The organism is Spongiactinospora sp. 9N601, from assembly GCF_044326295.1.
Classification (GTDB): Bacteria; Actinomycetota; Actinomycetes; order Streptosporangiales; family Streptosporangiaceae; genus Spongiactinospora; species Spongiactinospora gelatinilytica.
In genome coordinates this window covers 170,553-401,238 of the sequence record NZ_JBIRBB010000001.1, presented here as the reverse complement: position 1 = coordinate 401,238, position 230,686 = coordinate 170,553, and the positions used below count along the sequence as shown (strand labels likewise).

192 protein-coding genes, 1 tRNA gene and 2 riboswitches (2 of these 195 only partly in view) are annotated in these 230,686 nt (G+C 72.0%); of the genes, 131 read left to right on the top strand and 62 right to left on the bottom strand.

Features of this window, described 5'->3' with window-relative positions:
• A protein-coding gene (locus ACH34R_RS01690) for a lysophospholipid acyltransferase family protein (RefSeq protein ID WP_397559495.1) crosses the window boundary here: on the top strand, positions 1-457 show its 3' portion. Its footprint begins 260 nt before the window's first position; only the last 457 of its 717 coding nucleotides appear in the window; the start codon falls outside the window, past its left edge; the stop codon is at positions 455-457.
• Between the two features lie 23 nt (positions 458-480).
• Here the strand turns inward: ACH34R_RS01690 and ACH34R_RS01685 are convergent, their stop codons facing one another.
• On the bottom strand, positions 481-1,476 hold the full coding sequence (locus tag ACH34R_RS01685; protein ID WP_397559494.1) for a helix-turn-helix domain-containing protein: 996 nt from the start codon (positions 1,474-1,476) through the stop codon (positions 481-483).
• Between the two features lie 196 nt (positions 1,477-1,672).
• On the opposite strand from ACH34R_RS01685, the gene ACH34R_RS01680 reads away from it, so the two are divergent.
• Complete coding sequence (locus ACH34R_RS01680; protein ID WP_397559493.1) at positions 1,673-5,470, top strand: S8 family peptidase; 3,798 nt, start codon at positions 1,673-1,675, stop codon at positions 5,468-5,470.
• A 294-nt stretch (positions 5,471-5,764) separates the two neighbouring features.
• Positions 5,765-9,610 carry a S8 family peptidase gene (locus ACH34R_RS01675; RefSeq protein ID WP_397559492.1) on the top strand — a complete coding sequence of 1,282 codons (3,846 nt, stop codon included), beginning with the start codon at positions 5,765-5,767 and terminating at the stop codon, positions 9,608-9,610.
• A 104-nt stretch (positions 9,611-9,714) separates the two neighbouring features.
• Here the strand turns inward: ACH34R_RS01675 and ACH34R_RS01670 are convergent, their stop codons facing one another.
• Complete coding sequence (locus ACH34R_RS01670) at positions 9,715-12,111, bottom strand: VIT domain-containing protein (RefSeq protein WP_397559491.1); 2,397 nt, start codon at positions 12,109-12,111, stop codon at positions 9,715-9,717.
• Positions 12,108-13,034: a helix-turn-helix domain-containing protein gene (locus tag ACH34R_RS01665; protein WP_397559490.1), complete on the bottom strand. Its 927-nt coding sequence runs from the start codon at positions 13,032-13,034 to the stop codon at positions 12,108-12,110. The genes ACH34R_RS01670 and ACH34R_RS01665 overlap by 4 nt, the downstream gene beginning before the upstream one ends.
• 114 nt (positions 13,035-13,148) lie before the next feature.
• On the opposite strand from ACH34R_RS01665, the gene ACH34R_RS01660 reads away from it, so the two are divergent.
• Positions 13,149-13,616: a Dps family protein gene (locus ACH34R_RS01660; protein WP_397559489.1), complete on the top strand. Its 468-nt coding sequence runs from the start codon at positions 13,149-13,151 to the stop codon at positions 13,614-13,616.
• Positions 13,617-14,474: 858 nt separating this feature from the next.
• Here the strand turns inward: ACH34R_RS01660 and ACH34R_RS01655 are convergent.
• Entirely contained in the window at positions 14,475-15,617 is a 1,143-nt protein-coding gene (locus ACH34R_RS01655) for an alkaline phosphatase PhoX (RefSeq protein ID WP_397559488.1), read from the bottom strand.
• A gap of 899 nt (positions 15,618-16,516) precedes the next feature.
• Positions 16,517-17,452: a GNAT family N-acetyltransferase gene (locus ACH34R_RS01650; RefSeq protein WP_397559487.1), complete on the bottom strand. Its 936-nt coding sequence runs from the start codon at positions 17,450-17,452 to the stop codon at positions 16,517-16,519.
• A gap of 178 nt (positions 17,453-17,630) precedes the next feature.
• Between ACH34R_RS01650 and ACH34R_RS01645 the strand changes: the two genes are divergently transcribed.
• Complete coding sequence (locus ACH34R_RS01645; protein ID WP_397559486.1) at positions 17,631-18,614, top strand: acetylxylan esterase; 984 nt, start codon at positions 17,631-17,633, stop codon at positions 18,612-18,614.
• Entirely contained in the window at positions 18,596-19,597 is a 1,002-nt protein-coding gene (locus tag ACH34R_RS01640) for a lactonase family protein (RefSeq protein WP_397559485.1), read from the top strand. The genes ACH34R_RS01645 and ACH34R_RS01640 overlap by 19 nt, the downstream gene beginning before the upstream one ends.
• 13 nt (positions 19,598-19,610) lie before the next feature.
• Here the strand turns inward: ACH34R_RS01640 and ACH34R_RS01635 are convergent, their stop codons facing one another.
• From ACH34R_RS01635 to glpK, 3 genes are all read right to left on the bottom strand, one after another.
• Entirely contained in the window at positions 19,611-20,363 is a 753-nt protein-coding gene (locus ACH34R_RS01635; RefSeq protein WP_397559484.1) for a DNA polymerase beta superfamily protein, read from the bottom strand.
• Positions 20,360-20,998, bottom strand: coding sequence for a DNA polymerase beta superfamily protein (locus ACH34R_RS01630; RefSeq protein WP_397559483.1), 639 nt, complete (start codon positions 20,996-20,998; stop codon positions 20,360-20,362). Before ACH34R_RS01630 ends, ACH34R_RS01635 begins: the two co-directional genes overlap by 4 nt.
• A gap of 82 nt (positions 20,999-21,080) precedes the next feature.
• Positions 21,081-22,550 carry a glycerol kinase GlpK gene (glpK, locus tag ACH34R_RS01625; protein ID WP_397559482.1) on the bottom strand — a complete coding sequence of 490 codons (1,470 nt, stop codon included), beginning with the start codon at positions 22,548-22,550 and terminating at the stop codon, positions 21,081-21,083.
• Between the two features lie 137 nt (positions 22,551-22,687).
• Here glpK and ACH34R_RS01620 point away from each other — a divergent pair, with 137 nt between their 5' ends.
• The gene (locus ACH34R_RS01620; protein ID WP_111171052.1) at positions 22,688-23,713 is read left to right on the top strand and encodes a 6-phosphofructokinase; all 1,026 of its coding nucleotides are present in this window, start codon (positions 22,688-22,690) and stop codon (positions 23,711-23,713) included.
• A 170-nt stretch (positions 23,714-23,883) separates the two neighbouring features.
• Here ACH34R_RS01620 and ACH34R_RS01615 read toward each other — a convergent pair whose 3' ends face one another.
• On the bottom strand, positions 23,884-24,597 hold the full coding sequence (locus tag ACH34R_RS01615) for an MHYT domain-containing protein (protein ID WP_397559481.1): 714 nt from the start codon (positions 24,595-24,597) through the stop codon (positions 23,884-23,886).
• 206 nt (positions 24,598-24,803) lie between these two features.
• Here ACH34R_RS01615 and macS point away from each other — a divergent pair, with 206 nt between their 5' ends.
• From macS to thiI, 3 genes are all read left to right on the top strand, one after another.
• Positions 24,804-25,967, top strand: a complete 1,164-nt coding sequence (macS, locus tag ACH34R_RS01610) for a MacS family sensor histidine kinase (protein WP_397559793.1) — start codon at positions 24,804-24,806, stop codon at positions 25,965-25,967.
• Between the two features lie 38 nt (positions 25,968-26,005).
• A complete protein-coding gene (locus tag ACH34R_RS01605) occupies positions 26,006-26,638 on the top strand; it encodes a response regulator (RefSeq protein WP_397559792.1) in 633 nt (210 codons plus the stop codon).
• A gap of 117 nt (positions 26,639-26,755) precedes the next feature.
• Positions 26,756-27,988, top strand: coding sequence for a tRNA uracil 4-sulfurtransferase ThiI (gene thiI, locus ACH34R_RS01600; RefSeq protein WP_397559480.1), 1,233 nt, complete (start codon positions 26,756-26,758; stop codon positions 27,986-27,988).
• A gap of 139 nt (positions 27,989-28,127) precedes the next feature.
• On the opposite strand, the gene ACH34R_RS01595 is transcribed toward thiI, so the two are convergent.
• Together ACH34R_RS01595 and aroF are read right to left on the bottom strand one after the other, a co-directional pair.
• A complete protein-coding gene (locus ACH34R_RS01595; protein ID WP_111169654.1) occupies positions 28,128-28,424 on the bottom strand; it encodes a YiaA/YiaB family inner membrane protein in 297 nt (98 codons plus the stop codon).
• An 84-nt stretch (positions 28,425-28,508) separates the two neighbouring features.
• Positions 28,509-29,546, bottom strand: coding sequence for a 3-deoxy-7-phosphoheptulonate synthase (gene aroF / locus ACH34R_RS01590; protein WP_397559479.1), 1,038 nt, complete (start codon positions 29,544-29,546; stop codon positions 28,509-28,511).
• A gap of 304 nt (positions 29,547-29,850) precedes the next feature.
• On the opposite strand from aroF, the gene ACH34R_RS01585 reads away from it, so the two are divergent.
• Together ACH34R_RS01585 and ACH34R_RS01580 are read left to right on the top strand one after the other, a co-directional pair.
• Positions 29,851-30,462, top strand: a complete 612-nt coding sequence (locus tag ACH34R_RS01585; protein ID WP_397559478.1) for a molybdopterin-dependent oxidoreductase — start codon at positions 29,851-29,853, stop codon at positions 30,460-30,462.
• Positions 30,463-30,564: 102 nt separating this feature from the next.
• Entirely contained in the window at positions 30,565-31,320 is a 756-nt protein-coding gene (locus tag ACH34R_RS01580; protein ID WP_397559477.1) for a LytR/AlgR family response regulator transcription factor, read from the top strand.
• 498 nt (positions 31,321-31,818) lie between these two features.
• On the opposite strand, the gene ACH34R_RS01575 is transcribed toward ACH34R_RS01580, so the two are convergent.
• Complete coding sequence (locus ACH34R_RS01575) at positions 31,819-32,658, bottom strand: deoxyribonuclease IV (protein WP_397559476.1); 840 nt, start codon at positions 32,656-32,658, stop codon at positions 31,819-31,821.
• Positions 32,659-32,786: 128 nt separating this feature from the next.
• On the opposite strand from ACH34R_RS01575, the gene ACH34R_RS01570 reads away from it, so the two are divergent.
• Positions 32,787-34,004, top strand: coding sequence for a glycerate kinase (locus ACH34R_RS01570; protein ID WP_397559475.1), 1,218 nt, complete (start codon positions 32,787-32,789; stop codon positions 34,002-34,004).
• A gap of 33 nt (positions 34,005-34,037) precedes the next feature.
• On the opposite strand, the gene pknB is transcribed toward ACH34R_RS01570, so the two are convergent.
• The 4 genes from pknB to ACH34R_RS01550 form a co-directional block, all read right to left on the bottom strand.
• Positions 34,038-35,993 (bottom strand): Stk1 family PASTA domain-containing Ser/Thr kinase, encoded by a 1,956-nt coding sequence (pknB, locus tag ACH34R_RS01565; RefSeq protein WP_397559474.1) that lies wholly within the window; start codon positions 35,991-35,993, stop codon positions 34,038-34,040.
• 88 nt (positions 35,994-36,081) lie between these two features.
• Positions 36,082-36,885: a thiazole synthase gene (locus ACH34R_RS01560; RefSeq protein ID WP_397559791.1), complete on the bottom strand. Its 804-nt coding sequence runs from the start codon at positions 36,883-36,885 to the stop codon at positions 36,082-36,084.
• 14 nt (positions 36,886-36,899) lie between these two features.
• Positions 36,900-37,100 (bottom strand): sulfur carrier protein ThiS, encoded by a 201-nt coding sequence (gene thiS / locus ACH34R_RS01555; protein ID WP_397559473.1) that lies wholly within the window; start codon positions 37,098-37,100, stop codon positions 36,900-36,902.
• Positions 37,097-38,281, bottom strand: a complete 1,185-nt coding sequence (locus ACH34R_RS01550) for an FAD-dependent oxidoreductase (protein ID WP_397559472.1) — start codon at positions 38,279-38,281, stop codon at positions 37,097-37,099. Before ACH34R_RS01550 ends, thiS begins: the two co-directional genes overlap by 4 nt.
• Positions 38,282-38,765: 484 nt before the next feature.
• Positions 38,766-38,881: riboswitch (TPP riboswitch) on the bottom strand.
• 130 nt (positions 38,882-39,011) lie between these two features.
• On the opposite strand from ACH34R_RS01550, the gene ACH34R_RS01545 reads away from it, so the two are divergent.
• From ACH34R_RS01545 to thiE, 3 genes are read left to right on the top strand one after another with little or no spacing between them, the layout of a single operon-like run.
• On the top strand, positions 39,012-40,202 hold the full coding sequence (locus tag ACH34R_RS01545) for an NAD(P)/FAD-dependent oxidoreductase (RefSeq protein ID WP_397559471.1): 1,191 nt from the start codon (positions 39,012-39,014) through the stop codon (positions 40,200-40,202).
• Between the two features lie 40 nt (positions 40,203-40,242).
• On the top strand, positions 40,243-40,617 hold the full coding sequence (locus ACH34R_RS01540; RefSeq protein WP_397559470.1) for an Rv2175c family DNA-binding protein: 375 nt from the start codon (positions 40,243-40,245) through the stop codon (positions 40,615-40,617).
• A gap of 11 nt (positions 40,618-40,628) precedes the next feature.
• The gene (gene thiE / locus ACH34R_RS01535; protein WP_397559469.1) at positions 40,629-41,330 is read left to right on the top strand and encodes a thiamine phosphate synthase; all 702 of its coding nucleotides are present in this window, start codon (positions 40,629-40,631) and stop codon (positions 41,328-41,330) included.
• Positions 41,331-41,345: 15 nt separating this feature from the next.
• Here thiE and ACH34R_RS01530 read toward each other — a convergent pair whose 3' ends face one another.
• Positions 41,346-42,413 (bottom strand): polyprenyl synthetase family protein, encoded by a 1,068-nt coding sequence (locus ACH34R_RS01530; RefSeq protein WP_397559468.1) that lies wholly within the window; start codon positions 42,411-42,413, stop codon positions 41,346-41,348.
• Positions 42,414-42,595: 182 nt separating this feature from the next.
• Here ACH34R_RS01530 and metF point away from each other — a divergent pair, with 182 nt between their 5' ends.
• Positions 42,596-43,528 (top strand): methylenetetrahydrofolate reductase [NAD(P)H], encoded by a 933-nt coding sequence (gene metF / locus ACH34R_RS01525; RefSeq protein WP_111171129.1) that lies wholly within the window; start codon positions 42,596-42,598, stop codon positions 43,526-43,528.
• A gap of 3 nt (positions 43,529-43,531) precedes the next feature.
• A complete protein-coding gene (locus ACH34R_RS01520; RefSeq protein WP_397559467.1) occupies positions 43,532-43,687 on the top strand; it encodes a hypothetical protein in 156 nt (51 codons plus the stop codon).
• Between the two features lie 16 nt (positions 43,688-43,703).
• Here ACH34R_RS01520 and ACH34R_RS01515 read toward each other — a convergent pair whose 3' ends face one another.
• Both ACH34R_RS01515 and ACH34R_RS01510 read right to left on the bottom strand, forming a co-directional pair.
• Positions 43,704-44,273, bottom strand: a complete 570-nt coding sequence (locus tag ACH34R_RS01515) for a GNAT family N-acetyltransferase (RefSeq protein WP_397559466.1) — start codon at positions 44,271-44,273, stop codon at positions 43,704-43,706.
• Between the two features lie 31 nt (positions 44,274-44,304).
• Positions 44,305-44,781, bottom strand: a complete 477-nt coding sequence (locus ACH34R_RS01510; protein ID WP_397559465.1) for a YbaK/EbsC family protein — start codon at positions 44,779-44,781, stop codon at positions 44,305-44,307.
• 130 nt (positions 44,782-44,911) lie between these two features.
• Here ACH34R_RS01510 and ACH34R_RS01505 point away from each other — a divergent pair, with 130 nt between their 5' ends.
• Positions 44,912-45,751, top strand: coding sequence for a L,D-transpeptidase family protein (locus ACH34R_RS01505; protein ID WP_397559464.1), 840 nt, complete (start codon positions 44,912-44,914; stop codon positions 45,749-45,751).
• 233 nt (positions 45,752-45,984) lie between these two features.
• On the opposite strand, the gene ACH34R_RS01500 is transcribed toward ACH34R_RS01505, so the two are convergent.
• Together ACH34R_RS01500 and ACH34R_RS01495 are read right to left on the bottom strand one after the other, a co-directional pair.
• Entirely contained in the window at positions 45,985-46,152 is a 168-nt protein-coding gene (locus tag ACH34R_RS01500; protein WP_397559463.1) for a hypothetical protein, read from the bottom strand.
• Between the two features lie 105 nt (positions 46,153-46,257).
• The gene (locus tag ACH34R_RS01495) at positions 46,258-46,851 is read right to left on the bottom strand and encodes a TetR/AcrR family transcriptional regulator (RefSeq protein WP_397559462.1); all 594 of its coding nucleotides are present in this window, start codon (positions 46,849-46,851) and stop codon (positions 46,258-46,260) included.
• 110 nt (positions 46,852-46,961) lie between these two features.
• Here ACH34R_RS01495 and ACH34R_RS01490 point away from each other — a divergent pair, with 110 nt between their 5' ends.
• Both ACH34R_RS01490 and ACH34R_RS01485 read left to right on the top strand, forming a co-directional pair.
• On the top strand, positions 46,962-48,392 hold the full coding sequence (locus ACH34R_RS01490; protein WP_397559461.1) for an MFS transporter: 1,431 nt from the start codon (positions 46,962-46,964) through the stop codon (positions 48,390-48,392).
• Between the two features lie 669 nt (positions 48,393-49,061).
• Positions 49,062-49,508: an SAV_6107 family HEPN domain-containing protein gene (locus ACH34R_RS01485; protein WP_397559460.1), complete on the top strand. Its 447-nt coding sequence runs from the start codon at positions 49,062-49,064 to the stop codon at positions 49,506-49,508.
• A 421-nt stretch (positions 49,509-49,929) separates the two neighbouring features.
• Here the strand turns inward: ACH34R_RS01485 and ACH34R_RS01480 are convergent, their stop codons facing one another.
• Positions 49,930-51,234 (bottom strand): multiprotein-bridging factor 1 family protein, encoded by a 1,305-nt coding sequence (locus ACH34R_RS01480; RefSeq protein ID WP_397559459.1) that lies wholly within the window; start codon positions 51,232-51,234, stop codon positions 49,930-49,932.
• A gap of 221 nt (positions 51,235-51,455) precedes the next feature.
• On the opposite strand from ACH34R_RS01480, the gene ACH34R_RS01475 reads away from it, so the two are divergent.
• Together ACH34R_RS01475 and ACH34R_RS01470 are read left to right on the top strand one after the other, a co-directional pair.
• On the top strand, positions 51,456-51,743 hold the full coding sequence (locus tag ACH34R_RS01475) for a hypothetical protein (RefSeq protein WP_397559458.1): 288 nt from the start codon (positions 51,456-51,458) through the stop codon (positions 51,741-51,743).
• A gap of 244 nt (positions 51,744-51,987) precedes the next feature.
• Positions 51,988-52,221: a hypothetical protein gene (locus ACH34R_RS01470; RefSeq protein WP_397559457.1), complete on the top strand. Its 234-nt coding sequence runs from the start codon at positions 51,988-51,990 to the stop codon at positions 52,219-52,221.
• Between the two features lie 1,019 nt (positions 52,222-53,240).
• On the opposite strand, the gene ACH34R_RS01465 is transcribed toward ACH34R_RS01470, so the two are convergent.
• From ACH34R_RS01465 to ACH34R_RS01445, 5 genes are all read right to left on the bottom strand, one after another.
• Positions 53,241-54,392 carry a PP2C family protein-serine/threonine phosphatase gene (locus tag ACH34R_RS01465; RefSeq protein ID WP_397559456.1) on the bottom strand — a complete coding sequence of 384 codons (1,152 nt, stop codon included), beginning with the start codon at positions 54,390-54,392 and terminating at the stop codon, positions 53,241-53,243.
• Between the two features lie 231 nt (positions 54,393-54,623).
• Positions 54,624-55,118 carry a transcriptional regulator gene (locus ACH34R_RS01460; protein WP_111165395.1) on the bottom strand — a complete coding sequence of 165 codons (495 nt, stop codon included), beginning with the start codon at positions 55,116-55,118 and terminating at the stop codon, positions 54,624-54,626.
• A gap of 272 nt (positions 55,119-55,390) precedes the next feature.
• Positions 55,391-56,326, bottom strand: coding sequence for a universal stress protein (locus ACH34R_RS01455; RefSeq protein ID WP_397559455.1), 936 nt, complete (start codon positions 56,324-56,326; stop codon positions 55,391-55,393).
• Positions 56,323-57,735: an amino acid permease gene (locus tag ACH34R_RS01450; RefSeq protein WP_397559454.1), complete on the bottom strand. Its 1,413-nt coding sequence runs from the start codon at positions 57,733-57,735 to the stop codon at positions 56,323-56,325. Before ACH34R_RS01450 ends, ACH34R_RS01455 begins: the two co-directional genes overlap by 4 nt.
• A gap of 56 nt (positions 57,736-57,791) precedes the next feature.
• Positions 57,792-59,027 (bottom strand): arginine deiminase, encoded by a 1,236-nt coding sequence (locus ACH34R_RS01445; protein WP_397559453.1) that lies wholly within the window; start codon positions 59,025-59,027, stop codon positions 57,792-57,794.
• A 196-nt stretch (positions 59,028-59,223) separates the two neighbouring features.
• Here ACH34R_RS01445 and pyrR point away from each other — a divergent pair, with 196 nt between their 5' ends.
• The 24 genes from pyrR (at position 59,224) to rpe (ending at position 88,065) form a co-directional block, all read left to right on the top strand.
• On the top strand, positions 59,224-59,805 hold the full coding sequence (gene pyrR / locus ACH34R_RS01440; protein WP_397559452.1) for a bifunctional pyr operon transcriptional regulator/uracil phosphoribosyltransferase PyrR: 582 nt from the start codon (positions 59,224-59,226) through the stop codon (positions 59,803-59,805).
• Complete coding sequence (locus tag ACH34R_RS01435) at positions 59,802-60,719, top strand: aspartate carbamoyltransferase catalytic subunit (protein ID WP_397559451.1); 918 nt, start codon at positions 59,802-59,804, stop codon at positions 60,717-60,719. Before pyrR ends, ACH34R_RS01435 begins: the two co-directional genes overlap by 4 nt.
• On the top strand, positions 60,716-62,014 hold the full coding sequence (locus tag ACH34R_RS01430; protein ID WP_397559450.1) for a dihydroorotase: 1,299 nt from the start codon (positions 60,716-60,718) through the stop codon (positions 62,012-62,014). Before ACH34R_RS01435 ends, ACH34R_RS01430 begins: the two co-directional genes overlap by 4 nt.
• Positions 62,014-63,129 carry a glutamine-hydrolyzing carbamoyl-phosphate synthase small subunit gene (gene carA / locus ACH34R_RS01425; protein ID WP_397559449.1) on the top strand — a complete coding sequence of 372 codons (1,116 nt, stop codon included), beginning with the start codon at positions 62,014-62,016 and terminating at the stop codon, positions 63,127-63,129. Before ACH34R_RS01430 ends, carA begins: the two co-directional genes overlap by 1 nt.
• On the top strand, positions 63,122-66,424 hold the full coding sequence (carB, locus tag ACH34R_RS01420) for a carbamoyl-phosphate synthase large subunit (protein ID WP_397559448.1): 3,303 nt from the start codon (positions 63,122-63,124) through the stop codon (positions 66,422-66,424). The genes carA and carB overlap by 8 nt, the downstream gene beginning before the upstream one ends.
• Before the next feature lie 48 nt (positions 66,425-66,472).
• Positions 66,473-67,360, top strand: coding sequence for a dihydroorotate dehydrogenase electron transfer subunit (locus tag ACH34R_RS01415; protein ID WP_397559447.1), 888 nt, complete (start codon positions 66,473-66,475; stop codon positions 67,358-67,360).
• The gene (locus tag ACH34R_RS01410) at positions 67,350-68,381 is read left to right on the top strand and encodes a dihydroorotate dehydrogenase (protein ID WP_397559446.1); all 1,032 of its coding nucleotides are present in this window, start codon (positions 67,350-67,352) and stop codon (positions 68,379-68,381) included. The genes ACH34R_RS01415 and ACH34R_RS01410 overlap by 11 nt, the downstream gene beginning before the upstream one ends.
• On the top strand, positions 68,378-69,079 hold the full coding sequence (gene pyrF, locus ACH34R_RS01405; protein ID WP_397559445.1) for an orotidine-5'-phosphate decarboxylase: 702 nt from the start codon (positions 68,378-68,380) through the stop codon (positions 69,077-69,079). Before ACH34R_RS01410 ends, pyrF begins: the two co-directional genes overlap by 4 nt.
• A 172-nt stretch (positions 69,080-69,251) precedes the next feature.
• A complete protein-coding gene (mihF, locus tag ACH34R_RS01400) occupies positions 69,252-69,575 on the top strand; it encodes an integration host factor, actinobacterial type (RefSeq protein WP_111165406.1) in 324 nt (107 codons plus the stop codon).
• Between the two features lie 121 nt (positions 69,576-69,696).
• Positions 69,697-70,293, top strand: a complete 597-nt coding sequence (gene gmk, locus ACH34R_RS01395) for a guanylate kinase (protein ID WP_397559444.1) — start codon at positions 69,697-69,699, stop codon at positions 70,291-70,293.
• 28 nt (positions 70,294-70,321) lie between these two features.
• Entirely contained in the window at positions 70,322-70,585 is a 264-nt protein-coding gene (gene rpoZ / locus ACH34R_RS01390; RefSeq protein WP_111165407.1) for a DNA-directed RNA polymerase subunit omega, read from the top strand.
• Between the two features lie 10 nt (positions 70,586-70,595).
• Positions 70,596-71,795 carry a bifunctional phosphopantothenoylcysteine decarboxylase/phosphopantothenate--cysteine ligase CoaBC gene (coaBC, locus tag ACH34R_RS01385; protein ID WP_397559443.1) on the top strand — a complete coding sequence of 400 codons (1,200 nt, stop codon included), beginning with the start codon at positions 70,596-70,598 and terminating at the stop codon, positions 71,793-71,795.
• Positions 71,796-72,002: 207 nt separating this feature from the next.
• Positions 72,003-72,371 carry a hypothetical protein gene (locus tag ACH34R_RS01380; RefSeq protein WP_111165409.1) on the top strand — a complete coding sequence of 123 codons (369 nt, stop codon included), beginning with the start codon at positions 72,003-72,005 and terminating at the stop codon, positions 72,369-72,371.
• Between the two features lie 254 nt (positions 72,372-72,625).
• Positions 72,626-73,819, top strand: a complete 1,194-nt coding sequence (gene metK, locus ACH34R_RS01375; protein WP_111165410.1) for a methionine adenosyltransferase — start codon at positions 72,626-72,628, stop codon at positions 73,817-73,819.
• Positions 73,820-73,970: 151 nt separating this feature from the next.
• A complete protein-coding gene (locus ACH34R_RS01370) occupies positions 73,971-76,283 on the top strand; it encodes an ATP-binding protein (RefSeq protein ID WP_397559442.1) in 2,313 nt (770 codons plus the stop codon).
• A 2-nt stretch (positions 76,284-76,285) separates the two neighbouring features.
• Positions 76,286-77,677, top strand: a complete 1,392-nt coding sequence (locus tag ACH34R_RS01365) for a LuxR C-terminal-related transcriptional regulator (RefSeq protein ID WP_397559441.1) — start codon at positions 76,286-76,288, stop codon at positions 77,675-77,677.
• Positions 77,678-77,963: 286 nt separating this feature from the next.
• Positions 77,964-80,030 carry a primosomal protein N' gene (locus ACH34R_RS01360; RefSeq protein ID WP_397559790.1) on the top strand — a complete coding sequence of 689 codons (2,067 nt, stop codon included), beginning with the start codon at positions 77,964-77,966 and terminating at the stop codon, positions 80,028-80,030.
• A gap of 72 nt (positions 80,031-80,102) precedes the next feature.
• Positions 80,103-81,815 (top strand): hypothetical protein, encoded by a 1,713-nt coding sequence (locus ACH34R_RS01355; protein ID WP_397559440.1) that lies wholly within the window; start codon positions 80,103-80,105, stop codon positions 81,813-81,815.
• 38 nt (positions 81,816-81,853) lie between these two features.
• Positions 81,854-83,284 carry a hypothetical protein gene (locus ACH34R_RS01350; protein ID WP_397559439.1) on the top strand — a complete coding sequence of 477 codons (1,431 nt, stop codon included), beginning with the start codon at positions 81,854-81,856 and terminating at the stop codon, positions 83,282-83,284.
• Positions 83,285-83,389: 105 nt separating this feature from the next.
• Positions 83,390-83,938 carry a peptide deformylase gene (gene def, locus ACH34R_RS01345; protein ID WP_397559438.1) on the top strand — a complete coding sequence of 183 codons (549 nt, stop codon included), beginning with the start codon at positions 83,390-83,392 and terminating at the stop codon, positions 83,936-83,938.
• A gap of 4 nt (positions 83,939-83,942) precedes the next feature.
• Positions 83,943-84,872 carry a methionyl-tRNA formyltransferase gene (gene fmt / locus ACH34R_RS01340; RefSeq protein ID WP_397559437.1) on the top strand — a complete coding sequence of 310 codons (930 nt, stop codon included), beginning with the start codon at positions 83,943-83,945 and terminating at the stop codon, positions 84,870-84,872.
• A gap of 39 nt (positions 84,873-84,911) precedes the next feature.
• A complete protein-coding gene (locus tag ACH34R_RS01335; protein WP_397559436.1) occupies positions 84,912-86,318 on the top strand; it encodes an RsmB/NOP family class I SAM-dependent RNA methyltransferase in 1,407 nt (468 codons plus the stop codon).
• Between the two features lie 62 nt (positions 86,319-86,380).
• Entirely contained in the window at positions 86,381-87,364 is a 984-nt protein-coding gene (locus ACH34R_RS01330; RefSeq protein ID WP_397559435.1) for a phosphatase PAP2 family protein, read from the top strand.
• A 38-nt stretch (positions 87,365-87,402) separates the two neighbouring features.
• Positions 87,403-88,065 (top strand): ribulose-phosphate 3-epimerase, encoded by a 663-nt coding sequence (gene rpe, locus ACH34R_RS01325; protein ID WP_397559434.1) that lies wholly within the window; start codon positions 87,403-87,405, stop codon positions 88,063-88,065.
• Here rpe and ACH34R_RS01320 read toward each other — a convergent pair.
• The 5 genes from ACH34R_RS01320 to ACH34R_RS01300 all read right to left on the bottom strand — a co-directional run bounded on the left by ACH34R_RS01320 (position 88,062) and on the right by ACH34R_RS01300 (position 94,105).
• Positions 88,062-89,093, bottom strand: coding sequence for an ABC transporter ATP-binding protein (locus ACH34R_RS01320; protein WP_397559433.1), 1,032 nt, complete (start codon positions 89,091-89,093; stop codon positions 88,062-88,064). The two genes, rpe and ACH34R_RS01320, sit on opposite strands and share 4 nt — an antisense overlap.
• Positions 89,090-90,112, bottom strand: coding sequence for an ABC transporter ATP-binding protein (locus tag ACH34R_RS01315; protein ID WP_397559432.1), 1,023 nt, complete (start codon positions 90,110-90,112; stop codon positions 89,090-89,092). The genes ACH34R_RS01320 and ACH34R_RS01315 overlap by 4 nt, the downstream gene beginning before the upstream one ends.
• Before the next feature lie 10 nt (positions 90,113-90,122).
• Entirely contained in the window at positions 90,123-91,100 is a 978-nt protein-coding gene (locus tag ACH34R_RS01310; protein WP_397559431.1) for an ABC transporter permease, read from the bottom strand.
• Positions 91,101-91,265: 165 nt separating this feature from the next.
• Positions 91,266-93,044: an ABC transporter substrate-binding protein gene (locus ACH34R_RS01305; protein ID WP_397559430.1), complete on the bottom strand. Its 1,779-nt coding sequence runs from the start codon at positions 93,042-93,044 to the stop codon at positions 91,266-91,268.
• A gap of 53 nt (positions 93,045-93,097) precedes the next feature.
• Positions 93,098-94,105 carry an ABC transporter permease gene (locus ACH34R_RS01300; RefSeq protein ID WP_397559429.1) on the bottom strand — a complete coding sequence of 336 codons (1,008 nt, stop codon included), beginning with the start codon at positions 94,103-94,105 and terminating at the stop codon, positions 93,098-93,100.
• A 412-nt stretch (positions 94,106-94,517) separates the two neighbouring features.
• Positions 94,518-94,648, top strand: a riboswitch (FMN riboswitch).
• A gap of 116 nt (positions 94,649-94,764) precedes the next feature.
• Between ACH34R_RS01300 and ribD the strand changes: the two genes are divergently transcribed.
• From ribD to ACH34R_RS01250, 10 genes are all read left to right on the top strand, one after another.
• Positions 94,765-95,853: a bifunctional diaminohydroxyphosphoribosylaminopyrimidine deaminase/5-amino-6-(5-phosphoribosylamino)uracil reductase RibD gene (gene ribD, locus ACH34R_RS01295; RefSeq protein ID WP_397559428.1), complete on the top strand. Its 1,089-nt coding sequence runs from the start codon at positions 94,765-94,767 to the stop codon at positions 95,851-95,853.
• A gap of 5 nt (positions 95,854-95,858) precedes the next feature.
• Positions 95,859-96,467 (top strand): riboflavin synthase, encoded by a 609-nt coding sequence (locus tag ACH34R_RS01290; RefSeq protein WP_397559427.1) that lies wholly within the window; start codon positions 95,859-95,861, stop codon positions 96,465-96,467.
• Positions 96,464-97,126, top strand: a complete 663-nt coding sequence (locus ACH34R_RS01285; protein WP_397559426.1) for a nicotinamide riboside transporter PnuC — start codon at positions 96,464-96,466, stop codon at positions 97,124-97,126. Before ACH34R_RS01290 ends, ACH34R_RS01285 begins: the two co-directional genes overlap by 4 nt.
• On the top strand, positions 97,123-98,343 hold the full coding sequence (locus ACH34R_RS01280; protein ID WP_397559425.1) for a bifunctional 3,4-dihydroxy-2-butanone-4-phosphate synthase/GTP cyclohydrolase II: 1,221 nt from the start codon (positions 97,123-97,125) through the stop codon (positions 98,341-98,343). Before ACH34R_RS01285 ends, ACH34R_RS01280 begins: the two co-directional genes overlap by 4 nt.
• Entirely contained in the window at positions 98,340-98,810 is a 471-nt protein-coding gene (ribH, locus tag ACH34R_RS01275) for a 6,7-dimethyl-8-ribityllumazine synthase (RefSeq protein WP_397559424.1), read from the top strand. The genes ACH34R_RS01280 and ribH overlap by 4 nt, the downstream gene beginning before the upstream one ends.
• A 209-nt stretch (positions 98,811-99,019) precedes the next feature.
• The gene (locus ACH34R_RS01270) at positions 99,020-99,481 is read left to right on the top strand and encodes a PH domain-containing protein (protein WP_397559423.1); all 462 of its coding nucleotides are present in this window, start codon (positions 99,020-99,022) and stop codon (positions 99,479-99,481) included.
• A 231-nt stretch (positions 99,482-99,712) separates the two neighbouring features.
• Complete coding sequence (locus tag ACH34R_RS01265) at positions 99,713-100,600, top strand: AAA family ATPase (RefSeq protein WP_397559789.1); 888 nt, start codon at positions 99,713-99,715, stop codon at positions 100,598-100,600.
• Positions 100,593-101,696, top strand: a complete 1,104-nt coding sequence (locus ACH34R_RS01260) for a VWA domain-containing protein (RefSeq protein ID WP_397559422.1) — start codon at positions 100,593-100,595, stop codon at positions 101,694-101,696. The genes ACH34R_RS01265 and ACH34R_RS01260 overlap by 8 nt, the downstream gene beginning before the upstream one ends.
• The gene (locus ACH34R_RS01255) at positions 101,689-102,786 is read left to right on the top strand and encodes an XdhC family protein (protein WP_397559421.1); all 1,098 of its coding nucleotides are present in this window, start codon (positions 101,689-101,691) and stop codon (positions 102,784-102,786) included. The genes ACH34R_RS01260 and ACH34R_RS01255 overlap by 8 nt, the downstream gene beginning before the upstream one ends.
• Positions 102,787-104,033: 1,247 nt before the next feature.
• Positions 104,034-104,666 carry an NTP transferase domain-containing protein gene (locus tag ACH34R_RS01250; RefSeq protein ID WP_397559420.1) on the top strand — a complete coding sequence of 211 codons (633 nt, stop codon included), beginning with the start codon at positions 104,034-104,036 and terminating at the stop codon, positions 104,664-104,666.
• A 606-nt stretch (positions 104,667-105,272) separates the two neighbouring features.
• On the opposite strand, the gene ACH34R_RS01245 is transcribed toward ACH34R_RS01250, so the two are convergent.
• Positions 105,273-106,178, bottom strand: a complete 906-nt coding sequence (locus tag ACH34R_RS01245; RefSeq protein WP_397559419.1) for an endonuclease/exonuclease/phosphatase family protein — start codon at positions 106,176-106,178, stop codon at positions 105,273-105,275.
• A gap of 106 nt (positions 106,179-106,284) precedes the next feature.
• Between ACH34R_RS01245 and ACH34R_RS01240 the strand changes: the two genes are divergently transcribed.
• From ACH34R_RS01240 to ACH34R_RS01210, 7 genes are all read left to right on the top strand, one after another.
• Positions 106,285-107,358 (top strand): LLM class F420-dependent oxidoreductase, encoded by a 1,074-nt coding sequence (locus ACH34R_RS01240; RefSeq protein WP_397559418.1) that lies wholly within the window; start codon positions 106,285-106,287, stop codon positions 107,356-107,358.
• Positions 107,359-107,672: 314 nt separating this feature from the next.
• Positions 107,673-108,746, top strand: coding sequence for a M24 family metallopeptidase (locus tag ACH34R_RS01235; protein ID WP_397559417.1), 1,074 nt, complete (start codon positions 107,673-107,675; stop codon positions 108,744-108,746).
• A 35-nt stretch (positions 108,747-108,781) separates the two neighbouring features.
• Positions 108,782-109,342 (top strand): elongation factor P, encoded by a 561-nt coding sequence (gene efp / locus ACH34R_RS01230; RefSeq protein WP_397559416.1) that lies wholly within the window; start codon positions 108,782-108,784, stop codon positions 109,340-109,342.
• A complete protein-coding gene (gene nusB / locus ACH34R_RS01225) occupies positions 109,342-109,752 on the top strand; it encodes a transcription antitermination factor NusB (protein WP_397559415.1) in 411 nt (136 codons plus the stop codon). Before efp ends, nusB begins: the two co-directional genes overlap by 1 nt.
• Before the next feature lie 74 nt (positions 109,753-109,826).
• Complete coding sequence (locus tag ACH34R_RS01220) at positions 109,827-110,588, top strand: methyltransferase domain-containing protein (RefSeq protein ID WP_397559414.1); 762 nt, start codon at positions 109,827-109,829, stop codon at positions 110,586-110,588.
• 38 nt (positions 110,589-110,626) lie between these two features.
• A complete protein-coding gene (dinB, locus tag ACH34R_RS01215; RefSeq protein WP_397559413.1) occupies positions 110,627-111,865 on the top strand; it encodes a DNA polymerase IV in 1,239 nt (412 codons plus the stop codon).
• 147 nt (positions 111,866-112,012) lie between these two features.
• Entirely contained in the window at positions 112,013-112,429 is a 417-nt protein-coding gene (locus ACH34R_RS01210; RefSeq protein WP_111170017.1) for a DUF3040 domain-containing protein, read from the top strand.
• Positions 112,430-112,579: 150 nt separating this feature from the next.
• Here ACH34R_RS01210 and ACH34R_RS01205 read toward each other — a convergent pair whose 3' ends face one another.
• The 3 genes from ACH34R_RS01205 to ACH34R_RS01195 are packed head-to-tail and all read right to left on the bottom strand — an operon-like array spanning position 112,580 to position 117,320.
• A complete protein-coding gene (locus ACH34R_RS01205) occupies positions 112,580-115,024 on the bottom strand; it encodes a DUF3488 and DUF4129 domain-containing transglutaminase family protein (protein WP_397559412.1) in 2,445 nt (814 codons plus the stop codon).
• Positions 115,021-116,292, bottom strand: coding sequence for a DUF58 domain-containing protein (locus tag ACH34R_RS01200; RefSeq protein ID WP_397559411.1), 1,272 nt, complete (start codon positions 116,290-116,292; stop codon positions 115,021-115,023). Before ACH34R_RS01200 ends, ACH34R_RS01205 begins: the two co-directional genes overlap by 4 nt.
• Positions 116,289-117,320 (bottom strand): AAA family ATPase, encoded by a 1,032-nt coding sequence (locus ACH34R_RS01195; RefSeq protein ID WP_397559410.1) that lies wholly within the window; start codon positions 117,318-117,320, stop codon positions 116,289-116,291. The genes ACH34R_RS01200 and ACH34R_RS01195 overlap by 4 nt, the downstream gene beginning before the upstream one ends.
• 410 nt (positions 117,321-117,730) lie before the next feature.
• Between ACH34R_RS01195 and mraZ the strand changes: the two genes are divergently transcribed.
• The 18 genes from mraZ (at position 117,731) to ACH34R_RS01105 (ending at position 139,766) form a co-directional block, all read left to right on the top strand.
• On the top strand, positions 117,731-118,162 hold the full coding sequence (gene mraZ, locus ACH34R_RS01190; RefSeq protein WP_111170440.1) for a division/cell wall cluster transcriptional repressor MraZ: 432 nt from the start codon (positions 117,731-117,733) through the stop codon (positions 118,160-118,162).
• Between the two features lie 235 nt (positions 118,163-118,397).
• Positions 118,398-119,393 carry a 16S rRNA (cytosine(1402)-N(4))-methyltransferase RsmH gene (gene rsmH, locus ACH34R_RS01185; RefSeq protein WP_111170441.1) on the top strand — a complete coding sequence of 332 codons (996 nt, stop codon included), beginning with the start codon at positions 118,398-118,400 and terminating at the stop codon, positions 119,391-119,393.
• Entirely contained in the window at positions 119,365-120,324 is a 960-nt protein-coding gene (locus ACH34R_RS01180) for a hypothetical protein (protein ID WP_397559409.1), read from the top strand. The genes rsmH and ACH34R_RS01180 overlap by 29 nt, the downstream gene beginning before the upstream one ends.
• 83 nt (positions 120,325-120,407) lie before the next feature.
• Complete coding sequence (locus ACH34R_RS01175) at positions 120,408-122,735, top strand: penicillin-binding transpeptidase domain-containing protein (RefSeq protein ID WP_397559408.1); 2,328 nt, start codon at positions 120,408-120,410, stop codon at positions 122,733-122,735.
• A 37-nt stretch (positions 122,736-122,772) separates the two neighbouring features.
• Entirely contained in the window at positions 122,773-124,287 is a 1,515-nt protein-coding gene (locus ACH34R_RS01170; protein WP_397559788.1) for a UDP-N-acetylmuramoyl-L-alanyl-D-glutamate--2,6-diaminopimelate ligase, read from the top strand.
• A 9-nt stretch (positions 124,288-124,296) separates the two neighbouring features.
• The gene (gene murF / locus ACH34R_RS01165) at positions 124,297-125,676 is read left to right on the top strand and encodes a UDP-N-acetylmuramoyl-tripeptide--D-alanyl-D-alanine ligase (RefSeq protein ID WP_397559407.1); all 1,380 of its coding nucleotides are present in this window, start codon (positions 124,297-124,299) and stop codon (positions 125,674-125,676) included.
• A complete protein-coding gene (gene mraY, locus ACH34R_RS01160) occupies positions 125,673-126,731 on the top strand; it encodes a phospho-N-acetylmuramoyl-pentapeptide-transferase (protein ID WP_111170446.1) in 1,059 nt (352 codons plus the stop codon). Before murF ends, mraY begins: the two co-directional genes overlap by 4 nt.
• Positions 126,713-128,107 carry a UDP-N-acetylmuramoyl-L-alanine--D-glutamate ligase gene (gene murD / locus ACH34R_RS01155; protein WP_397559406.1) on the top strand — a complete coding sequence of 465 codons (1,395 nt, stop codon included), beginning with the start codon at positions 126,713-126,715 and terminating at the stop codon, positions 128,105-128,107. Before mraY ends, murD begins: the two co-directional genes overlap by 19 nt.
• Positions 128,108-128,426: 319 nt before the next feature.
• Positions 128,427-129,785: a putative lipid II flippase FtsW gene (gene ftsW / locus ACH34R_RS01150; RefSeq protein WP_397559405.1), complete on the top strand. Its 1,359-nt coding sequence runs from the start codon at positions 128,427-128,429 to the stop codon at positions 129,783-129,785.
• Positions 129,786-129,800: 15 nt separating this feature from the next.
• The gene (gene murG, locus ACH34R_RS01145) at positions 129,801-130,895 is read left to right on the top strand and encodes an undecaprenyldiphospho-muramoylpentapeptide beta-N-acetylglucosaminyltransferase (RefSeq protein WP_397559404.1); all 1,095 of its coding nucleotides are present in this window, start codon (positions 129,801-129,803) and stop codon (positions 130,893-130,895) included.
• 7 nt (positions 130,896-130,902) lie between these two features.
• Complete coding sequence (gene murC / locus ACH34R_RS01140) at positions 130,903-132,312, top strand: UDP-N-acetylmuramate--L-alanine ligase (protein ID WP_397559403.1); 1,410 nt, start codon at positions 130,903-130,905, stop codon at positions 132,310-132,312.
• Between the two features lie 162 nt (positions 132,313-132,474).
• Positions 132,475-133,347: a cell division protein FtsQ/DivIB gene (locus ACH34R_RS01135; RefSeq protein WP_397559402.1), complete on the top strand. Its 873-nt coding sequence runs from the start codon at positions 132,475-132,477 to the stop codon at positions 133,345-133,347.
• Positions 133,348-133,611: 264 nt separating this feature from the next.
• Entirely contained in the window at positions 133,612-135,075 is a 1,464-nt protein-coding gene (gene ftsZ, locus ACH34R_RS01130; protein ID WP_397559401.1) for a cell division protein FtsZ, read from the top strand.
• A 75-nt stretch (positions 135,076-135,150) separates the two neighbouring features.
• A complete protein-coding gene (locus ACH34R_RS01125; RefSeq protein ID WP_397559787.1) occupies positions 135,151-135,879 on the top strand; it encodes a YggS family pyridoxal phosphate-dependent enzyme in 729 nt (242 codons plus the stop codon).
• A gap of 120 nt (positions 135,880-135,999) precedes the next feature.
• On the top strand, positions 136,000-136,503 hold the full coding sequence (locus ACH34R_RS01120; RefSeq protein ID WP_111171877.1) for a cell division protein SepF: 504 nt from the start codon (positions 136,000-136,002) through the stop codon (positions 136,501-136,503).
• Positions 136,504-136,597: 94 nt separating this feature from the next.
• The gene (locus ACH34R_RS01115; protein WP_111171878.1) at positions 136,598-136,885 is read left to right on the top strand and encodes a YggT family protein; all 288 of its coding nucleotides are present in this window, start codon (positions 136,598-136,600) and stop codon (positions 136,883-136,885) included.
• A gap of 49 nt (positions 136,886-136,934) precedes the next feature.
• Positions 136,935-137,807, top strand: a complete 873-nt coding sequence (locus ACH34R_RS01110) for a DivIVA domain-containing protein (protein WP_397559400.1) — start codon at positions 136,935-136,937, stop codon at positions 137,805-137,807.
• A 48-nt stretch (positions 137,808-137,855) separates the two neighbouring features.
• Positions 137,856-139,766 carry a hypothetical protein gene (locus ACH34R_RS01105; protein ID WP_397559399.1) on the top strand — a complete coding sequence of 637 codons (1,911 nt, stop codon included), beginning with the start codon at positions 137,856-137,858 and terminating at the stop codon, positions 139,764-139,766.
• A 53-nt stretch (positions 139,767-139,819) separates the two neighbouring features.
• On the opposite strand, the gene ileS is transcribed toward ACH34R_RS01105, so the two are convergent.
• Complete coding sequence (ileS, locus tag ACH34R_RS01100) at positions 139,820-142,990, bottom strand: isoleucine--tRNA ligase (protein ID WP_397559398.1); 3,171 nt, start codon at positions 142,988-142,990, stop codon at positions 139,820-139,822.
• A 570-nt stretch (positions 142,991-143,560) separates the two neighbouring features.
• Here ileS and ACH34R_RS01095 point away from each other — a divergent pair.
• From ACH34R_RS01095 to ACH34R_RS01085, 3 genes are all read left to right on the top strand, one after another.
• The gene (locus ACH34R_RS01095; RefSeq protein WP_397559397.1) at positions 143,561-143,968 is read left to right on the top strand and encodes a TraR/DksA family transcriptional regulator; all 408 of its coding nucleotides are present in this window, start codon (positions 143,561-143,563) and stop codon (positions 143,966-143,968) included.
• Between the two features lie 131 nt (positions 143,969-144,099).
• Positions 144,100-144,621 carry a signal peptidase II gene (lspA, locus tag ACH34R_RS01090; protein WP_397559396.1) on the top strand — a complete coding sequence of 174 codons (522 nt, stop codon included), beginning with the start codon at positions 144,100-144,102 and terminating at the stop codon, positions 144,619-144,621.
• Positions 144,618-145,547 carry an RluA family pseudouridine synthase gene (locus ACH34R_RS01085; protein ID WP_397559395.1) on the top strand — a complete coding sequence of 310 codons (930 nt, stop codon included), beginning with the start codon at positions 144,618-144,620 and terminating at the stop codon, positions 145,545-145,547. The genes lspA and ACH34R_RS01085 overlap by 4 nt, the downstream gene beginning before the upstream one ends.
• Positions 145,548-145,551: 4 nt before the next feature.
• Here the strand turns inward: ACH34R_RS01085 and ACH34R_RS01080 are convergent, their stop codons facing one another.
• Both ACH34R_RS01080 and ACH34R_RS01075 read right to left on the bottom strand, forming a co-directional pair.
• Positions 145,552-147,147, bottom strand: a complete 1,596-nt coding sequence (locus ACH34R_RS01080) for a protein kinase (protein ID WP_397559394.1) — start codon at positions 147,145-147,147, stop codon at positions 145,552-145,554.
• Positions 147,148-147,208: 61 nt separating this feature from the next.
• Positions 147,209-151,567 carry a protein kinase gene (locus ACH34R_RS01075; protein WP_397559393.1) on the bottom strand — a complete coding sequence of 1,453 codons (4,359 nt, stop codon included), beginning with the start codon at positions 151,565-151,567 and terminating at the stop codon, positions 147,209-147,211.
• A 386-nt stretch (positions 151,568-151,953) separates the two neighbouring features.
• Here ACH34R_RS01075 and ACH34R_RS01070 point away from each other — a divergent pair, with 386 nt between their 5' ends.
• Together ACH34R_RS01070 and dnaE are read left to right on the top strand one after the other, a co-directional pair.
• A complete protein-coding gene (locus ACH34R_RS01070) occupies positions 151,954-152,937 on the top strand; it encodes a chorismate mutase (protein WP_397559392.1) in 984 nt (327 codons plus the stop codon).
• 170 nt (positions 152,938-153,107) lie between these two features.
• On the top strand, positions 153,108-156,632 hold the full coding sequence (gene dnaE, locus ACH34R_RS01065; protein WP_397559391.1) for a DNA polymerase III subunit alpha: 3,525 nt from the start codon (positions 153,108-153,110) through the stop codon (positions 156,630-156,632).
• Positions 156,633-156,658: 26 nt separating this feature from the next.
• Here the strand turns inward: dnaE and ACH34R_RS01060 are convergent, their stop codons facing one another.
• Together ACH34R_RS01060 and murA are read right to left on the bottom strand one after the other, a co-directional pair.
• Complete coding sequence (locus ACH34R_RS01060) at positions 156,659-158,947, bottom strand: transglycosylase domain-containing protein (protein ID WP_397559390.1); 2,289 nt, start codon at positions 158,945-158,947, stop codon at positions 156,659-156,661.
• A gap of 65 nt (positions 158,948-159,012) precedes the next feature.
• Entirely contained in the window at positions 159,013-160,332 is a 1,320-nt protein-coding gene (gene murA / locus ACH34R_RS01055; RefSeq protein ID WP_397559389.1) for a UDP-N-acetylglucosamine 1-carboxyvinyltransferase, read from the bottom strand.
• A gap of 93 nt (positions 160,333-160,425) precedes the next feature.
• On the opposite strand from murA, the gene ACH34R_RS01050 reads away from it, so the two are divergent.
• On the top strand, positions 160,426-160,932 hold the full coding sequence (locus tag ACH34R_RS01050; RefSeq protein ID WP_397559388.1) for a hypothetical protein: 507 nt from the start codon (positions 160,426-160,428) through the stop codon (positions 160,930-160,932).
• 28 nt (positions 160,933-160,960) lie between these two features.
• Here ACH34R_RS01050 and ACH34R_RS01045 read toward each other — a convergent pair whose 3' ends face one another.
• Together ACH34R_RS01045 and ybaK are read right to left on the bottom strand one after the other, a co-directional pair.
• Complete coding sequence (locus ACH34R_RS01045; protein WP_397559387.1) at positions 160,961-162,397, bottom strand: amidase; 1,437 nt, start codon at positions 162,395-162,397, stop codon at positions 160,961-160,963.
• A gap of 7 nt (positions 162,398-162,404) precedes the next feature.
• The gene (ybaK, locus tag ACH34R_RS01040; protein WP_397559386.1) at positions 162,405-162,905 is read right to left on the bottom strand and encodes a Cys-tRNA(Pro) deacylase; all 501 of its coding nucleotides are present in this window, start codon (positions 162,903-162,905) and stop codon (positions 162,405-162,407) included.
• Positions 162,906-163,014: 109 nt separating this feature from the next.
• On the opposite strand from ybaK, the gene hisD reads away from it, so the two are divergent.
• The 11 genes from hisD to ACH34R_RS00985 all read left to right on the top strand — a co-directional run bounded on the left by hisD (position 163,015) and on the right by ACH34R_RS00985 (position 172,483).
• The gene (gene hisD, locus ACH34R_RS01035; RefSeq protein WP_397559385.1) at positions 163,015-164,322 is read left to right on the top strand and encodes a histidinol dehydrogenase; all 1,308 of its coding nucleotides are present in this window, start codon (positions 163,015-163,017) and stop codon (positions 164,320-164,322) included.
• Positions 164,319-165,407 carry a histidinol-phosphate transaminase gene (locus ACH34R_RS01030; RefSeq protein ID WP_397559384.1) on the top strand — a complete coding sequence of 363 codons (1,089 nt, stop codon included), beginning with the start codon at positions 164,319-164,321 and terminating at the stop codon, positions 165,405-165,407. The genes hisD and ACH34R_RS01030 overlap by 4 nt, the downstream gene beginning before the upstream one ends.
• Positions 165,404-165,994 (top strand): imidazoleglycerol-phosphate dehydratase HisB, encoded by a 591-nt coding sequence (gene hisB, locus ACH34R_RS01025; protein ID WP_397559383.1) that lies wholly within the window; start codon positions 165,404-165,406, stop codon positions 165,992-165,994. The genes ACH34R_RS01030 and hisB overlap by 4 nt, the downstream gene beginning before the upstream one ends.
• Positions 165,991-166,146, top strand: a complete 156-nt coding sequence (locus tag ACH34R_RS01020; protein WP_397559382.1) for a hypothetical protein — start codon at positions 165,991-165,993, stop codon at positions 166,144-166,146. Before hisB ends, ACH34R_RS01020 begins: the two co-directional genes overlap by 4 nt.
• Positions 166,140-166,775 (top strand): imidazole glycerol phosphate synthase subunit HisH, encoded by a 636-nt coding sequence (gene hisH, locus ACH34R_RS01015; RefSeq protein WP_397559381.1) that lies wholly within the window; start codon positions 166,140-166,142, stop codon positions 166,773-166,775. The genes ACH34R_RS01020 and hisH overlap by 7 nt, the downstream gene beginning before the upstream one ends.
• A gap of 18 nt (positions 166,776-166,793) precedes the next feature.
• The gene (locus ACH34R_RS01010) at positions 166,794-167,132 is read left to right on the top strand and encodes a hypothetical protein (protein ID WP_397559380.1); all 339 of its coding nucleotides are present in this window, start codon (positions 166,794-166,796) and stop codon (positions 167,130-167,132) included.
• 5 nt (positions 167,133-167,137) lie between these two features.
• Positions 167,138-167,863 (top strand): bifunctional 1-(5-phosphoribosyl)-5-((5-phosphoribosylamino)methylideneamino)imidazole-4-carboxamide isomerase/phosphoribosylanthranilate isomerase PriA, encoded by a 726-nt coding sequence (gene priA / locus ACH34R_RS01005; protein ID WP_111170893.1) that lies wholly within the window; start codon positions 167,138-167,140, stop codon positions 167,861-167,863.
• A gap of 51 nt (positions 167,864-167,914) precedes the next feature.
• Positions 167,915-168,685: an imidazole glycerol phosphate synthase subunit HisF gene (gene hisF, locus ACH34R_RS01000; RefSeq protein ID WP_397559379.1), complete on the top strand. Its 771-nt coding sequence runs from the start codon at positions 167,915-167,917 to the stop codon at positions 168,683-168,685.
• 360 nt (positions 168,686-169,045) lie between these two features.
• A complete protein-coding gene (locus ACH34R_RS00995; RefSeq protein ID WP_397559378.1) occupies positions 169,046-170,200 on the top strand; it encodes a sensor histidine kinase in 1,155 nt (384 codons plus the stop codon).
• 499 nt (positions 170,201-170,699) lie between these two features.
• Positions 170,700-171,809: a hypothetical protein gene (locus ACH34R_RS00990; RefSeq protein WP_397559377.1), complete on the top strand. Its 1,110-nt coding sequence runs from the start codon at positions 170,700-170,702 to the stop codon at positions 171,807-171,809.
• A complete protein-coding gene (locus tag ACH34R_RS00985; RefSeq protein ID WP_397559376.1) occupies positions 171,779-172,483 on the top strand; it encodes a response regulator in 705 nt (234 codons plus the stop codon). Before ACH34R_RS00990 ends, ACH34R_RS00985 begins: the two co-directional genes overlap by 31 nt.
• Before the next feature lie 59 nt (positions 172,484-172,542).
• Here the strand turns inward: ACH34R_RS00985 and ACH34R_RS00980 are convergent, their stop codons facing one another.
• The 3 genes from ACH34R_RS00980 to ACH34R_RS00970 all read right to left on the bottom strand — a co-directional run bounded on the left by ACH34R_RS00980 (position 172,543) and on the right by ACH34R_RS00970 (position 175,055).
• Positions 172,543-173,937 (bottom strand): glutamine synthetase family protein, encoded by a 1,395-nt coding sequence (locus ACH34R_RS00980; RefSeq protein WP_397559375.1) that lies wholly within the window; start codon positions 173,935-173,937, stop codon positions 172,543-172,545.
• A 91-nt stretch (positions 173,938-174,028) separates the two neighbouring features.
• Positions 174,029-174,190 (bottom strand): hypothetical protein, encoded by a 162-nt coding sequence (locus tag ACH34R_RS00975; RefSeq protein ID WP_199565086.1) that lies wholly within the window; start codon positions 174,188-174,190, stop codon positions 174,029-174,031.
• 232 nt (positions 174,191-174,422) lie between these two features.
• Positions 174,423-175,055 (bottom strand): TIGR03085 family metal-binding protein, encoded by a 633-nt coding sequence (locus ACH34R_RS00970; protein WP_397559374.1) that lies wholly within the window; start codon positions 175,053-175,055, stop codon positions 174,423-174,425.
• A 196-nt stretch (positions 175,056-175,251) separates the two neighbouring features.
• On the opposite strand from ACH34R_RS00970, the gene ACH34R_RS00965 reads away from it, so the two are divergent.
• The 21 genes from ACH34R_RS00965 to pyk all read left to right on the top strand — a co-directional run bounded on the left by ACH34R_RS00965 (position 175,252) and on the right by pyk (position 199,190).
• A complete protein-coding gene (locus tag ACH34R_RS00965; RefSeq protein ID WP_397559786.1) occupies positions 175,252-177,072 on the top strand; it encodes an ABC transporter ATP-binding protein in 1,821 nt (606 codons plus the stop codon).
• Entirely contained in the window at positions 177,069-178,841 is a 1,773-nt protein-coding gene (locus tag ACH34R_RS00960; protein WP_397559373.1) for an ABC transporter ATP-binding protein, read from the top strand. The genes ACH34R_RS00965 and ACH34R_RS00960 overlap by 4 nt, the downstream gene beginning before the upstream one ends.
• A gap of 54 nt (positions 178,842-178,895) precedes the next feature.
• Positions 178,896-179,111 (top strand): cell division protein SepF, encoded by a 216-nt coding sequence (locus ACH34R_RS00955; protein ID WP_397559372.1) that lies wholly within the window; start codon positions 178,896-178,898, stop codon positions 179,109-179,111.
• Between the two features lie 51 nt (positions 179,112-179,162).
• A complete protein-coding gene (gene hisI / locus ACH34R_RS00950) occupies positions 179,163-179,513 on the top strand; it encodes a phosphoribosyl-AMP cyclohydrolase (protein ID WP_397559371.1) in 351 nt (116 codons plus the stop codon).
• 7 nt (positions 179,514-179,520) lie between these two features.
• Complete coding sequence (locus ACH34R_RS00945; RefSeq protein ID WP_397559370.1) at positions 179,521-180,135, top strand: Trp biosynthesis-associated membrane protein; 615 nt, start codon at positions 179,521-179,523, stop codon at positions 180,133-180,135.
• On the top strand, positions 180,135-180,341 hold the full coding sequence (locus tag ACH34R_RS00940; protein ID WP_397559369.1) for an HGxxPAAW family protein: 207 nt from the start codon (positions 180,135-180,137) through the stop codon (positions 180,339-180,341). The genes ACH34R_RS00945 and ACH34R_RS00940 overlap by 1 nt, the downstream gene beginning before the upstream one ends.
• A gap of 251 nt (positions 180,342-180,592) precedes the next feature.
• Positions 180,593-181,144: a DUF4190 domain-containing protein gene (locus tag ACH34R_RS00935; protein WP_397559368.1), complete on the top strand. Its 552-nt coding sequence runs from the start codon at positions 180,593-180,595 to the stop codon at positions 181,142-181,144.
• 31 nt (positions 181,145-181,175) lie between these two features.
• Entirely contained in the window at positions 181,176-181,628 is a 453-nt protein-coding gene (locus tag ACH34R_RS00930) for a DUF2752 domain-containing protein (protein ID WP_397559367.1), read from the top strand.
• Between the two features lie 100 nt (positions 181,629-181,728).
• Positions 181,729-182,568, top strand: a complete 840-nt coding sequence (gene trpC / locus ACH34R_RS00925) for an indole-3-glycerol phosphate synthase TrpC (protein ID WP_397559366.1) — start codon at positions 181,729-181,731, stop codon at positions 182,566-182,568.
• 35 nt (positions 182,569-182,603) lie between these two features.
• Positions 182,604-183,809 (top strand): tryptophan synthase subunit beta, encoded by a 1,206-nt coding sequence (gene trpB, locus ACH34R_RS00920; RefSeq protein WP_397559785.1) that lies wholly within the window; start codon positions 182,604-182,606, stop codon positions 183,807-183,809.
• Between the two features lie 63 nt (positions 183,810-183,872).
• Positions 183,873-184,688, top strand: a complete 816-nt coding sequence (gene trpA, locus ACH34R_RS00915; protein WP_397559365.1) for a tryptophan synthase subunit alpha — start codon at positions 183,873-183,875, stop codon at positions 184,686-184,688.
• Positions 184,689-184,950: 262 nt separating this feature from the next.
• The gene (locus ACH34R_RS00910; RefSeq protein ID WP_397559364.1) at positions 184,951-185,469 is read left to right on the top strand and encodes a MauE/DoxX family redox-associated membrane protein; all 519 of its coding nucleotides are present in this window, start codon (positions 184,951-184,953) and stop codon (positions 185,467-185,469) included.
• Positions 185,469-186,224, top strand: coding sequence for a DsbA family protein (locus ACH34R_RS00905; RefSeq protein WP_397559363.1), 756 nt, complete (start codon positions 185,469-185,471; stop codon positions 186,222-186,224). The genes ACH34R_RS00910 and ACH34R_RS00905 overlap by 1 nt, the downstream gene beginning before the upstream one ends.
• A 27-nt stretch (positions 186,225-186,251) precedes the next feature.
• Positions 186,252-187,457: a prolipoprotein diacylglyceryl transferase gene (gene lgt / locus ACH34R_RS00900; protein WP_397559362.1), complete on the top strand. Its 1,206-nt coding sequence runs from the start codon at positions 186,252-186,254 to the stop codon at positions 187,455-187,457.
• A 79-nt stretch (positions 187,458-187,536) separates the two neighbouring features.
• Complete coding sequence (locus tag ACH34R_RS00895) at positions 187,537-188,391, top strand: hypothetical protein (RefSeq protein ID WP_397559361.1); 855 nt, start codon at positions 187,537-187,539, stop codon at positions 188,389-188,391.
• Between the two features lie 5 nt (positions 188,392-188,396).
• Positions 188,397-189,038, top strand: a complete 642-nt coding sequence (locus tag ACH34R_RS00890) for a hypothetical protein (RefSeq protein WP_397559360.1) — start codon at positions 188,397-188,399, stop codon at positions 189,036-189,038.
• Positions 189,039-189,246: 208 nt separating this feature from the next.
• Positions 189,247-193,755 carry a glutamate synthase large subunit gene (gene gltB, locus ACH34R_RS00885; RefSeq protein ID WP_397559359.1) on the top strand — a complete coding sequence of 1,503 codons (4,509 nt, stop codon included), beginning with the start codon at positions 189,247-189,249 and terminating at the stop codon, positions 193,753-193,755.
• Positions 193,756-193,768: 13 nt separating this feature from the next.
• A complete protein-coding gene (locus tag ACH34R_RS00880) occupies positions 193,769-195,253 on the top strand; it encodes a glutamate synthase subunit beta (RefSeq protein WP_397559358.1) in 1,485 nt (494 codons plus the stop codon).
• Between the two features lie 224 nt (positions 195,254-195,477).
• Positions 195,478-197,184 (top strand): S8 family peptidase, encoded by a 1,707-nt coding sequence (locus ACH34R_RS00875; RefSeq protein WP_397559357.1) that lies wholly within the window; start codon positions 195,478-195,480, stop codon positions 197,182-197,184.
• Positions 197,185-197,276: 92 nt separating this feature from the next.
• On the top strand, positions 197,277-197,687 hold the full coding sequence (locus ACH34R_RS00870) for a DUF2784 domain-containing protein (RefSeq protein ID WP_397559356.1): 411 nt from the start codon (positions 197,277-197,279) through the stop codon (positions 197,685-197,687).
• Positions 197,688-197,759: 72 nt separating this feature from the next.
• Positions 197,760-199,190 (top strand): pyruvate kinase, encoded by a 1,431-nt coding sequence (pyk, locus tag ACH34R_RS00865; RefSeq protein ID WP_397559355.1) that lies wholly within the window; start codon positions 197,760-197,762, stop codon positions 199,188-199,190.
• A gap of 125 nt (positions 199,191-199,315) precedes the next feature.
• Here the strand turns inward: pyk and ACH34R_RS00860 are convergent.
• Positions 199,316-199,399: transfer RNA gene (locus ACH34R_RS00860), tRNA-Leu, on the bottom strand.
• 109 nt (positions 199,400-199,508) lie between these two features.
• Between ACH34R_RS00860 and ACH34R_RS00855 the strand changes: the two genes are divergently transcribed.
• Positions 199,509-200,105, top strand: a complete 597-nt coding sequence (locus ACH34R_RS00855; protein ID WP_397559354.1) for an ANTAR domain-containing response regulator — start codon at positions 199,509-199,511, stop codon at positions 200,103-200,105.
• 28 nt (positions 200,106-200,133) lie between these two features.
• Here ACH34R_RS00855 and ACH34R_RS00850 read toward each other — a convergent pair whose 3' ends face one another.
• Positions 200,134-201,027, bottom strand: a complete 894-nt coding sequence (locus tag ACH34R_RS00850) for a hypothetical protein (protein WP_397559353.1) — start codon at positions 201,025-201,027, stop codon at positions 200,134-200,136.
• A 416-nt stretch (positions 201,028-201,443) separates the two neighbouring features.
• On the opposite strand from ACH34R_RS00850, the gene ACH34R_RS00845 reads away from it, so the two are divergent.
• A complete protein-coding gene (locus ACH34R_RS00845) occupies positions 201,444-202,733 on the top strand; it encodes an ABC transporter substrate-binding protein (protein WP_397559352.1) in 1,290 nt (429 codons plus the stop codon).
• A 315-nt stretch (positions 202,734-203,048) separates the two neighbouring features.
• Here the strand turns inward: ACH34R_RS00845 and ACH34R_RS00840 are convergent, their stop codons facing one another.
• Genes ACH34R_RS00840 through ACH34R_RS00825 form a run of 4 tightly spaced genes read right to left on the bottom strand, consistent with a single transcriptional unit; the run spans position 203,049 to position 207,066 of the window.
• The gene (locus tag ACH34R_RS00840; protein WP_397559351.1) at positions 203,049-203,870 is read right to left on the bottom strand and encodes an ABC transporter ATP-binding protein; all 822 of its coding nucleotides are present in this window, start codon (positions 203,868-203,870) and stop codon (positions 203,049-203,051) included.
• The gene (locus ACH34R_RS00835; RefSeq protein ID WP_397559350.1) at positions 203,867-204,898 is read right to left on the bottom strand and encodes an ABC transporter ATP-binding protein; all 1,032 of its coding nucleotides are present in this window, start codon (positions 204,896-204,898) and stop codon (positions 203,867-203,869) included. The genes ACH34R_RS00840 and ACH34R_RS00835 overlap by 4 nt, the downstream gene beginning before the upstream one ends.
• Positions 204,888-205,877 (bottom strand): branched-chain amino acid ABC transporter permease, encoded by a 990-nt coding sequence (locus ACH34R_RS00830; protein WP_111167737.1) that lies wholly within the window; start codon positions 205,875-205,877, stop codon positions 204,888-204,890. The genes ACH34R_RS00835 and ACH34R_RS00830 overlap by 11 nt, the downstream gene beginning before the upstream one ends.
• A gap of 13 nt (positions 205,878-205,890) precedes the next feature.
• Positions 205,891-207,066: a branched-chain amino acid ABC transporter permease gene (locus ACH34R_RS00825; protein WP_397559349.1), complete on the bottom strand. Its 1,176-nt coding sequence runs from the start codon at positions 207,064-207,066 to the stop codon at positions 205,891-205,893.
• 743 nt (positions 207,067-207,809) lie between these two features.
• Here ACH34R_RS00825 and polA point away from each other — a divergent pair.
• From polA to coaE, 5 genes are all read left to right on the top strand, one after another.
• Positions 207,810-210,479 (top strand): DNA polymerase I, encoded by a 2,670-nt coding sequence (gene polA, locus ACH34R_RS00820; protein ID WP_397559784.1) that lies wholly within the window; start codon positions 207,810-207,812, stop codon positions 210,477-210,479.
• Positions 210,480-210,561: 82 nt separating this feature from the next.
• Positions 210,562-211,689: a polysaccharide deacetylase family protein gene (locus ACH34R_RS00815; protein ID WP_397559348.1), complete on the top strand. Its 1,128-nt coding sequence runs from the start codon at positions 210,562-210,564 to the stop codon at positions 211,687-211,689.
• Positions 211,690-211,914: 225 nt separating this feature from the next.
• The gene (gene rpsA, locus ACH34R_RS00810; protein ID WP_397559347.1) at positions 211,915-213,408 is read left to right on the top strand and encodes a 30S ribosomal protein S1; all 1,494 of its coding nucleotides are present in this window, start codon (positions 211,915-211,917) and stop codon (positions 213,406-213,408) included.
• A gap of 113 nt (positions 213,409-213,521) precedes the next feature.
• Positions 213,522-214,010 carry a GNAT family N-acetyltransferase gene (locus ACH34R_RS00805; protein WP_397559346.1) on the top strand — a complete coding sequence of 163 codons (489 nt, stop codon included), beginning with the start codon at positions 213,522-213,524 and terminating at the stop codon, positions 214,008-214,010.
• Positions 214,010-214,609 (top strand): dephospho-CoA kinase, encoded by a 600-nt coding sequence (gene coaE / locus ACH34R_RS00800; protein WP_397559345.1) that lies wholly within the window; start codon positions 214,010-214,012, stop codon positions 214,607-214,609. The genes ACH34R_RS00805 and coaE overlap by 1 nt, the downstream gene beginning before the upstream one ends.
• 46 nt (positions 214,610-214,655) lie before the next feature.
• Here coaE and ACH34R_RS00795 read toward each other — a convergent pair whose 3' ends face one another.
• From ACH34R_RS00795 to ACH34R_RS00785, 3 genes are all read right to left on the bottom strand, one after another.
• Positions 214,656-215,429 (bottom strand): sporulation protein, encoded by a 774-nt coding sequence (locus tag ACH34R_RS00795; protein WP_397559344.1) that lies wholly within the window; start codon positions 215,427-215,429, stop codon positions 214,656-214,658.
• Positions 215,430-215,499: 70 nt separating this feature from the next.
• Positions 215,500-216,768 (bottom strand): SPFH domain-containing protein, encoded by a 1,269-nt coding sequence (locus ACH34R_RS00790; RefSeq protein ID WP_397559343.1) that lies wholly within the window; start codon positions 216,766-216,768, stop codon positions 215,500-215,502.
• Positions 216,765-218,438, bottom strand: coding sequence for an SPFH domain-containing protein (locus ACH34R_RS00785; protein WP_397559342.1), 1,674 nt, complete (start codon positions 218,436-218,438; stop codon positions 216,765-216,767). The genes ACH34R_RS00790 and ACH34R_RS00785 overlap by 4 nt, the downstream gene beginning before the upstream one ends.
• A gap of 261 nt (positions 218,439-218,699) precedes the next feature.
• On the opposite strand from ACH34R_RS00785, the gene uvrB reads away from it, so the two are divergent.
• The gene (gene uvrB / locus ACH34R_RS00780; RefSeq protein WP_397559341.1) at positions 218,700-220,805 is read left to right on the top strand and encodes an excinuclease ABC subunit UvrB; all 2,106 of its coding nucleotides are present in this window, start codon (positions 218,700-218,702) and stop codon (positions 220,803-220,805) included.
• Positions 220,806-221,009: 204 nt separating this feature from the next.
• On the opposite strand, the gene ACH34R_RS00775 is transcribed toward uvrB, so the two are convergent.
• From ACH34R_RS00775 to ACH34R_RS00745, 7 genes are all read right to left on the bottom strand, one after another.
• On the bottom strand, positions 221,010-221,609 hold the full coding sequence (locus ACH34R_RS00775) for a TetR/AcrR family transcriptional regulator (protein ID WP_397559340.1): 600 nt from the start codon (positions 221,607-221,609) through the stop codon (positions 221,010-221,012).
• A gap of 9 nt (positions 221,610-221,618) precedes the next feature.
• Positions 221,619-224,051, bottom strand: a complete 2,433-nt coding sequence (locus tag ACH34R_RS00770) for a PEP/pyruvate-binding domain-containing protein (RefSeq protein ID WP_397559339.1) — start codon at positions 224,049-224,051, stop codon at positions 221,619-221,621.
• 133 nt (positions 224,052-224,184) lie between these two features.
• Positions 224,185-224,760, bottom strand: a complete 576-nt coding sequence (locus tag ACH34R_RS00765) for a Uma2 family endonuclease (protein WP_397559338.1) — start codon at positions 224,758-224,760, stop codon at positions 224,185-224,187.
• Positions 224,761-224,816: 56 nt separating this feature from the next.
• Positions 224,817-225,437 (bottom strand): hypothetical protein, encoded by a 621-nt coding sequence (locus tag ACH34R_RS00760; RefSeq protein ID WP_397559337.1) that lies wholly within the window; start codon positions 225,435-225,437, stop codon positions 224,817-224,819.
• Positions 225,438-225,542: 105 nt separating this feature from the next.
• Positions 225,543-226,142, bottom strand: coding sequence for a DUF4126 domain-containing protein (locus tag ACH34R_RS00755; RefSeq protein ID WP_397559336.1), 600 nt, complete (start codon positions 226,140-226,142; stop codon positions 225,543-225,545).
• A gap of 72 nt (positions 226,143-226,214) precedes the next feature.
• Positions 226,215-227,360 (bottom strand): NAD(P)H-dependent flavin oxidoreductase, encoded by a 1,146-nt coding sequence (locus ACH34R_RS00750; RefSeq protein WP_397559335.1) that lies wholly within the window; start codon positions 227,358-227,360, stop codon positions 226,215-226,217.
• Positions 227,341-228,078: an acyltransferase gene (locus ACH34R_RS00745; RefSeq protein WP_397559334.1), complete on the bottom strand. Its 738-nt coding sequence runs from the start codon at positions 228,076-228,078 to the stop codon at positions 227,341-227,343. Before ACH34R_RS00745 ends, ACH34R_RS00750 begins: the two co-directional genes overlap by 20 nt.
• A gap of 144 nt (positions 228,079-228,222) precedes the next feature.
• Here ACH34R_RS00745 and ACH34R_RS00740 point away from each other — a divergent pair, with 144 nt between their 5' ends.
• The 3 genes in view from ACH34R_RS00740 to ACH34R_RS00730 are tightly spaced (at most 39 nt apart) and all read left to right on the top strand, a layout consistent with a single transcriptional unit that may run on beyond the window.
• Positions 228,223-229,893, top strand: coding sequence for a CTP synthase (locus ACH34R_RS00740; RefSeq protein ID WP_397559333.1), 1,671 nt, complete (start codon positions 228,223-228,225; stop codon positions 229,891-229,893).
• Positions 229,890-230,519 carry an NUDIX domain-containing protein gene (locus ACH34R_RS00735; RefSeq protein ID WP_397559332.1) on the top strand — a complete coding sequence of 210 codons (630 nt, stop codon included), beginning with the start codon at positions 229,890-229,892 and terminating at the stop codon, positions 230,517-230,519. The genes ACH34R_RS00740 and ACH34R_RS00735 overlap by 4 nt, the downstream gene beginning before the upstream one ends.
• A gap of 39 nt (positions 230,520-230,558) precedes the next feature.
• Positions 230,559-230,686, top strand: partial view of a site-specific tyrosine recombinase XerD gene (locus ACH34R_RS00730; RefSeq protein WP_397559331.1) — the 5' end (the start) only. 769 nt of this gene lie beyond the right edge of the window; only the first 128 of its 897 coding nucleotides appear in the window; it begins with the start codon at positions 230,559-230,561; the stop codon falls past the right edge of the window.

Below are 230,686 nucleotides of genomic sequence, written 5' to 3'. Positions count from 1 at the left end.
GATCGACCGGTCCGGCGGCAAGGCGAGCGAGGCGGCGCTGCGCACCGGGCTGCGGGTGCTGCGCAACGGGCACGTGCTCGGCATCTACCCCGAGGGCACCCGCTCGCCGGACGGACGCCTCTACAAGGGCAAGACCGGGGTGGCCAGGCTCGCGCTGGAGTCGCGGGTGCCGGTGATCCCGTGGGCGATGGTCAACACCTTCGAGATGATGCCGCCCGGGCGTCCGCTGCCCAAGCTCGGCATCCGGCCGGGGGTGCGGTTCGGCAAACCACTGGACTTCTCCCGTTACTACGGCATGGAGGACGACCGGCTGGTGCTGCGCGCGGTCACCGACGAGATCATGTACGCGCTGATGGAGCTGGCCGGGCAGGAGTACGTCGACAAGTACGCCGCCAGCGCCAAGATCGAGATGGTCCGCGCCGCCCGCGAGGCCAAGGCGGGCGAGCAGGAGGGCTAGCCCGCACCTGGCCGCCGGGCGGCTCAGCGGGTGAGCAGCCCGTGCCGGGCCGCCAGGAAGCCCGCGTGAAACCTGGTGCGGGCGCCGAGGTGCTCGCACAGGGTCTGCACCCGGCGCTGCACGGTACGCGCGCTGAGGCCGAGCTGCCGGGCGATGGCCTCGTCCTTCAGCCCGGTGGCCAGCAGGGTCAGCACCTCGGTGTCGGACGACCGCGGCCACGGGCCGGGCTCGGCCTCGATGGGATCGCCCGTCCCCGCGGGCGCGAGCCGGAGCGGCACGGCGCCCCGCCACAGCGTCTCGAACAGCGCCACCAGCGCGTCGAGCAGCGCCGAGGGGTGTACCACCAGGGCGTCGTTCGGGTCGGGCTCGGAGGCGAGCGGCAGGATCGCGGTACGCCCGTCGGCGATGGCCATCTTGATCGGCACCTCGCCCAGCCGGGCGTGCTCGCCTTCGGCGATGGCCCGCCGGGTGTGCTCCAGCATGACCGGGTCGTCGAAGGCGCGCGGGCCGTAGATCGCCCGTGCCTGGACCCGGCGCATGCTGCGCCGCCGGTTGACCCCCTCGTCGGTGATGTCCACCGCGTACGGCGGATGCACCAGGACCAGGAACTCCTCGGTCGCGTTGCGCTCAAGCTGGAGGAAGCGGCGGGCGACCGCCTCGCGGCCGGTCACCACTTCGAGCACCTCCTCGGGGTGGTGCCCGGACGGGTCGCCGACCTCGGCGGCCAGGGCCGCGGCGGCGGCCCGGCTGTGCGTGATCTCGTCGTGCCTGCGCGCCACCAGGATGTCGATCGCCACGTTGGGCGGGGTCGCGAACAGCCGGAGCGGGCGGCCCGCCACCCGGGTGACCAGCCCGAGGTTCTCCATCCTGGGCAGCATCCGGCGGATCGCGGTCACCGAACTCCCGGTCCCCGCGGAAAGGCCGCTCAGCGTGGACGGCCCGTGCCGCAGCAGCGCCCGGTAGGCGTTCTCCTCCGCGGCGCTGACCCCCAATCCCTCCAGCAGACGCCGTTCCGCCATGCTCGGTGCCCCCATCCGTACGTGCCGGCGGCTGACACTTTACTCATGGAGTCGGGTTCACGACATGTCAGGTCCTCGCCATGGGCTGGCCATAGACAGGGATACGTCCTTGCGATTAGGACTTTGAACGATCTTTTCCTAATTGTGGAGGTTGTCGATGACCCTCCGGCAAGGGCGGTTTTGGCGCCGTTCCGCCGTGAACTTATCCGTCACCACCATCTCCCTCGCGACCGCCGTGGCCTCCACGGCGCTCATCGGACAGGCCCCGGCCGCGGCGACCCGGGCCACGTCGCCCACAGAGATCACCGCCGCGCCACGCTCCTACGATGTCACCCTGATCACCGGTGACCGTGTCCACGTCACCGAGTCGGCCGGCGGCCGGAGTGCCGCCACGGTCACGCCCGCCAGGCGCGGGAACGCCCTGCCGTCCGGGTTCCGCATTCAGCAACGCGACGGCGACACGTACGTCTACCCCAACGACATGCTCGGTTTGATCCCGGATCGCCTGGATCCCGAGCTGTTCAACGTCACCACGCTGGCCGAGGAAGGGCTCACCGACGCCGGACCGGCGGCCATTCCGCTCATCCTCACCTATGCGAAGAACGCCGCCAAGGCGGCGGTTCCCCAGCTCACCACGCTGCGTACGCTGGAGAGCATCGGCGGGGCGGGGGCGACCCTGGACAAGGCCAAGGCGGCCGGCTTCGGCGGCGCGCTCCTCAAGCTCGCCGCGTCCGGCCGTACCAAGGCCGCGACCCCGCTGGACGGCGTGCGGAAGATCTGGCTGGACCGCAAGGCCAGATCGACGCTGGACCGCAGCACGCATCAGATCGGCGCGCCCGCCGCGTGGGCCGCCGGATTCGACGGGACCGGCACCACCGTGGCGGTCCTGGACAGCGGCGTGGACGCCGGGCACCCCGACCTCGCCGGGCGGATCGCCGCTTCACGGGATTTCACCGGCATCGGCACCGGTGACCAGTACGGGCACGGTACGCACGTCGCCGCCATCCTCGGCGGCAGCGGCCAGGGCTCGGGCGGCGCGCGCAAGGGCGTCGCCCCCGGCGCGAGGCTGCTCGACGGCCGGGTACTCGACGGCGGAGGAATGGGTTTCGCGTCCTGGGTCATCGACGGGATGGAGTGGGCCGCGGGGGAACAGGACGCCGACGTGGTCAACCTGAGCCTAGGTTTCGCCGAGCCCGGCGGACCGGTCACCGAGGCGGTGGGCGACCTCACCCGTAGATACGGCACGCTGTTCGTGGTGGCCGCGGGCAACTCCGGCTGTCAGGCGTGCGTCGGCAGCCCCGGCGACGCTCCGGAGGCCCTGACCGTCGGCGCGGTGGATCGCGAAGACGGGCTCGCCGGCTTCTCCAGTTTCGGGCCGGTCGGCATGCAGCGCGCGGTCAAGCCCGACGTCACCGCGCCCGGCGTGGGCATCGTCGCGGCCAGGGCGAAGGGCACCGCGCTCGGCGAGCCGGTGGACGCCACCTACACCAGGATCTCCGGCACCTCCATGGCCACCCCGCACGTCGCCGGTGCCGCCGCGCTGCTGCGCCAGGCCCGGCCCGGGATCACCACGGCCGAGCTGAAGTCGCTGCTCATGGGCACCGCCAAGCCGACCGCCGGCGTCTCCGTGGACAAGCAGGGCACCGGCCGGGTCGACATCGCCGCGGCCCTCGCCCAGCCGGTCCAGGCGTCCTCCGGGTCCGTGGACTTCGAGCTCGTGGTGACCCCTGAGGGTGAGCCGGTCACCCGCACCGTGAGCTATCGCAACCCCTCGGCGACGCCGGTCACGCTCGATCTCACGGCGGGCGGTGCGTTCACCGTCGCTCCGGCCCGGCTCGACCTGCCCGCCGGCGGCACCGGCCAGGTGACCGTCACCCTCGACCCGGCCAGGGCCGAGGCCGGGTGGCAGCGCATCGAACTGGTCGCCAAGACCGCCGGCGGCCCGGCGCTGCGCACGCTGCTGACCGCCAACGCAGAGCCGAAGCGGGCCGAGCTGAACGTCAAAGCGCTCGCCAGGGACGGCCGGGAGACCAAGCCGGTGGTCAACATCGTCAACGTGGAGGACGGCGGGCTGGACGGCCGCGCGCTGCCCGGCGACCCGGTCCAGTGGTGTGATGAGGGCCAGTTGCCCGGTTCCTGTGTGCGCGTTCTTCCCGGGACCTACTCCGTGCTCGGGCGGGTCATCACCGTCCACCCGAGCCTGGACCCGCTGGAGGAGGGCATCCGCGGCAGCGTGCTGCACACCACCTTCGCCGGCGATCCCGAGGTGGAGGTGACCGGCGACACCGAAGTGGTGCTCGACGCCCGCAAGGCGGTCGAGATCGAGATCGATACGCCACATCCCGACGCACAGGCGGTTCCGGAGGGTGCGACCAAGCTGATCTGGCACCGGAAGCCGGTGAAGGGCGCCGACATCGTCGACGCCTACCTGCCCGCGGGCAGCCTCCAAGAACGCTTCTTCGCCACGCCGACCGAGAGCGTGACCAAGGGCGAGTTCGGGTTCGCCAGCAGATGGCGGCTGGCCGCGCCGCAGATCACCCTGCGGACGCCGGGCGTCGACCTCGACCCGCGTTACTACGACGCGGTCTGGTTCAGCGACGAGTCCACCCAGTTCCCGCGCCTGGACGGCGAAGCCGACCTGACGGCCGTCGACGCCGGGCGGGCCAGGCCGGAAGACCTCGCCGGCAAGGACCTGCGAGGCAGGCTCGCGCTGGTCCGCCGGGACCCGGCGGCCACCGTCGCCGCGCAGTCCAACGCCGCCGCCGCGGCGGGCGCCAGGCTGGTGGCGATCTACAGCGACACGCCCGGCCTGGACGGGGTCTTCCCCGGCACCGGGACGAAGCTCACCGTCCCGACCGTGCGGCTGACCCACGAGGAGGGCCTCAAGCTGCTGGAGCGGATGCGTGCGGGGCCCGTGGTCGTCCACGCCACCGGTGTGGTGGCCAGCCCCTACGCCTACGAGGTCTACGAGCGCGAGGAGGGACGCATCCCGGCCGAGCTGAAGTACACGGTGGCGCCGGAGGAAGCGGCCACGGTCGAGACCACGTACCGGACCCAGCTCACCGACAAGGTGGTCCTGTCGGAGACCAGGTTCGGCTGGCAGCCCTGGGAAGTCGGCTCCTACGAGGCCTGGCACCCGCAGTACGCGCCGCGCACCCGGGTGGACTACGTCACCGCCGATCCCGAGCTGAGCTGGGAGGCGACGGCGGTCGCGCCGGAGAGGTACTACAACGTCATCTGGCAGCCGCCGGACCTGTCGCGGATCTCGCTGTCGGAGTTCACCAACCGGCCGCTCAAGCCGGGGGAGGTGACGAAGCTCGACTGGTTCCGGCAGCCGCTCGCCCCGGGCGTGCGGCAGTACGACCAGTTGCGCAGGACCGGCGACCTGCTTCACGTGGACATACAGGCGTACGTGGACGCCCACGGCAACACCGGGACCGTCGGCACGGGCCGCTTCCCGGGCGCGACGACGACCGACTTCCGCCTGTACCAGGGGGACACGCTGGTCGCGCAGACCGAGGGGGTTCCGGCAGGGACGATCGCACTGCCGCCGGAGCCCGCGGGCTACCGGATCGAATACGACGTGCGGACCCCAGGCTCCTACGCCAAGCTGTCCACCAGGACCAAGGCGGTGTGGACGTTCGGCTCGCAGCGCCCGCAGGGCGAGGAGACCGTGGTCGTCCCGTTGCTGCTCGCCGCGTACGACGTGCCGGTGGACATCCAGAACAGGAGCGGTGGCGACGAGTTCGGCCTGCGGCTGTACCACCAGCGTGGCTCGGAGGCCGCCGAGATCAAGGACGTGTCCCTGGAGGTGTCCTACGACGACGGCGTGACCTGGCGGCCCGTTGACCGCCTGGAGGGCAAGGGCGGTGGCCTGTACGACGTCTCGGTGGGCTCACCGGGCGGCGAGTTCGTCTCGCTCCGCCTCAAGGCCACCGACCAGAGCGGGAACAGCCTCTCCCAGGAGGTGATCCGCGCCTACGCCCGCCGCTGACCCGTCCGGCCGGAACGGATTCGGCGAGCGGGGATCATGAGGGAGGCCGTCCCTCACTCCCGGTAGACCCCGGGAGTGAGGGACGCGTTCGTTTTCCGGCCGCCGGGACGCGGCTGTGCCGGACGCCGTTCCGCCACGCTCGGTGCCCTCATCCGTACGTGCCGGTGGCTGACACGCCTCCAAGGGAGTCGGGTTTACGACATGTCAGGTCTTCGCCATGTCCGGACGTGGACAGCCGGATGTCCAGGCGATTAGGAATTAGGACGATCTTTTCCCCCTTTGTGGAGGTTGCCAATGGGCCTCCGGCCGGGATCGCCGCGCTGGCGTCGTGCCGCCCTGACCGTGTCCGTCACCACCGTCTCGCTGGCCACCGCGGTGGCCGCCACGATGCTCACCGGGACGGATGCGGCGGCGCTCAGCGCTCCCTCCGCCCAGGGGCTCACCGCAGGGCAGCGCTCCTACGACGTCACCCTGATCACCGGTGACCGCGTGCACGTCACCGAGTCGGCCGGCGGCCGGAGTGCCGCCACGGTCACGCCCGCCAGGCGCGGGAACGCCCTGCCGTCCGGATTCCGCGTCCAGCAACGCGACGGCGACACGTACGTCTACCCCAACGACATGCTCGGTTTGATCCCGGATCGCCTGGATCCCGAGCTGTTCAACGTCACCACGCTGGCCGAAGAGGGGCACACCGACGCCGGGTCCGGCTCCATCCCGCTCATCCTCACCTACGCCGAGAACGCCGGGACCGCCGCCAAGGCGGCGGTCCCGCAGCTCGACCGGGTGCGCGCCCTGTCCAGCATCGGCGGGGCGGGGGCGACCCTGGACAAGGCCAAGGCGGCCGGCTTCGGCGGCGCGCTGGCCAGGCTGGCCGCCTCCGGCCGTACCAAGGCCGCGACCCCGCTGGACGGTGTGCGGAAGATCTGGCTGGACCGCAAGGTCGGCTCGGTACTGGACCACAGCGTGCCGCAGATCGGCGCGCCCGCCGCCTGGGCGGCCGGATTCGACGGCGCGGGCACCACCGTGGCGGTCCTGGACAGCGGCGTGGACGCCGGGCACCCCGACCTCGCCGGGCGGATCGCCGCCGAAAAGGATTTCACCGAGACGGGCGAGGGCGACCAGCACGGGCACGGCACGCACGTCGCCGCCATCCTCGGCGGCAGCGGCCAGGGCTCGGCCGGCGCGCGCAAGGGCGTCGCCCCCGGCGCGAAGCTGATCAGCGGCCGGGTGCTCGACGGCGGAGGAATGGGCTTCGCCTCCTGGATCATCGCGGGCATGGAGTGGGCGGCGGCCGAGCAGCACGCCGACATCGTCAACCTGAGCCTTGGCACCGCGGAGCCCGGCGGGCCGCTCACCGAGGCGGTGGGCGACCTCAGCCGCAGGTACGGCACGCTGTTCGTGGTGGCGGCCGGCAACTCCGGCTGTCAGGCGTGCGTCGGCAGCCCCGGCGACGCCCCGGAGGCCCTGACCGTCGGCGCCGTGGACGGCCAGGACCGGCTCGCCGACTTCTCCAGTTTCGGGCCGGTCGGCATGCAGCGCGCGGTCAAGCCCGATGTCACCGCGCCCGGCGTGGGCATCGTCGCGGCCAGGGCGAAAGGCACCGCGCTCGGCGAGCCGGTGGACGACTCCTACACCAGGATCTCCGGCACCTCGATGGCCACCCCGCACGTCGCCGGCGCCGCCGCGCTGTTGCGCCAGGCCCGGCCCGGGATCACCGCCGCCGAGCTGAAGTCGCTGCTGATGGGCACCGCCAAGCCGGGCACCGGTATCCCCGCCGACAAGCAGGGCACCGGCCGGATCGACGTCGCCGCCGCGCTCGCCCAGCCGGTCCAGGCGTCGCCGGGATCGGTGGACTTCGGGCTCGTGGTGATCCCGAAGGGCGAGCCGGTCGCCCGTACGGTGACCTACCGAAACCCCTCGACCGCGCCGGTCACGCTCGACCTCACCGCGGGCGGCGCGTTCACCGTCGCTCCGGCCCGGCTCGACCTGCCCGCCGGCGGCACCGGCCAGGTGACCGTCACCCTCGACCCGGCCAGGGCCGAGGCCGGGTGGCAGCGCGCCGAACTGGTCGCCAGGACCGCCGGCGGTCCCGCGCTGCGCACGCTGCTGACCGCCAACGCCGAGCCCGAGCGGGCCGAGCTGAAGGTCGTGCCGATCGCCAGGGACGGCCGGGTGACCAGGTCCGTGGTCAACATCGTCAACGTGGCCGACGGCGGGCTGCACGGCCGCGCGCTGCCCGGCGACCCGGTCCAGTGGTGCGACGGCGGGAGCGTCCCCGGCTCGTGCGTACGGGTCCTGCCCGGCACCTACTCCGTGCTGGGGCGGGTCACCACCGTCCACCCCAGCCTGGACCCCTTCGACGACGGCCTGCGCGGCAACATCCTGAACGCCACTTTCGCCGGCGACCCCGAGGTGAAGGTCACCGGCGACACCGAAGTGGTCCTCGACGCCCGCAAGGGCACCGAGATCAAGATCGACACCCCGCACCGGGACGCCCAGGCCGGGCCGAGCGGAGCCACCAAGCTGACCTGGCACCGGGCCCCCGAGAAGGGCCCGGACAACGTGGACTCCTACCTGCCCGCGGGCAGCCAGGAGGAGCGGCTCTTCGCGACGCCGACCCGGCGGGTGACCAAGGGCGAGTTCGGGTTCGCCAGCAGGTGGCGGCTGACCGCGCCGGAGATCACCCTGCGGACGCCCGGCATCGACCTCGACCCGCGTTACTACGACGCCGTCTGGTTCAGCGACGACACCACCCAGTTCCCGCGCCTGGACGGCAACGCGCTGCTCCTGGCCGCCGACGCCGGGCGCGCCACCGCCAAGGACCTCGCGGGCAAGAACCTGCGGGGCAGGCTCGCGCTGGTCCGGCGGGACCCGTCGGCCACGGTCGCCGCGCAGTCCAACGCCGCCGCGGCGGCGGGCGCCAGGCTGGTGGCGATCTACAGCGACACGCCCGGCGTGGACCCGGTGTTCCCCGGCACCGGGACGAAACTGTCCGTCCCGACCCTGCGGCTGACCCACGAGGAGGGCCTGCGGCTACTGGAGCGGATGCGCAAGATCCCCGTCCTCGTCCTCGCCACCGGTGTGGTGGCCAGCCCCTACGCCTACGAGGTCTACGAGCGCGAGGAGGGGCGCATCCCGGCCAGGCTGGAGTACACCGTGCGGCCGAGGTCGATGGCCACGGTGAAGACCACGTACCGGAGCCGGCTCACCGACAAGGTGGTCCTGTCGGAGACCAGGTTCGGCTGGCAGCCCTGGGAGGACGGTTCCTACGACTCCTGGCACGCGCAGTACGCGCCGCGCACCCGGGTGGACTACGTCACCGCCGACCCCAAGGTGACCTGGGAGGCGATGGCGGTCGCGCCGGAGCGCAACTACAACGCCATCTGGCAGCCGAAGGACGTGCCGCGGATCGCCCTGTCGGAGTTCACCAACCGGCCGCTTTCGGCGGGGGAGCGGAGCGAACTGGACTGGTTCCGGCAGCCGATGGCGCCGGGCGTGCGGCAGTACGACCAGTTGCGCAGGACGGGCGACCTGCTTCACGTGGACATGCAGGCGTACGTGGACGCCCACGGCAACACCGGGACCACGAGCACGGGCCACTTCCCGGGCGCGACGACGAGCGACTTCCGCCTGTACCGAGGCGAGACGCTGATCGCCGAGACCGAAGCCACTCCGGCGGGCACCATCGCCCTGCCGGCGCAGCGGGAGGACTACCGGATCGAGTACGAGATCCGCACGCCCGGACCGTACGCCCAGTTGTCCACCAGGACCCGGGCGGAATGGACGTTCGGCTCACAGCGCCCGGAGGGTGACGCGACCACGGTGGTGCCGTTGCTGCTGGCCGAGTACGACGTGCCCGTGGACATCCAGAACCGGGCCGGGGGCGACAAGTTCGGGCTGCGGCTGTACCACCAGCGCGGCTCGGACCCCGCCCGGATCAAGGACGTGTCCCTGGAGGTCTCCTACGACGACGGCACCACCTGGCGGCCCGTTGACCGCCTGCGCGCCACGGGCGGCAACGCCTACGAGGCCAGGCTCGGCCGTCCCGGGGGCGAGTTCGTCTCCCTCCGCCTGAAAGCCACCGACCAGCGCGGGAACAGCCTCTCCCAAGAGGTGATCCGCGCCTACGCCCGCCGCTGAACCCGTCCGGCCGGAACGGGTACGGCAAGCGGGAACCATGAGGGAGGCCGTCCCTCACTCCCGGCGACCCCGGGAGTGAGGGACGCGATCTCTGCCCCGACAGGTCAGGGGCGTTTCCAGAAGGCGCGGGAGGAGCGCGCGCCGCCGTCGTTGGGGCGGCGGTGAGTGCCGAGCGTGCCCGGGGCCGGTGTGTCGCCGCCGGTGAGGCGGGTCAGCAGGGTGAACGCGCGCCGCCACAGACCACGCGGGTCCGCGCCCGGGACTTCGGCCGCCACGAGGTCCCTGGCCAGATCGGCCAGCTCCTGGTGGCCGCCGAGGTGCCCGGCCAGGACCGCCAGGCGGCTGCCGAGGTCGGCCAGGTACCCGGCCAGCGCGGGGTCGGGCAGCGACTCGGCGGCGCGCAGCCGTTCCAGTTCGGAGACCAACTGCGGCCGTACCGACTCGAACGCGTGCGGCACCGGCCGCACCGGGGCGGTGAAGCCGCGCTGTGGCCTCGGGCCGGGCTTCGCCGGCGCGGGGAAGGCCCGGCCCTGGGCCGGCGCGCCGGCGAACCCCTCGGGCGCGGCGAACGCCCCAGGGGCCTGCGGGGCGAACGACGCCGCCATGGCCTGCGCCCCGAACCCGATCTGCCCCCCACCGCCCGCGGCGGGCGCGTCCCATCCGCTCGGCGGTTCCACCGGCTGCACGACGCGGTGCTGCGGCCCGCCCTCGGCCACCACCCGCGTGTCGATCGCGACGAACGCCGTAAACCTGCACAGCACGCCGTACTTCAGAGACGTCGCGACGATCGTCTCCTCCAGCGCGCGGTCGCCCATCGCGTAGCGGTCCTCCAGCGCGCGCAGCCGCGCCCGCGCCCACACGGCCCGCACCGCCGGGTTGCCGGAGGCCGCGCCGGTCACCTCGCGCTCCCACGGCCGCCCGCCCGCCGCCAGCCCGCGCACGGTCAGCGTGGCCGCCGCGCCGCTCGCGGCCCGGTAGCGGCCGAAGACCGAAAGCGGCACCCCGGAGAACAGCGACCCCGGCCGGGTCACCGTGTCGGGGAGCAGCTCGAACCCGTCGGCCTTCAGCGACAGGTCGGTCACCAGTGGCGCGCCGATCCGCCGGTGGATGTGCTCCATCGCCTCGTCCAGCCGGTCCTCCGACTCCACCAGCTCGCAGCGGCCCGCGCCGAGCCCGGCCAGCCGGCCCAGGAACCCGGCGTTCACCGCGCGGTCGATGCCCACGGTGTGCACGCGCACCTGCGCCAGCCGGGCGCCGGTACGCTCCAGGATCTGGTCCTCGTTGCCGACCTGGCCATCGGTGACCAGCACCAGGACCCGATCGCGCTCGCCGTCGGCCAGCAGGCCGAGGGCCCGTTCGATCGGTGACAGCATCTCGGTGCCGCCCCGTGCCTCCAGCCTGGCCAGATGCTCCACGGCCCGGTAGCGGTTGCGGTCGGTGGCCGCCACCAGCCCCTCGGGCAGGTGCTCCGGATGCTCCACGACGGTGTCGAAGGACAGCACCGCGAAGCGGTCGTCCGAGGTCAGGGTGTCCACGATCCGCGCCGCGGCCCGCCGGGCGGCGACCATCTTCCAGCCGCCCATGCTGCCCGAACGGTCGAGTACGAGCACCACGTCACGCGGCGTCCGCACGGCCTCGCCGGCCGGCGGCATCACGGTCAGCGCGAACGTGCCCTCGCCGCTCGCGGCGTCCTCGTCGTCGGCGACCATGGCGAGCGCCGTGGAGGTCTCGAAGGCAAGGCGCAGGATGAAGTCGCGGTCCAGGCGTTCGCCGGGCCGCAGGCTGACGTTGGTGCCGTCGATGGAGACCACGTGCAGGCTGGATCGCATCTCGCGCAGGTCCAGCCCGGCCGGGTCGACGTTGACGGCCAGCGACAGGCGTACGGGGTTGGGGAACCCGGGCAGCAGCACCGGCGGCGAGATGCGCGAGGCGTCCGGCGCGGCGTCGGTGTCGGGCTCCACGCCCGGCCCTGCCGGGGCGTCGTCCAGCGGCGCGCCCGGGATGTACCGCGGGGCCACCACCAGCGGGAAGCGGAAGGTCGCGGCGCCGTCCTCGTACGGCAGCGGCTGGCTCAGCGTGAGGCGTACCCGGACCTTCTCGCCGGGCACGATGTTGCCGACCCTGATGCTGAAGACGTCGGGCCGGTCCTCTTCGGCGATCGCGGCACGCCTGCCCTCGGCGATGGCCCGGTCGTAGTCGGCCCGCGCCTGGCCGCGCTCCTTGAGCAGGCCCTCGACCACCCGGTCGTCGGCCTCCATCCGGAACGCGGTGACCGCCGCCCTGGGCGGCAGCGGGAAGATGTAGGTCGCCTCCAGCGGGAGGTCGAACGGGTTGTGGAAGCCCTGGGTCACCTCGACGGCGGCGATCAGGCCGGTCACGTCGGCGGTGACGTCCAGGCTCTCCAGCGGCAGGTTGCCCCGCTCGGTGCGCAGCGTACCGAGACCCGCGTCGGGATCAGGGACGCACTCCTCCGGCCGCAGCGAGGTGATCGGAACAATCATGCGGTGCTCCCTTCCGGGTGGCTGACGTGAGTCGGGCCCGCTAGATCTGTCGCATCCTCTGCACCGCTTCGCGCAGAGCCCCGCCCGCCGCCGATCGGCCCCGCCGCGTCTATCACGTTGCTCCGTGTGCCGCTCTGCGCGGCGGTTGGTCCGGCATCCATCGGGCTGCTTTGTGCGCCGGGGTGCGTGGCCGGTGGTCCGATGTCGGTCGGGTCCACCGGGTCTATCGCGTTGCTTTGCGTGTCGGGGTGAGCTGTGGGTGGTCCGGTGGCGATCAGGCCCCGCTCGGCGAGTACGGCGAGTAGTGGCGCGGCGGCGGCGGTGATGGCCGCGAGGTCGCTGGGCGCGGGTGTCCGGCCCGCGCCGTCGAGCAGCACGGTCACGCCGTACGCCAGCCGTACGCCGTGGACCATGCCCGCCGCCTGCCCGTCGAGCTCCGGCGGAGTCGGACTCGGGGCCGGAGCCGGGAACGGCGGCGCGGCCCAAAAGCGCGAGCGGGCTTTGGCCGGCTCCGGCGGCGCGGGCCGGGGAGATGGTCCCTCCGGTTCATCCGCCTGCGGCCGGGGGACCTGGGCGACGGTGGCGAGGTGCGCGTCGGTGGCCCCCGCCAGCCGGGTCTGGATCTCGGCGATCGACAGGCCGTCCGCCTGCAGGCGTTTGATCGCGACGAGCTGGAGCAGGTGGCGCCGCCCGTACAGGGCGATCCGGCCGCGGCGGGTGAGCGGCGGATCGACCAGGCCGATCGTCGTGTACCACCGGATCAGGCGCGCCCCGGGCACCTCGCGGACCCGGCCGTTCGCCGCCTGGGCCGCCCTGCCCGCGCCGCCGGCGGCTGTCTGCGCGGCGGCGGCGTTGCCGGACCTGGCGCGCAGCGTGTCGGCCGCGCGCTCGGCCAGCTCGCTGAGGGTCCAGGTTTCGCTCATACCGTGATGGTGACACTGTAATTATGACAGTGTCAAGTGTTGGGCATATGCCGCGAACGGCTGGGTAGCGGGATGAAACTGACCTTGATGTCGATTTCGGGGAGGGGATGCGACATGGCCGCCATCACGGGCGCGCTGCCGCCGGATGAGAGGAAGGTCGTGGGCGAGGCCCTGCAGGGGGCGCTCATCGATCTGATCGACCTTTCACTCGTGGCCAAGCAGGCACACTGGAACATCGTCGGCCACCACTTCCGGCCGCTGCACCTTCAACTGGACGAGATCGTCTCGCTCGCCCGCGAACACACCGACGTGATGGCCGAGCGCGCCGTCGCCCTCGGGATGAACCCTGACGGGCGCTCCGCGACCGTGGCCCGCGCCACGGAGCTGCCGCAGCCCGACGTGGGATGGATCAACGACGGCAAGGTGGTCGCCCTGATCACCGACGCGCTGGAGGGCATGGTCGAACGGATGCGCGAGCGGGTGAAGGCGACTGAAGAGGCCGATCCGGTGACCCAGGATCTCCTGATCAAGGCGACCCAGGACCTGGAGAAGCAACACTGGATGATGCAGGCCCAGCGTTAACACCGCCTGCCCGATCACCCCGGCGCAGTCCGGGACGACCCGACCACCCGGGCCCGGCCCGACGGACCCCCTCCGATCTTCGGAGGGGGCGACGTCGCCGGGCCCGCCGTCTACTTGGTGGCCAAGATCGCAGTGGATGGGCCTGACTCTGCCCGCCGCCAAGAAACTTGAATGGGACGGTGTCGGGGACCGGCCGGAGCGGCGGGTGAGAAGTACAGGCGGCGGCTGTCCCGCGGGAAGGCCAAGCCGCCAAGGGGCCCGGTGACCTGTGGCGGCCCGGGCCGATGGTGCCGCCGATGGTGGTCAGGGAACCGCCCCGGAGTGCAGGTGGGGTCGTCCGGCGGGAAGCGCAGGTCGCGAAGGGGTTCGGTGGCCTGGTGTCGTCCCTGGCCTGGTGGAGGGGGCAGGGGCGGAAGGGGTCGGTGATCTTGTATGTGGTGGCTCCGATGGCGGTCAGGGACTGCTCAGAGTGCTGGGGTGCAGGTGGGGCCGTGCGGCGGGAAGCGCAGGTCGCGAAGGGGTTCGGTGGCCTGGTGTCGTCCCTGGCCTGGTGGAGGGGGCAGGGGCGGAAGGGGTCGGTGATTTTGTATGTGGTGGCTCCGATGGCGGTCAGGGACTGCTCAGAGTGCTGGGGTGCAGGTGGGGCCGTGTGGCGGGAAGCGCAGGTCGCGAAGGGGTTCGGTGGCCTGGTGGAGGGGGGTCAGGGGCGGAAGGGGCCGGTGATCTTGTATGTGGTGCCGCCGATGGCGGTCAGGGACTGCCCAGAGTGCTGGGGTGCAGGTGGGGCCGTGTGGCGGGCAGCCCAGGTCGCGAAAGGGTTCGGTGGCCTGGTGTCGTCCCTGGCCTGGTGGAGGGGGGTCAGGGGCGGAAGGGGCCGGTGATTTCGTATGTGGTGCCGCCGATGGCGGTCAGGGAACGGCTGGGGCGGCGGGCGAGGGTGGGGCGGGTGGAGAAGTACAGGCGGCGGCCGTCCGGTGAGAAGGCCAGGCCGGTGATCTTCGAGCGGTCCTGGCCGGTCAGCCGGAGCAGCGGACCCGGGCCCGCCGCGTCGGGCGTGACCACACTGATCTCCAGCGCGCCGCCGTCTTCCGCGGTGTAGAGGTCGTGGCCGCGGTGCGGTGGGTCGGCGAGCAGGCGTCCGCCGCCGTAAATGACGTCCAGGCGTTCGGCCGCCGCGTCGTACGCCCACACCTTGCCGTCGCCGGTGGTGGTGAGGGCGAGCACGCCGTCCGCGTAGTGGCAGCCGCCGGTCCTGGCGAAGTGCACCGCCTCCGGCACCTGGTGCCGCGCCGGGGTGAACAGCGAGGCCGGGCTGGGCACCGGCCGCCAGGCGACCCGCCCCGGGGCGGGGCCGGGCGCGTGGCACAGCACCTCAAGCTCGCCCTCGATCAGCTCGCCCCAGTCCATCGGCCTGAAGCGGTAGAGGCAGCCGTCGTCCTCGTCCTCTGTCAGGTAGACGACCCTCCGATCGGCGTCGCAGGCGAGGGCCTGGTGCTTGAACCGGCCCATGGCCAGGCGGGGCATGGCCGCGCGAACGCCGTACGGGTCGCACTCGAAGATGCGCCCGAGGACGGTGCTCTCGCCCGACAGCCAGGTACGCCACGGGGTCGCGCAGCCGGCGCGGTTGAGGGTGGCGCCGGACAGGATGCGGTAGGCGTCGCGTACCGAGCCGTCCGGGCGGAACTTGATCGCGGACGCGCCGCCGAGCAGCGGGACCGCCGAGTTGGAGACGTAGATCCAGCCCTCGCCGTCAGGGACGCACGCACCGGCGTCGGGCGCGGCGTGCCAGCGCAGGCCGCCCACGGTATGCCCGGTGCGGGCGATGACCCGGCCGCTGAACCCGGCCGGCAGGGCAATGCCGTCGTGGTCGGGCGGCAGCAACGGGCCGTACGGGCCCTCCGCGCCGGGCGCGCTCCCGCCCGCCGCGGCCACGCGCCACAGCGATCCGTTCAGCGCCCGGGCAGTACACGGGCCCGTCCGGGCGTACGTACGGCGCAGCATCGGGACCTGCCTCCACATGTCCGGGGCGCGACGTATTCACGACCACGCTACCCGCGGGCCATCGGTCAGGGTCGATTGGATCGGCGGGCCGTTAACGGCCGGGAATATCCGGACTCCTGGCGGCCTAACGTCACACGAAGCTCCCACCCGCCCCCAGCACAAACCGCCCATACCCTCGTATCCGCCCCGCCCAGAGCCCGAATCTCGATCTCGCCGACCCCGTACCGGGCTTACCCAGGAACGGCGGTCCGCAACACCGAGCACCCCCGCCAGGACACCCTGCGCCTGGCGCGAGTGCGGCGAAGTGCCTGATGCGAGGGCCGGGGGCGTGGGAGATCCGGTGCTACGTATGTCATCCGGTACTTCGCCGCACTTCACATTCGTGGCGCTCTTGGTGGCGCGAGTACCGGGGGCCTGGAGTGCCTGGTGCCCGCGTGCCAACCGGTACTTCACCGCACCTGGCATCGTCCTCCACGGCCTGTCCACGGCAATCTTGTGGGCGGGAGATGCGCGCCGCGATGTGCGGTCCAAGGCGGTGTCCAGGCAGCGATGGATCTTGCGGGGTGGAGTCCCGGATCGGGTCCAGGGCCCGCAGTCGCATGAAGCCCACACCACGGTTCCCGTGGGTGGCGGGCACGCATGGGTACGAGGGGTTTCTCTTCTCCAGGGTGGGATACGGCGAAGTGCCTGATGGGAACGTCGGCGGCATGGGCGGTTCGGTACCCGGATGGCGTCCGGACCGCCACCGCACCTGGTGTCGCCCTCCGCGAGCCGGGCGCATCTGGGCGCGGCGGCCTTGTCTCGGGGTTTTGCAGGGAGCGGGGACGGCCAGGTGGAGGAGGCCGGCCGCGCCTGGCCGTTCGCGTCCGGGGGCGCGGCCGGAGTACGGAGAGTCGGGGTTAGGTGAGGGGTATGGACCAGGTTTGTTCGATGACGGGGGTGCCTTCCTCGTCGCCGGGCTCCTCGTGGGTCAGTTGGAAGCCGGCGCGTTGGTAGAGGCGGCGGGCGTCGGTGAGGACGGGGCGGGTCCATAGCATGATCTGCTGGTAGCCGACGGCGCGGGCGAAGGATACGCACTCGTCGATGAGGCGACCGCCGAGGCCCAGGCCGCGGGCGAACGGCTCGACGAGGAGCATCCGGAGCTGGGCCGTCTCGTCGTCCTTGCGCACGCAGAAGACGCAGCCGGCCCGTTCGCCGTCCACCTCGGCGATCCAGCCCGCCTCGCGGGCGGGGTCGTGGTGGTCGGCGTAGTCGGCGACGATCCGCGCGACCAGGCCCTCGAAGCGCTGCCCCCAGCCCTGCTCGTGGGCGTAGAGGACGCCGTGCCGGAACACCACCCAGCCCAGGTCGCCGGTGCGCGGGGGGCGGATCACATACCCGCCGCCGGAGCGGATCTCGTCGCCGAGGGTCTGCTCGATCACCGACATGGCGGTGACGAGCCGGCCCCGGCCGTCGTCGCCGAGCTTGGCCAGCATCTCCTCGACCCGCTCGTCGGAGCGTTTGTCGAGCTCGGCGAAGGTGGCCCGCCCCATCTCGGTGAGCCGGACGACCTGCCGCCGCCCGTCGGCGGCGGAGCGCTCCCTGGTGGCCAGCCCCTCGCCCTCGAACCGCGCCAGGATGCGGCTCAGGTAGCCCGCGTCGAGCCCCAGGTCGCGGCGCAGGTCGGTGACCTCGCTGTGCCCGCCCTCGCGCCGGTGCTGCTCCAGCTCGTACAGCACCCGGGCCTCGGTCAGCGAGTAGGGCGTGTACATCGTCTCGGCCTGGAGGGCGCCGATGACCCCCGTGTAGAAGCGGTTGAAGGCGCGCACGGCGGCCACGCGGTCATCGACCGTCATCGCTGTCTCCTTCCGGGACGAGTAGTTCGTTGACCGAGTCAAAGAATAGCTTGATCGACCTCCACCGGCAACTCGCCGGAACCAGATGGAACTAGCGCGAACACGATCGAAGCGGGCATGGCACGATGCTCCTGGACCGGCCCCCGAGCGATTTTCTGAACACGAGATGGGAGATCCATTGCCTCTGTTCGACATGCCCCTGGCCGAGTTGCGCGACTACCTCCCCACAAGGGATGAACCCGCCGACTTCGATGACTTCTGGAAGCGGACCCTCACCGAGGCCGAGGCGTTCGATCTGGCCGCCGAGTTCAAGCCGCACGACGCCGCCCTGACCTCCGTGGACGTGTACGACACCGCCTTCGCCGGCTGGCGCGGGCACCGCATCAACGCCTGGTTCATCCTGCCGCGCCACGTCCCGGACCCGGTCCCTTGCGTGGTCGCCTACATCGGCTACAGCGGCGGGCGGGGCTTCCCGCACACCCATCTCGAATGGCCCGCCGCCGGCTACGCCGTGCTGGTGGTGGACACCAGGGGCCAGGGCGGGTCCAACCCCGGCAGGCCGGGCGCGACCGCCGACCCGGACGGCGGCGACTTCGCCGCCGCCCCCGGGATGATGACCAGGGGCGTCCTGGACCCGGAGGGCTACTACTACCGCCGGGTGTTCGCAGACGCGGCCAGGGCGGTGGACGTGGCGGCGGCCCACCCGCGCGTGGACGCCACGCGCATCGCCGTGCAGGGGGAGAGCCAGGGCGGCGGCATCGCCCAGGCCGTCGCGGCGCTGCGGCCCAATGTCGCCGCCGCCCTCGTCGACATCCCCTTCCTGACGCATTTCCGGCGCGCGGTGGAGATCACCGGCAGCGAACCGTACGCCGAGATCGTCCGGTTCCTGTCCGCCCAGCGCGGCCTGGAGGAGCAGGTCTTCCGCACGCTGGGCTACTTCGACGGGGTCAACTTCGCCACCAGGGGCTCGGCCCCCGCCCTCTACTCGGTGGCGCTGATGGACACGGTCTGCCCGCCGTCCACCGTGTTCGCGGCCTACAACCACCGGCCGGGTCCCAAGGAGATCACCGTGTGGCCATGGAACGGCCATGAGGGCGGGGCCGGAGCGCAACGGGAGGCCCAACTCCGGTACCTTCGCCAGTTGTGGCGACCACACGACTGATCTACATCGGCGGTTACACGCCGGACAGCGGCGGAGCGGGCCCGGGCATCACCACCGTGCGGATGGAGCACGACGGCCGGCTGACCGCGGTCGCCGAGACCGCCGCGTCCGGGCCGTCGTTCGTGGCGGCGCACCCCACGCTGCCCGTGCTCTACGCGGTGGGCGAGACCGGCGAGGGCACCGTGACGGCGTTCACCCGTCATCCGGACGGCCGGCTGACCGAGATCGGCCGGCGCCCCAGCGGCGGCGACAGCCCCTGCCACGTGGCGGTGGACCCGCACGGCTCCTGGCTCGCCGTGGCCAACTACGGCGACGGCGTGCTGGGCGTCCAGCGCCTGGACGAGTTCGGCCGGATGGCGGGCCCGCTCAAGTCCTTCCCCGGCGACGGCTCCGGGCCCGACGCCGGCCGCCAGGCGGGCCCGCACGCCCACCAGGCCGTCTTCGGGCCGGACGGCGCGCTCTACGTGCCCGACCTCGGCGCCGACGAAGTGCGCCGCTACCTGGTGGACGACAACGTCCGCCCGCACCCCGGCGGCCCGGTACGCGTGGCCCCCGGCACCGGCCCGCGCCACCTGGCCCACTCCGCCGGCCGCTGGTACCTCGCGGGCGAGCTGGACGGCACCGTGTCGATGTACGACCGGCAATGGCGGGAGGCGGCCCGCGTCCCGGCGTCCCGCTCGCCGGAGCCCAACGCGCCCTCCCACATCGAGGTCTCCCCGGACGGCCGCCTGGTCTATGTCGCCAACCGAGGCCCGGACACCGTGGCGGTCCTCGACGCCGGCGACCTGTCCCACATCGACGAGGTGCCCTCCGGCTGCGGATGGCCGAGACACTTCGCGCTCGTCGGCGACCGCCTCTACGTCGTCGGCCAGAACTCCGGCGACATCGCCATGCTCCCCACCAAGTCCGGCATTCCGCAATCGGCCGCCACGGCCTTCACCGTCGCCACCCCTTCCTGCATCCTCGCGCCCGCCGACCTCTGAGGCGCCGGGCGGCTCACGCGCCGGTACGCACCCTGACCAGCAGGTCGTGCAGGGCCGGGCCCGCGGTGGCCGCCTCCGGTAGCGCGGACCGCTGTTCGGCCTCGGCCATTTCGGCGGTCAGCCGCGCGATGTCGGCGGCCAGCCGTACCGCATCGGGCGCGCCCGCGGGCAGCGCCCCGTGCTCGGCCTCCCGCTTGGCGGCCACCAGCTCGGGCAGGTACGGCGGCGCGCCCTCGTGCAGCCGCGTCACGTCGGCCACCACCTCGCCCGTGCGCATCAGCCGTAAGCCGGTCAGCAGCACCCGGAAGGTGTAGAGCAGCGGCTTCAGCTCGCCGGACCTGCCGAACAGCGCCCACTGGTTGCGCGCGAACCCCAGGTAGTGACGGGCGTGACCCCGGGTCAGGCATCCCGGGGCCAGGGCGCGCAGCTCGTCGTGCACGCCGGACGTGGCCACGACCAGCGGGGAGAGCAACTGCTCAAGCACGTAGCCGTTGCGCCCCAGCAGCAGCCGGCAGAACTTGGCGAGGTCGTGCGTGACCAGGTCCACCTCGACGCCGTCGCGCGTCCAGGAGCGGGTCACGGTCTCCTCGCCCGGCCACAGGCCGACGACGTCGGCGAGCGGGAGCAGGTGGACGCCGCGCAGGTCCACGTCGGAGTCGAGGGAGGGGAACCCGTACAGGTGGGCGCCGCTGACCGTGGCGAACGCCGGCGGGTACGGCAGGCCCGCTGGTACCTCGGCCAGCCAGCCGGGCAGGACGGCGGTCACAGGTGGGCCCTCCTGACACCGGTGAGGAACGCCTCGACGGCCGCGAGGTCGGGCGACTCGGGCAGCGGGCCGCCGTCCGCGCCGAGCCCGGCGGACAGCCGGGCGCGCCAGTGGTCCACCTCGGCCCAACTCAGTTCGCCGCGGCGCAGGGCGAGCAGCCGGTCGCGGTGGGCGCTCATGTCCAGCAGCGGCTCGCCGTGGACGGCCAGGTGGCGGGCCGAAAGCAGCAGCCGGATCAGGTGCATGGCCATCTTCCAGCGCGGCGCGGCCGGGTCCAGGCGGCGGAACTGGTGGGCGGCGTACCGTCCGAAGGAGTCGAGCGCCCGCCGGGACAGGAAGCCGCGCCGGATGGCGCGCAGTTCCTCGCCCACCGGGGTGGCCCGCTCGACCAGCGGCGACCACAGGCATTCCAGGACGGTGGGGTTGGCCGCGAGGGCCAGCGCGCAGAACCGCTCGACCTCCCAGGAGAACTGCTCCGGCAGCGGGCCCTCGACATGGGTGGGCGGCTTGTCCAGCCGCCAGAACAGCGGGGTGGGGGCGACGAACACGCCCCGCCGGTCGGTGTCGGACTCGGCGGTCGAAAGCCCGTACGCGCGCGACCCGACCACCACCGAGAGCACGGTGTGGTCGGTCACCAAGCGCGTTGAGTCCTCCCGCATAGGGCACAAAGTGTGCCATGCGGGACACCACATCCCCGCCAGGTTTTCCGCTGGACGCTCAGGCCCAGCCGCGGGCCCGCTCCACCGCCCTGCCCCACCGCCGGTACGCCTCCTCATCGCGCACGCCGGGCTCGAAGCGGCGCTCCAGCCGCCACGTCTCGCGCAGCTCGTCCGGGGAGGACCACACGCCCGCGCCCAGCCCGGCCAGGAAGGCCGCGCCCAGCGCGGTGGTCTCCTGGACCACCGGCCGCTCGACCGGGGTCGCGAGCTGGTCCGCCTGGTACTGCATGAGCAGGTCGTTGCCGCTCGCGCCGCCGTCGGACTTCAGCACCGGCACGGCGAGCCCGGCCGCCCCGGTCATCACCTCCACCACGTCGCGCACCTCGTACGCGATGGCCTCCAGGGTCGCCCTGACCAGGTGCGCCCTGGTGGTGCCGCGGGTGATCCCGCAGATCGTGCCGCGGGCGTCAGGGTCCCAGTGCGGCGCGCCGAGGCCGGTCAGGGCCGGGACGAACACCACGCCCCCCGAGTCGGGCACCGTGCCGGCCACCGCCTGCGTCTGGCGGGCGGTGTCGATCAGGCCCAGCCCGTCGCGCAGCCACTGGACGGCGGCCCCGGTGACGAAGATCGCCCCCTCCAGCGCGTAGGTGATCTCTCCGGACGGGCTCTGCCAGGCCACCGTGGTGAGCAGCCCGTCCTGGGAGCGCACCGGCTCGGTGCCGGTGTTGATGAGCACGAACGAACCGGTGCCGTAGGTGCACTTGACATCGCCGGGGGCGAAGCAGGTCTGCCCGAACAGCGCCGCCTGCTGGTCGCCCGCCAGGCCGCTGATCGGCAGGTCGAGCCCGAGGAAGGCGCGGGGGTCGGTACGGCCGGCCACGCCGTGGTTGGGCACGATCTCCGGCAGCGCCGCCCTGGGCACGCCGAACAGCTCGCACAGCTCGTCGGACCAGCCGCCCGCCGTCAGGTCGTACAGCAGCGTGCGGGAGGCGTTGGAGGCATCGGTGACGTGCCGGGCCCCGCCGGTCATCCGGGCGATCAGGTAGGAGTCGACGGTGCCCACCACCGCCGCGCCGCTGGTGACCGCCGCCCAGGACCGCGCGTCGTGCTCGGCCAGCCAGGTGAGCTTGGTCCCGGTGAAGTAGGGGTCCAGGCGCAGGCCGGTCAGCTCGGCGACGCGCGGCTCGTGCCCGGCCTCGCGCAGCCGCGCGCAGATGGCCGCGCTGCGCCGGTCCTGCCAGACGATCGCGCGGCGCGGCGCGGCCAGGTCCGCGCGGTTCCAGAGGACGGCGGTCTCGCGCTGGTTGGTGATCCCGACGCAGGCGGGGGTGAGGTCCGACCCGTCCAGCGCGGTACGGCAGGCGGCCAGGACCGCCTGCCAGATCTCCTCGGGCGCGTGCTCGACCCGCCCCGGTTCCGGGAAGTGCTGCGCGAACTCCTGGTAGCCACGGGAATCGATCCGGCCGTCCTCGGTGACGATCACGGCGGTGACGCCGGTGGTGCCCGCGTCGACGGCCAGGACACTCATGACACTCCTCGCGTATGGTCTAGACCAGTACTTGTGGCTACGGCAGAATGCCAGGGTCGGGCGGCGACACCATCACCGTGAGCCGACCGTACTACCCCTTAGAGTCTTGCCGTGCAAACCATCGGGAGGAACCCGCAATGCGTATAGGAGTGCTCACCGGAGGCGGTGACTGCCCCGGGCTCAACGCCGTCATCAGGGCGGTCGTCCGCAAGGGCGTGAGCGTCTACGGGCATGAGTTCGTAGGATTCCGGGACGGCTGGCGAGGTCCGCTCGAAGGCGAAACGATGCCGCTGGACATCCAGGCGGTGCGCGGCATCCTGCCACGCGGCGGCACGATCCTCGGGTCGTCAAGGACCAACCCGATCAAGATCGACGGCGGCGTGGAACGAATCAACGCCAACCTGACCTCCTCGGGGGTCGACGCGTTGATCGCCATCGGCGGCGAGGACACCCTGGGTGTCGCCAAGCAGCTCTTCGACCTCGGCGTCCGCGTGATCGGCGTGCCCAAGACGATCGACAACGACCTCAACGCGACCGACTACACGTTCGGCTTCGACACCGCGGTCAACATCGCGATGGAGGCGATCGACCGGCTGCACACCACCGCCGAGTCCCACCACCGCGCGCTGATCTGCGAGGTCATGGGCCGCCACGCGGGCTGGATCGCGCTGCACGCCGGCATGGCCTCCGGGGCCAACGTCATCCTGATCCCGGAGAAGCCGTTCGACATCGACCGGGTCTGCGAGTACGTGGAGAGCCGGTTCAAGACCCGCTACGCGCCGATAATCGTGGTCGCCGAGGGCGCGCACCCGGTCGAGGGCCAGATGGCGCTGCAGACCGGCGAGCTCGACGCGTTCGGTCACGTCCGGCTCGGCGGCATCGGCGAGCGGCTGGCCAAGGAGATCGAAAAGCGCACCGGCAAGGAGGCCCGCACCACGGTGCTGGGCCACATCCAGCGCGGCGGCACCCCGACGGCCTTCGACCGTGTCCTCGCCACCCGGTTCGGCCTGCAGGCGATCGACGCCGCCCACGAGGGCGACTTCGGCAAGATGGTCGCGCTGCGCGGCACCGACATCGTCCGGGTCGGCCTGGACGAGGCGACCAAGGAGCTGAAGACCGTCCCGGCCTCGCGCTACGAGGAGGCCGAGGTCTTCTTCGGCTGATCCGCCCCCGGACCTGGGCCGATCTTTGCAAGCGGATTGCAAGTGGCCCGGCCTAGGTTCTGTGGAGTAAGCGGTCTATCCGCTCACATCCCCTCCGTGTACGGCTTGCGCCTTGGTTGAAGCGGCCCGCGAGGCGCAGGCCGTACATCTTTTTCACCCGCACGTCCTTCTCACCCGCCCACCGGCGGTTCGGGCCCGGCCTGCCGTACCGCGTGCCCCGGCGCGAGCAGTACCGCCAGCAGCAGCGCGAACGTCACCACGCTGATCGCCACCACCACCGGCGGCAGCAGGTCGATCGCCTCCGCGCCCGGCGGTTCGCCGCCCGCGGGACGCACCCGCACCCGCATCGCGAACATGCCCGTGTGGTGCACGCCGCTGACCGCCACGCCCAAGATGAGCGCCCCCGCCACCGCGGCGGCCGGGCCGGTCCGCCGCACGTACCGCAGGGCGGCGGTCGCCGCCGTCACCGCGATGAGCACCGAGAGCGCGACGATCACCGGGTCGTAGGACACATCCGCGTTCATGTTCATCGCGGCCATCCCCAGGTAGTGCATGCCCGCGATGCCGAGCCCGGTGAGGAGCCCCGCCCCGGCGAGCGCGGGGCCCTCGCCGCCCCGCGCGGCCAGGGACAGCCCGGTGCCCACCACCACGATGGCGAAGGCCGCCGACGCGGAGGTCAGCGGCAGGTCGTAGCGGACCCGCGTACCGGAGACCCGAAAGCCCATCATCGCGATGAAGTGCATCACCCACACGCCGGTCCAGCCGGTCGAGAGCGAGCCCCCCACCAGCCACGCCGCGCGGGCGCGGCCCGTCGAGTCGCGCGCTCGCGCGATCAGCAGGAGGCCCAGCAGCGCGCCGACGCTGGAGACGAGGTAGGCGACCACCGGTGTCCACCATTCATGCGCAAAATAATCAATATGCGACATACGCCGTGTGTTCCTATTAATTAGGGAGGTTTCGGGAAGTATGGCAGCGCCGACCTGGTGACATGAGCTTTTGTCACCTATTGACCACGCGGACTGGTCAACCGCGCCGCCGCCCCCGCCCATCGCCGCGAGAGGCCGTGATGCGCTATGAAGGTCCCGCGGTGATGTTTCCGGGCCGGGGAGAGGACGCGCGGGTGGGCATCGACATGCCGTTCTGGCGGGCCATCGCGGTCTTCAGGATCGCCTCGATCGTCTACGCGGCGGCCCTGCTGGTCCGCGCCGACGGCTATCTGCGCCCGCAGGCCGGCTGGGCGGTGATCGGCGTGATGACGGTGTGGACCGTGGTCACGATCTACGCCTACGCCTCGCCCGCCCTGCGCGGGCGCGCGCTGCTCGCCGCCGACATGATCGTCACCGTGTTCTGCCTGCTCACCACCCCGTACATCCAAGGGCCCTACCAGATGGGCGCGCTGCCGATCATCGCGACCTGGATGGGCGGGCCGGTGATCGCCTGGGGCGTCCAGGGCGGGCGCAGGGCGGGCGCGCTGGGCGCGGCGATCGTCTCGGGCACCGACCTGTGGCTGCGCGGGGTCGGTGAGATCTCCGACTTCGGTGTCGCCTCGGTGTCGATCAACGGCGTGGTGCTGCTCTTCCTGGCCGGGATCCTGATCGGCCACGTGGCCCGGCTCGCCCGCCAGGCCGAAGAGCGCATGCAGCGGGCCACCGAGATGGAGGCCGCCGGCCGTGAGCGGGAACGCCTGGCCCGCGGCATCCACGACTCGGTTCTACAGGTCCTCGCCCTGGTGCAGCGCCGCGGCCAGGAGATCGGCGGCGAGGCCGCCGAACTCGGCAGGCTGGCCGGGCAGCAGGAGGCCGCGCTGCGCGAGCTGGTGAGCATCCAGCGCGAGCCCTCCCCGGCCGGCACCTGCGACCTGCGCACGCTGCTGCGCGCGTACGGCGGCGCGGACGTCACCGTCTCCACCCCCGCGACCCCGCTCGACCTGCCCACGGGCGCCGCCCGGGAGACCGCCGCGGCCGTGGCCGCCGCACTGGACAACGTCCGCCGCCACTGCGGGGCGGGCGCGCACGCCTGGATCCTCGCCGAGGGCGAGGAGGACACCGTCACCGTCACGGTCAGGGACGACGGGCCGGGCATCCCCGCGGGCCGGCTGGAGGAGGCCGCCGCCGCGGGCCGCCTCGGGGTCGCCCAGTCCATCCGGGGGCGCGTCGCCGACCTCGGCGGCCGGGCCGTGATCACCTCGGCCCCCGGTCAGGGCACCGAGGTCGAGCTGACCGTGCCCCGCGGCGGAGGTCCCGCCGGGCCGTAGCCCGGCCGTAGAGTGGCGGTGTGGACGGCTTGCGCGTGATGGTGGTGGACGACCACCCGATGTGGCGGGACGGCGTGGCCCGCGACCTCGCCGAGGCGGGGTGCGAGGTCGTCGCGACGGCGGGGGAGGGACGGCAGGCCGTGCGCGTCGCGGCGGCGGCCAGGCCCGACGTCGTCGTACTGGACCTCCAGCTCCCCGACATGACCGGCGTCGAGGTGACGCGCAGCCTGGCGGCCGGCGACCATCCGGCGCGGGTGCTGGTGCTGTCGGCCAGCGCCGAGCAGACCGACGTGCTGGAGGCGGTCAAGGCGGGCGCGTCCGGCTATCTGGTGAAATCGGCGAGCCGGGAGGAGTTCCTGGACGCGGTCCGCCGTACCGCGGCGGGCGACGCGGTCTTCACCCCCGGCCTGGCCGGGCTGGTGCTCGGCGAGTATCGCAGGCTGGCCGCCCAGCCCGCGGACGGCGGGACGGGGCCGAGCCTGACGCCGCGCGAGACGGAGGTGCTGCGGCTGGTCGCCAAGGGCCTGTCCTACCGGCAGATCGCCGAGCGGCTGGTGCTCTCGCACCGGACCGTCCAGAATCACGTCCAGAACACGCTCAGCAAGCTTCACCTGCACAACCGGGTCGAACTGGTGCGATACGCGATCGAGCAGGGACTTGACGACGCCTGAACCGGACTAAAGTAGCCCGGACTAAAGTAGCTCAGTCACGCGTTGTGCGGAACGACCCTGGGAAGACCGGGCGACCGTCACGCCGCCCTTGCCGATCGCCGCTGCGGAGGAAACACAATGCTCGACGTGACGTCCATTGGGACGCCTTCCGCGCTGGGCGAGCCGTGCGTCCTGCTCAAGCTGGGCGAGGTCGTGCTGAAGGGGAAGAACCGGGAGCAGTTCGAGCGGCGGTTGCAGAGCAACATCAGGGCCGCGCTGAAGGACTGCGGGGTGCGCGTGGACGTGCGCCAGCGGCACGGGGTCATCGCCGTCTTCCTGCCCGCCGGCACGCCCCTGGAGACCGCCCAGGCCGTCGCCGAGCGGGTGGCCGACGTTCCCGGCCTGGTGTGGGTACACCTGGCCCACCGCGTCGAGAAGGACCCTGACGCGGTCACCAAGGCGGCGCTCGCGCTGGTGGAGAGCCGGCTCGCCACGGGCGAGGGCCCGCGGCTGCCCAGGTTCGCGGTGCGCTCGCGGCGCCGGGACAAGCGCTTCCCGCTGCGCTCCAACGAGCTGGACCGCACGGTCGGCGGCGAGATCAACGACGTGTTCGGGCTGCCGGTGGACCTGAGCCACCCCGAGCTGACCGTCCATATCGAGGTCGACAGGGACGAGGTCTTCGTCTTCACCGACGGCCTGCCCGGCCAGGGCGGCCTGCCGGTCGGGGTGAGCGGGCGCGCGCTGGTGCTGATGTCCGGCGGCATCGACTCCCCGGTGGCGGCCTACCGGATGATGCGGCGCGGGCTGCGGGTCGACTTCCTGCACTTCTCCGGCATTCCGTTCACCACGACGGAGTCGATCTACAAGGCGTACGCGCTGGTGCGCTCGCTGGACCGCTTCCAGGGCCGCTCGCGCCTTTGGGTGGTGCCCTTCGGCAAGGCGCAGCAGTCGATCCGGGCCTCCGGCCAGGACCGCCTGGCCGTGATCACCCAGCGGCGGCTGATGCTCAAGACCGCCGAGGAGGTGGCCCGGCGGATCCGCGCCGGGGCGCTGGTCACCGGCGACTCCCTCGGCCAGGTCTCCTCGCAGACCCTCCAGAACATCACCGCCCAGGACCACGCGGTGGACCTGCCCGTGCTGCGCCCGCTGATCGGCCTGGACAAGATCGAGATCATGGCGGAGGCGCGCAGGATCGGCACGCTGGCGATCTCCGAGCTGCCCGACGAGGACTGCTGCACGCTGCTCGCCCCGCGCCGCGCCGAGACCCGCGCCAAGATCGAGGACCTCAAGCAGATCGAGCGCCGCCTGGACGCCGAAGACCTCGCCGTCCAGCTCGCCGACTCCTTGCAGGAATACAAGCTGGACGCCTGAAATCCCGATTTCCGGCGTGCCGCCGCGTGCCCGGCGGAAAACCGGATTCGGTGGCCCGCCGGAATTGCGGCTAGGCATTCTTACGGATGCCGAATGCGCCGCCTTTTCGCCGGCCCCGCGGTAAGGCCCGATAAGGCGTTCAATCCACCTTGAAGGGGTCGTGCTCGGCGATCAATCGCTCCAGCCGGGCCTGGTCGATGCGGCTGGTCATCTCGGCGACCTCCTGCCGGTCACGGACGATCTTGGCGAGCGTGAACGCGGACGTGACCACGTACAGCACGCCGACCGCGAAGAACGCGCGGATCCAGCCGTCCACCGGCAGGTAGGCCACGCCGATCACGAGCGCGGCCAGGGAGAGCGCGAAGGACAGCACCGCCTGGACGAAGAACGCCGTGGTCGAGTTCCGGTTGATCGCCTTGTCGGCCGCTTTGCTCATGCTCTGATCGTCGCCGTGCCGGGCGCCCGCCGCATGAGCGGGAGTACCCGGTCGCTCATGAGTAGGCGGGCGCCCGGCGGTGGGTCAGACGGCGGAGAGCGGCGTGGTCGCCGCGGTACGGCCGAGCAGCGGCGGGAACTGCCGCATGACCTGCGCGAGTTCGCGCAGGTCGCCGTCCACCAGCGCCTGCGGGCCGTCACAGAGCGCCTGCTCGGGGTGGGGGTGGACATCGACGATCACGCCGTCGGCGCCCGCGGCGATGGCGGCCCGGCTGAGCGGCAGGACCAGGTCCCGGCGACCGCCCGAGTGGGAGGGGTCCACGATCACCGGAAGGTGCGACAGCCGCTGGGCGACCGGCACGGCCGAGACGTCCAGGGTGTTGCGCGTGGCGGTCTCGAAGGTGCGGATGCCGCGCTCGCACAGCACGATGTCCAGGTTGCCGCGCTGGGCGATGTACTCGGCGGCCATCAGCCACTCCTCGATGGTGGCGTTCATGCCGCGCTTGAGCAGCACCGGCCGGCCGGCCGCGCCGACCGCCTGCAACAGCGCGAAGTTCTGTGCGTTGCGGGTGCCCACCTGGAGCATGTCGGCGTACTCGGCCACCAGCGGGACGTCGTGCGCGTCGACCACCTCGGTGACCACCGGCAGCCCGGTCGCCTCGCGCACGTCGGCCAGGATGCGCAGCCCGGCCTCGCCGAGGCCCTGGAAGGCGTACGGGGAGGTACGCGGCTTGTAGGCCCCCCCGCGCAGCAGCGTGGCACCCGCGGCCTTGGCCATCTCGGCGGCCTCCAGGGTCTGCTGCGGCGTCTCCACCGCGCACGGCCCCGCGATCAGCGTGACCGTGTCCGGCCCGATCGGCACGCCGCCCACCGTGATCGTCGTCCTGTCCGGGTGGTTCTCCCTGCTGACCAGCTTGTACGGGGTGGACACCCGCATCACGTCGGCCACCCCGCGCATCCCGCGCAGGTTGAGCGCGCTGAACTGCGCCACGTCGCCGACCAGCCCGATGATGGTACGGCTGACGCCCCGGCTCACGAACGCCTCGCCGCCCGCCGTGCCGACGAGCGCGATGATCGCCTCGACGTCTTCCCCGGTGGCCTGCGGGGTCATCACGATGACCATGTGTCGTTCCTCCCACTGAAATGCGAAAGGCCCCGGATCCTTGCGGACCCGGGGCCTTCGCGACGCCGTCAGATGTCAGTGCAGCATCTGGTGGCGAACGGTCCGACCCACGGGCCCGTCGCCATACCAAAACCAGAACGCTGTACGCATCGCCGCACATCGTAGCGCATCGATCCGGTGTCCGTCAGGCCCGCCCGGGTCGGAGGGGCCGGCGCGGCGGTGGCAGGATGGCGAGAGTGCCCGGCCGTACCGGCCTTACGGCGCTGCGGGACACGAACGCGCGGACCGGCGAAAGGGAGTGGCGGTGGATCCATCCGAGGCTCCCCGGGAGGAGACTCGCCTGCCACCGGGGCAGTACGTCCCCAGGGGCAGACCAGTGATCCACTACGGCCGCGTGCCGGCCTTCCGCCCCGACACCTGGGACTTCCGCGTCTTCGGCGCCACCGCCGACGGCCGTGAGCACGCGCTCGCCTGGCCGGAGTTCGCCGCGCTGCCCAGGGAGACGATCCTGGCCGACTTCCACTGCGTGACCAAGTTCTCGCTCATGGGCAACGAGTGGCGCGGCGTCCCGGCGGGCGTCCTGCTGCGGGCCTTCCCGCCGGCCCCCGAGGTGCGTCACGTGATGATCTGGGGCGAGTACGGATACAGCGCCAATGTGCGGACCGGCGATTTCGAGCGCGCGTTGTTCGCCATGGACCTGGACGATAAGCCGATCTCCGCCGATCGGGGTTTTCCGGTACGCGCGGTGGTGCCCCATCTGTACGCCTGGAAGAGCGTCAAGTGGGTGCGCGGCGTGGAGTACATGATCGAGGATCGCCGGGGTTTCTGGGAGGAACGCGGCTATCACAACATCGGCGACCCATGGCGCGAACAGCGCTACTCCTATCAGGAAGAACCCGGTGAGGGCCCGTCCTGACTCCCTGATTGACCGGTCGGAATAACTCCAAGTAGCCATTCTCTTTACTCATAGTCACCGTTTCGGTTGCGACATGAGCGGCGGCAGGGCAGCGTGGAGTTCATGCTTCGTGTTCTCGCGGTGGACGATGAGTTGCCGGCCCTTGAAGAGCTGGCCTTTCTGCTGCGGCATGACGCGAGGATCGGGCATGTGGTGACCGCGACCGACGGCGTGACCGCGTTACAGGACATGGTGCAGATGATCGGCACCGGCGAGCGGCTCGACGGCGTGTTCCTGGACATCCGCATGCCCGGCTTCGACGGCCTGGAGCTGGCCCGGATGATCCGCGGCTTCCCCGCCCCGCCCCGGCTGGTCTTCGTCACCGGCCACGAGGACGGCGCGGTGCGGGCCTTCGAGCTCCAGGCCATCGACTACCTGCTCAAGCCGGTCCGCGCCGAGCGGCTGGCCGAGGCGGTGGGCCGGCTGGCCGAGGCCGTCGCGCCGCCCGGCGGGGTCGCCGAGCCCGGCGACGAGGAGATGATCCCGGTCGAGCTGGGCGGGCGCACCCGCTTCGTGCCGCAGCACGCGGTCTGGTTCGCCGAGGCCAAGGGCGACTACGTCAGGCTGCACACGGGCGAGGGCAGCTACCTGGTCCGCATGTCCCTGGGCGCGCTGGAGCGGCGCTGGGCGGGCGCGGGCTTCATCAGGGTCCACCGCAGCACGCTCGTGTCCGCACGGCACGTCCAGGAGCTGCGCTTCGAGGACGGCAGGGCGATCCTGCAGGTCGGCACCGAGACGCTGGCGGTGAGCCGCCGCCACACCCGGCGGGTCAGGGAGCAGCTCGTACGCCAGTTCAGGGCGCTGCCGCGCCTGACCTGAGCGCCGCCGGGGGGTCACCGCCGGGGGCGTGCCCGCGAACCGGCCGACCGCTGGTCGCACGCGATCGACCTCTCATCATGTGGCGACTCTCCGCACATCGATGACTACAGACCGTTGGCAGAGTGGGCGGTCAACCGGGTTTCCCCCTCTTGATCGTGACCGTAATGTTGCGCCTGTCGAAGCCACAAACCGCCGCATCGGGGGGGACCGAGCCATCCGGCTCGCATTGACCTGATGCGCGGGGACCTGGGTGACATTCGGGTGTCACCTTGCCGCCTGGCCCTTACCGGGGGGGAGGGGCCGGGCGGCTTCGGCGTGACGAGGGCGCTCGCGTACGGCCGCGGGCCGCACCGCGATCCGGTCTGCGGGGGCGACCGGATCGCCGGGGAACGGGCCCCTCGTCACGCCCAGTGCCTTCGGGGGCAGGCCGCGCCCTTCGAGGCGGGTCGGGCCGCGCGGGCTTCTTCAGCGGCTCGGGCCGCGCCCTTCGGGAGTGGATCAGGCCGCGCGGAGCTTCTTCAGCAGCTCGATGTCCTCGCGGTGCTTGACGGCCTTGCCCGGGGTCTCCACGCACAGCGGTACGCCCGCCGCGACCGGGTGCCGCATGATCTCGCCGAACGCCTCGGCGCCGATGTGACCCGCGCCGATGTTCTCGTGGTGGTCGCGGTTGGAGCCCACCGGGTCCTTGGAGTCGTTGGCGTGGATCAACTTCAGCCGCCCGGGCGCGATGGCGTGCAGCGCGTCGAAGGTCTCCCGCACGCCGCCGGGGGCGGCGAGGTCATGGCCCGCGGCGAAGGCGTGGCAGGTGTCCAGGCAGATCCCGGCGCGCGGGTGGAAGTCCAGGGCGGCGAGGTAGGGGCCGAGGTCCTGGACGGTGGCGCAGAGCATCCGGCCCTGGCCCGCCATCGGCTCCAGGAGCAGGTCGGGGCCGTCATCGGGGATCTCGTCGAGCAGCGGGAGCAGGTGCTCGCGCACCTGGAGCAGGGCCTCCTCCCTGGACCGGCTCACCGCCGAGCCGGTGTGCACCACCACGCCCCTGGCCCCGATGGCGGCGGCCCGGGTCAGCGCGTGCCGCACGCTCGCCACCGACTTGGTGAGCGTGTCCGGGTTGGGGGAGCCGAGGTTGACCAGGTAGCAGGCGTGTACGAAGGTCAGCGTGCCGGAGTCGCGCAGCCGGGCGTCTTCGGCCGGTACGCCGGGGGTCAGCGCCCAGCCGCGCGGGTTGGACACGAAGACCTGGATCATCTCGGCGCCGATGCCGGCGGCGTAGGCCAGGCCGCCGGTGGCCAGGCCCCCCGCGACCATCACATGACCGCCGATCGGTGGTGTCTCGCTCATGGTGGATGCCAGTTTATGGGCAGGTGGGCGAGGCCGGGCGCGCGCCCGGCACAAGGCACGGCCGTTTGCCGTCCCCGGTCCGTGATGTGCTGTGATGTAGGCCCCTACGCAACCGAGGAGCAGGTTCATTGGCCGAGGGTCATGTCATCATCGCGCCCGACAAGTTCAAGGGGTCGCTTTCCGCGGCGGAGGTCGCCGATCGGGTGGCCGCCGGTCTCGGGCCGGGCGTCGAAACGGTCCGCCTGCCGGTGGCCGACGGCGGCGACGGCACCGTGGACGCGGTCGTCGCCTGCGGGTTCACCCGGGTCGAGGCGGAGGTCACCGGCCCGGTCGGGGACCCCGTCAAGGCCGCGTACGCCTGGCACCCCGGCCCGCTCGGCGACGACCTGCCGACGGCCGTGGTGGAACTGGCCGAGGCGTCGGGGCTGCGCCGGCTGCCCGCCGCCGACCCCGGCTCCGCGCGGCCCGCGGGGGCGCACGAGGGCGTGGCCCTCGCACCGCTCACCGCGACCAGCAGGGGCACCGGGGAGCTGATCGCGCACGCCGTACGGCGGGGGGCCCGGCGCGTCGTGCTGGGGCTGGGCGGCAGCGCCTGCACCGACGGCGGCACCGGGATGATGGCGGGGCTCGGGGTGCGCTTCCTGGACGAGCACGGGGCCGAACTCGGGCCGGGGGGAGCCGCGCTCCGCGACCTCCACACCATCGACACCTCCGGGCTCATCGACATCTCCGGGGTCGAGGTGATCGTCGCCAGTGACGTGGACAACCCGCTGCTCGGCCCGTACGGCGCGGCGGCGGTGTACGGCCCGCAGAAGGGCGCGACGCCCGCCGACGTGGCCGTGCTCGAAGCGGGGCTCGCCCGGCTGGCCGCCGTCGCCGCGCACACCCACGGGGTGGTCGGCGCGGGCGAGCACGACGGCGTGGTCCGGCGGATGGGCGTGGCCGCCGAACCCGGCGCGGGCGCGGCCGGGGGCGTCGGCTTCGGCGCGCTCGCCTTCCTGGCCGCCGACCTGCGGCCCGGCATCTCCTACCTGCTGGGCCTGCTCGGTTTCTCCCGCCACCTGGAAGGGGCCCGGCTGGTCGTCACCGGCGAGGGCGCGCTCGATGAGCAGACCCTGCGCGGCAAGGCCCCCGCGGGCGTCGCCGAGGCCGCGGCCAAGGCGGGCGTGCCCGTCGTCGCGGTGTGCGGCCGCCGCTCGCTCGGCGAGGCCGAACTGCACGCCGCGGGCATCCAGGCCGCCTACGCGCTGACCGACATCGAGCCCGACCCGGCCCGCTGCATCGCCGACGCCGGTCCCCTCCTGGAACGTCTGGCCGCCACCCGGCTGACCCCCTGGACGACCTGATCCGCCACGCCCGGCCCGCTGGGCGGCGGGTGGTCAGTACCAGATCGTGACGCGGGTGCCGCGGGGGGCGTGCCCGGACATGGGGAACTGGCCGCGTACGATCCCGCCGCCCCCGCGCAGTTTGCGGGTCTTGACCTCGAAGCCCGCGGCCCGCAGCTCGCGCCGGGCGTCGCCGACGCTCTTGTTGAGCACGTTGGGGACGGCGAGGACGGCCCCGTCGCCGCCGACGTCGAAGCGCCCGCCGTCCCACGGCCATGGGAAGCCGGCGTTGCAGTTGGACAGCGTGAGCGTGACCTTCGTGTTCCGGTCGATCTCCGCCTTGGCCGCGGGGTCCTGGGCGATGACCGTGCACGGCTGGGCGTCGTCGGCCTGTTCCCTGAACTCGACCTGGAAGCCCTGCTCGCGCAGCCACGCGTCGGCCTGGTCGCGCGGGATGCCCTTCATGTCCGGCATCAGCAGGCCCGCGCTGAGCGTGATGTCGACCTTGCCGCCCTCGCGTACCTTGCCGCCCGCCTCGGGCGTGGTGGACAGCACCAGGCCGCGCTGGACCTTGTCGCTTTCGGTGCGGCGCACGTCGTCGACCTTCAGGCCGAGCTTGGCCAGGCGCTCCCGCGCGGTGCCCTCGGTGCCGCCGGTCAGGTCGGGGATGGTGATCATCTTGGGGCCCAGCGAGGGGATCAGCGTGACCTTCGCGCCGTCGTCCACCTCGGTACCGGCCACGGGGTCCATCTTGACCACGGTGCCCTCGGCGGCCTTGTCGTCGTGGACGCCGTCGCCGATCACCACGACGAACCCGCGGCCCACCATCTGGGATTTGGCCAGGTCGATGTTCTTGCCGAGCATCTCGGGGACCTTGATCGGGTCGCTCTGCGCGAAGTACCAGCCGGTGACGGCGATGGCCACCACCATCACCGCGCCCAGCACGCTCAGGAAACGCCCCGCGGGCGGCATGGCGCCCCACAGGCGCGACGGGCCGCGGCGCTCGGGCAACTGCGGACGCGGCTGGATCAGCGTGTGCCCGGGGGCGGCGGGGGCCGTCGCCGCGTGCGGGACCGAGACGGTGGCGGTCATACCGGGCACCGCCGGCCCGCCCGGCGCGGACCGGCCGGCCACGGTCTCACCGGCGCGCGGGGCGGCGTCTCCGGCCAGCGCCCGGTGCGTCTCCACGGCCCGGATCAGCAGCGCCGTGGCGTCGGCGGGCCGCTCTTCGGGGTCGCGGCAGGCCGCCGCCGCCACCAGCGCGTCGAGCGCGGGCGGCGTCTCCGGCGTCACCGACGACGGCGGCGGGACGTCCTCGTGGACGTGCTTGTAGGCGATCGTCATCGGCGCCTCGCCGGAATAGGGCGGGCCGCCCGTGACCAGCTCGAACAGCATGATGCCCGCCGCGTAGACGTCGCTTCTGGCATCGGTGCGGCCGGTGGTCACCTGCTCGGGCGACATGTAGCCGATCGTGCCGATCATGACGCCGGTGCGGGTCTGGTTGCTCGCCTCCACGGCGCGGGCGAGCCCGAAGTCGACCACCTTGACCCGGCCGTCGGCGGCCAGCAGTACGTTCTCCGGCTTCACGTCGCGGTGGATCAGGCCCTTCTGGTGGGCCGCCCCCAGCGCCGCGAGCACCGGGATCATGACCTCCAGCGCCTCCCGCCCGGTCAGCCTGCCCCGCTCGCGCAGCACGTCGCGCAGCGTGCGGCCCGGGACGTACTCCATCGACAGGAAGACCACGTCGCCGTCGGTGCCCTGGTCGAACACCTGGACCACGTTGGGATGGGACAGGCTGGCGGCCGACTTGGCCTCGCCGATGAACCTGCGCACGAACGCCGGGTCCTCGGCGAGGGACCGATGCATCACCTTCAGGGCGACGGTGCGGTCGAGCCGGATGTCCAGGGCGACATAGACCGTCGCCATGCCGCCCCTGGCGATCCGGGACTCGACGCGGTAGCGCCCGTCGAGGAGTCTCCCGATGAGGGGATCGGCAAGCGTCGTGTCCACAAGCCCGAGTTTACGGGCGATTTGCGCGGGGCACCGCGCCTACGTCCCAAACCGATGCCGAGCCGTTCCCACAGGTTGGGCAAGAACGCTAGGGAGTCAGCGGCGAGGACGCCTCGGCGTACCTTCTGCGTGGAATGCGCCCCGCCAGCCTGGCCAGCCGCCCGGCCTCGACGGCCGACCGCATCGCCGCGGCCATCCGCTCCGGCCGTTGCGCGCGGGTGACCGCGGTGGCCAGCATGACCGCCTCGCAGCCGAGTTCCATGGCCAGGGCCGCGTCGCTGGCGGTGCCGATGCCCGCGTCCAGGATCACCGGCACCGAGACGGCCTCCACGATCAGTTCGATGCTGTGCGGGTTGCGGATGCCGAGGCCCGAGCCGATCGGCGAGCCCAGCGGCATCACGGCGGCGCACCCGGCCTGCTCCAGCCTCCTGGCCAGCGCCGGATCGTCGCCGATGTAGGGCAGCACCACGAACCCGTCGGCGATCAGCCGCTCGGCGGCGTCGAAGGTCTCGATCGGGTCGGGCAGCAGGGTGCGCTCGTCGTTGATGACCTCGACCTTCACCCAGTTGGTGCCCAGCGCCTCGCGGGCCAGCCGGGCGGTCAGCACGGCGTCGCCCGCCGTGTAGCAGCCGGCGGTGTTCGGCAGCACCGCGATGCCGCGCCGCCGCAGTACGTCGAGCACGGACCCGGGCGCGGACGGGTCCACCCGCCGCATCGCCACCGTGGTCAGCTCGGTGCCCGAGGCGGCCAGCGCCCGGTCGAGCACCTCCAGGGAGGGCGCGCCGCCGGTTCCCATGATCAGCCGGGAGCCGAACGCCCGGCCGGCGATGGTGAACCGGTCCTCCTCCGCCGCGCCGTTCACCGGCGGCGGGCCCGCCGCCTGCTCGGTCATCTGACCGGTCATCGTCATCCTCCCTGCACCGCGGTGAGCACTTCCACGCGGTCCCGCTCGGAAAGCGCGGTCGACTCCCACGCCCCCCTGGTGATGACCTCCTCGTTCAACGCGACCGCCACACCCGAGGTCGCGGTGGTGAGCGCGGTCACGGCGTTCGCCACGGTGGCCCCCTCGGGGAGGTCGTACGGGCTGCCGTTGATGGTCACTTTCATTCGGTGCTTTCCTCGAAACGCGATGGTGAACAGGGGTGGTCCACGATCGTCTCGCCCGCCAGCAGGCGGACGACCAGATCGGCGGTGAGGGGGGCGAGCAGTACGCCGCCCCGGTGATGGCCGGTGGCGACCAGGAGCCCCGGCAGCGCGGTGCGGCCGATCGCGGGCAGGTTGTCGGGCGTCCCCGGGCGCAGTCCGGCCACCACGTCGGTGACCTCCCACTCGGTGACGCCCGGCACCAGTTCCCTGGCGTCGCGCAGGATCTCCCACAGGCCGCCGGCCGTGACACGGGTGTCGAAGCCCATCTCCTCCTGGGTGGCTCCGAGCACCACCTCGCCGTCTCCGCGCGGCACCAGGTAGACGGGGGAGCCGTGGACGGTGCCGCGCACACAGCGGGTCAGCGCGGGATAGGGCGTGCGCAGGCGCATGATCTGGCCCTTGACCGGTCGTACCGGGGGCAGCACGCCGCCGGGCACCCCGGGCAGCGAGCCGGTCCACGCCCCGGCCGCCAGCACCACCTGGTCCGCCGGGATCTGCTCCGGGGCCGCCCCGGAGTCCTGACGGGGGAGCGGGGCGCGGCCGGGCCGCACGCCGCGCGAGCCGGGCTCGGCGTCCGCCGCCGCGAGCCGTACGCCCTGGACCGTGCCGCCGGCCACCACCACTTCGGCGACCCGGCGGCGCAGCACCGGGACACCGAGCCTGGACAGGGCGGTGAGCAGGGCGCGGGTCACCCGGCGCGGGTTCACCCAGGAGTCGCCGGGGGCGAGCAGGCCGCCGCGCACCGACGGGGCCAGCATGGGCTCCAGGCGGCGGCACTCGCGGCCGGTGAGCCGTTCGACGGGGAGGTCCAGTTTGGCCATGAACTCCGCCAGCTCGCCCAGCGCCGCCAGGTCGTCCGCGCCGAAGGCGACGTCCAGCGTGCCCGCCGAGCGCAGGTCGAGGTCGTCGCCGGTGGCCTCGGTGAGTTCGGCGGCGAAGCGCGGCCAGCGGGCGAGGGAGTCCACCCCCAGCCGCAGCAGCGGCTCCTCGGTGTAGGTGACCTCGCTCACCGGCGCGAGCATCCCGGCCGCGGCGTACGACGCGCCGCCCCCAGGATCGGGGTCGATGACCGTCACGGCCGCGCCCTCCCGGGCCGCCCGCCACGCGACGCTCAGCCCGACGACGCCGCCTCCCACCACCACGACCCGCCCCGCTCGGCCCGCGAGCCGCCCGGCGGGCTCTGCGGCCGTTTGCGGGCCGCCATCAACCCTGGTTGGGGTGCTTCCGTGTCCGGCCGGGTTTTTCGGTCCCGGCGCGTCCGTACCCGGGGAATCGGCGAGTGGGGCGCCACCGGACGCCGGTACGCCTCCGGCCGCGCTCAGCGGCGGGGGAGCGGGGACGCCCGGGGGGTCGCCGAGGGGTTTCGGGCCGTTCGCGAGCCCGCCGGGGGACACGGCGTGCGGGAGGCTCGCGACTCCGGCCGCGGGTTTCGGGCCGAACTCATCCCCACCTGGGGGATCGACACTCCGCATACCTTCGCTTGGGGCCGCCCTGGGCGGGGTACGCCCATCGTGGGTGGCTCCTTCCGAGCCGGTCTCCTCGGAGGCCCCTACCAGGTTCCTTCGTTCCCGATCGACTGGTTGGTGGCGGTTTTGCTCGCTTCGGTGGTGCTCGCTGCGCTGTGGCCTCATGCGGCCGATCGCTCCCTTCGCCGGCATGACCCGGATCAGGTTCTGTTACGGTCGAGGGCCGTGACAGCCCTCCTCTCAGCCCGGTTCGTCCGGACTCCCGTGCGTTTATCCCTTCTAGCCTAAGCGTCCGCAGAAGTGACCCCGCACGGGGTGTCAGCTGCGGGCGTGTACATGGATTAGCGTTTTCGTTGTCGAATCGCCATTGGCGCGCTTTCGATGCGCCGACTTAGGGTCGTGGGTTGTGAATCAGGTCGTGGTGGTGGGAGCCGGGCTCGCCGGTGTGCGCAGTCTTGAGGCCCTTCGGGCCCACGGGTACGACGGCAGAATCACTCTGATCGGAGAGGAGCGGCACCGGCCCTATGACCGCCCGCCGCTCTCCAAGGCCGTGCTGAACAGGGAGAAGGAGATCGACTCGACCTACGTCGACCTCGACCTCGACGCCCTGAAGATCGACTGGCGTCAGGCCGTGGCCGCCAAGGGGCTGCGGCCCGGAGTGGTCGAGACGACCGAGGGCGAGCTGCCGTACGACGGGCTGGTGATCGCGACCGGCGCCACGCCGATCAGGCTGCGCGGTGAGGGCCGCCAGCACGTGCTGCGGACCATCGACGACGCCCTGGAGCTGCGCGACCGGCTCGCGCCCGGGGTCCGGGTGGCGGTCATCGGCGCGGGCTGGATCGGCGCGGAGGTCACCACCGCGGCGGCCCGCGCCGGGTGCGACGTGGTCGTCGTGGAGGCCGCTCCCACCCCGCTGAGCGCGGCGCTCGGCGACGACGCGGGCGCGTGGACGGTCCCGTGGTACGCGGAGGCCGGGGTCGAGCTGCGCCTTTCCACACGGGTCGCCTCGGTCGACCACGACGGGCTCACGCTCGCCGACGGCTCGCGGATCAAGGCCGACGTCGTCGTCACCGGCGTGGGCGTCCGCCCGGCGATCGGCTGGCTGTCCGGTTCCGGCATCGAGCTGGCCGACGGGGTCGTGACCGACGAGCACCTGCGCACCTCGCTGCCCGGCGTCGTCGCGGTCGGCGACTGCGCCGCCTGGTGGTCGCGCAGGTTCGCGCGCCGGCTGCGGGTGGAGCACTGGGACACCGCGCTCGGCGCGCCCGACGTCGCCGCCGCGGCCATTCTCGGCGAGGACGCCGTCTACGACCCGGTGCCCTACTTCTGGTCGGAGCAGTTCGGGCACATGGTGCAGTACGCCGGGTACCACGCGGGCCCGCGCGCCGCCCGCCGCGTCCTGCGGGGCGACCCGCACACCGACGCCAAATGGGCCATCTGCTGGCTGACCGGCGATGACCGGCTGACCGCGATCCTCACCGTCGATCGCCCTCGCGACCTCGTCCAGGGCAGGCGGATCGTGGAGGCCGGCCGGCGGCTCGACGCCCGCCGCCTGGCCGATCCCGGCACCATGCTGCGCGATTGCGTGGTCGCCTGAGGGTGTTTGCAGATCGCCCAGTCGTGGTACTGGTGGATTCGTGACGCTTTCTGTTGCACAGATCGACCAGCAGACCGACGAGTTGGTAGGGGAGTGGATCCCGCTGTCGGAAGTGGCCAAGCGGCTGGGCCTGTCGGCCGGCCGGGCCAAGCAACTGCTGAAGGACCGCAAGATCATCGGAGTACGCCGGGACGGTGGCGAGCCCCAGGTGCCCGCCGCCTTCCTGGCCGCTGACGATGTGCTCAAGGGCCTGCCGGGCACGCTGACCGTGCTCGGTGACGCCGGATACGACGACGTCGAGGCACTGCGCTGGCTGTTCACCCCGGACGAGTCCCTGACCGGGGCGCCCGTCCAGGCGATCGCCGCCGGCCGGCACACCGAGGTCAAGCGCCGGGCGCAGGCGCTCGCCTTCTGACCGGCCGCCCGATGTCATCTCACCCATCCTCCGCCGGGCGTGCCACGCCCGGCGCGAGCCGTACCGCGCTCACCGAGCGCCTGCGATCGGCCCGCCTCTACCTCTGCACCGACGGCCGCCGCAACCGCGGTGACCTGCCCGCCTTCCTCGACGCCGTGCTCGGCGCCGGGGTCGACATCGTGCAGCTTCGGGAGAAGGGCCTGGAGGCGCGTGACGAACTGGCCCTGCTGGAGGTGTTCCGCGACGCCTGCGACCGGCACGGCGCGCTCCTGGCCGTCAACGACCGGGCCGACGTGGCCTACGCCGCCCGGCCCGACATCCTGCATCTCGGCCAGGACGACCTGCCGGTCACCGTCGCGCGCGACATCCTCGGCCCCGACATCCTCATCGGCCGCTCCACCCACGAGGCCGGCGAGGCGTCCGCGGCGGCGGCCGAAGACGGCGTCGACTACTACTGCTGCGGCCCGGTCTGGCCCACGCCGACCAAACCGGGCCGCCCGGCCCCGGGCCCCGGCCTGCTCAAGCACGCGGCGGACCTGCCCGCCACGCGCCCCTGGTTCGCCATCGGCGGCATCGACCTGGCCCGCCTGGACGAGGTGATCTCCTACGGCGCGCGCCGGGTCGTCGTGGTCCGCGCCATCACCGACGCCGACGACCCCGCCGCGGCGGCGGCGGAGTTCGCCGCCCGCCTGGCCGCGGCGCAGCCGCCGTGAGCCTTCCGGCCGGGCTCACATGTCGCGGGTCGTGGCGGCCACCGCGAGGTCGGCCAGGGCGGTACGCGCCTCCGCGGTGATCGGGGCACGCTCCAGCGCGTCCAGGGCGTCGTGCAGGTACCGCTTGATCATCTCCTCGCAGGCCGCCAGCGCCCCGCTCTCCTGGATGATCGTGCGCAGCGTGGCCACGCCCTCCGCACCGAGGGCGGGGTCGCCGAGCAGCCGCCGGACCACGGCCGCCGCCTCGGACGGCGCCGCGGCCAGCGTGCGGGCGATCAGCATGGTCCGCTTGCCCTCGCGCAGGTCGTCACCGGCCGGCTTGCCGGTCTGCGAGGGGTCGCCGAAGACGCCGAGCACGTCGTCACGGAGCTGGAAGGCGATGCCCACGCCGGTGCCGTAGTCGGAGCACAGCGCGTCCGTCCACGGCGGCGCGCCCCTGGCCGCCAGCGTCAGGCCGAGCCGCAGCGGGCGCTCCACCGAGTACCGGCCGCTCTTGTAGAGCGCGACCCGCAGCGCGCTTTCGAAGGTGTTCTCGCCGTGCGCCTGTTCCAGCAGGTCGAGGTACTGGCCGCACATCAGCTCGGTGCGCATGTGGTCGTGCGCGGGCTGGGCGGCGGCCAGCGCCTCAGGGGGCAGCCCGCAGGTGCGCCACATCTCGCTCGACCAGAGCAGCAGCAGGTTGCCCAGCAGCACCGCGGCCCCCGCGCCGAACTGCTCGGCCGAACCGTTCCAGCTCTCCTTCTCGTGCAGGGTCTGGAAGCGGCGGTGCGCGGCGGGCATGCCGCGCCGCAGGTCGCTGTTGTCCATCAGGTCGTCGTGTACGAGGGCGCTGGCCTGGAGCAGTTCGAGGGAGGCCGCCGCGGTGAGCACCGCGGGGTCGTCGCCGCCGCCCGCGGCCTTCCAGCCCCAGTAGCAAAAGGCCGGGCGCAGCCGCTTCCCGCCCGCCAGGAAGTCCTCGGCGGCGTCGAAGAGCGGCGCGACGTCGGGCCCGCCGGCCACCGCTCGCTGATGGTCGAGGAAGGTCTTCAGCGAACGGTCGACCTCGGTGCGGAGCATGCCGCGCGCGGCGCCGGAAACGGTCATGTTCCGAGCGTAACGGCAGGGCGCCGCGGGGAATGATCCCGACTGCCCGTTTCAGCATGGAGTTCGGCAGGCACTTGACAGGACTCCGGCGCGGAGTCCACGGGACCCGGCAGGGGTGCGGCACGGGCGATGACCCGATGATGACTTAGCGTTTGCCGGTGGCGCCCCGTACCCTGGTGGACATGTCTTTGGGTCGTCCGTCCGTCCGCCCCGACCGGGTGCCGACCGTGCGCGAGTTGCTCGCGAGCGGCGACCGGTCGTTCTCCTTCGAGTTCTTCCCCCCCAAGTCCGAGGAGGGAGAGCGCCAGTTGTGGCGCGCGATCAGGGAGCTGGAGGCGCTCAGCCCCACCTTCGTCTCGGTGACCTACGGCGCGGGCGGCGGCAACCGTGACCGCACCGTCGGCATCGTCGAGCGGGTCGCCCACGAGACCACCCTCACCCCGGTCGCCCACTTCACCGCGGTCAACCACTCGGTGCGCGAGCTGCGCCACCTCGTCGGCCGGTTCGCCGACGCCGGGGTGCGCAACATCCTCGCGGTGCGCGGCGACCCGCCCGGCGACCCGATGGGGGAGTGGGTCCAGCACCCCGAGGGCGTCCTGTACGCCGAGGAGCTGGTCCGGCTCATCCGGCAGTCCGGCGACTTCTGCGTCGGCGTGGCCGCCTTCCCCTACAAGCATCCGAGGTCGGCCACGATCGAGTCCGACACCGACTTCTTCGTGCGCAAGTGCCGCGCGGGGGCCGACTACGCGATCACCCAGATGTTCTTCCGCGCCGACGACTACCTGCGGCTGCGCGACCGGGTGGCGGCCAACGGGTGCGACACGCCGATCATCCCGGGCATCATGCCGGTCACCCGGATGAGCACGATCGCCCGCTCCGAGCAGCTTTCCGGCGCGCCGTTCCCCGAAGAGGTCGCCGCCCGCTTCGAGGAGGTCAAGGACGACCCGGAGGCGGTCCGCCGGCTGGGCATCGAGCACGCGGCGGAGCTGTGCCGCCGGCTGCTCGACGAGGGCGCGCCGGGCATCCACTTCATCACCTTCAACCGCTCCAGCGCCACCAGGGAGGTCTTCCAGCGCATCGCCCCCGTCCCCGCGGCGGCCTCGGTGAGCGTCTGAGCGGTGGTGACGGCGACCCCCGCCCCCAGAAGACGGTGGTCGCCGCGGATGTGGTGCGGCAGCAGGTCGAGGAAGGCGCGCAGCGTCCGTGCCGGCGCGCGCGAGGCCGAGGTCACCACGCTGAGCGTCCAGGACGACCCGCCGGCCACGTCGATCTGACTCTCTTTGGCGTCGTTCAGGCGCGTGCCGGGGTGCCCGCGCCCTTGAGCGGCAGCGACGCGCCCATGATCGCGTAGCGTTCGTAGCCGCCGGGGAACACGTACTGTGTCAGCAGATCGGCGAACCCGAGGCTGTGGTACAGGTGCCGGGCCGCGGTCGGCCGGTCATGCGTGGACAGCACCGAAGTGCGCTCGGGCCGCCCATCGCACAACGCGTGCATCATCGCCCGCCCGGTGCCCTTGCCCTGATAGTCGGGATGCACGTGCACCTCGGCGATCTCCAGCGTGTCACCGAGCCAGCCCAGTGCCGCCTCCGGCCCGCCCGCCTGGCTCAGCGAGCGGTAGATCACGTCGTGCCACCACTGGTCGGCCGCGCCGTGGAAGCCGTAGGCGAAGCCGACCGGTTCGCCGTCCTCGCGCTCGGCGAGCACGCAGGTGAAGTCGGGGTAGGTCGTGTGGTTGCGCATGATGCTCTTGCGACCGGAGAGCTGGTCGGCCGGGGGACGCATGGCCGCCGTGTAGATGGCGATCGCCGCGTCCAGCCCCGCGCCGAACTCCTCTGGCCCGACATGCCGCAATCCGATCACTTCTCGCACCCTAGCAGCCGCCCCGACGGCCTCACTCGACCTCTACCGGCGTCCCGCCGGTGATGCGGACCAGCTCCTCGAAGGTGGTGGGGAAGACGGTGTGCGGGTGGCCGCCCGCCGCCCACACGACCTCGTGCTTGCTCAGCCAGGTGTCCACCAGTGTGCGGACCGGCGCGGGGTGCCCCACCGGCGCGACCCCGCCGATCGGCTGGCCGGTGGCGGCCCTGACGAACTCGGGCGTCGCCCGCCTGACCTTCGCGACGCCCGCCGTCCGGGCGATCAGGGCCGTGTCGACCCGGTGGGCACCGCTGGTGAGGACGAGCAGGGGAGTGCCGTCCGCGTCGAAGATCAGGCTGTTGGCGATCGCGCCCACCTCACAGCCGAGCTGCGCGGCGGCCGCGGCGGCGGTGGGCGCCGACTCGGGCAGCAGCACGATCTCCCCTTCCGCGCCCAGCTCGCGCAGCGCGGTCTCCACCTTTACCGCGTTGTGCGGCAACTTTTCTGGCATCCCGACACTCTAATCAAGCGGGGGCGTACATATCGATTGATTACCGATCGATGGCACTTGTCGACCCTGGGTGACTGTTCCACTAGAGTCACTTGTTTTAGCGATAATGCGTGTGAGGGGATGGTTTGACGTGGGGGCAGCTAAGCACCTAGGACTGGCCGCCTGTGCGACCGCGGCGGCCCTGCTCATCGCCGGATGCGGCCTCAGCGGCTCGGAGCCCGTGGCCGGGCCCGCGCCGCGCGCCGTACACGCGGAGTTCGCGGGCGCACCGAGCGCCGGGGCCGCCGCCGGGCTCGCGGCCGGCCGGGCCGAGCCCGCGCCGTTCACCGCGCCAGGCAAGACGCTGCGCCTCGGCGCCAAGGGCAAGGTCGTCAAGGTGCTCCAGGCGCGGCTGAAGGAGCTCGGCTACCACCCCGGCAAGATCGACGGGCAGTACGGCGGCGGCACGCAGTTCGCCGTCTGGGCCTTCCAGAAGGTCAACGGCATCCGCCCGACCAGCACGATCGCCCGCCGGACCTGGAACGCGCTGGAAGACCCCAAGGCGCCCAAGGTACTGGCCCGCCGGGGCAAGGCCACCAGGGTCGAGATCAACCTCACCCAGCAGGTCATGGTCCTTTATGTGGGCGGCGAGCCGAAGCTGATCAGCCACACCTCCTCCGGCAGCGGCATCGCGTACTGCGAGACCACCGAGTGGCAGGGCAAGAAGCAGCGCTTCTGCGGCGACGCCCGCACCCCCACGGGCGACTACAAGACCACCTGGCGCAAGTCCGGCTGGCACAAGTCCTACCTGGGCCAGCTCTACAACCCCATCTTCTTCAACGGCGGCATCGCCGTGCACGGCGCCCTGTCCGTCCCCCTGGCCCCGGCCTCCCACGGCTGCGTCCGCCTCCCCATGCACGTGGCCAAGATCCTCCCCGCCATGCTCGGCAAGGGCGTCCCCGTCCACGTCCGAGGCAAGTTCCGCCGCTGACCCTTTAACCCCTCACCCCGCTGCACTGGCACGCCCCAAAGGCCCGGCCCTCGCCGCCGCTCTTCCGTACATCGGGCTCCGCCCGACTCCGCTGCCGCTCGCACCGCATCTGCCGCCCGCGGCTCCCGTACGACAAGCCCCTGCGCCCTCCACCCGCCGCCCCCCGCACCGACCCCACCGCGCCACGCGTCCGGTGCGCCAATGGGCTCGGCCCTCGCTGACGCTCTTCTTACTTACATCGGGCTCCGCGACGCTGGGGCTCGCGTGACGCGGGCGGTGACGGCCTCTACCGCGGCGACGGCTTTCGCCGGACTGCGGCTGCTGCCGATGATGACCGTGGCTCCGGCGGCGGCGAACTGCTCGGCGATGAAGTAGCCGGTGCCGGCGTTGCCGCCGGTCACCAGCACCGTGTTGCCGTCGGGGCGCGGGGCCTGTGGACGTTCCAGGCCACGAAGGCTCCTCGCAGGGCGTCGCGGGCGGGGCCCGTAGACGGCGAGGAGGGCAGGTCAGAGGTCGGGCCAGGCCAGGTGGAGGCGGCGGAATGCCTCGGCGAGGGCGGCCTTGCGGTCGGGGCGGCCCGATGCCAGGTCGGGGATCTCCAGCACGTAGCGGGCCAGGATGTGGAGGGATTCGTCGGGCTCGTCCTGTCCGGCGGCTTCGGCGAGCAGGCGAGCGAGCGGGTCCTGGCAGGCCACCCAGACCTGACGTGCGTAGGCCCACAGAGCCGGAGTGTTCATCACCAGATTTGCCGCGCGCCGGTAGCGCTCAGGCAGGTCTTGGTCGTCGGCGAAAGGGGCCCGGCCGGCGAAGAAGGCGTACAGGGCCTCCAGAGCCGAGCTGCCCTCGGGCCGGTTGCGGACCGCGTCGGCCAGGGCCGCCTCGCGCTCCCCGCTGTCGTCGAGGATCAGCGCTTCCTTGCCCGCCGGGAAGTGCGCGAACAGGGTCGTGGTCGCGGTGTCCGCAGCCTCGGCGATCTGCGCGACCGTCACCTTCTCGTAGCCGTGCGCCAAGAAGAGCTCCAGCGCCGCATCGGCCAGGGCCTTGCGAGTCGCCGCCTTCTTGCGTTCGCGCCTGCCGGGCGCGCCTCCAGTGGTCGCCATCCCAGAAAGATATCACCACCCAGTCCAAATCACTACTGGTTGCAGTTTTGGTCAGAGTAGTGTTTCTTGGTGAGTAGGAAATTCCGCCCTGTTCACTCCTGGAGGCCCGTATGTCCACCAGCACAGAAGCCCGGTCTCCGACAGGGGCACCGCTCGGCAAACTCGCAATGTGGGCGGTCCTGGCCCTGGTCCTGCTCGCCGACGCCCTCGACATGATCGACGCGACGGTCACGAACATCGCGGCGCCCACGATCGTGGACCACATCGGCGGCGGCGACGGTCTGATCAAGTGGCTCGGGGCGTCCTACGCCCTGGCCATGAGCGTCCTGCTGATCATCGGCGGACGCCTCGGCGACCGCTACGGGCAGCGCCGCCTCTTCCTGATCGGCATGAGCGGCTTCACCCTCGCCTCAGCGGCCTGCGGGCTGGCCGCCGGTCCCGGCGTGATGATCTTCGCCCGGATCCTGCAGGGCGCCTTCGGTGCCCTCCTCATCCCGCAGGGCATAGCGATCATGACTCGTCACTTCACCCCCGACATGCGGCGTACGTCGTTCAACCTGTTCGGGCCGCTGCTGGGTATCGCCACCATCGGCGGTCCGGTCCTGGCCGGGTTCGTCATCGACGCAGACTTCGCCGGCCTGTCCTGGCGGCCGATCTTCCTGGTCAACCTCCTATTGGGCACCGTCGGCGTCGTTCTGGCCGCCCGGATCCTGCCCCGTGACAACGCCGACCGGTCCGTCACCGTGGACGGCGTCGGCGCGGGCATCCTCGCCGTGGCCATGTTCGGCACGATGTTCGGCCTCATCGAAGGCTCCGAGACCGACTGGAGCGCCCTCTCCCTCGCGGCCCTGGCCCTCGGTGTGGTCTTCCTGCTGCTGTTCGCACGCCGTCAGCGCACCGCGACCGCGCCGCTCATCGAGCCCTCTCTGTTCCGCAACAAGGGCTTCACCTCAGGGCTGCTGGTCGGGCTGATGTTCTTCGCCGTCACCAACGGACTGGGCTTCGTCATCTCCCTGTTCATCCAGCAGGCCCTGGGCGCCAGCCCCGGCAGCGCCGCCCTGGGCATGCTGCCGCTGACCCTCGGAATCATCGCCGGCGCCGGCGCGGGCATGGCCCTGACCAAGAAGCTGGGCCGCACCCTCATCCTCGCCGGCATGCTGGTCACCCTCGCCGGAGCCGGCTGGCTGCTGGCTCTGGTGATCACCAGCGGCACCGACGTCACCCTGCTCGCCCTGGCACCCGCCAGCGTCCTGGCCGGCATCGGCATGGGCGCCTGCTTCGGCACCCTCTTCGACATCACCATCGGTGACACCGCCCCCGCCGAAGCAGGCAGCGCAAGCGGCACCCTCACCGCCGTCCAGCAACTCGCCACCGCCCTGGGCTCCGCCACCGTCACCACCGTTTACCTCCATGGCGGAGCCCCCGACCACGCCATGACCCTCGCCATCATCACCGTCATGGCCGTCACCGTCATCTGCCTGCCCTTCCTGAAGCTCTTGCCGAAGTCCGCCCCCGCCGACGACGCAGCCCCCGGCCACTGAACGGCCGGGCGCCCCATCGCCAATGCCGGCATCGCACTCGGCGGCCTGCCGGTGGCCGTGGGTGCGTGCCGTGCCTCCCGGATCGCTGCGTACCGAGCACGAGTACGCAGCAAGCCGGGAGGCCCACCCCAAAGCCCTCTACCGCCGCTCTCGGCGGCCACCTCCCGCCCTCGCGGCCAAGATTCACAGGCGCGCGCCCCTGTCCACCGTTCACATCGCTCTTTCGGGCAGCCGTCAGGCCGCTCGGTCCTCCTGCGCCGGCACTTCGTGCCCTCGCTACGGACCGGCGCGCTTCTTCCACTCGCCCGCCGAGACCGTCGCCGTGGCCCCGGACGGGGTGTACTTCATCTGACTGTGTGGGCGTGCGCGCCCTGACTCCAGACCACACCCTCTGGCCTGGTCAGCGCCCTTGATCGAAACTGTGTTCGCAGAAGACTTGACATCAATTCCGATCGAATTTATGTTCGATGGTGAGAACGGGACTCGCGGCCCGTTCCATGGGCGGTGGGTGGCGTCCTCGTCGTCGGCGGAGACGAGTGGGCGCCGCCCGGCCGGACGGGGAGTGGGGAAGCTCCTCGTCCGGCCGCCCGGCAAGAATGTCGGTGCTGTCTGCGAATGTGGCATCACCGGCAGTGAGCCGGAGCCGCCACGAGCGAGGGAGGCTGCAGCATGACCCCACGGCTCAGCGATGACAGCGGGCCCCGATTGTCGCCCACGGTCAGAGCACACCTGGCCGATGCGCGCGACTGCCTGACGCAGGCCGCGTCGGCGACCACCCCGGCGACGCGTTATGTCTCCGCCCACCTGGCCGCGCTGCGCGCGGCGGCGGCGGTGCTGGCCGCCCGCCCCCGGCCGATGGACGGCAGGCGCCGGCGACTGCGCAGCGCCTGGGAACTGCTCCCGGAGGCCGAGCCACGGCTGGCCGAATGGGCGGCCTACTTCGCGGTGAGCGCGGGCAAGCGCGCCGCCGCCGAGGCGGGCATGGTGCGAGTGGTCAGCGCACGCGACGCGGAAGAGCTGATCACGGAGGCGGAGACGTTCGTCACCACCGTGGAGGCCATCCTCGGCGTGCCCGGCCAGCCCGCCCTGCCCGTCACCGTCCCCCTTGCCGGCTGACCCCACCCCCACGATCACGGGCCCGGCCCCTCGGCGAGGTTGCACCTCGCCGCCCTTGGCGGGCGAGTCCCCTGGCCGCTTGCGCAGGTCGCCGTACAACAGGCGTGACGCCGCATCCCGTACTCAGATCGCCAAACCGGCCGCGCCCCCATGGGTGGCGTAGATGGCCTGGCAACCGGTGAAGTTCACCTCCGCGCGCGCGAGGGCCATGTGTGTGTGCCTCGGTGCGGCGCAGGGCCATGTGGTACTCCTGTGCCCACTCCGCGCCGTGCAGCCCTATGTTCTTTGAGGGCCAGCAGCGCAAGGCCAATATTGGGGGAGTTGTAGTCCGGGGTCAGCCAGGGCTCATCCCCGGCCGGTGGGTGAGCACTGGCCGGAGCCCTTCGCTTCCTACTTCTTCGCTGCCAGCGATCCGGCACGCTCAGGCGGCAGCCAGCGCCCGCAACTCCTGTGCGGCGGGCAGAGCGTGCGCCTGCTCAGGTACGGCCGCTAGGATCCGGCCAAGGATCATGTGTCGCATGGGGGTCAAGCGAGCTACGCCACCGGCAATGGTAACGGCTTGACTCAAGCCGTCTTCAACCTGTCCTTGATGGATATGGGCAAGTGCCTGGATCAGGCGAAGATTGCCACCTGTTAGACCGGGCGGATAGCTAGCGATCGCTTGATCAACCGCGCTGGGCGCTTTGTTCTTATCGCCCAGAAAAGCGTACACGTAGGCAGTCGTGCGATGTATAAGGGCTTCGGGGTAGCTGGTCCCGATCGACGCCCCAATGGCACTGGCTGCGGTGACGCTGCTCGGCAGCTTCTCGAATGTAGTTGTAAGACTCTGCAACGCGGCGGTCGCCGTGGCTTTCTCCCCTCGCATGGCGAGAAGCTTTGCCTGAACTTCGTGGGCGACCGCGAGGCCGACACTAGGCGAACCATTCGCGTGCCGCATCGCATCGTCGAGCATGTCGCTGATCATGGAGTGCGGCCGATTCTGCCAAAAGGCACAGTCGGCTTCCCTTGCTCGGACCCACACCGACAAGTCGCGATCCCCCGACACATCGGCTGCGCGCCGCGCGGTCTGCCACGTCAAACGAGCCGGTCGTTGGTTGCCGGCGTCACTGAAATCTGTGGCCATAAGCGCGGCCAACCGGGCGCTGACGCGCTGCAATCCAGCACGCGCGGATGGGGATTGCTCGCGCTTCAGCACACCACTCACCGAGATGAGGTCTGCCGTCAGATCGCCGATCAGTGCGCTGGGTGGTTCGGCGTAGTAGAGCTGGCCATAAGTTCGTACCGTTCGCTCCCAGTCGTCGAGACCCAAGGTGTCCTGGACGCCGGCCGAGCGCTCGATGCCCGCTAAGACGGTTTCCAGACTGCCGGGGGGTACCAAGGCACCGGTACCGAGAGCTGCTAGGAGTTGAATCGCTGCACGGCGTTCCATGTCGTCGTCCTCTCCGTCGCGGGTCGAGGATCTCTGATGCAGCGTACCGCCGAGCCGGCGATCCAATTCAAGGGCTTTCGCGTAGAGCGCCACCAGATCGCCACCCGCCCCAACGAGGCCATCGACCGTGATCACCGCGTCTTCGTCCGGCCGATGGACGCCACGTTCCCACTTGCCGACCACCGACAAGTCCACATGGGTGGCGTCTCCAACCTCACGCAGGCTCAGGCCTGCGTGCTGGCGACGCTGACGCATCACGGCACCGAAGATGTGCCACACCGGGTTCAGGTCGGCCATCGTGTCCTCGCGAAGTCGTGATTGGCGCGCGGTTGGCGCGCCAAGCCAACGGTCTGGTCCAGCCCCTCGGTCAGTCTCATGATGACACCAGCGCGTAGTCACGCAGAGTGAAACAGACGGAACCCGCCGAGACGCTCGCAACGCTCGACGGGTTCCTTGATCGCAGAGGAGGTCTGCGACCCGTGACAGATGATAGACAGCCCGAAGTACCCAAAGCGGGCATGATCGGTTTTACCGCCCAAGACGACGGCCTTTTCGTTGTGTGGGAGGTGGAGGCCGGCGACTGCGGGGCGAGTGGCGTGATCAATGACGAGGCCGCTGCCGAGAAGGCGATGCTCGACGCCCTCGCGACCTTCCAGCAGGGGCGCGGGCGGGTCCGGTATGCGCGGCTCGCCCCGGCCCCCCGCGCGGTCTACGACTACCGCTATGGCACGACCCTCGTCACCGCGCACCGGGCGGACGGCGTGACCGTCTCCATCGCCGGGGACGCGTGGGAGGACACCCCTTGAGCGGGTACGGCGGCGCGGCGAGGGCTTGCGCGTCGCCGTGCCGTACGGCGGGCCGGCGCGGGCCCGCCGGGCGCGGGCGGCTTCCAGGTGGTGTTCACGCTGCCCGCGCCATCCAGATCGCGGTACGGCCCCGCCCCATCGCCCCGGGGCCGTACCGTCCCGCACGAGGGGTTGGTAGTTCCTCGTGCCGCGCGGGCGGGCCGTGGTCGAGCGCCCGCCCGCGCCTTCTTCTCGGGGGTGTGCAGTGGAGGATCTGACACCCGACCAGCGGGCCTACCTGACCGCCATCGAGGCCACCTACCCCGGCTGGCACATCGTGGTGCAAGACGGATGGTGGTGGGCCACCAAGCACACCCCGCCCACTCGGGAGCAGAAGGCGGCCGGAGTACTGCCCCAGTTCGCCCGCCCTGGGCCGCACGAGATGGTGGCCGCGCTGAACGTGCAGCTCGGCATCCTCGCCCGGATGGGCGCGGCCTGACCCGCTCGGCGGGACGTCCTGGGTGAACGCCCCCGCCGAGAACATGAGCGAGCCCCCTCGGAGCCGGTCCGGTGGGGGCTCTTCCCGGTTATCAGAGCGCAGGCACGACCCGAAATGACGCTGATCGCCTTCGGCTGGCGGCCAGAGGCGAACGCGCTGTACCCGTAGGCCACCAGGCGGATGCCCAGACTCGCCGACAGCGGCTCATCGAAGCGGAGCTGGGCGGGCGCGGCGTTACCCTCCTCCATGAGGATGCAGTCGCGGAAGTCGGCCACGATGATCCTCGTTTCGTTCGCTCCCGCCCCGAGGCTGGTGGGCACGTTGCCGGACATGACCTTGCCTCCCGCGTCTGCCGGCTTGGGTCACAGCTCGGGAATCGTCGGCGGAGGTCACCCTGTTGACGCCGACCCCGTTGATGATCTGCCCGGCGTACGCCCTGGCGTGCACCTGTTGAAGATGGGTGCCTGGATGCGGCAGGCGGTGGGTGATGTGGTCAGTGTGGGAACGGCGAGCAAGGGCATGGCCCTGCGGAGCCTGCCACCAGAGCAGTGGGCATACGGACAGAAAGCACGTATCGGGGCCTTGCCATGATCAATTGAGACCCCCACGTACGCCACGATCGCGTCCCGCGAACTGGCGGGACATACCCGCAGCCGGAGCGGCCGACCTGCGAGATGTCCGGTTTGAAAAGTTCCCGCTACGCCTACTCGGCGGGCCGCCACCTACGGCACATGACGAGCCCCGGCGTCGGGCGGAGCCCGACACGAGGAAGACCGTCCGAGCGTCAGCGAGGGCCGAGCCCTTTGGCGCACAGAACGGAAGGGGCGGGACGGCCAGTAGAGGGCGGTGGGATTGCTCTCCTGGGGCCAGGGACCGGTAGGTAAGGGCGCGACCGACGCCGAGGCTGGGGAGGCCCGATACATCCGATTCGGGCCGGTACGTATGGCACACGACGAGCCCCGGCGTCGGGCGGAGCCCGACATGAGGAAGACCGTCCGAGTGTTAACGAGGGCCGAGCCTTAGGGTGTCTCGGCCGAAGGTGAGGGGTCGGGGTGGAGGGGGGCGGAGCTGCGGCGGAGGAGGAGCATGGCGGCGTCGTCGCCGAGGGGGCGGCCTACGTGCTTGAGCAGGTCGGCGCGGAGGGTGTCCAGGGAGGTCTGCGGGTCGGGGCCGGTCAGCAGGTGGACTCTGTCGGTCAGCGGATAGAACGCGCCGCCGTGGTCGCGGGCCTCTACGATCCCGTCGGTGTAGAGCAGGATCTGGTCCCCTTCGGCGAACCGTTCCACGAGCACGGTGGGCTCGTCGGGCTTGAGCCAGGCCAGGCCGAGCGGCGGCGTCTCCTCCGGCGGGTCGGCGAACTCCGCGCCGCCGTCCGCGCGGATGATCAGCGGGCTCGGGTGCCCGCAGTTCAGGATGGCGATCTCGTCCTCGTCGCGTACCTCGGCCAGCACCGCCGTGACGAACTGCTCGCCGGTGAGCCGCCGCGCCAGCGCCTTCTCCAGGCGGGTCACGACCCCGAGCAGGTCGCGTTCGTCGTAGGCGGCCTCCCGGAACGCGCCGAGCACGATCGCCGCGGTCTCGACCGCCTCCAGGCCCTTGCCCTGTACGTCGCCCACGATGACCCGTACGCCGCGCGGGTGGGTGACCACCTCGTACAGGTCGCCGCCGATGCGGGCCTCGGCGACCGCCGAGGTGTAGGACACCGCGACCCCGAGGCCGGGACCGACCCTGCGGGGCACCGGCCGCAGCAGCACCCGCTGGGCGGCCTCGGCGACCGAGCGGACATCGGCCAGGCGGCGTTCGTGGCGGGTCCGGGCGGCACTGGCGACCAGGCTGGCCAGGGTCACCCCCGCGATGGCCGTGAGCGCCACATGGAGGCGGTACTGGCCGCTGGGGCCCTGGGTGGAGAGCGGCAGGCACAGGGCGACGGCGACGATGCCGACCATCCCGGTGCGCTGCAGATCGCAGGCGACGCTGGCGAACGCGGGGCCGAGGGCCAGCAGCGGCAGCAGGCCGATGTCGGGGACGATCAGCCAGTCGGCGATCGCCACGATCGCCATCACGACGTAGGGGAGCACCAGCAGCAGCGAACGCGTGGCGGACGGCGTGGCGCGGTGCGCCGCCTGGCCGCGGCGAGGGCCGTCTCGCCCCCCGTCTGAAACGCGCGCCATACCCACCGATTCTCGTGCCCGTGCCTTGATCGTGCTCCCCTATGGCAAGATCCTGAAATCGCCGCCTGATGTTACCGGGCACGAAAGGGGTAATGCGACCGTGCGGCGGGGCGCCGCGGTGACGTGCGCCGGCGCCCGGCCCTGACGCGGACGTGCCCCTCTAAGAAGCGCCGAGGCGGCGGCGCCTCCTAAAGGGGCATCGGACGTGCGGCGAGCCGAGCCGGGGACGGATCAGAAGGACTCGACCGCGCGCCTCGCCTCGGCGTCGAGGACGCCCCAGCTGATCAGCTCTTCGGTCAGCTCGCCGGGCGACTTGTCATAGATCACCGCCAGCGAGCGCAGGTCTTCCTGCCTGATCGACAGCACCTTGCCGTTGTAGTCGCCACGCTGGCTTTGAATGGTCGCGGCATAACGGGCGAGCGCGCCGGCCTTCTCCTTGGGCAACTGGGAAAGCCGCTCCAGGTCGATGACCAGCTTCGGCGTCGGGCCGAGCGGGCTCGGCGCGGCGCCCCCGGGCAACAGCTCCGAAACGGGCACGCCGTAGAAGTCGGCGAGCTCCGCCAGCTTCTGCACCGTGACCGCGCGGTCGCCGCGCTCGTAGGAGCCGACGACAACGGCCTTCCACCGGCCGCGTGACTTCTCTTCGACTCCGTGCAGGGACAGCCCCTGCTGGGTGCGGATCGCGCGGAGTCGTGCACCCAGCGACTTGGCATACTCAGACGGCATCCTGTGGCCCCCCGGCTCTCTATGTAGCGCTCTCTCTAGATTGTCCTACCTCGCGGCTTATGCCCTGACCACCGGGGGTCGGTGCCAGGGGCAGGCACCAACGGTGACCATAGCGTTGGGGTTTAGCCCGGTACGCCACGAGGAGTGGTTACGCACAGTGACGGTAAAGCGGTGGACGCCGAAGGTCAAGCTGATTGGAAAAAAGATGCCGAATCCGGTCCGGTGAAGTACGCCGCATTCGTTACTCAGATCCCATATGAAACATGGGTTCGTCAGGGTTTGACATTCCTGCTTCTGCCGCTCGGCTCGGCCTTGGGGGTCCTGGGCAAGATCATAACAGGACGTGTGGCAGACCGAACGATCTTCAATGAGGTGTCCCCCAGAAACACCCTGCGCAGCGGCCCGGAGTCGCTGGAGGCGCAGATCAGCAGCTCGCCGGGGAGCCAGCCGGCCGAGGCCAGCGCGTCCCCGACGTTCCTCGCCTCGGCCATCTCCGCCGTCACCTCCGGTGAGCCGGGCAGCCCCGGCTCGCGGACGGCCAGCGCCAGATCCTCGGTGTACTGCTCGCGCGAGCGGCGCAGCATGTCCTCTTCAAGGGCCGCCCGCCGGGCGCCGCGCACCGCCGGGCTCGGGACCACCAGCGTGAGCAGCCGCAACGGCACCCCCAGGCGGGCCGCCCCGGCCGCGGCCAGGCGCACCGCGGCGTCGCAGCCCGGGCTGCGCCGGTAGGCGACGGTCAGCCGGTCGATCGCGGGCGGGGGACGCTCGCCGTACCCGGCGGGGGCCAGCGCGACCGGCACGGGGGAGGAGTGCAGCAACTGGTCGGCGGTGCTGCCGACGGCGATCCGCCCGCGGGCCGCGCGCGGTGGCGACCCGATGACGATGACCTCCGCGCCGCTCCGGCGGGCCACCGCGGCCAGGCCGTGGCCGCTGCCGCGGTCCACGCCGATGATGCGCTCCGGCCCGCCCGGCCCGTCCCCGGAGACCAGGCCCGCCGCCTCCTCCAGCGCCTCCTCGGCCCGCTCGCGCAGGTAGCGGGTCCATTCGGCGTCGACCTTCGCGCTGCCCGGTGTGGTCCAACCTGGCGGCCTGATGGCGGCGACGGTGAGGGCGCGGGAGTCGTGACCGGCCAGCAGGGCGCCCAGGGCGAGCGCGTCCCTGCCGCCCCGGTCCGGGGTGTAGCCGGTGAGGACGCCGGCGTACCTCATCGCGCACCTCTGGCGAGGCGGGAATGGCGAAAGCCGTACCCGAAGTAGACCAGCAGGCCGAACGCCGCCCAGGCCAGGAACGTGAGCCAGGTCGCGGAGTCCAGCCGGCTCATCAGGAACAGGCAGAACACCACGCCGAGGATCGGCGTCAGCGGGTACAGCGGCGTGCGGAAGGACCGGCGCAGCCCCGGCTTGGTGCGGCGCAGCACCACCACCCCGGCGTTGACCACGGCGAAGGCGAACAGCGTGCCGATGCTGGTGGCGTCGGCCAGCCGGCCGAGCGGCACCAGCCCGGCCAGCAGCGCGATGAAGGCGGCCACGATGAGGGTGTTGGCGGCCGGTACCTGGCGGCGCGGGCTGACCCGCTGGAAGATCCGGGGGATCAGCCCGTCACGGGACATCGCGAACAGGATGCGGGTCTGGCCGTACATGACGGTGAGCACGACGCTGAAGATCGCGATCACCGCCCCGGCGGAGAGCACCGCCGAGGGCCAGGCCGCGCCGGTGGTCTCGGTGAGGACCTGGGCGAGCGACGCCTCAGAGCCCGCCAGCCGCTGCCACGGCATCGCGCCCACCGCCGACAGCGCCACCAGCACGTAGACGACCGTGACGATGGCCAGGGACAGCAGGATGGCCAGCGGCAGGTCGCGCCGCGGGTTCCTGGACTCCTCACCGGCCGTGGAGGCGGCGTCGAAACCGATGTAGGAGAAGAACACCTTCGCTCCGGCGGCGCTGATCCCGGCCGCGCCCATCGGGGCGAAGGGGGTGAGGTTGCCCGTGTCGAACGCGCTGAACGCCACCACGCAGAAGAACAGCAGGACCCCGACCTTGACGAACACCATGATCACATTGGCGGTGGCGCTCTCCGACGCCCCGCGCAGCAGCAGCGAGGTGGCCAGCGCGACCACCACGACTGCGGGGACGTTGACCACCCCGCCCGACCCCGGCGGCCCGGCCAGCGCCTCGGGGATGACGACGCCGGCCACCTGCCGCAGGAACTCGTTGAGGTACTGGCCCCAGCCCACCGCGACCGCCGAGACCGACACCGCGTACTCCAGGATCAGGCACCACCCCGCCACCCATGCCACCAGCTCGCCCAGCGTCGCGTACGCGTAGGAGTAGGAGGACCCGGAGATCGGGATCGTGCCGGCCAGCTCGGCGTAGGACAGCGCCGAGAACAGCGCGGTCACCGCGGCCAGGACGAAGGCCGACACGACGGCCGGACCGGCCAGCGGGGTGGCCTCGCCGAGGATCACGAAGATGCCGGTGCCCAGCGTGGCCCCCACGCTGAAGAGGGTGAGCTGGGTGAGCGTCATCGTGCGGCGCAGCTCGCCGCCCTCGCCCTGGCCGCCCTCGGCGACGATCTCCTCGGCGGGCTTGGTGCGCAGCACCCGCCGCCAGCCGTTCACCCGCCGCCCCCCGCCCGCGCGGTGCCGTCCATGGGTACTCCGGGCCGCTTGCGGGGTCAGATGCCGTCGCGTTCCAGCGGGCAGCTCAGGCAGCGCGGGCCGCCGCGCCCGCGGCCCAGCTCGCCGCCGGGCACGGTCACCACCTCCACGCCCCGGTCGCGCAGGAAGTTGTTGGTGGTGGTGTTGCGGTCGTAGGCGATCACCACGCCGGGCTCGATGGCCAGCACGTTGCACCCGTCGTCCCACTGCTCGCGCTCGGCGGCGTGGACGTCCTGCTGCGCGGTGAGGACCTCGATGTCGCCGGTGCCGATCGCGTTGCCGATCGCGCGGTGCATGTCCTCCGGGGCGTGGTCGGTGACCTTCAGCTCCTTGTCGTTGTCGCCCGGCTCGATCGTGTAGGAGGGCAGCATGCCCAGGCCCGCGTACTTCGTGAAACGCCCGTCGCCGACCATCGTCATGACCGTGTCCAGGTGCATGAAGGCGCGGGCCTTCGGCATGCTCAGCGCCACGATCGTGGTCGCCGAGCCGGCCTTGAACAGGTTGCGGGCGACGAGTTCGACCGCCTGCGGCTGGGTGCGCTCGCTCACCCCGATCAGCACCGCGCCCCTGCCGAGGACCAGCACGTCGCCGCCCTCGATGGTGGCCGGGGCCATCGCCGTGCCCGGGTACCACACCCGAAAGCCGCCATCGGCCCGCTCCGCGGCGAACATGGGGTGCCAGCGGTAGACGGCCTCCATGTTGACGGTCTCGTTCATCCGCGCCTTCTTGCGCATCGCGTTGATCGAGACGCCGTCGTAGATCCACGAGGAGTTGTCGCGGGTGAACATGTGGTTGGGCAGCGGCTGGAGGATGAAGTCGTCCGGGGCCAGGCAGTGGAAGGCCAGGCTCTTGGGGGCGCAGTCGTGCTCCATGATCTCGCGCTTGGTGATGCCGCCGGTCAGGTACGTCTGCAGCGCCGCCGAGCCGAGCGAGTCGAGGGTGTTGCGGATGGCGTCGGTGGCCAGCGGGCCGAACCAGCGCTCGTCCACGATCTTGTCCAGGATGTGCTTGCGCGCCTCGGGGATCTCGACCGTCTCGCGCAGCAGGTCGGCCAGCAGATGGACCTCGATGCCGCGCTCGCGCAGCACCCGCTGCCACTGCTCGTGCTCCTCCAGGGCCCGCTGCACCCACAGGACGTCGTCGAACAGCATGCTGTGCATGTTGCTCGGGGTCAGCCGCTTGAGGGCGAGCTCGGGCTTGTGCACGAGCACCCGGCGCAGCCGGCCCACCTCGGAATCGACGCGAAAGCTCATCTGACCCCCTTGACGACTTACAGACCCTCCCCGCCCCAGACGGGCGTCAAACGCCGCGCTCAGCGAGGTTTCGTGCATTGTGGCTGGTAGAGGTGCGTGAGGGTGATGTGGGCCGATTCCATGGGGCTGCTAGGGTGATGGGGCCACGAATCCTTTAAGACCCGTCCCGTGAGGCGGGAAAGGCGGTGATTTTCGCATGTCCGACGCCCCCAGGGCGGTCCTCGACGGACCGGACATCAACCGGGCGCTGACCCGGATCGCGCACGAGATCATCGAGCGCACCAAGGGTGCGGAGGGCGTCGTCCTGCTCGGCATCCCCACCCGGGGGGCCACGCTCGCGCGCCGCCTCGGCGACCGCATCGCCCAGTTCGAGGGACTGAAGGTCCCCGTGGGCTACCTCGACATCACGATGTACCGTGACGACCTGCGCCTGCGCCCCGCCCGCCCGCTGGGCCGCACCGAGCTGCCGCCCGACGGCATCGACGACAAGACCGTGGTCCTGGTGGACGACGTCCTGTTCTCCGGCCGGACGGTCCGGGCCGCCCTCGACGCCCTGGGCGACGTCGGCCGCCCCCGCGCGGTGCAGCTCGCGACGCTGGTCGATCGCGGCCACCGGGAGCTGCCGATCCGCGCCGACTACGTCGGGAAGAACCTCCCGACCGCCAAGAGCGAGCAGGTCAAGGTCCACCTCACCGAGATCGACGGGCGTGACGCGGTGCTGCTGTTCAAACCCGGGCCCGACCAGCGGCCCGGGGCGGCCGAGGGGAGCGAGCGGTGAAACGGCATCTGATCTCGGCCGCCGACCTCACCAGGGACGACGCGCTGCTCATCCTGGACACCGCCGACGAGCTGGCCAGGGTCTCGGAACGCTCCATCAAGAAGCTGCCGACGCTGCGCGGCCGTACGGTGGTCAACCTGTTCTACGAGGACTCCACCCGGACGCGGATCTCCTTCGAGGCCGCGGCCAAGCGGCTGTCCGCCGATGTGATCAACTTCTCCGCCAAGGGGTCGAGCGTGTCCAAGGGCGAGAGCCTGAAGGACACCGCCCTGACCCTCCAGGCGATGGGCGCCGACGCGGTGGTCATCAGGCACGGCGCCTCGGGCGCCCCGCACCGCCTGGCGACCTGGGTCGACGGCAGCGTGGTCAACGCCGGCGACGGCACCCACGAGCACCCCACCCAGGCGCTGCTGGACGCCTTCACCATGCGCAGCAGGCTGGGCGCCCTGGACGGCCGCCGGATCACGATCGTCGGCGACGTGCTGCACAGCCGCGTCGCCCGCTCCAACGTGCTGCTGCTGCACACGCTCGGCGCGGAGGTGACGCTGGTCGCGCCGCCGACCCTGCTGCCGGTCACGGTCCAGTCCTGGCCGTGCGAGGTCTCCTACGACCTCGACGCCGTGCTGCCCAAGGCCGACGCGGTGATGATGCTGCGCGTGCAGAAGGAGCGGATGAACGACGCCTACTTCCCGAGCGCCCGGGAGTACAGCCGCCGCTACGGGCTCGACCGCGACCGGCTGGCCAGGATGTCGGAGGACGCGATCGTGATGCACCCGGGGCCGATGAACCGCGGCATGGAGATCGCCGCCGACGTCGCCGACTCGCCCCGCTCCACCATCGTCGAACAGGTCGCCAACGGCGTGACCATCCGCATGGCTGTTCTGTACCTGCTGCTCGGGGGAGAGACCCAGTGATCCTGATCAAGAACGCCCGCGTGCTCGGCGGCGACCCCGCGGACGTCCTCGTCCGCGACGGCGTGATCGCCGAGGTGGGCACGGGTCTGACCGCCGCGGGGAGCACGGTGATCGACGCCGCCGGGCTGATCGCCCTGCCCGGCCTGGTCGATCTGCACACCCACCTGCGCGAGCCCGGCCGCGAGGACGCCGAGACCGTCGAGTCCGGCACCCGCTCGGCCGCGCTCGGCGGGTTCACCGCCGTCCACGCGATGGCCAACACCTCGCCGGTGGCCGACACCGCCGGGGTGGTCGAGCAGGTGTGGCGGCTCGGCCAGGAGGCCGGGCACTGCGACGTGCGACCGGTCGGCGCGGTCACGATCGGCCTGGCCGGCGAGCGCCTGGCCGAGCTGGGCGCGATGGCCGACTCGGCGGCGGGGGTGCGCGTCTTCTCCGACGATGGCAAGTGCGTCTCCGACGCGGTGCTGATGCGCCGCGCGCTGGAGTACGTCAAGGCGTTCGACGGCGTGATCGCCCAGCACGCGCAGGAACCGCGACTCACCGAGGACGCGCAGATGAACGAGGGCTCGGTGTCGGGCAGGCTCGGCCTGACCGGCTGGCCGGCCGTCGCCGAGGAGGCGATCATCGCCCGCGACTGCCTGCTCGCCGCGCACGTCGGCTCCCGGCTGCACGTCTGCCACGTCTCCACCGCCGGATCGGTCGAGATCCTGCGCTGGGTCAAGTCCAAGGGCTGGAACAACATCACCGCCGAGGTCACCCCGCACCACCTGCTGCTCACCGACGACCTGGTGGAGACCTCCCCACTGGGCTCCTACAACCCGATCTACAAGGTCAACCCGCCGCTGCGCACCCGCGACGACGTGCTCGCGCTGCGCGACGCCCTCGCCGACGGCACGATCGACTGCGTGGCCACCGACCACGCGCCGCATCCGGTCGAGGACAAGGAGGCCGAATGGGCCGCCGCCGCGATGGGCATGATCGGCCTGGAGACGGCGCTTTCCGTGGTCCAGGAGGCGATGGTGGACACCGGGCTGCTGGACTGGGCGGGGGTGGCCGACCGGATGTCGGCGCGCCCGGCCCGCATCGGCCGCCTCACCGGCCACGGCCGGCCGCTCGCCGCCGGCTCCGCGGCCAACATCACCCTCTACGACCCCGCCCCCCGCACGGCCGTCGACCCGCACGGGTTCGCGTCCAAGAGCCGTAACACCCCCTACGAAGGCATGTCACTGCCCGGCCGAGTGGTGGCCACGCTGCTGCGCGGCAGGCCGACCGTCATGGAAGGGAAGCTGGTCTGATGGCCGTCCTCGTTCTCGAAGACGGGCGTGTCTTCCGCGGCGCGCCGTACGGCGCGCGGGGGGAGACGTTCGGCGAGATGGTGTTCAACACCGGCATGACCGGCTACCAGGAGACCCTCACCGACCCCTCCTACCACCGCCAGATCGTGGCGATGACCTCCCCGCACATCGGCAACACCGGCGTCAACGACGATGACCCCGAGTCCTCCAGGGTGTGGGTCGCCGGCTATGTGGTCAGGGAGCCCGCCCGCGTCCACTCCAACTGGCGGGCCACCCGCGGCCTGCACGACTACCTGGCCGACCAGGGCGTGGTCGGCATCGCGATGCCGGGCACCCGGGCGCTCACCCGGCACCTGCGCGAGCGCGGCGCCATGCGCGCCGGGATCTTCTCCGGCACCGGTGCCGAGGCGCCGGTCGCGGAGCTGGTCGAGCGGGTGCGCCACTCGCCCGGCATGGTGGGGGCCGACCTCGCCGCCGAGGTCTCCACCCGCGAGCCGTACGTGGTGCCGGCGATCGGGAGGCGGCGTTTCACCGTCGCCGCGGTCGATCTCGGCATCAAGGCGATGACCCCGCACCGGATGGCGGAGCGCGGCTGTGAGGTGCACGTGCTGCCCGCGTGGTCCACGGCCGGGGAGATCCTCGCCCGCGACCCCGACGGGGTGTTCTTCTCCAACGGCCCCGGCGACCCGGCCGCCGCCGACGCCCAGGTGGAGGCGCTGCGCGGGGTGCTCGCGGCGGGCCGGCCGTTCTTCGGCATCTGCTTCGGCAACCAGCTCTTCGGGCGCGCGCTCGGCCTTGGCACCTACAAGCTGCGCTACGGCCACCGCGGGGTGAACCAGCCGGTCCAGGACCGGCGCACCGGCAAGGTCGACATCTCCGCGCACAACCACGGCTTCGCCGTACGGGCCCCGCTGGACGGGCCGTTCGACACGCCGTACGGCAGGGCGGAGGTCAGCCACGTCAACCTCAACGACGACTGCGTCGAGGGCCTGCGGCTGCTCGGCGGCCCGGCCTTCAGCGTCCAGTACCACCCGGAGGCGGCGGCGGGGCCGCACGACGCGGCGGGCCTGTTCGACGAGTTCTGCGACCTGATGGGGGCGAAGCAGGGTGCCTAAGCGCACGGACATACAGTCGATCATGGTCATCGGCTCCGGGCCGATCGTGATCGGTCAGGCGTGCGAGTTCGACTATTCGGGCACCCAGGCGTGCCGGGTCCTGCGCGCCGAGGGCTTCCGGGTGATCCTGGTCAACAGCAACCCGGCCACGATCATGACCGACCCCGAGTTCGCCGACGCGACCTACGTCGAGCCGATCGTCCCCGACTTCGTCGAGAAGATCATCGCCAAGGAGCGCCCGGACGCGCTGCTGCCGACGCTCGGCGGCCAGACCGCGCTGAACACCGCGATCGCGCTGCACGAGGCCGGCGTGCTCGAACGCTATGGCGTCGAGCTGATCGGCGCCGACGTCGAGGCGATCCAGGCGGGGGAGAACCGCGAGAAGTTCAAGGGGATCGTCGCCAAGGTCGCCGCAGAGCACGGCTTCAACGCCGAGTCGGCGCGCAGCGCGATCTGCCACACGATGGACGAATGCCTGGCCGCCGCCGAGGAGCTGGGCTACCCCGTCGTCGTGCGGCCGAGCTTCACCATGGGCGGCGCGGGCTCGGGGTTCGCCCACGACGAGCGCGAGCTGCGCCGCATCGCCGGGGCCGGGCTCGACGCCTCGCCGACCACCGAGGTGCTCCTTGAGGAGTCCATCCTCGGCTGGAAGGAGTACGAGCTGGAGGTCATGCGCGACAAGCACGACAACGTCGTCATCGTGTGCTCCATCGAGAACATCGACCCGATGGGCGTGCACACCGGCGACAGCGTCACGGTCGCGCCCGCCATGACCCTCACCGACCGCGAATACCAGAACATGCGCGACGTCGCCATCGCGGTGATCCGCGAGGTCGGCGTGGACACTGGCGGCTGCAACATCCAGTTCGCGGTCGACCCCGGCACCGGCCGCATGATCGTGATCGAGATGAACCCCCGGGTGTCCCGGTCCAGCGCGCTGGCCTCCAAGGCCACCGGCTTCCCGATCGCCAAGATCGCCGCCAAGCTGGCCGTCGGCTACACGCTCGACGAGATCCCCAACGACATCACCAAGGAGACCCCCGCCTCCTTCGAGCCCACGCTCGACTACGTGGTGGTCAAGGTGCCGCGGTTCGCCTTCGAGAAGTTCGACGGCGCCGATGAGACCCTGACCACGCACATGAAGTCGGTCGGCGAGGCGATGGCGATCGGCAGGTCCTTCCCCGAGGCGCTCCAGAAGGCCCTGCGCTCGCTGGAGAAGAAGGGCGCGCCGTTCACCTGGGCGGGCCCTCCCGGGGCCCTCCCGGAGCTCCTCACGGCCGTGCGCAGGCCGCACGACGGCAGACTGGGCAACGTCATGCGCGCGATCAGGGCCGGGGCGACCCTCGCGCAGCTCCACGAGGCCACCTCGATCGACCCGTGGTTCCTGGACCAGCTCCAGGCGATCGACGAGGGGGCCCGCGCGCTGGCCGAGGCCGCCGATCTGACCGCCGCCGACATCCTGGCGGCCAAGCGGCTCGGGTTCAGCGACGCCCAGATCGCCGAGATCCGCGGCATGGACGAAGCCCGGGTCCGCGACCTGCGCCACGCCCTGGGCCTGCGGCCGGTCTACAACACGGTCGACACCTGCGCCGCGGAGTTCGCCGCCCGCACGCCGTACCTCTACTCCACCTACGACGAGGAGAACGAGGTCCCCTACGGCGAGCGCCCCAAGGTCATCATCCTGGGCAGCGGGCCCAACCGCATCGGCCAGGGCATCGAGTTCGACTACGCCTGCGTGCACGCCTCCTTCGAGCTGTCGCGGGCCGGGTTCGAGACCGTCATGGTCAACTGCAACCCCGAGACCGTCTCCACCGACTACGACACCTCCGACCGGCTCTACTTCGAGCCGCTGACGCTGGAAGACGTCCTGGAGGTCGTCCACGCCGAGCAGCAGAGCGGCCCGGTGGCCGGCGTCATCGTGCAGCTCGGCGGGCAGACCCCGCTGGGCCTGGCGCAGGCGCTGAAGGACGCGGGCGTGCCGGTGGTCGGCACCAGCCCCGAGTCCATCCACCTGGCCGAGGAGCGCGGCGCGTTCGGCAGGGTCCTGGCCGAGGCCGGGCTGCCCGCGCCCAAGCACGGCACCGCGCTGACCACCGGGGAGGCCCGCGGCGTCGCCGCGGAGATCGGCTACCCGGTGCTGGTGCGGCCCTCCTACGTGCTCGGCGGGGCGGGGATGGCGATCGTCTACGACGACGAGACGCTGACCTCCTACATGTCCAAGGCCGTGGGGGAGCACCCGGTCCTGATCGACAGGTTCCTCGACGAGTCCATCGAGATCGACGTGGACGCGCTCTTCGACGGCGACGACCTCTACCTCGGCGGCGTCATGGAGCACATCGAGGAGGCGGGCATCCACTCCGGCGACTCGGCCTGCGCGCTGCCGCCGATCACGCTGGGCTCGGCCGACATCAAGCGCATCCGCGCGGCGACCGAGGCCATCGCGCGGGGCGTGGGGGTGCGCGGGCTGCTCAACGTCCAGTACGCGATGTCGGCGGGGGTCCTGTACGTGCTGGAGGCCAACCCGCGGGCCAGCCGTACGGTGCCGTTCGTGTCCAAGGCCACGGCCGTGCCGCTGGCCAAGGCGGCGGCGCGGGTGATGCTGGGCGCGACCATCACCGAGCTGCGCGCCGAGGGCATCCTGCCGGCCACCGGCGACGGCGGCACCCTGCCGCTGGACGCGCCGGTCGCGGTCAAGGAGGCGGTGCTGCCCTTCAACCGCTTCATCCACGCGGTCAACGACGGCGTGGACACCGTGCTCGGCCCGGAGATGCGCTCCACCGGCGAGGTGATGGGCATCGACGAGGTCTTCGGCACCGCCTACGCCAAGTCCCAGACCGCGGCCTACGGCTCGCTGCCCACCAAGGGCCGCGCGTTCGTGTCGGTGGCCAACCGCGACAAGCGGGCGATGATCTTCCCGGTCAAGGCGCTGGCCGATCTCGGTTTCGAGATCCTGGCCACCGAGGGCACCGCCGAGGTGCTGCGCCGCAACGGCGTCCGTGCCAAGATCGTGCGAAAGCACAGCGAAGGACCGGGCCCGGACGGCGAGCCGACGGTCGTGGGCCTGGTCCTGGACGGTCAGGTGGATCTCATCGTGAACACGCCCTTCGGCAGCCCGGGACAGTCCGGGCCGCGCCTGGACGGCTATGAGATCCGGACCGCCGCGGTGCTCCGCGGCATCCCGTGCATCACGACCGTGCAAGGACTCGCCGCGGCGGTTCAGGGTGTCCAGGCCATCGTCCGGGGCGATGTGGGCGTACGGTCCCTCCAGGAGTACGCGCGAGCGCTGCGGGGCTGACCGGCCCCGTCGCGGAGGTGATGGAAGACGGCTGCGACCCCGGTACAGGTGACCGGCACGGTGCTGACCACGCGCCGGGTCGATGCCTACCATGCCCTGACGGTGGTGGCCCCGGGGATCGCGGAGCACCTGCGGCCCGGCCATTTCGTGGCCGTGGCCGTGGGCGGCCCGCAGTCGTCGATGCTGACCCGAAGGTCGTTCTCCGTCCACGACGTCAAGCCCGACTACGGCGGCACGGTCGAGCTGGTGTTCACGGTACGCGGGCCCGGCACGTCCTGGCTGGCCGATCGGCGCGCGCGCGACACGCTCGACGTGGTCGGGCCGCTCGGCCGGCCGTTCCCGCTGCCCCGTGACCCGGTCAACTGCGTGCTGGTGGGCGGCGACTACGGCTCGGCGACGCTGTTCGGGCTGGCCGACGCGTTGCAGCGGCGGGGGTGCCGGGTCGACTTCGTGATCGGCGCGGAGTCCGCCGACCGGGTCTTCGGCGCGCTGCGGGCCCGCCGGATGGGCGAGACCACGACGCTCACCACCGAGGACGGCTCGCTGGGCATGCGCGGCAAGGTGACCGACGTGCTGCCCGGCGTCATCGCCGACGTCCGCGCGGACGTCGTCTACGCGTGCGGCCCGATGGAGACGCTGCGCGGGGTCACCGCGGTCGCCATCGAGTTCGACATTCCCGTGCAGGTGTCCGTGGAGGAGGCGATGGCCTGCGGGTTCGGCGTGTGCATGACGTGCGTGCTGCCGGTGATCGGGGAGGACGGGATCACCCGGATGGTCCGCGCGTGCGTGGAGGGGCCGGTGTTCCGCGGTGAGCGGGTGCGGTTCGAGGACGTCGGGACGATTCCGTTCGACGCGGCGGGCGCGCCGGGCGCGCCGTCGGCTTCGACGACGCCCGCGTCGCCGGGCGGAGGTGGCGGACCCCGAAATGTCAGTTGATATGCGGACTTATCTGGCGCATGTGGAGCTGGCCAACCCGATCACGACGGCGGCCGGCTGTGCCTCCTCCGGCCGCGAGCTGTCCCAGTTCTTCGACCTCAACCGGATCGGCGCGCTGGTGACCCGCTCGATCACCATGGCGCCCCGGGCCGGCCGCCCCACCCCGCGCATGGCGGAGACGCCCTCTGGGCTCCTCAACGCCGTCGGACTGCAGGGGCCGGGCATAGACGCCTTCCTCGATCGCGAACTCCCCTGGCTGGCCCACAGGGGCGTGCGCACGGTGGTCTCCATCGGCGGGGGCACCGTCAACGAGTACGGCGCGCTCGCCCGGCGGCTCACCGACGCGCCCGGGGTCACCGCGGTGGAGGTCAACCTCGCCTGCCCCAACATCGAAGACCGCGGCAGGGTCTTCGCCAGGGACGGCGCGGCGGCGGCCGAGGTGGTCTCCTCGGTCCGCGCCCTGATGCGCTACGACGTGCCGGTGATCGCCAAGCTGTCCCCGGACGTGGCCGACATCGTCGCGGTCGCCCGGGCCTGCGTGGACGGCGGCGCCGACGCGCTGTCCATGATCAACACACCGGTGGGGATGAGCATCGACACCGAGACCCTGCGCCCCGCGCTCGCCGCGGTCACCGGAGGGCTGTCAGGGCCCGCCGTACGGCCCCTGGCGGTGCGCTGCGTGTGGCAGGTGTACGCGGCCCTGCCCGGCGTGCCGATCGTCGGCGTGGGCGGCGTGCTGACCGGCAGGGACGCCTTCGAGCTGATCCTCGCGGGCGCCTGCGTGGTCGGCGTCGGCACCGCGCTGTTCCACGACCCCTACGCGTGCCTGCGCATCCTGCGCGAGCTAGAGGAGCTGCTGTCCGCCCGCGGCTTCCAACGCCTGGCCGACGCCGTCGGCCTGGCCCATCACCACCCGCCGGGAGGCGGCACCCGGCACCGCCCCGACGTCCTGCCCGACCCGGGCGCGCCCGGCTTCGGCGCCGCCCCCGGCGGATCAGACCTGGAGGAGAGTTCCCTTTGACGCCCGCACCCATCGCCGTCGCCCTGGACGCGCCCGACCTCGAAACCGCGGCCCGCTGGGCGGCACTGGTGACCCCGCACGTCAGCACCGTCAAGGTGGGCCTCGAACTCTACCTCCGGTACGGCCCCGACGTGATCGCCTCCGTACGCGGCGCCAGCGGCGTGAACATCTTCCTGGACCTCAAGCTCCACGACATCCCCAACACCGTCGCAGGGGCCGCCAAGGCCGTCGCCAGGCTGCGTCCCACGATCCTGACCGTCCACGCGGCGGGCGGCCCGGCGATGATCCGGGCCGCGGTTGACTCCGCGCCCGGCACCCGGATCGCCGCGGTGACCTTGCTCACCTCGCTGTCGGAGGCCGACCTGGACCGGATCGGCCTGGCCGGCCCGGCGATCGACGCCGTGCGGCGGCTGGCCGTCCTCGCCGTCGGCGCGGGCGCCCGGGCGCTGGTCTGCTCGCCCCGCGAGGTCGCCGCGGTGCGTGCCGAGGTCGGCCCGGACGTGATGTTGATCACTCCCGGAGTGCGGCCGGACGGCGCCGCCAGCCAGGACCAGGCGCGCGTCGCGACGCCGGAGCAGGCTCTCGCGGACGGCGCGGACCTCCTCGTGATCGGACGGCCCATCACCGGCGCGGCCGATCCCGGTGCCGCTGCGGCAACCATAGCGGCTGTGCTGCGCCGTATGATCCCGACCCCCTGAAACCACGGTGGTGAGGGCCATTTGGTGAACAACGTGTTATTTCACCATCGCGGAGAGTGATGAAGAAGATTTTGTCGGCACCGAAACGCCCCTTGACGTTGCTTGAAGGTCAATGACCAGCTAGTTTCCCTTCCCGTCCGAGTACATCGACAGAAATTCGAGGTGACCCGGCGTGGCTCTTCCTCCCCTGACCCCCGAGCAGCGCGCCGCAGCCCTGGAGAAGGCTGCCAAGGCTCGCAAGGAGCGTGCCGAGGTCAAGAACCGGCTCAAGCACGGCGCGGTTTCTCTGGCTGAGGTGCTGAAGGATGGTCAGACCGACGACGTCATCGGCAAGATGAAGGTGTCGGCGCTGTTGGAGTCGCTCCCTGGCGTGGGCAAGGTCCGCGCCAAGCAACTCATGGAGCGGCTCGGTATCGCCGAGTCCCGCCGCGTGCGCGGGCTCGGAGCCAACCAGCGCGCTTCCCTGGAGCGCGAGTTCGGCGCCTCCGAGAACTGATCTGGGAAGCGCCGAAGAGATTCATCGGGGGTATGGAGTGACCGATACGTCGTGGACCGGGGAGACCCGGGATCACCAGGCCGCCGCCTCAGGCGGTCCGGACACGCGTGACGGTGACTCCATGCCCTCCTTGGCAGGCCCCGGCCGCCCCGAGGATCTTCCCCGGGGCCCGGGGAGGCGCCTGACGGTCCTTTCCGGACCGTCCGGCGTCGGCAAGTCCACCGTCGTCGCCGAGCTCCGGAGGGCGCACCCGCAGGTGTGGCTGTCGGTCTCGGTGACAACGCGGCACCCGAGGCCGGGCGAGACCCACGGAGTGGAGTACTTCTTCGCCGGCGACGCGGAGTTCGACCGCCTCGTCGCCGAGGGGGAGCTGCTGGAGTGGGCCGAGTTCGCCGGCAACCGGTACGGCACGCCGCGCGGCCCCGTGCTCGAACGCCTGAACGCCGGAGTGCCCACCCTGCTGGAGATCGACCTCCAGGGGGCCAGGCAGGTCCGGGAGAGCATGCCGGAGGCCCTGCTGGTGTTCCTGGCCCCGCCGAGCTGGGAGGAGCTGGAGAACCGCCTCCGCGGGCGCGGTACCGAGCCTGAAGACGTCATCGCCCGGCGGCTGGAGGCCGGCCGGGTGGAGCTGGCGGCCGAGAAGGAGTTCGACGTGACGCTGGTCAACACGTCCGTCCCTGACGTGTGCCGCCGCCTGATAGCCTTGATGAGCGCGTAGCAGCTACCCAGATGAGAGGTCCACCAACGTGGCAGGCACTGCCCCGGTCGCCGAGGGCATCACCAACCCGCCCATCGACCAGCTTCTCGACGTGGTCGACAGCAAGTACAGCCTTGTGATCATGGGCGCCAAGCGGGCGCGTCAGATCAACGCCTACTACTCCCAGCTCGGCGAGGGCCTGCTGGAGTACGTCGGCCCGCTGGTCGAGACGCACGCCCAGGAAAAGCCGCTGTCCATCGCGCTGCGCGAGGTCAGCGAGGGTCTGCTCACCGCCGACCCGATCGAGGGCTGACATCGCCGGGGTGTTCCGCGTCGTTCTCGGCGTGAGCGGCGGCATCGCCGCCTACAAGGCGTGCGAGCTGCTCCGCCTGTTCACCGAGTCGGGGCATCAGGTCCGCGTCGTGCCGACCCGCGAGGCCCTGCGATTCGTCGGCGAGCCGACGTGGGCCGCGCTGTCGGGCAACCCCGTCTCCGCCGAGGTGTGGGACTCGGTTCATGAGGTGCCGCACGTCCGCATCGGCCAGGAGGCCGATCTGGTGGTCGTCGCCCCCGCCACCGCCGACGTGCTGGCCAGGGCCGCCCACGGCCTGGCCTCCGACCTGCTGACCAACACCCTGCTCACCGCCCGGTGCCCGGTCGTCTTCGCGCCCGCCATGCATACCGAGATGTGGGAGCACGCCGCCACCCGCGCCAACGTCGCGACGCTGCGCGAGCGCGGGGCCGTGGTGATCGAGCCCGCCGTGGGCAGGCTGACCGGCGCCGACAGCGGCCGTGGCCGGCTGCCCGACCCGCGCGAGATCTTCGACCTGTGCGTGCGCGTCCTTGCCGGGCGTGACCGCGACCTGGCCGGCCGGCACGTGGTCGTCTCCGCCGGCGGCACCCGCGAGGCGATCGACCCGGTCCGCTTCATCGGCAACCGCTCCTCGGGGCTGCAGGGCCTGGCCCTGGCCCGGACGGCGCTGGCCAGGGGCGCGGAGGTCACCCTGCTGGCGGCCAACGTGGCGCTGCCCGACCCGCCGGGGGCCAAGGTGGTGCGCGTGGAGTCGGCCCTCGAACTCCGCGAGGCCGTGCTCGCCGCGGCCGAGACGGCCGACGCGGTGGTGATGGCGGCGGCGGTGGCCGACTTCCGCCCGGCCGCGACCAGCGACTCCAAGATCAAGAAGACGGCCGGCGAGCCCGATCCCATCCGCCTGGTCCAAAACCCGGACATCCTGGCCGAGCTGGGGGAGCGCCGCCGTACCGGGCGGCTGCCCGGCGCCACGGTGCTCGTGGGGTTCGCCGCCGAGACCGACGACGTGCTGGCCAACGGCGCGGCCAAACTGGCCCGCAAGGGCTGCGACCTTCTGGTCGTCAACCAGGTCGGCGCGGGCAAGGCGTTCGGCACCCCCGACAACGCGGCCACGATCCTGTCCACCGGCGCCCCGCCGCTGGAGATCCCGCTGGGCCCCAAGGAGGGCCTGGCCGACACCGTGTGGGATCTCGTCTCCACCCGCCTGTCCTGACCGCCGTCCGCCCCGGACGGACACGGGGACGTTCCTTCTTTGTAGCGCTGTGGATGGATTGTCGGCTCTGTGCTGTGATATGAGCGTGCGTGGCCATTGCGGCATGCTTGGCGCAGGCGGATACTCACCGCAGGGCCTCCCCGCGGTGACGCCGGGTGTCGGGCCGCCCAGGTGCCGGTTCGCTGCGGGTCGCGGAGGAGGCTGGAAATGCCGGTGAGCAGCACGGTCCGTGCGCGCTGCCGGGCGCTGCTGCGGCCGGGGGAGGCCATTCGCTACATCTTCCCCGCGCTGTCGGTCGGCTCCCCGGGAGAGGCGCACTTCCTCGTCACCGTCACCGACACGTCCATCTTGGTGATCTCCACACGGATGTTCAGCAAGGACCAGCCCGTCGCGGTCTACGCGGCCCATCCCCGCCACACCCGCCTGGGGCCGGTGGACCACTCGCTCGGCCCGGTGATCAGCCTGGGCGGGCTGTCGCTGGAGATCGACGAGGAGTACGTCCCCGTGGTGTGCGCGGCCGACGCCGAGGTGTTCGCCCCCGAGACCCTGCCCGCCGACCCGCTGCCGGACCTTTGAACGCCGGCATCCGCGCCGCGGGGGCCGCAAAGCGGGACGGATCGCCGGGCCACTCCGCGGATACGGCCGAGGCCGTACTATCGACGTAACCGGATCCCGGCCCGCGCGGCGTGACCTCATACGGCCGTGCCGGGTTTGATCCGGGTTTCGCCGTGCGACCTTAGGTCAAGCTAGACTGCGGCGAAGCATTTGTGGCGTGCCCCCCGCGCGCCACACCCCACCCGTCAGCAGCCGCTGCATGAGGAGCCACTCAGTTGTCCCGTCGCCTCTTCACCTCCGAGTCGGTCACCGAGGGCCATCCGGACAAGATCGCCGACCAGATCAGTGACGCGATTCTCGACGCGATGCTCAAGGACGACGCGACCAGCCGCGTCGCCGTCGAGACGCTGATCACCACCGGCCAGGTCCACGTCGCCGGCGAGGTGACGACGGAGACCTACGTCGACATCCCGGCCCTGATCCGTGAGAAGATCCTGGAGATCGGCTACGACGCTTCGCACAAGGGCTTCGACGGCGCCTCCTGCGGCGTGTCGGTGTCCATCGGCGCACAGTCGCCCGACATCGCCCAGGGCGTCGATGACGCCTACGAGAACCGCGAGGGCCTGGGCGTCGACGACCTCGACCGCCAGGGCGCGGGCGACCAGGGCCTGATGTTCGGCTTCGCCTGCCGCGAGACGCCCGAGCTGATGCCGCTGCCGATCATGCTGGCGCACCGGCTGGCCGCCCGCCTGTCGGAGGTCCGCAAGTCCGGCACCGTCCCCTACCTGCGTCCCGACGGCAAGACCCAGGTCACCGTCGAGTACGACGGCGTCGTCCCGGTCCGCCTGGACACGGTCGTGGTCTCCACCCAGCATGCGGCGGAGATCGACCTCAAGGAGATGCTGGCCCCCGACCTCAAGGAGCACGTGGTCGACCCCGTGCTCGCCGGGCTGGAGATCCCGAGCGACGGCTACCGCCTGCTGGTCAACCCGACCGGCCGGTTCGAGATCGGCGGCCCGATGGGCGACGCCGGCCTGACCGGGCGCAAGATCATCGTCGACACCTACGGCGGCATGGCCCGCCACGGCGGCGGCGCCTTCTCCGGCAAGGACCCGTCCAAGGTCGACCGCTCCGCCGCCTACGCGATGCGCTGGGTCGCCAAGAACGTCGTGGCCGCCGGGCTGGCCGAGCGCGCCGAGGTGCAGGTCGCCTACGCGATCGGCAAGGCCCAGCCGGTCGGCGTGTTCATCGAGACCTTCGGCACCGAGACCGCTCCGGTCGAGAGCATCCAGAAGGCCGTGCTGGAGGTCTTCGACCTGCGCCCGGCCGCGATCATCCGCGACCTCGACCTGCTGCGGCCGATCTACTCCCAGACCGCCGCCTACGGCCACTTCGGCCGCGAGGAGCCCGACTTCTCCTGGGAGCGCACCGACCGCGCCGAGGCCCTGCGCGCCGCCGTGGGCGCCTGACCACCCACGGCCACGAAGGACTCGCTCTTCTCCGCCCCGCCGCCCTCGCCGCCGCGAGGGGCGGGGCGGAAGTACGCGCACGCCTGGACATCCGGCGGCCGGCGATCCAGGATTGGAAAACGCAGATCTTCGGGGAGTTGGTGACCTGCGCATGATGCCGAGTGGGCGGCCCGCCCTGCCCGCCGACCCGACGACCTTCGTCGGCAGGCGGAGGGAGACCGCCGACATCCGGCGCACTCTGGAGAGATCCCGTCTGGTCACCCTGACCGGGATCGCCGGAGTGGGCAAGACCAGAGTCGCGTTGCGCGCGGCGGAGAGCATGCGCAGGGCCTTCGCCGACGGCGTGCTGTTCGTGGAGCTTTCCAGCCTGTCCGACCCCGACCGGCTGGCCCAGGTCGTCGCCCGGGCCCTGGAGATCCCCGACCAGTCGGTGCCCGATCTCGACATGCTCGCCGACTACCTCGCCGACAAGCAGCTCCTGCTCGTCCTGGACACCTGTGAGCACCTGGTCGAGTCCTGCTCGCGCCTGGTGGGCGGGCTGCTGACCGCCGCCAGGGGCCTGCGGGTGCTGGCCACCAGCAGGCAGCCGCTGGGCGCGCCCGGTGAGCACTGCCTGGTGATCCGGCCCATGGAGGTCCCCACCCCGGAGGCGGCCGAGTCCGTCCAGGATCTGGCGGGCTGCGAGTCCGTCGCCCTCTTCCTGGACCGGGTGAGCGCGGTCGATCCCGGGTTCGAGCTGACCGAACAGAACGCCCTCGTGGTCGGCGAGCTGTGCCGCCGCCTGGACGGCATCCCCCTGGCCCTGGAGCTGGCGGCGGGCCGGGTGCGGTCGCTGCCGGTCGAGCGCATCCTGACCCTGCTCGACGAGCGGTTCTGGGCCGAGGAGGAGGACACCTGCGCGGATGACCCGCGCCACCGCACCATGCAGGCCGCGATCGCGTGGAGTCACGGCCTGTGCACCGGCGCCGAACGACTGCTGTGGTCGGGCCTTTCGGTCTTCCCCGGCCGTTTCGACCTCGCCGCGGCCGAGGCCGTGTGCGCCCAGGACGGCCTGCCCGCGCACGAGGTCTATCCGGCGCTGGACGGCCTGGTGGCCAAGTCGATCCTGGTGTGCACCAAGGGCCCGGACCGCACCACCTACCGGATGCCCGACAGCCTGCGCGAGTACGGCGCGGCGCAGATGCACGAGCACGACCGCCGCCGGGTGCTGCTGGCCCGCCACCGCGACCACTACGCCGAGCTGGCCGCCGCCGCCTCGGCGGTGCCGCCGCGCGGCGACCAGGCCGAGGAGTGGCAGCGGGTCCGCGAGGAGTGGCCCAACCTGCGGGCCGCGCTGGAGTTCTGCGCGACCGACCCGGCCGAGACCGACGACGGGGTCAAGCTCGTCATCACGCTGACCTTCCTGTGGGTCGCCTGCGGGATGGGCCGCGAGGGCCGGCACTACATGGAGTGGTTCGTCCGGGTGGCCAGGCTGGACGACGTGACCCGGGTACGGCTCCTGCTACTGCTCGCGTACGTGATGGTCGCCCAGGGCGACCTGCGCACCTCCAGGCAGACGCTCGACGAGTGCGCCGACCTGGTGTCGCGGATCGACGCTCCGCCCAGCCACGTCCACCTGGAGAAGATGCGCGGCACCCTGGCCTACGCCGAGGGCGACCTCGCCGCCGCCGACGCCCACCTGACCGAGGCGATCGGCCGGCTGCGCGCCGGCGGGTCCCCCGACATCACGGTGCTGGCCGCGATGGTGGAGCTGGGCATCACCCGGCTGTGGCTGGGGCGTCCCGACGACGCGGCCGGGGTGCTGCTGGAGTGCAAGCGCGAGTGCGAGGACTCCGGCCAGTCGTGGGCGCGTTCGTGGGCCGACCTCGGGCTCAGCCTGGTGCTACGGGCGCGGGGCGAGCTTCCCGGCGCGCTCGCGCTGGCCCAGGAGGCGCTGCGCACCCAGCGGCGGCTGCACGACGCCAGCGGCGCGTCCCTGTGCCTGGAGCTGGTGGCCTGGCTGGTCACCGGCCAGGAGGACCCCGCCTGGGCGGCCCGCCTGCTGCACGCCTCGCACGGCACCTGGCGGCAGGTCCGCAGGCCCCTGTACGGCTCGCCGCACTTCCTGGCCGAGCACACCCGCTGCGAGGAGACCCTGCGCAGGGCGCTCGCGCCCGCCGAGTACGAGGAGGCCGCGGCCGAGGGCGGCGCGATGTCGATGGACGAGGCCATCGCCTACGCCCTCGGCGAGCGGCCCGGCGCGCCGCAGGCCGCCCCCAAGGAGCGGGTGACCCCGCTGTCCCCGCGTGAGCTGGAGGTCGCCGACCTGGTGGCCGACGGCCTGACCAACAAGGAGATCGCGCAACGGCTGGTGGTCGGCCGCCGTACGATCGACACCCACGTCGAGCACATCCTGGCCAAGCTCGACTTCTCCTCGCGCAGCCAGATCGCCGCCTGGGCGATCAGGCACCGGGAAGGAGGCTGACCATGGCCGAGCGAAGGCCCGGCAACCTCCCCGCGGAGATGACCAGCTTCGTCGGCCGTACCGGTGAACTGGCCGCGGGCGGGCGGATGCTGATGGGCGGGCGGCTGCTCACCGTGACCGGCCCGGCGGGCGTGGGCAAGAGCCGGCTGGCGCTGCGCGTCGCCGACAGCGTGCGCAGGCGCTTCCCCGACGGCCTGTGGCACGTCGAGCTGTCGCAGGTGGCGCCCGCGCACCTGCGTCCGGCCGGAGGGCCGGGCCCGGCCGCCGCCGTCGCCGCCGCCCTCGGGCGGCACGGCGAGCACCCCGAGGACGGCGGCGGGCTCGCCGAGGCGCTGGGCGACCGCAGGGCGCTGCTCGTGCTCGACACCTGCGAGCACCTGCCCACCGAGATCGGGCCGCTGGTGGAGGCGCTGCTCCAGGGCGCGCCCCGGGTTCGCGTGCTGGCCACCGGCCGCGGCCCGCTCGGCCTGCCCGGCGAGCGGGTGCTGCGGCTGGACCCGCTGCCGCTCACCGACCCGGCCGACCCCGATCCCGGCTGCCCGTCCGTGGCGCTGTTCGCCGAACGGGCCGTGGCCGTCGATCCGGACTTCTCGCTCACCTCGTGCGCCCTCACGGACGTCGCCCAGGTGTGCAGGTGCCTGGACGGCCTGCCGCTGGCGATCGAGCTGGCCGCGGCGCGCACCCGCTCGCTGTCCATCCCCGAGCTGCTGGAACGGCTCGACGACATGACCACCATGCCCGGCTGGGGCGCCCACACCGCCGCGCCCCGCCACCGCGACCTGCGCGCCGCCATCGCCTGGAGCCACGAACTGTGCCGCCCGGACCAGCGCACGCTGTGGGAGGCGCTGGCGGTGATCGAGGGCGAGTTCGGCGTGGAGGCCGCGCGCCGGGCGGTGACCCGCGAGGGCGTACTGGTGACCAGGCAGAGCCTGGACGAACTGGTGGACCGCTCGATCCTGCTCAGATCGGGCGATCCGGGCAGGCCGGGGCGCTACCGGATGCTGGAGACCTACCGTCGTTTCTGGCTCGACCCGAACTTCGGCCGCCCCGGCCGCGCGGTGCTCGGCCACCGGCTCGGCGCCGGGCGGTGGAGCCGCCTCCCGCAGGGCGCGGCGGCCTCCCCGGCAGGCGCGCCGCAGGCCGCGGCGGCGGTCGCGGCCCCCGTGCCGGTCCGGATCGGCCGGCCCGTGACCTCCACGCTGACCCCGCGTGAGCTGGAGGTCGCCGAGCTGATCGCGGAAGGGCTGTCCAATCCGCAGATCGCCGTGCGGCTGTTGATCGCCAAGCGTACTGTGGACGCGCACGTCCGGAACATCCTCGCCAAGGGCGGGCTCGCCTCCCGCACCCAGGTCGCCGCCTGGTTCGCCGAACGCACCCAATGGGCCGACGCCTAGGCACTTTTCCGGATGTGCGATTTCTCCCGGGCCACAACACTATGTGAGGCCAGTGGGTGACGAGATGTGCCAATGTGTTTCCGCAGCGCTCAGGCGCCGAGCGGGAGGGGTCCCCCGCCGCCTGAGGAAACTAGGGTGGATCGCTCCAGTTCCGGGCGGCACCCACTGGCCAAAACACTTCCCGCCTTCGCGGGTCTGGTAGGACAGGTGCGTGACCAAGGGGAGCGGCGCACCGGGCGCGACGGACGCCGGCGGGGGAGAGCAGGGCGAGCTGATCGCCGCCCCCGTGCCCCCCGCGGCACGGCCGGGCGGCGGGGCCGCCAAGGGCGCGGTGGTCCCCGCCCCCACCTCGCCGGTGGCCAGGGTCGTCGTGGACAACCCGCTGCCGCACCTGGACCGCGAGTTCGACTACCTCGTCCCGGCGGCGCTGCACGACAGCGCCGTGCCGGGGTGCCGGGTCCGGATCAGGTTCGCGGGCAAGCTGCTGGACGGCTTCCTGCTGGAGCGCGCCGAGGACACCGAGCACACCGGCAGGCTGACCCCCCTGGAACGCGTCATCTCCCCGGAACCGGTGCTCACACCGGAGATCGCCGCCCTCGCCCGCGCCGTGGCCGACCGCTACGCGGGCACCCGCGCCGACGTCCTGCGGCTGGCCGTACCGCCGCGCCATGCCCGCGTGGAGGCCGAGGTGCCTGCGGCCCCGCCGGAGGAGGCCGGCCTGCCCGCCGGCTCCGGGGCCGGGGTGTGGGACGCCTACCCGGCCGGGCCGTCGTTCCTGGCGGCACTGGCCGACGGGCGCGCGCCGCGCGCGGTGTGGTCGGCGCTGCCGGGCGAGTGGGACGGCCGGCCGCATCCCGTCCCTGAGTGGGCGGTGGCCGTGGCGGCGGCGGCCAGGGCGGCGCTGACGGGCGGCAGGGGCACGCTGGTGGCGGTACCTGACGGCAAGGACGTGGCGCTGGCCGACGAGGCGCTGACGGCCGTCCTGGGGCCGGGCAGGCACGTCGCACTGACCGCCGACCTCGGTCCCGCCGAACGTTACCGGCGCTGGCTGCGGGTGCTGCGCGGCCAGGTGCGGATCGTGGTGGGCACCCGGGCGGCGGTGTTCGCGCCGGTGCGCGACCTCGGCCTCGCGGTGGTGTGGGACGACGGCGACGACCTGCTCGCCGAACCGCTCGCCCCGTACCCCCACGCGCGCGAGGTGCTCGCCATCCGCGCCCACCACACCGGCGCGGGCCTGCTGATCGGCGGCTACGCGCGTACGGCGGAGGCCACCCGGCTGGTCGGCGAGCGGTGGGCGCGGCCGATCGTCGCCACTCGCGCGACGGTCAGGGCGCGCGCCCCCCGGGTGCGGGCCGCCGGCGAGGACGCCGAACTGGCCCGCGACGAGGCCGCGCAGGCGGCGCGGCTGCCCACGCTCGCCTGGCGCGCGCTGCGGCAGGGCCTGGAACACGGCCCGGTGCTCGTCCAGGTGCCGCGCCGGGGCTACCTGCCGGTGCTGGCCTGCCAGAACTGCCGGGCCGCGGCCCGCTGCCCCCAGGTGCCCGACGCGCCGGGCGGGCCGCGCTGCGGCGGGCCGCTGGCGCTGCGCGGCGGGCACGCCGTGCCGTACTGCCGGTGGTGCGGCAGGATCGCGGGGCAGTGGCGGTGCTCCTCCTGCGGCGCCACACGGATGCGCGCCGCCGTGGTGGGCGCCCGGCGTACCGCCGAGGAACTGGGCCGCGCCTTCCCGCAGGTGACGGTCCGCACCTCGGGGCGTGACGGGGTGCTCGCGCGGGTCGGCGAGGGCAGGGCGCTGGTGGTGGCCACGCCCGGCGCCGAGCCGCACGCGGCGGGCGGTTACGCGGCGGGCGTGCTGCTGGACGCCTGGGCCCTGCTGGGCCGTCCCGACCTGCGCGCGGCCGAGGAGACCGTGCGCCGCTGGATGAACGCCGCGGCCCTGCTGCGCCCCGGCGCGGAGCTGGTCGTGCCCGCCGACGCGGGGCTGGCCGCCGTGCAGGCCCTGGTGCGCTGGGATCCGGTGACCCACTCCGAACGCGAGCTGTCCGAGCGGATAGAACTCGCTTTCCCCCCGGCCGTGCGCCTGGCGTCGCTGACCGGGGTCCCCAAGGCGGTCAGGGAGCTGCTGGGCGAGGCCCGCCTGCCCGCCGCGGCCCAGGTGCTCGGCCCGGTGCCGGTGGACACGCCACGCCGTACCGCGGGCGAGGAAACCGCCAGGGAGCGCGCGCTGATCCGCGTGCCGCGCGCGGACGGCACGGCGCTCGCCGCCGCCCTGAAGTCCGTCGCGGGCGCGCGTTCGGCGCGTAAGGCACCCGACGTCGTCCGGGTATGCGTCGATCCCGTTGAAGGGATCTAGCCGGCGGGTTTTCCGGCGTATCGCGAATCGCCCCGATTCGCCGCGCCCTCGGTAAGCCGTTAGTTTCTCCCTGTGTCGATCGAATGGGTGAATAGGGCCATCGACGATCTGCGCGCCTGGGGGCGCGCACACGGCGTCGACGTGGACGTTGACGAAGCGCGGCTGCTCTGCGACTACGCGAGCGACTATCTGGAGGTCAGGCGGCTCGGCGACTTCGCCCCCGAGACCTTCGACGAACTGCTGCTCAGCATCTACCCGCGCAAGGTGATCGCACCGCCGGAGAGCGCGCGCGAAACGCTCGCCGCCGCCCGCACACTGGTCGACTTCCTCCAGTCGGCCGGGCACGTTCCCGGCTCCACCGCGGTGCGGATACGGGCCACGCTCGACCGCGTCGAGCCGGAGATGCCCGCCGCCCTCGCCGACACCTCGCGCTACGGCATGGCCAAGAGCATCTTCAGCGCGATCGGCCCCGAAGCGCTCGACGACCCGACGCCGGTGACCCTCGTCCCCGGGCAGCGCGCCGACGATGCCCACGCCGGCGACGCCCACGAGCTGTGCGACTGCGCGTCCTGCTCGCCGCTGCCCGCCGTACGGCTGGCCGGGCGCACCGGCCTGGCCGCCGCCGCCCGCGAGGTCCCGCTGCTCGCCGACGCCCACCGGCTGGCCGAATGGATGATCGCGGAGGGCCGCACCCCGACCGTCAAGGGCGGGCTGCGGGTGAAGGACGCCGCCGCGGCCTCCGCCGCGCTGGCGCTGCCCGAACCGGCGCTGCTGTGGGGCCTGGCCGTCCACACGGGCGTGCTGAAGGTCACCGGCGCGTCCGTCGCGGCGGGCGGCGGGTTCGCCCCGCCCGCGGCGCGCGCCGACGACGACCTGCTCGACCTGTGGGCGGGCACGGTGAAGTTCCTGGTCGAGCAGGCCACCGCCGGGCGGGTGACCGGCAGCCCCGCCCTGGACGACCGGCTCTACGACCTCTGCGACATGCTCTACCGGGTCCAGGTGCCGGTCATGACCCAGGTGGTCGCCGACCGCCTGGCCGAGACCGGGGCGGCCGGCGAGGACGGAGCGGCCGATGCGGCCCCCGACCTCGGCCGGGCCGTGGCCCGGCTGGCCTACTGCGGGCTCGTCGAGGTCATCGAAGGCGACATGCTGACGCTGACCCCGCTCGGCGTGTGGGGGATGCGCGAGCTGTACCGCGACCTCGGCATCGACGCCCCTGAGGCACCCGACCTCGCCGGGGCGGGCGCGCACGACCTGATCGACGCGCTGCTCAGCGGGGCGCCCGCCGAGCAGGCCGAACAGGACATCGCCCGGTGGCTCGCGCACCGCACGCCCGAAGGCGCGGCGGCCGACCTGCTCGCCGCCGCCGGCGGCAAGCCCGCGGTGGCCCGCGGCCTGGCGGTGACCATCGTGGACCGGCTGGGCCCGGAGGCCGAGCCCGCCGTACGCGGCCACCTGGCCGACCCGGAGCTGCGCCCGTACGTCATCCACTGGCTCACCTCGCGCGGCCTGCCCACGCCCGCGCTCACCCAGGAGGAGCTGCTGTGGATGAGCGTGGACATGCTGGCCCTCGCGATGCCGGCGGCCGGCGACGACCTCGACGAGTTCGCCGCCAACATCGCCGCCTCCGGCCCGCCCGCCCACATGATCGAGGAGATGTGGCGGGTCGATCACCCCGACGTCGCCGAGGTCCTGGAGCTGCTGGGCAGGGCGCTGACCGACGACACGGTGGCCAAGATCGCGCGCAAGGCGGCCTTCAAAGCGCGGTCCCGATCCATCGGATGACGTACGCGGCTGTGGCCGGTGTGCAGTAAGTTTCGTGAGTGGCAAAGAGCGCGAACAAGGGAAACGTCTTTGATCTCGGCGAGCTGCGGAGAGCGGCCGGCGACCTGGGTCTCGACGACCTGACCGGCATGGCCGGCGTCGGCGCGGCGGGCCCGGACCACGCCGGAGGCGAGGCCGCGGCGTGCGGCTGCCCCGACTGCGACGCGGAGGTGCTGAGCTTCCCGCCGGTCGCGCTGGCCGATGCGGCCGAGCTGGCCGCCGCGGTGCCCGCGGTGCCGCTGGTCGCCGACGCCCGCCGCCTCGCGGCCTGGACCGGCGCCAGGGAGCTGACCGCCGAGCGCCTGCTGCCGCTCCCCGAGGCCCGGGCGGCCGTGGCCGATCTCCGGCTGCCGATCCCCGGCGACGTCCTGGCCGCCGCGGGCTCCGCGCGCGATCTTCCACTGCTCCACCTGCTGTGGGTGGTCGCGGTCAACACCGGCCTGGTGCGGATCACCGGGATACTGGCCGAGCCCGGCCCGGTCACCGACACCGCCACGATGGACTTCTGGGACGGCGTGGTCATGGACGTCCTGGACCGCGCCGACGAGGGACTGACCGGTTCGGCCGTCGTCGATGACCACCTCGCCGAGATGCTCGCCACGATGTACTCCGTGAGCGCGGGCATCGCCGAGCCGATCCTGGTCAAGGGCATCCTCCAGTCGCACGAGGTGGCCTGCGAGGCGCGCCCCGACGACATGCGCCGGCTGACCGCGACGCTCCCCGGCGAGCTGTCCCGCGCCCTCGCCCTGCTGGCCTACTGCGGCCTGCTGGAGGAGACCGCCGAGGGCAGGCACCGGCTCACCCCCCTCGGGCTGTGGGCGGTGCGCCAGGACCTTCTGCGCGAGGGCCACGACGCGCCCACCGTCGAGGAGGTCGCGGTGTTCGCCGACCTCGGCGCGGCCGAGCTGGTGGACACCCTGCTGGCCGGCGACGGCGCGCCGAGCGCGGTCTCGGTATGGCTGGAGCGGCGCACCCCCGAGGCCGCCGCCCGCGAGCTGATCGAGGTCGCCGCGTCCGGCACCCCCGGCAGGCGGGCGACCGCCGTGACCGTCCTTTCGGAGCTGGGCCCCGAGGCCGAGGCGCCCTTCCGGGCCGCGCTCGGCGACCCGGTCGTGTGGCGCTACGCCGCTTCCTGGCTGCACGTCCGCGACCTGCCCGCGCCCCCGCTCACCCCGGAAGACGGCGACTGGATCGCGGTGGACACGCTGGCCTCGCTGCTCTACGTCGAGGGCGGCCCCGAGGAGATGGCGGGCTTCGACGTGCTCGCCTCACAGGAGGAGCTGGCCCGCCTGGTGGAGGAGATGCCGGGGGTCGACCACCCGGACGCGCTGCCCGCGCTCGACATGCTCGCCGCCCACCACCCCGACGGCGACATCGCCAAGGCGGCCCGCAAGTCCGCCATGCGCGCCCGGTCCCAGGCGATCGGCTGACCGGCGCGGGCGGGCCCGCCCCGACGCGGCGATCGTCCGCCCGGCCGGCGGCCCGCCGTAGACTGGGCAGATCCCGATCGTCGTGATGTGAAACGGAGTGGCCCGTTGGCTATCCAGCCGATTCGCCTGTTCCCCGACCCCGTGCTGCGCACCGCCGCCGAGCCCGTCGTCGACTTCGACAAGGAGTTGCGCAAGCTCGTCAGCGACCTCACCGACACGATGATGGACGCGCCGGGGGCCGGGCTCGCCGCCCCGCAGATCGGCGTCGGCCTGCGGGTGTTCACCTACTACGTGGACGAGCAGCTCGGGCACCTGATCAATCCCGACCTCGACCTGTCCGACGAGCTGGACGAGGAGGGCGAGGAGGGCTGCCTGTCCTTTCCCGGGTTGTCCTTCCCGACCCCGCGGGCGATCCGGGCCGTGGCCAAGGGCTTCAACATGTACGGCGACCCGGTGACCCTGGAGGGCACCGACCTGATGGCCCGCTGCTTCCAGCACGAGACCGACCACCTCGACGGCGTCCTGTTCATCGACCGGATGGACCCCGCCATGCGCAAGCAGGCGATGAAGGCCGTCCGCGAGGCCGAGTGGAGCGGGATGGCCCCGCCCGCGGTCAAGCTGTCCCCGCACCCCATGCACGGGAAGGCGTTGTAGAAGCGTGCGCCTGGTCTTCGCCGGAACACCGGAAACCGCCGTCCCGTCGTTGCGCGCCGTGCTCGGTTCGTCGCGGCACGAGGTGGCCGCCGTCGTGACCCGCCCCGACGCGCCGTCGGGCCGGGGCCGAAGGCTCCACCCGAGCCCGGTCGCCGAGGTGGCCGAGGAGGCGGGGGTGGAGGTGCTGCGCCCGGCCAAGGCGTCGGACCCGGAGTTCCTCGACCGGCTGCGCGCGATCGGGCCCGACTGCTGCCCGGTCGTGGCCTACGGCGCGCTGCTGCCGCAGGTCGCGCTCGACATCCCCGCCGCTGGATGGGTCAACCTGCACTTCTCGCTGCTGCCCGCCTGGCGCGGCGCGGCCCCGGTACAGCACTCCGTGCTCAGCGGCGACGAGATCACCGGCGCGACCACCTTCCAGATCGTCAAGGAACTCGACGCGGGGCCGGTGTTCGGCGTGGTGACCGAGGAGGTCGCCCCGGCCGACACCAGCGGTGAGCTGCTGGGCCGGCTGGCGATCTCCGGGGCCGGGCTGCTGCTGGCCACCCTCGACGGCATCGAGGACGGCACGCTCACCGCCCGCCCGCAGCCGGCGGACGGCGTCTCCTACGCCCCCAAGATCAATGTGGCGGACGCCCGGGCCGACTGGCAGGCCCCGGCCTTCCGGGTCGACCGGCTGGTGCGCGCCTGCACCCCCGCGCCCGGCGCGTGGACCGAGTTCCGCGGCGCCCGCGTCAAGCTCGGCCCGGTACGGCCCGCGCCCGATGCCGCCGCACTGGGTCCTGGTGAGATCCTGGTGGCCAAGGACCGCGTGCTGGCCGGCACCGCCAGCCACCCGGTGGAGCTGGGGGAGGTCCAGCCCCAGGGCAAGCGCGCGATGACGGCCGCCGAGTGGGCCAGAGGGGTCCGCCTCGCCTCGGGCGAGCGCTTCGAGTAGTTTCAGCGGTTTTCCGAGAAAGGTCGAGTGGGGACGGGAATGGCACAGCGAGGGGGACGCGGGGCGGGCAAGGCCGTCCGATCCCGCAAGCCGGCCCGAGACGAGGCCCGCAACGCGGCCTACGACGTGCTGCGCGCGGTCGACGAACGAGACGCCTACGCCAACCTGCTGATGCCCCGCCTGCTCGCCGAGCGCGGGCTGAGCGGTCGCGACGCGGCGCTCGCCACCGAGCTGGCCTACGGCACGCTGCGCGGTCTCGGCGCCTACGACGAGATCATCGCCGCGTGCAGCGACCGGCCGCCCGAGGACATCGACCCGCCGCTGCTCGACGCCGTGCGGATCGGCGTCCACCAACTGCTGCGCACCCGGGTCCCCCCGCACGCCGCGGTGGGCACCACGGTCGAGCTGGTACGGCTGCGGGTCGGCATCGGCCCGTCCCGGTACGCCAACGCGGTGCTGCGCAGGGTCGCGACGCGCGCCCTCCCCGCGTGGCTCACGATCGTCGCCCCGCACCCGGACGACGACCCCGTGGGGCACCTCGCGGTCGCCCACAGCCACCCCCGGTGGATCGTCTCGGCGTTCCGCGACGCCCTGGAAGAGGGCGGCGCGCCGGACGGCTGGGAGGAGACCGAGGCACTGCTCGCGGCCGACAACGAGCGGCCCAAGGTCACCCTGGTCGCCCGGCCCGGCCGGGCCTCGGTCGAGGAGCTGCTCAAGGACGGCGCGCAGCCCGCGCGGTTCTCCCCGTACGCCGCCTACCTGACCGAAGGCGACCCGGCTTCGCTGCCGGCGGTGGCCGAGGCGCGGGCCGCGGTACAGGACGAGGCGAGCCAGCTCGTCGCGCTCGCCCTGACGCGGGTGCCGGTCACCGGCTCCGACGGGAGCTGGCTCGACATGTGCGCGGGCCCGGGCGGCAAGGCCGGGCTGCTGGACGCCGTCGCGGCGGGCGCCGGCGGCCGGCTGCTGGCCGCCGATCTGCAACCGCACCGGGCCCGGCTGGTCCGGCAGACCATCGGCGAGGCGGCGGTCATCGTCGCCGACGGCGCCGAGCCCGCCTGGCGTCCCGGCGCCTTCGACCGGGTCATGCTGGACGCCCCCTGCACCGGGCTCGGCGCGCTGCGCCGCCGCCCGGAGGCCCGCTGGCGGCGCGACCCCGGCAGCCTGGCCGAGCTGACCGCGCTGCAGCGCACGCTGCTCGGCTCGGCACTCGACTCGGTGCGCCCGGGCGGCGTCGTGGCCTACGTGACCTGCTCGCCGCACCTGGCCGAGACCCGCGATGTGGTGGCGGCCGTGCTCGGCGGCAGAGACGACGCCGAGCGGCTCGACGCCGGGGAGTTCCTGCCCGAGGTACCCGACCTCGGCGAGGGGCCCTACGCGGGGTTCTGGCCGCACCGGCACGGCACCGACGCGATGTTCCTCGCGCTGCTGCGCCGCACCGGGGGCTGAGCGCCCCCGGCTCATCGGCGAACCCGGGGCCTTATCGCCTCGCCGCTGGGTACGGTGTGGCGGTGGACCTCTTAGAGGAGTTGCACCGGTGGGAGATCGGGCCGGTCCTGTGGGTCCAGGACCTCCCCGGCTGGCTCACCCCGATCATGTGGCTGGCCTCCGCCGTCGGCACGGACGGCGCGGTGCTGGCGCTGCTGGCCACCGTGTACTGGTGCGTCAGCCCGCGGCTGGGCATCCGGCTGGGGGTCGCCGTCCTGCTGTCGGCCGGGCTGAACGCCGTGGCCAAGCTGGTGTTCCACGCGCCGCGGCCCGCCTGGATCGACCCGAGGGTGGAGGCGCTGTCGGGGGAGCGGTCCTTCGGCCTGCCGTCCGGGCACGCGCAGACCTCCGTGGTGGCGACCGGTGTCGCGGCCCGCGTGCTCGACCGCCCGGCCGCCTGGTGGGGCGCGTTCGCGGTGGCCGCGCTCATCTGCCTGTCCCGCGTCCATCTGGGCGTCCATTTCCCGACCGACGTCCTCGGCGGCGTCCTGATCGGAGCGCTGGTGCTGGGCGGCCACCTGCGGTACGCCGGCCGGGTCGGCGCCTGGTGGCGGGGGCGGTCACTGCCGGCGCAGGTGCTGCTGTCCGCCGCGCCGGCGGGCGCGCTGCTGGCGGCCGGGCTCGCCGCCGACGTCTTCTGGCAGGGCTGGACATCTCCGCCCACCTGGGGTTCGGTGAGCCAGGCGGGGCCGTCCGGCCTCACCCGGGTCACCGCCATGTCCGGCGCGCTGTTCGGCGTGCTCGCCGGCGCCTCGGCGATGCGGGCGCTGGGCTGGTTCTCCGTGGCGGGCACCCTGGGCAGGCGGGCGCTGCGCCTGCTGATCGGCGCGGCGGGCGCCGGACTGCTGTGGCTGGCGGCCTGGCCGCTCGGCACCTCGGTGCTCGCGGGCACCTTCAGGTACACCACGGTCGCGGTGTGGATCGTGCTCGGCGCGCCGCTGGTGTTCCTGCGGCTGGGCCTGGCCGTCCCGGAGCGCCGGGAGCAGGCCGCCGTGTCGCCCCGATAGCGCGGAGGCCCGCGCCGGCCCAATAGACTTTTCCCATCATGGCCGTACAGATCTCGCCCAGCATCCTTTCCGCCGACTTCGCCAGGCTCGCCGACGAGGCCGCCGCCGTGTCCAATGCCGACTGGCTGCACGTGGACGTCATGGACAACCACTTCGTCCCCAACCTGACCATCGGGCTGCCCGTGGTCGAGGCCCTGCGCAAGGCGGCCGGCACCCCGCTGGACTGCCACCTGATGATCGAAGATCCCGACCGCTGGGCGCCCGCCTACGCCGAGGCCGGGGCCGGAAGCGTGACCATTCACGTGGAGGCCGCCAAGGCCCCGGTCCGCACGCTGCGCCAGATCCGTTCGGCGGGGGCGCGGGCGGGGCTGGCGCTCAATCCGGCCACCGCGATCGAGCCGTACGCCGACCTGCTCGGCGAGATCGACATGCTGCTGCTGATGACGGTCGAGCCGGGCTTCGGCGGGCAGCGGTTCCTCGACGTCGTGCTGCCGAAGGTGCGCAGGACGCGCGAGCTGATCACGGCGCACGGCGGCCAGGTGTGGCTCCAGGTGGACGGCGGCGTGTCCGCCGAGACCATCGAGCGCTGCGCGGAGGCGGGCGCCGACGTCTTCGTCGCGGGCAGCGCGGTGTACGGCGCGGACGACCCGGCCAGGGCCGTGGACGCGCTGCGGGCGCTGGCCGAGGGCGCCGCCGGCTAGCTCAGCGCCGGGTCGAGCACCACGTCACCGCCCTGGAGGCCGGGTGTCTCGGGGAAGTGACAGGCGGTGAGGTGATCCTCGCCGTTGCCGTCGAGGCGGACCAGCGGCGGCTCCTCGGTCGCGCACTTGTCCTGCGCCTTCCAGCAGCGGGTCCGGAAGCGGCACCCGGACGGCGGGTCGATGGGCGAGGGCACGTCGCCCGCCAGGCGGATCCGTTCGCGGGCGGGCGCGGAAAGGCCCGCCTCGGGCACCGCCGACAGCAGCGCGTGGGTGTAGGGGTGGCGGGGCCGCTCGTACAGCGACTCGCGGTCCGCGACCTCGACGATCTTGCCGAGGTACATCACCGCGACCCGCTGGGAGAAGTGCCGCACCACCGCCAGGTCGTGCGCGATGAACAGGAACGCGATGCCGAGTTCCTGTTGCAGCCGCTGGAGCAGGTTGACCACCTGCGCCTGGATGGAGACGTCCAGCGCGGAGACCGGCTCGTCGGCGATGATCAGCTTGGGTTGCAGCGCGAGCGCGCGGGCCACCCCGATCCGCTGCCGCTGCCCGCCGGAGAACTCGTGCGGGAACCGGTTGTAGTGCTCGGGGTTGAGCCCGACGATCTCCAGCAGCTCGCGTACCCGCGCGTCCCGGCCGCCGGGCGGGTCGATCCCGTTGACCTCCATCGGCCCGCGGATGATGCCGCCCACGGTGTGGCGGGGGTTGAGCGACGAGTACGGGTCCTGGAAGATCATCTGGATCTCCGGCCGGATCGGCCGCAGTTCGCTCCTGGACGCGTGGCTGATGTCCCTGCCCTGGTAGCGGATGGTCCCCGAGGTGGGCTCCAGCAGCCGGGCGGCGAGCCGTCCGGTGGTGGACTTGCCGCACCCGGACTCGCCGACCAGCCCCAGGCTCTCCCCGGCGCGCACGGTCAGGTCCACGCCGTCCACCGCGTGGACGCTCGCGATCCGCCGCTTCACCAGGAACCCGCCCATGACGGGGAAGTGCTTGGTCAGGCCGGAGATCTCCAGCAGTGTGTCCGTCACAGGTGTTCCTTGACCTTTTCCAGGAAGATGTCACGCTTTTGCGCCGGGGTGAGGTAGCAGGCGTCGCCGTGCCCCCGGTGCGGGGACAGTTCGGGGCGCTCCTGCCCGCACAGCCCCGGACCCGCCAGGGCCGTGTAGTCGCAGCGAGGGTGGAACGGGCAGCCGGGCGGTACGTTGAGCAGGCTGGGCGGGGTGCCGCGCACCGGCACGAGCGGGACGTCCACCGGCGCGGACAGCCTCGGCAGCGATGACAGCAGCCCCCAGGTGTAGGGGTGCCGCGGCGAGCCGAGCACCTCTCGTACCGTGCCCCGCTCCACGGCCCTGCCCGCGTACATCACCAGCACCTCGTGCGCGGCGGAGGTGACCACGCCGAGGTCATGGGTGATCATGATGATCGCGGTGCCCATCTGCTCTTGCAGGTCGCGCAGCAGGTCCAGGATCTGCGCCTGCACGGTGACGTCCAGCGCCGTGGTCGGCTCGTCGGCGATGAGCAGGTCGGGGTCACAGACCAGGGCCATCGCGATCATGACCCGCTGCCGCATGCCGCCGGAGAACTGGTGCGGGTAGTCGTCCACCCGGCTCTGCGGCTGCGGGATGCCCACCCGGCCCAGCATCTCGATCGCCCGCTGCCGCGCCTTCGCCCGGCTCGCCCCGGTGTGCTTGCGGTAGGTCTCGCCGATCTGCCGCCCCACCGTGTGGTACGGCGAGAGCGAGGTCAGCGGGTCCTGAAAGATCATCGCGACCTTGTTGCCGCGCAGCCGTTCCAGCTCCCGGCGGCTCGCGCCGATCAGCTCCTGGCCGTCGAGCACGATCTCACCGCTGATGGTGGTGAAGTCCGGGTCGTGCAGCCCGAGGATGGCCAGGTTGGTCACCGACTTGCCGGAGCCCGACTCGCCCACGATGCCGAGCGTGGTGCCCTTCTCGATGTCGAAGGACAGGCCGTTCACCGCGTGGACGACGCCGTCCTCGGTGGAGAAGTCGACCGTCAGATCGCGGACCGACAGGAAGGGGGCAGTCAACGAAGGGCTCCTAGCTCAGCCGTACGCGGGGGTCGATGAACGCGTACGCGGCGTCCACGACGATGTTGAACAGCACGATGGCGGTCGCCGCCACCAGGATCACGCCGAGCAGCATCGGCAGGTCCTGGTTGATCACGGCCTTGATGGACAGCTCGCCGATGCCGTGCAGGCTGAACGTCTGCTCGGTGATGATCGCGCCGCCGAGCAGTACGCCGAGGTCCACGCCGAAGATCGTGACGACCGGGCCCATCGCGCCGCGCCAGGCGAAGCGCAGGAACACGGTCCGCGCGGACATGCCCTTGGCCCGCGCGGTGCGGACGTAGTCCTCGCCGAGCTGTTCCACCATCGACGATCGGGTCATCCTGGTGTAGTTGGCGGTGAAGATGATCGACAGCACCAGCCAGGGGAGCAGCAGCCCGTAGAACCACTGCAACGGGTTCTCCGTCAGCGGCGTGTAGGAGGGCCGCTCGATGATCTGGAGTTGGTCGACCAGCACCCACGTGGCGAGCACGCCGACGAAGTAGATCTGCATGGAAGCGCCGATCAGCGACGCGGAGCTGGCGATCTTGTCGGCCGGGCGGCCCTGCCGGGCCGCCGCGATCATGCCCATGCCGATGCCGAACAGCAGGAAGACCACGGCCGCGCCGAAGGTGAGCGACAGCGTGGTCGGGAAGCGGTCCACCAGCGCCTGGAAGATCGGTTCCTGGTTGACGAAGGAGTACCCCAGGCAGGGCGCGTCACAGTGGCCGTAGGTGAAGTCCCGGCCGGCGAAGATGCCGACCAGCCAGTGCCAGTACTGCAGGAAGACCGGTTCGTCGATGCCCAGGTTGCGCCGCACGATCTCCAGCGTCTCTGGCGTGCAGAGCTTGCCGCAGGCGAACGCGGCCGGGTCTCTGGGAATGGCGAAGAACAGGAAGAACGTGAGCGCGCTGATGATCAGCAGGATCACTGCGGCGCCGAGTATCCGGCGGACCAGGAAGCGGTACATGGATTCTCCGGTGGGCCCACGGCGGGCGGTGGTGGCCCGCCCGCCGGGGATGCGGGTTCACACGGCGGACCGGCCGGCCCGCCGCCCCGGGCGGCAGGCCCGGGCGCGACCGGGACCGGCCGCCTCTGGGTCGCGCGGCGGGCTCGTCGCCGGCCGCGCGAGGGGTCACTGCTTGACGAAGACGTCGTTCGGGTGCTGCTCACCGGTGACCGGGTTGAACTTCACCCCGCCGAGCCCCGAGCCGTACAGACCGAAGTAGGACTGGTAGAACTCGGGGATGATGGGCGCCTTCTCCATGATCATCTTGTCCAGGGCGGCCCACGCCTTGCCCGCCTCGGCCGGGTCGACGATCGCGCTGGCCTTGTCGATCGCGGCGTTGACATCCGGGTCGTTGAAGTGGGAGTAGTTCGGCTGCTGCGCGGCGATCTTACGGCCGTCGTAGGTCAGCGTGATCGCCGTCGAGCCGGTCGGCCAGTCGGTCGCCCAGCCGGACCAGTACACGTCGTAGGGGTTGTCCAGCTTGCCGATCGCGTCGTAGTAGGTGGCGGGGTTCAGCGGCTTGGTGACCACCTTGAACCCGGCCTTCTCCAGGCCCGTCTTGATCGCGACGGTGACCTTCTCCTGGGTGGGGGTCTGGTTGTAGGCGTACACGATCGTCGGGTTGGGCTGGCCCGCCTCGGCGAGCAGCTTCTTGGCCTTCTCCGGGTCGCCCTGCGGCTTGGTCTGCTGGCCGTACAGGTCGAAGGGCTCCTGGCCGAGGACCGTCGGGCTGATGATCGTGCTGGCGAACTTGCCGATGCCCAGCTCGCCGCCCTGCAACTGGCGCACCTGCTGCATCGGGAACGCGCTGATCAGCGCCTGGCGGACCTTCACGTCCTTCACCCGGCTGTTGTTGATGTTGTAGAAGGTGGTGAACGGCGTCAGGCCCTGGACCGTGCGCTTCATCAGCTCGGGGTCGCCGACGACCTGCTGGATCCGCTCGGTGGCGACCGGGTTGTGGAAGGTCAGCGTCTGCTTGTCCGCGCCGTTGTCGGCGATGAACCGGTCGGTGGACTGCAGCGCCTGCACACCGAACTCCATGTGCCACTTGTCCGGGTAGGCGTTCCGGATCGGGTCGGTGGCCGGGTCCCAGTGCTCGTTGCGCTCCAGGTCCATGGACTTGTCGGTGACGTGGCTGACGATCTTGTACGGCCCCGAGGAGAAGGGCATCTTGTCGTACTTCTGCTTGGTGTCGTGCTTCTTGGGCACGGCCCCGTAGCCGGTCATCGCCACGGTGAAATTGAAGTCGGGGTGCGGGGAGTTCAGGTGGAAGACGACCGTCTTGTCGTCCACCGCCTCGATGGTGTCCAGGTGCTCGCCGTCGTAGGGGCCCTTGTACTTCTTGCCCTCGGGCAGCAGCCACTCCTCGGCGTACGGCGGGCCCTCAGGGGTGAAGTCGGCGTAGATGCGCTCGAACGAGTGCTTGATGTCCGCCGTGGTGATCGGCGACCCGTCCTGCCACTTGATGTTGTCCTTGAGGGTGAACTTCCACGTCTTGCCGCCGTCCTCGGTGGTGCCGGCGTCGGTGGCCAGGTCGCCCACGAGCGTGAGGCTGCCGTCCTGCGCCAGCTTGTACTCGGTGAGCTGCCTGGTGAACAGCTTGGACGCGGTCATGTAGTAGTTCAGCCAGATGCGGGCCGGGTCGAGGTGGGTGAAGTCGTCACGGTCGATCATGTTGACCGTGCCGCCCTTGGTCGCCCCGGGCTCGGCCGCGGCGGGGCCCTTGGACTCCTCCGCGGTGCCCACCTTGATCTTGCTGGCCGCCTGGGCGTCCTGCGTCCTGGTCGGCGCGGCGTTGCTGGTCTTCGGCCCGCCCCCGCCCCCCTGCGCGCACGCGGACAGGGCCAGCGCGCCCGCCACCAATGTCGCGACGGCGGTGACCGCCCGCTTGCGTGGATATCTCATCTCGTCCTTCCTTACCGGGAGGTCCTGTCGTTCAGGTCTGGTGGCGCCGGGGGTCACCGGCGGGTCTTGGGGTCGAGCGCGTCCCGGACGGAGTCGCCGAGCAGGTTGAAGGCCAGCACGAAGATCACCAGGGACACGCCGGGGAAGAGGAGGAAGGTGATGTCGTCGCGGTACACCTCCGCGCCGCGCTGGATCAGGCGTCCCCAGTCGGGGGTGGGCTCGATGATGCCGACGCCGAGGAAGGACAGCCCCGCCTCCGCGGTCACGAACGCCGGGAGCAGCAGCGTGGACTGGATGATGATCGGCGTCCAGAGGTTCGGCAGGAGTTCCTTGAAGATGATCCGCGCCGGTGAGGCGCCGGTGATCCGCGCGGCCTCGACGAACTCCCGCTCGCGCAGGGACAGCACCTGGCCGCGCAGCAGGCGGGCGATCGTCGCCCAGCCGAAGAGGGTGAGCACGGTGATCAGCGAGACCGTGCGCAGCCAGACCGGCGTCTCCTCGCGCGGCGACACGAACAGCGACTCCACCACCGGCATGAAGGCGATGAAGAACAGTGTGGAGGGGAACGACAGCAGGATGTCGATGCCCCGGCCGATCAGGTAGTCGGTCCTGCCGCCCACGTATCCGGCGACGAGGCCGACGATCACTCCGATCAGGGTGGTCAGCAGGGTGGCGGCGGCGGCGATCAGCAGTGAGGTCCTGATCCCGTAGACCAGGAGCATGAAGACGTCGCGGCCGAGGCCCGGCTCCAGGCCGAACCAGAATTCGCCGCTGATTCCGCCGTTGGGCAGCAGCGGATAGCCGAATTCGTTGAGCAGGCCCTCGCGCTCCTGGCCGTACTGCGTGTACGGGTCGTTTCCATATGCCATGGAGATGAGCGGGGCCGCCAGTGCCACCACGAAGAAGAACAGCACCACGAAAGCGGAGATCACTCCGGTGCGGTCCCGGCGGAAACGCATCCAGGTGAGCCGGCCCGGTGAGCGTCCGGCGGATCCGGCGTCCGGCGGGCGCCCGCCAGGGTCGGCGGACGCTTCCGGTAGGGCCGGCGCAGGCATGGTCATCGCTGTGAGGACTCCCCGAGTCACGTGCCGGGGACGGACCTCTCCGGCTACGAGGAACCCTTGCAAAACGCCTGGCCGCAAATCAATGGATTGTCACAGGATCAAGATATAAAGCGTGCTTTGTTGTGCAAAGTAAATGGGCTTGTTGTCATCGATGTATTGACCTGGGGCGTTGTGCTGCGGGAGAATCCGGTAAGGCTGTGAATTCAATTTCACGGATTTGTGACACGGCTATGACGTGGCACTGACAATGCGGTGCCATTCTGACCCGCGCGCGAACGCGGCCGGGGGCTCGGCACCTCCGAGGCGCCCCCGAGGAAGATCGTTTCGAGGCGGGTTCGGGTGCCCGATCCTGGCACCACCCCATCCCAGGCGCGCGTTTTATCCCGGCATGGCACACTGAGAGGTGAGCAAGCGTGCTCCGGGGTCGGTGTAATTCCGAACCGGCGGTTACAGTCCGCGACCCGGCCGAAGCCATCGGCCGGTGGATCCGGTGAAATTCCGGTACCGACGGTGAAAGTCCGGATGGGAGGCGGCACGCGGGTGGCGGCGCGCGACGAGCGCGTCCGCTGCCAGACGGATGTGCTGTTGACGCATCCCGTCCACACCCCCGGGGCCCGCCACGGCTCGGCAGCCGATGGCGAACAGGAGGGCCAGGGGTGAGCGACCTCATGCACATGCGCCGGGCGATCGCGCTCGCCGCGGGCGGGCGCGGGACGACCAGTCCCAACCCGGTCGTGGGCTGCGTGATCCTCGACGCCGGAGGCCAGGTGGCGGGGGAGGGCTTCCACGCCCGCGCGGGCGGGCCGCACGCCGAGGTGGTCGCGCTGCGCCAGGCGGGCGAGCGCGCCAGGGGCGGCACCGCCTACGTCACCCTCGAACCCTGTGACCACACCGGCCGCACCGGTCCCTGCTCGCTCGCGCTGCTCCAGGCCGGCGTACGGCGGGTCGTGGTGGCCGTGTCCGACCCCAACCCGGCCGCCGCCGGCGGGGCGGCCCGGCTGCGCGCCGCGGGCGTGGCGGTGGAGACCGGGCTGCTGGCCGAGGAGGCCGAGCGCGGCAACGCCGAATGGCTCACCTTCGTGCGCCGCGGTCGCCCCCACGTGACCTGGAAGTTCGCCGCCACGCTCGACGGGAGGTCGGCCGCGGCCGACGGCACCAGCCGGTGGATCACCTCCGCCGAGGCCCGGGCCGACGTACATCTGCTCCGCGCGCGCAGCGACGCGATCCTCGCCGGTGTCGGCACCGTCCTGGCCGATGACCCCCGGCTCACCGCCCGCCCGCCGCTGGAGCGGCCCTCGGGGCCGCCGCTGCGGGTCGTGGTGGACACCCGCGGGCGTGTCCCGGCCGATGCCGAAGTGCTGTCGCGGGAGGCCCCCACGCTGCTGGCCGTGGCCGAGGACGCCGTGCCGGGGCCGGTGGGGGCCGCCGAGGTCGTACGGCTGCCGCGCGCCCCCGGAACGGGGCTCGACCTGCGCGCCCTCCTGGCTGAACTCCACAAAAGAGACATTGTCGGCATTTTCCTGGAAGGCGGGCCGACCCTCGCGGGTTCCTTCATGAGGGAAGGACTGATCGACCGCGTGGTCGGCTACCTCGCGCCCGCGCTGCTGGGCGACGGGCCCGCCGCGCTCGGCCCCGCCGGGGTGCGGACGATCGGGCAGACCCACCGGCTGGTGTTCGAGGAAGTCGTCAGCGTCGGGCCGGACCTACGGGTCACCGCCCGGCCGGCACCCAGTGAGGAGAACTGAAGGGGATGTTCACCGGAATCGTGGAAGAGCTCGGCGAGGTGGTCGCCGTCGAGCCGCGTGACGGCGCGGCGCGGCTGTCGATCCGCGGCGCGACCGTCTCCGCCGACGCCGCCTACGGCGCGTCGATCGCGGTCAACGGCGTCTGCCTCACCGTCGCCGGACTCGACGGCGACGTGTTCACCGCCGACGTGATGCCGGAGACGCTGCGGCGCAGCACGCTCGGCGGGCTCGGCGCGGGCGACCGGGTCAACCTGGAACGCGCGCTGCGCGCCGACGGCAGGCTCGGCGGCCACATCGTGCAGGGCCACGTGGACGGCACCGGCGTGGTGCTCTCCCGCGAGCCCGGGACCGACTGGCACGACGTGCGCTTCTCCCTCGGCGACGACCTCGAACGCTACGTCGTGGAGAAGGGGTCCATCGCGATCGACGGCGTCAGCCTCACCGTCACCGCGGTCGCCCCGGGCGAGTTCGCCGTCGCGCTGATCCCCACGACCCTGCGGGAGACCACGCTCGGCCTGCGCGCGCCCGGCGAGCCGGTGAACCTGGAGGTCGACGTGATCGCCAAGTACGTCGAGCGGCTGACCGTCGCCCACCGCCCGAAGGCCCGGGCATGAGCGGCGGCACCACATGGGCGACCGCGGGCTTCGAGCTGTTCGGCCAGCACGTCGTCTGGATCGACCTGGTGGGCAACATCGGCGCCCTGGCGACCGTCATGCTGGCCATCCGGCGCACCATCTGGACCTGGCCGGTCCAGCTCTTCGCCTCCTCGCTGCTGTTCGCGGCCTCGATCAGCGCCCACGTGACCGGCAACGCGCTCAAGCAGGCGCTGTTCGCGGCGCTTGCGGTGTACGGCTGGTGGAAGTGGTCGCGTGGCATGCGGGCCGAGCGCACGCTGCCGGTACGCCCCGGCACGATCGCCGAACGGGTGACGCTGATCAGCGTCATGATCGCCGGTACCGGGGTGGTCGCGCTGGCCTTCCACCTGGTGAACCAGAACCTCTTCGAGATCTCCTGGAACCCGCTGCCGGACGCCTACATCTTCGTCGGCAGCGCGGTGGCCACGTTCGCCCAGGGACGCGCGCTGATCGACTTCTGGTGGATATGGGTGCTCGTCGACCTGGTCGGCGTGCCATTGGCCTTCGGCGCCGGACTGGTGGTCTCCGGTGTCGTGTACGGGGTGTTCCTCGTGCTCGTCGCCGTGGGCTTCGTGACCTGGACGCGTGAGTACCGGTCCCGTACCGCGGTGCCGGTGGAGAAGGTGGTGAGCGCATGAGCGACATCAAGATGGACCCGGTGGAGCGGGCCGTGGCCGACATCCGCGACGGCAGGCCCGTCATCGTCGTGGACGACGAGAACCGCGAGAACGAGGGCGACCTCATCTTCGCCGCCGCCAAGGCCACCCCCGAGCTGGTCGCCTTCACCATCAGGCACGGCAGCGGCGTGATCTGCGTGCCGATGCGCGGGGTGGAGCTCGACCGCCTCGGGCTGCCGCTGATGGTCGGCGAGAACCGCGAGCGCATGCGCACCGCTTACACGGTCAGCGTGGACGCCCGCGACGGCGTGTCCACCGGCATCTCGGCCGCCGACCGGGCACGGACCATCCGCACGCTGTGCGACTCGGCGACCGAGCCGTACGAGCTGGTACGGCCCGGCCACATCTTCCCGCTGCGCTACGCCGAAGGCGGCGTACTGGCCCGGCGCGGCCACACCGAGGCCGCGGTGGACCTGGCGGTCATGGCCGGGCTGGCGCCCGCGGGCGTGATCTGCGAAATCGTCAACGACGACGGCACCATGAAGCGGCTGCCCGGGCTGCGCGCGTTCGCCGACGAGCACGACCTCGCCCTCATCTCCATCGAGCAACTGGCCGACCACCGCCGCCGCACCGAGCGGATGGTGACCCGCGTGGCCGAGACCGCGCTGCCCAACCGGCACGGCCAGTGGCGCGCGTACGGCTACGCCAGCACGCTCGACGGCGGCGAACACCTCGCGCTCGTCTACGGCGACCTCGCCGACGGAGAGAACGTCCTGGTCCGGGCGCATTCGGAATGCCTCACCGGCGACGTGCTCGGTTCGCTGCGCTGCGACTGCGGCGTCCAGCTCGACGCCGCCATGGCGGCGATCGCCGCCGAGGGCCGCGGGGTCATCGTCTACCTGCGCGGGCACGAGGGCCGGGGGATCGGCCTGCTGGCCAAGCTCCGCGCCTACAGCCTCCAGGACGCGGGCAGCGACACCGTCTCGGCGAACCTGGAACTCGGCCTGCCGGTGGACGCAAGGGAGTTCTCCAACGCCGCGCAGATACTGGCCGACCTGGGCGTCAAGTCGGTCCGGCTGCTCACCAACAACCCGGCCAAGACGCGCGGGATGGACGGCTACGGCATCAAGGTGCTCGGCCGGGAGCCGATGGAGGCGGCCGTCACACCCTTCAACCGCAAGTACCTGATGGCCAAGCGCGACCGCCTCGGCCACGACATCCCGCAGGAGATCTCATGAGTTCAGGCGGACGTCCGGACGCCCACGCCGTGCCGGCGGCGGGGCTGACGGTGGGGATCGTGGCCGCCCGCTGGCACGAGAAGATCACCGACCGGCTGGTGGAGCGCGCCGTACAGGCCGCCGGCGACTGCGGCGCGACACCGACGGTGGTGCGCGTCGCGGGCGCCCTGGAGATCCCGGTGGTCGCCCAGTCCCTCGCCCGCTCCCACGACGCCGTGGTCGCCCTGGGCGCGGTGATCCGCGGCGAGACCGCCCACTTCGACTACGTCTGCGACTCCGTCACGGCGGGACTCACCAGGATCTCCCTGGACGAGGAGACCCCCATCGGCAACGGCGTCCTCACCTGCGACGACCTCGACCAGGCCACGGCCCGCTCCGGCCCGCACGGCAAGGAGGACAAGGGCTACGAGGCGACGGTGGCGGCATTGGAGACCGCCTTGACCCTTCGCGGGCTGCGGCAGGCGTGAGCGTCCGCGGGCCGGAGGGCCTTCGGGGGTTTCGGGGGTTTCGGGGGCATTCGGGGGAGGCTTTCGGATCGGAGGGCCTTCGGGGCGGGGGTGAGGTGATCCGCGGGACCGGCGGGCGGGTGCGGTAGGTTGCCTTCCGTCTTCGCCACCGTGCGGGCGCGCGCCCACATGGCGGCATCCGAGGAAACGACCCGATGAGAGCGCCGCCGATGCCAGATTTCGTCACTCCGCCCAGCCTGCCCGTCACCTGGCGGCCACGCAGAGGCAGGCTGGTGGCGTACGGCTTCGCGGCGGCTGCGGTGATCGGGGCGCTGATCTTCGCGATCGCGCTCCCCGAGCCGTTCGGCCTCGCCGACAAGATCGCCATGGTCGGCCTCGGCTGCGTCTTCGCCGGGGTGCTGCACCTCCTCGGCCGCTGCCGGGTCGAAGCCGACGACGCGGGGATCACCCTGATCAACGCCCTGCGTTCACACCGCTACACCTGGCCCGAGGTCATCGATGTCACCCTGATCGACGGCGAGCCCTGGGCGAAGATCGACTTCGCCGACGGCTCCACGGTGGGCGCGATGGGCATCCAGGGTTCGGAAAAGGACCGCGCCCGCCGCCAGGTCGCCGAACTCACCGCCCTCATCCACGAGCGCGGCGAAGCCGGCGAACCCCCCTCCCCCTGAGCCGGGACACCGCCCCGCCGCGCCACAAGCCCCACCGACCCCGCCACCTCCGCTCCACAGGAAGGCGGAGGAGTCGGTACCGAATCATGGGTGGTGTCCGGGGCGAGGAGGGGCGCCGGGGGCGGGAGATGGGGTTGTCCACAGGCGACAAGCCGTTGTGCGGCGGGGATGTCCACAGGTCGCAGCGCTTTGGGCGGTGCCCGTGGCGGGCGCGCGTAGCCTGATGTTGTGTTGCGCGCGACGACCACCGCCACCGGGGTCGAGTCCCCCGCCGGGCTCGCCCGGTTGCTCGACGCCCATGCCTACCTCACCGACGACGGCCTGGCCACCGCCTGCTTCCTCGCGCTGCGGATGCGCCGGCCGCTGTTCCTGGAGGGGGAGGCCGGCGTCGGCAAGACCGAGCTGGCCAAATGCCTGGCGGCGGTGCTCGGCGCGCCACTGATCAGGCTCCAGTGCTACGAGGGCCTGGACGCCGCGCACGCCCTCTACGACTGGGACTTCGCGCGCCAGCTCCTCCACCTGAAGGCCGCGGAGGCCGCCGGTGCGGCCGACGCCGCCCGGCTGGAGGGCGAGCTCTACGACCGGCGCTTCCTGATCGCCAGGCCGCTGCTCGCCGCGCTGGAGACCCAGCCCAGCGTGCTGCTGGTCGACGAGATCGACCGCGGTGACGACGAGTTCGAGGCGTTCCTGCTGGAGACCCTGTCCGACTACGCCATCTCCGTGCCCGAGCTCGGCACGATCCGCGCGCAGACGCCACCGGTCGTCGTGGTGACCTCCAACCGCACCCGCGAGGTCCACGACGCGCTGAAACGCCGCTGCATCTACCACTGGCTGGAGCACCCCTCCTTCGACCGGGAGGTCGCGATCCTGCTGCGCCGCCTGCCGCACTGCGGCCAGAGCCTGGCCGCCCAGGTCGCCGGCGTGGCGGGGCGGCTGCGCTCGGCCGGCCTGGTCAAACCCCCCGGCATCGCCGAGACCCTCGACTGGACGGAGGCGCTGCTCACCCTGGGGGCCCGCGACCTCGACCCGGGCCTGGCCGCCGCCTCTCTCGGCGCGCTGCTCAAACACCGCGAGGACCAGGCGTCCGTGCTGCGCGACGGGCTGTTGCGCCATGAGTGAGATCCCCGGCCGCGTCGTGGCCACGCTGACCGGCTTCGCCCGCACCCTGCGGGCCGCCGGGGTGCCCGCCGACCACGAGCGCACCCAGAACATGCTGCGGGCCGCCGCCGCCCTCGGCGTGGCCGACCCCCATGGCCTCTACTGGGCGGGCCGCCTCACCCTGTGCGCGTCCCCCGACGACCTGCCCCGCTACGACAGATGCTTCACGGCCTACTTCGGCGGCCTGCGGCCCGGGGCGTCCCGCGCGGCGCCGCCGGCCATGACCGTCACCCGCCACCTCACGACCCTCGACGGCGACCGGGGCGGCCCCGATCCCCGCGACCCCGGAGAGCCCCAGGCCGTCGCCGCGAGCGACGCCGAACGGCTCCGCCACCGCGACGTGGCCGCGCTGACCGCCGCCGAGCGGGCCGAGATCCACCGGATGCTCGCCCTGCTCGCCGGTGAGCGTGAGCGGCGCAGGTCGCGCCGGTTCGCGCCGGCCCACCGCGGCGTCCTCGACGAGCGGCGCACGATCCGAGAGGGGCTGCGCCGGGGCGGTGAGATCGCCCTGCTGCGCCGCCGGGCCCATCGCCGCCGCCCCCGCGCGGTGGTCCTGCTGATCGACGTCAGCGGATCGATGTCCTCCTACGCCGACACCCTGCTGCGCTTCGCGCACGCCATGGCCAGATCCGAGCCGCGGGCCACCGAGGTGTTCAGCGTGGGCACCCGGCTGACCCGGCTCACCCCGGAGCTGCGCCACCGCGACCCCGACCTCGCGATGACCGCCGCCTCCGCCGCCATCCCCGACTGGAGCGGCGGCACCCGGCTCGGCGAGGAGCTGAAGGAGTTCCTGGCCTCGCACCGGGCGCGGGGCGCCACGGTGGTGATCGCCTCCGACGGGTGGGAGCGCGGCGACGCGGCCCTGCTGGGCGCGCAGATGGCCCGGCTGTCCCGGCTGGCCCACCGGGTGATCTGGGTCAACCCGCACAAGGGGCATGAGGGCTACGAGCCGCTGACCGCCGGGATGCGCGCCGCGTTGCCCTACCTCGACGACTTCGTGGCCGGTCACAGCCTGGCCGCTTTCCAGGACCTCGCAGGAAGGCTCGGACATGCGTGATGTGTTGTCGCAGATCATCAAATGGTGGTCGGCGGGGGAGAAGTTCGGCCTGGCCACCGTTGTCGGAACGTTCCGGAGCGCGCCCCGGCCGCCCGGCGCGGCGATGGCGGTGCTCGGTGACGAGGCGGTCGGCAGCGTGTCCGGCGGCTGCGTCGAAGGGGCGGTCTACGAGCTGGCCCAGGAGGTCACCGCCGCGGGGGAGCCGGTGCTGCAACGGTACGGCGTGTCCGACGACGAGGCGTTCTCGGTCGGGCTGACCTGCGGCGGCATCATCGACGTCCTGGTGGAGCCGGTGTCTCGCGACACCTACCCGGAGCTGGGCGAGGTCGCCGCCTCGATCGCCGCCCACGAGCCGGTCGCGGTCGCCACGGTGCTGTCCGGCCCCGGCCGGGCGGGGGCCCGGCGCGTCGTGTGGCCGGGCCGGGCGTCGGGGTCGCTGGGCACGCCCAGGCTCGATGCCGCCATCGACGACGACGCCCGCGGCATGCTGGCCCAGGGCCTCACCGGCATCCGCCGGTACGGCGCGCGCGGCGAGCGCAGGCTCGACGACCTGTCGGTGTTCGTCCAGTCCTTCGCCCCGCCGCCGAGGCTGCTCGTCTTCGGGGCCATCGACTTCGCCGCCGCCGTCGCGCGGATCGGCAAGTTCCTCGGCTACCACGTCGTGGTCTGCGACGCCCGGCCGGTCTTCGCCACCGAAAAGCGCTTCCCCGAGGCCGACGAGGTCGTGGTGAAGTGGCCGCACGACTACCTCACCTCGGTCACGGTCGACGAACGCACGGTGATCTGCGTGCTCACCCACGATCCCAAGTTCGACGTGCCCTTGCTGGAGGTGGCACTGCGCACCCGCGCGGGCTACGTCGGCGCGATGGGCTCCCGCCGCACCCACGACGACCGGATCACCCGCCTGCGCGAGGCGGGCCTGACGGAGGAAGAACTCACCCGGCTACGCTCCCCGATCGGCCTCGACCTCGGCGCGCGCACCCCTGAGGAGACCGCGGTCGCCATCGCCGCCGAGCTGATCCAGTTGCGCTGGGGAGGTTCGGGGCGGCCACTCACCGACACCACCGGCCGCATCCACGGTGAGATCTGACCTCGGGGCCGGGTGAGCCTGGGCGTCCTCCCGACCTGAAGGCGGCAGGGGAGACCGACCACACGCCGGGTACCGAATCATCGGGCCCGGGATGCCATGAGGGGCCGAGCCGCCGCCTGGGGTGCGCACTGAGTTTCAGACGGGCCCCTGGCTCCAGGACGGCAGCGCCCGTCCTGCCCTACGGGAGCCCCGGTACCGACTCATCCGTCCTCACCCCAGCCCCGGGCGGTACAGGGACCCGAGCCTCCCCCTGGGAGCGGGTACCGACTCATCGGCCCGAGGTGGCTCGAAGGGACCGCACCGCCCGTTGGAGCGCGTACCGAACACCGGCTCGGCCCCAGGTGGCACGACGGGCCCGGTTTTCCCCTGGGGGCGTTTGAGGGGCTGTGCTGTTCCTTGGGGTGTGCTGATCGTTAGGCGCTGCCTTGGGGGTGGACGGTACGGCTCCGTCCTGGTTTGTGGGTGCCGGTACCGATTCATCGGCCCGGGGGCACGAGGGGGCGCGCTGTCGCTCGGAGCGTCGCGTACTGATGTCGAACGTGGCCCTGGCTCTATGACGGGATGGGCCCGTCCTGGCCACGAGATCCGGTACCGAATCTTCTGACGCGGCCCGGCCACCGGGTAGTACAGCCGATCGCCCCCATCCCCGCGAGCGCGTGACGAAAGCACCGGCCTTGGCCATGACCCCAGGCAGCACGACGGGCACGGGCTCCGGGCTCCGTCCTGCGAGATCCGCCGTTGCCTGGGATCTGCACGCCACCGGCGGGGACCCCTGCCCGCAGCGGCGTGTCGTCCGCCGTACGGCCAGGGTGGATGCCGTCCGAAGGGGTGGCGTGAGTGCGGTGGCCGGCCACTCTGGAAAGGTGCGGGGCGAAGTGACGTCTTGGATCTCGAAGCCGGAGGCCGAGCTGCGCCATCGGTTCGGTGGGTCCGGGCTTCGTCCTGCGAGGTCCACCGCCTGGACTCCGGCGACGGGCCCGCCGCAGCGGCGTGTCGTCCGCCGGACGGGCGGGTGTGTCCGCTTTTGGAGAGGGTGGGTGAGTTCACATTTGTGCAGGTTCTGGCGTTGATTCCCTGTGTCCATCGTCCGTGGGGAAATCAGTACGGCGGAGGGGGCTGCATCTCGGGGCGGTCGGGTGTTTCTTTGGTGTGGGGTGTCGGAAATGGGAGATGGCTCCGGTGGGGTTGGGTGTTTTCTTGACCTGAGGGTGTCGGGAACTGCCGGGGAGGCGGTGAACACTTGAGCGATGAGGATTTCGACAGGGACCGCGGGGTTGCTGCTGGCCGCTGGTGAGGGTGCGCGGTTCGGCATGCCGAAGGCGGAGATCGAGTTCGCGGGGGAGCGGCTGGTCGATCGGGCCGTACGTACGCTGCGGGAGGGCGGCTGCCACCCGGTGATCGTCGTGCTGGGGGCCACGCTGGTGCAGGTCCGGGGGGCGGTCGTCGTCCACAACGCGGCCTGGCGTACCGGGATGGGCTCCTCGCTGCGCGCCGGGCTGGCCGCGCTTCCCGTGGAGGCCGAGCGGGTCGTGATCATGCTGGTCGACCAGCCGCGGATCGGGCCGGGCGCGGTGGCCCGGCTCATCGAGGCCGCACATGCGGGCGCGAGCCTGGCCGTCGCCACGTACGGCGGGCGGCCCCGCAACCCCGTCCTGATCGCCCGCGAGCACGTCGCCGCGGTCGCCGGGTCGGCGGTCGGCGACGTCGGCGCGCGGGAGTTCCTGCGCGCCAACCCCGGCCTGGTCACCCAAGTGCCCTGCGACGACGTGGGCGACCCCGCCGACATCGACACCCCGCACGACCTCGCCGCCCTCAGCGGCGGCGCGGACCCGGCCGCAGCCCCCACGGAGTCCTCCAGCGTTTCCGACTCCGCCGGGTGAGCCGCCTCGTCGTGTTTTCCGGCGATGGCGTCCCCGGTTGCTGCCCCAGCGGGGTTTTGTACGCCTTCCGGCTCCGGCAGCCCCTCTCGCGGCCCTCACCGGCGGTGGCGACCCGGCCGCAGCCCCCAGGGAGTCCTCCAGCGTTTCCGACTCCGCCGGGTGAGCCGCCTCGTCGTGTTTTCCGGCGATGGCGTCCCCGGTTGCTGCCCCAGCGGGGTTTTGTACGCTTTCCGGCTCCGGCAGCCCCTCTCGCGGCCCTCAGCGGCGGTGGCGATCCGCTTGCTGCCGCCACGGGGGTCTTCTACGTTCGCGGCTTCGGTGGGTGAGCCGGCTCGCCGCGTAGCGGGCGGTGGCCTCCGAGTGCTGCGCCATCGGGTCCTCGGCGGCTTCTTGCGCCGCAGAGCGAGCCGCCTCGTCGCGCTTTCCGTGGGTGGCGACCCGGGCGCTGTCCCCATGTGGTCCTTCATGGCTTTCGGCTCCGGGGGTGAACCGTCTCGCTGCCTTCAGCGGCCGTGGGGTCCCGGTTGCTGTCGCGACGGGGTTCTCTATGGCTGATGGCTTCGGTGGGTGAGTCGGCTCGCCGCCCTTTCCGGTGGTGGGGACCGGTCAGTGGGGGGAGAGGCGGAGGGAGGCGTGGGCGGCGTGGTGGTCGCTGCCTGGGGCCGGGTGGATGTCGGCGTGGGTGGCGGTGAGGCCGCGGTAGAGGATGTGGTCCGGGCGGGTGATCGGGAACTCGGCGGGCCAGGTGAAGCCGAAGCCGGTGCCCGCCTCCAGGTGGGCGTCCGACAGCGGGGGTGCCAGGCCGGTGCGCCGCCGGTCGGTGGTGGCGGTGTTGAGGTCGCCCAGGAGGAGGAGCCGCTCGCTCGGGTCGTTCTCCACCAGGCGTCTGGCCACCAGGAGGGTCTGGTCCCGCCGTACGGTGTGGCCCGGCCGGGCCGAGGCCAGGTGCATGACGTAGACCGTCACCTCGCCGCCCGGGGTCCTGACGACCGCGCGCAGTGCCCGGTCCCAGCCGAGGCCCACGTCGATGCGGCGGGCCGAGACGATCGGGTGGCGGCTCCACAGCCCGACGGTGCCCGCCGTGTAGGAGTGCGGGTGGCGGCGGCGGAGTTCGCGGCCCACCGCGCGCAGCGCCGGTCCGGTCACCTCCTGGAGGGCGAGCAGGTCGCTGCGGCCGGCCACCGCGCGTACGGCGTCGGCGGGGCGGGGATTGGCCGCGCCCACGTTGAGCGTGGTCGCGGTGAGGTCGCTGGGCCCGCCCGGCGGGTCGCGCAGCAACGTGGGCCCGAACATCGCGCCCCACACGGCGGCCGGGACGAGCGAGGCGGCCACCGGCCGCCAGGAGCCGGTGCAGCAGGACGCCAGCAGGAGTACCGGCACCCCGGCCCCGAGCCACGGCAGCAGGCTCTCCACGACAGGCATGACGCCGCCGACGTCCGGTACCAGCCGGTGACCGCCGAGCAGCAGCGCCAGCAGGCCCGCCACCACGATGATCGTCCTCTTCAGCAGCACACCGTCCCCGTCCCGCCCGCTCGCACGCCGGAATGGGTAAGGCTAGGGCGAGCGTCCGGCCGTCGCCAGGCCGACACACGGCCTATACGCTGACACCTGACCGAATATGATTCTGTGGCCTTTTGGAGGCACCGTCCGCATGCGCATCGGTATGGCACTTGGATACGCGGGGGGATTCAAAGAGACGGTGGCCGAGCTGGTCGATCACGAAAAGGCCGGGCTCGACATCGTTTTCGTCCCCGAGGCGTACAGTTTCGACGCCGTCAGCCAGATGGGCTACATCGCGGCCGTGACCGAGCGGGTGCGGATCGCCTCCGGCATCCTGCCGATCTACTCGCGCACTCCGACGTTGCTGGCGATGACGGCGGCCGGAATGGACTACGTCTCCGAAGGCCGGTTCGTACTCGGCCTGGGGACCTCAGGGCCGCAGGTCATCGAGGGGTTCCACGGCGTGCCGTACACCGCCCCGGTCGGCCGCACCCGGGAGGTCATCGAGATCTGCCGCAAGGTGTGGCGGCGGGAGCGGCTGGAGTACGAGGGCAGGCACTACACCCTGCCGCTGCCCGAGGGCGCCGGCACCGGCCTCGGCAAGCCGCTCAAGCTGATCAACCACCCGGTGCGCGACCGCATCCCGGTCGTGGTGGCCGCGATCGGGCCGAAGAACGTGGCGCTGGCCGCCGAGCTGGCCGAGGGCTGGCAGCCGATCTTCTACCTGCCGGAGAGGGCCGCCGCCGTGTGGGGCGGGCCGCTCGCGGAGGGCCTGGCCCGCCGCGACCCCGGGCTCGGCCCGCTCGACGTGATCGCGCAGGCCCCGCTGGCCATCGGCGACGACGTCGCCGGGCTGCGCGAGTTCGTCCGGCCGGTGCTCGCGCTGTACATCGGCGGCATGGGTGCCCGCGGCCACAACTTCTACAACGACCTGGCCCGCCGCTACGGGTACGAGCAGGAGGCCGAGCGCATCCAGGACCTCTACCTGGAGGGCAAGAAGGACGAGGCCGCCGCGCTGGTCCCCGCCGAACTCCTGGAGAAGTCCTCGCTGATCGGCCCGGAGGGCTTCGTCCGCGACCGGATCCAGGCGCTGCGCGAGTCGGGGGTGACCACGCTCAATGTCACGCCGCTCGCGGACACGCCGGGAGAGCGGGTGAAACTGATCGAGCGGATCAGGGACCTGGCCTCCTGATCGGCCGCGCCGGCCGCGCCGGCGAGCGCCAAGGCCCCCGCCCTGCGGGACAGGGCGGGGGCCGCTGCCGTGCATCGGGGCACGGGGCCCCACGGCGGACCGCACCCGTCAGGGAGGAGAGGCGAGTCCGGCCGCCGAGATGGCCAACTTATCGCACAATCGCCATGACATATCGTCATATCCGAAAGTCATGGAATTAATCGCCTTATGGTGAGACTTGCAGGCGATGCAGTGGGCCGCGTGCCGTGTCCGATGGAAGGTCTTTCCCGGCGGGTCCTTGCCGTACGTTATGCCGCGTGCCGTACATTCGGCGCATGTCCGCCAACCACCACGAGCGCCGCAGGCGCGTGTCCGAACTGCTGGTGACGGCCGGCGCCGAGGCGATCCTGGTCACCAAGCCGGTCAACGTCCGCTACCTCACCGGCCTGGTCAGCAGCAACGCCGCACTGCTGGTGACGGCCGGCGGGCAGGCGGCGCTGGCCACCGACCAGCGCTACGCCGAGACGGCGCGGAAGGTCTGCGCGGACATCGAGGTCATCGAGGAGCGCGACACCGCCGGCGCGCTCGCCGGGCGCGCCGGTCCGGTACGGCTGGCGGTCGAGGGCCACCACCTGCCGGTCGCCGAGTTCCGCAGGATCGCCGCGCAGGAGGGCGTGCACGGCGACCCGCTGCCGCTCTCCGGGCTGGTGGAAGGGGTGCGGACGGTCAAGGACGAGGCCGAGATCGACCTGCTCCGCACCGCGTGCGCGATCACCGACCAGGCGTTCGCCGACGTCCTCGCCGCGATCCGGCCCGGGGTGACCGAACGGGAGATCGCCCGCATGCTGCACGGCCGGATGCTCGAACTCGGCGCGGACAAGCCCGCCTTCGACTCCATCGTGGCCGCGGGCCCGAACGGCTCGGTGCCGCACCACTCGCCCACCGGCCGGCCGGTCGCCGCGGGCGAGTTCGTCACGATGGACTTCGGCGCGCTGCACGCCGGCTACCACGCCGACATGACCAGGACCGTGATGGTCGGCCCGCCCGCCGACTGGCAGCGTGAGCTGTACGAACTCGTGCGCGCGGCGCAGCGCGCGGGCAGGGACGCGGTCAGGCCAGGGATCACCGCCCACGACCTGGACGCCGCCGCCCGCGATCTGATCACCGAGGCCGGGCACGGCGAGCACTTCGAGCACGGGCTCGGGCACGGGATCGGCCTGGAGATCCACGAGGTTCCGTTTCTGGGCCGGGACAAGCCCGGTAGGATAGAGGATCGAGTTCCGATCACCGTCGAGCCGGGGGTCTATCTCCCCGGCAGGGGCGGGGTTCGCATCGAGGACACGCTCGTGACGCGCGTCGACCGACCGGAGCTCCTCACCCAGACGACCAGAGAGCTGCTGATCCTGTAAGGCGGGAGTGGCAGCCGTACGCAGGAGACAAGCGAGTGGCGACGACCAACGACCTCAAGAACGGCATCGTACTTCGGCTGGACGGCGGCGAGCTGTGGACGGTCGTCGAGTTCCAGCACGTCAAGCCCGGCAAGGGCGGCGCGTTCGTGCGCACCAAGCTCAAGCACGTCCTGTCCGGCAAAGTCGTCGACAAGACCTTCAACGCCGGGGTGAAGGTCGAGGTCGCCAACGTCGACAAGCGGGAGATGCAGTACTCCTACCCCGACGGTGACGATTTCGTGTTCATGGACACCGAGACCTACGACATGGTCCACGTGCCGCGCGGCACCGTCGGCTCGGCCGCCGACTACCTGCTGGAGAACACGCTGGCCACGGTCGCCTTCAACGACGGCGCGGCGCTCTACATCGAGCTGCCCGCGGCGGTCGAGCTGACCGTGTCGCACACCGAGCCGGGCCTGCAGGGCGATCGCTCCACCGGCGGTACCAAGCCCGCCACGCTGGAGACCGGCGCGGAGATCAAGGTGCCGTTGTTCATCACCACCGGAGAGAGGGTCAAGGTCGACACCCGCACCGGCGACTACCTCGGCCGCGCCTGATGACGGCACGGGGCAAGGCCCGCAGGCGAGCCCTGGACATCCTCTTCGAGGCCGAGCTGCGCAGTGAGGACCCGGGCAGGATCCTCGCCGAGCGGCTGGAGCGCGCCGAGCCGCCGGTCAACGAGTACACCGCCGCGCTCGTGGAGGGCGTGGTGCGCCACCTGCCCAGGATCGACGAGCTGATCTCGACCTACTCCGAGGGCTGGAGCCTGGACCGCATGCCCGCGGTCGACCGCAACGTGCTCCGCGGCGGGTCCTACGAGCTGCTGTGGATGCCCGACGTCCCGGAGGGCGTGGTGATCAGCGAGTGGGTGCATCTGGCCTCGGAGCTGTCCACCGACGAGTCCCCCCAGTTCATCAACGGCATCCTGGCCCGGTTCAAGGAGCTCAAGCCCAGCCTCAGCCTGTGAGGACCTGCCGCCCGGCGTAGGCTGGGGCGGGTGGGACGCCCTTTCCCGAGGGCGCGGTCGAGGGAGGCTTTGAGTTGCGGACCGAAGGTGTGACCCGGCAGGCGGCCGTGCCTGCGGCGCGGACCGCCGTGCTGTGGGACGCGTTGCGGGCGGTGCTGGCCGAACGGGCCTACGCCACCGGGCGCGCACGGCTCGACATCATCGACGCCGGGGGCGGCACGGGTGGTTTCGCCGTGCCCCTGGCGGGACTGGGGCACGCGGTCACCGTGGTGGACCCGAGTCCCGACTCGCTCGCCGCGCTGGAGCGGCGCGCGGCCGAGGCGGGCGTGGGCGTGCGCGCGTTGCAAGGTGACGCCGCCGACCTCGGCGACCTGCTTCCCGAGGGCGGCGCGGACCTGGTGCTGTGCCACAGCGTGCTGGAGTACGTCGATGACCCGGCGGGCGCGCTGCGGGCGGTGGCCCGCCTGCTACGGCCGGGCGGCGTGGTGAGCCTGCTCGCCGCCAATCCGGTCGCCACGGCCGTCCACCGGGCGCTGAGCGGGCGGTTCGAGGAGGCCAGGCTGGTCCTCGGCGACGACGAAGGGCGCTGGGGCGATCGCGACCCGACCCCGCGCCGGTTCACCGGCGAACGGCTGGCCGCGTTGCTCGCCGCCACCGGCTTCACCGTGGGCGAGGTGCACGGCGTGCGGATCTTCGCCGACCTGGTGCCGAGCCGGCTCGTGGACGGCGAGCCCGGCGCCGCGGAGGCCCTGGTCGCGCTGGAACGTGCCGCCGCCACTCATCCGGTGCTGCGGGAGATCGCCACCCAGACACACGTCCTGGCCACCCTCGGGTAGGCCACCGGATCGAACGCGCGTTCGCCTAGGATGGTGTCGTGTCCCGCAAACAGCAGGTCCCCAGGGTCGCCACGACGGGGTCGGCCGACGACACCGGCTGCCCCATCCTGCATGTCGACATGGACGCGTTCTACGCGAGCGTCGAGCTGCTCGACCGGCCGGAGCTGGCCGGCACCCCGGTGATCATCGGCGCGGCGGGCGCGCGCGGCGTGGTGCTCAGCGCCACCTACGAGGCCAGGCGGTACGGCGTGCATTCCGCGATGCCGATGACCCGCGCGATGCGGCTGTGCCCGCAGGCCACGATCATCCCGCCCAGCCACGGCAAGTACTCGGCGGTGTCCCGTGGCGTGATGGAGATCTTCCAGGCGGTGACGCCCCAGGTGGAGCCGATCGCCTCCGACGAGGCGTTCCTCGACGTCGGCGGCGCGCGGCGCAGGCTCGGTTCGCCCGCCCGGGTGGCCGCGCTGATCCGGGCCCAGGTCGCCGAGCGCTTCGGCATCACCTGCTCGGTGGGGGTGGCCAGCAGCAAATTCGTGGCAAAACTGGCATCTCGCCAGTGCAAGCCCGACGGCCTGCTGGTGGTCCCGGCCGACGGGGTGGTGGAGTTCCTGCACCCGCTTCCGGTCGGGGCGCTGTGGGGGGTCGGCGACCGCACCGAGGAGGCCCTGCTGCGGCTGGGCATCAAGACGGTGGGCGACCTGGCCAGGGTACCGGTCGCCACACTGCGCCGGGAGCTGGGCCACGCGGCGGGGGGCCACCTGTCCGCCCTGGCGTGGGGCCGCGACGAGCGGGAGGTGACCCCGCACGTCCCGGACAAGAGCATCGGCGCGGAGGAGACCTTCGCGGCCGACGTCGACGATCCGGAGACGATCCGCAGGGAGCTGCTGCGCCTGTCGGAGAAGGTGGCGGCGCGGCTGCGCGCGGGCGGTCACATCGGCCGCACGGTCAGTGTCAAGCTCCGCCGCGCCGATTTCACCACCATCACGCGTTCGCGCACCCTGCGCGAGGCGACCGATGTCACACAGGAGATTTACGTCACAGCCTGCGAGTTGTACGCCGCCGCGGACCTCGCGCGCGTGCGACTGCGGCTCGTCGGAGTGCGAATGGAGAACCTCCTGAGGGCCGAGGCGTCCGTGCGTCAGCTTACTCTTGGAGAACGAGAGTCCGGCTGGAGGGAGGCGGAACGCGCGATGGACAGGGCGGTCGCGAGGTTCGGCCCGGGGGCGGTGCGCCCGGCCTCGCTGGTGCGGCCAAAGTTTGATGGAATAGATCTATGACGTCACCTCCGGTTTGGTCTACGTTGGACGTTTTCTTTCGCCCGCGTCTACAGCCTCGTATTCTGGGGATAACCGACCGCGAGGTCCGGACACCCCGTGTCGTCCGTTGCCGTCTTCCCCGTCCTGGGGCCGTCCTTGGGAGGCGCCGTGCCGCTCTCTGAGCACGAGCAGCGCTTGCTCGACCAGATCGAGCAGGCCCTCTACGCCGAGGACCCGAAGTGGGCCAATACCGTACGAATCCGCGACCCCCGTAACCACTACAAGCGCCGCTTGGTGAAGGCCAGCATCGGGTTCCTTCTCGGCGTCGTCCTGCTGATGGTCGGCGTCGTGTCGCAGCTCATCCTGCTCGGTGTCGGCGGCTTCGTGGTCATGCTCCTCGCGTGTCTTTGGGGCTTGTCGAGCTGGAAGAAGATGAACGGGTTCGGTGACGGCTCGCCGCCACCGGCGGGCCAGCCAGGCGCCGCACCTCCCGGCCGGCCGGCCGGTGGGCGGCGCGGCGGTCCGCGGCCCAGCTTCATGGAGCGCATGGAGGAGCGCTGGCGGCGTCGCCACGACGAGCGCTGAGCGATCGCTCCGCAGCGCCGTACGACCCGCCGGAAACCCTCCCGCACCTCTTCGTCCCCTTCGCCCACCGGCGCGGGGGACGAGATCACTGCCAGAAGAACGAATGTGGCCGCCCCCGCAAGCCCGGGGGCGGCCACATTTCGCCGGTGCTCAGCCCGTCGTCTTGCGCATCCGCAGGTTCTCCAGCCGGTCGAACCCGTCCAGCAGCCGCCCGCCGACCTGGCGCAGCCGGCGCAGGGTGGACGGCGGCAGCAGTACCGCCCTGATCCGCCGCCCGCGTGAGGCGGTGGCGGCCAGCGCGCGGCGCACCCGCCGCAGATCCTCGCCCATCGGCCGCTGATCACCGGGCGACCTGGCGAACAGCATCCGCTCGGTCGCCGTGGCGATCCGCTCGATCGCCGCCGTGGCCAGCGGGTCGAAGCCGTGCTCGGCGGCCAGCCTGCGGCTCAGCGCCCGCGGCGTCTCACTGGCCGCCCGGCTCAGCCCGTAGTCGTACAGGGCGTCGCCGAACTCCGCCCACGCCGCCGACACCGGCGAGGCCCGCCTGCCCGCCCACACGCCGACCGGCGGATCGGCCGCGCCCCCGAAACCCGGCTCCGGGCTCGGACCCGGGCCCGGATCGTCCGCCACGGGCCTGGCCACCACCCGCAGCCGCCGCCTGCGCATGAACACCCGCAGCGCCGCGGGGATCAGCACGATCAGCAGCAGCATCAGCGCGCCCGTGCCGATCCGGCCGGCCACCGACGTGCTCTCCTCCGGCGCCGCCGGAGTGATCGTGCCCTCCCGGTCGAGCAGCGCCGGGTTGCGCGGGCGCTCCGGCGTGCCGCTGGTCGTGCCGGTCTCCTCGTCCTCGCCGCCGGTCGGGCCGGGGGAGGAGGTGGCCGGGTCAGGCTCGTCGGGCGGCGGCAGGCTGTACTCGGGCGCGCGTGCCGTTCCCTGCCCCTGCGTCCCGGAGGGGGTCGGCTCGAAGGGGAGCCAGCCCACGCCCTCGAAGTACAGCTCGGGCCAGGCGTGCATGTCGTGCGTGCCGACCTGCCAGCGCCCGCCGCCCAGCGGCGTGCCGCCGGTGTAGCCGACCGCCACCCGGGCGGGGATGCCCAGGGTGCGCGCCATCACGGCCATCGCCGCGGCGAACTGCTCGCAGTACCCCACCCTGCTGCTGATCAGGAAGTCCAGCAGCGCGGAGTTGCTGTGGCCGCTCTTGGTGTTCACGCTGTAGGTGAAGTCGCCGTCGTCGGTGAACCACTCCTGAAGCCGGACGGCCTTCTCATAGGGGGTCTTCCGGTTCCTGGTGACCCGCTCGGCCTCCTCGCGCACCTGCGGCGGCAGCCCCTGCGGCAGCGACAGGTAGCGCGCGGCGACCTCCGGTACCGGCTCACCCGACCCCTTCAGCCGGTCGGCGGTCGCCCTCGGCTCGCCGCTGATCACCTGGTAGCGCAGGCCCCGGGTGGAGTCGCGGGTGGAGAAGACCATGAGCGAGGTGCGGTCGGCCCGCCAGTCGCCCTCGGCGGTCACCCGCAGCGGCGGGTACGGCAGCGGCAGGAACTCCACGTCCAGATCCTCACTGATCTGGATGTCGGTCTTGATCTGCCGGTCCTGCGGGGTGGAGGTCAGTCCGGGCGGCGCGGGCAGCGGCCCGTTCTCCACCCGGTTCTCCGGGGTCCCTGAGGGATTGGACATGGTCCACACGTCGCTGTTGAAGGTGTCCAGCGCGTACAGCCGCAGGTACCTCGGTACGCCGTCGTCGTTGGTGTAGGTGAGGACGGGCGCGTTGTCGGGCAGGGTGAGCTGTCCCTTCAGCCCCACGATGGGGTTGGGGATGCTGATCGTGTTGCCCTCGCCCCTGCCGTCGCCCGCACCGACGCCGAAGGTGAACAGCGGGTTGGGTTCGAGCGTCGGCACCAGCGCGGGCACCAGCACGGCCAGCCCGATCGCCGCGACCCCGATCCGCTTGCCGGACAGCCGCAACTGCCCGCTGTCGCCCTCCGGCCTGGACGTACCGCGCATCCGGCGGACCAGCACCGCCCGGCCCCAGTGGCCGATCCGCTCCCGGCCGTCGGCGAGCAGCAGCGCGGTGAACCCCAGCGCCGCCACGATGAACGACGGCCAGGGGATCTGGTCGGTGACGATCTCGGCCGGCACCACGAACAGGGCGAGCAACGGCAGCCCCGCGAGCGCGGCCCGGCGCAGCCGTACGGCCAGCAGGTCCACCGCGATGGCGATCAGCCCGATGCCCAGCGCGGTGAACAGCATGATCGACGGGTTGGCCGGGACCGGCGGGGCGTAGCGCTGGATGTCCTGGAAACCGTCCTCGACCAGACTCACCAGGGCGGCCACGGAGTCGCTGGTGGGGACCACCATGGCCCACGCCTCATCACCGGCGAACGCGGCGGTCAGGTAGATCCACAGCCCGGCGAGCTGGGCGAGCGCCGACAGCCAGCCCGGTACGGCCAGCCGGGAGGCGATCACCCCCATCGCGCCGATCACCACGATCGCGCCGAGGGTGGTCCAGAGCCAGGCCCCTCCGGAGAAGAGCTGGTGCAGGGTCGTGGCGACGGCCATCGTGGCCAGCGCCGCGGTGATCGGAAGTCTCATTCGCCGCCTCCGCCGGCCGTGTTGCCTATCGGGGTACGGCCGCCCCGGCGGGCGGCCTCGGGCCATACGGCCGCGATGGAGCCGCCGGAACGCAGCCGCGCGACCCGCCAGCCGTACCCGGCCAGGACGGTCCTGACCTGCTCGTACTCCTCGCTGGGCGGTGCGTCGGGATGCTCCCACACGGCCGTGTCGAGCACCACCGCCACACCGGTGACGCTGCCGTGCCGCAGCCGGGCCAGGGCGGTGACCTCCTCGGCCCGCAGCGACCCGAGCACGGCCACGATCAGCCCGTCGCCGCCGCCCTGCCGCAGCGCGGTGACCCCGTAGTCCAGGGAACGCGTCTGGCTCTGACGTACCACCGCCAGCGTGTCCAGCAGCGAGTGGCTCAGCCCCATCTCGGTCAGGTGCTCCGCGCCCTGGTCGGTGACCAGGCGCAGGCCGAGGCCCTCACGGGCCAGGTGGACGCCGATGGACGCCGCGGCCGAGACGGCGACCTCGAACGACGAGCGCGGGCCCTCCCCCCGGTGGGCCATCCTGCGGGTGTCGAGCAGGAGCGCGCCGCGGCTCTGCCACTGCTGCTCCTCCCGTCGCACCATCAGCTCGCCGTGCCTGGCGGTGGAGCGCCAGTGGACCCGGCGCAGGTCGTCCCCCTGGCGGTACTCCCGCGGCGCCACGTCGTCATCGCCCGCCGCCGCAACGCTCCTGCTACGGCTGTCGCCGCCGCCGGTCCACTCGCCGGAAAGGCGTACGTGCGGCAGCGGCACCACCTGCGGCGTCACCACCAGGGTGTCGCTGATGGTGAACCCGCGGGCCAGTTCGACCAGCCCGAACGGGTCGGTGATCCGCACCGAGAGCGGCCCGATGGGGAACCTGCCGCGCAGGTCGGAGCGGACCCGGTAGTCGATCTCGCGGATGCCCTGCGGCTCCACCCGGTCCAGCACGAACCTGGGGCGCGCGCCGAGCGCGTAGGGAACGGTGTCCTCCACCAGCAGCAGCCCGGTCGGCAGCCGGGTGACGTTCTCCAGCCGCAGGGTGACCGTCGCCTCGACGCCGACCTCCGCCCGCTGCGGCTCCAGGCGGCGGGCGCAGCTCAGCCGGTAGCGGGTGCGCGCGACGACCATCGCGGCCAGCAGCGGCAGCGTCAGGATGAGGATGCCGATCCGCAGCAGGTCGTGTTCGCCGAGCAGCACGGCGCACAGCAGGGCGGCGATCCCCGAGGCGACGAACGACCGCCCGCGCGCGGTCAGCGCGCCGAGCCCGGCCTTCACCGCCTCGTTCCCACCCCGCCGGGCCCCCGGCCCGGTGCGTCGGGCACGGGCACGCGGCGTACCAGGTCGGCGACCACCTGCTCGGGATGGCGGCGCTGGCCCTGCGCCTCCACGCTGGGCAGCAGCCGGTGGGCGAGCACCGGGACCGCGAGGTCCTGGAGGTCGTCGGGGATGACGTAGTCACGTCCCGCCAGCGCGGCGTGCGCCCGCCCGGCCCGCACGAGCTGCAGCGTCGAGCGGGGGGAGGCCCCGAGACGCAGGTCCGGCGTCTGCCGGGTGGCGGTGACCAGGTCGATGGCGTACTTCTTGATCGGCGGGGCGACGAACACCGCCCGCACGGCCTCGATCAGCGCCCGCACCTCGGCGGTGGTCGCCACCGGCTCCAGCTTGTCCAGCGGCGAGGCCGCACCGTGGACGTCCAGCATCTCCAGCTCCGCCGCCGGCTCGGGGTAGCCCATCGCGATCCTGGCGGTGAAGCGGTCCCGTTGCGCCTCGGGGAGGGGATAGGTGCCCTCCATCTCGATCGGGTTCTGGGTGGCGATCACCATGAACGGCGTGTCCAGCCGGTAGGTGGCCCCATCGACGGTCACCTGGTGTTCTTCCATGCACTCCAGCAGCGCGGACTGCGTCTTGGGGGAGGCGCGGTTGATCTCGTCGCCCACCACGATGTTCGCGAAGACCGGGCCCGGCTTGAACTCGAACTCGCGAGTCTGCTGGTTGTAGGCGCTCACCCCCGTGATGTCGCTGGGCAGCAGGTCCGGGGTGAACTGCACCCGGCGGACGGGGCAGTCGATGGACCGGGCCAGCGCCTTGGCCAGCATCGTCTTGCCGACACCCGGCACGTCCTCGATGAGTAGGTGGCCCTCGGCCAGCAGGACGGTCAATGTGAGCCGGACGACGTCCGCCTTGCCCTCGATCACCGATTCGATCGCGTGCCGGATCCGGTGCGCTGTGGAGACCAGATCCTCGAGTTGATGTCCGACGTCATGGCTGACAGCCACCGGGCCTCCATGATGGTGGTACGGCATGCCCCCACAGGCGCTTTTGCGGGGGCCTTGCGTTTCTTTTCCATTGTGTGTACAGACACTACGTTGCCAGGGGTTCCGGGGCGACTTATAGCCGATTTACCGGCGAATGCGGCTATAGCCGGGCTATCGCGATGCCTCCGCTCCACGGCGCCCCACCACTGCCCCCACCCGGCTCCGTATTCGGGGCGCTGTAGGTATTCCGGCACTGGCGCGCCGCCCCGACACGCGGGGGGGACGGCACCGCGCCCCACCCATACTCCACCGCTTTGACCTGCATAAACGTCACGAAAATGGCGGCGACACACGGCGACGATTAGTTGACGGTGGAGAGAAGTGGAGTAAGGTGGTGCGCAGTGGAGGGCCGGTGCTCTCGTGGCCGAGCGCTCCACTAGGCACGGGAGGTGGGGCCGGTGTTCCTCGGCACGCACCAACCGCGCCTGGACGACAAGGGACGGCTGTTCCTGCCGGCGAAGTACCGTGAGGAGCTGGCGGAGGGTCTGGTGATCACCAAAGGCCAGGAGCGCTGCCTCTACGTTTTTCCCGTAGAGGAGTTCGAGCGCATCACCGAGGCTCTGCGTACCGCGCCGGTGACCGCCAAGGCGGTCCGCGACTACAGCCGTGTTCTCTTCGCGAGCGCATCGGACGAGGTCCCTGACAAGCAGGGGCGGATCACGATCCCGCAAGCCCTCCGCCAGTATGCCGGGCTCACCCGCGACTGTGTGGTGATCGGGGCCAACACGCGGCTGGAGATCTGGGACGCGCGTGCCTGGGAGACCTACCTGTCCGACCAGGAGCAGGCGTTCGCCGATCTGTCGGAGGAGGTGCTGCCAGGGATTTTGTGACAACGGTCGAATCGTCGGTGTAACAAGTCGTTCGGCGAGGTCTCCACCCGCACCCACCTGGACCACCAGCTGATGCACCTTCCCCGGTGTCAGGTGGCGGTCATTCAGTCGGTTGCGGATGGGGACCTGGCCGGGCGGCCGGGTGGGGGCCCGAAAGTGAACGGGATGGCCGATGGTTCGGCGAAGCCGCGAAAACATCCGCGAGTACGAGCGGCGAGAGGGGGGGTGAGAGAGCATGCGATCGACCGATGACAACGGTCTTCGCGCGGGCGGCGGCCATGTGCCGGTGATGCTCGCGCGCGTGCTCGACCTTCTCGCGCCCGCGCTGGACCGGCCCGCTCCGGTGCTGGTCGATGCCAACCTCGGGCTCGGCGGGCACGCCGAGGCGCTGCTCGCGGCCCACCCCTCGCTCCGGCTGATCGGGATCGACCGCGATCCGGTGGCCGTCGAGCGCTCCGCCGTACGGCTGGCCCCCTACGGGACGCGCGCCACGCTGGTGCGCGCGGTCTCCAGCGACCTTCCCGCCGTGCTCTCGGCGGCCGGCGCGCCGCGCGTGGACGCGGCGCTGTTCGATCTCGGCGTGTCATCGCCGCAGCTCGACGAGCCGGAAAGAGGGTTCGCCTACTCTTACGACGCGCCGCTGGACATGCGGATGGACCGCGGGCAGGAGCTCACGGCGGCAGAGGTGGTCAACACCTATCCGGCGAAGGAGCTGACCCGCGTGCTGCGCGATTACGGCGAGGAGCGGTTCGCCGCGCGCGTCGCCCGGCTGATCTGCGAGGAGCGGGCCAGGGAGCCCATCGCCTCGACCAGGCGGCTGGCCGACATCGTGCGCGCCGCCATCCCCGCCGCGACCCGGCGCACCGGGGGCAACCCCGCGAAGAGGACTTTCCAGGCACTGCGCATCGAGGTGAACGAGGAGCTGTCCGCCCTGGAGACGGCGCTCCCCGCCGCACTCGACGCGCTCACCCTGGGAGGGCGGGTCGTCGTGCTCGCCTACCACTCCCTTGAGGACCGGCTGGCCAAGCAGGTCCTCGCGGCGCGAACCAAGGAGACGGGCCCGCCCGGCCTGCCGGTGCCGCTGCCCGCGCACCAGCCCAGGTTCCGCCTGGTGACGAGGGGAGCCGAGCTCCCCGACGAGGAGGAGGTCACGCGCAACCCGCGCGCGGCCTCGGCCCGACTGCGGGCCGCAGAGAGGATCCGTGAGCCTGTTGACGAAGACCGAGCGTGAGCTCCCGCGCGGAGTCCGCTCCCGCACGCCCCGTCAGCCCCGCACCGCCACGGCGCGGGTGGCCCCACCGCGCCCGAAGGCCCCCAAGCCAGGCGCGCGGCATCCGGAAGAGATGCCGGCGAACGGCACCCCGGCCAAGGGCGCTCCCGGCCGGACCGCGCAGGGCAATGAGCCTTCCGGCCGGACCGCGCAGGGCAAGAGTGCCACCGGCCGGGCCACCTCGGGCAAGAGCGCGTCCGGGCGGGTCGCCTCGGGTAGGACTGCGCCCGGTCGGGTCACCCCGGCCAAGGGCGTTCCGGGCAAGGGTGTTTCCGGCCGGTCCGCTCCGGACAGGGGTGTTCCCGGCAGGGGCGCCTCGGGCAAGGGCGCCGCTGACCGGGTCGTCCCGGGCCGGGGCGTACTGCGCAAGGGGGTCCGGGGCAAGGCCGCTGCCGGCGAGTCCGCCCTGGGCAAGGGTGGTCTGGGCGGGGCCGCTCCGGTGAACGACCTCCTGGACAGAGGCGCTCCGGTGAAGGACCTACTGGACGGTGGCGCTCCGGCGAAGGGCCTGCGGCGCCTGGGCGAGGCGCGGCGGCTGACGCGTCCGGCCCGTGCCGCGACCACCGACCCGGCCCGCCGCCGTGGCCGCGCGCCGCGCGCGCCGTTCGTGCTGCTGCTGGTCGGCCTGCTGTGCGGCGGCCTGGTCACCCTGCTGCTGCTCAACACCGTCCTGGCCCAGGACTCCTTCGAGGCCGACGAGCTGCGCCACGGTCTTGCCCGCATCCAGCGGGAGGCCGAGCGGCAGAAGCTCGACAACGCGCGGCAGGACACCGCCGAGGCGCTGGCCGAGCGCGCCGGGGAGCTGGGCGCGCGGCCCGACCACTCGGCCAGGGTGATCGAGATCGGCAAGGGCGTTCCCGAGGGCGCTGAGGCGGGGGACGCGGGCAGGTGAGAGACGGCGGTGGCCGGGGTTCGGGACCCGGCCGCGGCGGATCCGGCGCCGGCGCCTCTGGAGGCCCCGGCGCCGGTCGCCGTGTGCCCGGCGGACCGCGCAGGCCCGGCCGTACCGGACCACCGCCGGGAGAGGGCCACCCGGCCCCGCCCCCCCGGCGCGCGGGCGACGACCCACCCCGCCAGGACCGCCGCCCCGGCGACGGCCCGGCACGTCCCGGCAAGCCGGCCGCCGACGGCACGCCGCGTTCCGGGAAGGGGACGGGCGAGGGCGCGCCGCGTCCTGGCCGGGGGAGCGGTGATGGGCCGGCGCGTTCTGGCAGGGAGAGCGGCGACGGTTCGGTACGCGCCGGCAGGGCGACCGGCGAGGGCACGCCGCGTTCCGGGAAGGGGACGGGCGAGGGCACACCGCGTTCCGGGAAGGGGACGGGCGAGGGTGCGCCGCGTTCCGGCCGGGGGAGCGGTGATGGGCCGGCGCGTTCTGGCAGGGAGAGCGGCGACGGTTCGGTACGCGCCGGCCGGGCGACCGGTGATGGGCCGGCGCGTCCAGGCCGGGGGAACGGCGACGGCCCGCCGTGGCCCGGGCGGGGTGCCGGAGGGCGGCTGCGCGGGCCCGGCCCGCACGACCCGCAACGACCGCCGCGCCCCCGCAGGCCGCCGCGCCCGCCCAAGCCCCCCACGATGCTGCGCCTGGGCAACCCGCGCAGAAGGATCGGCATCGGCCTGATCGGCATGACCTTCGTGCTGTCGATCATGGCCGGCCGGCTGGTGCAGCTCCAGGGTCTGGACTCCAAGGTCTACGAGGCCAGGGCCGCCGAGCAGCGGGTGCAGCCGGAGACGCTGCCCGCCAGGCGCGGCCCGATCACCGACATCAACGGCCACGAGCTGGCCGTCACCGCCGAGGCGCGGGAGGTGTCCGTCGACCCGTCCAGGGTGACCCCCGAACAGCGCGACAACCTCGCCGCCATGCTCGCCGCCGAGCTGCGCAGGCCGCAGGCCGAGGTCGCCGCCAAGCTGAACCGTACCCAGACGCGCTACCAGCTCATCGCCAAGGACGTCGATCCGGTGGTCGCCCAGCGCATCCTGGACCGCGGCTACAAGGGCGTCGCCACCAAGTCCCAGTACCGCCGCGTCTACCCCGGCGACGACCTGGCCGGCAGCCTGATCGGTTTCGTCGGTTTCGAGGGGCACGGCCTGGTCGGTCTGGAGCGGATCCACGACAAGGTGCTGGCCGGCCGGGACGGCCTGCAGAGCATCGAGATGGGCCGGGACCGCCAGCGCATCCCGATGACCCGGGACACCCGCAAGGCCCCCGTGCCCGGCAGAGAGGTCCGCCTGACCATCGACCGCGACATCCAGTGGGCCGCCCAGAAGGCCGTCGCCGAGCAGGTGCGGGCCACCGGCGCGCGCAGCGGCAGCGTGATCGTGATGGACGTCCGCAACGGCCACATCCTGGGCATGGCCAACGCCCCCGAACTCGACCTCAACAACTGGCAGAAGACCCCCCAGGACGCCTGGATCAACCGCGCCGTGGCCGAGGTGTTCGAGCCCGGCAGCACCGGCAAGGTCATCACCGCCGCGGCGGCCCTTGAGGCCGGGGCGGTGCGCCCGGAGTCGGTCTTCAGCGTCCAGGACTCCATCCGCTGCGCCGACCGCGTGCTGCACGACTCCCACCCGCACAAGCCCGAGAAGCTGACCTTCTCCGGGATCGTGGCCACCTCCAGCAACGTCGGCACGATCATGGCCGCGCAGAAGATCGGGAACCAGGCGCTGCACAAGAAGCTGCTGGACTTCGGGTTCGGCGTCAAGCCGGGCAGCGGCCTGCCGGGCGAGGAGGCCGGGCTGCTGCCGGGCTGGCAGAAGTGGTCGGGCAGCCAGGGCTGCACGATCGCCTACGGGCAGGGCGTGTCGGTCACCGCGCTGCAGATGGCCAGCGTCTACCAGACCATCGCCAACGGCGGCGTGCGGATCACCCCGCAGATCGTGGCCGGGATCTCGGGTGAGGACGGCAAGATCGTACCGGCCAAGCCGGGCGAGCGTACCCGGGTGATCGGTTCGCGCGCCGCCAAGGACATCGCGGCCATGCTGGAGGCGGCGGTCGGCGAGGAGGGCACCGGCAAGCTGGCGGCCATCCCCGGCTACCGGGTGGCCGGCAAGACCGGCACCGCGATGCGCTATGACGCGGAGTGTCAGGGCTACTGTGGTTACACGGCGACGTTCGCCGGGTTCACCCCCGCGGACGCGCCGAGGATCGTCGCCCTCGCGGTGCTCCAGGACCCTCGCAAGGGGCACTACGGCGGCGAGATCGCCGCGCCCGTCTTCAAGGACGTCATGACCTTCGCGTTAAAGAGCAGGAAGATTCCACCTACCGGTACTACTCCGCCATCGGTGCGGATACGCGCCGATGGGTGACGAGTGACGGTACGCTCTCGCCGTGCGTCCCCCGTCTATGCGTCCGACGACGAGTCCGCCGCGCCCGCTGTCCGGGCTCGCGGCGCTGCTCGGCGTGCCCAGTGAAGGCCCGCGCGCCGCGGTCACCGGCATCACCCACGACTCGCGCCAGGTGCGGCGCGGCGATCTCTACGCCGCTCTGCCGGGGGCGAACTTCCACGGGTCCCGCTTCGCCGCCGAGGCGCTGGCCGCAGGGGCCGCCGCCGTACTGACCGACCCGGCCGGCCGGGAGGCCGCAGCGGCCACCGGCCTGCCGGTGCTCGTGGTGCCCGACCCGCGCGCGGTGCTCGGCAAGGTCGCGGCCTGGGTCTACGGCGAACCGGCCGCCGCCGTGACCGTGCTCGGCGTGACCGGCACCAGCGGCAAGTCCACCAGTACGTTCCTGATGGAGGCGGGGCTTCGCGCGGCCGGGCACAGCACCGGGCTGATCGGCGGCGTGGAGATCCACGTGGCCGGCCGGAGCTTCCCCGCGCAGCTCACCACGCCGGAGGCGAGCGACGTGCACGGCCTCCTCGCGCTGATGCGCGAGGAGGGGGTCACCGCCGCCGCCATGGAGGTCTCCAGCCACGCCCTGGCCCTGGACCGCGTGGGCGGCGTGCGCTACGACGTGGCCCTGTTCACCAACCTCTCCCAGGACCACCTCGACTTCCACCGCGACCTCGACGACTACTTCGCCACCAAGGCCAGGCTGTTCACTCCGGAGTTCAGCCGCGTCGGGGTGGTCAACCTCGACGACGCCCACGGCCGGGAGCTGCTGGGCGTGGCCAAGATCCCGATGACCTCGTTCTCCGCGTCGGGGTCGCCGCGGGCCGAGTGGCGGGCGCAGGACGTCCGCTGCGGCGGCGACGGCAGCACCTTCCGGGTGGTGGGCCCGGGCGGGGTGGAGGCGGACGTCACGGTGTCGCTGCCCGGCCCCTTCAACGTCTCCAACACCCTGGGAGCCATCGTCGCCCTGGTCGAGTCGGGGGTGCCGCTGCAGGCCGCGGTCCACGGCGTGGGCTCGCTGCGCGGCGTCCCCGGCCGGATGGAGCGGGTCGAGACCGGCGGCGCCTATGAGGTGATCGTCGACTACTCCCACAAGCCGGGCGCGGTGGAGTCGGTGCTGCGGTCGCTGCGCGAGGTCACCGCGGGCACGCTCATCGTGGTGCTCGGCTGCGGCGGCGACCGTGACCAGGGCAAGCGGCCACTGATGGGCGAGGCCGCCGCCCGGCTGGCCGATGTGGTCATGCTCACGAGCGACAACCCGCGGTCGGAGGACCCTCTGGTCATCCTGGCCGCCATGCTCGAAGGCGCGCTGGACGTCCCGCCCAGGGAACGCGCGCATGTGATCATGGAACCGGACCGCGCCGCGGCCATCGGGCTCGCCGTGCGGCGGGCCGGGCCCGGCGACGTCGTCCTGATCGCCGGCAAGGGTCACGAGCAGGGGCAGTACATCGCCGGCGAGGTGATCCCCTTCGACGACCGGCAGGTGGCCGCGCAGGCCGTCCGCCGCCGAGAAACATATGGAGAGTAGGGAAGAAGCATGATCCCGATGCCGCTGGCGAGGGTCGCCGAGATAACCTCAGGGGCGCTCACGGGCATTGCCGATCCCCGCGCCGTCGTGCGCGGGCCCGTGGTGGTCGACTCGCGGGCCGCCGAGCCGGGATCTCTGTTCGTCGCCCTCAAGGGCTCTCGCGTGGACGGGCACGCCTTCGCCGAGGAGGCGCACCGCGCCGGGGCCGTCGCGGTGCTCGCCGCCCGGCCCACCGAGGCCCCGACGGTGATCGTCGGCGACGTCCTCGCCGCCCTGGCCGCCCTCGCCGCCGAGGTGTGCGCCGAACTCCCCGAGCCCACCGTGCTCGGCGTCACCGGCTCCGCCGGCAAGACCACCACCAAGGACCTGCTGGCCGGGCTCACCGCCCTGATCGGCCCCACCGTCTCCCCGGTCGGCTCCTACAACAACGAGATCGGCCACCCGCTCACCGTGCTGCGCGCCGACGCCGCGACGAGGTTCATGGTGCTGGAGCTGAGCGCCCGCAACGTCGGGCACATCGCCGCGCTGGCCCGCATCGCGCCGCCGCAGATCGGCGTGGTGCTCAACGTCGGCACCGCCCACCTCGGCGTGTTCGGCAGCAGGGAGGCCATCGCCAAGGCCAAGGGCGAGCTGGTCGAGGCGCTGCCGCGCAAGGGCGGCGTCGCGGTGCTGAACGCCGACGACCCGCACGTGCGGGCGATGGCGGGCCGCAGCGCCGCCCGGGTGACGCTGTTCGGCCGTACGCCCGAGGCCGCCGTACGGGCCGAGAACCTCTCGCTCGACGACCGCGGCCGGGCCCGCTTCACCCTGTGCACGCCCTCCGGCGACGCGGAGGTCTCGCTGCGCCTGTACGGCGAGCACATGGTCTACAACGCGCTGGCCGCCGCCGCGGCGGCCTACGAACTGGGCCTTCCGGTCGCCACCATCGCCAGGCAGCTCTCGGAGTCGGTGCCGTGCAGCCCCTGGCGGATGGAGGTCACCGACCGGCCGGACGGCGTCACCGTGATCAACGACGCCTACAACGCCAACCCCGACTCCATGCGCGCCGCCTTCGTCACCCTCGGCGCCCTCGGGCGGCAGCGGCGCAGGTTCGCGGTGATCGCACCGATGCTGGAACTCGGCGAAGAGGGCCGGCTGCTCAACGAGCAGGCCGGCCGGATGGCCGCGGGCGCCGGCCTCGCCGGGCTGATCGTGGTGGGCGGCGAGGAGGCCCGCTCGATCGTGGCCGGCGCGGCGGGCGCGCCGGTGCTGCATGTGCCCGACCCCCCGGCGGCGGCACAGGCGCTGCTGCCCAGACTGGCTCCAGGAGACGTCGTGCTGATCAAGGGATCGCGGGCCACAGGGCTGGAACGCGTGGCCGAGCTGCTGCTCGGGGGTGCCGCCCAGTGAGGGACATCCTTGTCGCCGCCGCGGTCGCGCTGCTGCTCTCGATGATCGGTACACCGGTCGCGATGCGCGTGTTCGCCCGGCGTGGGTACGGCCAGAACATCCGGGAGGAGGGCCCGTCCGGCCACTACGACAAACGCGGCACGCCCACCATGGGCGGCACGGTGATCGTGATCGCGGCGCTGCTCGGGTACGCCGCCTCGCACGCGGCCACGCTGACCGCCCCGACGATCTCCGGCGGGCTGGTGCTGTTCTTGATGACCGGGCTGGCCGCGGTGGGCTTCCTGGACGACTTCATCAAGATCTACAAGCAGCGCAGCCTGGGCCTGCGCAGCGGCGCCAAGGCGTTCGGCCAGCTCATCGTGGGCGCGGTGTTCGCCGTCCTGGTGGTCCGCTTCCCCAACGCCTACGACATCACCCCCGCCACCACCCGCCTTTCCTTCCTGCGCGACTTCGGCCCCTCGATCAGCCTCATCCCCTTCATCATCTGGGTGCTGATCATGATCGTCGGCTTCTCCAACGCGGTGAACCTCACCGACGGCCTGGACGGCCTGGCCTCCGGCGCGACCGGGGTGGTGCTCGCCTCCTATGTGCTGATCGGCAACTGGCAGCTTCGCAACAGTTGCGTCAACCAGCTCGGCCCGAACTGCTACTGGGTGCGCGACCCGCTCGACCTGGCGGTGGTGGCCGCGGCCGTACTAGGGGCACTGGTCGGCTTCCTATGGTGGAACGCCCCACCCGCCAAGATCTTCATGGGCGACACCGGCTCGCTGGCGCTGGGCGGCGTGATCGCCGGGCTGGCCGTCACCACCCGCACGCAGCTCCTGCTGGTCATCCTGGCCGGGATGTGCGTCATCATCACCCTGTCGGTGATCATCCAGGTCGGGTTCTTCAAGATGACCCGAAGGCGCGTCTTCCGGATGGCGCCACTGCAACACCACTTCGAGCTGGCGGGCTGGGCGGAGACCACCATCGTGGTCCGGTTCTGGCTGATCGCGGGACTGTGCGCGGCGGCCGGCCTCGGCCTGTTCTACGTCGAATGGATGCCCAAGTCATGATCACTGTGGCCGGTCTCGGCGTTTCTGGTCAGGCCGCGGCGCGGGCGCTGGCCGGCCGCGGCGAGCGCGTCGTGGTCCTTGAGGCCAAGGACGGCGAACGGCAGCGCGCCGCCGCGGCCGAGCTGGCCCGGCTGGGCGTGGAGGTGCGGTTCGGGCCGGCCGCGGAGCCGCCCGCGGACACCACCCTGCTGGTCACCTCGCCCGGCTGGCCGCCGTCTCACCCGCTGCTGACCGCCGCGGCCGAGGCGGGCGTGGAGGTCATCGGCGAGGTGGAGCTGGCCTGGCGGCTGCGGCCCGCGGGGGCCGCGCCCTGGCTCGCGCTCACCGGCACCGACGGCAAGACCACCGTGGTCCGCATGCTGGCGGCCATGCTGACCGCCGCCGGGCACAAGGCGCTCGCGGTGGGCAACGTCGGCACGCCCATCGTGGAGGCGGTCTCGGGGCCGGGCGATGTGCTCGCGGTCGAGCTGTCCAGCTTCCAGTTGCACTGGTCCGGCAGCCTGGCCCCGCACACGGCGGCGCTGCTCAACGTCGCGCCCGACCACCTGGACTGGCACGGTTCGCTGGACGAGTACGCCAGGGTCAAGGGCAAGGTGTTCGAGCGCGCGGGCACGGTGGTCCACAACGCCGACGACGAGATCGCCACGCGCCTGGCGGAGCCGTACGCGGGGGCGGTGGGCTTCACCCTGCGGGTGCCGCGCCCGGGGCAGCTCGGCGTCGTGGAGGACCTGCTGGTGGACCGCGCCTTCGTGGCCGACCCGGCGGACAACGCCGAGGAGCTGGCGGTGCTGTCCGACGTACGGCCGTTCGCGCCGCACAACGTCGCCAACGCGCTCGCCGCCGCCGCCCTGGCCCGCTCCTACGGCGTGCCTTCCGCCGCGGTACGGCAGGGCCTGGCCGACTTCGTGCCCGACCCGCACCGGATGGAGTTCGTGGCCACGGTGGGGGACGTGCGCTACGTCAACGACTCCAAGGCCACCAACGCGCACGCCGCAGCGGCCTCCCTGGCGGCCTACCCGTCGATCGTGTGGGTGGCGGGCGGCCTGCTGAAGGGGGCCGACATGGACGACCTCGTACGGCGTGCCGCGCCCCGGCTGCGCGCCGCCGTCCTGCTGGGGGCGGACCGTGAGCGAATTCGCACGGCGCTGGCGCGACACGCGGCGAATGTCCCCGTGGTGGACGTGCCAGGGCAAGACACTGGGGTGATGGACCGCGTCGTCACCGAGGCCGCGGGGCTCGCCGCCCCCGGCGACACCGTGCTCCTCGCCCCCGCGGGAGCCTCCCAGGACATCTTCGACAACTACGGGGCGCGGGGGGAGGCCTTCGCCCGAGCCGTACACCGGCTCGCGGCCGATCCCGGCGGAGCCCCGGAGTGACCCCCCACCGCCCAGCACCCCGCCCCGCCCACTGCGCCCCCCACGCTCGCCCCGGCGGGGGGCACGGCGGGTCTGCGGCCCGCCTCGGCGCTGTGCTGTGGAGCGGCGGTACGGCAGGGCGCGGGCGGGCCGGCGTGACCGCGGGTCGGGGGTTTTCGGCCCGGCCGGATTCGTGTCACGGTGACCACCGGCCCTTGCTCCGGCGCGAAAGCGCGATGACCGCCCACGCCTCGCGCTGCGGCCCGCCGGTACGGAACGCCGACGCCTTGGGGCGGGGGCGTGCGGGGGCGGGTGCGGGTGTGTTGCGGGAGGTGGGGGGATGACGACGGACACAGGGACCGGGGCCGCTGACCCGGTGGCGCGGAAGGGGGCGCGGGGCGGCCCGGCGGGGCGGGCCTCGCGGCGTGGGTGGGATCACCGCGGGTTGTTCCGCGAGCGGACGGGGGCGCTGCTCGAACTGCTGGACCGGCCGCTCACCACCTACTACCTCATCGTGGGCTGTAGCGCGCTGCTGCTCGCGCTGGGCCTGATGATGGTGCTCTCCGCCTCCAGCATCGAGGCGTTGCAGGAGACCGGCAGCCCGTTCTCGTGGTTCCTGCGGCAGTCGTTCTCCGCGACGCTGGGCGTACCGATCATGTGGATCTGTTCCCGGCTGCCGCAGCGCTTCTTCCGGCTGGCCGGATACCCGCTGATGGTGCTCTCCGTGATCGGCCTGATCCTGGTGATCCTGGTCGGCGAGTCCCAGCAGGGCGCGCAGCGGTGGATCGACCTCGGGCCCATCTACCTCCAGCCGTCCGAGCCCGCCAAGCTCGGGCTCGCCCTGTGGGGGGCCGACCTGCTGGCCCGCAAGGCCAGGGCGGGCCGGATCGAGTGGCGGCAACTGCTGATCCCGCTGATGCCCGGCACGGCGATCCTGGCCGTGATGGTCATGCTCGGCCGCGACCTCGGCACCACCCTGGTGCTGATGCTGATCTTCCTTTCGCTGCTGTGGGTGGTCGGCGCCCCGGTCCGGCTGTTCGGCGTGATCCTCCTGGGCGCCGTACTGGCGGCGGTCATCATGATCACCGTCGAGCCGTACCGGATGGCCCGTGTGACCGCCTATCTGCGGCCGTGGGAGGATGCACAGGGCGCGGGCTATCAGGCGGTCCAAGGGCAGATCGCGATGGGCTCCGGCGGCTGGTTCGGTCTCGGGCTGGGCAGCAGCCGGCAGAAGTGGAGCTGGCTGCCGCATTCCGAAAGTGACTTCATCTTCGCCATCCTCGGTGAGGAACTCGGACTGGCGGGCACACTTGCCGTCGTGACGCTTTTCGGCCTGCTCGGATATGCCGGACTCCGGGTGGCATCCAGGGTCAACGACCCGTTCATCAGGCTCGCCTCGGCCGCCACCGTAGCCTGGGTTGCCGGTCAGGCCATCGTGAACATCGGCGCGGTGATCGGTGTTCTGCCCATCACCGGCATCCCGTTGCCGCTGGTGTCCTATGGTGGTTCGGCCCTGTTGCCCACACTCGCCGCGCTTGGCATGTTGTTGTCATTCGCCCGGCGGGAGCCAGGCGCCCGCGAGGCTCTGGCCGCGCGTGGCCCCGGACCGGTGGCGAGAGCCCTAAGCTGGCTTGGCCTGGGCGGTCCGAAGGCGCGTAGTCGCCGTGCGGGCCGTACAGCGCGGTCATTCGATAGGTGAAGTGAAAGGACCGACATGAGGGTGGTCCTCGCGGGCGGCGGGACGGCCGGGCACATCGAGCCGGCGCTCGCCCTTGCCGACGCGTTGCGCCGGCTGGCCCCGGACACCGGAATCACCTGCTTGGGCACCGAGCGCGGCCTGGAGACCCGCCTGGTCCCGGAGCGAGGGTATGAGCTCCAGCTCATACCGGCGGTGCCGCTGCCGCGCGCGATCACGCCGCAGCTTCTCACCGTCCCCGGACGGCTGGCCGGCGCGATCAACGCCGCGGCCGGGGTGCTCGACCGGGTGCAGGCCGACGTCGTGGTCGGGTTCGGCGGTTACGTCGCCACCCCGGGCTACCTCGCGGCCCGCCGCAGGGGTGTGCCGATCGTGGTGCACGAGGCCAATCCACGCCCCGGCCTGGCCAACCGGCTCGGCGCGCGGCTGACCGAGCACGTCTATACCGGACATCCGGAAACGGCCCTTACTCACGCCCAGTACCTCGGGATCCCCCTCAGGCACGACATCTCCCACCTGGACCGGCTGTCCATGGGGGACAAGGCCCGCTCCTGGTTCGGCCTGGAGGCCGACCTGCCGACGCTGCTGGTCTTCGGCGGCTCCCAGGGGGCCCGCTCGCTCAACCAGGCCGCGCTCGCGGCCAGTGACACGCTGCGCCGCGCGGGCGTCCAGGTGCTGCACGTGCTCGGCCCGAGGAACACGATCGAGCAGGAGCCGCCGCCCGGCGACCCCCAGTACGTCGTGCTGCCCTACATCGACCGGATGGAGCTCGCCTACGCCGCGGCCGACTTCGCGCTGTGCCGCAGCGGCGCGATGACCTGCGCCGAGCTGACCGCGGTCGGCCTGCCCGCCGCCTACGTGCCGCTGCCGCACGGCAACGGCGAGCAGCGCACCAACGCGGCCCCGATCGTGGCGGCCGGCGGCGGCCTCATGGTCGACGACGCCGACCTCAATCCCGAGTGGATCGCCCACCACCTGCTGCCGATCCTGTCCGACCCCGAGCGGGTCGCGATGATGTCGGAGGCGTCCGCCAGGCTCGGCCGCAGAGACGCCGACGAGGTCATGGCCCACCGGGTCCTGCAGATCGCCGCCTCCCGGCGGGAAGGGCGGTGACCCGCAGATGAGCCTGGTCAAACTCGTCGAGCCGGTGGCCGCCGGCGACCTCGGCAGGGTCCACTTCATCGGCATAGGCGGCGCCGGCATGTCCGGCATCGCGCGCATCCTGCTCAAGCGCGGCGTCCGGGTGAGCGGCAGCGACACACGTACCTCGCCCCTGGTCACCGAGCTGCGCGAGCTGGGCGCGACGGTCCACATCGGCCACGCCGCCTCCCACATCAAGAACGTCGACACCGTGGTGGTCTCCACCGCGATCCGCGACTCCAACCCCGAGCTGGGGGAGGCGCTGCGCCAGGGGCTGCGGGTCATCCCGCGGGCCGCGGCGCTGGCCGCCGTCATGGCCGGCCGTACCGGGGTGGCGGTCGCGGGCACCCACGGCAAGACCACCACCACCTCCATGCTCACCGTGGCGCTGCAGAAGTGCGGCGCCGACCCCTCCTACTGCGTGGGCGGGCAGCTCGTCACCACCGGCCTGGGCGCCGACGAGGGCGCGGGCGAGGTCTTCGTCGCGGAGGCCGACGAGAGCGACGGGTCGTTCCTGATGCTGGCCCCGGGCATCGCCGTGGTCACCAACGTCGAGGCCGACCACCTGGACAACTACGGCGATCCCGACGCCGTGTACGACAGCTTCGCCCGCTTCGTGGAGCGGGTCGGCTCCGCGCTGATCGTCTGCGCCGACGACCCCGGCTCGGCCGCGCTCATCCCGCAGGCCCGAGCGCGCGGCCTGCGGGTGCGCACCTACGGTGAGGCCGAAGACGCCGACCTGCGCATCCGCGCGGTCCGGCCGGACGGCTTCGGCGTCGCCTTCGAGGTCGACGGGCACGGCCCGGTACGCCTGTCGGTGCCGGGGGCGCACAATGCCCTCAACGCCACCGCCGTCATCGCGGTCGCGGTCGAACTCGGCCTGCCCTTCGACGCGATCCGCGACGGCCTGGCGGCCTTCACCGGGGCCAAGCGGCGCTTCGAGTCCAAGGGCGAGGCGGGCGGCGTCGCGGTCTTCGACAGCTACGCCCACCACCCGACCGAGCTCGCCGCCGACCTCCGTGCCGCTCGCGACGTGGTCGCCGGGTTCTCGGCGGGGGAGGGCCGCGTGATCGCGGTCTTCCAGCCGCACCTGTACTCGCGGACCAGGTTCTTCGCCGACGAGTTCGGCGTGGCCCTCGCCCTGGCCGACGAGGCCATCGTGATGGACGTCTACGGCGCCAGGGAAGATCCCGAGCCCGGCGTCTCCGGCGCCCTGGTCGCGGGCAAGGTGCCCCTCCCGGCCGGGCAGGTCGCCTACGTCACCGACCGCGCGGACGTCCCGGGGCTGGTCGCCACCAAAGCACGCCCTGGTGACCTCGTCTTGACCATGGGCGCGGGCGATGTCACCGAGCTGGGCCCTATGATCGTCGCGGAGCTTTCCGGCCGCTGATCCTCCCCCTTTCCATGCACGCCTATCGGAGGGACACCGCACGACCGCATGGCCACGCGAAGGGGACCGCGCACCGCGCCGCCGTACCACCCGGCGCGGGTCGTCCGTCATGAACGACGCCGGGGCCGAGGCGGGCCCCACTTTCCGGCCCCTTGGCATGGGGTGGGAGCGGGAGAAGCCCTCGTCACCGGTACGGCGGTCGTCATGGCCGCCCCCCGGCGGGGCGGCGGCGCGCCAGGGACCACCGAGGCCGCCCGGACGGCCGATCGGGCGGGCGACGTGGACGAGGTCCCGGTACCTCCGGAACCCCCGGGACCGCCCGCGCCGCCGCCCGCCGGCGGTGAGGACGCCGGTGCGGCCAGAGGCCGCTGGACCGGCTGGCGGGTGGTACTGGTGCTCGTGCTGTTCGCCGCGGTGGTCGGCTGCGCGACGTGGATCGTGTTCTTCTCCAGCGTGCTCGGCCTGCGGGAGATCAAGGTTGTGGGAAATCTCACCGTGCCGTCCGAGCAGATCCAGCGGGCCGCGGGCGTGCCGGAGGGGCACCCGCTGGCGACCGTCGATCTCGGCGGCGTGCGGGGCAGGGTCCTCGGCATCCGGCAGATCGAGTCGGCCGCGGTGGAACGCACCTGGCCGGGGACGCTCCGGATCGCGATCGTGGAGCGCCGGCCCGTGGCGGTGCTCCCGGTGGCCGGCAAGGCGGCGCTGGTGGACAAGTACGGCGTGGTGACCGAGGTGCGGTCCGTCGGATCGCCCCGGCTGCCGCTGCTCCGGGTGAACCGGCCGAGTCCCGAGGACCCGTCGACCAGGGCGGCACTCGCGGTGATCGTGTCGTTGCCCGCCACCCTGGCGCCCAAGGTCGCCGAAGTGCGCGCCACGGGCCCCGAAGCCGTGTCCCTGCGCCTGGGAGACGGCAGGACGGTGGTGTGGGGCGGCCCGGACCGCGCCCGGCAGAAGGCGCGTATTCTCATGACCTTGCTCAAGAAGCCCGCGGACAGCTATGACGTGAGCTCGCCCGAGGTCGTGACCGTGGAATGAGATCATCAGGCCCGCCGCGACGGGCCGCCGGGGGTGGCGCGCGAAAAGGACACGCCGCGACACGCCGGGCGCGCTTGCGGCGCGGTTAGTTGACCCGCGTAGAGCGTAACTCCTACTGTCCGTATCAATCCTCAGGTTGACATAAATCTAAATCTCAACTTGAGGGTGAGGGTTTGGGAATCGCGGTCACGGCATCGCCGTACCGCACGAACACCGTAAGTCACCGGAAATATCGCAAGTCAACGAGCGGAAAGGCCCCTCGTCGTGGCAGCACCGCAGAACTACCTCGCGGTCATCAAGGTCGTCGGCATCGGCGGCGGCGGCGTCAACGCCGTCAACCGAATGATCGAGGAGGGACTCAAGGGCGTCGAGTTCATCGCCATCAACACCGACGCCCAGGCGCTGCTGATGAGTGACGCCGACGTCAAACTCGATGTCGGCAGAGAACTCACGCGCGGCCTTGGCGCGGGCGCCAACCCGGAGGTGGGCCGCAAGGCGGCCGAAGACCACCGGGAGGAGATCGAAGAGGTCCTCAAGGGCGCCGACATGGTGTTCGTGACCGCCGGCGAGGGCGGCGGCACCGGCACCGGCGGCGCGCCCGTGGTGGCCAGCATCGCCCGGTCCCTGGGGGCGCTCACCATAGGTGTGGTGACCCGGCCGTTCAGCTTCGAGGGACGGCGGCGCGCCTCCCAGGCCGAAGCCGGGATCGAGACGCTGCGCGACGAGGTCGACACCCTCATCGTGATCCCCAACGACCGGCTGCTGTCGATCTCCGACCGGCAGGTGAGCGTGCTCGACGCCTTCAAGGCGGCCGACCAGGTGCTGCTGTCCGGTGTGCAGGGCATCACCGACCTCATCACCACTCCCGGTCTGATCAACCTCGACTTCGCCGACGTGAAGTCGGTCATGTCCGGCGCGGGCTCCGCGCTGATGGGCATCGGCCACGCCAGGGGCGACGACCGCTCGGTCGCCGCCGCCGAGATGGCCGTCTCCAGCCCCCTTCTGGAGGCCAGCATCGACGGCGCGCACGGGGTGCTGCTGTCCATCGCGGGCGGCTCCGACCTCGGCCTGTTCGAGATCAACGAGGCCGCCCAGCTCGTCTCCAACGCGGCGGCCCCAGAGGCCAACATCATCTTCGGCACGGTCATCGACGACGCCCTCGGCGACGAGGTGCGGGTCACAGTGATCGCGGCCGGGTTCGACGAGCCGGCCAGGGAGAGCCCGGCCCCCGTCGCCCACCAGCCCGCCGCCCGGCCGCAGCCGTCGCGGCCCGCCGCGCCGGCGTCCCCGGGGCCGGTCCGCTCATCGCCGGGCACGCCGAGCGTCAAGGCCGAGCACCGTACGGAGTCCATCCGCTCCGACCCGCCGCCCAGGTCAGAGGCGCCGCCCCGGCCGGAGCCGCGGCACGAACCGCCGCGCTATGAGAGCGCGCGCGAGCCGCAGCGCCACGAGCCGCCCCGGCCGGAGCCGCGCATCGAGCCGCGCCCGCAGCCCCGGCCCGAACCGCGCCCCGAGCCGCCCGCCCCGGTGCGCCCGCTGGCCGGCGCCACCTCGCCGGACACTCCGGCCGACGAGCCGCCCGGCCTGTCGCTGGCCAGGCCCGTCGCCGAGCCCGCCACCTCGCCCGCCCCGCCCACGCCGATCAGCTCCCGGATGCCGGACCAGCCCCGGCCCCGGGTCGTCTTCGAGGAGGAAGAGGAACTCGACGTTCCCGACTTCCTCAAGTGATCCTTCTCACCTGCCGCCCGGTGCGGGCGGCGAAACGGGGAGGGTGGACGATGGTGCCGCTGAGTGAATGCCAACATGACGAGTGGTGGGCGGCGAGAAGTGAGCGGGACGACACGGCACGCGGAGATCGCGGCCGGGCTTGAGGCGGTAGAGGCGCGGATCGCGGGGGCGTGCCGTGCGGCGGGCAGAGACCGGGCGGAAATCTCGATGATCGCCGTGACCAAGACCTACCCCGCCTCCGATGTGCGGATTCTGGCCGAACTGGGGGTCCGCGACGTCGCCGAGAACCGCGCCCAGGAGGCGGCGGGCAAGGCCGACGAATGCGCTGACCTTCCGCTGACCTGGCATTTCGTCGGGCAGTTGCAGACCAACAAGGCCCGCCTGGTGGTGGGCCACGCCGCGATCGTCCACTCGGTGGACCGCCCGCGGCTGGTCACGGCGCTGAGCGCGGAGGCCGTGCGGGCGGGGCGGGAGGTCGGCTGCCTGGTACAGGTGGCCCTGGACGATGACCCCTCGCGCGGCGGCGCCAGGCCCGCCGACGTGCTCGCGGTGGCCGGCGCGGTGGCCGCGGCCGAAGGACTGTCGCTGCGCGGGGTGATGGCGGTCGCGCCGCTGGGGGAGGAGCCCGCCAAGGCGTTCGCCCGGCTGCGCGAGATCGCGGGGTCCGTACGCGCCGAGCACCCGGCCGCCACGATCGTCTCCGCGGGGATGAGCGGCGACCTGGACGAGGCGATCGCGAACGGCGCGACACACCTGCGGATCGGTACGGCGTTGCTCGGTCGCCGGAAGCCCTTCGTCAGGTAATGTCCACTCAAGTGGGCCTTGACGTCCACGCTTCCAGGAGAGGTCGATAAGCGGTCAGCTCCAAAAGGGGGTACGGCTGCCGTCACGGACCCGCAAGTGCTGACGGAGGAAGACGTAGCGATGGCCGGCGCGATGCGCAAGATGGCGGTCTACCTCGGCCTCGTGGAGGATGACCGCTACGAGAGGTACGACCACTACTCCGAGGACGACTACGACGAGTACGACGAGTCGAGGCGTCCCGCGGAAGAGCGCGAGCCCGCGGTCCCCGAGCGCGACGAGGAGACCGATCCCGGCCTGCCCGCCCCCCGGCCCGCGACGGCCGTGATGGAGCGCCGGACGACCGACCTGGCCAGGATCACCACCCTGCACCCGCGCACCTACAACGAGGCGCGGACGATCGGCGAGCACTTCCGCGACGGCACTCCGGTCATCATGAACCTTACGGAGATGGTCGACAGCGACGCCAAGCGACTTGTCGATTTCGCGGCAGGTCTGGTCTTTGGGCTACATGGGAGCATCGAACGTGTTACCAACAAGGTGTTCCTGTTGTCCCCAGCCAACGTCGAGGTGACTGCCGAGGACAAGGCCCGAATCGCGGAACGCGGGTTCTTCAACCAGAGTTAGAGTTCCACTATGGACGTGACCGACCGGCCCATTGGCCCCCGGTGCGAGCGGGGATGGGGATGGCGGGGTACCGGGATGGAGGCAGGGCGACACTGTGGGGATCGTTAGCGAGATCTTGGTCGTTGTCCTGTCGATCTATCTGGTGCTCCTCATCGGCAGGATGATCTTCGAGACGGTGCAGGCGTTCGCCCGGCAGTGGCGTCCGACCGGCGCGGTATTGGTGCTGGCAGAGGCCGTATACACGGTGACCGACCCACCTCTCAAGTTCCTCCGCCGTTTCATTCCGCCCCTCCGGTTGGGTACGGTGGCCTTTGACCTAAGCTTCACAGTGCTCTTCATTGTGGTCTTGGTCTTGATCCAGATCGTGTCCGCGCTTCGTTGACGGGTACCGTCCCACCGGACAGACTCCCAAGCGCGCCAAGGAGACCGAAATGCCGCTGACGCCCGCCGATGTGCGGAACAAGCAGTTCAGTACGACCCGGCTGCGGCCGGGCTACGACGAGGAAGAGGTTGACGCCTTCCTCGACGAAGTGGAGGCCGAGCTCGACCGCCTGATCCAGGAGAACGAGGAGCTGCGCGCCAAGCTCGCCGAGTGCCTGCGTGGCAAGGTCCCCGGCGGAATGGGCGTGGGCATGACCCCTGCCCCGGTGGCGGAGCCCAAGCCGGAGATGATGGCGCCGCAACCCGAGCCGATGAAGGCGCCCGAGCCGCCGCCGCAGCAACAGCCGCAGCAGCAGCCGGTCCCCGTCGGCATGGGCATGCCGCCCGCCGAGGACAACATGGACACCGCGGCCCGCGTGCTGGCCCTCGCCCAGCAGACGGCCGACCAGGCCATCGCCGACGCCCGCCGGGAGGCGGACGAGACCGTGACCAGGGCCCGCCGCGAGGCCGACGAGATCCTCGGCAAGGCCAGGCGCCAGGCCGAGCAGGTCATCGGCGACGCCCGTGCCCGGGCCGAGACGCTGGAGCGCGACGCCCAGGAGCGCCACCGTCAGGCCATGGGGTCGCTCGTCCAGACCCGCGACGAGCTGGAGCGCAAGGTCGAGGAGCTGCGCAGCTTCGAGCGCGAGTACCGAAGCCGGCTGAAGCTGTACCTGGAAGACCAGTTGTCCAAGCTGGACATCGCCGGTGAGGGTAGTGGCGCGTTCCCGATCGTCGGTGGGCAGATGCCGGCGAGTCCCGCGATGTCGCGCGCGCCGGGTCAGCAGTCGCTGCAGGGCGGCCCCGGCTCGTTCGGCCCCGAGGGCGGACAGCACCAGGGCGCCTTCCAGACGGCGGACGGCCCGCACAACGACCGTAGGTAGGCTTCCGGGTCACGTCACTCTCCCCGACCCGTAAGCGGGAGTCACTCTGTGATCTTCGTAAGTGCTGGACTCGTACTAGCCGCGATCGTGCTGCTGATCGCGGGCGTCGTGCTGGCCGAGCCGTCCCTCGTGATGTGGTCGATCGTGGTCAGCGTGCTGTCCGCGGTCTTCCTGCTGATCGCGGTACTGCTGCGCAGACACGCCCTGTTCCCCCGCGGGGGGCCGGCGAAGGCGACGATGCCTCCGCCCGCGCCCCTTCAGGCCGGCCCCTACCAGGCCGGTCCGATGGCGTCGCCGATGATGGCGGCTCCACCGCCGCAGGCCGTCCAGCACATGGCCACGATGCCCCCTCAGCCCCGTGCCCATCATCCGATGGCCGCGGGGGCCTCCCCGGTGGCTCCCAGGCGCGCGAGCGGCATCTCGCCGGACGCGATCGTGCTGGTGATACCCGGGCGCAGGCGCTACCACGTGGCGGGCTGCCGGCAACTCGCCGGCCGCGACCATGAGGAGCTGACCTACGAGGAGGCCCGGGAGGAGGGTTTTTCACCCTGCACCACCTGCCTTCCCGACGCCGCTCTCGGCGGAGTCCAGGCACCCCCCACTCCCGAGCCCGCGTCCTCTCCCGCCGAGGGGACCATGCAGCCCGAGCCGACCACCAACCCGGTCCGCGTCGCACGCCCCGCCCCGGGCGCCGACGGCCCGGATCGCCCCGGCGCCATTCCCATCGGCCGCGTGACCCCCGAGCCCGCCGGGCCCCCGCCCGCCGAGCTCGCCGGCCGAGAGGCGCCCCCCGCGCGCCCCTCCGCCTCCCCGGCCCCACCATCTGCGTCCGCCGCGCCGACCGCTTCCACGGGTTCGCCGGCAGGGTCGCCTTCTCCCGCATCCGGCGGTTCGTCGCCCACGCCGGGTACCCCCGCACCGGACGCCCCCACGGCCTCTCCCGCTTCCGCGGGTACCGTCGCTTCGTCGCCTTCGTCCGTGTCCGCGGGTTCTGCCGATGCCGCCGCTTCGTCGCCTGGGTCGTCTTCTTCCGCGTCCGCGACTTCTCCCGCTTCTGCGGGTTCCGCCGGTTCTTCGACCGGTGCCGCCGGTTCGTCGGCCAGGCCGGGAGCTTCCGCGTCGGCGGCTCCTCCGGCCTCTTCCGGGACGCCGCCGCGCGGACCCGGCCGCCCCGGCCAGGAGCCGCCCTCCCGCCCTTCTCTGGACACCGAGACCCCCGCCCGCGCCGCCGCGCCGCAGGATGCCGCCCCGCGTGAGCCAGGTGCCCGCGGTCCGGCCCGACGGGAGCCGGGGCCGGGGGCGTTCGGGGGGCGTGATGCCGCCGCCGATGATCCCGGCGTTCCCGGTTCCGGTCCGCGGGAGTCCGGGCCTGAGGGCGCCGGGCGCAAGATCGGCTCCGATGCCTCCTCGCGTGATTCCGGCCCGCGTGATCGTGCCGCGGCCGAGGGCCCCCAGGGCGGCGCGTCGGTGTCCGGCACGCCCGTCTCCTGGTTCAGCCCGCCGGAGTCCGCCCCGGGTGAGGCTCCCGCGCCTGGCCAGAAGGGCGCCGGCTCCGCCCGGGACAAGGCCGCCTCCGCCGAGGGCTCCGCGCCGGCTCAGAAGGGCGCAGGGGCCTCCGGGCCCGGCCGGAACGGGACGGATGACGCCCCCGCGCCCGCGAAGGGCAAGGCCGGGCAGGGCGATGTGCCCGCGCCCGTGATCGGAGGCGAGCCCCGGGTGGTCGCCGATGATGCCACGCGGGTCGTGGTGACCGTGGACGAGGAGAACTCCGATCCCGGCCACCGTCCCTCGCCCGCCCCCGCGCAGAGCGTGAAGGTCATCTCCGGCACCAAGCGGTTCCACACCACCGGCTGCCCTCTCCTGCGCGCCGCCACCGAAGACGTGGTCGAGACGATGCCCAGGGCCAGGGCCGAGGCCGCCGGTTTCACCCACTGCTCGGTCTGCGGCACGACCGCCTGAACGCCCGAAGGGGGTGTGCGAGCCCGCCGGGCGCGCACACCCCCTTCGCGTGTCTAGCCCGTGACGCGGCGGAGCTGGAAGCTCAACCCCAGGTCGGCGTCGCTGTGCGTGGGCAGCCCCGGCTCGGCGCCCTCGGTGAACGCGCCGGCCAGCACCTCATCGGCCACCGCGTTCGCGTGGGCCCGCATGGCCTGCGCCACCTCAGGGACGCTCGCCGCCCACCACAGTTCGATCCGGTCGGTGATGGAAAGGCCGGAGGACTTGCGCGCCTCCTGGATGAGGCGCACCGCCTCGCGGGCCAGCCCGGCCAGCCGGAGCTCGTCGGTGATGGCCAGGTCGAGCGCCACGGTCTCGCCGGTGCCGGTCTCGATCGCGCCCGTCTCGACCGCCCAGCCGGAGCGCGGCTGCTCGGTGACGATCACGTCGTCCGGGCCGAGTTCCACCTCGCCGATCTCCTCCACCTGGACCGTCGCGGTACCGCCCCCGCGCAGCGCGCCGGCCAGCGCGACCGGGTCGGCCGCCGTGATGGCCGCCGCGACGAGCTTAGTGCGCCCGCCGTACCGCTTGCCCAGGGCGCGGAAGTTCGGCTTGACGGTGAAGGACACCAGGTCGGCGGAGAAGCCCGACAAATCCTCCAGCTTCAGGACGTTCAGCTCGTCGGCGATCAGCGCCCGCAGTTCGCCGGGCAGGCTCGACCACCCGGGCGCGCCCACGAGAGCCCGCCCAAGGGGCTGACGCGTCTTCACACCGGAGGAGGCCCGCGCCGAGCGGCCCAGCTCCACCAGCCGCCGCACGAGCGCCATGCGCTCGCTCAGGGCCGTGTCGAGCAGGCTCTCGTCGACCTCCGGCCAGGTGCTCAGGTGCACCGACGACGGGGCGTCCGAAGCGCGCAGGACCTCCCACACGTGATCGGTCAGGAACGGCGTGATCGGCGCCATCAGCCGGGTCACCGTCTCCAGGCACTCGTACAGCGTGGCGAAGGCCGCCTGCTCGCCCGTCCAGAACCGGCGGCGCGAGCGCCGGACGTACCAGTTGGACAGGTCGTCCAGGAACGCGGCCAGCCTGCGCCCGGCGCGCGCGGTGTCGTAGCTCTCCATGGAGGCGGTGACCTCGGCGACCGTGCGGTGCAACTCGGCCAGCGCCCACCGGTCGAGCAGCGGGCGCTCCTCCGGCGGCGGCGCGGACGCGAGCGCGGCCGGCGACCACGACTCGGCGTTGGCGTACAGCACGAAGAACGACGCCGTGTTCCAGTAGGTCAGCAGGACCTTGCGGACGATCTCCTCCAGCGCGGCGTGCCCGACCCGGCGCGCCGCCCACGGCGAGCCCGAGCAGGCCATGAACCAGCGCAGGGCGTCCGCGCCGTGCTGGTCCATCAGGGGGATCGGCTCCAGCACGTTGCCCAGGTGCTTGCTCATCTTGCGGCCGTCCTCGGCCAGGATCAGGCCTAGGCACAGCACGTTCTCGTAGGAGGAACGGCCGAAGACCAGCGTGCCGACCGCCATCAGCGAGTAGAACCACCCCCGCGTCTGGTCGGTCGCCTCACAGATGAACTGCGCCGGGTAGGCGCGCTCGAACGCCTCCTTGTTCAGGTGCGGCGCGCCCCACTGGGCGAACGGCATCGAGCCGGAGTCGTACCAGGCGTCGATCACGTCGGGCACCCGGCGCGCCTCGGACCCGCAGGTGGGGCAGTCGAAGGTCACGTCGTCCACGTAGGGCCGGTGCGGATCGAGCGCGGACAGGTCGCGCCCGGCGTGCCTGCCCAGCTCGGCCAGCGACCCGACGCAGGTCACGTGCGACTCGTCGGCGGTGCACACCCAAAGCGGCAGCGGAGTGCCCCAGTAGCGCGAGCGCGACAACGCCCAGTCGACGTTGTTGCGCAGCCACTCGCCGAACCGGCCCCACTTGATCGTCTCGGGGTACCAGGCGGTCTTCTCGTTCTCCGCGAGCAACTGCTCCTTGATCGCGGTGGTGCGGATGTACCAGGACGGCAGCGCGTAGTACAGCAGCGGCGTGTGGCAGCGCCAGCAGTGCGGGTAGCTGTGCTCGAAGTGCCCGCCGCGGAACAGCAGGCCGCGCGCGCGCAGGTCCGCGGTGAGCGCCTCGTCGCTGTCCTTGAAGAACTCGCCGCCGACCATCGGCACGTCGGGCAGGAACCGCCCGTCGGGGCCGATCGGGTTGACCACCGGCAGGCCGTACCGCTTGCAGATGGTCATGTCGTCCGCGCCGAAGGCGGGGGCCTGGTGGACCAGGCCGGTGCCGTCCTCGACGGTGACGTAGTCGGCCAGTACGACATAGTGCGCGCCGGGGATGTCCACCAGCTCGAACGGCCGGGCGTACGTCGTGTGCTCGAGGTCGGCGCCGGCGAAGGTGGCGACCACCTCGGCGTCCTCGCCGAGCACGGAGGCGGCCAGCGGCTCGGCCACGACCAGCGTCTCGTCCCGGCCGGCCGGGCGAGCGGCGACGTAGGTGACGTCGGGCCGTACCGCGACGGCGGTGTTGGACACCAGCGTCCACGGCGTGGTCGTCCAGATCAGCAGGTCGGCCCCCAGCTCGGCCAGCGGGCCGGAGGTCGCGGGCAGCCGCACGTAGACCGACGGGCTGGTGACCGTCTCGTACCCGCCGGGCTGGCCCAGCTCGTGGTCGGACAGGCCGGTGCCGCAGCGCGGGCAGTACGGCGTGATGCGGAAGTCGCGGAACAGCAGGTCCTTGTCCCAGATGGTCTTCAGCGACCACCAGACGGACTCGATGTAGGAGGAGTCCATCGTGCGGTACGCCTGGGAGGTGTCCACCCAGAAGCCCATCCGCTCGGTCATCGTCTCGAAGGCGTCCACGTGCCGCAGCACCGACTCACGGCAGCGGGCGTTGAACTCGGCGATGCCGTACGCCTCGATCTCGGGTTTGCCGGACAGGCCCAGCTCCCGCTCCACGGCGACCTCCACGGGCAGGCCGTGGCAGTCCCAGCCGGCCTTGCGCGGCACGCTGTAGCCGCGCATTGACCGGTAGCGGGGGAAGACGTCCTTGAAGACGCGGGCCTCGACGTGGTGGACGCCGGGGCGGCCGTTGGCGGTGGGCGGGCCCTCGTAGAAGACCCACGCCGGGCCGGTCGCGGTCTGCTCGACCGAGCGCTCGAAGACCTTGCCGTCCCGCCAGCGGTCCAGGATCTCGTGCTCCAGGGCGGGCAGATCCACCTGGGCGGGCAGTGAACGGAAATGGTGTGCTGACATCGGGATGGGGCCTCCACGCGGTGACGGGCCGTCGATCATGCTTGCCTCGCGTGGAGGGACGAAGCGCGGGGCTCCGCGGTACCACCCTCCTTGGCCCCCGACGGGCGGGGACCCTCTCGTCGTGCCCGCTGCCGGTTCTACTGGACCCGCGCGCGGGCCGTTCTTCCGGCGGCTCGGGGGTGATCTTCGATCCGGCTCTCGCCCCGGACTCACACCGTCTCCGGGTCGCTCGTGCGAGGGGTGCTCGGACCTACTCGTCCCCGTCAGCGCCTTGCAGGGCGGTCGGGGCGCGCGCCTGCGACGGTACGCGCTCCCGGCTAAAACGATAACGCACCAGGGGAGTGCGGCGCTTCCCGGATTCATCGGCGCGGGCTTCCCGGTTTGCACGCGGAGCCCCCTCGGCTCTGCCAAGGCAGGCGTAGAGGCGTGGCGTATTGGGAAGGACGTGGCGGATCGGGGTGGGATGCTACGGGAGAGGCGAATGTCCTGGCGGGTCATTTGCCGTTCTGTTATCTCCGGACCTAGGCTTCCCCGCACCCGTTCGAGTCACTTGATCGGTTAGGAGGGCGTATGAGCGCAACCGCGCGCGCAGGTAAGAGCACCGCCGTGAACGGAGAGGGTGCCTGGACGGAGGGGGAGCTCGCGGAGGTACGCGACAACCTGTCCCGGGAGATGGAGGACCTCCGCGTCGTCATCACGCGGTCGGAGTCGGAGATAGCCTCGGGGGACATCACCGAGGGCGCCGGTGACGACCAGGCGGACGCCGGGGCCAAGACGTATGAGCGGGAACGTGAGATCGCCCTTACCCTGAACTCGCGCGACCTGCTCGCGCAGAACGAGCGGGCGATCGCAAGGATCGACGCAGGGACCTACGGGGAGTGCGAATCGTGCCACAAGCCGATCGGAAAGGAACGGCTGCGGGCGTTCCCGAGGGCGACGCTGTGCGTGGCCTGCAAGCAGAAGGAGGAACGCCGCTGACGGACGACCGGAACGACCCGGGCCGGAACGGCGAGGCCGTTCCTCCCGGCACCCCCCAACCCCCCGATCCCCCCTCTCCGGACTCCTCTGACACCCCGGCCGGCCCCCCGCCCGGGACCAGGCGGCGCAGGGTGGGGCTGCTGGCCGGGCTCGCCGCCGTGGTCTACGTCCTCGACCTGGTCACCAAGGTCCTCGTGGTGGCCTACCTGGAGGGCAAGGACCCCGTCGTACTGATCCCGGACGTCCTGCTGTTCCGGGTGATCCGCAACTCGGGGGCCGCCTTCAGCATCGGCACCGGGCTCACGCTGGTGCTCACCCTGATCGCCACCGGCGTGGTCATCGCCATCCTGCGCACCGCGCGCAACCTCCGCAGCCTGCCCTGGGCGATCACCCTCGGGCTCCTCCTCGGCGGCGCGTTCGGCAACCTGACCGACCGCGTCTTTCGCGCCCCCGCCCCCTTGCAGGGGCATGTCGTGGACTTCGTCCAGGTCTTCCCCGCGACCGGGTTCCCGATCTTCAACGTGGCCGACTCCTCGATCGTCTGCGGCGGCGTGCTGGCCGTACTGCTCGCCTGGCGCGGCTACCAGATCGACGGCTCCCGCCACGAGGACGCCGGCAAGCGCGGCGGCGGCAAGGCGGGCGGCGGCGAATGAGCGAGCAGCGCAGCCTCCCGGTCCCCGACGGCCTCGCGGGCGAACGCCTCGACGCCGCCATCTCGCGCCTGTTCGGCCTCTCGCGCACCCGCGCCGCCGAGATGATCGGCTCGGGCGACGTGCTCGTGGACGGCACGGCGGCGGCCAAGTCCGACCGCGTCCACGCTGGCGCCTGGCTCGACGTCACGCTGCCCCCGCCGCCCACCGCCCCGGTCCCGGTGGCCGAGCCGGTGCCGGGGATGCGCGTCCTGCACGAGGACGACGACATCGTGGTCGTGGACAAGCCGATCGGCGTCGCCGCGCACCCGACCGTCGGCTGGAACGGCCCGACCGTGCTCGGCGGCCTGCTCGGATCCGGCCACCGGGTCGCCACCAGCGGCGCGGCCGAACGGCAGGGCATCGTGCACCGGCTCGACGCCAACACCTCGGGCGTGATGGTCGTGGCCAAGAGCGAAGGCGCCTATTCCTGGCTCAAGCGGGCGTTCAAGGAACGTACCGTCGAGAAGCGGTACCACGCCCTCGTCCAGGGACACCCCGACCCGCTGCGCGGCACCGTGGACGCCCCCATCGACCGCCACCCGTCGGGCGACGGCCGGTTCGCCGTGGTCGCCGGCGGCAAGCCGTCGGTCACCCACTACGACACCGTCGAGGCGTTCCGGGCGGCCTCCCTGCTCGACATCAGGCTGGAGACCGGGCGGACCCACCAGATCCGCGTCCACATGGCGGCCTTGCGGCATCCCTGCGTGGGCGATCTGCTCTACGGGGCCGATCCCACGCTCGCGGCCCGGCTCGGGGTGACCCGCCAGTGGCTGCACGCGGTGTCCCTCGCCTTCGAGCACCCGGGCACCGGGGAGTGGGTCGCCTTCACCAGCGACTATCCGGCCGACCTCGACGCCGCCCTCACCGCCGTCCGCGGGGAGTCCTGAGCCCTCAGATCCGGACGATGGTGTGGGCGCTCGGCTGATCGCGGGTGTCCGGGTGGCCGATCTCGCCGTCGCCGCCAGGGTCGCTCGCGTCCGGGGAAGGTAGCGAAGGCGGCTTCTCCCCGCTCTCGTCCTTTTCCTTTTCCTTTTTCTTCTTCGGGTCGGGCGTCCTGTCCGGCGCGGGGGAGTTCTCGCGCTTCTTCTCCTGCCGTTCCTGCTCCTGTTCCTTGTCACGCTCGCGTTCGCGCTCGTACTCGCGCCGCCGCTCCTCGTCCGCACTCCCCTCCGGAGAGTGCTCCGGGGAGGGCGCGGGCCGTACCTCCTCGCCGGGCGAGGGCGCCGGGGCCTGGACGGAGATGCGCGGCACGGCGGGCGCGGTGGTCTTGATGGTGGTCGTCGTGGTGACGAACCCCGGGACGGGCGCACGGCGTTCCTCCGGGCGCGCCGACAGCCAGGCGGCCCCGCCGCTGACCATGGCGACGACCATCGCCAGGCCGGTCAGCCCGGCCACCGCGAGCACCCTCCTGCCGGTGGCGTCCCGTGAGGCGGCGGCGGGGCGGGTGCGGTCGCCGTTCGGCTCGGCGTGCTCTGCCGCACCGGCGTGCGCCTTGCGTGCCGTACGAGGGGCGCGGTAGTGGCCCGGTCCATGCACCGGGCGGGCCGCCCGGGCGACGGAGACCCTGGCGTGGCCGCACCCCGCCCCGCGCACCGAAGGCCGTACGTCCGTGGCGGCCTGCACCGCCGCCACCGGTATGGGCGCGGTGGACTCGGCCCCCAGCCCCGACAGCACGGCCTGCAACAGGCCCGCCGCCTGCTCGGCGGTCGGGCGTTCGCGCGGCTCCTTGCGCAGCAGCGCGCCGATCACCGGGGCGAGCGCGCCCCCGTGACTCATCGGCGGCGGCTCCTCGTGCAAGATCGCGGAAAGGGTCGCCAGCGCGTGCCCCCGGTGGAACGGCGAGCGGCCCTCGACCGCCAGGTACAGCGTCGCGCCCAGCGACCAAAGGTCCGAGGCCCGTACCGCGCCGCCGCCCGCCGCCCGCTCCGGAGCCATGAAGGCGGGCGTGCCGACCAGCATCCCGGTCCGTGTCATCGGCGATTCGCCCTCCATGGTGGCGATGCCGAAGTCGGTCAGTACCGCGCGCTGATCCGGGGTGAGCAGCACGTTGTCCGGCTTCACGTCCCGGTGCAGCACACCCGCCAGATGGGCGGCCCGCAACGCGGCGATCATCTGGACGCCGATCCGGGCCACCTCCATCGCCGGCAGCGCCCCGCGTTCGCGGATCGCCGCGCCGAGCGTGGTCGAGGGCACCAGTTCCATGGCGATCCAGGGATGGCCCCGCTCCTCCAGTACGTCGTAAACGGCGGCCACACCGGGATGGCTGATCCTTCCGGCCGCCCGAGCCTCACGGAACGTACGGGTGGTGAACGCCGCGCGCTCCGGCTCGGACAGATCCGGCGGCGGATTGATCTTCTTGATCGCGATGTCCCGGCCCAGCGTCTCGTCGTGCGCCCGCCACACCGTCCCCATGCCACCGCGGCCGATGGGCTCGACCAGCCGGTACCGCCTCCCGACCAGTTGGCCCCGCTCCTGCGAATCCGACATGGACCGACGGCTACCCAGGGAAGCCCCCGGCATGCGACCGGAACGGCGCTGCGGACGCGCCTCACTTGGCGGGCTGGAACGTCCTCGCGAAGGTGTCGAAGAAGCTCAGGTCCTTCTTCCAGCTATCGGCCCGGGTGTGCCAGTAGAGCGCGTAACCCTTGCCGCCTTCGGTGACGAAGCCCCGGTTGCGGACGTGCGCCCGGCCCGAGTCCATCTGCCAGGTGAACTCCCAGTCGGCCGCCGCCTTCATGTAGCCCACCTTCTCGATCTTCACGAGCTTGTAGCCCCTCAAGGACTTCCGCGTGCTCTTCTCCTGCACCACCCAGTCCTGGTACGGGTCGGACCCCGCGTCCGCCGCCTCCTCGATCAGCAGGTAACTGCCCTTCGCCGCCCCCGGGCCGTGGAACCACACCGAACGTCCCTCCTCCTTGTAGGCGGACCAGCCCTTGGGCAGGGCGACGGAGAAACCGCGCCCGTTCTTGTAGGTCCACCACCCCTTGGGGGCCTTGGAGTCGGGTTTCGGCTCTTCCGGGTCGTCGCCTTCGCCTTCGCCCTCGCCGGGCTTGTCGTCCGCCTGCGGGGACTCGGCGGACGGGGTCGGCCCGGCCGCTTCGCCGGACTTCTCCGGGGCCGCGGACGGCGGCGGCGAGGCCGGCTGCTGCCGGCCCTCCTCGGCGTTGCTCTTCGCCTTCTTCTCGTCGCCGTCCTTGCCGCCGCCGCTGGAGCCGGAGGTCGGGCTGCTGGTGATCTCGGCGGTCCCGGTACCGCCCTCCGAGGCGCTCTGCATTCCCAGCCACCACGCGACCAGCGCCACGAGCACGACGGCCAGCACGATCAGCGGGAGAGCGCGCTTGAGCTGAACGCCGGGGCGATTCCCGGGTGGCGGGGCGGGCGGGAAGTCCTCCGGCCCGAACGACGGCCGGGGGCCGGTCTGCGGGAACTCCACCGAGGTCCGCGCGGCGGGCGGCTCCTGGCGCGGGGGGTCCTTCCTGAACCAGCCCGCCAGTTCCTCATCGATACCGATGGCGGGCGGCTTCTTCGGGGCCGAACGCTTTTCCGGCACCGGCTCGATCCGCGCGGTCAGCCCGTCCTTGGCGGCGTTCTTTCCGGGTGTGGGGTGGCCGGCGGTGGTGGGGGGCTTGGCGGCTTTTCCGGTGGATTCGCCTTTTTCGCTGTCGGCGGCGGGGGTCGCTGGCCCTGTGTTCGTGGCCTTGGGGGCCGCGGCCGGTTTGGCGGGTTTTCCGGACTCCGCGCTTGCTTTGTTCCTCTTGTCGTCGGCGGCGGAGTCGGGGGGCCCGGCTTTCGGTGTCGAAGAAGTGGTTTTGGGTGGTTTGGGAAGTTTTCCGGTTGCCGCGCTGGTTTTGTCCTTTTCGGCGTCGGCGGGGACCGAGGGTCCTGTTGTCGTGGCCTTGGCGGTCGCGGCGAGCGACGTGGCTTCCTCGCCGGTGGCCGTGTCGCCCTTGCCGCCGCCATCGGCGGACGCGGCCTCGGAGTCGTCGGGGCCGGAGGCCGTGGCCGGGGTACGTGCTTCGCCGCCTGCGCCCGGCCGGTCATCGCCGGGAGCCGAAGGCTCCTGCGCGGAGTCGTCCGTCTCGGGCGCTGTACCGGCCGCTGCGCCGCGCTCGCCGTCGTCCCCATCCTCGGTGCCGTCGTCGCCCGGCGACGCCGTCACGCCCCCTGAGGCGGCGGTGCCGGGCGTGCTCTCGGCCGGAGCCGTCCCCGTGGCCGTGGCGAGGGCGGCGACGTCCGGTGAGGTGTCGTCCGTGGCGGCGCTCGTGTCGTTTTCGGCGTCGTCTGTCGTGGAGGCGGCGGTGCCGGGCGTGTTCTCGGCCGGAGCCGTCCCTGTGGCCGTGGCGAGGGCGGCGACGTCCGGTGAGGTGTCGTCCGTGGCGGCGCTCGTGTCGTTTTCGGCGTCGTCCGTCGTGGCGGCGGCGGTGTCAGGCTCGGCGTCCTTGCCGGGCTTGGCCTTGCCGGGCTTGCCGCTTCGGGCGCTGGGAGACGCCGCCGTGTCGTCACCGGCCGGCGCCTCGGCCTTGGACTTGGCCGAGGTCTTGGCACCGGACGCGGCGGTGGCCGTGCCCCCCTGCTTTCCGGGCTTGCCCGAGGGCCCGGCCTCCGGCGCGGTGCCGCCCGCGCCCTTTGCCGTACCGGCGGCCTTCCGGGCCTCGGGGGCAGAGGCGCTCTTCGCATCCGCGGGTTCGCCGGAGAGCGTGACCTTGGTGGTGGCCGCCTGGTCGGGGGCGGGTTCGGCGGCGGGTTTCGGCGTCGCCGTACGCGCGTAGGGCGGACGGCGGCGCGCCGCCGCGTCCTCGTCGGGAGGTGACGCGAACGCGCCTTGGCCGTACCCCTTGGGGCGCGCGCCCTGCCCGAAGGCTCCGCGACCGGGGGCGTCCGGGGCGGGCGCGGAGGCGAACGCCCCGCGCCCGGTGGTCTCCGGGGAAGTGCTCTGCCCGAAGGCACCCGGCCCCGAAGTGCCCGGCTCGGTACCGGAGGCGGACACCGGCGGCCTGGCCACCCGCGTCTCCGGCTCCGAAGACGCCTTCGCCTCAGGCGGCTCGCCCTGAGGCTCATGCCGCTCGGCGGACGACGGTGCGGACCCGCCTAACGCCGATCCCCCCGCAGGCACGGCCGATGGCGACGCGCCTCCTGGCACGGCGGATGGCGGCGTACCCGTGGGCCCCCCGGCCGCTGATCCGCTGCCGGGTACGGCATCCGGCGGCGTGGCCGCGGCCCCCCCGGCCGATGACGACGCGCCCCTTGGCACGGCGGGCGGCGGCGTGCCTGCGACCCCGCCAGATGGAGATCCGCTCTTGGGTGCGGCGGGCGGTCGGCCCCCTGTGGGGCCGCTGGCCGGTGATCCGCTCTTGGGCGTGGCGGAAGGTGGCGCGCCGCCGGGTGCGGCAGGTGGTCGGCCGCCTGCGGGTGCGGCCGATGGTGATGCGCCGCTCGGTACGGCGGGCGGTGGCGTGCCTGCGACCCCGCCAGATGGAGATCCGCTCTTGGGTGCGGCAGGTGGTCGGCCCCCTGTGGGGCCGCTGGCCGGTGATCCGCTCTTGGGCGTGGCGGAAGGTGGCGCGTCGCCGGGTGTGGCAGGTGGTCGGCCGCCTGCGGGGGCGCCGGGCGGTGATCCGCTCGTGGGCGTGGCCGATGGCGATGCGTTGCCGCGTGCGGCGGAGGGGGATCCGCGTCCGGGTACGGCGCGTGGCGGTGTGCCTGCGGCCCCGCCGGATGGCGGGCCGCTCATGGGGGCGGCGGGTGGCGGGCCGCCTGCGGGAGGCTGTGCGGCGGGGGCGGGTCTGGGGGGGACGCCTGGGCGGGGGGCCGGGTCCTGGGCGGGGCCGCCGTAAGGGTGTTGCTGGCGGGCCGCGTCCGCCGCCGGGCCGTACGGGTTCCCGGGGCGCCTCGGGTCCGGCGCGGGACGGTAGGGAGCGCCCTGGCGCCCAGGGTCCGCCGGAGGGCCGTACGGGGCGCCCGGTCGCTGCGGGCCCCCCGCCCGGTTCGGTGACGGCGGAACCGGCGCCCGCCCGCCCCCCTGAGCGGGCCCCTGCCCCGGCCGCCGGGAGACCGGGCGGATCGCGGGCAGGATGCGGGTCGGGTTGCCACCGTCCAGGACCTGGCGGAGCATCCGCGTGGCCTCGTCATGGGACAGGCGCTGCACCGGCTCCTTCAGCAGCAGCCCCTCGATCACCGGCAGCAGCGGCCCCGCGTGCGGGGCGGAGTCCGGCGGGTCGGTCAGTACCGAGTGCATGGTCGCCAGCGGCGTGCCGCGATCATGTGGCGGGCGGCCCTCCACCGCCGCGTACAGGGTCGCGCCCAATGACCATAGATCGGACTCGCGGCGCGCCGGACGGCCGCGCAGCCGCTCGGGCGCGATGAACGCCGGAGTGCCCGCCAGGCCGGTCATGGTGAGCTGGGTCTCCGCCTCCAGCGTGGCGATGCCGAAGTCGGTGAGCACCACCCTGCCGTCATCGGCGAGCAGCACGTTCTCCGGCTTGACGTCACGGTGGAGTACGCCGGCCTTGTGCGCGCTGCGCAGCGCGCTGACCACCTCCAGGCCGATCTTGGCGGCCCGCTGCGGGAGCAGCGGCCCATCCTGCTTGATCACCTGGCCGAGCGACCGCGAGGGGACCAGTTGCATGACGATCCAGGGCCGGCCGTCCTCCTCGATCACGTCATGGACGACCACCACGTTGGGATGGCTCAGCCGGGCCGCGGCCCGGGCCTCCCGCAAGGTACGGCGGTTGAGCTGCTGCACCTCGTCGCCGAGCGCGCTCGCGTAGCGCACCTCCTTGACGGCGACCCGCCGATCCAGCAGATCATCGTGGGCGCTCCACACCACGCCCATGCCGCCGCGCCCGATGGGTTCGAGCAGATGGTAACGCTTTGCTACCACGCGTTCGCTGCGCTGCCCCTCCGACATCACCGACTTTGACCCCCTCCCTGAAGCTAAAAATCCTCCCATAGTGGTGGATCTGGAGCGACCGCAAGCCGCTGCACGGCGGGCGATCCAGAGTCCGCACAGTGAGAAGGATCTTCCGTCCAGTGGCGCGACGGGTGGTGATGGCCTAAGGTCATGGGCATGGATCACCATTTCGCGTTTATCGAGCCGGCTCCGGGAGGGCCGGTCGCACCAGCGTGAAGTAGCGATCGACCGGAGCCGGCTCAAGGCAGGGACGACACGTCTCTGCCTTTTGTTTTACCTCTTCATCTCACCCGCCGGCTCGTGGGGAACGCACGGCCGGCCCAATGCACAGGAGCCGAGATGTCGTCGATTTCCCTGCATGGTCAGTGGGAAAGGTCCGATTCGTGAGCGTTGAAACTCCGGACCTGCGCACGACGCGGGCCGTACGGATCGGGCAGGTGCCACTGGGCCAGGACGTCCTGCCGGTGGTGATAGGCGGAACCGCCGCGGCGGCCGGGCCGGGCGGCTCGCCCGGCCCGGCACAGGACATCCGATGGATCACGCTGCGTGGTCACCACGGCCGCCGTCCGGCGGGCGAGGCCATCGCCGAGGCCCGCGCCGGATGGGCGAGCCCGGTCCTGGTGGAGCCGTTCTCCGCCGCCGATCTGCCGGACATCGCCGAACAGGCCGACGGCGTGGTCATCGGCGCCGCCTGGATGCAGGACTTCCGGCTCGTGCGCGCGGCGGCCAGGCTCGGGATCCCGGTGGTCGTGCAGCGGGGCCCGGCCGCGACGCTGGAGGAGTGGCTGGCCATCGCCGACTACTGCGTGGCCGAGGGCAACGACCAGGTGGCGCTGTGCGAGTGCGGCAGCCGTACGCCCATGCCGGGCGGCGGGACCACGCTGGACCTCGCGATGGCGCGCGAGGCGCGGGCACGTACCGGCAGGCCGGTGCTGGCCGGGCTCGGGCGGGACGCCGCGCTGGCGGGCGCGGCGATCGCGGCGGGGGCCGACGGGCTGATGCTCGCGCCCGACGCCGGACGGGACGTCGTGGCGGCGGCCAGGGAGGCGGCGATCGTGGTGGGCGCGATGGTGCGCCGCGAGGACCCCGCCACGGTGGCCGAGGCCCGCGGCGTCATCGACCGGGTGGACGCCGCGCTCGCCACCCTCCTGGAACGGCGGGCGGAGCTGGCCGGCGTCGTGCAGCGGCTGAAGCCTGTGGGCGGGTTCGCCGGTCGCGACATGGAGCGCGAGCGCAGCCTGGTGGCCGCCATGGCCCGCCGCGCCCCGGCCCTGGGCACCGACCGCCTGGCCCCGGTGATGAACGCGGTGATCGAGGCCGGTCTGCATCTGGCCGAGGAGCGCCGCGCCCGGCCGGACGGCGGGTGACCCTCCCGCGACCCCGTCCGGTGTGTCGCCGTGTCGCGGGCCCTTCCCGCTGGTGAAGGAGCGGCGCCCGGCAGGTGTCCGGATGACGGGCGCCGGGTGGCCGCAACGCCTGCCGAACACGCGTAGGCTCTTGTCCGCCGCCTTTCGCGAGTGGTGATCGAGGGAGCCGCATGAGCGAGTCGTTCGTCCATCTGCACGTGCACACCGAGTACTCCATGCTCGACGGTGCAGCCCGGTTGAAGCAGATGTTCAAGCAGGTGGGCGAGCTGGGCATGCCGGCCATCGCGATCACCGACCACGGCAACATGCACGGCGCCTACGACTTCTACAGACAGGCCATGGCCGCCGGGATCAAGCCGATCATCGGGATCGAGGCGTACGTCGCGCCGGAGTTGCGGCACAACAAGAAGCCGGTGCTGTGGGGCGAGCCGCACCAGAAGCGGGACGACGTCTCGGCGGGCGGCTACTACACCCACATGACCATCTGGGCCCGGAACAAGACGGGCCTGCACAACCTGATGAAGCTCAGCTCGCGGGCCTACACCGAGGGCTTCGTCCGCAAGTGGGCCCGGATGGACGCCGAGCTGCTCGCCGAGCACTCGGCGGGGCTCATGGCCACCACCGGCTGCCCGTCCGGCGAGGTCCAGACGCGGCTGCGGCTCGGCCAGTACGACGAGGCGGTCAAGGCCGCCGCGAAGTTCCAGGAGATCTTCGGCAAGGAGAACTACTTCCTGGAGGTCATGGACCACGGGCTGGACATCGAGCGCCGGGTCCGCGACGGGCTCACCCGGATCAGCCGGGAGCTGGACATCCCGCCGCTGGTCACCAACGACTCGCACTACACCTACGAGTCCGACGCCACCGGCCACGACGCCCTGCTGTGCATCCAGACCGGCAAGCAACTGTCCGATCCCGACCGGTTCAGGTTCGACGGCACCGGCTACTACGTCAAGACCGCCGACGAGATGCGGGCGATCCACCCCAACGAGGACCTGTGGCAGGAGGGCTGCCGCAACACGCTGCTGGTCGCCGAGCGGGTGGACCCGGCGGGGTTCTTCGAGTTCAAGAACCTCATGCCCACCTACCCGATCCCGGAGGACATGACCGAGGCCGAGTTCTTCCGGTCGGAGGTCTGGGCGGGGATGGCCCGCCGCTGGCCGGAGGGCTTCGACGACGAGCACCGCCAGCAGGCCGAGTACGAGATCGGGATCATCGAGCAGATGGGCTTCCCGTCCTACTTCCTCGTGGTCGCCGACTTCATCATGTGGGCCAAGGCCAACGGCATCCGGGTCGGTCCCGGGCGTGGCTCGGCGGCCGGCTCGCTGGTCGCGTACGCGCTCGGCATCACCGACCTCGACCCGCTCCCGCACGGACTGATCTTCGAGCGGTTCCTCAACCCGGACCGCGTCTCCATGCCCGACGTCGACATCGACTTCGACGAGCGCAGGCGCGGCGACGTGATCCGGTACGTGACCGACAAGTGGGGCGCCGACAAGGTCGCCATGATCGCCACGTTCGGCACCATCAAGGCGAAGGCCGCCATCAAGGACGCCGCGCGCGTCCTGGGCTACCCGTACGCGCTCGGCGACAAGGTGTCCAAGGCGTTCCCGCCGTCCGTGATGGGCAAGGACATCCCGCTCTCGGGCATCTTCGACGCCGACCACCCGCGCTACAACGAGGCGGGCGAGCTGCGCAAGCTGTACGAGGAGGACGTCGATGTCAAGGCCGCGATCGACCTCGGCAGGGGCCTTGAGGGCCTGATCAGGCAGACCGGCGTGCACGCCGCCGGCGTGATCATGTCCGCCGAGGTGATCACCGACCACATCCCGATCATGCGCCGCGACTCCGACGGCGCGATCATCACGCAGTTCGACTACCCGACCTGCGAGACGCTCGGCCTGCTGAAGATGGACTTCCTGGGCCTGCGCAACCTGACGATCATCGACGACTGCCTGAAGATGGTCGAGGGCAACACCGGCGAGCGGATCGACCTGCTGAAGCTGCCGCTCGACGACCCCAAGACCTACGAACTGCTCGGCCGGGGCGACACGCTGGGAGTGTTCCAGCTCGACGGCGGCGGCATGCGCTCGCTGCTGCGGCTGATGAAGCCCGACAACTTCGAGGACATCTCCGCGGTCGGCGCGCTCTACCGGCCGGGTCCGATGGGCGCCAACTCCCACACCAACTACGCGCTGCGCAAGAACGGCCAGCAGAAGATCGAGCCGATCCACCCCGAGTTCGAGGAGTCCCTGGCCGATATCCTCGGCACCACCTACGGCCTGATCGTCTATCAGGAGCAGGTCATGGCCATCGCGCAGAAGGTCGCCGGGTTCTCGCTCGGCAAAGCGGACCTCCTGCGCCGCGCGATGGGCAAGAAGAAGAAGGCCGAGCTGGACAAGCAGTTCGCCTCCTTCGAGCAGGGCATGAAGGACAACGGATACTCCGGCGCGGCGATCAAGACGCTCTGGGACATCCTGCTGCCCTTCTCCGACTACGCGTTCAACAAGGCGCACAGCGCCGCGTACGGCCTGGTCTCCTACTGGACCGCCTACCTCAAGGCCAACTACCCGGCCGAGTACATGGCGGCGCTGCTGACGTCCGTCAAGGACGACAAGGACAAGTCCGCCCTCTACCTCAACGAGTGCCGCCGGATGGGCATCAAGGTGCTGCCGCCCGACGTCAACGACTCCGACTTCGACTTCACCCCGCGCGGCACGGACGTCCGGTTCGGCCTGTCGGCGATCCGCAACGTGGGCGGCAACGTGGTGGACGGCATCATCGCGGCGCGCCGCGACAAGAGCCGCTTCACCGACTTCAAGGACTTCCTGCGCAAGGTCCCCGCGCTGGTCTGCAACAAGCGGGTCATCGAGTCGCTGATCAAGGCGGGCGCCTTCGACTCCTTCGGGCATGTCCGCAAGGGCCTGGTCATGGTCCACGAACAGTCCGTGGACGCGATCATCGACATCAAGAAGAACGAGGCGATCGGCCAGGACTCCCTGTTCGGCGCGGTCGAGGGCGTGGAGGACCAGACCTTCGACGTGCAGATCCCGGCGGGGGAGTGGGACAAGAGCACGCTGCTGGCCTTCGAGCGGGAGATGCTGGGGCTGTACGTCTCCGACCACCCGCTGCTGGGCGTGGAACACATCCTGTCCCAGGGGGCCGACTGCTCGATCGCGGCGCTACAGGCCGACGAACGGCCGGACGGCCAGGTGATCACGGTCGGCGGCATCCTGTCGGGGTTGCAGCGCAAGGTCACCAAGAAGGGCGACACCTGGGTGCTCACCCAACTGGAAGACCTTGAGGGCTCCATCGAGGTGATGATCTTCCCGTCCGCCTACCAGCTCTGCTCCACGATCCTGGCCGAGGACGCCATCGTCTTCGTCAAGGGCCGCCTGGACAAGCGGGAGGACGTCGCCAAGATCATCGCCATGGAGGTCACCGCCCCCGACCTGACCCAGGAGGCCGGCGGCCCGCTGCTGGTCAGCCTGGCCCTCAACCGCTGCACACCGCCGCTGGTGGGCCGGTTGAAGGAGGTCCTGACCACCCATCCGGGCACCACCGAGATCCACCTTCAGGTCCACAACGGGTCGAGGACCACGGTGCTGCGCCTGGACGACCGCCTGCGGGTCTCCCCCTCTCCGGCGCTGATGGGCGACCTCAAGCAGCTTCTCGGCCCCGCCTGCCTCGGCGCCTGACCCTTCTTCCGGCCCGCGCGGCGGGGTCAGCGGCCCCAGGGCAGGTTCAGCCAGCGGTCGATCATCCTGGCGTGGCGGCGGTGGCGGTGCCGGTGGCCGTCGCGGAACCGGTGGTGGCCGTCGCGGAAGTGGCGTCGCCACCGGCGGCCCTCGCCGCGGTGGTGCCGCCCCTCACCGCGTCCGGCCTCCGCCTCCTCCAGGCCGGGGGTGTGCCCGCCGCCGAAGCGCGACATGTCCGGCCGGCGGAAGGGGGTGGGCGAGGTGTCGCGCAGCGCGCGGGACATGGAGTCCACCCAGATGGGCCCGGGCAGCGACGCCCCCTGCACGCTGCCGTAGTGGGTGCCGCCGATGGTCACCCCGCGCAGCGGGTAGCGGTAGGAGCCCCGGATGTCGCCCACGCTGACCGCCGCCGCCAGGTCCGGGGTGTACCCGGCGAACCACGCCGAGGTGTAGCCGTTGTTGGTGCCGGTCTTGCCCGCCGCGTCGCGGCCGATGTCCTGGCCGCGCATGGTGCCCTTGTGGAAGACGCCGCGCAGTACGTGGGAGACCGCGTCGGCGACGTCGGGCTCGATGGCCTGGGAGCAGTCCGGCGGTACGCGGGTGGCCCGCCCGCCCGGCTCGGCGATCTCGACGATCGCCATCGGCCGGCAGTACCTGCCCCTGGCGCCGAAGGCGGCGAAGGCCGCGGCGACCGTCACCGGGTCGACCTCGTTGACGCCGAGCGTGAACGTCGGCACCTCGCGCAGCGGCGTCCCGTCGGCGCGCTTGACGCCGAACCTGCGGGCGGTCCGCACCACATCGCACAGCCCGACCTTCTGCTCCAGCATCATGTAGAAGATGTTCACCGACTTCCAGGTGCCGGTGGAGATGCTGTGCGGGCCGCCCTCGCCCTCGCCGCTCGCGTTGTGGATCACGGTGCCGGGGTCGTTGACCGGGTTGCCGTGACAGTCGCGGTAGCCGTACCCGGCGACGAACGACCCGGGTGTGTCGAAGCCCTCGTCGAACCGCCAGCCCTCGGCCAGCGCGGTGGCCAGCGTGAACACCTTGAACGTCGAACCCGCCTGGAGCCCCTGCCCGCCGCCGTGCGCGATGTCCGCCGGCAGGTTGTAGGTGGTGTGGTCGCCGTGCTTGCTGTTGCGCGGATTGCGGCCGTAGCGCTTGCTGGCCGCCAGCGCGCGGATCATGCCGGTGCCCGGCTCGATCATTGCCTCGGCCGCGACCTGGGCGTCGGCGGGGTTCACCTGCGCCGAGATCGCCTTCTCCGCGGCGCGCTGGACGCGCGGGTCCAAGGTGGTGCGCAGCACGATCCCGCCGTGCATCAGGCGGCGCTGGCGCTCGGCCCTGGTGTGCCCGAACGCGGGATTGGCCAGCAGCTCTTTCTGTACATACAGGCAGAAATAGGGCGAGGAGCTTTCCGAGCAGCCGCCCGGCTCGGGGCGCAGCCTGATGCCGAGCGCCTCCCGCCGCGCCTCCGCGGCCCGCGCCGCGGTGATCATGCCGAGCCCGGCCATCCGGTCCAGCACCAGGTCACGGCGTTCCCGCAGGCGCTGCCTGCGGGTCGTCCCGAGCGCCGGGTCCGTCTCGTACGGCCGGCGCACCGCCCCCGCCAGCGTCGCCGCCTGCCCCAGCGTCAGCCGGTCGGCCGTGGTGGAGAAGAACCGCCGGGCCGCCGCCTCCACTCCGAACGCGCCCGCTCCGAAGTAGGTGATGTTGAGGTAGCGCTCCAGGATCTCGTCCTTGGTGTACTTCTTCTCCAGCGCCAGCGCGTACCGCAGCTCGCTGATCTTCCGGCGCAGGCTCGGCGCCCGCGCCCGCTGCCGCTCCTGCTCCGACTCCGCGGCCTCCACCAAGATGTTCTTCACGAGCTGCTGGGTGAGTGAGGAGCCGCCCTGCCGGATGCCGCCCGCCTGGGTGTTGGTGATCAGCGCCCGCAGCGTGCCCCGGACGTCGAGCCCGCCGTGCTCGTAGAACCTGGCGTCCTCGATGGCCACGATGGCCTGCCGCATCACCGGCGCCACCCGCGACAGCGGCACCGTGGTGCGGTTTTGGAAGTAGAACTGGGCGAACTGCCGGCCCCGGGCGTCCAGCAGGCGCGTGTGCTGGGCCAGCGGCACCTCGCGCGGCGCGGCCGGCAGCTCGGTGAAGGTGGCCGAGACCTGTTTGGCCGCGACCCCCGCCCCGCCCACCACGGGCAGCGCCAGCGCGGCGGCGAGCAGCCCGCCCAGCGCGCCCGCCATCGCCAGCTTGGCGAGCGCCCCCTGCCCGGCGGCCGGCGCCCCGTCCCGCCGCTTCCGCGCGGCCTTCCCCGACCTCACGTCAGGGTAGGTGCAACCAGCCGATCAGTGTCAAACGCCGCCCGCCGGAATCTTTACCTCGCGCTTCACTTCACCGGGGCCATTTCCCTGCTGATCTTCAGCCCGAGCGAGGCGAACTGCTCGAACGGCCGGTGGTAGCCCCGCTCGATGTGGTGGACCCCGCGCAGCGTGGAGGTGCCCTCCGCCGCGGCGGCGGCCAGCACCGCGGAGAACCCGGCGCGGATGTCGGGCAGCCGTACGTCCGCGCCGCGCAGCTTGGACACCCCGCGCACCACGGCGGAGTGCTTGGCATTGGTGTCGTGGTACCGGCAGGCGGGCCCGCCCAGGCACACGTCGAACACCTCGATCTCGCAGCCCATCTTCTGTAGCGCCGGCACGTAGACCAGGCGGTTTTCGAAGACCGTCTCGTGCAGCACGGACATGCCGTGGCTCTGGGTGAACAGCACCATCAGCGGGGTCTGCCAGTCGGTCATGAACCCCGGGTGGGTGTCGGTCTGCACGGCCGCCTGGCGCAGCCCGTCGGGGGCCGACGCCGACAGCCAGTCATCGGTGATGTCGACCTGCGCGCCCATCCGGGCGAGCGTGGTGATCGCGGTGACCAGGCGGTCCTGGGGACAGCCGTGGACCCGCACCTGGCCGCCGGTGATCAGCCCGGCCACCAGGTAGGAGAACGCCTCGATGCGGTCGCCGGCCAGCCAGGTGGAGGCGCCGCGCAGGCTCGGCACGCCCTCGATCACGATCCTGCGGTCGGGACTCAGCTCGATGCGCGCCCCCATCCGCTGCAGGAACAGCGCCAGCTCCACGACCTCGGGCTCCATCGCCGCGCCCTTGAGCACCGTCTTGCCCTCGGCGCGCACCGCCGACATCAAGATCGTCTCGGTGGCGCCGACGCTCGGGTAGGGCAGCTCGATCCGGGTGCCGTGCAGCGCCTTGGCCTTGGCGGTGATCCCGCTGTCGCCGACCTCGATCTCGGCGCCCATCGCGCGCAGCGCCTCGACGTGGAAGTTGACCGGCCGGCGGCCGATCGGGTCGCCGCCGACCAGCGGTACGAACGCCTCGCCCGCCAGATGCAGCAACGGCCCCAGCATCAGGATCGGAATCCGGTTGAGACCGGTGAACGCCGCCGGGACCTGCGGCTGGATGACCGGGCCCTGCGAGATGGCGATCTCGCGTTGGGTGATCTCCACGTTCATCCCGAGCGCCCGGAGCATCGCCGCGGTGATCTCCACCTCGCCGACCTCGGGCGCGTTCTGGATCGTGCTCTCCCCCGTGCCGAGCATCGCCGCGACCATGTGCTTGGACACGGCGTTCTTGGACCCCCGGACCTCCACGTCGCCCCGCAGCGGCCCGGAGGGCTCGATCAGCCAGACCTCTTCTTCGTTCACGGGCCAAAGCCTAGCGAAGCGGCTCTCGTGGGCCCCGTGACCGTCGGCGGGCTTCTGTAGCATCGGAGGAATCCAACCAAAAGGGGGCCCTCCTTGCGGGAGTTGCGGGACTTCGCCGGAACCGTGCTCGTGCTGGCCGTGCTGGGTGTCGCGGCGGGGGTGGTCTGGTCGCTGGTCGCGCCGCGCGCGCCGTACGTCGCGCTGGACGGCGGACCGGCCCTCGCCGATCCGTCCACGCAGGCTCTCGTCGCCGCCGACGGGTGGTTCGCGGTGATCACCGGCGCGGTGGGGCTCGCGGTGGGGCTGGCGGGGTTCGTGTTCTCGCGGGGGCGTTCGCCGTCCGTGCTGGCGGGGCTCGCGGGCGGCGGGCTGGTGGCCGCGTTCCTGGCCCGCTGGATCGGCGGCGTGGTCAACCTCGGCACCGCGCACGTCGCGGCGCCGGTCGCGGGCGGGCCCGCCGTGCCGGGGGCGCTGGAGCTGACCGCGCCCGGCGTGCTGGTCGCCTGCCCGCTGCTGGCCGTCGGCCTGTACGGCCTGCTCCTGGGCCTCGGCCTCTACCGCGACGACGAGCCCCCGCTGCCCCCTCCGCCGCCCCTGTAGGCCCCTGCGGCCGGGCGCGGTGGTCCGGTCAGCCGAGCAGTGGCGGGCGGCGGGCCGCGTGCCCGGTGGCGGCCTCGAACGCCGCCGCCGCCCGCAGCACCCCCGCGTCGCCGTACGGGCGGCCCACGAGTTGCACCCCCACCGGCAGCCCGCCGGGCGTGAACCCGCACGGCACCGACGCCGCCGGCGCGTGCAGCACGCTGATCCAGTACGCCGACCGCATCCACGCCAGGTAGTCCGGCATCGGCACCCCCGCCACCACCGCCACGTGCGGCTGCTCCACCGGGAACGGCGGCACCTGGCTGACCGGGGCGATCAGCAGGTCGTAGTTCGCCCAGAAGGCGCTCATCCTGCGGAACAGGCCGGTGCGCAGCCGTTCGGCCCTGGCCACGTCGGCCGCGGTCAGCGCGCGCCCGGCCGTGACGTTCCAGCGCACGTTCTCGGCCAGCTCCGACTGCGGCAGCTCCCCGTAGGCGAGCGCGTAGTACCACGCCCGGTAGATCCGGAAGGCGTCGTCGGCGGCGGAAAGGTCGAGGTCGACCCGTTCGACCCGCGCGCCCAGCCGCTCGAAGACCGCGGGCGCCCGCGCGGTGATCGCCGCCGTGTCCGGGTCCACCGGAAGCCCGCCCAGGTCGGGGCTCCAGGCCACCCGCAGGCCGGCCAGGCCGTCCGGCGGCGCGGTGGACAGCCCGGTGGACAGGGCCGCGAACTCCGACCCGTCGCCGGGCAGGGTCAGCGGCGAGGACTGGTCGAACCCGGCGATCACGCCGAGCAGCAGGGCGAGGTCGCCGACCGTCCGTGCCATCGGGCCGCTGACGCCCAGGGTGTACCAGGCGGCGGTGGCCGCGGCGGGGGAGGGGACCAGGCCGGGGGTCGGCCGCAGCCCGGTCACGTTGCAGAACGAGGCCGGGTTGCGCAGCGAGCCGCCCATGTCGGAGCCGTCGGCGAGCGGGACCATGCCGGTGGCCAGCGCCGCCGCCGCGCCGCCGCTGCTGCCGCCCGCGCTCCTGGCCGTGTCGTAGGGGTTGCGGGTGGCGCCGAACACCGCGTTGACGGTGTGCGAGCCGGTGCCGAACTCGGGGGTGTTGGTCTTGCCCACGGTGATCGCGCCGGCCGCGCGCATCCGCCGTACGATCACCGCGTCCCGGTCGGGCACGTGGTCCTCGTACAGACGTGAACCGTAGGTGGTGCGGATGCCCGCGGTGTCCACCAGGTCCTTGTGCGCGACCGGCAGCCCGTGCAGGGGCCCGCGCAGGTGACCGGCCGCGAGGTCGGCGTCGGCCTTGGCGGCCTCGGCCAGCGCCTGGTCGGCCACCAGCGTGACGATGGCGTTGACCGTGCCGTTGACCCGCTCGATCCGGCGCAGGCACGACTCCACCAGCTCGGCCGCGGTGATGTGGCGCTCGCGTACCAGCCGGGCCGCCTCGACGGCGGTGAGGTCGCAAAGTCCGGTGTCGCTGCTCATGGCGGGCTCAGGCCGCCTTGGCGATGGCGGCGGTGACACCCCCGGTCAGCTCGACGAGCACGGACGGGGCGGTCTCGATCTGCAGGCCCCTGCGCCCCGCGGAGAAGTAGACCGTCTCGAACGCGAGCGCCGAGGAGTCGATCACCGTGGGCAGCCTCCTGCGCTGGCCGAGCGGGCTGATGCCGCCCACCACGTATCCGGTGACCCGCTCGACCTTGCCGGACTCGGCCATGGCCGCGCGCTTGCCGCCGAGCGCCGCCGCGAACGCCTTGAGGTCCAGCTTGCCCGCCACCGGCACCACGGCGACCGCCAGGCCGTCGTCCACCTCCGCGACCAGCGTCTTGAAGATCCGCTCGTACGGCACGCCGAGCGCGTCGGCGGCCTCCTCGCCGTACGCCTGAGCGCCGCTGTCGTGCTCGTACGGGTGCAGGGTGAAATCGGCCTTGGCCTGTGTCAGCGCCACGGTGGCCGGGGTTCCCTGCCCGCCCTTGCTCTTGCTCCTGCCCACAGGGAGAGCCTAGGGGAAGACCAAAGATCTACTTTGTAAAGGCCGAGGGACGGGTGTCCATCAGGTGGACAGAACGAGTTTCGTCTTGCGCACTCCGTAAACTGGTGAGGTGATTTCCCGTATCGATTTGCGCGGGGGGCTCCCGAGAGACCTCCGCGCCGTGCTGCCCCGCGCCGAGCTCGACGTCGAGGCCGCCCTTGCCAAGGTGCGGCCGATCTGCGATGACGTGCGTCATCGTGGCGTGGCCGCGATCCGGGAGCTCACCGCGCGCTTCGAGGGCGTGGAGCTGACCTCCACGCGCGTCCCCGTCCAGGCCCTGGCCGACGCGCTGGCCGCCCTCGACCCCAAGGTCCGCGCGGCCCTTGAGGAGTCCGTCCGCCGCGCCCGGCTGGTCCACCGCGCCCAGCGGCGGACCGATGTCACCACCCAGGTGGTGCCCGGCGGCACGGTCACCGAGCGCTGGGTGCCGGTCGAGCGGGTCGGCCTCTACGTTCCGGGCGGCCGGGCGGTCTACCCGTCCAGCGTGGTCATGAACGTCGTGCCCGCCCAGGAGGCCGGGGTCGGCTCCCTGGCGGTCACCAGCCCGGCGCAGGCCGCGTTCGGCGGCCTGCCGCACCCGTCGATCCTGGCCGCGTGCGCGCTGCTCGGCGTCGACGAGGTCTACGCCGTGGGCGGCGCCCAGGCGGTCGCCATGTTCGCGTACGGCACGCAGGAGTGCCCGGCGGCCACCATGGTCACCGGCCCGGGGAGCATCTGGGTCGCGGCGGCCAAGCGGCTGCTCAAGGGCCGGATCGGCATCGATTCGGAGGCCGGCCCCACCGAGATCGCCATCCTCGCCGACCGCACCGCCGACCCGGTCCACGTCGCCGCCGATCTGATCAGCCAGGCCGAGCACGACGTGATCGCCGCCGCGGTGCTGGTCACCGATGACGAAGATCTGGCCGCCCAGGTGGAGAAGGAGCTGCCCGCGCAGGTCGCCGCGACGCGGCACGCCGAGCGCGTCACCGAGGCCCTGTCCGGCCGGCAGTCCGGCATCGTGCTCGTCTCGGGCATCGACGACGGCATCGCGGTGGTCGACGCCTACGCCGCCGAGCACCTGGAGATCCAGACCGCCGACGCCGCCGCGGTCGCCGCCCGCGTGCGCAACGCTGGGGCGATCTTCATCGGCCCCTACTCCCCGGTCTCGCTGGGCGACTACCTGGCCGGCTCCAACCACGTGCTGCCCACCGGCGGGTGCGCCTGCCACTCCTCGGGCCTGTCGGTCCAGTCGTTCCTGCGCGGCATCCACGTTGTGGAGTACGAGCGCGAGGCGCTGGCCGAGGCGGCGGCCCATGTGTGCACGCTGGCCGACACCGAAGACCTGCCCGCCCACGGCGCCGCGATCCGCGCCAGGTTCGACTGGGAGCTGCCCTCGTGACCTCGCTTTCCGACCTGCCGATCCGTGAGGATCTGCGTGGCCGCTCACCGTACGGCGCGCCGCAGATCGAGGTGCCGGTCCGGCTCAACACCAACGAAAACCCCTACCCGCCGTCGCCGGAGCTGGCCGACGACCTGGCCCGGGCGGTGCGCGAGCAGGCGGTCGGCCTCAACCGCTACCCCGACCGCGACGCGGTGGAGCTGCGCGCCGGGCTCGCGGGGTTTCTCGGGCACGGCCTGTCCGGCGACCGGGTGTGGGCGGCCAACGGGTCCAACGAGGTGATCCAGCAGATCCTTCAGGCGTTCGGCGGGCCGGGGCGCACGGCGCTGGGCTTCGAGCCGTCCTACTCGATGCACCCCATCCTGACCAGGGGCACCGCGACCGAGTGGATCTCCGCCGCCCGTGAGGACGACTTCGGCATCGACGCCGGCAAGGCGGTGGCCGCGATCGAGGAGCACCGGCCGGACGTGGTGTTCCTCACCTCGCCCAACAACCCCACCGGCACCGCGCTGCCGCTTCCGGTGATCGAGCGGGTGGCCGCCGCCGCGCCCGGCATGGTGGTGGTCGACGAGGCGTACTTCGAGTTCGCCCGTACCGGCACGCCGTCGGCGCTGACGCTGCTGCCCGGCAACCCGCGGCTGATCGTGACGCGCACGATGTCCAAGGCGTTCGCGATGGCCGGCACCCGGCTGGGCTACCTGGCCGCGCACCCGGCGGTGATCGAGGCGCTGCTGCTGGTCCGCCTGCCGTACCATTTGTCGTCGTTGACGCAGGCGGCGGCGCTGGTCGCGCTGGCCCACCGCGCGGAGTTGCTGGGCACGGTCGACCGGTTGCGCGCCGAGCGTGACGCGACGGTGGCCTGGCTGCGCGGCAAGGGCCTGACCGCGGCCGACTCCGACGCCAACTTCGTGCTGTTTGGGCGGTTTCCCGACCGGCGCGCGGTCTGGGAGGCGCTGCTGGCCCGCGGAGTGCTGGTCCGCGAGCTGGGGCCGCCGGAGTGGCTGCGGGTTTCGATCGGGACGGGTGAGGAGATGGCGGCCTTCCGGGCCGCCATGGAAGGCGCCGTGATGGAGGGGGCTGCATGAGGTTCGGCCGGGTGGAGCGCACGACCAAGGAGACCTCGGTGCTGGTCGAGGTCGGCCTGGACGGCACCGGGCGGGTCGATGTCGCGACCGGGGTGGGGTTCTTCGACCACATGCTCGCGCAGCTCGGCAAGCACGGGCTGTTCGACCTGACCGTGAAGACCGAGGGCGACCTGCACATCGACTCCCACCACACGATGGAGGACACCGCGCTGGCGCTGGGCGCGGCGTTCCGCGAGGCGCTGGGCGACAAGTCCGGCATCCGGCGGTTCGGTAGTGCGTCGTGCCCGCTGGACGAGTCGCTGGCCCAGGTCACCGTCGACCTGTCGGGCCGGCCCTACCTGGTCCACAACGAGCCGGCGGGCATGGCCCCGATCATCGGCCGCGACTACGACACCACCATGACCAGGCACATCCTGGAGTCCCTGGTGGCCCAGGCGGCGATCTGCCTGCACGTCCACGTCCCCTACGGCCGCAACGCCCACCACATCGTGGAGGCCCAGTTCAAGGCGCTGGCCAGGGCCCTGCGCGAGGCGTCGGAGCGCGACCCGCGGGCCACCGGGGTGCCCAGCACCAAGGGCGTCCTGTGACGAACAACTGGACCGCCGCGGTGATGATGTTCGTCGGGCTGTTCCTGATCGGCGGGGTCGTCTCCTTCTTCAAGCAGGGCATGAGGCTCTTCGCCGTGGTGCTCGGCGTCGGCGCGGCCCTGGCGATCACGGCGGGGGTGCTGTGGTGGTGAAGGACGTCGTCGTCCTCGACTACGGCTCGGGCAACCTGCGCTCGGCCGAGCGCGCGCTGGCCCGGGCCGGCGCGAAGGTGACGGTCACGGCCGACTACGACGCGGCGCTCAACGCCGACGGCCTGGTGGTGCCGGGCGTCGGCGCGTTCGCCGCGTGCATGGCGGGCCTGACCGGCGTGCAGGGCGACCGGCTGGTCGCCCGGCGGCTGGCGGCCGGGCGTCCGGTGCTGGGCATCTGCGTCGGCATGCAGATCCTGTTCGAGGAGGGCGTCGAGCACGGCGTGCACACCAAGGGCTGTGGCGAGTGGCCCGGCACGGTGGAGCGCCTGTCCGCGCCGATCCTGCCGCACATGGGCTGGAACACCGTGACCGCGCCCGAGGGTTCGGTGCTGTTCGCCGGGCTGCCCGCCGACACCCGGTTCTACTTCGTCCACTCCTACGGCGTGCGGCACTGGGAGCTGGCCGCCGGGCCGGGGTTCGCCGACCCGCTGGTGACCTGGTCCCGGCACGGCGAGCCGTTCGTCGCCGCGGCCGAGAACGGCCCGCTTTCCGCCACCCAGTTCCACCCGGAGAAGTCGGGAGACGCCGGGGCGGCGCTCCTGGCCAACTGGGTCGGTTCGCTCGGCTGAGCGTGCGATGAGGCGAGCGTGAGCAAGGAACGGGCCAGGCGCCGGGCCGAGCGGGAGGCCGAGCGCGAACGGCAGGCCGCGGTGCGCGCCCAGCGGGAGGCCAGGCTGGCCCGCCGCCGGGAGCGGCGCGGCAGGCTGCTGGCCGCGCTGCCCCGCCGGGTGCGGGTGGTCAGGCAGGGCGGTCTGCTCGCCCGCCGCCAGCGCGCCCAGAACGCGGTGTTCCTGGCGCTCTTCCTGATCGTCCAGGTGCTCGCCTGGCTGCTGTTTTCCGCCTGGGCGGCCCGGCTGGGCGTCCTGGTGCTGTCGTTGCTGATCGTCCCGGTGCTCGTCACCCTCGTCTTCGACCGGAGGTCGTGAACATAATGTCGTCGCTGGTGCTGCTGCCCGCCGTAGATGTAGCGGACGGCCAGGCCGTGCGCCTGGTGCAGGGCGAGGCCGGGACGGAGACGTCCTACGGTGATCCGCTCGCCGCCGCGCTGGCCTGGCAGGAGGCCGGGGCGGAGTGGGTCCACCTGGTCGACCTCGACGCGGCCTTCGGGCGGGGCTCCAACCGCGAGCTGCTGGCCTCCGTGGTGGGCGCGCTGGACGTCCAGGTCGAGCTGTCCGGCGGGATCAGGGATGACGAGTCCCTGGCCGCGGCCCTCGCCACCGGGTGCCGCAGGGTCAACGTCGGCACCGCCGCGCTGGAGGACCCCGTCTGGTGCGCCAAGATCATTGCCGAGTATGGCGACCGGGTGGCGGTCGGCCTCGACGTCCGCGGCACCACCCTGGCCGCCCGCGGCTGGACCCGCGAGGGCGGTGACCTGTGGGAGGTACTGGACCGGCTGGAGTCGGAGGGCTGCTCCCGCTACGTGGTCACCGACGTCACCAAGGACGGCACGCTGCGCGGCCCCAACGTCGAGCTGCTGCGCCAGGTGTGCGCGCGCACCGACCGGCCGGTGATCGCCAGCGGCGGCGTCTCCTCGCTCGACGACCTGCGGGTGCTGTCCTCGCTGGTCCCCGACGGGGTGGAGGGCGCGATCGTCGGCAAGGCGCTGTACGCGCGGGCGTTCACGCTTCCCGAGGCCCTCGCCGCGGTCGCCGCCTGACGTGGCGCGCCGGGTACGCTGGGTGACGGACGAACGGGAAGGAGTGGCCGGGTGAGCGTCGCGGTACGCGTGATCCCCTGCCTGGACGTCGATGCCGGACGGGTGGTCAAGGGGGTCAACTTCACCGGCCTGCGCGACGCCGGAGACCCCGTCGAACTGGCCGCGCGCTATGACGCCGAAGGCGCCGACGAGCTGACGTTCCTCGATATCACGGCCTCGTCGGGGGAGCGGGAGACGATGTTCGACGTGGTCCGCCGGACCGCGGAGCAGGTCTTCATCCCGCTCACCGTGGGCGGCGGCGTCCGCGCCGTGGCCGACGTGGACCGGCTGCTGCGGGCGGGCGCGGACAAGGTCGCGCTCAACACCGCGGCCGTGGCCCGGCCCGAGCTGCTGACCGAGGCCTCCCGCCGGTTCGGCGCGCAGTGCGTGGTGCTGTCGGTCGACGCCCGGCGGGTGGTGGACGGGCCGCCGACGCCGAGCGGCTTCGAGGTGACCACGCACGGCGGGCGGCGCGGCACCGGCATCGACGCCGTGGAGTGGGCCAGGCGCGGCGAGGAGCTGGGCGCGGGGGAGATCCTGCTCAACTCGATGGACGGCGACGGCACCAAGGCCGGCTACGACATCGAGATGCTGCGCGCGGTCCGCGCGGTGGTCTCGCTGCCGGTGATCGCCAGTGGCGGCGCGGGCGACCTCGCGCACTTCCCACCGGCCGTCGAGGCCGGGGCCGACGCGGTGCTCGCCGCCAGCGTGCTGCACTTCGGCCAGCTCAAGATCGGCGACATCAAGGAGACCCTGCGCCGGGCGGGCCACCCGGTCCGCTGAGCCGGGAGCGACCCCCGAACGGCTGACAGCCGATCGGCCGTCATGCGCCCGCCGTGCCCCGCGGTGCATCCTTGGGGAGCGGAACGGGCAGGAGAGGATCCGCGGGAGGGCAAGGCGGGCAACGGATGGGCACTGCGCGCCCGCCGCAGCGGATCCGTCTCCTGTCCCGTTCGGCGTGATGATCGGGTTCAGTGGGTGTTCGGGCCGTATGCGGGTGGGTGTGCCCTGGGGTGCTTTCTGGTGGAGCAGGGTGGGCGGCGGCGGGTTCGGCTCCTGTCCCGTTCGGCGTGATGATCGGGGCTCAATGGGCGTAGACTGAGTTCCGCCCATCCCCCCGCCGAAGGTGCGCGCGGTTTGCCCATGACCGCCGGTCTCCTGTTCCGCGACACGGAGAGCCGCACCCCCGCTCGCGCGGCGCTGAACCGCGTCATCGCCGTGTGCGGCGCCGTCATGCGCGGCGCCGAGGCCCTGCTGGCCGCCGCCGCGGGCCTGCTCGGCGCGCTCCCCCCGGTCTCGCTCGCCTGGCTGTCGTCGGTGCTGGTGTGCAATCTGCTCTGGACGTCGGCCTTCGTGTGGGCCGCGCTGCGGTACGGCCTGCGGTCCTGGCTGGTCGCCGGGGAGATCGCCGTCGCCTGCGTGCTGTGCCTGGTCCAGGGGCGGCTGCTGGTGCCGCAGGTGGCCATGGCGGGGGCGAGCTGGGTCGCCGTGCTGGCCACGATGACCATCCTGATCGCGGCGATGGCCTGGCGGCCACACGCGGCGGTGCCGGGCGGGCTGGCGGTGGCGCTGGCCCATCTGACCGGGGCGCAGCTCGCCGGGTTCGGCGGTGGCGTCGTCACGGTGGGCATCCACTGCGTCCAGATCACCGCGGGGGTCACGCTGATGACGCTGCTGCGCCGTTCGGCCGACCTGGCCGACGCGCTGCTCGCCCGCTCCAGGGAGGCCGCCAAGGCCGACGCCGTGCAACGGGCGCGGCGCGCCGACGAACGCGGCCAGTACAGCCGGGTCCACGACACCGTGCTCAACACCCTGACCACGGTCGGGGCGGGCGGCGTCGAACGCACCTCGCCGACGCTGCGCCGCCAGGCCGCCGCCGACCTGCGCGAACTGGAGCGCATCGCCCGGGACGCGGCCCCGCCCGGCGGCCCGGCCCGCCTGGACGAACGCCTGGCCGCCGTCGCCGCCGGGGCCGCGCCACGGGTCGAGACCGACCTCGCCCCCCGTACGGTGCCCGGCCACGTCGCCGACGCCTTCGCCGGAGCCTGCGCCGAGGCCCTGACCAACGTCGCCCGCCACGCCGGCACCGACACTGCCCGGCTCCGCCTCACCGACGACGCCGGCCGCGTCCTGGTGGAGATCACCGACACCGGCCACGGCTTCGACCCGGCGACCACCCCGCCCGACCGGTACGGCCTGCGCGGCTCGATCATCGCGCGAATGGAGTCGGTGGGCGGCGGCGCCCGCGTGGAGTCGAGCGCGGACGGTACCCGCGTGTTGTTGTGGTGGTCGCCGTGAGTGATGGCGTGTGCGGTTCGGTCGTTACGCGGATGGAGTCAGGGGGTGTGGACTCGGGCTGCGGACGGCGCTCGAGTCCTGCTGTGGTGGTCGGACGGCGTGCGCGGTTCGATCATCGCGCGAATGGAGTCGGTGGGCGGCGGCGCCCGCGTGGAGTCGAGCGCGTAGGGCACTCGTGTGCAGTCGGGTGCGGACGGCAGCCGCGTGTTGTTTTGGTGGTCGTCGTGAGTGATGGCGTGTGCGGTCCGATCATTACGCATGGGGTCGGTGGGTGGCGGCGCTCGTGTGGAGTTGGGCGCGTTGGGCACTCGTGTGCCGTTGTGGTCGTCGCTGTGGGCGATGACGTGTGTGGCTTGGTCGTCGCGCAGGGTGGGGTCGGGCGCGGGTGGCACCTGTGTGGTGTTGTGGTGGTCGCCGTGGTTGATGGCGTGCGCGGTTCGGGCGTCGTGCGGGTGGGGGCGGGGGGCGGTGGCACTCGGGTGTTGTCGGGGTGGTCGTCGTGAGTGATGATCCGGCGATTCTGGTGGCCCAGCGGTACGGCCGGGGGGCGACGGCCGCTGTTGTGGTGATCTTCGCTTGCTGGCACGCCGGTTTCGACCTGGCCGCCACGGTGATCAGTTGGGAGGTCTATCGGCTGCCGCTGCTCGTGGCCGGTGCCTGGGTGGCCTTCCTGGTCATCGGGGTGGTGGGGTCGATCGCGCTGTACCGCTCCGAGCGGCCGATCCGCGGCGTGTGGGCCTACGCCGGCGCCGCGCTCGCGGTGGCGGCGGCGGTGCTGGTGGCGTGCCCGCCCGCCGAGGTGGTGCAGCTCGCCGACTGGGGCTGGGTCTCGGTCGCCTGGCTCGGCCTCATCCTGTTCTGGCGGCGCACGCACCACCTGCGCGAACTGCTCCTGTTCCTGGCCCTCGACGCGATGATCGTGCTGGCCGGGATGGCGATCTACGACCGGCTCGACCGGATCTCCCTGGCGCTGTTCCTGATGGTGTTCTTCGGCGGTGTGACCCTGGCGGTCGGGGCCGGCGTGGCCGGGCACGGGCTGGTGGCCGCCGCGTCCTTCGCCGCCGAGCGGTCCGCCGAACAGGCCCGCGCCGAGACGGCCAGAGAGATCGCCGGCCAGGTCCACGCCGACCGGCTGCGCCGCTACGGCGCGGTCAGGCACGCCGCCGCCGACCTGCTGACCGCGCTGGCCGGGGGCGCCGACCCCGCCGACGAGCGGCTCAGGCGCGAGTGCGCGGCGGGCGGTGCCCGGCTGCGCCGGCTCATCTCCGAGACCGACGACGTGCCCGACCCGCTGTTGCGTACGCTGCGCGACCACGTGCTCGACGCCGAACGCCGCGACATCGTGGTCGCCCTTGAGCCGCCGGTCGGCACGATCCCCGAACTGCCCCCCGGCATACGCGGGGCGCTCGCCGACGCCCCGCTGCGGGCGCTGCGCGGGGCCCGTGCCGAAGCGCGTGTAACGATCTACGCGACCCCGCACGAAGTCATCGTCAGCGTGGTCGCCGACAGCGACGACCTCGCGATGCCAGGCGACGGTGGCGAGGTGGAGGTCACCCAGCAGAGGGAGGGAAGATCGCTGTGGGTTCAGAGCCGCTGGCCCGGCCGGTGACCCTGGCCGTGGTCGAGGACCACCCGGTGACCATCGACGGCATCCGGCTGTGGCTCGCTCGCGACCCGGCCCGGCGCGTGGAGCTGGTCGCCGGGGGCGCGACGGTCGACTCGGTACTGACCGGGCCGGGCGCGAGCGCCGACGTGCTGCTGCTGGACCTCGAACTCGACGGTGTCATGATCACCGACCGGGTGGCCGGGCTGTGCGCGGACGGGCGGCGGGTGATCGTCTTCTCCGGTCACCGGGAGCCGGACACGGTGCTGACCGTACTGGACGCGGGAGCGGCGGCCTTCATCGCCAAGCACGAGAGCGCCGACCACTGCGTGGAGACGATCGTGGCGGTCGCGCGCGACCGGCCGTACGTGACGCCGAGCATGGCCCACGCGCTGATCGCCGACGACCGCCCGCAACGGCCCCGTTTTTCCGAGCGCGAGCACCGGGCGCTGCTGCTGTGGTTCCAGTCGATGTCCAAGGCGTCGGTGGCCCGCCGGATGGGCATCAGCGAGGCGACCGTGCGGCAGTACATCGACCGGGCCCGGGTGAAGTACGCCAAGATCGGGCGGCCCGCGCCGACCAAGGCCGCACTGCTGGCCCGCGCGATCCAGGACGGCCTGATCCGCCCCGACGAGGTCGGGGAGTACCGCTCCTTCGCCGCCGAACGAGCAGCCGAATGAGCAGCCCAATGAGCAGCCGGATGAGCCGCCGGTCGCGCCGGGCCGGGGCCGGGCGGTCCTCAGAAGGCGCGGAAGTGGTGGTACAGCTCGAACGCCTGGTCCTCGGCGGCGAAGGCGGCGGCCTCCGAGCGCTTGACCGCGAGGTAGGCGTCGCGCCGCAGCGGGCCCAGGGCCTCCATGAGGAGCTCGTCGGCCTCCAGGGCGGCAAGGGCCTCCCCCAGGGTCGCCGGGAGGCGGTGGACGCCGAGGCGGGCCCGCTCGGCGGCGCTGAGCGTGTCCGGGTCGACTCCGACCGCCTCGCCCGGGTCCAGGCCGCGGCGCAGCCCGTCCAGCCCGGCGTGGATGACCGCGCCGAGGGCCAGGTAGGGGTTGGCCGAGGAGTCGGACGGCTTGAGCTCCAGGTTGACCGACCCGGGGGAGAGCGGGGAGCAGATCCGCACCGCGGCCTCCCGGTTGTCCAGGCCGTAGCAGGTGTAGGCGCTGGACCACATCCGGGGCGCGAGCCGCCGGAAGCCGTTGACGGTGCCGCAGGTGAGCGCGACCAGGGCGGGCAGATGGGCGAGCAGCCCGCCGATGAAGCGGTAGCCGATCTCGGAGAGCCCGTTGGGGTCGGCCTCGTCGGCGAACAGGTTGTCGCGCCCCTCCCGGTCCCACAGCGACAGGTGCAGGTGGGCGCCGTTGCCCGCCTGGTCGGCGATGGGCTTGGGGGCGAGCGAGGCCCACATCGACATCCGCAGCGCCACCCCGCGCACGGTCTCGCGGTAGATCACCTGGTTGTCGGCGGCGCGCAGGGCCGGCGCGTGCCGGATGGACAGCTCCTGCTGGCCGTGCCCCAGGTCCGGGTGGTAGTGCTCCACCCGAAGGCCCTGCGCCTCCAGCGCCTTGACCAGCGCGGACGTGTAGTCGTGGGCGGCGTTGAAGCCGGTCGTGGCGTAGCACAGGCTGTCGTCGATGGGGGCCAGGCGGTCCAGCGGGTCGCCGGGCAGCCGCCGGCCGAGCGTGAACTCCGGCTCGAAGGCGGCCATCAGGGTGTAGCCGGCGCCGGCCAGCGACTCGGCCGCCCGCCGCAGGAAGGCGCGTGGGCAGGCGTCCCACAGGGCGCCGTCGGGCAGACGCATGTCGCACAGCATGGACGCCGACCCGGGCGCGTACGGCAGCGGCACGAACGTCGAGGGGTCGGGGACGAGCCGGATCTCGCCCACCGGACCCATGCCCGCCACCGGCTGGAGCCGGTCGAGCATGTTCATCGCCATCATGGCCACCGTGTGGCCGATACCGGTGCCGAGGCGCTGGGCCAGGCGCGAACGCGAGGCCGCTTTTCCCCGGATCACCCCGCCGTGGTCGGCGTACAGGAAGCGGATCAGCTCGATGCCCTCGATCTCGGAACGCTCAAGGACCCGCCGGGCCGCCGGGTCCAGTGGCTTGATCTCGGTGACGCGCTGGCGATCTGTCATCCTGCCTGCGTAACACGTCGGCGGCTGCGGGGAAAGCACTACCGAGGGAGCGGCCCGCCGAGCCCTCCCCTAACGCCGGCGAACGCGCCGGTCAGGTGAGGATCTGACTGAAGAAAGTGGCCAATTGGTTCGCGCCGTTCATGATGCCGTCGAGAACGCCGTTGACGGCCGCCGCCGCCTGCGACGGTCTGCTGAACAAGTAGAAGACCACGAACGCGATACCGACGTACGTGAGCACCTTCTTGACCTGCATGGGGGGCCTCCTGCAGTCCAATCCCTGGCTTATATACCCGGTTTCGACGAGTTGCTCTCGGAAACTTGGGCGATCATAACCTTTCGGTCGGCCGCCACTCCGGCGCCACCCGCTCCCCGAAGCCCCCGTCGCTGCGAACCCTAACCCGCGCGGACGGCGCTTGTCGGCGTTGACTCGCCGGTGACGCCGCTGTCAGCGCGCTGTCACATCTTCGCGCCCGCCCCGGTGACCGTCATATGCCCAGGTCCGAGCCGCGCAGCCGGGCGATGTCGGCGGCCTCGCCGCTGAGGTCGACCCTCGCGTGGTCCATGCGGCCCGTGCAGAACATCAGCAACTCGGCCGCCGGGCCGGTCACCTCCACATGTGGGGCGTCGCGGTCGCCGCCCAGCGCGACCCCGCCGCCGAGCCGGTGCAGCACGACGCCGACCGGCGCGCGGCGCAGCATCAGGCGGGCCGTCTTGGCCAGCCTGCGCCACAGCGTCCGCTGCTGCTCAGGTGGCAGGTCACGAGGCTCCCAGCCGGGCTGGGCGCGGCGGACGTCCTCATGGTGGACGAAGAACTCCACCGTGTTGACCGCCTCGTCGGCGCCGGGGATGAGCCCGTACACGCCGCCCGGCCCCTGCCTGATCAGGTCGACCAGCCCCGCGTAGCCGTGCCTGGCCTTCAGCGACTCCTGGACGGAGGCGGTGTAGGGGGCCAGGGCCTTGATCGCGATGCCGCCCGCGGCGTCGAGCCGGCGCTCGCGCAGGACGAGGTGGGCGGCGAGGTCGAAGGTCGCCCAGCCCGCGCACAGCGTCGGCGCCTCGGGGCCGAGCCGGTCGAGGAGGTCGCTGAGCGCGGCGCGTTCCGCTCGGGCATGGCTCACATCTTGATCGTAACAACCGCCGCGCGTCCGGCGGCGCGCGGTGTCTGCGGGGGAGTTCCTGCTGTCCGACGGAATAAACGTGTCGGTAGTTCGTGATAGTGAGATAGACGGAAATTTCACACTAGATGCCTGCAGATAGTCGATCAGCCCTCGAAAGGACCCCCGTATCGTGGCGAGCAAGGTCACCACTGCCATCATGCGCGAGGGCCTCCAGGTCCTCTGGGTGGCCATCCGCACGGAGCCGGTCGTCTTCACCTTCGCGGTCCTTTCCAGCGCCGTCTACGGGGGCATGACGGTCGCCTCCGCGTGGGCGCTCGGCTGGGCCACCGAGCACGTCGTGCAGGAGGCGTTCGCGAAGGGGGACATCGCCGGCGGCGTGGTCGTCACGGGAATCCTGCTGATCCTCGGCACCGCGCTGCTCAAGGCCCTCGGCGTGGCCGGCCGGCGCATCCTGGCGGGCGTCATGCAATATCGCATGCAGGCCCGCTCGCGGCGCGGCGTCACCCGCCAGTACCTCAAGCTGCCGCTGTCGTGGCACCACCGCCATCCCACGGGCCAGCTCCTGTCCAACGCCGGCTCCGACGCCGAGGCCGCCTGGGCCCCGCTCGCCCCGCTGCCGATGGCCGTCGGCGTGATCGTCATGCTGTTCACCGCCGCCGTGAGCATGGTGTTCACCGACACGGCGCTGGCCGTCGTGGGCTTCCTGATCTTCCCGGCCATCGCCGTGCTCAACCTGGTCTACCAGCGCAGGCTGAGCCCGCTGGTCACCAAGGCCCAGCAGTTGCGCGCCGAGGTCAGCGAGATCGCCCACGAGAGTTTCGACGGCGCGCTGGTCGTCAAGACCCTGGGCCGCGAGGACCTGGAGACCGAGCGCTTCGCCGCCAAGGCGGGCGCGCTGCGCGACGCCAACATCGCCGTCGGCCGGATCCGCGGCCTGTTCGACCCCATGCTGGAGGCGCTGCCCACGCTCGGCGTGCTGGCCGTGCTGCTGGTCGGCGCGATGCGCCTGGAATCGGGCGCGATCACCGTCGGCGTGCTCGTGCAGGTGGCCTACCTGTTCACCCTGCTCGCCTTCCCGATCAGGGCGCTCGGCTGGGTGCTCGCCGAACTGCCGCGCAGCGTGGTCGGCTGGCGGCGTGTGCAGGCCGTGCTGGAGGCGACCGGCGCGATGGAGTACGGCAAGGCGACCTTCGGCGAGACGGCCGCCCCGGCCGCCCTCACCGTAGAAGGGCTCGGGTACGCCTACTCCGGCAGCCCCGTCCTGCACGATGTCGCCTTCGAGGTGCCCGCCGGTCGTACCGTCGCGCTGGTCGGGCCGACCGGATCGGGCAAGTCCACGCTGGCCCAGACGCTCGTGCGGCTGGTCGACCCCACCTCCGGAACGGTCCGGCTGGACGGCGTCGACCTGCGCGAGGCCGCCCCCGGCGAGGTCAGCCGCATCGCGGCGTTCGTGCCGCAGCAGACGTTCCTGTTCGACGACACCGTGCGCGGCAACGTCACGCTCGGCCTGCCCATCCCCGACGAGGACGTGTGGGCGGCGCTGCGGCTCGCGCAGGCCGACGGCTTCGTCAGCGCGCTGCCCGACGGCCTGGACACCAAGATCGGCGAGCGCGGCGCGACCCTGTCCGGCGGGCAGCGCCAGCGCCTGGCCCTGGCCCGCGCGGTGGCCCGCCGCCCCCGGATGCTCATCCTGGACGACGCGACCTCCAGTGTGGACCCCCAGGTCGAGGCCAAGATCCTGTACGGCCTGCGGGACGCCGCCGAGGCCGCCACGGTGATCGTGATCGCCTACCGGATGGCGACCATCGCCCTGGCCGACGAGGTGATCTACCTCGACCACGGGCGGGTCGCCGACCGCGGCACCCACGCCGACCTCATCGTCCACTGCGCCGGATACCGCGAGCTGGTCACCGCCTACCAGCGCGAGGAGGCCGAGCGCGAGGCCCTGGCAGAGCCCGGCCCGCCCGGCCCACCGGCCGCGTCCCGCTCCGATGACCCCGAGGAGGTCTCCGCGTGAGCGCCCTGCAGGGAGTCGAGCGTTCAGCGCTCGCCACCGTCCGGCGCGGGCTCGCGCTCACCCCGGAGTTCCGCAAGGGGCTCGCGGGCACGATCGCGCTCGCGGTGATCGCCACCCTCGGCAAGATCATCGTGCCGATCGCGGTCCAGCAGACCATCGACACCGGCCTGCGCGGCTCGGTCCCCGACCTGCCCTACATCCGCACCGCCGTACTGGTGTGCGCCGCCGCGGTCGTGGTCACCGCCGTCGCCGCCTACCTGATGAACCTCCGGCTCTACAAGAGCACCGAGTCATCGCTGGCGACCCTGCGGGTCCGCGGCTTCCGGCACGTCCACGACCTGTCCGTGCTCACCCAGAACACCGAACGGCGCGGCGCGCTGGTCTCGCGGGTCACCGGCGACGTGGACCAGATCAGCAACTTCATGCAGTGGGGCGGGATGATGATCATCGTCGCGCTGGGCCAGATCGTGGTCGCCAGCGTGCTGATGTTCGTCTACTCCTGGCAGCTCACCCTGCTGGTGTGGGCCACCTTCATACCGCTGTTCGTGATCCTGCCGCGCATCCAGCGCCGCCTGTCTCGGGCCTACACCCGCGTCAGGGAGCGCACCGGCGACATGCTGTCCGGCATCAGCGAGTCCGTCGTCGGGGCGGGCGTGATCCGCGCGCACAGCTCCGAGGACCGCACCGCCGACCGGGTGGACCGGGCCATCAACGCCACCCGCGCGGCCCAGACCCGCGCGCAGACCATCGTCGGCATCGTCTTCCCGCTGACCGAGATCGTCGGGGCCCTCGCCCTCGCCGCCGTGGTGCTGCTCGGCGTACGCCTCGGCCTGGACGGCGACATCACGGCCGGACGCCTGGTCGCCTTCCTGTTCCTGATCACCCTGTTCTTCGCGCCCCTGCAGATGGCCACCGAGGTCCTCAACGAGGCGCAGAACGCCATCGCCGGCTGGCGGCGGGTCCTCGGCGTGATCGACACGCCGCCCGACGTCGCCGACCCCGGCGAGGACGGCGTCACCCTGCCGCGCGGGCCGATCGAGGTGTCCTTCGAGTCGGTGGAGTTCGCCTACCCGGGCGGCAAGCCGGTGCTGAAGGACGTGACGGTGGACATCCGCCCGCGTACCCGCGTGGCCGTGGTGGGCGAGACCGGCTCGGGCAAGACGACCTTCGCCAAGCTCCTCACCCGCCTGATGGACCCGGTGTCCGGCCGGGTCCTGGTGGACGGCCAGGACCTGCGCCGGGTGCGCTTCTCCTCACTGCGTGAGCGCATCGTGATGGTCCCCCAGGACGGCTTCCTGTTCGACGGCACCCTCGCCGACAACATCCGGTACGGCAGGCCCGGCTCGACCGACGAGGAGATCCTGCTCGCCCTCACCGAACTGGGCCTGGCCGACTGGCTGGAGGGACTGCCCGCCGGGCTGGACACGCCGGTCGGCCAGCGCGGCGAGTCCATGTCGGCGGGCGAGCGCCAGCTCGTCGCCCTGGCCCGCGCCTACCTCGCCGACCCCGACCTGCTGCTGCTGGACGAGGCGACCTCCGCCGTGGACCCCGCCACCGAGGTACGGCTCGCGCGCGCCCTGGAGGGCGTCACGCGCGGCCGTACCGCGATCTCCATCGCCCACCGGCTGTCCACCGCCGAGGCCGCCGACGAGGTGCTGGTCTTCGACCAGGGGCGGATCGTCCAGCGCGGCCCGCACCGCGCGCTGGTCGATGAACCCGGCGTCTACGCGGGGCTGCACGCCTCCTGGATCTCGGCGGCCCGCTCCTGAGCGGACGGACCGCCGGGGGTGGAACGCCGCCCGAGGCAGGGGCACACTGGCCGGGTGATCAAAAAGCTGCGCCCCCACGCCTACGATGAGGCGATCTACGTCGGGCACTTCTTCCGTACGGGAGTCCCCGTCGTGATGGACCTCAGCGCCCTGCCCGACACAGAGGCCAGGCAGATGATCGACTTCGCCGCCGGTCTCGTGTGCGGGCGGGGCGGCGACATGGACCGCCTCACCGACCGGATCTTCCTGCTGCTGCCCGCGGCCCGCTGACCCGGGCGACCTGTTGAGAGACCGCGGGACCGGTGCGGCACAATTGGTGGCATGCCCCTTGACCCCGCCATCGCGGCCAGGTTGAAGCGCGACCCCGACGGGCTGGTGCCCGCCGTCGTCCAGCAGCACGACACCGGCGAGGTGCTGATGCTGGCGTGGATGGACGACGAGGCGCTGCATCGCACGCTCACCACCGGCCGGGCGACCTACTGGTCGCGCAGCCGCCGGAAGTACTGGGTGAAGGGCGAGACCTCGGGCAATCCGCAGTGGGTCAGGTCCGCCGCGCTCGACTGCGACGGCGACACGATCCTGCTGCGCGTCGACCAGGTGGGCGTGGCCTGCCACACCGGCGACCGCACCTGCTTCGACGCGGGCTCGCTGGCCGTGCCCGCCGCCGGATGAGCGCGCGATGACCGCCGACGGCCGGCGCGGGCTCACGATCTGGGTGGTCGCCTGCGCGCTCGGCGCGGGGCTGGCGCTGCTCGCCGCCGGACGCGACTGGGCCAGCGTGACCATGGGCGGCGTCGCGGGCGGCCCGGCGAGCACCGTGCCGGTGTCCGGTGGCACGCTGATCCCGGTCCTGACCCCGCTCGCGCTGGCCGCCGCCGCCTCCGCTCTGGCCGTGCTGGCCACCCGCGGCGCCTGGCGGCGCGTGGTGGGCGCGGTCCTGGCGCTGTGCGGGGCGGGCGTCGCCGTCGCCGCGGCGACCGGTGCGTCGGCCGCGTCGGGCCCGGCCGCGGCCGACGCCGCCGCGCGGGAGAGCGCGCTGGCGCTGAGCGGCCAGGCGGTCGCCCAGGCCGTCTGGCCCTGGCCGGCGGTCGCCCTGGCCGGAGGCGTGGTGCTGGCGCTCACCGGGCTCGTCGCGTGCGTGCGGGGCGGACGCTGGGCCGCCATGTCCGCCCGGTACGATCGCCCCGGATCACGGCGTGAGGCCGCCGCCTCCGGTGACCGCGCGATGTGGGACGCGCTCGACGAGGGCGTCGATCCCACAGCCGACCCCGTAAAGCACGACGAGGAGAAGTGATGGCCGGCAAGGACCCGACCAACGACCACGGCAGCCCGGCGGCGTGGACCACCGTGGTGATCATGCTGATCGGCACGACCGTGAGCGGCCTGGCGCTCATCTGGGACTCCCCGATGATCTTCTTCAGCGGCCTCGGCGTGGTGGTGGCCGGCGGGATCGTCGGCAAGGTCATGCAGATGATGGGGCTCGGCAAGCAGCCCGCTTGACCCGCTCTGGTCACAACTTTCCTGCAAAGCGGATTTTCCGCGCATTGGGCCGCCCGGTTCTCGCTACGCTTTCCGCGCGTACTCTCGCGTGACCTGATGGGCCGTCATGATCCTCATGGGCCGTCCGCCTTCAGATCACGATCGTCACCCTGACGGTCGTGGCGGAGGTCTCCCCCCGTGTGGAACGGTTTTCCAGCGGTCGCCGATTCGGGCGCACGGCCAGTGGAGCGCCGATCACCGAGGAGACCTTGATGAGCTACGGCCATGGCAGTGGCGGCTACCAGGACCAGCCGCCCTCTGACGGCTACGGGAACCAGCCCCCGTACGGCCAGGGGCAGCAGCCCGATCCGGGGTACGGCCAGCCTGGCGGCTACGGCCAGGGGTACGGCCCGCCGGGCGGCCAAGGGGCCGGCCAGGGATACGGACAGGGCCAGCCGCCGCCCGGCTACGGCGATCCGGGCGGCTACGGACAGCAGCCCGGTTACGGGTACGGACCGCCCGGCGGCGGCTATCCGCCGCCGCGCTCCAACAACGGCATGGCCATCGCCGCGATGATCGTGGGCATCGTCGGCCTGCTCAGTTGCGGCCTGCTGTCCATCATCGGCGTCGTGCTCGGGCACGTTTCGCTCAAGCAGATCGAGCGGACCGGCGAGGAGGGCCGCGGCATGGCCATCGCCGGCCTGGTGATGTCCTACATCGGCGTGGCGGTCGTGCTGGTCTACGTCGTGTTCATCGTCGGGATCCTCGGCTACGGGTTCTTCCTGTTCGACAACATGGCCGACTCGAGCACCTTCACCTCCTGAACGCGCCGGGCCGCCGGGTAGTGTGGGGGCGATGACGGAGGTCCGGCGGCCGATGGCCGCGCAGGGGGCGGGCGGGGGCCGGGGCGACCGCCTCCGGGCGGCGCTCATCCCCGCCGGCGCCGGGGCCGCCGCGCTGGCCGCGGTCGCCTACGTCGGGCTCGTCGATCCCGGTGAGCCCGGCCACTATCCGATGTGCCCCTTTCTGATGCTCACCGGCCTGTACTGCCCCGGCTGCGGCACGCTGCGCGCCGTACACGCCCTGGCCCACGGCGATCCGGTGGCGGCCCTCGGCCTCAACCCGCTGGCGGTCGTCCTGATCCCGCTCGCCGTCTGGTGGTGGGGGCGCTGGCTCGCCGGCGCGCTGCGCGGTGGCCCGTGGCCCGCCGTACGCGTACGTCCGGTCCTGCTGTGGATCGGGCTGGGAGTCACGCTCGCGTACTGGGTAGTGCGCAATCTTCCTTTCGCGGCCTTCCTGGCGCCGTGACCGGGCCCGGGTGTGACCGGCCCCACCCTGCGGCCGGTCGAGTGCGCGCAGGCCGATACCATCGAGCAAGCAAATCCGAGCTCCAAGGCGAGGAGATGGCATGACAGTGCTGGACGAGATCCTGGACGGGGTGCGCGCCGACCTTGCGGAGCGGCAGAAGGCCGTCTCCCTCGAAGACCTCAAGCAGCGCGCCGACCGCGCGCCGGCCGCCCGCGACGTCTTCGCGGCGCTCGGTGGTGACAAGGTCTCGGTGATCGCGGAGGTCAAGCGGTCCAGCCCGTCCAAGGGCGCGCTGGCCGCCATCGCCGACCCCGCCGCCCTGGCCGCCGACTACGAGGCCGGCGGCGCGCACGTGATCAGCGTGCTCACCGAACGGCGGCGCTTCGCCGGCAGCCTGGAAGACCTCGCGGCCGTCCGCGCCGCCGTCGACGTGCCCATCCTGCGCAAAGATTTCATCGTGTCCTCCTACCAGCTCTGGGAGGCCCGCGCGTACGGCGCCGACCTGGCCCTGCTGATCGTCGCCGCGCTCGACCAGAACGCGCTCGTGTCGCTGATCGAGCGGGCCGTGTCGATCGGTCTCACGCCGCTCGTCGAGGTGCACACCGAAGAGGAGCTGTCGCGGGCGGTCGAGGCGGGCGCGGGGATCATCGGGGTCAACACCCGTAACCTCAAGACGCTCGAAGTCGACCGCGACGTGTTCGCCGCGCTGGCGCCGAAGGTCCCCGACGGTATGATCAAAGTGGCCGAGTCGGGGGTCCGCGGCCCGCATGACCTGCTGGCCTATGCCAGAGCCGGGGCCGACGCCGTCCTGGTCGGGGAGAGCCTGGTGACCGGCAAGGACCCGAAGGCCGCGGTGGTGGACCTCGTCACCGCGGGGGCGCACCCTGCCACCCGGCTCGATCCGTCGCGCGCCGACAACCGACCTGAGAGGCATCAGTGACCGCACCAGAAGGATCCGTCCTCACGACCGCCGACCTGGCCGGAAACGCCGTGCTCGGTGACGATCCCGACAGCAACGGCAAGTTCGGGCGCTTCGGTGGCCGTTTCGTGCCCGAGGCACTGATCCCGGCGCTCGACGAGGTCGCGGCCGAGTACGCCAAGGCCAAGACCGATCCGGAGTTCCTGCGCGAGTTCGACCACCTGCTGCGCGACTACGCGGGCCGGCCGACGCCGATCACCGAGGTGCCGCGGTTCGCCGCGCACGCGGGCGGCGCGCGGATCCTGCTCAAGCGTGAAGACCTCAACCACACCGGCGCGCACAAGATCAACAACGTGCTCGGCCAGGCCCTGCTGACCAGGCGGCTGGGCAAGACCCGGCTGGTCGCCGAGACCGGCGCGGGCCAGCACGGCGTGGCCACCGCGACCGCCGCGGCGCTGCTCGGCCTGGAGTGCGTGATCTACATGGGCGCGGTCGACTGCGAGCGCCAGGCGCTCAACGTCGCCCGGATGAAGCTCCTGGGCGCGACCGTGGTCCCGGTGCACAACGGCAGCAAGACCCTCAAAGACGCCATCAACGAGGCGTTCCGCGACTGGGTGACCAACGTCGACCACACCCACTACCTGTTCGGCACGGTCGCGGGGCCGCATCCATTCCCCGAGATCGTCCGCGACTTCGCCCGCATCATCGGGGTCGAGGCCCGCCGCCAGGTGCTGGAGCGCTACGGCCGGCTGCCCGACGCGGTCGCCGCTGCGATCGGCGGCGGCTCCAACGCGATCGGGATCTTCCACCCGTTCATCGCCGACCGCGACGTCAAGCTGTACGGCTACGAGGCCGCCGGGCACGGCGTGGACAGCGGCGAGCACGCCGCCACCCTCTCCGCGGGCACGGTCGGGGTGCTGCACGGCTCGCGCACGTACGTCCTCCAAGACGACGAGGGCCAGACCATCGAGTCCCACTCGATCTCCGCCGGCCTCGACTACCCCGGGGTGGGCCCCGAGCACGCCTGGCTGAAGGACACCGGCCGGGCGACCTACGCGGGCATCACCGACGACGAGGCCATGGCCGCCTTCGCCCTGCTGGCCAAGACCGAGGGCATCATCCCGGCCATCGAGTCCTCCCACGCCCTGGCGGGGGCGCTCAAGCTCGGCCCGGAGCTGGGCCCCGAGGCGATCATCCTGGTCAACCTGTCGGGGCGCGGCGACAAGGACATGGGCACCGCGATGAGCTACTTCAACCTGTGACACCCGACTTTGAAAGGGGCGGGGCCGCCGCAGGCCCGGCCCGGTGAGAACGGACGCCATTCGATGACGCAATCCACGACGACCCTGGCCTCGGTGTTCGGGAAGACCCGCGCGGAGGGCAGGGCGGCCCTGGTCGGCTACCTCCCGGCCGGGTTCCCCACCAAGGAGGGCGGCATCGCCGCGGCCTCGGTCATGGTCGAGTCGGGCTGTGACGTGATCGAGATCGGCCTCCCGTACTCCGACCCGCTGATGGACGGCCCGACCATCCAGGACGCGGTGCACCGTTCCCTGACCAACCGCACCCGCATCGCCGACGTGCTGCGCACCGTCGAGGGCGTGGCCGCGACGGGCGCCGCCACCCTGGTGATGACCTACTGGAACCCGGTCGACCGCTACGGCGCCGAGCGTTTCGCCCGTGACCTGGCCGACGCGGGCGGGGCGGGCACCATCACTCCCGACCTCACCCCCGAAGAGTCGCAGGAGTGGCGCGAGGCGTCGGCCAAGGCCGGCCTCGACACGGTGTTCCTGGTCGCGCCGAGTTCCACGGAGGAGCGCATCGCGGCGGTGACCGACTGCTGTTCCGGGTTCGTCTACGCGGCCTCCCTGATGGGCGTCACGGGCGCCAGGGAGAGCGTCGGCTCGGCCGCCGAGAGCCTGGTCAAGCGCACCCGCTCGCACACCGAGCTGCCGGTCTGCGTGGGCCTGGGCGTCGGCACCGGCACGCAGGCCGCCGAGGTGGCCGGCTACGCCGACGGGGTCATCGTCGGCTCGGCCTTCTGCCGCCGCCTGCTCGACGCCCCCGACGAGGCGGCCGGGCTGCGGTCGGTGGGCGAGCTGGCCGCCGAACTCGCGGCGGGCGTACGGCGTAGCGGGCACTGACGGTAGCGGGCGCCCGCCCACACGGCGGCTCTTCGAGGGCCGCCTGAATCGCGTGACTTGCGGGTCTTTGCCGACGACAACGTAAGAACTTGCAGGTCTTACCCCACTCTTATGCGCCCCGTGATCTCATGACAACGGGTACTGTGCGCTTTCAGTCCGCCCGGTGCAAGGACCACCTCCCCTTTAGGAGACCATGGTGCTCGTGACATCAGAACCGTCCGCGTCGATCCGGTCGCGCACTGTCGCGCAGGCGCTACCCTGGGTGACGACCGTTGCTCGGCTGGTGGTCGCGGGCGTGCTGATCGTGGCCGGATGGCTCAAGATCGGCAACCCCGCGCTGTCGGTCCGGGCCGTCGAGGCGTACGAGCTGCTGCCGGGCGCCGTGGCGACCGTGGTGGGCTACGGCCTGCCTATCCTGGAGATAGTCGTAGGGGTGTTGCTGGTTGTCGGCCTGCTCACGAGGATCGCGGGAGCGATCTCCGCGCTGCTCATGCTGGCCTTCGTCATCGGCATCGCCTCCGCGTGGGCCCGCGGGCTGCGGATCGACTGCGGCTGCTTCGGCGGCGGCGGCGAGCTGGCGGCGGGAGTGGACCCCAACTACCTCTTGGAGATCGTCAGGGACTTCGGCATCGCGCTGCTGGCCGCCTGGATCACGATCCGCCCGCCCGGGCGCTTCGCGCTCGACTCCGCACTCGGGCTGGCGCCCGATCGCGAGCCGTACGACCGCCACGACGACGAGTGGGACGCCGAGGAGGCTCCCGATACTAAGGAGAACGGCTGATGGGTCGCAAGACCTCTGGTGACGCCGGAGCGCGCGAGCGCATCAAGGCCCAGCGTGAGGCCGACCGCAAGCGCGAACAGCGCAAGCGCGTCACCACCATCGTGGCCGCGGCGGCCGCCGCCGTGATCGCCGTGGGCGCGGGCATGTGGTACGCCGCGTCCAGCAGCCGGTCCGAGACCGCCACCACGGCGACCGCGCCGATCACCAAGCAGGCCGACGGCACGGTGGTGATGGCCAAGCCGGGCGTCGAAGGCCCGGTGCTCGACATCTACGAGGACTTCCAGTGTCCCGCCTGTCAGGCGCTGGAGGAGACCAGCGGCGCGACGGTGAAGAACCTCGCGGCCGAGGGCAAGGTCAAGGTCGTCTTCCACCCGATCACGATCTTCGGGACGGAGCCGACCAAGTCCAACTCGGTCCGGGCCGCCGCGGCGGCGCGGTGCGCCCCCGCCGGGCAGTGGCTGGCCTTCCACGACAAACTGTTCGAGGAGCAGCCCAGCGAGACCGTCAAGGGCTTCGAGCTGGCCGACCTCGTCAACTGGGGCAAGGACTCCGGCATCGAGGACCCGGCCTTCGAGAAGTGCGTGACCTCTCAGGAGCAGGCCAAGGCCCACCAAGACTACAGCAAGCAGGTGCTCGGCTCAGGCGTGATCAAGCGGGGCACCCCGACCGTGCTCCTGGCGGGCACCGAGCTCAACGACACGGCGTTCAAGCCCGCCGATCTTCGTCAAGCCGTTCTCAATGCCGCCGCCAAGTAGGCCCCCGACACGCTAATCTCACCTGACATGCCCCTCGCCTCGATTCCCAGCCCGTCCGAGGGCACCTGGTACCTCGGACCAATCCCGCTGCGGGCGTACGCGCTCTGCATCCTGCTCGGCATCATCGTCGCCGTCTGGATGGGCGAGCGCCGCTGGCGCGCCCGCGGCGGCGCCCCGGGCACCATCGTCGACCTCGCCGTGTGGGCCGTCCCCTTCGGCCTCGTCGGCGGGCGGCTCTACCACGTCATCACCGACTACCAGCTCTACTTCCCCGACCGGCCGATCGAGGCGCTCTACATCTGGAACGGCGGCCTGGGGATCTGGGGGGCCATCGCGCTCGGCGGGGTGGGGGTCTGGATCGCGTGCCGCCGCCGCGGCATCGCGCTCAGCGCGATCGCCGACACCCTCGCCCCGTGCATCGCCGTGGGCCAGGCCATCGGCCGCTGGGGCAACTACTTCAACCAGGAGCTGTTCGGCAAGCCCACCGATCTGCCGTGGGGGCTGGAGATCGACCCGGGCCGCGACGGCACGGTCGTCGGCGCGGACACCTACCACCCGACCTTCCTGTACGAGTCGCTGTGGAACCTCGCGCTGGCGTTCGTGCTGATCTGGGCGGGCAGGCGCTTCACGCTGCGGCACGGCCGGCTGTTCGCGCTCTACGTCGCCGGATACACCTTCGGGCGCTTCTGGATCGAGGGGCTGCGGGTCGATGAGGCCCACCACATCCTCGGCCTGCGGCTCAACCAGTGGACCTCGATCGTGCTCTTCGTGGCGGCGCTCGCCTTCTTCTGGCTGGCCAGGAACAAGACCGGCGAGGAGTCCCTGGGCGAGCCGCCGGACGAGACCGGCGACCCGGCGCACCCGGGCGACCAGGCCGACGAGGCCGACGACGAACCCGCCGCCACCGCCGCGGCCGGCAAGGCCGGCGACGGCGATTCCGATGACCCGGCGCATCCGAGTGACCAGGCCGACGCCGAGGAGAGCGCCGCGGCCGGCAGGGTGGGCGACGGCGATTCCGATGACCCCGCGCATCCGAGTGACCAGGCCGACGCCGAGGAGAGCGCCGCGGCCGGCGCGACCCCTGCCTCCGGGCGCGATGGCTCGCCCGACCCGGCGCACGACACCGACCAGGCCGACGCCGAGGAGGCGCGGGCCGCCGCCCGGGTCAAGGCCGAGGCGGACGAGGACGACTCGGTACAGGTCGGCACGGAGCCGGAGGCCGGCGCCAGATGACCGTGCGCGGTACACGCGGCTCGGCCGGGACCCACCGGCCGCGCCGCACCGGCATCGGCGCCTCGCCGGTGCCCGGCGAGTGAGCAGGGCCCCCGCGCGCAGGCGCCGCCGTGCCGCGCCACCGCGCCGCACCCCGCCACCATCGCCGCGCCGTACTCCACCTCCGCCGCCCCTGGAGGAGAACGCGCTGGCCCGGTGGGGGCTGGACCACCGCCAGCAGCGCATTCTGACGATCATCGCGGTGACCGCGGGAGTGATCATCGCCGCGGTCGCGCTCACCTACGCGGTGACCTCCCTCGGCGGCGGGGTCGGCGCAGGGGAGGCCGAATCGGCCACCGGCCCGGTGCAGGCCAGGCCGGACACCTACCACGGGTGGGCCTCGACCTCGGTGTTCACCCCGATCGCCGCGCGGACCACCGACACCCAGGCCCTCACCGTCAAGGAGGTCTTCGGCCAGAAGACCCTCAAGGCCGGGAAGATCAGCCTGAAGCTGGTGGCGACCAAGCTGGACGGCGACTGCGCCACCGCCGTGTGGGGCGCCCCGCTCACCGAACGGCTCGCCGCGGCGGAGTGCAGCCAGGCGCTGCGCGGCCTGTACGCGAGCGCCGACAACCGCTACGTCGCCCAGTACACGCTGTTCAACCTGCGTGACACCGAGGCCGCCAACACCCTGGTCCAAGACCTTGAGACCCTGCACCGGGGCGGCTGGGCCGCCGCGCTGCCCGCCGAGCGGGCCGCGATGCCGCGCGACGGGCACACCGAGGCCAGCGGGCACGCGATGGGCCACTACGCCGGGCTGGTGTGGATCGGCCGTGGCGACGGGGCCGAGCCTGCCGAGTCCGACGACTTCGTCACGCTCTCGCTGGCCGTGCGCGGCGTGGAGAAGTCGGTGTACCGCAGGATCGTGGCCGCCTCGGGCACGCCGACGCAGTAGGAGCCATGTCCCGCCGTACCATCGTGATCGCCGTGTCCGCCGTCTGCCTGCTCGCCGTCGCCGCGGGCCTGCTGGCCTGGTTCCTGGTCGATGACCCGCCGGGGGCCGCCGTGGTGCGCGGCGACCGCACCTCGGCGGTGTACGCGCCGATCGCCGCGCGGGCACAGGACCCGGCCCCGCTGACCGTGGCGGAGGTGTTCGCGGCGGGGCAGGTGCGCTCGGGCAAGGTGGTGATGAACCGGGGGGAGACCGATTTGCCCGGCGAGTGCGCCGAGGCGGTGTGGGGCGACGCGGTGACCGCGGCGGTGACCGGCTGCACGCAGGCGCTGCGGACGGGGTACGACACGCCGGACGGCCGGGTGGCCGGGCAGTTCATGATCTTCAACCTGGCCGACGCGGCGGCGGCCGACCGCCTGGTGGACGCGCTGGCCGGCCGTGCCGGGGGGTTCGTACGGCTCGCGCCCGGTGTGCCGGGCGACTTCGACGCGGCGCGCAGCCGCGCCCACGCGCGGGCCCTCGGCCACTTCGTGGCGGTGAGCTGGGCCGCGCCGCTGACCGGCGGCCCGGACACTGACCTCACCCGCCACCTGCTGGCGCTGGACACCCTCGGCCGGGCGGCGACCGCCCGCGTGGTGCGGGCCACCTAGCCCCGACCGGCACACCCCTTTCTCCGGCCACCGCGGCGGCGACGATGCCGCCGATGGCACCTGCCGGACATCGCGCCGGATGTTCGTGATGCCGACCTGATGGGCACTATTCCGGCAGGGTACGGTAACCTCTACCCACAATCGCAGCAGGGCCAACGTCGTCCCTCGCCTGTAGCCACCAGCAGACGAAGACGACGGGAGGGATTCAATGCCTGCTGCCCGCCTCGGGTTCCCCGAGCCCCAGGGCCTGTACCACCCCGCCACCGAGCACGACTCCTGTGGTGTCGCCATGGTCGCCGACGTGGCAGGCCGGCGCAGCCACGACATCGTCGCCAAGGCGCTGACCGCGCTCTGCAATCTCGATCACCGTGGGGCCAAGGGGAGCGAACCGGACACCGGTGACGGCGCCGGCATACTCACCCAGATTCCCGACACCTTCCTGCGCGTGGTCACCGGCTTCCCGCTGCCCGCGGCCGGGGCCTACGCGGCCGGCATCGCGTTCCTCCCCTTCGACGAGGAGGCCAGGGCGATCGCCGTGCGGATGATCGAGGAGATCGCCGCCGAGGAAGGGCTCACCGTACTCGGCTGGCGCGACGTGCCGGTCGACGTGACCAACGCAGGCCCGTCGGCCCGCGCCGTCATGCCGTTCTTCCGGCAGCTCTTCGTCGCCTCGCCGGGCGGCGAGCGCGGGCTCGACCTGGACCGGCTGGTCTTCTGCCTGCGCAAGCGCGCCGAGCACGAGGTGGACGTCTACTTCCCCTCGCTGGGCTCGCGGACCATCGTCTACAAGGGCATGCTGACGACCCCGCAGCTCGAACCGTTCTTTCCCGACCTTTCCGACGAGCGCTTCGAGTCGGCCATCGCGCTGGTCCACTCGCGCTTTTCCACCAACACCTTTCCCTCCTGGCCTCTGGCGCACCCCTACCGGTACGTCGCGCACAACGGCGAGATCAACACCGTCAAGGGCAACCGCAACTGGATGCGGGCCCGCGAGGCGATGCTCGCCACCGGGCTGATCCCCGGCGACATGGCGCGGCTCTTCCCGATCTGCGACCCCGACGCCTCCGACACCGCCTCCTTCGACGAGTGCCTGGAACTGCTGCACCTGGGCGGGCGCAGCCTGCCGCACGCGGTGCTGATGATGATCCCCGAGGCGTGGGAGAACCACACCGAGATGGACCCCGCCCGGCGCGCGTTCTATGAGTTCCACTCCACGCTGATGGAGGCGTGGGACGGCCCGGCGTCGATCACCTTCTCCGACGGCACCCTGGTCGGCGCCGTCCTGGACCGCAACGGCCTGCGCCCCGGCCGGTTCTGGGTCACCGGGGACGGCCTGGTCGTGCTCGCCTCCGAAGCAGGCGTGCTGGACATCCCGGCCGAGGACGTGGTCCGCAAGGGCCGCCTCCAGCCGGGCCGGATGTTCCTGATCGACACCGCCCGCGGCAAGATCATCGAGGATGACGAGATCAAGGCCGAGCTGGCCGCCGCCCTGCCGTACGAGGAGTGGCTGCACGCCGGGCTGGTCCGGTTCGAGGAGCTGCCCGCCCGCGAGCGGCAGATCCCCACCCACGAGGCGCTGGTCAAGCGGCAGCAGACGTTCGGCTACACCGAGGAGGAGCTGCGGGTCATCCTGGCCCCGATGGCCAGGACCGGCGGCGAGCCGCTGGGGTCGATGGGCACCGACACCCCGGTGGCGGTGCTGAGCGAGCGGCCCAGGCTGCTGTTCGACTACTTCAGCCAGCTCTTCGCGCAGGTCACCAACCCGCCGCTGGACGCCATCCGCGAGGAACTGGTCACCTCGCTGCAGTCCACCATCGGGCCCGAGGGCAACCTGCTGGAGCCGGGGCCTGCCTCCTGCCGGCGGCTGGTACTGCCGTACCCGGTGATCGACAACGACGAGCTCGCGAAGATCATCCACATCAACGACGAGGGTGGGCTGCCCGGCTTCCAGCCGCACGTCGTCTCGGGCCTGTACGAGGTCGCGGGCGGCGGCGAGGCGCTGCTCGCGCGCCTTGAGGAGATCCGCGCCGAGGTGTCGCGGGCCATCGCCGGCGGCGCGCGGATCATCGTGCTGTCCGACCGCGGCTCCTCCGCCACCATGGCGCCGATCCCGGCGCTGATGCTCACTGGAGCGGTACATCACCACCTGATCAGGGAGAAGAGCCGCACCCGGGCCGGTCTGGTGATCGAGACCGCCGAGGCCAGGGAGTGCCACCACATGGCGCTGCTGATCGGCTACGGCGCCTCCGCGGTCAACCCCTACCTGGCCATCGAGACCGTCGAGGACATGATCGCCACCGGCGTGCTCGACCTCGACCCGCGCAAGGCCGTACGCAACCTGATCAAGGCGTACGGCAAGGGCGTGCTGAAGGTCATGTCCAAGATGGGGGTCTCCACCGTCGCCTCCTACACCGGCGCGCAGATCTTCGAGGCGCTCGGCCTGGGCCAGGACGTCATCGACGCCTGCTTCGCCGGGACCACCTCCCGCCTGGGCGGCGTCGGCTTCGACGTGCTCGCCCGCGAGATCGCCGAGCGGCACGGTCGCGCCTACCCCCGGGCGGAGAACGCCCACCGCCGCCTTGAGGTCGGCGGCGAGTACCAGTGGCGGCGCGAGGGCGAGCCGCACCTGTTCAACCCCGAGACCGTCTTCAAGCTCCAGCACGCCACCCGCACCCGCCGCTATGAGATCTTCAAGGAGTACACCGGCCTGGTGGACTCCCAGTCCGAGCGGCTGATGACCCTGCGCGGCATGTTCCGGCTGCGCGGGCGCACGCCGGTGCCGCTGTCGGAGGTCGAGCCGGTCGCCGAGATCGTCAAGCGGTTCTCCACCGGCGCGATGTCCTACGGGTCGATCTCCAGGGAGGCCCACGAGACGCTGGCCATCGCGATGAACCGGCTGGGCGGCAAGTCCAACACCGGCGAGGGCGGCGAGGAGCCCGAGCGGCTCTACGACGCCGAACGGCGCAGCGCGATCAAGCAGGTGGCCAGCGGCCGGTTCGGCGTGACCAGCGAGTACCTGGTGAACGCGACCGACCTGCAGATCAAGATGGCGCAGGGCGCCAAGCCCGGCGAGGGCGGCCAGCTTCCCGGCCACAAGGTCTACCCGTGGATCGCCCGCACCCGTCACTCCACGCCGGGCGTGGGCCTGATCTCGCCGCCGCCGCACCACGACATCTACTCCATCGAGGACCTCGCCCAGCTCATCCACGACCTGAAGAACGCCAACCCGGCCTCCCGCGTCCATGTGAAGCTGGTGGCCGAGGTCGGGGTGGGCACGGTCGCGGCGGGGGTGTCCAAGGCGCACGCCGACGTGGTGCTCATCTCCGGGCACGACGGCGGCACCGGCGCCTCGCCGCAGACCAGCATCAAGCACGCGGGCGCGCCGTGGGAGCTGGGCCTGGCCGAGACCCAGCAGACCCTGCTGCTCAACGGGCTGCGCGACCGGATCGTGGTGCAGGTGGACGGCCAGCTCAAGACCGGCCGCGACGTGGTGGTGGCGGCGCTGCTCGGCGCCGAGGAGTACGGTTTCGCCACCGCGCCGCTGGTGGTGTCGGGCTGCGTGATGATGCGCGTCTGCCACCTGGACACCTGCCCGGTCGGCGTGGCCACCCAGAACCCGGAGCTGCGCAAGCGGTTCTCCGGCAGGCCGGAGTTCGTGGTCAACTTCTTCGAGTTCATCGCCGAGGAGGTCCGCGAGCTGCTGGCCGAACTGGGGTTCCGGTCGCTGGACGAGGCCATCGGGCACAGCGAACTGCTGGACACCCGGGCGGCGGTGGACCACTGGAAGGCGTCCGGGCTGGACCTGTCGCCGATCCTGTACCGCCCGGAGGTGCCGGCGAGCGCGTCGCTGCGCCGTACCCAGGCCCAGGACCACGGCCTGGACCGGGCGCTGGACAACACGCTCATCCAGCTCGCCGAGGGCGCGCTGAACCTGGGCGAGCCGGTCACCCTGCAACTGCCGATCCGCAACGTCAACCGCACGGTCGGCACCATGCTCGGCCACGAGGTCACCAAGCGGTACGGCGGGTCCGGCCTGCCGGACGACACCATCGACGTGTCGTTCAGCGGCAGCGCGGGCAACTCCTTCGGGGCGTTCGTGCCCAGGGGGATCACGCTGCGCCTGACCGGCGACGCCAACGACTACCTGGGCAAGGGCCTGTCCGGCGGCCGGCTGGTCGTCCGGCCGCACCAGGACGCGCAGTTCGCCGCCGAGACCCAGGTCATCGCCGGGAACGTCGGCCTGTACGGAGCAACCTCGGGCGAGGTGTTCGTCCGCGGGATCGTCGGCGAGCGGTTCTGCGTCCGCAACTCCGGCGCCACCGCCGTGGTGGAGGGCGTCGGCGACCACGCTTGTGAGTACATGACCGGCGGCCGGGCCGTCATCCTCGGGCCCACCGGGCGCAACCTCGCGGCCGGGATGTCGGGCGGCATCGCCTACGTGCTCGACCTTGAGATCGCGCGGGTCAACCGCGAGATGGTCGAGATCGAGCCGCTGGAGGAGGCCGACACCGAGTTCCTGCGCCAGATCGTCGAGCGGCATCTGGCCGAGACCGGCTCCACGGTCGCCAAGGAACTGCTCGCCGGCTGGGAGGCGGCGGCGAGCCGGTTCGGCAAGATCATGCCCCGGGACTACAAGCGGGTGCTCGCCGCGCGGGCCGCCGCCGAGGCCGAGGGGCGCGACATCGACGAGGCGGTCATGGCCGCCGCGCACGGATAAGGGAGGTTCGACGATGGCCGACCCCAAGGGGTTTCTCACGCACCCGCGCGAGCTGCCGGCGCGCCGGCCCGTGGACGTGCGCATCCGCGACTGGCGGGAGGTCTACACCGACTTCCCGCGGCCCGCGCTGGCCAGGCAGGCCGCGCGGTGCATGGACTGCGGCATCCCGTTCTGCCACAACGGCTGCCCGCTGGGCAACCTGATCCCGGAGTGGAACGACCTCGTCTACCGCGACGACTGGCGCGACGCGATCGAACGGCTGCACGCCACCAACAACTTCCCGGAGTTCACCGGGAGGCTGTGCCCCGCCCCGTGCGAGGCGGCGTGCGTGCTGGGGATCAACTCCGACCCGGTCGCGATCAAGCGGGTCGAGGTGGAGATCATCGACCGGGCCTTCGCCGAGGGCTGGGTCACCCCGCAGCCGCCGCAGACCAGGACCGGCAAGCGTGTCGCGGTGGTCGGCTCCGGTCCGGCCGGGCTCGCCGCCGCCCAGCAGCTCACCCGCGCGGGCCACGACGTCCTGGTGTTCGAGCGGGCCGACCGGATCGGCGGGCTGCTGCGGTACGGCATCCCCGAGTTCAAGATGGAAAAGCGGCACATCGACCGGCGCATCGCGCAGATGCGGGCCGAGGGCACCGAGTTCCGCACGGGCGTCAACGTCGGCGTGGACATCACCGCCGCCGAGCTGCGCGAGCGGTTCGACGCGGTGGTCCTCGCGGGCGGCGCGACGGCCTGGCGCGACCTGCCGGTGCCCGGCCGCGAGCTGGACGGCATCCACCAGGCGATGGAGTACCTTCCGCTCGCCAACCGGGTGCAGGAGGGCGACTACGCGGTTCCGCCGATCTCGGCGGAGGGCAAGCACGTGGTGGTGATCGGCGGCGGCGACACCGGGGCGGACTGCATCGGCACGGCGCTGCGTCAGGGCGCGGCCTCGATCACCCAGCTTGAGATCATGCCCCGGCCGCCGGAGTCGCGGCCGGGCGGTCAGCCGTGGCCGACCTTCCCGACGCTGTTCAAGATGGAAAGCGCCCACGAGGAGCTGGCCGGGCACGGCGGCGACCGGGTGTACGCGGTGTCCACGACCGAGTTCGCCGGCGACGCCGAAGGGCGGGTCAGGGCGCTGCGCCTGGTGGAGGTGGAGGGCCCGGGCAGCGGGTTCAAGCCGATCCCCGGCACCGAGCGGGAGATCCCCGCCGAGCTGGTCACGCTGGCGATGGGCTTCGTCGGCCCGGAGCACGGCGGCCTGCTCGCCGACCTGGCCGGGCGGTCGGGGGAGGGCGGGTCGTTCTTCGACGCCCGGGGCAACGTGGCCCGTGACGTCTCCTACATGTCGGCGCTGGACGGCGTCTTCGTGGCGGGCGACATGGGCCGGGGGCAGTCGCTGATCGTCTGGGCCATCGCCGAGGGTCGCTCGGCCGCCGCGGCGGCCGACCGCTACCTCACCGGCCGCACGGCACTGCCCGTCGCGATCCCCCCGACGGCCCGTCCGCTGGTCTGACGGCTCCGACACACCGGCGATCACGCACGTCCGCCCCCTTCGCGGGGGCGGCGTGCATGATCTTTCTGATCACTTCTGGTTCGCGGGTACGGTGGGCCCCCGTCCGTTGCTGCCGTACAAATCGCGAAAAGTCAGTCAAAAGATGCCAGGAGGGTGAAGTGGCGGAGTCTAGGGTTAGATCCCTGGACAGAATGCTGGGGAGAGCCGGCACAGCGGGAGGGTAGATGAGACGGGGGAACGATCGCCTGGCCCGCGCCATGGCCGCGCTCACCGTGACATGCGCCATGACACTGGCCGTCACGGGCGCCGGGCCGGTGCCCGCGGTGGCCGCCGGCGCGCCGGAGGGGCTCCAGGCCCGCCTGGTCTTCTATGCCGAAGGCGGTCAGGCCGCGGCCGAACGGGCCGTGCGGGAGGCGGGGGGCACGCTCCGCCCGCGCGAGGGCGACCCCCGGCTCGGATACCTCGTCGCCGACGGCCCAGGGACGGCGTTCGTCCGCGCCCTGGGGCGCAGCGACGCCATCGTCGGCGTCTCCGCCAACCGGCGGATCGGGACGGCCACCCGGGCGGGCGGCACGCTCGCCGTACCCCGCGTCGACAAGGACCTCGCCGGCCACGCCGACCTCGGCGCCGCCCTCGCCGGCGGCCCGGAACCGCTCGCCGACCGGCAGTGGGACATGAAGATGATCGGCGCGACCGCCGCGCGCTCCTACGCCGCCGCTCCCGGCGACAAGCGGGTCCTGGTCGGGGTGATCGACACCGGAGTGGACGGCTCGCACCCCGACATCGCGCCCAACTTCGACCGCGGGCTCAGCCGCAACTTCGTCACCGACCAGCCCAAGGACCCCAAGGGCGAGACGCTGGACGGCCCCTGCGAGCACCCCGGCTGCAAGGACCCCGCGGACGTGGACGACGACGGCCACGGCACCCACGTCGCCGGCACGATCGCCTCGCCCGTCAATGGCCTCGGCGTCGCCGGCGTCGCGCCCAACGTGACCCTGGTCAACATACGCGCCGGGCAGGACTCCGGGCTGTTCTTCCTCAAGCCCAGCCTGGACGCCCTGACCTACGCCGCCGACGCCGGCATCGACGTGGTCAACATGAGCTACTACATCGATCCCTGGCTGTTCAACTGCACCGACAACCCCGCCGACTCCGAGGCCGAGCGGATGGAGCAGCGCGGCATCATCACCGGCATGCAGCGCGCCCTGGACTACGCCCGCGGCAAGGGCGTCACGCTGATCAGCGCCATCGGCAACGGCGCCACCGACCTCGGGCGCCCCGAGGTGGACACCACCAGCCCCGACCACCCCTCGGGGTCCGAGCGCACCCGGCGGATCGACAACTCCTGCCTGAACGTCCCGGCCGAGTCCAAGGGCGTCATCTCGGTCTCCGCGGTCGGCCCGGACAAGGTCAAGGCCGCCTACTCCGACTACGGCATCGAGCAGACCGACCTCACCGCGCCGGGGGGCGACGCCGGGGGCGGCGACGTCACCAAGACCATCCTGGCCGCCGCGCCCGAGCGGGCGCTGCGCGAGCGCGGCCTGATCGGCCCGGACGGCGCCTCCAAGAGCCCGTCCGTCGTACGCGACTGCCGCGGCGGCACCTGCGCCTACTACCAGTACCTCCAGGGCACCTCGATGGCCGCCCCGCACGCCACCGGCGTGGCCGCCATCCTGATCAGCCGGTTCGGCGAGAACGCGGACGGGTCCAAGGGGGCGGAGGGCGGCAAGGCGGCGGGCGGCGCGTTCGGCATGGCCCCCGGCAGGGTCCGTGAACTGCTCTACGAGACCGCCACCCCGATCGCCTGCCCGATGCCGCGCGGCCAGCGGTACATGAGCGGCACCCAGATGTGCGAGGGCGACCGCTCGCGCAACGGCTTCTACGGCCGCGGGCTCATCGACGCCGCCAAGGCCGCGACCATCCGGCCCTGAGTACCCGGCTTCAGGATCATGAGTGCGGTCGCGGGGGTGGTTGAGTAGGCGGGCGGATGCCGCTCGCCGGGCGCCGGTCTAACGTCGATGACATGGGATATCGGCTGGCCGGAGACGCCGCGATGGTCGTCCACTTCCTCTTCCTCGCCTACATGGCGGTCGGCGGGTTCCTGGCCTGGCGGCTGCCGCGGACCATCTGGGCGCACGCCGCGGTCGCGGCCTGGGGACTGATCTCGATCGCCACGGGGGTGGAGTGCCCCCTGACCGCCCTGGAGAACTGGGGCAGGACCAACGCCGGGCTCGCCGGGCTCGCCCCGAGCGGGTTCATCGACCACTACATCGAGGGGATCATCTACCCCGAGGAGTACACCACGGTGGTGCGCTGGATCGTCGCCGCCCTCATACTGATCTCCTGGATCGGCTACGGAACTCTGTCCAGACGGCGGGCCGCACGTCGCGGGCCGGTGGAACGGCCCAGCTCAGAGGGCCTGACGTCGGCATGACCTTCACCAGGTGCTCTCACCCGGTCAACGCGGATGTCATCACCAAGTGGTCTGTACCAATAAAGTAGTCGTGTGACTCGTCGCGCAAAGATCGTCTGTACCCTCGGCCCCGCAACCTCCTCCCCCGAGCGCATCCGCGAGCTCGTCGCCTCCGGGATGGACGTCGCGCGGTTCAACCTCAGCCACGGCACCCATGAGCTGCACAAGGAGATCTACGACAGGGTGCGGGAGGCCGCCGCCGACCTTGGCCGGGGCGTCGGCCTGCTGGCCGACCTGCAGGGTCCGAAGATCCGCGTAGGCACCTTCGAGGAAGGACCCGTCCGCCTCGGCTTCGGCGACGTGTTCGCGATCACCACCGAGAAGGTCCCCGGCGACCGCGAGCAGGTCTCCACCACCTACGCCGGGCTGCCCAACGACGTCAAGGCCGGTGACACCGTCCTGGTCGACGACGGCCGCGTGGTGCTGGAGGTGACCCGGGTCGACGGCCCGCGCGTCACCCTTCGCGTGGTCGTCGGCGGCATGATCTCCGACAACAAGGGCCTCAACCTGCCGGGCGTCAACGTCAGCGCGCCCGCCCTCACCGACAAGGACGAGGCCGACCTGCGCTGGGCGCTGCGCACCGGCTTCGACATGATCGCGCTGTCGTTCGTCAGGCGGCCGTCCGACGCCGATGTCGTCCGCAACATCATGGAGCAGGAGGCGGTCCGCCTCCCGCTGCTCGCCAAGATCGAAAAGCCGCAGGCGGTGGAGCGGCTCCCCGAGGTCGTCGAGGCGTTCGACGGCATTATGGTCGCCCGGGGCGACCTCGGTGTGGAGCTGCCGCTGGAAGACGTGCCGATCGTGCAGAAGCGGGCCATCGAGCTGTGCCGGGAGAAGGCCAGGCCGGTGATCGTGGCCACCCAGATGCTCGACTCGATGATGCACTCCCCGCGGCCCACCCGCGCCGAGGCGTCCGACGTCGCCAACGCGGTGATGGACGGCGCCGACGCGGTCATGCTCTCCGGCGAGACGTCCGTCGGCACCTACCCGATCGAGGCCGTCCAGACGATGGACCGCATCGCCTGCGCGGCCGAGCGCGCGGTCCTGCACGCCACCCACACGCTGGACCGCATGCCGGAGACCACCGGCGGCGCCATCGCGCGGGCCGCCGCAGAGGTCGGGGCCATCGTCGGGGCCAAGGTCCTGGTGGCCTTCACGATGTCCGGCGAGACCGCCCGCCGGCTGGCCCGCTACCGCTCGTCCATCCCGCTGGTGGCCTTCACCTCGGCCCCGCACGTGCGCGGCCAGCTCTCCCTGACCTGGGGCGTGGAGACCTTCCACGTGCCGTTCGTCCACCACACCGACGACATGGTCAGGCAGGTGGAGTCGTCGCTGCTCAGCCTGGGCCGCTGCGAGAAGGGCGACAAGGTCGTCATCGTCGCGGGCTCCCCGCCCGGCACCCACGGCTCCACCAACGCCCTGCGGGTCCACACCATCGGCTCGGCGGTCTCCCACCCCAGCTAGCCCGGCATCCGGGCGCGGACGGCGGGGCATGCCCGCCGTTCGCCCGCGCCGGGGAAGGCGTGCGCGAGCCGCGGGCGAAGGGCCGAAGGGTGGGAGAGGGCGCGAGCGCGCCCATCGACTGAAGGTGCCGGAAGTGGGACTCGAACCCACATGCCCTCGCGGACAAACGCTTTTGAGGCGTTCGCGTATGCCTATTCCGCCATTCCGGCTAACTATGAACTTGTCCCGGTTTGACAGGGAACTCTGACCGACCGAAGTCGATCGGCGAGCGTCCGTCAGCGTGGTACTAGCGTACCGGACGTCGGTACCCTTCTGGTCGTGAGTACGCAGCGGCGAGTAGTGATCGCGGAGGACGAGGCCCTGATCCGCCTCGATCTCAAGGAGATGCTGGAAGAGGACGGCTATGCCGTCGTCGGGGAGGCGGGAGATGGCGAGACCGCGGTCAAGTTCGCTCTGGAGCTGCGCCCGGATCTGGTGATCCTGGACGTGAAGATGCCCATCCTGGACGGGATCTCGGCCGCGGAGCGGATCGTCTCCGAGCGGGTGGCGCCCTGCCTGATCCTGACCGCCTTCTCCCAGCGCGACCTGGTGGAACGGGCGCGCGACGCCGGGGCGATGGCCTACCTGGTCAAGCCGTTCACCAAGTCCGACCTGGTGCCCGCGATCGAGATGGCGGTCAGCAGGCACGACGAGATCAAGGCGCTGGAGCGCGAGGTCGGCACGCTGTCGGACCGGCTGGAGACGCGCAAGCTGGTCGAGCGGGCCAAGGGGCTGTTGATGGCCAGGCACGGCTGGACCGAGCCGCAGGCGTTCCGGTGGATCCAGAAGGCGTCCATGGACCGCCGGCTGAGCATGCGGCAGGTCGCCCAGGTCGTGGTGGACGAGGCGGCGGCCGGGCCGGCGCCCGAGTCCTGAGGTCCGCCGCCCCGGCGCGGGGGACCGCTCAGCGGTTCTTGCAGGTCTCCCGCAGCAGCCGGTCCAGCGATCCCCGCAGTTCCGCCGTGACCTCGAACTCCAGATAGCGCCGTTCGAGGCCGGGCAGGCTCGCCCAGAACGGGAACGCGTAGGGCTTCTTGGCGTCGGCCATGGAGTGGGCCGAGCAGTTCGGGGCGGTGAAGCGCACCGGCACGGTCAGTTCCTCCCGGTCCGGGCCCAGTACGGCGAGCGGCTTTTCCCGCGCGCCGGCCGGTGACAGTCCGAAGATCACGCTGCCGCCGACATCGTGCAGCGTGACTGTGGTGCCGGGCGTCCTGCGCCGCATCACGACCTCGCCGGCCAGCGCGTCGCCCCGCCGGGTCCACATGGCGCCGAGCCGTACGTCCGCGGCAGCGCGCACGGCCTGGGCGCCGCACTCCAGGCCGACCAGGCGGGTCACCAGCGGGTCGGGGTGGGGGAGCGGCAGGCGGATCCGGCGGGTGCCGGCCGGCTCCCTGATCCAGGCGAGCACGTGGGCGGGGCCGGGCGCGGGCGGCGTGCGGCCGGCGCAGTGGACGGCGCCGTACGGGATGCGCAGGTCCACCCGGGGAGTGGTGCCGATCCGGGTGTTCACCGGCTCGGGCGGCAGCGTGGCCAGCGGCGGCGCGTGGAGCTGGACCCGCTCGATGTGGACGGGCGCGGGGCCGGAGTTGCCCACGGCGACGGAGAGGACGTGCTTGAGTTCGTCGATGCGCATCTGCCGCAGCGCGACGGTGAGCCCTGGCGGCGGCGCGGCCGGTGCGGGTTCGGGGGCCGCCGCAGGCCCGCCGCAGGCCGTCACCGCGCAGGTGAGCGCGAGCGCCGCGGCCTTGGCGCAGGGGCCGCGCCGGTGACGCGGGCGGGGTACAGCGGGGCCGATCACGATCGGCACCCTAGCCCGCCGCCCGGGATTACAAAACCCGACAACCGGCTATCAATCCCGTTATAGGGCATCAATACTCTGCTCAGGTGCGTCTTCCGACAGACGCTCACCTGGCCACGCCGCCCTCCGGAGCGCCGGACCATGTCAGGGTAGATCGCTTTTACTTCCGATATACGAGACAGGGTAACCGGCATGTGAGACGATGGCGGTGCGATGTAGCACGTTGTTACACGTCACGCCGGTAATGCCGATCCGACCGCCGGTAAGTTGAGGAGTGATTACGACTCCGCATCCAAGTGCCCTCAGTTCCGGCGGATCTATGGCTTGCGGGGTGTGCGGTTTTATACGTTTCCGTCATTCGATCGGGACGGGTCGGCGGCGCTGACATATCCCGGCCTGGATGAAGGAGATGCTTCATGATCCGCATTGCCCCCGTCGGGCGCGTGCTGGCCGTCGCTGCGGCCGCGAGTCTCGCCCTGACGGCCTGCGGCGGTGGCGGCAACAACGCTGCCGCGCCGACCGACTCTGCGTCCTCGGCGCCATCAACGTCCGCGGCGCAGTCCAAGGGTGACGGCACGCTCACCATCGGGACCCTGCTACCGCAGACCGGTGACCTGGCGTACCTCGGACCCCCGGAATTCGCCGGCGTGGACCTGGCCATCGAGGAGATCAACGCCGCGGGCGGCGTCCTCGGCAAGTCGGTGGCCAAGGTTCACACGGACTCCGGTGACGCGAAGACCGACATCGCCTCGCAGTCCGTCGACAAGATGATCCAGCAGAAGGCCGACGCCATCATCGGCGCGGCGTCGTCCGGTGTGTCGTTCACGGTGATCGACAAGATCGTGAACGCGGGCGTGATCCACTTCTCGCCCGCCAACACCTCGCCCGAGTTCACGACGTACAACGACAAGGGCCTGTACTTCCGTACGGCGCCCTCCGACGTCCTGCAGGGCCGGGTCCTCGGCGACCTGATCATCGCGGACGGCAGCGACGCCGTCGCGATCCTCAACCGCCAGGACTCCTACGGGACCGGCCTGGCCGACCAGGTGGAGAAGGCCGTCACGGGCGGCGGTGGCGAAGTCACCGACAAGATCGCCTACGACCCGGCCGCGGCCGACTTCTCCGCCGACGTCGCCAAGATCAAGGCCAAGAACCCCAAGGCGCTGGCGCTGATCTCGTTCGAGGAGAGCAAGAAGATCATCCCTGAACTGATCAAGCAGGGCATCGGCCCCGACAAGGTCAAGCTCTACTTCGTCGACGGCAACCTCCAGAACTACTCCGAGGACTTCCCGAAGGGCACCCTGAAGGGTGTCAAGGGCACCCAGCCCGGCGCGGAGGTCAAGGACGACCTGAAGAACAAGCTGCTGAAGATCAACCCGGACCTGAAGGACTTCAACTACGGTCCCGAGTCCTACGACGCCGCGATCCTGATCGCGCTGGCCGCCGAGGCCGCCAAGAGCGACGAGGGCGCCGCGATCGCGGCCAAGCTGCCCGAGGTCAGCAAGGGCGGCGAGAAGTGCGACAACTTCAAGGCGTGCGTCGACCTGATCAAGGCGGGCAAGGACGTCGACTTCAACGGCGTCAGCGGCCCGATCGAGTTCAGCGACGCCGGTGACCCGACCGAGGCCACCATCGGCGTCTACCAGTACGACGACAGCAACACGCACAAGAACGTCGACTACCGTACGGGCAAGGTCGAGGGCTGATCCAGCCCGGCGTTCCACACCCGGGGAGGCGGCGGCCATGAGCCCACTCAGGGCAGGCTGATCTCCCCATCATGAATCGCTGTACCGAAGGGCCCCGGCCACTCCCGGCCGGGGCCCTTCGTCATGGACCGCCCTGGACGCCTGAGGGGCCCGCTCGCGCCCGCCGTCGCCGGTACGGAAACGACTATCGGCCGCGCACCGGTGGCCGCTCCACGACGCGCTCAGCGCCGCGCAGGCGCATGTCTCGCCGCGGCTCGGATGCGAACGGCCCCGGTCCCCTTGTGAGGGGGACCGGGGCCGTCCGCCGGTGCGGGATCAGGCCCTGGCGAGCGTGCCGAGGTAGAGCTCGATCACCTTCGGGTCGTTGATCAGTTGCCTGCCGGTGGCGGTGTAGGCGTTGCGGCCCTGGTCGAGGACGTAACCGCGGTCGCAGATCTGCAGGCAGCGGCGGGCGTTCTGCTCCACCATGATCACCGTGACGCCCGCCCGGTTGATCTGCTGGGCGCGGATGAACACCTGGTCCTGCAGCTTGGGCGACAGGCCCGCGGAGGGCTCGTCGAGCAGCAGCACGGAGGGTTCGGTCATCAGGGCCCGGGCCATGGCGACCATCTGCCGCTCGCCGCCGGACAGTGATCCGGCGCGCTGCTTGCGGCGCTCCTTCAGCGCGGGGAACAGTTCGGCGACGAACTCGAAGCGCTCCTTGAACTTCCTGGGCGCCTGGAACGCGCCCATCTGGAGGTTCTCCTCGATGCTGAGGCTGGGGAAGACGTTGTTGGTCTGCGGGACGTATCCCACCCCGCGCGCCACGAGCGCGTGCGCCTTGAGCCGGGTGATGTTCTCACCCTTCAGGGTCACCGTGCCCCGGCGCACGTCCACCAGCCCGAACATCGACTTGAGCAGGGTGGACTTGCCCGCGCCGTTGGGGCCGATGATGCCGATCAGCTCGCCGTCGCCGACGTAGAGGTCGCACCCGTTGAGGATGTTCACGCCGGGCACGTATCCGGCGTACAGCTCGTCGCAGCGCAGCACCGCGTCCTTCGCCGCCGCGACGTGCGCGGAACGGTCGGTGACGGCGGCCGCGGACGTGTCACGGGCCTCCTGGGCCCGGGTGAGCGGCTGGCCGTTGGGCTCGGTCACCGGCCTGCTCCTTCCTGAGCGGTCGAGTCGGTCTCCGGGGAGTCCGGGCCGGGCTCCTTGGCGGCCTCGGCCTCCAGTTCGGCCTCGGCCTCGGCGAGCTGCCGCTCCTCCTCCTCTGCCGACAGGGGTGTGTCGTGGTGCGCGCCCAGGTAGGCGTCCACCACGCGGGTGTCCGACATGATCGTGCCGGGCGGGCCCTCGGCGATCACCTGGCCCTGGGCCATGACGACCACCCAGTCGCTGATGTCGCGGACCATGTCCATGTCGTGCTCGACGAACAGCACGGTCATGCCCTGCTCGCGCAGGTCCTTGACGTGGCCGAGCAGGGACTGGGTGAGCGCCGGGTTGACCCCGGCCATGGGCTCGTCGAGCATCACCAGCTCGGGGCCGACCATCAGCGCGCGGGCCATCTCCAGCAGCTTGCGCTGGCCGCCGGACAGGCTGCCGGCGAAGTCGCCGCGCTTGGCGTCCAGCTTGAACCGCGCGAGCAGTTCTTCGGCCCGCTGGGTGATCTCGTCCTCCTGGTCGCGCCACAGGCTCGGAATGAGCGCCCGCAGGAAGCTCTCGCCGATCTGCTTCTGGGCGCCCAGGCGCATGTTCTCCAGGACCGTCAGCTTGGACAGGGCCTTGGTGAGCTGGAAGGTGCGGACCATCCCGATCCGGGCGATCTTGTGCGCGGCCAGGCCGTTGATCCTGCGGCCGTTGAAGGTCCACTGCCCGGCGTCGGCGCTGTCGAAGCCGGTGAGCTGGTTGAAGAAGGTGGTCTTGCCCGCGCCGTTCGGGCCGATGAGCGCGGTGATGGAACCGCGCTGGATCTCGACGTGCTCGACGTCCACGGCCGTGAGGCCGCCGAAGCGGCGCACCACGTTGTCGACGACCAGGATGGGGTCGGGTTTGGCCACGCCCGGCTCGGTGGCGAGCCCGGCGAAGGCGGCGGTGGCGTGCGCCCCGCGGTTGCCGTCCGTGGGGGCCTGCGGGGTGTGCCCCGCGGCCTTTGGCGAGCGGTCTGCGGCTTCGTCAGCGTGCATCGAGTGCGATCTCCCTCTTGTCGCCGAAGATGCCCTGCGGCCGGAAGATGAGCAGGAGCATGAGCCCCAGGCCGACCAGCATGAACCTGATCGCGCCGACCTGGTTGGTGGTGATGAAGGTGATGACGCCCGCGCGGACGGCCTCCTCCAGCCCGGTCGTGATCAGGACGAGCAGGGCCCAGAAGATGGCCGCGCCCACCACGGGCCCGAGGATGCGGGCGGCGCCGCCGAGGATGAGGACCGTGTACGCGTAGAAGGTCAGTTCCGTGCTGAACAGGTCCGGCTGCACGGCGGCCCGGCTGAGCGCGAAGATGAAGCCCGCCAGCGAGCCGATCACGCCGCCGATCATCAGCGACTGCATCTTGTAGGAGAACACGTTCTTGCCGAGGCTGCGCACGGCGTCCTCGTCCTCGCGGATGGCCTTCAGCACACGGCCCCACGGGCTCTTCATGAGCAGGTAGATCAGGAAGCAGGAGATCGCGACCAGGACCCAGCCGACGGTGAGCACCCACATCGTGCGGTGGTCGAAGCCGATGATCGAGCCCAGTTCGTACTGCCCGGCGGGGTAGGGGTTGAGCGAGTAGAAGGAGTCGGAGAACCCCTGCAGGCCGTCGGTGCCGCCGAAGGTGTCCCGCAGGGCCACCGCGCGCACCACCAGGCGGACGATCTCGGCCGCGGCGATGGTGACGATGGCCAGGTAGTCGGCCCGCAGCCGTAGGGTGGGTATGCCCAGCAGCAGGGCCAGCACGATCGCCAGGGCCAGGCCGATGGCCACGCCCAGGAAGAACGGCAGGCCGAAGGTCGATACGGTGACGGCGATCGCGTAGGCGCCGACCGCGAGGAAGGCGGCCTGGCCGAAGTTCAGCAGGCCGGTGTAGCCGAAGTGCACGTTGAGGCCGATCGCGGCGAGCGCGTAGATCACGGTCTCGGTGCCGATGCCGGCCTCCGCGGCGCGGCTGATGATGAGAGTCCAGTCCATGTCCGCGGTCCCCCTAACCGATCCGCTCGCGGCGGCCGAGGATGCCCTGCGGCCGGATGAGTAGCACGATGATGAGGACCACCAGCGCGCCCACCGTCTTCATCTCGGGTGGGATCCACAACGTGGAGACCTGGATGAACACCCCCACGATCAGGGACCCGACCAGGGCGCCGAAGGCGGTGCCGAGGCCGCCGAGCGTGACGCCGGCGAACATCAGCAGCAGGACCTGCAGGCCCATCTGGTAGCCGAGGTTCTGGGTGGTGCCGAGCAGGATGCCGGCCAGCGCGGCGGTGGCGGTGCCCGCCGCCCACACGATCCGCACGACCCGGTCGACGTTGATGCCCGAGGACGCGGCGAGCGCCGGGTTGTCGGCCACCGCGCGGGTGGCCTTGCCGATGCGCGTGTACAGCAGCCCCAGGCCGATGAGGATCAGCACGGCGATCTCGATGGCCATCGCGACCAGGCTCTTGGGCGTGGCCGAGATCGGGCCGAGCTGCATGCCCTGCTGGGCGACGTACTGTTCGTAGGACCTGCCCTGGCCGCCGAAGAAGAACAGCAGCGTGTACCGCAGGAACATGGCCAGGCCGATCGAGACGATCATCATCGAGATGATCCCGGTCTTGCGCCTGCGCAGCACGCCCCAGAACCATCGGTCCTGGGCGTATCCGAACACCGCCGCGACCGCCACGGCCAGCGGGGCGGCGATCAGCAGGTGCAGCCCCATCGCGGTGTTGAACACGAACGCGGCGAACGCGCCGAGGGTGAGCAGTTCCCCGTGCGCGAAGTTGGTGAGCCCGGTCGTGCCGAAGATGAGCGACAGGCCGACCGCGCCGAGCGCGATGATCAGGCCGAGGCTCAGCCCCTCGAAGCCGAGTTGCGCCACGCGCGTCCAGTACTGGGCCGACTCGCTCGGCGGCTTGGCCGCCTCGGCGTCGCCCGGGCCGCCGCCTCCGCCCGCCGCGATGGCGAACAGTACGGTGCGCTGGTTGCCCTCATAGACCTGTACCGTGAGGGTCGCTCTGTCCTTGAACTTCAGCGCCACTCCCTGCGGGAGCGTCTTCTGGTCCAGGGTGACCTTGTAGGTGCCTGCCTTGGGAACGGGGATCGCCCATTCGCCCTTGGCATCGGTGGTGTCGTCGCCGACGGCGTCCCCGCCCTCGTCAACGACACTGATCTTCACACCGTTCACTGGCTGACTCTGGTGTTTGAGTGTCCCCTTCAGGCCCTCGCCCTCTGCCCACGCCGCAGCGGTGGAGGACGTGAGCAGGAAGATGAGTCCGCCAAGGAACGCCGTGAACGCGATCACGGCTCTGCGCAATGGTGCTCCCTAATGAGGTCGTGGTGGAGGTTGTGCCCCCATCCCGGCACGCCACATCGCAAGAATGAGGTGCAATGCTGTGGGCGGAGCTTAGCTCTGGGCCGCCCGGTAAGGGGCCGTTCGTCACCAATCGGTGACCAGGGTGTTTCTTCGGCGTGAGGAAAAATCGACCAGGTCAGAGCATATTTACTGAACATGTGAAGTCCGACAGTGCCGTCTTATGGTTTGGCTAATTACGCCAATTCGGCCAGTCCTCCGAGCGGGACACCTCTGGCCACCATCGTCACTACCGCCTCGAACGTTACGAACGTCGTGGATCACCACAAAAGCCTCTGACGTCTCCCTTTGCGCGAGGCCCGCCGGCTCGCTACCGTGGAGCCAGCGGAGCCCGGGGTGGCCGAGTAGACAACGTGCGGGGCGGGGAAGCCCACTCACGGCACCAAAGGCGCCCCGGGCTCATCACGCCCCTGCCGCGGGCCGGCCGTTCCGACCTGGGAGCGGACCGGTGTCAAAGAGGTCCCCACGGTGTGCCGAGCTCGGGTTTTCTGTCGTAGCAGACGACTAGGCTGCGTGGTGTGCCGAAGACAGAAGTGACCCCCGCGTCCCCACGCCTTATGCTGCTCGACGGGCATTCGCTGGCCTATCGGGCGTTCTACGCGCTCAAGGAGGCCAACCTCGTCACGACCGACGGCCAGCACACCGAGGCGGTCTACGGGTTCACCTCCATGCTGGTCAACGCGCTGCGCGATGAGCGGCCGACCCACATCGCGGTCTGCTTCGACCGCTCGGAGCCGACCTTCCGGCATGTCGAGTACGCCGAGTACAAGGCCAACCGCACCGAGACGCCGGAAGACTTCCGCGGCCAGGTCAGCCTGATCTTCGAGATGCTCGACACGCTGGGCGTGCCGCGCATGTCCCAGCCCGGCTTCGAGGCCGACGACCTGATCGCGACGCTCGCCACCCAGGCCGCGGGCCAGGAGATGGACGTGCTGATCGTCACCGGCGACCGCGACGCCCTCCAGCTCGTCAACGAGCGGATCACCGTTTTGATGACCCGCCGCGGCATCAGCGACATGACCCGGTTCACGCCCGACGCCGTCTACGAGAAGTACGAGCTGACCCCGGTCCAGTACCCCGACTTCGCCGCGATCCGCGGCGACACCAGCGACAACCTGAAGAACATCCCGGGGGTCGGCGAGAAGACCGCCGCCAAGTGGATCCGCGAGTACGGCTCGCTGCAGGAGCTGGTCGACCGCGTCGACGAGGTCAAGGGCAAGGTCGGCGAGAAGCTGCGCGACCACCTCGACCAGGTGCTGCTCAACCGGCGGCTCACCGAGCTGCGCCGCGACGTGCCGGTCGAGACCGACATCGCCGCCCTCACCATGGGCGCCTTCGACCGCGACGGCATCCACAAGCTCCTCGACTCCCTGCAGATCCGCGGCGAGCTGCGCGAGCGGCTGTTCAACACGCTCGGCCCCGCCTCGGCCACCGCCGAGGCGGAGGCGGGCTTCGAGGTCGAGCTGACCCTTCCCGGCCCCGACGAGCTGGCCGGCTGGCTCGCCGACATGCCGCGGGGCCGGGCCGGGCTGGAGTTCCGCGGCGCCTACGGCAGCGGCACCGGCCGCATCGACGCGCTGGCCATCGCCTCGCCCGACGGCGTCGCGGCCTACGTCGACCCGGCGGCGCTCACCGAGGGCGACGAGCGGGCGCTGCGCGAATGGCTGGCCGACGAGACCAGGCCCAAGGCCGTCCACGACGCCAAGGGCCCGATGCTCGCGCTGTGGGCGCAGGGCCTGGAGCTGCGCGGGCTGTCGTGCGACACCGCGCTGGCGGCCTACCTGGCGACCCCCGGCCAGCGTGACTTCAAGCTCGACGACCTGGCCGTGCGCTACCTGTCGCGGGAGCTGCGGGCCGAGTCCGGCCCCGGCGGGCAGGGCACGCTGTTCGACGCCGCGGGCGAGGACAACGACGACGCCGAGGCCCGTGACCTCGCGCTGCGCGCCCAGGCGGTGCGCGAGCTGGCCGACGGCCTGGAGGAATTCCTCTCCTCGCGCGGCGGCACCCATCTGATGGGTGATGTGGAGCTGCCGCTGGTCAGGGTCCTCGCCGAGATGGAGCGCGCGGGCATCGCCGCCGACCGGGAGCACTTCGCCGCCCAGGAGGCCCAGTTCGGGGCCGCGGTCAAGCAGGCGGTGGAGGAGGCGCACGGGGTGGTCGGCGAGCAGTTCAACCTGGGCTCGCCCAAGCAGCTCCAGGAGATCCTGTTCGGCAAGCTGGGCCTGCCCAAGACCAAGCGCACCAAGACCGGCTACAGCACCGACGCCGACCAGCTCGCCTGGCTGGCCACGCAGACCGAGCACGAGCTGCCGACGATCATGCTGCGGCACCGCGACCAGACCAAGCTCAGGGTCACGGTCGAGGGCCTGATCAAGGAGATCGGCGACGACGGCCGCATCCACACCACCTTCAACCAGATCATCGCGGCCACCGGCCGGCTCAGCTCGGAAAAGCCCAACCTCCAGAACATCCCGATCCGCACGAGCGAGGGCCGCCGCATCCGGCAGGGCTTCACCGTCGGCGAGGGCTTCGAGACCCTGCTGACCGCCGACTACAGCCAGATCGAGCTGCGGATCATGGCCCATCTGTCCGGTGACGAGTCGCTGATCGCCGCCTTCGAGTCCGGCCACGACTTCCACCAGGCCACCGCCGCGCGGGTGTTCGGGCTGCCGCCCGAGCAGGTCGGCGGCGAGCTGCGGGCCCGGATCAAGGCGATGAACTACGGCCTGGCCTACGGCCTGTCCGACTTCGGGCTGTCCGGGCAGCTCAACATCCCGGTCGCCGAGGCCAGGGCGCTGAAGGACGAATACTTCCAGGAGTTCGGCGGGGTGCGCGACTTCCTGCACGCGATCGTGGCCCAGGCCCGCAACGACGGCTACACCGAGACCATCATGGGCCGCCGCCGCTACCTGCCCGACCTGACCAGCGACAACCGGCAGCGGCGCGAGATGGCCGAGCGGATGGCGCTCAACGCCCCGATCCAGGGGTCGGCCGCCGACATCATCAAGGTCGCGATGCTCAACGTGCGCCGGGCGCTGGGGGAGGAGGGGCTGCGTTCGCGGATGCTGCTGCAGGTCCACGACGAGCTGGTCTTCGAGGTGGCCCCCGGCGAGACCGAGGCGGTGCGGCGGGTCGTCGTCGAGCAGATGAGCTCGGCCTACCTGCTGCGCGTCCCGCTGGACGTCTCGATCGGCGTAGGCCGTACATGGGAGGACGCCGGGCACTGAGGGGTTTGTCCGGTTTCGCGCGCATCTCGGGGATAGGTCCTAGTGTGGTGATCTGTCCGTCCCCGATCGGCTCTGGAGATGTGTGCGCAGTCCGGCCTTCGTCACGCGTGCGGTCGCCATCGCCAACGTCATCGTCGTCGCGGCTGCGCTGCTCGCCCTTCAGTCCATGTCCGGTCAAGATCCGCCGGTGAACCGCCCCGTGGCCAAGCCGCGGCCGAAGACCGGACCGGCCACGCCGGCCGTGCCCCCCACGGCCCTGCCGCCGCCGGTCCAGGCGCTCCCGTCGGTGGGCCCGCCCGCGCCGATCACCGCCACGCCGGAGTCGGCGCGCCGGGTCAAGGCCAACGAGCTGGGCCTGGTGCCGGTGCTCATGTACCACCGGATCATCGGCAAGCGGCACGCGTCCATCGACCGCACGCCGGCCGCCGTCCGCGCCGAGCTGGTGCGGCTGGCCAAGGAGGGCTACGTCCCGGTCACCGCCCGCGAGTTCGTGCGCGGCGAGATCAACATCCCGGCGGGCTCGCATCCGGTGGTGCTGACCTTCGACGACGGCCACGAGAGCCATTTCGCCCTGGACGAGCGGGGGATGCCGGCCAAGGACACCGCGGTCGCGATCATCTACGACGTCGCCAAGAAGTACCCGGACTTCCGGTCCGTGGCGACGTTCTGGATCAACAGCCGGCCGTTCGGGCTGGAGGACGTCAAGCAGCAGGAGAAGGCCGTGCGCTGGCTGATCGAGCGCGGCTTCGAGGTCGGCAACCACACCTGGGGGCACCCCGACCTCAGGGCCATCCCGCCGAAGCGGGCGCGAGAGCAGATCGCCAGGGGCGAGCGGCTGCTCCAACGGCTCGGGGTGACCGACTCGGAGACCTTCGCCCTGCCGTTCGGCTCGCGCCCGCGCGGCAAGACCTCCAAGTCCGGCAAGTGGGGCGGCACCAGGTACGACTACAAGGGCGTCTTCCTGGCCGGGGCGGAGCCCTCGCTGTCCCCGCACCACAAGAAGCTCGACCGGGGCAGCATCCAGCGGATCCAGAGCAACGGCAAAAAAGGCGAGTGCCGTCGCTGGTGCTCCAAGTACTGGCTCGACTGGCTGGCGAAACACCCTGACCAGCGGTACACCGCCGACGGCGATCCCGCCCGGATATCCATCCCGCGGAAACTTCAGGGTAATATCGCGGTCAAGGGGAGCCAGCAGGTCAACGCCTATTAGCCCGCGTGACGCGGGGGCATCCGGCCCCCGATGGGTCCGCTTCCCGGGATTGACCAGGCCGCTCACGTCTCATATGCTGATCGCTGCGCTGTGGGCTCGCGCGTGCCTCAGACGGAGCGGGCTCGCGCTCGACGATGTCGATCAACGATTCCTCGGGTTGAAGTGAGGGCCTGCCGCGCGGTAGCCACACATCGACATCTGTCCGCGTTCGGAGCAATTCCACACATGACGAGCAGCACTGAGGCCACCTCGAGCACCCCGCAGGTAGCGGTCAACGACATCGGTTCCGAAGAGGCCTTCCTCGCCGCGATCGACGAGACCATCAAGTACTTCAATGACGGTGACATCGTCGAGGGCACCGTTGTCAAGGTCGATCGAGACGAGGTCTTGCTCGACATCGGTTACAAGACCGAGGGAGTCATCCCCTCCCGTGAGCTCTCGATCAAGCACGATGTCGATCCGGCCGAGGTCGTCGAGGTAGGCGAGCACGTTGAAGCCCTTGTCCTTCAGAAGGAGGACAAGGAAGGCCGCCTGATCCTGTCCAAGAAGCGCGCCCAGTACGAGCGCGCCTGGGGCACGATCGAGAAGATCAAGGACGAGGACGGCATCGTCACGGGCACCGTTATCGAGGTCGTCAAGGGCGGCCTCATCCTCGACATCGGGCTGCGCGGCTTCCTGCCGGCGTCCCTGGTCGAGATGCGCCGGGTCCGCGACCTGCAGCCCTACGTCGGCCGGGAGCTCGAAGCCAAGATCATCGAGCTGGACAAGAACCGCAACAACGTGGTCCTCTCCCGCCGCGCCTGGCTGGAGCAGACCCAGTCCGAGGTTCGCCAGACGTTCCTCAACACCCTCCAGAAGGGCCAGGTCCGCAAGGGCGTCGTGTCCTCGATCGTCAACTTCGGCGCGTTCGTCGACCTCGGCGGCGTGGACGGTCTGGTGCACGTCTCGGAGCTGTCCTGGAAGCACATCGACCACCCGTCCGAGGTCGTCGAGGTGGGCCAGGAGGTCACCGTCGAGGTTCTCGACGTGGACATGGAGCGCGAGCGGGTCTCCCTCTCGCTCAAGGCCACCCAGGAAGACCCCTGGCAGCAGTTCGCCCGCACCCACCAGATCGGCCAGGTCGTCCCCGGCCGGGTCACCAAGCTGGTGCCGTTCGGCGCGTTCGTCCGGGTCGAGGAGGGCATCGAGGGCCTGGTCCACATCTCCGAGCTGGCCGAGCGCCATGTGGAGATCCCGGAGCAGGTCGTCCAGGTCGGCGACGAGATCTTCGTGAAGATCATCGACATCGACCTCGACCGGCGCCGCATCTCGCTGTCCCTCAAGCAGGCCAACGAGGGCGCGATCGGCGCCGACGTGGAGTTCGACCCCACGCTGTACGGCATGGCGGCGACCTACGACGACCAGGGCAACTACATTTACCCCGAGGGCTTCGACCCCGAGACCGGCGAGTGGCTGGAAGGCTTCGAGAAGCAGCGTGAGGAGTGGGAGCGGCAGTACGCCGAGGCCCAGGCGCGCTTCGAGGCCCACAAGCGGCAGGTCGAGGAGGCCCGCAAGGCCGAGGCCGAGGCCGGCGGAGAGGGCGCCCAGTCCTTCACCGGCGAGCCCCAGGCTGGTTCCACCAGCAGCGCCCCCGCCCAGAGCGGCGGCACCGGCGGCGCACTCGCCTCTGACGAGGCCCTCGCGGCGCTGCGCGAGAAGCTGGCCGGCGGCCAGACCTGACACACCGGTTCGCCCCGGCCTGTCCGGCCGGGGCCACCGGCCCCACCGGACCCCGCCCTCGTGGCGGGGTTTCGTGTTCTCCGGCCTCTCGCGGGGTCAGTAGGGTGGTCGCCGTGACACGGATCGAGAGGGCCGGGCCGGACGACGCCGGGGAGATCCTGACCGTCCAGCGCGCCGCCTACGTGACCGAGGCCCAGCTCTACGGCGACCCGTTCATCCCGCCGCTGGTGGAGTCGGTGGAGCGGATCCGCCAGGCCGCGGGCACCGGGCTCATGCTGAAGGCGTCGGCGGGTTCCAGGATCATCGGCTCGGTGCGCGGCCTGCTCTCCGGGAGCACCTGCCTGGTCGGCCGGCTGGTGGTCGTCCCGGACATGCAGGGCCGGGGCATCGGCGGCAGGCTGCTCGGCGCACTGCACGAAAAGGCCGCCGAGGCGGCGGAGATCGCCGCGTTCGACCTGTTCACCGGCCATCTGTCGGAGACCAGCCTGCGGCTTTACCGGCGGCACGGCTATCGGGAGACGGGCAGGGAACGGGTCCATGACCATCTGACGCTCGTCCACATGCGCCGCCCGGCGCGAGCGGCCGGAGAGGAGCGGTCCTGATGTTGACTGTCGGGCTCACCGGCGGGATCGGGTCGGGCAAGTCGGAGGTCGCGCGGATGCTGGCCCGCAGGGGGGCGGTCGTCATCGATGCCGACCAGGTGGCCAGGGAGGTCGTCGAACCCGGCACCGAGGGGCTGGCCCGCGTCGTGGCGGCCTTCGGCGAGGAGGTGCTGACGAAGGACGGGGCGCTGGACCGGGCCAAACTCGGGTCGATCGTGTTCGCCGACTCCGCCAAGCTCGCCACGCTCAACGGCATCGTCCATCCGCTGGTCGGCACGCGGGTCGCCGAGTTGCAGGCCGCCGCCCCCGACGACGCGATCGTGGTCTACGACGTGCCGCTGCTCGTGGAGAACGGCCTCGCCCCGCGGTACGACTCGGTGATCGTCGTCGACGCCTCCGACGAGATCAGGCTGGAGCGGCTGGTCCGGATCCGCGGCATGAGCGAGGCCGACGCCAAGGCCCGTATCGCCGCCCAGGCGTCCCGGGAGGCCCGGTTGGCGGTAGCAGACCACATCGTGCCCAACGAGGGCTCTGTGGCCGATCTGGAGGCGCGTGTGGGGGATGTCTGGGCGGCACTGGGCCGCCAGGCCGGGCGTTGAGAAAGCCCCGGCGCACGATCGCGCGCCGGGGCCCTCTCGCGTCAGGTCAGAACCAGCCGCGGCGGCGGGCCATGGCCTGCAGCGCGTTCTGCAGGGTCTGCTCCACCCCCGCCGGATTGTCGCCGTAGCCGACGGTGAACCTGCTGTAGGTGTCACCGCCCGCGGACAGGAACCCGCCGCGGTTGTCGGCCTCCAAGATCACGTCCATCGCCTGCGGCCCCGCGATGAACGTCAGCTCCAGCTCGTTGAAGTGGCGCCGCCACTCGTGCCCCGCGTAGTACTCGATCTCCTGGAAGAACGGCATGCTGGAGCCGCGCAGCGTGCCGCGCTCCAGGTCGGCCTTCTTGAAGCCGAAACCCATCCGGTTCAGGGCGTTGATCAGGTACTCCTGCGCCGGCAGCGGGTTGATGAACAGCGGGTCGAGGTCGCCCTTGTCCAGCGCCCCCGCCAGGGACAGCTCGGTGGCGACGCCGAGGCGCATGCCGCGCAGCGGATGCCCGCCGATGGCGCTGATCGGCGTCTCCCACGGCACCTGGATCTCGAACGGCACCGACCTGGAGTCGCCCGCCGGCAGCTCCGACGGCCCCGCCACCGCCTGGTGCAGGAAGCTGTAGGTCGCGTTGTACTCGTTGTCGCCGCTTTCGACCTCGACCTTGGCGGTGAAGTCGATGAAGATCCCGTCGATCCGCTGGTGGGCGGAGCCGCCGCGGAAGTTGACCTCGCCGCGGAGGATGTCGCCGGGACGGACGTTAGAGTTGTGCAGGACCGTGTCTACCTCGACACCCGCGCCGAACGCGGCCATCAGTTTGCGGAACACCATCGGGACGTCTCCAGGTATGAAGTGACTCAGCAGGGGATTGTCAGGTTCGGGGCGGACCCGCCGGTTCAGGTCAGGCGGACCCGGGGGGCGGCGGTTGTACAACGGGCGGCGGCAGTTGGCCGTTCCCTCCCGTGAACTTGGGGAGCATCTGCGCCAGCAGCAGCGTGGACAGCGCGGACGACTCGCCCGAGGCGGTCCCGGTCCTGACCACGAGCGGCTGCGGCGCGCTCTCGGCCAGCTTGGCGCCCACCTCCAGGCGGCGCCTGGCCAGCTCGTACTGCAGCACCGCGCGGTTGTCGCGGTAGGAGTCCGCCAGCCGGCGCTGCGCCTTGGCCTCGTTCTCGGCGAAGGTCAGCTCGGCCCGGCCGCGCGCCTCGATCTCCCAGCGCACCCGCTGCGCCTCGGTCTCGTGCTCCTCCAGCATCCGCGCGACGTCCTTGCGCGCGGTGTTGTGGGCGGCCTTGACCTCGACGATCCGCGCGTCGCGGGTCTTCTTGGCCCGCTCGATCTCCATCAGCAGCGTGTCGATGCGGCGCTTCCTGGTCAGCTCCCACTCCCGCTCGTAGGCCGACAGCTCCTTGGCGACCTTCTCGCGGGTGGACAGGTGCTGCTGGTACTGGTCGGGAAGCTGCACGTCGGGGATGTTGCAGCCCATCACCCGCACGCCGTACCGGCCGAGCTGGCGGTTCAGCGCCTCCTGCATGTCGTTGACGTCGGAACCGCGCAGGTCGTAGGCGCGCTCGGTGTTGACCCTGCGGCTGCGCTGGCGGATGGCGTCCTGGACGGCGCTGGAGAGCACGAGGTCGAAGTTGCCCGCGCCGATCGTGCGGACGAAGGCGACCGGGTCCACGATCCGGAACTTCAGGAAGAACTCGATGGCCTTGAGCGGGACGTTCTCGGCCGTCGGGCAGGCGGCGATGGGCGCGGTGTAGGGGATCTCGGTGGAGGTGTCCACGACCGCCTCGACCCGGTCCCAGGGCAGCCACAGGTAGTGGCGGCCGGGGTCGAGCGTGCCGGTGATCGCGCCCCACCTGCTGCGCACGCCGGTGGTGCCCTGCTCGATCTCGATGATCGCCCGTCGCCACATCCAGACGAGCCCGGTGACCAGGAAGAACGCCGCGCCGATCCAGGCGAGCAGGCTGACGATGGCGTACTCGGCCAGCACCGCCGTGCCGGCCAGGTAGACGGCCAGGAACATCAGCGTCATCCACGAGAACCCGCGCCGGTCCTTGGGGATCACCACGGGGACGAGCTGGCCCTGCTCGCCGCCGCGCAGCAACTGGCGGATCTCCGACCAGGAGGCCAGGGATTCCTTGATCTTGGAGAAGTCGCGGTTCATCGGGTCTCCCCAGGGGTGAATGGCGGCTCCTCGTGGGGCGCGGGCTGCGTGCTGAGCGCGTGCCGTCCGGTGGGCTCGGGCCGCGGGGCGGCCCCTGGTACGGGGGCCGGTACGGGGACCGGCGCAGGCTCGGCCGGCACGGTGGGCGTCCCCGCCGCGAGCAGCGCGGCGATCTCGGACTCCCGCTCCGAGATCCGTCGCCCGATCTCGCCCAGCCGGGCGCGGATCGCGGCCATGTCCTCGCCGGAGAACAGCGTCGCGTCCTTGCCGCCGACCAGTTGCCTGGCCAGGGCCAGGAAGTCGATGTCGGCGCCGTCGCCCACCTGGATCACCTGGGGCAGGCGGGTGGCCACGCCCTCCAGCTTGTCCAGCAGGTCGGTCTGGAAGCGGTAGTCCAGGATCTCGGGGGCCTCGGCCGCCGAGAGCGCACGGATGTCCAGGGCCTGGGCCTCCAGCAGCGCGGCGTTGGCGTTCGCGGTGCTCTCGGCCTCCACCAGCCGCTGCCGCGCCTGGGCCTTGGCCTGGTGCGAGGCACGTTCCAACGCGGTGTCCATCTGCGCCTGGTATCCGGCGATCTCCGCGTGGATGGCCGACAGCGTCTCCTGCAGTCCGGCCAGCTCCTTGGTCAGGTCGCCCTCGTTCTGCTCCTTGCGGAGCTGGAGCTCGTACTCGTAGGTGTAGGCCTCCTTGGCCACCCGGACCATCTCGGGGGCGGCCAGGTCCATCCGGTACTCCTGGCTGGACGGCTCGGCGTGGGTGATGTTGACGTCGGTCAGCCGTACGGCGGGCAGGAACTGCTGGTTCAGGTTGTCCAGCATGCCGACGGTGCTCTCTCCGACGAGGTCGTAGATGTCCTCCGCGCGCTGGGCGTAGATCAGGCTCCGGGTGACCTCGCTGATCGCGTTCTGGAGCTTGGCCTGGAAGCCGGTCACCGAGCCGAGCACGAAGATGAACTCGGCCGGGTCCTCGATCCGGAACTGCAGGAACAGGTCCACGCTGGCCTTGACGCCCTGCTGGGTGGGGGCCTCGCGGATGGGGGCGTTGAACGGGTACTCACGCGTGGTGTTGACGATATAGCTGACCCGCTTCCACGGGTTGAACAGCGTCACCCGGCCCGGTTCGGCGATCTGGACCAGCTTGCCGAACTTGGTGATGAGCGCGCGGCACCCCTCCGGCACCATGACCACGCTCCTGCGCCACCACAGGAGCGCGGCGGCCAGTACCAGCACCGCCCAGTAGTGCGGGCCGAACAGTACCGCCGCATCGATGGGCAGGCCGCTCACCACCAGCCCGACCAGGCCGAGCCCGGCCAGCACCACCAGTGGGATGATCACCTTGGCGGTCCCGGACCTCGGCATGATCACGGGCGAGATGACGTGGGCGGGCTCGCCGTTCGGGCCCTTGCCGGCGAAGCTGCGGTTGACGATCTCGCTCGCCTCGTTCAGCGACGCGGACCTCGCCTCGATCAGCGTGCCGAGCGAGCCGGCCTGGTCGCGGGCGGCGAGGAAGTCGTCCGGGTTCAGGCGGAAGCCCGCTCCCTTGTCGCCGGGCAGTTGCCCGGCGAGTTCGTCGATGGCCTGCCCGACCGCGCCGCGCAGATCACCACCCTCGGCGACTCGCTGGGCGACGCCCCTCGCCTTGTCGATGACCGCCTGTCGTGGACGGGCCATCCATCACACCTCCGGGTTGTCACGCGCGGTGAGCGCAGAACTATGTGGAGTTCCGGATATATCACGGCATGTAGTGATAGACACACCGTTGCTGCCGGACAGTTAAGAGAACGACGCTTGCGATCTGCTTAACATCGGATTGATCGTTGTCACCGTTGGTGCGTCTGTGTGATGAGCGCAGGTCAGCCTGGACGGCGGGTCGGGCTCGGCGCTCGCGGAGGCGGTCCGTTTCTGTCGGTGGGGCCGCCTACAGTGGAGTGCGTGAGGCCAGTTACAGATCTGCAGCGCAGCGTGGCGCCGTTCAAGGTCGTCACCGAAATGACACCGTCCGGTGACCAGCCCCAGGCGATCTCCGAGCTCACGGCCCGGATCACCGGCGGGGAGAAGGACAGCGTGCTCCTGGGCGCGACCGGCACCGGCAAGACCGCCTCCATCGCGTGGCTGATCGAGCGTGTGCAACGGCCCACCCTGGTGATGCAGCCCAACAAGACCCTGGCCGCGCAGTTCGCCAACGAGCTGCGCGAGATGATGCCGGGCAACGCCATCGAATACTTCGTCTCCTACTACGACTACTACCAGCCCGAGGCATATGTCCCGCAGAGCGACACCTACATCGAGAAGGACTCCTCGATCAACGAGGAGGTCGAGCGGCTGCGCCACTCGGCGACCAACTCGCTGCTGACGCGCCGCGACACCATCGTGGTCGCCTCCGTCTCCTGCATCTACGGCCTGGGCACCCCGCAGGAATACGTCGATCGGATGCTCCGGCTCAAGGTCGGCCAGGAGATCGAGCGCGACCGGCTGCTGCGCCGCCTGGTCGACATGCAGTACGCGCGAAACGACCTGGCCTTCACCCGGGGCACCTTCCGCGTGCGCGGCGACACGATCGAGATCATCCCCCAGTACGAAGAGCTGGCCGTCCGCATCGAGATGTTCGGCGACGAGATCGAGAAGCTGGCCACCCTGCACCCGCTCACCGGCGAGGTGATCACCGAGGACACCGAGCTGTACATCTTCCCGGCCTCGCACTACGTGGCCGGCCCCGAGCGGATGGAACGCGCGATCGCCGGCATCGAGGCGGAGCTCACGGCCCGCCTCGCGCAGCTGGAGCAGCAGGGCAAGCTGCTGGAGGCGCAGCGGCTGCGCATGCGCACCACCTACGACATCGAGATGATGCGCCAGATCGGCACCTGCGCCGGCATCGAGAACTACTCGCGGCACATCGACGGCCGCGAGGCCGGGTCGGCGCCCAACACCCTGCTCGACTACTTCCCCGACGACTTCATGCTGGTCCTGGACGAGTCCCACCAGACCGTCCCGCAGGTCGGCGCGATGTACGAAGGCGACGCCTCCCGCAAGCGCACCCTGGTCGACCACGGCTTCCGGCTCCCCTCGGCCCTGGACAACCGGCCGCTGAAGTGGGAGGAGTTCCTCGATCGCATCGGCCAGACGATCTACCTGTCGGCCACCCCCGGCTCCTACGAGCTCGGCCGGGTCAAGGGCGACGTCGTGGAGCAGGTGATCCGCCCCACCGGGCTGATCGACCCCGAGGTCGTCGTCAAGCCCACCAAGGGGCAGATCGACGACCTGGTCCACGAGATCCGCGAGCGCGCCGACCGCGACGAGCGGGTCCTGGTCACCACCCTCACCAAGAAGATGGCCGAAGACCTCACCGACTACCTGCTGGAGCTGGGCATCCGGGTCCGCTACCTGCACAGCGAGGTCGACACGCTGCGCCGGGTGGAGCTGCTGCGCGAGCTGCGCCTCGGCGAGTTCGACGTGCTGGTGGGCATCAACCTGCTGCGGGAGGGCCTCGACCTGCCCGAGGTGTCGCTGGTCAGCATCCTCGATGCCGACAAGGAGGGCTTCCTGCGCTCGGAGACCTCGCTGATCCAGACCATCGGCCGCGCGGCGCGAAACGTCTCCGGCCAGGTCCACATGTACGCCGACACGGTCACCCCCTCGATGCAGCGCGCGATCGAGGAGACCAACCGCCGCCGCGAGAAGCAGGTCGCCTACAACACCGCCCACGGCATCGACCCGCAACCGCTGCGCAAGAAGATCGCCGACATCCTCGACCAGCTCAACCGTGAAGACGCCGACACCGACCAACTCCTCGGCGGCGGCCGCCGCCAAAGCCGCGGCAAGGCCCCCGTCCCCGGCCTCTCCCGCCAGGCCGGCCAGCACGCCAAGGCCATCGCCGGCGAAATGCCCCGAGCCCAGCTAGAGTCCTTGATCGAGTCCCTGACCGACCAAATGCACCAGTCCGCCGCCGACCTCCAATTCGAGGTCGCCGCCCGCCTCCGCGACGAAATCAAGGAACTCAAACGCGAGGTCCGCGACATGCAAGAAGCCGGCGTCTCCTAACCCCTCCCCCTATCCACGAAAACCCCACGAACCCGACCACCCCGCCCCACACCGGGTCCGCCCGGCCTAGGACCGGACCCCTCCGCCCCGCGCCCGGCTCGCCCACTTCCGAGGCGGGGCGTCCGGTCTTGGCCAGGGCTACTCCGGCCGCAGCCGGTTCCTCCGGCCTGTGGTCCGGTGCCCGCATGGGCCGAGGCGAGCCGTCTAGGTCTCCAGCGGGTGGCTGAGCAGCGGGATCATCACTTCGTCCACGATCTCGGTGATCACGTCGTCCGTGATGGGCACGCCGTAGAAGAGGAAGTGGCTGCGCAGCAGGGCCTGCCCGGTCTCGATGCGGCGCGGGGTGACGGCCGACGCCGGGATCTCGCCGCGCCGGACCGCGCGCAGGGCGACCTCACGCATGGCCTTGCGGCCCAGCCCGAGCGAGTGGCCGCGTAGTTCCTCGATGCGGGCCTGGTCGCGCAGGGCGTCGCTGAGCAGGCCGCGCAGTACCTCGCCGCCCGGGCCCGCCAGCAGGTCGGCGGTGCCGCGCAGCAGCGCCAGCAGGTCGCCGCGCAGGGAGCCGGTGTCGGGCGGGAGGCCGTGGTCCGGCATCAGGTGATAGACGGCCTCGACGATCAGCTCCATCCGGCTCGACCAGCGCCGGTAGAGGGACGCCTTGCCGGTCTTGGCGCGTTCGGCGATCCGCTCCATGGTCATTTTCGCGTACCCGACCTCGGCCAGTTCCTCCAGCGCCGCCCGGAAGATCGCGGCGTTCAGCGCGTCGCCGCGGCGGCGGGGGAGTCTGCGGTGGTCGGGGGCCATGAGCAGATCCTATGAAGCGGCGGCGGTGACGCGGCCCGTCCGGCCGTCCACGGTGACGAACTGGCCGTCCCTGAGCACGGCGGTGCCCCGCCCGGTGCCCATGACGGCCGGAATGCCGTATTCACGGGCCACGATCGCCGCGTGTGAGGCGGCGCTGCCCGAGTCGACCACGACGGCGGCGGCGCGCTGGAACAGCGGGGTCCACGACGGATTGGTGTAGGGACAGACCAGGATGTCGCCGCCGGTCAGTGTGCCGAACTCGGCGGGTTCTCGTACGATCCTGACCGGGCCCGTCGCGCTGCCGCCGCCCGCGGGCGTCCCGGACACGAGGGCGTCGCCCTGGTCGCGCAGGGGATGGACCAGCGCCGGATCGATGAGCGGCACGCCCGCCAGTTCCGCCCGCCGTGCCGCCCTGGCCCGTACGGCCGAGCGCAGCCGATCCCCCGCCGGCCCGATAAGAGGGTGCGGGTCCGTGATGTCCTCCAATTCCTCAAGGCGCAGGTGGAAGACCTCCTCGGCATCGTCGAGCACCCCGGCGTCGCGCAGCCGCCCTCCGATCTCCAGCAGTGCCCGGCGCAGCACCGGCAGCGGCCTGGTGAAGTAGAAGTGGGTGTCCTCGCGGAAGGCCATGCCGTCCCGCGCGGCCCGTACCTGCCGCAGCACGCGTTCGCGCCGCCCGGGGTCGCGCCGCAGCCTCGGGTGGTCCAGGAGCCGTGCCAGCGCCTCCCCGGCCCGGTCGGTCGCGGCGGGCGGATCGGCGGCGAGCACCTTGACCAGGCCGAGTACCACCTCCGGGACCTCGCCCCAGGTGGGCGGCGTGACGAGGATCGGCGAGGCGGTCTCACGATGCCCGTACTCGCGGAGGAAGGCGGTGAAGTCCGCCCAGAACTCGTCATACCCCTTGAGCCGGTCCAGATCGGCCGCCTCCACCGCGGCGCGCAGCCCGGCGTCGGCACGGACCGGCCCGGCGAGGGCCGCGAGGGCGCGGTTGGCCGCGGCGGTCCGGGTGTCCGCGCCGAGGACCAGGTCGCCGAACATCGCCCGGCGCCGCAGCCTGACCAGCGTCAGCAGCAGCCGGACCAAGGACCAGCCCACCCCCGGCAGGTAGGAGGTCCGCATGTCGAGGAGCGGCCTGACCAGGTCGAGGGCCTGCCGGGGCACGCGGATGAGCCGCGCCCATGGCATCGCCGTCAGGTCTTCGGCGGCCAGCAGTTCGGCGCGGGAGCGCCACGCGCCGAACCGCGGGTCCGCCGTCCAGCGGGCGGGGTCGTACCGCCTGGCCAGGGAGAACAGCCGGTACGGCGCGCGCAGCACCCCGATGGTCGGCCGTGGGGTGCTCGGGACGAGCCGGGTGACCACCCCGTCCTCCTCCACGATGAACCCCTCGAACGCCCCCCGCACGCCGAAGTACTCGGTCAGCCTGGCCATGAGTCCCGCCGGACCGTGCGGGATCCAGGTGCTCATGTCGATCGGATACGGCCGCACGGGCAGCATCTCCAGCAGGGCCGCGGCGAGCCGCCGGCGTACCGGGCCCAGGCGGATCGGCGGCGGGGGCAGCGCGGTCATCGGCCGGGCCTGGAGCAGGGCCACCCGGCCGTCCGCGTAGGCCCATTCGATGTCCTGGGGCGAGCCGAAATGGCGGGCGACGCGCGTGCCCAGCCGGGCGAGTTCGGCCAGAGCGTCGCGCGGCAGCCGTTCGGCCTGGGCCGCGGGCGCGCCGGGGGAGTCGTGGGCGACACCGCCGCCGGCCGTACTCCGCACGACCACCTCACGCCGCCCGGGGACGAACTCGCGGACCCTGCCCCGGGGGTCGAGCACGTAGTGGTCGGGGGTGACGAGGCCGGAGACCACGGCCTCGCCCAGGCCGCCGCTCGCGTCGATCACCGTGCGGTCGCGCCGCCCGGTCACCGGATCGGCGGTGAACATCACCCCGGCCAGCTCGGCGTCGATCATCCGCTGCACGACGACGGCGATGCGCACCTCGTCGTGCGCGATGCCGCGCCTGTCGCGGTAGGCGATGGCGCGGTCGGTCCACAGCGATGCCCAGCAACGGCGTACCGCGTCGATCAGGGCCGCCTCCCCGACGACGTTGAGGTAGGTGTCCTGCTGGCCGGCGAAGGCCGCGCCGGGCAGGTCCTCCGCGGTCGCGCTGGAGCGCACGGCGACCGGGGGACGGCCCTCGGCGGCGTAGGCGGCGGCGATCTCCGCGCGCAGGCCGTCAGGTACGGTCAGCGACTCCAGCCGGGCGCGCAGCGCCGCGCCGTCCAGCCCGCCGGGGCCGGTGTTGCCGGGCGCGACCGCCGCGTACGCCTCGGTGGTGACCACGAAGCCGCCGGGCACCGGGAAACCCGCCCTGATCAGCTCGCCGAGATTGGCCCCCTTGCCCCCGGCGAGGGCGATGCCGGCGCGGCCGAAGTCGCCGAGCGGCGCGACGAGTGCCATCGGGTCTCCTTGACGTTCGGGAAGCGTGAGCGCCCCGACTAGAGAACGAACCGTTCTCTAAGCACGATAGCCGTCGGCCATTAGAAGACGCAACGTTCACTGTTAGGTCAACACACGGTCATCCCAGGGAAGGTCAGCGCCCGAGCGGCGGCAGCCGCAGGTCGATGTCGACCTCGAAGCCCGCATGGGTCCGCAGCCGATGATGGTGGATCCCCGTCGGCACGTACGCCCGCACTGCGGGGTCCAGCTCGTAGGTGTAGGCGACCGGCTGGGCGTCCTCCTCCTCGATACGCCACAGGTAACGGATGCCGGCGTTGGAATACTTGATCGGTTTGGTGACGCGGTCGCGCTCGCGGGACTCGTCGGACGCCACTTCGACGACCAGGTGAACCTGCTCCGGCTTGAACGTGGTCAGCCTGCTGTGCAGAGCCGCGGCCTCGACCACGAGGATGTCGGGCTCAGGGCGTTGCCGCAGGCCGAGCGTCACCGTCATCTCGCGCGCGACGGCCAGCCCGTCGGGCGGCCGGATCTCGCTCTCCAGCAGGCGGAGGACCTGCATGCGGAAGAACGTCTGCGGTGACCTCACGGTGAGGGCTCCATCGATCAGCTCGATGCGCCGTGGCGCGTCGGGGGGAAGGTGATCGAGCATGTCGGCGGTCCATCCACCTGGAGGTCCGGGGTAGAACCACTCGGGAGGTGCTGTGGTCATCTCCAGGTCCTCCTTCGGGTAACCCCTAGGAGTCATTATGTCACATGGAGTGACCGTCAGGCGCGCTCTTCCGGGGGGCGGGCCGGGTGGTCGAGGGTGCGGCGGTACAGGTCGTCGATCTCGTCGAGGGGGTCACGGACGACGTTGCGGCGGGCCTCCAGCTCCAGGTCGGTGCGCCCGCGCAGGTCGTCGATGCCGCTCGCGGAGTGGCCGACCTGGTCGTCCAGCAGGTCGGCGCGGATCTTGGCGCAGGTCGTGGCGAGCTTGACCTGGTGGGCGCGGAGCCGGTCGAGGGTGACGTGGTCGACGAAGCCGGAGGCGCGGCGCTGCTGGGCGTACATGGCGAGCTGCCCGTCCAGCACCTCGGCGTGCTCGGCGACCTCGCGCACCAGTACCGGCAGGTCGCCGAGGCTCCAGCCCTGGCGGGCCGCCTGGTCGAGGGCCTGGCGGGTCAGGGTGACCTCGCGGCGCAGCTCCACCCGCAGCCGCTCGGCGTCGCCCGCCTCGCCCCCGCTCATCGCGTTGACGTGGGTGGCGAGCCTGGTCGTGGCGGCCCGGGCCTTCTTGGTCGCGGCCTTGCCGAGCTTGACGGCGAAGTAGAGCCCGACTCCTCCGATGATCAGGAAGAGCAGGAAGGCCACCAGGACGATCGTGATGAACGTGCTGATCGCAGACACCCCTAACCGCGGTGAGGACCGGTAGGCCCGGACATCCTGATGACTTCGAGCATATCCACCCGGCGGCCTGATGAGCCGCCCGATGAGAAGGCGCCGTCACGGGCTTCAGGGACCGCCACGCGCGGCGCGCGCGGTACGGCGGCGCCGCCGTACCGCCCTGATCACCCACCACGCCGCCACGGCGAACAGCAGCAGCACCACGACCACCAGTACCGGCACAAAGAGCGCGATCAGGCTGATGCCGATCGACCCGGCGTCCTCCACGGTGCTGACCACGGGCGCGCCCACCCCCGCCGTCGTCGCGTTGACCACCGGGCGCGCGGCCGCCTTCAGCAGGTGCACGACCAGGGCCAGGGCGATGCCGAGCAGCCAGCCGACCCAAGGGTGATCGGCCATCCAGGCCGACCCCTCCAGCTCGGCCGCGGCGGCGGTGGCGCTGAAGACGACGCCACCGGCCGCGGGCCGTACCGCCGTCTGGACGATGTCGTTGACGTGGTCCACCACGGGCACCTTGTCCAGCACCAGCTCCGCCAGCAGCAGCACGCCGATGATCAGCAGTACCGGCCACTCGGCCAGCCAGGCGTACCCCTCGGGCAGCCGCACGGCGTCGGTGAAGTTGGCCGCCAGGCCGACCACCAGCAGCGGGATGTAGGCGTTGAGCCCCGCGGCGGTGGACAGGCCGAGGCCGGTCAGTGTCGCCAGCATGCGTCCTCCCAGGCGCCGTTCTCCGTCGATCGCAAGAACGCTTCCCGGGCGCGCGGAGATCCCACCCTACGGTCACAGGTCGATGACGCCGCGCAGCCGGGCCACCGCCGCGCCGAACTCCTCGATCATCTCCTGGACCACCTGCCGCGTGGGAGCGGCCCGGTCGAGCTGCCCGACGACCTGCCCCACGAAGTAGCCGGCCAGCCGCTCCGCGCCGGGGTTGCCCGACTCGGCGGCACGGCCGATCCGCGCCATCGCCGCCTCGGCGACCAGCGTCTGCAACGGCGGGGGCAGCGCCCCCGGGCTCTCGGTGGCCTCGTCCCACTCGTCGGTCCAGGCCGACCTGAGCTGGCGCGCGGGCCTGCCGGTGCGGGCGGTGGAACGCGTGGTGTCCAGCGAGGTCGCGGCCAGCATCTTGCGCCGGACCGGCGCGGACGTCTCGGCCTCCTCGGTGGTCAGCCACACCGAACCGCACCACACGCCCTCCGCGCCCAGCGCCAGCGCCGCGGCCATCTGCCGCCCGGAGGCGATCCCGCCCGCCGCCAGCACCGGCACCTCGACGGCGTCCACCACCTGGGGGACCAGGACCATCGTGGTGATCTCGCCGGTGTGCCCGCCCGCCTCGGTGCCCTGCGCCACGATCATGTCGGCGCCGGCCGCCGCGTGCCGCCTGGCCTGCTCGACCGTGCCCACGGACGCCGCCACCGGCACCCCCGCCGCCCTGGCCTTGGCCGCCAGCGCCGGATCGGGAGCGCCGGACGCCCCCGCGATCAACGCGATCGGGTGCTTGAGCGCCACCTCGGCGAGCGCGGCGGCCCCCTCGGGCCCGACCCTGCGGCCGAACTCCTCGGCGGGCGCGGCCAGGTATCCGGGCAGCGGATCCAGCGTGCTCACGCCGTACTTGGCGAGCAGGTGCGCCACGAAGTCGCGGTGCCGCTCGGGGATCAGGTCGGCGACCCGCGCGAACGCGTCGCCCGCCGTCGCGGTGGCCCGCAGGTCGACCGTCGCGGGCGCGGGCACGTCCACCCCGTACGGCCGGCCGCCGACCTCCTCGTCCAGCCTGGACAGCTCGGCGTCGAGCCGGTCGGGGGAGTACGTGGCGGCGCCGAGCACGCCGAACCCGCCCGCACCGGTGACCGCCGCGACTACGTGCCGGGAGTGACTGAACGCGAAGAGTGGGTGTTCGATGCCGAAGCGTTCACAGATCGCGGTCCGCATGCGGCGAAGGTAACCCCGGCATCGCGGCCGGGTCCAGTGGAACGGGAGTCTCCTGAGGTCCGGCCGTGACCGGCCCGGAGGGCAGGAACGGCAGGTGCCAGCCCTCATCAGGGGTGTAACTGCGTATCACCCTGGCCGGGACCCCGGCGAGCACGCAATGGTCGGGGAACTCCCCCCGGACCACGGCTCCGCCCGCCACCACGGTGTGCCGGCCCAGCCGCGTCCCGGGCAGGATGATCGCCCCGGCCCCGAGCCAGGACCCTGACCCGATCGTCACCGGGTTGTTGCGCGGCCACTGGCGGCCGATCGGGGTGTCCGGATCGTCGTAGACGTGGTTCTGGTCGGTTATATAGACGTACGGACCGGTGAAGACATCGTCACCGATGTCGATCCACTGGTGGCCGACGATGTGGGTGCCCCGGCCGATGGAGCAGGAACGGCCGATCCGCACCACCGTCCCGGGGCCGAGATCCAGCCCCGGGTTCATGCCCGCGCTGATCGACACGCGCTCGCCGACGAGGGTCCCGTCGCCGATCTCGATCCATTCCTCCCCGAAGATCGCGCCGGTGGGAAAGGCCAGGCAGGCGCCCTCGCCCAGCCTTTTGAAGCGGTGTCCCGCGGGGCTGCGCGGTGTGATCGCGCCGGCCCGCCTGATCGCCGCCCAAGCGCGGTGGACCAGCGTTCCCGCGGCCCGCCGTACGGCATCGCGGACTGACATACCGGCCCAAGCTACCGTGCCCGCCATATAACGGAACAGCAGGTCGAGCACAGGTGGACCACGGTGTTTGATAATCTGAGAGCCCGTGGGTACGGGAGGCCGCCCACTCAACGGCCGACGATCGAGACGACCACGGGAGCCCTCTTGCGCAGCGCCGCACACACCAAACATCTGTTCGTCACCGGCGGCGTCGCCTCAAGCCTCGGCAAGGGGCTCACCGCCTCCAGCCTGGGGCGCCTGCTGAAGCTCCGCGGGCTCCGGGTGACGATGCAGAAACTCGACCCCTACCTCAACGTCGACCCCGGCACGATGAACCCCTTCCAGCACGGCGAGGTGTTCGTCACCGACGACGGCGCGGAGACCGACCTCGACATCGGCCACTACGAGCGGTTCCTGGACACCGAGCTGCACGGCTCGGCCAACGTGACCACCGGGCAGGTCTACTCCAACGTCATCGCCAAGGAGCGCCGCGGCGAATACCTCGGCGACACCGTGCAGGTCATCCCGCACATCACCAACGAGATCAAGGACCGCATCCTCGGCATGGCCGCGCGCGACGTGGACGTGGTCATCACCGAGGTGGGCGGCACGGTGGGCGACATCGAGTCGCTGCCGTTCCTGGAGGCCGTCCGCCAGGTGCGTCACGAGGTGGGCAGGGACAACTGCTTCTTCCTGCACGTGTCGCTGCTGCCCTACATCGGGCCGAGCGGGGAGCTGAAGACCAAGCCCACCCAGCACAGCGTGGCCGCGCTGCGCAGCATCGGCATCCAGCCCGACGCGATCGTGTGCCGCTCCGACCGGCCGATCACCACCAGCCTCAAGCGCAAGATCAGCCTGATGTGCGACGTCGACGAGGACGCCGTGGTCAGCGCGGTCGACGCGGCGAGCATCTACGACATCCCGAAGGTCCTGCACGCCGAAGGGCTCGACGCCTACGTGGTCCGCCGCCTCGGCCTGCCGTTCCGCGACGTCGACTGGAAGGAATGGGACCAGCTCCTGCGCCGGGTCCACCGCCCGGCCAAGGAGGTCACGATCGCGCTGGTCGGCAAGTACATCGACCTGCCCGACGCCTACCTGAGCGTCACCGAGGCGCTGCGCGCGGGCGGTTTCGCCAACGACGCGAGGGTCAACATCCGCTGGGTCAAGAGCGACGACTGCGAGACCCCCGACGGCGCGGCCCGCGAGCTGGACGGCGTGGACGGCGTGCTGATCCCCGGCGGGTTCGGCGTGCGCGGCATCGAGGGCAAGGTCGGCGCGGTGCGCCACGCCAGGGAGAACCTGGTCCCGCTGCTCGGCATCTGCCTGGGCATGCAGTGCATGATCATCGAGGCGGCGCGCACGCTGGCCGGCCTGCCCGACGCCAACAGCGCCGAGTTCCTGCCCGACACCGTGCACGCGGTGATCTCCACCATGGCCGACCAGGAAGACGTCGTCGCCGGCGAGCGCGACATGGGCGGCACCATGCGCCTCGGCCTCTACCCGGCCGAGCTCCAGGACGGCACGCTGGCCCGCAAGCTGTACGGCAAGAGCCGCGTCGAGGAACGGCACCGGCACAGATACGAGGTCGCCAACTCCTACCGGGAGGGGCTGGAGAAGGTCGGCGTCGTCTTCTCGGGCCTTTCGCCCGACGGGCGGCTGGTGGAGTACGCCGAGCTGCCGGCCTCCGCCCACCCCTTCTTCATCGGCACCCAGGCCCACCCCGAGTTCAGGTCCCGCCCGACCCGCCCGCACCCGCTGTTCAAGGGGCTGGTCGCGGCGGCGCTCGACTTCGCCGACGAGCGCAGCGCCGCGGCCAGGGCGGGGAGCGGCGCATGAAGCGCATCGGCGTGGCCGACGTCGCGGACTCGCCGGAGGAATGGGAGGTCGTGGCCTCCTTCGACCGGTTCGAGTCAAAGATCATCAGTGTCCGGACCGACCGGGTGCGGATGCCGCTCGACGACACGGCCGACCGCGACTACGTGACCCACCCCGGGTCCGTCGCCGTCCTGGCCCTCGACGAGCACGAGCGGGTCCTGATGCTGCGCCAGTACCGCCATCCGGTGCGCGGCATGCTGTGGGAGCTGCCCGCGGGCATCCGCGACGTGTCGGGCGAGCCCACCTGGCTCACCGCGGCCAGGGAACTGGCCGAGGAGGCGGCCTACCGCGCCACCACCTGGCACACGCTGGTCGACCTCTACAGCTCGCCGGGGATGACCAACGAGCGCATCCGCGTCTTCCTGGCCCGCGGCCTCACCGAGATCCCCGAATCCGAACGCGACTTCGAGCACCACCACGAGGAGATCGGCATGCCGGTGGTGTGGGTGCCGCTGGCGGAGGCGGTCGGCAAGGTCCAATCGGGAATGATCCACAATTCCCCGGCCGTGGCCGGTATCCTCGCCGCGTACGCGGCCTCCGCCGACGGGTTCGCCTCCCTGCGGCCCGCCGACGCTCCGGAGGCATGAGCACGAAGGGGGTCGGGCGCGCTGAGCGACACGGAGGCTGTGCTTTCCAGCTACCTCGACCATCTGGCGGTCGAGCGTGGCCTGGCCGCCAACACCCTCGCCTCCTACCGTCGTGACCTGCGGCGCTACGTCGATCACCTGAAGACGCGCGGGCTGACCCGGTTCGT

Coding starts and splice junctions, on each gene's coding strand:
- ileS (WP_397559398.1), bottom strand. CDS start 142,990: ATGTCAGCACACCATTTCCGTTCACTGCCCGCCCAGGTGGATCTGCCC.
- ACH34R_RS01240 (WP_397559418.1), top strand. CDS start 106,285: ATGATTCTGTGGCCTTTTGGAGGCACCGTCCGCATGCGCATCGGTATG.
- ACH34R_RS00870 (WP_397559356.1), top strand. CDS start 197,277: ATGGGATATCGGCTGGCCGGAGACGCCGCGATGGTCGTCCACTTCCTC.
- murC (WP_397559403.1), top strand. CDS start 130,903: ATGAGCCTGGTCAAACTCGTCGAGCCGGTGGCCGCCGGCGACCTCGGC.
- ACH34R_RS01650 (WP_397559487.1), bottom strand. CDS start 17,452: ATGACGGTCGATGACCGCGTGGCCGCCGTGCGCGCCTTCAACCGCTTC.
- ACH34R_RS01235 (WP_397559417.1), top strand. CDS start 107,673: ATGTCCGCCAACCACCACGAGCGCCGCAGGCGCGTGTCCGAACTGCTG.
- ACH34R_RS00750 (WP_397559335.1), bottom strand. CDS start 227,360: ATGCGGACCGCGATCTGTGAACGCTTCGGCATCGAACACCCACTCTTC.
- ACH34R_RS01605 (WP_397559792.1), top strand. CDS start 26,006: ATGGTGGTGGACGACCACCCGATGTGGCGGGACGGCGTGGCCCGCGAC.
- ACH34R_RS00880 (WP_397559358.1), top strand. CDS start 193,769: ATGGCCGACCCCAAGGGGTTTCTCACGCACCCGCGCGAGCTGCCGGCG.
- metF (WP_111171129.1), top strand. CDS start 42,596: ATGTCTTTGGGTCGTCCGTCCGTCCGCCCCGACCGGGTGCCGACCGTG.
- ACH34R_RS00790 (WP_397559343.1), bottom strand. CDS start 216,768: ATGAACCGCGACTTCTCCAAGATCAAGGAATCCCTGGCCTCCTGGTCG.
- ACH34R_RS01195 (WP_397559410.1), bottom strand. CDS start 117,320: ATGCCGTACCACCATCATGGAGGCCCGGTGGCTGTCAGCCATGACGTC.
- ACH34R_RS00965 (WP_397559786.1), top strand. CDS start 175,252: ATGCGCGAGGGCCTCCAGGTCCTCTGGGTGGCCATCCGCACGGAGCCG.
- ACH34R_RS01075 (WP_397559393.1), bottom strand. CDS start 151,567: ATGTCGGAGGGGCAGCGCAGCGAACGCGTGGTAGCAAAGCGTTACCAT.
- ACH34R_RS00945 (WP_397559370.1), top strand. CDS start 179,521: ATGACCGCCGACGGCCGGCGCGGGCTCACGATCTGGGTGGTCGCCTGC.
- ACH34R_RS01290 (WP_397559427.1), top strand. CDS start 95,859: ATGTTCACCGGAATCGTGGAAGAGCTCGGCGAGGTGGTCGCCGTCGAG.
- ACH34R_RS01495 (WP_397559462.1), bottom strand. CDS start 46,851: ATGGCGACCACTGGAGGCGCGCCCGGCAGGCGCGAACGCAAGAAGGCG.
- aroF (WP_397559479.1), bottom strand. CDS start 29,546: ATGGTCATCGTGATGACCCCGCAGGCCACCGGGGAAGACGTCGAGGCG.
- ACH34R_RS01335 (WP_397559436.1), top strand. CDS start 84,912: ATGGCACAGCGAGGGGGACGCGGGGCGGGCAAGGCCGTCCGATCCCGC.
- carA (WP_397559449.1), top strand. CDS start 62,014: ATGGCCGTCCTCGTTCTCGAAGACGGGCGTGTCTTCCGCGGCGCGCCG.
- ACH34R_RS00770 (WP_397559339.1), bottom strand. CDS start 224,051: ATGGCACTCGTCGCGCCGCTCGGCGACTTCGGCCGCGCCGGCATCGCC.
- ACH34R_RS01365 (WP_397559441.1), top strand. CDS start 76,286: ATGGCCGAGCGAAGGCCCGGCAACCTCCCCGCGGAGATGACCAGCTTC.
- ACH34R_RS01205 (WP_397559412.1), bottom strand. CDS start 115,024: ATGAGACTTCCGATCACCGCGGCGCTGGCCACGATGGCCGTCGCCACG.
- trpA (WP_397559365.1), top strand. CDS start 183,873: ATGACGCAATCCACGACGACCCTGGCCTCGGTGTTCGGGAAGACCCGC.
- ACH34R_RS01170 (WP_397559788.1), top strand. CDS start 122,773: ATGCGTCCGACGACGAGTCCGCCGCGCCCGCTGTCCGGGCTCGCGGCG.
- ACH34R_RS01510 (WP_397559465.1), bottom strand. CDS start 44,781: ATGCCAGAAAAGTTGCCGCACAACGCGGTAAAGGTGGAGACCGCGCTG.
- ACH34R_RS00775 (WP_397559340.1), bottom strand. CDS start 221,609: ATGGCCCCCGACCACCGCAGACTCCCCCGCCGCCGCGGCGACGCGCTG.
- ACH34R_RS00795 (WP_397559344.1), bottom strand. CDS start 215,429: ATGGTGTTCCGCAAACTGATGGCCGCGTTCGGCGCGGGTGTCGAGGTA.
- nusB (WP_397559415.1), top strand. CDS start 109,342: ATGACGGCACGGGGCAAGGCCCGCAGGCGAGCCCTGGACATCCTCTTC.
- ACH34R_RS01260 (WP_397559422.1), top strand. CDS start 100,593: ATGAGTGAGATCCCCGGCCGCGTCGTGGCCACGCTGACCGGCTTCGCC.
- ACH34R_RS00940 (WP_397559369.1), top strand. CDS start 180,135: ATGGCCGGCAAGGACCCGACCAACGACCACGGCAGCCCGGCGGCGTGG.
- ACH34R_RS00995 (WP_397559378.1), top strand. CDS start 169,046: ATGACCGCCGGTCTCCTGTTCCGCGACACGGAGAGCCGCACCCCCGCT.
- gmk (WP_397559444.1), top strand. CDS start 69,697: ATGCCCTCCTTGGCAGGCCCCGGCCGCCCCGAGGATCTTCCCCGGGGC.
- ACH34R_RS01080 (WP_397559394.1), bottom strand. CDS start 147,147: ATGTCGGATTCGCAGGAGCGGGGCCAACTGGTCGGGAGGCGGTACCGG.
- murD (WP_397559406.1), top strand. CDS start 126,713: ATGGATGCCCAAGTCATGATCACTGTGGCCGGTCTCGGCGTTTCTGGT.
- murG (WP_397559404.1), top strand. CDS start 129,801: ATGAGGGTGGTCCTCGCGGGCGGCGGGACGGCCGGGCACATCGAGCCG.
- ACH34R_RS00765 (WP_397559338.1), bottom strand. CDS start 224,760: ATGACCACAGCACCTCCCGAGTGGTTCTACCCCGGACCTCCAGGTGGA.
- dnaE (WP_397559391.1), top strand. CDS start 153,108: ATGAGCGAGTCGTTCGTCCATCTGCACGTGCACACCGAGTACTCCATG.
- ACH34R_RS01285 (WP_397559426.1), top strand. CDS start 96,464: ATGAGCGGCGGCACCACATGGGCGACCGCGGGCTTCGAGCTGTTCGGC.
- rpsA (WP_397559347.1), top strand. CDS start 211,915: ATGACGAGCAGCACTGAGGCCACCTCGAGCACCCCGCAGGTAGCGGTC.
- ACH34R_RS00745 (WP_397559334.1), bottom strand. CDS start 228,078: ATGTCAGTCCGCGATGCCGTACGGCGGGCCGCGGGAACGCTGGTCCAC.
- pyrR (WP_397559452.1), top strand. CDS start 59,224: ATGTCCGACGCCCCCAGGGCGGTCCTCGACGGACCGGACATCAACCGG.
- ACH34R_RS01455 (WP_397559455.1), bottom strand. CDS start 56,326: ATGAGGTACGCCGGCGTCCTCACCGGCTACACCCCGGACCGGGGCGGC.
- coaE (WP_397559345.1), top strand. CDS start 214,010: ATGTTGACTGTCGGGCTCACCGGCGGGATCGGGTCGGGCAAGTCGGAG.
- ACH34R_RS01595 (WP_111169654.1), bottom strand. CDS start 28,424: ATGAGCAAAGCGGCCGACAAGGCGATCAACCGGAACTCGACCACGGCG.
- ACH34R_RS01675 (WP_397559492.1), top strand. CDS start 5,765: ATGGGCCTCCGGCCGGGATCGCCGCGCTGGCGTCGTGCCGCCCTGACC.
- trpC (WP_397559366.1), top strand. CDS start 181,729: ATGACAGTGCTGGACGAGATCCTGGACGGGGTGCGCGCCGACCTTGCG.
- ACH34R_RS01410 (WP_397559446.1), top strand. CDS start 67,350: ATGTCAGTTGATATGCGGACTTATCTGGCGCATGTGGAGCTGGCCAAC.
- ACH34R_RS00935 (WP_397559368.1), top strand. CDS start 180,593: ATGAGCTACGGCCATGGCAGTGGCGGCTACCAGGACCAGCCGCCCTCT.
- ACH34R_RS01255 (WP_397559421.1), top strand. CDS start 101,689: ATGCGTGATGTGTTGTCGCAGATCATCAAATGGTGGTCGGCGGGGGAG.
- ACH34R_RS01370 (WP_397559442.1), top strand. CDS start 73,971: ATGATGCCGAGTGGGCGGCCCGCCCTGCCCGCCGACCCGACGACCTTC.
- ACH34R_RS01620 (WP_111171052.1), top strand. CDS start 22,688: ATGCGTATAGGAGTGCTCACCGGAGGCGGTGACTGCCCCGGGCTCAAC.
- ACH34R_RS01485 (WP_397559460.1), top strand. CDS start 49,062: ATGACCCCACGGCTCAGCGATGACAGCGGGCCCCGATTGTCGCCCACG.
- ftsW (WP_397559405.1), top strand. CDS start 128,427: ATGACGACGGACACAGGGACCGGGGCCGCTGACCCGGTGGCGCGGAAG.
- ACH34R_RS00755 (WP_397559336.1), bottom strand. CDS start 226,142: ATGCTGGCGACACTGACCGGCCTCGGCCTGTCCACCGCCGCGGGGCTC.
- ACH34R_RS00785 (WP_397559342.1), bottom strand. CDS start 218,438: ATGGCCCGTCCACGACAGGCGGTCATCGACAAGGCGAGGGGCGTCGCC.
- thiE (WP_397559469.1), top strand. CDS start 40,629: ATGTCATCTCACCCATCCTCCGCCGGGCGTGCCACGCCCGGCGCGAGC.
- ACH34R_RS01575 (WP_397559476.1), bottom strand. CDS start 32,658: ATGAGCGAGACACCACCGATCGGCGGTCATGTGATGGTCGCGGGGGGC.
- ACH34R_RS01475 (WP_397559458.1), top strand. CDS start 51,456: ATGATCGGTTTTACCGCCCAAGACGACGGCCTTTTCGTTGTGTGGGAG.
- ACH34R_RS01250 (WP_397559420.1), top strand. CDS start 104,034: ATGAGGATTTCGACAGGGACCGCGGGGTTGCTGCTGGCCGCTGGTGAG.
- ACH34R_RS01530 (WP_397559468.1), bottom strand. CDS start 42,413: ATGACCGTTTCCGGCGCCGCGCGCGGCATGCTCCGCACCGAGGTCGAC.
- ACH34R_RS01110 (WP_397559400.1), top strand. CDS start 136,935: ATGCCGCTGACGCCCGCCGATGTGCGGAACAAGCAGTTCAGTACGACC.
- rpe (WP_397559434.1), top strand. CDS start 87,403: ATGGCCGTACAGATCTCGCCCAGCATCCTTTCCGCCGACTTCGCCAGG.
- ACH34R_RS01085 (WP_397559395.1), top strand. CDS start 144,618: ATGAGCGAGCAGCGCAGCCTCCCGGTCCCCGACGGCCTCGCGGGCGAA.
- ACH34R_RS01270 (WP_397559423.1), top strand. CDS start 99,020: ATGCCAGATTTCGTCACTCCGCCCAGCCTGCCCGTCACCTGGCGGCCA.
- ribH (WP_397559424.1), top strand. CDS start 98,340: ATGAGTTCAGGCGGACGTCCGGACGCCCACGCCGTGCCGGCGGCGGGG.
- ACH34R_RS01670 (WP_397559491.1), bottom strand. CDS start 12,111: ATGATTGTTCCGATCACCTCGCTGCGGCCGGAGGAGTGCGTCCCTGAT.
- ACH34R_RS01305 (WP_397559430.1), bottom strand. CDS start 93,044: ATGAGATATCCACGCAAGCGGGCGGTCACCGCCGTCGCGACATTGGTG.
- ACH34R_RS00890 (WP_397559360.1), top strand. CDS start 188,397: ATGTCCCGCCGTACCATCGTGATCGCCGTGTCCGCCGTCTGCCTGCTC.
- ACH34R_RS01460 (WP_111165395.1), bottom strand. CDS start 55,118: ATGCCGTCTGAGTATGCCAAGTCGCTGGGTGCACGACTCCGCGCGATC.
- ACH34R_RS01095 (WP_397559397.1), top strand. CDS start 143,561: ATGAGCGCAACCGCGCGCGCAGGTAAGAGCACCGCCGTGAACGGAGAG.
- hisI (WP_397559371.1), top strand. CDS start 179,163: ATGCCCCTTGACCCCGCCATCGCGGCCAGGTTGAAGCGCGACCCCGAC.
- ACH34R_RS00735 (WP_397559332.1), top strand. CDS start 229,890: ATGAAGCGCATCGGCGTGGCCGACGTCGCGGACTCGCCGGAGGAATGG.
- polA (WP_397559784.1), top strand. CDS start 207,810: ATGCTGCTCGACGGGCATTCGCTGGCCTATCGGGCGTTCTACGCGCTC.
- ACH34R_RS01480 (WP_397559459.1), bottom strand. CDS start 51,234: ATGGCCGACCTGAACCCGGTGTGGCACATCTTCGGTGCCGTGATGCGT.
- hisB (WP_397559383.1), top strand. CDS start 165,404: ATGAGGTTCGGCCGGGTGGAGCGCACGACCAAGGAGACCTCGGTGCTG.
- ACH34R_RS01660 (WP_397559489.1), top strand. CDS start 13,149: ATGGCCGCCATCACGGGCGCGCTGCCGCCGGATGAGAGGAAGGTCGTG.
- ACH34R_RS01310 (WP_397559431.1), bottom strand. CDS start 91,100: ATGTACCGCTTCCTGGTCCGCCGGATACTCGGCGCCGCAGTGATCCTG.
- ACH34R_RS00980 (WP_397559375.1), bottom strand. CDS start 173,937: ATGACAGATCGCCAGCGCGTCACCGAGATCAAGCCACTGGACCCGGCG.
- ACH34R_RS01280 (WP_397559425.1), top strand. CDS start 97,123: ATGAGCGACATCAAGATGGACCCGGTGGAGCGGGCCGTGGCCGACATC.
- ACH34R_RS01380 (WP_111165409.1), top strand. CDS start 72,003: ATGCCGGTGAGCAGCACGGTCCGTGCGCGCTGCCGGGCGCTGCTGCGG.
- ACH34R_RS01655 (WP_397559488.1), bottom strand. CDS start 15,617: ATGCTGCGCCGTACGTACGCCCGGACGGGCCCGTGTACTGCCCGGGCG.
- rsmH (WP_111170441.1), top strand. CDS start 118,398: ATGCGATCGACCGATGACAACGGTCTTCGCGCGGGCGGCGGCCATGTG.
- glpK (WP_397559482.1), bottom strand. CDS start 22,550: ATGAGTGTCCTGGCCGTCGACGCGGGCACCACCGGCGTCACCGCCGTG.
- ACH34R_RS00835 (WP_397559350.1), bottom strand. CDS start 204,898: ATGCACGCTGACGAAGCCGCAGACCGCTCGCCAAAGGCCGCGGGGCAC.
- ACH34R_RS01665 (WP_397559490.1), bottom strand. CDS start 13,034: ATGAGCGAAACCTGGACCCTCAGCGAGCTGGCCGAGCGCGCGGCCGAC.
- ACH34R_RS01685 (WP_397559494.1), bottom strand. CDS start 1,476: ATGGCGGAACGGCGTCTGCTGGAGGGATTGGGGGTCAGCGCCGCGGAG.
- ACH34R_RS00975 (WP_199565086.1), bottom strand. CDS start 174,190: ATGCAGGTCAAGAAGGTGCTCACGTACGTCGGTATCGCGTTCGTGGTC.
- ACH34R_RS01120 (WP_111171877.1), top strand. CDS start 136,000: ATGGCCGGCGCGATGCGCAAGATGGCGGTCTACCTCGGCCTCGTGGAG.
- ACH34R_RS01490 (WP_397559461.1), top strand. CDS start 46,962: ATGTCCACCAGCACAGAAGCCCGGTCTCCGACAGGGGCACCGCTCGGC.
- ACH34R_RS01560 (WP_397559791.1), bottom strand. CDS start 36,885: ATGACCGAGCAGGCGGCGGGCCCGCCGCCGGTGAACGGCGCGGCGGAG.
- ACH34R_RS01125 (WP_397559787.1), top strand. CDS start 135,151: ATGACGAGTGGTGGGCGGCGAGAAGTGAGCGGGACGACACGGCACGCG.
- priA (WP_111170893.1), top strand. CDS start 167,138: ATGTCGTCGCTGGTGCTGCTGCCCGCCGTAGATGTAGCGGACGGCCAG.
- ACH34R_RS00845 (WP_397559352.1), top strand. CDS start 201,444: ATGATCCGCATTGCCCCCGTCGGGCGCGTGCTGGCCGTCGCTGCGGCC.
- murF (WP_397559407.1), top strand. CDS start 124,297: ATGATCCCGATGCCGCTGGCGAGGGTCGCCGAGATAACCTCAGGGGCG.
- ACH34R_RS00930 (WP_397559367.1), top strand. CDS start 181,176: ATGACGGAGGTCCGGCGGCCGATGGCCGCGCAGGGGGCGGGCGGGGGC.
- ACH34R_RS01445 (WP_397559453.1), bottom strand. CDS start 59,027: ATGAGCTTTCGCGTCGATTCCGAGGTGGGCCGGCTGCGCCGGGTGCTC.
- lgt (WP_397559362.1), top strand. CDS start 186,252: ATGCCCCTCGCCTCGATTCCCAGCCCGTCCGAGGGCACCTGGTACCTC.
- ACH34R_RS01580 (WP_397559477.1), top strand. CDS start 30,565: ATGCTTCGTGTTCTCGCGGTGGACGATGAGTTGCCGGCCCTTGAAGAG.
- ACH34R_RS01045 (WP_397559387.1), bottom strand. CDS start 162,397: ATGAGCAGCGACACCGGACTTTGCGACCTCACCGCCGTCGAGGCGGCC.
- thiI (WP_397559480.1), top strand. CDS start 26,756: ATGCTCGACGTGACGTCCATTGGGACGCCTTCCGCGCTGGGCGAGCCG.
- gltB (WP_397559359.1), top strand. CDS start 189,247: ATGCCTGCTGCCCGCCTCGGGTTCCCCGAGCCCCAGGGCCTGTACCAC.
- ACH34R_RS00905 (WP_397559363.1), top strand. CDS start 185,469: ATGGGTCGCAAGACCTCTGGTGACGCCGGAGCGCGCGAGCGCATCAAG.
- thiS (WP_397559473.1), bottom strand. CDS start 37,100: ATGAAAGTGACCATCAACGGCAGCCCGTACGACCTCCCCGAGGGGGCC.
- ACH34R_RS00875 (WP_397559357.1), top strand. CDS start 195,478: ATGAGACGGGGGAACGATCGCCTGGCCCGCGCCATGGCCGCGCTCACC.
- ACH34R_RS01465 (WP_397559456.1), bottom strand. CDS start 54,392: ATGGCGCGCGTTTCAGACGGGGGGCGAGACGGCCCTCGCCGCGGCCAG.
- ACH34R_RS00830 (WP_111167737.1), bottom strand. CDS start 205,877: ATGGACTGGACTCTCATCATCAGCCGCGCCGCGGAGGCCGGCATCGGC.
- ACH34R_RS01300 (WP_397559429.1), bottom strand. CDS start 94,105: ATGACCATGCCTGCGCCGGCCCTACCGGAAGCGTCCGCCGACCCTGGC.
- macS (WP_397559793.1), top strand. CDS start 24,804: ATGTTTCCGGGCCGGGGAGAGGACGCGCGGGTGGGCATCGACATGCCG.